The organism is Plantibacter sp. lyk4-40-MEA-4, assembly GCF_030209415.1.
GTDB classification, from domain to species: domain Bacteria; phylum Actinomycetota; class Actinomycetes; order Actinomycetales; family Microbacteriaceae; genus Plantibacter; species Plantibacter flavus_A.
In genome coordinates this window covers 1-229648 of sequence record NZ_JARVSA010000004.1, presented here as the reverse complement: position 1 = coordinate 229648, position 229648 = coordinate 1, and the positions used below count along the sequence as shown (strand labels likewise).

General features: G+C 69.4%; 199 protein-coding genes, 3 tRNA genes, 1 other RNA gene and 1 pseudogene (1 of these 204 cut by a window edge). 98 read left to right on the top strand and 106 right to left on the bottom strand.

Annotated elements, in window-relative coordinates; all coding sequences use genetic code 11:
• The 3 genes from QRN44_RS09180 to QRN44_RS09170 all read left to right on the top strand — a co-directional run.
• Positions 1–99 carry the 3' portion of a Gfo/Idh/MocA family protein gene (locus QRN44_RS09180; RefSeq protein WP_175117403.1) on the top strand. The gene continues 1080 nt to the left of window position 1, outside the view, so only the last 99 of its 1179 coding nucleotides appear in the window; its start codon lies beyond the left edge, outside the window; the stop codon is at positions 97–99.
• Between the two features lie 102 nt (positions 100–201).
• Entirely contained in the window at positions 202–1713 is a 1512-nt protein-coding gene (locus tag QRN44_RS09175) for a cryptochrome/photolyase family protein (RefSeq protein WP_285038954.1), read from the top strand.
• A 67-nt stretch (positions 1714–1780) separates the two neighbouring features.
• Positions 1781–3760 (top strand): helicase HerA-like domain-containing protein, encoded by a 1980-nt coding sequence (locus QRN44_RS09170; RefSeq protein ID WP_285038953.1) that lies wholly within the window; start codon positions 1781–1783, stop codon positions 3758–3760.
• A gap of 305 nt (positions 3761–4065) precedes the next feature.
• On the opposite strand, the gene QRN44_RS09165 is transcribed toward QRN44_RS09170, so the two are convergent.
• Positions 4066–4941, bottom strand: a complete 876-nt coding sequence (locus tag QRN44_RS09165) for an aminoglycoside phosphotransferase family protein (protein ID WP_285038952.1) — start codon at positions 4939–4941, stop codon at positions 4066–4068.
• A 336-nt stretch (positions 4942–5277) separates the two neighbouring features.
• Here QRN44_RS09165 and QRN44_RS09160 point away from each other — a divergent pair, with 336 nt between their 5' ends.
• Positions 5278–5880, top strand: coding sequence for a GNAT family N-acetyltransferase (locus QRN44_RS09160; RefSeq protein WP_285038951.1), 603 nt, complete (start codon positions 5278–5280; stop codon positions 5878–5880).
• 102 nt (positions 5881–5982) lie between these two features.
• Here QRN44_RS09160 and QRN44_RS09155 read toward each other — a convergent pair whose 3' ends face one another.
• A complete protein-coding gene (locus QRN44_RS09155) occupies positions 5983–6516 on the bottom strand; it encodes a hypothetical protein (RefSeq protein WP_285038950.1) in 534 nt (177 codons plus the stop codon).
• 179 nt (positions 6517–6695) lie between these two features.
• Between QRN44_RS09155 and QRN44_RS09150 the strand changes: the two genes are divergently transcribed.
• The 5 genes from QRN44_RS09150 to QRN44_RS09130 all read left to right on the top strand — a co-directional run bounded on the left by QRN44_RS09150 (position 6696) and on the right by QRN44_RS09130 (position 12017).
• A complete protein-coding gene (locus QRN44_RS09150) occupies positions 6696–7364 on the top strand; it encodes a GntR family transcriptional regulator (RefSeq protein WP_175117409.1) in 669 nt (222 codons plus the stop codon).
• 66 nt (positions 7365–7430) lie between these two features.
• Positions 7431–8441 carry a 1-aminocyclopropane-1-carboxylate deaminase gene (locus tag QRN44_RS09145; protein ID WP_071258893.1) on the top strand — a complete coding sequence of 337 codons (1011 nt, stop codon included), beginning with the start codon at positions 7431–7433 and terminating at the stop codon, positions 8439–8441.
• Between the two features lie 371 nt (positions 8442–8812).
• The gene (locus QRN44_RS09140) at positions 8813–9835 is read left to right on the top strand and encodes an acyl-CoA dehydrogenase family protein (protein WP_285038949.1); all 1023 of its coding nucleotides are present in this window, start codon (positions 8813–8815) and stop codon (positions 9833–9835) included.
• Positions 9835–11289 carry a bifunctional PIG-L family deacetylase/class I SAM-dependent methyltransferase gene (locus QRN44_RS09135; RefSeq protein ID WP_285038948.1) on the top strand — a complete coding sequence of 485 codons (1455 nt, stop codon included), beginning with the start codon at positions 9835–9837 and terminating at the stop codon, positions 11287–11289. The genes QRN44_RS09140 and QRN44_RS09135 overlap by 1 nt, the downstream gene beginning before the upstream one ends.
• Positions 11289–12017, top strand: a complete 729-nt coding sequence (locus QRN44_RS09130) for a glycosyltransferase family 2 protein (RefSeq protein WP_285038947.1) — start codon at positions 11289–11291, stop codon at positions 12015–12017. The genes QRN44_RS09135 and QRN44_RS09130 overlap by 1 nt, the downstream gene beginning before the upstream one ends.
• 41 nt (positions 12018–12058) lie before the next feature.
• On the opposite strand, the gene QRN44_RS09125 is transcribed toward QRN44_RS09130, so the two are convergent.
• Positions 12059–12766 carry a DeoR/GlpR family DNA-binding transcription regulator gene (locus tag QRN44_RS09125; RefSeq protein WP_285038946.1) on the bottom strand — a complete coding sequence of 236 codons (708 nt, stop codon included), beginning with the start codon at positions 12764–12766 and terminating at the stop codon, positions 12059–12061.
• A gap of 56 nt (positions 12767–12822) precedes the next feature.
• Between QRN44_RS09125 and QRN44_RS09120 the strand changes: the two genes are divergently transcribed.
• A complete protein-coding gene (locus tag QRN44_RS09120; protein ID WP_121293839.1) occupies positions 12823–13182 on the top strand; it encodes a DUF4406 domain-containing protein in 360 nt (119 codons plus the stop codon).
• Between the two features lie 45 nt (positions 13183–13227).
• The gene (locus tag QRN44_RS09115) at positions 13228–13728 is read left to right on the top strand and encodes a GNAT family N-acetyltransferase (protein ID WP_285038945.1); all 501 of its coding nucleotides are present in this window, start codon (positions 13228–13230) and stop codon (positions 13726–13728) included.
• 209 nt (positions 13729–13937) lie between these two features.
• Here QRN44_RS09115 and QRN44_RS09110 read toward each other — a convergent pair whose 3' ends face one another.
• The 8 genes from QRN44_RS09110 to QRN44_RS09075 all read right to left on the bottom strand — a co-directional run bounded on the left by QRN44_RS09110 (position 13938) and on the right by QRN44_RS09075 (position 23428).
• Entirely contained in the window at positions 13938–15401 is a 1464-nt protein-coding gene (locus QRN44_RS09110; RefSeq protein ID WP_285038944.1) for an MATE family efflux transporter, read from the bottom strand.
• A 320-nt stretch (positions 15402–15721) separates the two neighbouring features.
• Positions 15722–16165 carry a MarR family winged helix-turn-helix transcriptional regulator gene (locus QRN44_RS09105; protein WP_285038943.1) on the bottom strand — a complete coding sequence of 148 codons (444 nt, stop codon included), beginning with the start codon at positions 16163–16165 and terminating at the stop codon, positions 15722–15724.
• Between the two features lie 297 nt (positions 16166–16462).
• Positions 16463–16550, bottom strand: a tRNA-Ser gene (locus tag QRN44_RS09100).
• 153 nt (positions 16551–16703) lie between these two features.
• Positions 16704–19241, bottom strand: a complete 2538-nt coding sequence (locus QRN44_RS09095; protein WP_285038941.1) for a transglutaminase TgpA family protein — start codon at positions 19239–19241, stop codon at positions 16704–16706.
• Positions 19228–20610: a DUF58 domain-containing protein gene (locus tag QRN44_RS09090; protein ID WP_285038940.1), complete on the bottom strand. Its 1383-nt coding sequence runs from the start codon at positions 20608–20610 to the stop codon at positions 19228–19230. Before QRN44_RS09090 ends, QRN44_RS09095 begins: the two co-directional genes overlap by 14 nt.
• A 62-nt stretch (positions 20611–20672) precedes the next feature.
• Positions 20673–21716 carry an AAA family ATPase gene (locus QRN44_RS09085; protein ID WP_064294961.1) on the bottom strand — a complete coding sequence of 348 codons (1044 nt, stop codon included), beginning with the start codon at positions 21714–21716 and terminating at the stop codon, positions 20673–20675.
• Positions 21713–22339 (bottom strand): hypothetical protein, encoded by a 627-nt coding sequence (locus QRN44_RS09080; RefSeq protein WP_285038938.1) that lies wholly within the window; start codon positions 22337–22339, stop codon positions 21713–21715. The genes QRN44_RS09085 and QRN44_RS09080 overlap by 4 nt, the downstream gene beginning before the upstream one ends.
• A 438-nt stretch (positions 22340–22777) precedes the next feature.
• Positions 22778–23428, bottom strand: a complete 651-nt coding sequence (locus QRN44_RS09075; protein WP_121293855.1) for an SDR family oxidoreductase — start codon at positions 23426–23428, stop codon at positions 22778–22780.
• 154 nt (positions 23429–23582) lie between these two features.
• On the opposite strand from QRN44_RS09075, the gene ffs reads away from it, so the two are divergent.
• Positions 23583–23679, top strand: an RNA gene (gene ffs / locus QRN44_RS09070) — signal recognition particle sRNA small type.
• A gap of 199 nt (positions 23680–23878) precedes the next feature.
• Here ffs and QRN44_RS09065 read toward each other — a convergent pair.
• A complete protein-coding gene (locus QRN44_RS09065) occupies positions 23879–25357 on the bottom strand; it encodes an LPXTG cell wall anchor domain-containing protein (RefSeq protein ID WP_175117423.1) in 1479 nt (492 codons plus the stop codon).
• 435 nt (positions 25358–25792) lie between these two features.
• Between QRN44_RS09065 and pta the strand changes: the two genes are divergently transcribed.
• Both pta and QRN44_RS09055 read left to right on the top strand, forming a co-directional pair.
• Positions 25793–27961 carry a phosphate acetyltransferase gene (pta, locus tag QRN44_RS09060; RefSeq protein ID WP_064296374.1) on the top strand — a complete coding sequence of 723 codons (2169 nt, stop codon included), beginning with the start codon at positions 25793–25795 and terminating at the stop codon, positions 27959–27961.
• A 12-nt stretch (positions 27962–27973) separates the two neighbouring features.
• Positions 27974–29197: an acetate/propionate family kinase gene (locus tag QRN44_RS09055; protein ID WP_285038936.1), complete on the top strand. Its 1224-nt coding sequence runs from the start codon at positions 27974–27976 to the stop codon at positions 29195–29197.
• A 576-nt stretch (positions 29198–29773) separates the two neighbouring features.
• Here QRN44_RS09055 and QRN44_RS09050 read toward each other — a convergent pair.
• Complete coding sequence (locus QRN44_RS09050) at positions 29774–31372, bottom strand: HNH endonuclease signature motif containing protein (RefSeq protein ID WP_285038935.1); 1599 nt, start codon at positions 31370–31372, stop codon at positions 29774–29776.
• Positions 31373–31524: 152 nt separating this feature from the next.
• On the opposite strand from QRN44_RS09050, the gene QRN44_RS09045 reads away from it, so the two are divergent.
• On the top strand, positions 31525–31878 hold the full coding sequence (locus QRN44_RS09045; RefSeq protein ID WP_285038934.1) for a hypothetical protein: 354 nt from the start codon (positions 31525–31527) through the stop codon (positions 31876–31878).
• A 328-nt stretch (positions 31879–32206) separates the two neighbouring features.
• On the opposite strand, the gene QRN44_RS09040 is transcribed toward QRN44_RS09045, so the two are convergent.
• The 12 genes from QRN44_RS09040 to QRN44_RS08995 all read right to left on the bottom strand — a co-directional run bounded on the left by QRN44_RS09040 (position 32207) and on the right by QRN44_RS08995 (position 46456).
• Complete coding sequence (locus QRN44_RS09040; protein WP_285038933.1) at positions 32207–33979, bottom strand: alkaline phosphatase family protein; 1773 nt, start codon at positions 33977–33979, stop codon at positions 32207–32209.
• Positions 33980–34416: 437 nt separating this feature from the next.
• On the bottom strand, positions 34417–35373 hold the full coding sequence (locus QRN44_RS18610) for a glycosyltransferase (RefSeq protein WP_350310094.1): 957 nt from the start codon (positions 35371–35373) through the stop codon (positions 34417–34419).
• A complete protein-coding gene (locus tag QRN44_RS09035; protein ID WP_285038932.1) occupies positions 35315–36550 on the bottom strand; it encodes an O-antigen ligase family protein in 1236 nt (411 codons plus the stop codon). The genes QRN44_RS18610 and QRN44_RS09035 overlap by 59 nt, the downstream gene beginning before the upstream one ends.
• A 38-nt stretch (positions 36551–36588) precedes the next feature.
• Positions 36589–36975 carry a CatB-related O-acetyltransferase gene (locus QRN44_RS09030; RefSeq protein ID WP_285038931.1) on the bottom strand — a complete coding sequence of 129 codons (387 nt, stop codon included), beginning with the start codon at positions 36973–36975 and terminating at the stop codon, positions 36589–36591.
• Between the two features lie 160 nt (positions 36976–37135).
• Positions 37136–38443 (bottom strand): lipopolysaccharide biosynthesis protein, encoded by a 1308-nt coding sequence (locus QRN44_RS09025; protein WP_285038930.1) that lies wholly within the window; start codon positions 38441–38443, stop codon positions 37136–37138.
• A complete protein-coding gene (locus QRN44_RS18605; protein WP_350310097.1) occupies positions 38440–39486 on the bottom strand; it encodes a glycosyltransferase in 1047 nt (348 codons plus the stop codon). Before QRN44_RS18605 ends, QRN44_RS09025 begins: the two co-directional genes overlap by 4 nt.
• 38 nt (positions 39487–39524) lie before the next feature.
• Entirely contained in the window at positions 39525–40682 is a 1158-nt protein-coding gene (locus QRN44_RS09015) for a polysaccharide pyruvyl transferase family protein (RefSeq protein WP_285038928.1), read from the bottom strand.
• Positions 40663–41190: a glycosyltransferase gene (locus QRN44_RS18600; RefSeq protein ID WP_350310096.1), complete on the bottom strand. Its 528-nt coding sequence runs from the start codon at positions 41188–41190 to the stop codon at positions 40663–40665. The genes QRN44_RS09015 and QRN44_RS18600 overlap by 20 nt, the downstream gene beginning before the upstream one ends.
• Positions 41191–41753: 563 nt before the next feature.
• Positions 41754–43154: a sugar transferase gene (locus QRN44_RS09010; protein ID WP_350310093.1), complete on the bottom strand. Its 1401-nt coding sequence runs from the start codon at positions 43152–43154 to the stop codon at positions 41754–41756.
• Positions 43155–43473: 319 nt separating this feature from the next.
• Positions 43474–44481 carry a beta propeller repeat protein gene (locus QRN44_RS09005; RefSeq protein WP_285038926.1) on the bottom strand — a complete coding sequence of 336 codons (1008 nt, stop codon included), beginning with the start codon at positions 44479–44481 and terminating at the stop codon, positions 43474–43476.
• Positions 44478–45077 (bottom strand): arsenate reductase/protein-tyrosine-phosphatase family protein, encoded by a 600-nt coding sequence (locus tag QRN44_RS09000; protein ID WP_285038925.1) that lies wholly within the window; start codon positions 45075–45077, stop codon positions 44478–44480. The genes QRN44_RS09005 and QRN44_RS09000 overlap by 4 nt, the downstream gene beginning before the upstream one ends.
• A complete protein-coding gene (locus tag QRN44_RS08995; RefSeq protein WP_285038924.1) occupies positions 45074–46456 on the bottom strand; it encodes a tyrosine-protein kinase domain-containing protein in 1383 nt (460 codons plus the stop codon). The genes QRN44_RS09000 and QRN44_RS08995 overlap by 4 nt, the downstream gene beginning before the upstream one ends.
• A gap of 181 nt (positions 46457–46637) precedes the next feature.
• Here QRN44_RS08995 and QRN44_RS08990 point away from each other — a divergent pair, with 181 nt between their 5' ends.
• From QRN44_RS08990 to QRN44_RS08980, 3 genes are all read left to right on the top strand, one after another.
• Positions 46638–47360 carry a CPBP family intramembrane glutamic endopeptidase gene (locus QRN44_RS08990; protein WP_285038923.1) on the top strand — a complete coding sequence of 241 codons (723 nt, stop codon included), beginning with the start codon at positions 46638–46640 and terminating at the stop codon, positions 47358–47360.
• Between the two features lie 161 nt (positions 47361–47521).
• Positions 47522–49282: a DUF4012 domain-containing protein gene (locus QRN44_RS08985; RefSeq protein ID WP_285038922.1), complete on the top strand. Its 1761-nt coding sequence runs from the start codon at positions 47522–47524 to the stop codon at positions 49280–49282.
• Positions 49283–49425: 143 nt separating this feature from the next.
• Positions 49426–49974, top strand: coding sequence for a hypothetical protein (locus QRN44_RS08980; protein WP_285038921.1), 549 nt, complete (start codon positions 49426–49428; stop codon positions 49972–49974).
• A 77-nt stretch (positions 49975–50051) separates the two neighbouring features.
• On the opposite strand, the gene QRN44_RS08975 is transcribed toward QRN44_RS08980, so the two are convergent.
• Complete coding sequence (locus QRN44_RS08975) at positions 50052–50231, bottom strand: hypothetical protein (RefSeq protein WP_064296076.1); 180 nt, start codon at positions 50229–50231, stop codon at positions 50052–50054.
• Between the two features lie 358 nt (positions 50232–50589).
• Between QRN44_RS08975 and QRN44_RS08970 the strand changes: the two genes are divergently transcribed.
• Both QRN44_RS08970 and QRN44_RS08965 read left to right on the top strand, forming a co-directional pair.
• Positions 50590–51024 (top strand): hypothetical protein, encoded by a 435-nt coding sequence (locus tag QRN44_RS08970; protein WP_285038920.1) that lies wholly within the window; start codon positions 50590–50592, stop codon positions 51022–51024.
• On the top strand, positions 51021–51887 hold the full coding sequence (locus tag QRN44_RS08965) for a CPBP family glutamic-type intramembrane protease (protein ID WP_285038919.1): 867 nt from the start codon (positions 51021–51023) through the stop codon (positions 51885–51887). The genes QRN44_RS08970 and QRN44_RS08965 overlap by 4 nt, the downstream gene beginning before the upstream one ends.
• A gap of 142 nt (positions 51888–52029) precedes the next feature.
• Here the strand turns inward: QRN44_RS08965 and QRN44_RS08960 are convergent, their stop codons facing one another.
• The 4 genes from QRN44_RS08960 to QRN44_RS08945 form a co-directional block, all read right to left on the bottom strand.
• The gene (locus QRN44_RS08960) at positions 52030–53892 is read right to left on the bottom strand and encodes a glycoside hydrolase family 2 protein (RefSeq protein WP_285038918.1); all 1863 of its coding nucleotides are present in this window, start codon (positions 53890–53892) and stop codon (positions 52030–52032) included.
• A 208-nt stretch (positions 53893–54100) separates the two neighbouring features.
• The gene (locus QRN44_RS08955) at positions 54101–55429 is read right to left on the bottom strand and encodes an ABC transporter substrate-binding protein (RefSeq protein WP_285038917.1); all 1329 of its coding nucleotides are present in this window, start codon (positions 55427–55429) and stop codon (positions 54101–54103) included.
• An 81-nt stretch (positions 55430–55510) separates the two neighbouring features.
• Complete coding sequence (locus QRN44_RS08950) at positions 55511–56281, bottom strand: carbohydrate ABC transporter permease (RefSeq protein WP_231884367.1); 771 nt, start codon at positions 56279–56281, stop codon at positions 55511–55513.
• Between the two features lie 151 nt (positions 56282–56432).
• A complete protein-coding gene (locus tag QRN44_RS08945) occupies positions 56433–57374 on the bottom strand; it encodes a carbohydrate ABC transporter permease (protein ID WP_064295785.1) in 942 nt (313 codons plus the stop codon).
• A 221-nt stretch (positions 57375–57595) separates the two neighbouring features.
• Here QRN44_RS08945 and QRN44_RS08940 point away from each other — a divergent pair, with 221 nt between their 5' ends.
• Complete coding sequence (locus QRN44_RS08940) at positions 57596–58609, top strand: LacI family DNA-binding transcriptional regulator (RefSeq protein WP_285038915.1); 1014 nt, start codon at positions 57596–57598, stop codon at positions 58607–58609.
• Here the strand turns inward: QRN44_RS08940 and QRN44_RS08935 are convergent.
• From QRN44_RS08935 to QRN44_RS08915, 5 genes are all read right to left on the bottom strand, one after another.
• A complete protein-coding gene (locus tag QRN44_RS08935; protein WP_285038914.1) occupies positions 58599–59177 on the bottom strand; it encodes a hypothetical protein in 579 nt (192 codons plus the stop codon). The genes QRN44_RS08940 and QRN44_RS08935 overlap by 11 nt on opposite strands.
• Positions 59174–60490, bottom strand: coding sequence for a signal peptidase I (locus QRN44_RS08930; RefSeq protein WP_285038913.1), 1317 nt, complete (start codon positions 60488–60490; stop codon positions 59174–59176). The genes QRN44_RS08935 and QRN44_RS08930 overlap by 4 nt, the downstream gene beginning before the upstream one ends.
• A gap of 10 nt (positions 60491–60500) precedes the next feature.
• Positions 60501–61127 carry a SipW-dependent-type signal peptide-containing protein gene (locus QRN44_RS08925; RefSeq protein ID WP_121293906.1) on the bottom strand — a complete coding sequence of 209 codons (627 nt, stop codon included), beginning with the start codon at positions 61125–61127 and terminating at the stop codon, positions 60501–60503.
• A gap of 41 nt (positions 61128–61168) precedes the next feature.
• The gene (locus QRN44_RS08920; protein ID WP_285038912.1) at positions 61169–61813 is read right to left on the bottom strand and encodes a SipW-dependent-type signal peptide-containing protein; all 645 of its coding nucleotides are present in this window, start codon (positions 61811–61813) and stop codon (positions 61169–61171) included.
• A gap of 219 nt (positions 61814–62032) precedes the next feature.
• Positions 62033–64918: a helix-turn-helix transcriptional regulator gene (locus QRN44_RS08915; RefSeq protein WP_285038911.1), complete on the bottom strand. Its 2886-nt coding sequence runs from the start codon at positions 64916–64918 to the stop codon at positions 62033–62035.
• A gap of 445 nt (positions 64919–65363) precedes the next feature.
• Between QRN44_RS08915 and QRN44_RS08910 the strand changes: the two genes are divergently transcribed.
• The 7 genes from QRN44_RS08910 to QRN44_RS08880 all read left to right on the top strand — a co-directional run bounded on the left by QRN44_RS08910 (position 65364) and on the right by QRN44_RS08880 (position 80285).
• Complete coding sequence (locus QRN44_RS08910; protein WP_285038910.1) at positions 65364–73571, top strand: choice-of-anchor G family protein; 8208 nt, start codon at positions 65364–65366, stop codon at positions 73569–73571.
• A 370-nt stretch (positions 73572–73941) separates the two neighbouring features.
• Positions 73942–74709, top strand: coding sequence for a DUF5819 family protein (locus QRN44_RS08905; RefSeq protein WP_285038909.1), 768 nt, complete (start codon positions 73942–73944; stop codon positions 74707–74709).
• Complete coding sequence (locus QRN44_RS08900; protein ID WP_285038908.1) at positions 74706–75731, top strand: HTTM domain-containing protein; 1026 nt, start codon at positions 74706–74708, stop codon at positions 75729–75731. The genes QRN44_RS08905 and QRN44_RS08900 overlap by 4 nt, the downstream gene beginning before the upstream one ends.
• Before the next feature lie 215 nt (positions 75732–75946).
• Positions 75947–76777, top strand: coding sequence for a DeoR/GlpR family DNA-binding transcription regulator (locus QRN44_RS08895; RefSeq protein WP_350310095.1), 831 nt, complete (start codon positions 75947–75949; stop codon positions 76775–76777).
• Complete coding sequence (locus QRN44_RS08890; RefSeq protein WP_285038907.1) at positions 76774–77775, top strand: 1-phosphofructokinase family hexose kinase; 1002 nt, start codon at positions 76774–76776, stop codon at positions 77773–77775. Before QRN44_RS08895 ends, QRN44_RS08890 begins: the two co-directional genes overlap by 4 nt.
• Positions 77776–77893: 118 nt before the next feature.
• The gene (locus QRN44_RS08885; protein ID WP_285038906.1) at positions 77894–79936 is read left to right on the top strand and encodes a PTS fructose transporter subunit IIABC; all 2043 of its coding nucleotides are present in this window, start codon (positions 77894–77896) and stop codon (positions 79934–79936) included.
• Between the two features lie 79 nt (positions 79937–80015).
• The gene (locus QRN44_RS08880; RefSeq protein WP_056014456.1) at positions 80016–80285 is read left to right on the top strand and encodes an HPr family phosphocarrier protein; all 270 of its coding nucleotides are present in this window, start codon (positions 80016–80018) and stop codon (positions 80283–80285) included.
• Between the two features lie 323 nt (positions 80286–80608).
• On the opposite strand, the gene QRN44_RS08875 is transcribed toward QRN44_RS08880, so the two are convergent.
• Both QRN44_RS08875 and QRN44_RS08870 read right to left on the bottom strand, forming a co-directional pair.
• Entirely contained in the window at positions 80609–84517 is a 3909-nt protein-coding gene (locus tag QRN44_RS08875) for a glycoside hydrolase (RefSeq protein WP_285038905.1), read from the bottom strand.
• 202 nt (positions 84518–84719) lie between these two features.
• Positions 84720–85760 (bottom strand): LacI family DNA-binding transcriptional regulator, encoded by a 1041-nt coding sequence (locus QRN44_RS08870; RefSeq protein WP_254628347.1) that lies wholly within the window; start codon positions 85758–85760, stop codon positions 84720–84722.
• Positions 85761–85909: 149 nt separating this feature from the next.
• On the opposite strand from QRN44_RS08870, the gene QRN44_RS08865 reads away from it, so the two are divergent.
• The 6 genes from QRN44_RS08865 to recR all read left to right on the top strand — a co-directional run bounded on the left by QRN44_RS08865 (position 85910) and on the right by recR (position 94706).
• On the top strand, positions 85910–86833 hold the full coding sequence (locus QRN44_RS08865) for a carbohydrate ABC transporter permease (protein ID WP_064296050.1): 924 nt from the start codon (positions 85910–85912) through the stop codon (positions 86831–86833).
• On the top strand, positions 86833–87783 hold the full coding sequence (locus QRN44_RS08860; RefSeq protein WP_064296051.1) for a carbohydrate ABC transporter permease: 951 nt from the start codon (positions 86833–86835) through the stop codon (positions 87781–87783). The genes QRN44_RS08865 and QRN44_RS08860 overlap by 1 nt, the downstream gene beginning before the upstream one ends.
• 152 nt (positions 87784–87935) lie before the next feature.
• Positions 87936–89288 (top strand): ABC transporter substrate-binding protein, encoded by a 1353-nt coding sequence (locus tag QRN44_RS08855; protein WP_285038904.1) that lies wholly within the window; start codon positions 87936–87938, stop codon positions 89286–89288.
• Positions 89289–89405: 117 nt separating this feature from the next.
• The gene (locus QRN44_RS08850; protein ID WP_285038903.1) at positions 89406–91163 is read left to right on the top strand and encodes a glycoside hydrolase family 35 protein; all 1758 of its coding nucleotides are present in this window, start codon (positions 89406–89408) and stop codon (positions 91161–91163) included.
• A 336-nt stretch (positions 91164–91499) separates the two neighbouring features.
• A complete protein-coding gene (locus tag QRN44_RS08845) occupies positions 91500–94103 on the top strand; it encodes a DNA polymerase III subunit gamma and tau (protein ID WP_285038902.1) in 2604 nt (867 codons plus the stop codon).
• A 3-nt stretch (positions 94104–94106) separates the two neighbouring features.
• On the top strand, positions 94107–94706 hold the full coding sequence (recR, locus tag QRN44_RS08840) for a recombination mediator RecR (protein ID WP_056014479.1): 600 nt from the start codon (positions 94107–94109) through the stop codon (positions 94704–94706).
• 134 nt (positions 94707–94840) lie between these two features.
• On the opposite strand, the gene QRN44_RS08835 is transcribed toward recR, so the two are convergent.
• Positions 94841–95593, bottom strand: a complete 753-nt coding sequence (locus QRN44_RS08835; protein ID WP_064296091.1) for a GNAT family N-acetyltransferase — start codon at positions 95591–95593, stop codon at positions 94841–94843.
• A 212-nt stretch (positions 95594–95805) separates the two neighbouring features.
• Here QRN44_RS08835 and QRN44_RS08830 point away from each other — a divergent pair, with 212 nt between their 5' ends.
• From QRN44_RS08830 to QRN44_RS08805, 6 genes are all read left to right on the top strand, one after another.
• Positions 95806–97092 carry an aspartate kinase gene (locus QRN44_RS08830; RefSeq protein ID WP_064296092.1) on the top strand — a complete coding sequence of 429 codons (1287 nt, stop codon included), beginning with the start codon at positions 95806–95808 and terminating at the stop codon, positions 97090–97092.
• A 112-nt stretch (positions 97093–97204) separates the two neighbouring features.
• Positions 97205–98272 carry an aspartate-semialdehyde dehydrogenase gene (locus tag QRN44_RS08825; protein WP_079003135.1) on the top strand — a complete coding sequence of 356 codons (1068 nt, stop codon included), beginning with the start codon at positions 97205–97207 and terminating at the stop codon, positions 98270–98272.
• 34 nt (positions 98273–98306) lie between these two features.
• Complete coding sequence (locus tag QRN44_RS08820; protein ID WP_082916156.1) at positions 98307–99038, top strand: SGNH/GDSL hydrolase family protein; 732 nt, start codon at positions 98307–98309, stop codon at positions 99036–99038.
• 115 nt (positions 99039–99153) lie between these two features.
• Positions 99154–100620, top strand: coding sequence for a malate:quinone oxidoreductase (locus QRN44_RS08815; protein ID WP_079003133.1), 1467 nt, complete (start codon positions 99154–99156; stop codon positions 100618–100620).
• 72 nt (positions 100621–100692) lie between these two features.
• Complete coding sequence (locus tag QRN44_RS08810; RefSeq protein ID WP_121293934.1) at positions 100693–101340, top strand: thymidine kinase; 648 nt, start codon at positions 100693–100695, stop codon at positions 101338–101340.
• On the top strand, positions 101337–102647 hold the full coding sequence (locus QRN44_RS08805; protein WP_285038901.1) for a UDP-glucose dehydrogenase family protein: 1311 nt from the start codon (positions 101337–101339) through the stop codon (positions 102645–102647). Before QRN44_RS08810 ends, QRN44_RS08805 begins: the two co-directional genes overlap by 4 nt.
• Here the strand turns inward: QRN44_RS08805 and QRN44_RS08800 are convergent.
• Positions 102623–103060, bottom strand: a complete 438-nt coding sequence (locus QRN44_RS08800) for a VanZ family protein (RefSeq protein WP_079003130.1) — start codon at positions 103058–103060, stop codon at positions 102623–102625. The genes QRN44_RS08805 and QRN44_RS08800 overlap by 25 nt on opposite strands.
• A 179-nt stretch (positions 103061–103239) precedes the next feature.
• Between QRN44_RS08800 and QRN44_RS08795 the strand changes: the two genes are divergently transcribed.
• The 4 genes from QRN44_RS08795 (at position 103240) to QRN44_RS08780 (ending at position 106696) form a co-directional block, all read left to right on the top strand.
• Positions 103240–105039, top strand: coding sequence for a DUF4012 domain-containing protein (locus QRN44_RS08795; RefSeq protein ID WP_285038900.1), 1800 nt, complete (start codon positions 103240–103242; stop codon positions 105037–105039).
• Between the two features lie 123 nt (positions 105040–105162).
• Positions 105163–105708 carry a hypothetical protein gene (locus tag QRN44_RS08790; protein ID WP_285038898.1) on the top strand — a complete coding sequence of 182 codons (546 nt, stop codon included), beginning with the start codon at positions 105163–105165 and terminating at the stop codon, positions 105706–105708.
• 251 nt (positions 105709–105959) lie between these two features.
• Positions 105960–106499 (top strand): hypothetical protein, encoded by a 540-nt coding sequence (locus QRN44_RS08785; RefSeq protein WP_285038897.1) that lies wholly within the window; start codon positions 105960–105962, stop codon positions 106497–106499.
• Positions 106500–106622: 123 nt separating this feature from the next.
• Positions 106623–106696, top strand: a tRNA-Pro gene (locus tag QRN44_RS08780).
• A gap of 217 nt (positions 106697–106913) precedes the next feature.
• Here QRN44_RS08780 and QRN44_RS08775 read toward each other — a convergent pair.
• From QRN44_RS08775 to QRN44_RS08765, 3 genes are all read right to left on the bottom strand, one after another.
• Complete coding sequence (locus tag QRN44_RS08775) at positions 106914–107888, bottom strand: metallophosphoesterase (RefSeq protein ID WP_285038896.1); 975 nt, start codon at positions 107886–107888, stop codon at positions 106914–106916.
• A gap of 148 nt (positions 107889–108036) precedes the next feature.
• The gene (locus QRN44_RS08770) at positions 108037–110589 is read right to left on the bottom strand and encodes a transglycosylase domain-containing protein (protein WP_121293944.1); all 2553 of its coding nucleotides are present in this window, start codon (positions 110587–110589) and stop codon (positions 108037–108039) included.
• Between the two features lie 121 nt (positions 110590–110710).
• Positions 110711–113050, bottom strand: a complete 2340-nt coding sequence (locus QRN44_RS08765) for a transglycosylase domain-containing protein (protein ID WP_285038895.1) — start codon at positions 113048–113050, stop codon at positions 110711–110713.
• 108 nt (positions 113051–113158) lie between these two features.
• On the opposite strand from QRN44_RS08765, the gene sp36 reads away from it, so the two are divergent.
• Entirely contained in the window at positions 113159–113314 is a 156-nt protein-coding gene (gene sp36, locus QRN44_RS08760) for a Sp36 family protein (protein WP_162852301.1), read from the top strand.
• A 23-nt stretch (positions 113315–113337) separates the two neighbouring features.
• A complete protein-coding gene (locus tag QRN44_RS08755; protein WP_175117467.1) occupies positions 113338–113808 on the top strand; it encodes a RidA family protein in 471 nt (156 codons plus the stop codon).
• Between the two features lie 75 nt (positions 113809–113883).
• Here QRN44_RS08755 and acs read toward each other — a convergent pair whose 3' ends face one another.
• Positions 113884–115875, bottom strand: a complete 1992-nt coding sequence (gene acs, locus QRN44_RS08750) for an acetate--CoA ligase (protein WP_285038894.1) — start codon at positions 115873–115875, stop codon at positions 113884–113886.
• 401 nt (positions 115876–116276) lie between these two features.
• On the opposite strand from acs, the gene QRN44_RS08745 reads away from it, so the two are divergent.
• Complete coding sequence (locus tag QRN44_RS08745; RefSeq protein WP_285038893.1) at positions 116277–116921, top strand: SatD family protein; 645 nt, start codon at positions 116277–116279, stop codon at positions 116919–116921.
• Positions 116918–117715, top strand: coding sequence for a hypothetical protein (locus tag QRN44_RS08740; RefSeq protein ID WP_285038892.1), 798 nt, complete (start codon positions 116918–116920; stop codon positions 117713–117715). The genes QRN44_RS08745 and QRN44_RS08740 overlap by 4 nt, the downstream gene beginning before the upstream one ends.
• 43 nt (positions 117716–117758) lie before the next feature.
• On the opposite strand, the gene QRN44_RS08735 is transcribed toward QRN44_RS08740, so the two are convergent.
• From QRN44_RS08735 to uriH, 3 genes are read right to left on the bottom strand one after another with little or no spacing between them, the layout of a single operon-like run.
• Entirely contained in the window at positions 117759–118682 is a 924-nt protein-coding gene (locus tag QRN44_RS08735; RefSeq protein WP_285038891.1) for a ribokinase, read from the bottom strand.
• A gap of 10 nt (positions 118683–118692) precedes the next feature.
• On the bottom strand, positions 118693–120129 hold the full coding sequence (gene uriT, locus QRN44_RS08730) for a uridine transporter UriT (protein ID WP_502928635.1): 1437 nt from the start codon (positions 120127–120129) through the stop codon (positions 118693–118695).
• Positions 120126–121073 (bottom strand): uridine-preferring nucleoside hydrolase UriH, encoded by a 948-nt coding sequence (gene uriH, locus QRN44_RS08725; RefSeq protein WP_079003118.1) that lies wholly within the window; start codon positions 121071–121073, stop codon positions 120126–120128. The genes uriT and uriH overlap by 4 nt, the downstream gene beginning before the upstream one ends.
• 150 nt (positions 121074–121223) lie before the next feature.
• On the opposite strand from uriH, the gene QRN44_RS08720 reads away from it, so the two are divergent.
• From QRN44_RS08720 to QRN44_RS08710, 3 genes are all read left to right on the top strand, one after another.
• Positions 121224–122303, top strand: a complete 1080-nt coding sequence (locus tag QRN44_RS08720) for a LacI family DNA-binding transcriptional regulator (RefSeq protein ID WP_350310092.1) — start codon at positions 121224–121226, stop codon at positions 122301–122303.
• Between the two features lie 111 nt (positions 122304–122414).
• The gene (locus QRN44_RS08715) at positions 122415–123449 is read left to right on the top strand and encodes a TadA family conjugal transfer-associated ATPase (protein ID WP_121293954.1); all 1035 of its coding nucleotides are present in this window, start codon (positions 122415–122417) and stop codon (positions 123447–123449) included.
• A complete protein-coding gene (locus QRN44_RS08710; protein WP_285038890.1) occupies positions 123446–124510 on the top strand; it encodes a type II secretion system F family protein in 1065 nt (354 codons plus the stop codon). Before QRN44_RS08715 ends, QRN44_RS08710 begins: the two co-directional genes overlap by 4 nt.
• 46 nt (positions 124511–124556) lie before the next feature.
• Here the strand turns inward: QRN44_RS08710 and QRN44_RS08705 are convergent, their stop codons facing one another.
• Positions 124557–125120: a hypothetical protein gene (locus QRN44_RS08705; RefSeq protein ID WP_285038889.1), complete on the bottom strand. Its 564-nt coding sequence runs from the start codon at positions 125118–125120 to the stop codon at positions 124557–124559.
• Positions 125117–125467 (bottom strand): PadR family transcriptional regulator, encoded by a 351-nt coding sequence (locus QRN44_RS08700; protein WP_079706884.1) that lies wholly within the window; start codon positions 125465–125467, stop codon positions 125117–125119. The genes QRN44_RS08705 and QRN44_RS08700 overlap by 4 nt, the downstream gene beginning before the upstream one ends.
• Before the next feature lie 175 nt (positions 125468–125642).
• On the opposite strand from QRN44_RS08700, the gene QRN44_RS08695 reads away from it, so the two are divergent.
• The 3 genes from QRN44_RS08695 to QRN44_RS08685 are packed head-to-tail and all read left to right on the top strand — an operon-like array spanning position 125643 to position 126631.
• Positions 125643–125855 carry a DUF4244 domain-containing protein gene (locus QRN44_RS08695; RefSeq protein ID WP_121293956.1) on the top strand — a complete coding sequence of 71 codons (213 nt, stop codon included), beginning with the start codon at positions 125643–125645 and terminating at the stop codon, positions 125853–125855.
• A 45-nt stretch (positions 125856–125900) separates the two neighbouring features.
• A complete protein-coding gene (locus QRN44_RS08690) occupies positions 125901–126212 on the top strand; it encodes a TadE family type IV pilus minor pilin (RefSeq protein WP_285038887.1) in 312 nt (103 codons plus the stop codon).
• Positions 126209–126631, top strand: coding sequence for an Rv3654c family TadE-like protein (locus QRN44_RS08685; RefSeq protein ID WP_285038886.1), 423 nt, complete (start codon positions 126209–126211; stop codon positions 126629–126631). Before QRN44_RS08690 ends, QRN44_RS08685 begins: the two co-directional genes overlap by 4 nt.
• A gap of 19 nt (positions 126632–126650) precedes the next feature.
• On the opposite strand, the gene QRN44_RS08680 is transcribed toward QRN44_RS08685, so the two are convergent.
• On the bottom strand, positions 126651–126896 hold the full coding sequence (locus QRN44_RS08680; protein ID WP_147427206.1) for a DUF8847 domain-containing protein: 246 nt from the start codon (positions 126894–126896) through the stop codon (positions 126651–126653).
• A 161-nt stretch (positions 126897–127057) separates the two neighbouring features.
• Here QRN44_RS08680 and topA point away from each other — a divergent pair, with 161 nt between their 5' ends.
• From topA to QRN44_RS08650, 6 genes are all read left to right on the top strand, one after another.
• Complete coding sequence (topA, locus tag QRN44_RS08675) at positions 127058–129913, top strand: type I DNA topoisomerase (RefSeq protein ID WP_502928637.1); 2856 nt, start codon at positions 127058–127060, stop codon at positions 129911–129913.
• The gene (gene tmk / locus QRN44_RS08670; protein WP_285038884.1) at positions 129910–130545 is read left to right on the top strand and encodes a dTMP kinase; all 636 of its coding nucleotides are present in this window, start codon (positions 129910–129912) and stop codon (positions 130543–130545) included. Before topA ends, tmk begins: the two co-directional genes overlap by 4 nt.
• 146 nt (positions 130546–130691) lie before the next feature.
• Positions 130692–131825: a DNA polymerase III subunit delta' gene (locus QRN44_RS08665; RefSeq protein WP_137243700.1), complete on the top strand. Its 1134-nt coding sequence runs from the start codon at positions 130692–130694 to the stop codon at positions 131823–131825.
• Between the two features lie 9 nt (positions 131826–131834).
• A complete protein-coding gene (locus QRN44_RS08660; protein WP_083397144.1) occupies positions 131835–133460 on the top strand; it encodes an alpha/beta hydrolase in 1626 nt (541 codons plus the stop codon).
• Between the two features lie 19 nt (positions 133461–133479).
• Positions 133480–134115 (top strand): TetR/AcrR family transcriptional regulator, encoded by a 636-nt coding sequence (locus QRN44_RS08655; RefSeq protein ID WP_175117477.1) that lies wholly within the window; start codon positions 133480–133482, stop codon positions 134113–134115.
• 35 nt (positions 134116–134150) lie between these two features.
• Positions 134151–134226 (top strand) — tRNA-Thr (locus QRN44_RS08650).
• 186 nt (positions 134227–134412) lie between these two features.
• On the opposite strand, the gene QRN44_RS08645 is transcribed toward QRN44_RS08650, so the two are convergent.
• The 5 genes from QRN44_RS08645 to QRN44_RS08625 all read right to left on the bottom strand — a co-directional run bounded on the left by QRN44_RS08645 (position 134413) and on the right by QRN44_RS08625 (position 138560).
• Entirely contained in the window at positions 134413–134940 is a 528-nt protein-coding gene (locus tag QRN44_RS08645; protein ID WP_285039043.1) for a tyrosine-type recombinase/integrase, read from the bottom strand.
• The gene (locus QRN44_RS08640; protein ID WP_285038883.1) at positions 134891–136024 is read right to left on the bottom strand and encodes a DUF418 domain-containing protein; all 1134 of its coding nucleotides are present in this window, start codon (positions 136022–136024) and stop codon (positions 134891–134893) included. The genes QRN44_RS08645 and QRN44_RS08640 overlap by 50 nt, the downstream gene beginning before the upstream one ends.
• A gap of 9 nt (positions 136025–136033) precedes the next feature.
• Positions 136034–136945, bottom strand: coding sequence for a class A beta-lactamase (gene bla / locus QRN44_RS08635; RefSeq protein WP_285038882.1), 912 nt, complete (start codon positions 136943–136945; stop codon positions 136034–136036).
• Positions 136946–137060: 115 nt separating this feature from the next.
• Entirely contained in the window at positions 137061–137759 is a 699-nt protein-coding gene (locus QRN44_RS08630) for a CPBP family intramembrane glutamic endopeptidase (RefSeq protein WP_285038881.1), read from the bottom strand.
• Between the two features lie 63 nt (positions 137760–137822).
• Positions 137823–138560, bottom strand: a complete 738-nt coding sequence (locus QRN44_RS08625; RefSeq protein WP_285038880.1) for a MerR family transcriptional regulator — start codon at positions 138558–138560, stop codon at positions 137823–137825.
• 107 nt (positions 138561–138667) lie between these two features.
• Between QRN44_RS08625 and QRN44_RS08620 the strand changes: the two genes are divergently transcribed.
• The 5 genes and pseudogenes from QRN44_RS08620 to QRN44_RS08600 all read left to right on the top strand — a co-directional run.
• Entirely contained in the window at positions 138668–138913 is a 246-nt protein-coding gene (locus tag QRN44_RS08620; protein ID WP_285038879.1) for a hypothetical protein, read from the top strand.
• A gap of 85 nt (positions 138914–138998) precedes the next feature.
• Positions 138999–139658, top strand: coding sequence for a hypothetical protein (locus tag QRN44_RS08615; protein WP_285038878.1), 660 nt, complete (start codon positions 138999–139001; stop codon positions 139656–139658).
• Between the two features lie 377 nt (positions 139659–140035).
• Positions 140036–140431: a hypothetical protein gene (locus tag QRN44_RS08610; RefSeq protein WP_285038877.1), complete on the top strand. Its 396-nt coding sequence runs from the start codon at positions 140036–140038 to the stop codon at positions 140429–140431.
• Between the two features lie 259 nt (positions 140432–140690).
• On the top strand, positions 140691–141551 hold the full coding sequence (locus QRN44_RS08605) for a CPBP family intramembrane glutamic endopeptidase (protein WP_285038876.1): 861 nt from the start codon (positions 140691–140693) through the stop codon (positions 141549–141551).
• A gap of 279 nt (positions 141552–141830) precedes the next feature.
• Positions 141831–142397: pseudogene (locus QRN44_RS08600) on the top strand (aldo/keto reductase); the annotation flags it as partial.
• A 50-nt stretch (positions 142398–142447) separates the two neighbouring features.
• Here the strand turns inward: QRN44_RS08600 and QRN44_RS08595 are convergent.
• The gene (locus QRN44_RS08595) at positions 142448–144085 is read right to left on the bottom strand and encodes an ATP-binding protein (RefSeq protein ID WP_285038875.1); all 1638 of its coding nucleotides are present in this window, start codon (positions 144083–144085) and stop codon (positions 142448–142450) included.
• Positions 144086–144353: 268 nt separating this feature from the next.
• Between QRN44_RS08595 and QRN44_RS08590 the strand changes: the two genes are divergently transcribed.
• Complete coding sequence (locus tag QRN44_RS08590; RefSeq protein WP_285038874.1) at positions 144354–144881, top strand: PaaI family thioesterase; 528 nt, start codon at positions 144354–144356, stop codon at positions 144879–144881.
• Between the two features lie 27 nt (positions 144882–144908).
• Positions 144909–145583, top strand: a complete 675-nt coding sequence (locus QRN44_RS08585; RefSeq protein WP_285038873.1) for a suppressor of fused domain protein — start codon at positions 144909–144911, stop codon at positions 145581–145583.
• Here QRN44_RS08585 and QRN44_RS08580 read toward each other — a convergent pair.
• From QRN44_RS08580 to QRN44_RS08560, 5 genes are read right to left on the bottom strand one after another with little or no spacing between them, the layout of a single operon-like run.
• Complete coding sequence (locus tag QRN44_RS08580; RefSeq protein WP_285038872.1) at positions 145557–146918, bottom strand: glycoside hydrolase family 125 protein; 1362 nt, start codon at positions 146916–146918, stop codon at positions 145557–145559. The genes QRN44_RS08585 and QRN44_RS08580 overlap by 27 nt on opposite strands.
• Positions 146906–149179 (bottom strand): glycoside hydrolase family 3 N-terminal domain-containing protein, encoded by a 2274-nt coding sequence (locus QRN44_RS08575; RefSeq protein ID WP_285038871.1) that lies wholly within the window; start codon positions 149177–149179, stop codon positions 146906–146908. The genes QRN44_RS08580 and QRN44_RS08575 overlap by 13 nt, the downstream gene beginning before the upstream one ends.
• Positions 149176–150027 carry a carbohydrate ABC transporter permease gene (locus QRN44_RS08570; RefSeq protein WP_064294677.1) on the bottom strand — a complete coding sequence of 284 codons (852 nt, stop codon included), beginning with the start codon at positions 150025–150027 and terminating at the stop codon, positions 149176–149178. The genes QRN44_RS08575 and QRN44_RS08570 overlap by 4 nt, the downstream gene beginning before the upstream one ends.
• A gap of 19 nt (positions 150028–150046) precedes the next feature.
• Positions 150047–150979, bottom strand: coding sequence for a carbohydrate ABC transporter permease (locus QRN44_RS08565; RefSeq protein ID WP_285038870.1), 933 nt, complete (start codon positions 150977–150979; stop codon positions 150047–150049).
• Positions 150980–150996: 17 nt separating this feature from the next.
• Positions 150997–152280, bottom strand: a complete 1284-nt coding sequence (locus QRN44_RS08560) for an ABC transporter substrate-binding protein (protein WP_285038869.1) — start codon at positions 152278–152280, stop codon at positions 150997–150999.
• A gap of 140 nt (positions 152281–152420) precedes the next feature.
• Between QRN44_RS08560 and QRN44_RS08555 the strand changes: the two genes are divergently transcribed.
• Both QRN44_RS08555 and QRN44_RS08550 read left to right on the top strand, forming a co-directional pair.
• Positions 152421–153464, top strand: coding sequence for a LacI family DNA-binding transcriptional regulator (locus QRN44_RS08555; protein ID WP_285038868.1), 1044 nt, complete (start codon positions 152421–152423; stop codon positions 153462–153464).
• A 4-nt stretch (positions 153465–153468) separates the two neighbouring features.
• Positions 153469–154731, top strand: a complete 1263-nt coding sequence (locus QRN44_RS08550; RefSeq protein ID WP_285038867.1) for a glycoside hydrolase 5 family protein — start codon at positions 153469–153471, stop codon at positions 154729–154731.
• A 273-nt stretch (positions 154732–155004) separates the two neighbouring features.
• Here QRN44_RS08550 and QRN44_RS08545 read toward each other — a convergent pair whose 3' ends face one another.
• The gene (locus QRN44_RS08545; RefSeq protein ID WP_285038866.1) at positions 155005–156120 is read right to left on the bottom strand and encodes a hypothetical protein; all 1116 of its coding nucleotides are present in this window, start codon (positions 156118–156120) and stop codon (positions 155005–155007) included.
• Between the two features lie 93 nt (positions 156121–156213).
• Between QRN44_RS08545 and QRN44_RS08540 the strand changes: the two genes are divergently transcribed.
• On the top strand, positions 156214–156843 hold the full coding sequence (locus QRN44_RS08540) for an isochorismatase family protein (RefSeq protein ID WP_175117576.1): 630 nt from the start codon (positions 156214–156216) through the stop codon (positions 156841–156843).
• Between the two features lie 14 nt (positions 156844–156857).
• Here the strand turns inward: QRN44_RS08540 and QRN44_RS08535 are convergent, their stop codons facing one another.
• The 7 genes from QRN44_RS08535 to QRN44_RS08505 are packed head-to-tail and all read right to left on the bottom strand — an operon-like array spanning position 156858 to position 163590.
• On the bottom strand, positions 156858–158366 hold the full coding sequence (locus tag QRN44_RS08535) for an ABC transporter substrate-binding protein (protein WP_285038865.1): 1509 nt from the start codon (positions 158364–158366) through the stop codon (positions 156858–156860).
• 55 nt (positions 158367–158421) lie between these two features.
• Entirely contained in the window at positions 158422–159294 is an 873-nt protein-coding gene (locus QRN44_RS08530; RefSeq protein WP_121293987.1) for a MurR/RpiR family transcriptional regulator, read from the bottom strand.
• The gene (phnE, locus tag QRN44_RS08525) at positions 159275–160150 is read right to left on the bottom strand and encodes a phosphonate ABC transporter, permease protein PhnE (RefSeq protein ID WP_285038864.1); all 876 of its coding nucleotides are present in this window, start codon (positions 160148–160150) and stop codon (positions 159275–159277) included. The genes QRN44_RS08530 and phnE (QRN44_RS08525) overlap by 20 nt, the downstream gene beginning before the upstream one ends.
• Complete coding sequence (gene phnE / locus QRN44_RS08520; protein WP_285038863.1) at positions 160147–160980, bottom strand: phosphonate ABC transporter, permease protein PhnE; 834 nt, start codon at positions 160978–160980, stop codon at positions 160147–160149. The genes phnE (QRN44_RS08525) and phnE (QRN44_RS08520) overlap by 4 nt, the downstream gene beginning before the upstream one ends.
• Positions 160977–161801, bottom strand: a complete 825-nt coding sequence (gene phnC, locus QRN44_RS08515) for a phosphonate ABC transporter ATP-binding protein (RefSeq protein ID WP_071259130.1) — start codon at positions 161799–161801, stop codon at positions 160977–160979. Before phnC ends, phnE (QRN44_RS08520) begins: the two co-directional genes overlap by 4 nt.
• A 39-nt stretch (positions 161802–161840) precedes the next feature.
• The gene (gene phnD / locus QRN44_RS08510; RefSeq protein ID WP_121293990.1) at positions 161841–162851 is read right to left on the bottom strand and encodes a phosphate/phosphite/phosphonate ABC transporter substrate-binding protein; all 1011 of its coding nucleotides are present in this window, start codon (positions 162849–162851) and stop codon (positions 161841–161843) included.
• A gap of 31 nt (positions 162852–162882) precedes the next feature.
• A complete protein-coding gene (locus QRN44_RS08505) occupies positions 162883–163590 on the bottom strand; it encodes an HAD family hydrolase (RefSeq protein ID WP_285038862.1) in 708 nt (235 codons plus the stop codon).
• Between the two features lie 150 nt (positions 163591–163740).
• Between QRN44_RS08505 and QRN44_RS08500 the strand changes: the two genes are divergently transcribed.
• Positions 163741–164358, top strand: coding sequence for an amino acid deaminase (locus tag QRN44_RS08500; RefSeq protein WP_285038861.1), 618 nt, complete (start codon positions 163741–163743; stop codon positions 164356–164358).
• A gap of 6 nt (positions 164359–164364) precedes the next feature.
• On the opposite strand, the gene QRN44_RS08495 is transcribed toward QRN44_RS08500, so the two are convergent.
• Together QRN44_RS08495 and QRN44_RS08490 are read right to left on the bottom strand one after the other, a co-directional pair.
• Positions 164365–164925, bottom strand: a complete 561-nt coding sequence (locus QRN44_RS08495; protein ID WP_121293992.1) for a hypothetical protein — start codon at positions 164923–164925, stop codon at positions 164365–164367.
• Between the two features lie 83 nt (positions 164926–165008).
• Positions 165009–168128: a CLIPPER-2 domain-containing protein gene (locus QRN44_RS08490; protein WP_285038860.1), complete on the bottom strand. Its 3120-nt coding sequence runs from the start codon at positions 168126–168128 to the stop codon at positions 165009–165011.
• A gap of 175 nt (positions 168129–168303) precedes the next feature.
• Here QRN44_RS08490 and QRN44_RS08485 point away from each other — a divergent pair, with 175 nt between their 5' ends.
• Both QRN44_RS08485 and QRN44_RS08480 read left to right on the top strand, forming a co-directional pair.
• Positions 168304–169935: a helix-turn-helix transcriptional regulator gene (locus tag QRN44_RS08485; protein ID WP_285038859.1), complete on the top strand. Its 1632-nt coding sequence runs from the start codon at positions 168304–168306 to the stop codon at positions 169933–169935.
• A 138-nt stretch (positions 169936–170073) separates the two neighbouring features.
• Positions 170074–170910: an alpha/beta fold hydrolase gene (locus QRN44_RS08480; protein WP_064294694.1), complete on the top strand. Its 837-nt coding sequence runs from the start codon at positions 170074–170076 to the stop codon at positions 170908–170910.
• Between the two features lie 63 nt (positions 170911–170973).
• Here QRN44_RS08480 and QRN44_RS08475 read toward each other — a convergent pair whose 3' ends face one another.
• Genes QRN44_RS08475 through QRN44_RS08460 form a run of 4 tightly spaced genes read right to left on the bottom strand, consistent with a single transcriptional unit; the run spans position 170974 to position 175539 of the window.
• Positions 170974–172311, bottom strand: a complete 1338-nt coding sequence (locus QRN44_RS08475) for a glycoside hydrolase family 32 protein (protein WP_285038857.1) — start codon at positions 172309–172311, stop codon at positions 170974–170976.
• Positions 172312–172364: 53 nt separating this feature from the next.
• On the bottom strand, positions 172365–173198 hold the full coding sequence (locus QRN44_RS08470; protein ID WP_175117588.1) for a carbohydrate ABC transporter permease: 834 nt from the start codon (positions 173196–173198) through the stop codon (positions 172365–172367).
• An 8-nt stretch (positions 173199–173206) separates the two neighbouring features.
• Positions 173207–174157, bottom strand: a complete 951-nt coding sequence (locus tag QRN44_RS08465) for a carbohydrate ABC transporter permease (RefSeq protein WP_121293996.1) — start codon at positions 174155–174157, stop codon at positions 173207–173209.
• A complete protein-coding gene (locus QRN44_RS08460; RefSeq protein ID WP_175117589.1) occupies positions 174157–175539 on the bottom strand; it encodes an extracellular solute-binding protein in 1383 nt (460 codons plus the stop codon). Before QRN44_RS08460 ends, QRN44_RS08465 begins: the two co-directional genes overlap by 1 nt.
• A gap of 150 nt (positions 175540–175689) precedes the next feature.
• Here QRN44_RS08460 and QRN44_RS08455 point away from each other — a divergent pair, with 150 nt between their 5' ends.
• Both QRN44_RS08455 and QRN44_RS08450 read left to right on the top strand, forming a co-directional pair.
• The gene (locus tag QRN44_RS08455) at positions 175690–176730 is read left to right on the top strand and encodes a LacI family DNA-binding transcriptional regulator (protein ID WP_064294696.1); all 1041 of its coding nucleotides are present in this window, start codon (positions 175690–175692) and stop codon (positions 176728–176730) included.
• 37 nt (positions 176731–176767) lie between these two features.
• Positions 176768–177685: a carbohydrate kinase family protein gene (locus tag QRN44_RS08450; protein WP_285038856.1), complete on the top strand. Its 918-nt coding sequence runs from the start codon at positions 176768–176770 to the stop codon at positions 177683–177685.
• A 19-nt stretch (positions 177686–177704) separates the two neighbouring features.
• Here QRN44_RS08450 and QRN44_RS08445 read toward each other — a convergent pair whose 3' ends face one another.
• Positions 177705–178337 (bottom strand): MerR family transcriptional regulator, encoded by a 633-nt coding sequence (locus tag QRN44_RS08445; protein WP_285038855.1) that lies wholly within the window; start codon positions 178335–178337, stop codon positions 177705–177707.
• Positions 178338–178406: 69 nt separating this feature from the next.
• On the opposite strand from QRN44_RS08445, the gene QRN44_RS08440 reads away from it, so the two are divergent.
• Entirely contained in the window at positions 178407–178898 is a 492-nt protein-coding gene (locus QRN44_RS08440) for a DUF4188 domain-containing protein (protein WP_175117593.1), read from the top strand.
• A 3-nt stretch (positions 178899–178901) separates the two neighbouring features.
• On the opposite strand, the gene QRN44_RS08435 is transcribed toward QRN44_RS08440, so the two are convergent.
• Entirely contained in the window at positions 178902–179525 is a 624-nt protein-coding gene (locus QRN44_RS08435) for a hypothetical protein (RefSeq protein WP_285038854.1), read from the bottom strand.
• Positions 179526–179571: 46 nt separating this feature from the next.
• Positions 179572–180840: an ammonium transporter gene (locus QRN44_RS08430; RefSeq protein ID WP_064294702.1), complete on the bottom strand. Its 1269-nt coding sequence runs from the start codon at positions 180838–180840 to the stop codon at positions 179572–179574.
• 178 nt (positions 180841–181018) lie between these two features.
• Between QRN44_RS08430 and QRN44_RS08425 the strand changes: the two genes are divergently transcribed.
• Positions 181019–181330, top strand: coding sequence for a GNAT family N-acetyltransferase (locus QRN44_RS08425; RefSeq protein WP_285038853.1), 312 nt, complete (start codon positions 181019–181021; stop codon positions 181328–181330).
• Positions 181331–181427: 97 nt separating this feature from the next.
• Here the strand turns inward: QRN44_RS08425 and QRN44_RS08420 are convergent, their stop codons facing one another.
• Positions 181428–182771, bottom strand: a complete 1344-nt coding sequence (locus tag QRN44_RS08420) for a BNR-4 repeat-containing protein (RefSeq protein ID WP_285038851.1) — start codon at positions 182769–182771, stop codon at positions 181428–181430.
• Positions 182772–183391: 620 nt separating this feature from the next.
• Positions 183392–184663, bottom strand: coding sequence for an HNH endonuclease signature motif containing protein (locus QRN44_RS08415; RefSeq protein ID WP_285038850.1), 1272 nt, complete (start codon positions 184661–184663; stop codon positions 183392–183394).
• A gap of 262 nt (positions 184664–184925) precedes the next feature.
• Between QRN44_RS08415 and QRN44_RS08410 the strand changes: the two genes are divergently transcribed.
• Entirely contained in the window at positions 184926–185516 is a 591-nt protein-coding gene (locus tag QRN44_RS08410; protein WP_064294705.1) for a DUF805 domain-containing protein, read from the top strand.
• A gap of 88 nt (positions 185517–185604) precedes the next feature.
• Here the strand turns inward: QRN44_RS08410 and QRN44_RS08405 are convergent, their stop codons facing one another.
• Complete coding sequence (locus QRN44_RS08405) at positions 185605–186063, bottom strand: VOC family protein (RefSeq protein WP_285038848.1); 459 nt, start codon at positions 186061–186063, stop codon at positions 185605–185607.
• 98 nt (positions 186064–186161) lie between these two features.
• Between QRN44_RS08405 and QRN44_RS08400 the strand changes: the two genes are divergently transcribed.
• A complete protein-coding gene (locus tag QRN44_RS08400) occupies positions 186162–187169 on the top strand; it encodes a helix-turn-helix transcriptional regulator (RefSeq protein WP_285038847.1) in 1008 nt (335 codons plus the stop codon).
• On the opposite strand, the gene QRN44_RS08395 is transcribed toward QRN44_RS08400, so the two are convergent.
• The 9 genes from QRN44_RS08395 to QRN44_RS08355 form a co-directional block, all read right to left on the bottom strand.
• On the bottom strand, positions 187123–187710 hold the full coding sequence (locus tag QRN44_RS08395; protein ID WP_285038845.1) for a DUF1349 domain-containing protein: 588 nt from the start codon (positions 187708–187710) through the stop codon (positions 187123–187125). The two genes, QRN44_RS08400 and QRN44_RS08395, sit on opposite strands and share 47 nt — an antisense overlap.
• 56 nt (positions 187711–187766) lie before the next feature.
• A complete protein-coding gene (locus tag QRN44_RS08390; RefSeq protein WP_285038844.1) occupies positions 187767–188249 on the bottom strand; it encodes a hypothetical protein in 483 nt (160 codons plus the stop codon).
• Between the two features lie 111 nt (positions 188250–188360).
• On the bottom strand, positions 188361–189938 hold the full coding sequence (locus QRN44_RS08385) for a glycoside hydrolase family 32 protein (protein WP_285038843.1): 1578 nt from the start codon (positions 189936–189938) through the stop codon (positions 188361–188363).
• 81 nt (positions 189939–190019) lie between these two features.
• Positions 190020–191462 carry a glycoside hydrolase family 32 protein gene (locus QRN44_RS08380; RefSeq protein WP_285038842.1) on the bottom strand — a complete coding sequence of 481 codons (1443 nt, stop codon included), beginning with the start codon at positions 191460–191462 and terminating at the stop codon, positions 190020–190022.
• A gap of 10 nt (positions 191463–191472) precedes the next feature.
• Positions 191473–192513: a LacI family DNA-binding transcriptional regulator gene (locus QRN44_RS08375; protein ID WP_285038841.1), complete on the bottom strand. Its 1041-nt coding sequence runs from the start codon at positions 192511–192513 to the stop codon at positions 191473–191475.
• On the bottom strand, positions 192510–193424 hold the full coding sequence (locus QRN44_RS08370; protein WP_121294010.1) for a carbohydrate ABC transporter permease: 915 nt from the start codon (positions 193422–193424) through the stop codon (positions 192510–192512). Before QRN44_RS08370 ends, QRN44_RS08375 begins: the two co-directional genes overlap by 4 nt.
• Complete coding sequence (locus tag QRN44_RS08365; protein ID WP_056013507.1) at positions 193421–194302, bottom strand: carbohydrate ABC transporter permease; 882 nt, start codon at positions 194300–194302, stop codon at positions 193421–193423. The genes QRN44_RS08370 and QRN44_RS08365 overlap by 4 nt, the downstream gene beginning before the upstream one ends.
• Before the next feature lie 70 nt (positions 194303–194372).
• A complete protein-coding gene (locus tag QRN44_RS08360) occupies positions 194373–195734 on the bottom strand; it encodes an ABC transporter substrate-binding protein (protein WP_285038840.1) in 1362 nt (453 codons plus the stop codon).
• Positions 195735–195823: 89 nt separating this feature from the next.
• Positions 195824–197314, bottom strand: a complete 1491-nt coding sequence (locus tag QRN44_RS08355) for a glycoside hydrolase family 32 protein (protein ID WP_285038839.1) — start codon at positions 197312–197314, stop codon at positions 195824–195826.
• 139 nt (positions 197315–197453) lie between these two features.
• Here QRN44_RS08355 and QRN44_RS08350 point away from each other — a divergent pair, with 139 nt between their 5' ends.
• The 4 genes from QRN44_RS08350 (at position 197454) to QRN44_RS08335 (ending at position 199576) form a co-directional block, all read left to right on the top strand.
• Positions 197454–197729 (top strand): hypothetical protein, encoded by a 276-nt coding sequence (locus tag QRN44_RS08350; RefSeq protein WP_064294714.1) that lies wholly within the window; start codon positions 197454–197456, stop codon positions 197727–197729.
• A 135-nt stretch (positions 197730–197864) separates the two neighbouring features.
• On the top strand, positions 197865–198848 hold the full coding sequence (locus QRN44_RS08345; RefSeq protein WP_285038838.1) for an intradiol ring-cleavage dioxygenase: 984 nt from the start codon (positions 197865–197867) through the stop codon (positions 198846–198848).
• Positions 198849–198904: 56 nt separating this feature from the next.
• Positions 198905–199084: a twin-arginine translocase TatA/TatE family subunit gene (locus tag QRN44_RS08340; protein ID WP_079002937.1), complete on the top strand. Its 180-nt coding sequence runs from the start codon at positions 198905–198907 to the stop codon at positions 199082–199084.
• A gap of 15 nt (positions 199085–199099) precedes the next feature.
• A complete protein-coding gene (locus tag QRN44_RS08335) occupies positions 199100–199576 on the top strand; it encodes a twin-arginine translocase TatA/TatE family subunit (protein WP_175117610.1) in 477 nt (158 codons plus the stop codon).
• Here QRN44_RS08335 and QRN44_RS08330 read toward each other — a convergent pair.
• The gene (locus QRN44_RS08330) at positions 199557–201143 is read right to left on the bottom strand and encodes an MFS transporter (protein WP_285038837.1); all 1587 of its coding nucleotides are present in this window, start codon (positions 201141–201143) and stop codon (positions 199557–199559) included. The genes QRN44_RS08335 and QRN44_RS08330 overlap by 20 nt on opposite strands.
• Positions 201144–201380: 237 nt before the next feature.
• Between QRN44_RS08330 and mmuM the strand changes: the two genes are divergently transcribed.
• Positions 201381–202280 (top strand): homocysteine S-methyltransferase, encoded by a 900-nt coding sequence (gene mmuM, locus QRN44_RS08325; protein ID WP_285038836.1) that lies wholly within the window; start codon positions 201381–201383, stop codon positions 202278–202280.
• On the opposite strand, the gene QRN44_RS08320 is transcribed toward mmuM, so the two are convergent.
• Both QRN44_RS08320 and QRN44_RS08315 read right to left on the bottom strand, forming a co-directional pair.
• A complete protein-coding gene (locus QRN44_RS08320) occupies positions 202277–203068 on the bottom strand; it encodes an SDR family oxidoreductase (protein WP_121294024.1) in 792 nt (263 codons plus the stop codon). The genes mmuM and QRN44_RS08320 overlap by 4 nt on opposite strands.
• A gap of 54 nt (positions 203069–203122) precedes the next feature.
• Entirely contained in the window at positions 203123–203710 is a 588-nt protein-coding gene (locus QRN44_RS08315; RefSeq protein ID WP_285038835.1) for a TetR/AcrR family transcriptional regulator, read from the bottom strand.
• 32 nt (positions 203711–203742) lie between these two features.
• Here QRN44_RS08315 and QRN44_RS08310 point away from each other — a divergent pair, with 32 nt between their 5' ends.
• A complete protein-coding gene (locus tag QRN44_RS08310; protein WP_285038834.1) occupies positions 203743–204753 on the top strand; it encodes a DMT family transporter in 1011 nt (336 codons plus the stop codon).
• Here the strand turns inward: QRN44_RS08310 and QRN44_RS08305 are convergent.
• Both QRN44_RS08305 and QRN44_RS08300 read right to left on the bottom strand, forming a co-directional pair.
• A complete protein-coding gene (locus QRN44_RS08305; protein ID WP_285038833.1) occupies positions 204671–205288 on the bottom strand; it encodes an FMN-binding negative transcriptional regulator in 618 nt (205 codons plus the stop codon). The two genes, QRN44_RS08310 and QRN44_RS08305, sit on opposite strands and share 83 nt — an antisense overlap.
• A 7-nt stretch (positions 205289–205295) precedes the next feature.
• On the bottom strand, positions 205296–206210 hold the full coding sequence (locus QRN44_RS08300) for a DMT family transporter (protein ID WP_502928634.1): 915 nt from the start codon (positions 206208–206210) through the stop codon (positions 205296–205298).
• On the opposite strand from QRN44_RS08300, the gene QRN44_RS08295 reads away from it, so the two are divergent.
• Positions 206209–207621: an aminotransferase-like domain-containing protein gene (locus QRN44_RS08295; RefSeq protein WP_285038831.1), complete on the top strand. Its 1413-nt coding sequence runs from the start codon at positions 206209–206211 to the stop codon at positions 207619–207621. The genes QRN44_RS08300 and QRN44_RS08295 overlap by 2 nt on opposite strands.
• A 21-nt stretch (positions 207622–207642) precedes the next feature.
• Here the strand turns inward: QRN44_RS08295 and QRN44_RS08290 are convergent, their stop codons facing one another.
• Complete coding sequence (locus QRN44_RS08290; protein ID WP_121294030.1) at positions 207643–208128, bottom strand: pyridoxamine 5'-phosphate oxidase family protein; 486 nt, start codon at positions 208126–208128, stop codon at positions 207643–207645.
• 269 nt (positions 208129–208397) lie between these two features.
• Between QRN44_RS08290 and QRN44_RS08285 the strand changes: the two genes are divergently transcribed.
• The 4 genes from QRN44_RS08285 (at position 208398) to QRN44_RS08270 (ending at position 210110) form a co-directional block, all read left to right on the top strand.
• The gene (locus tag QRN44_RS08285; RefSeq protein WP_064294727.1) at positions 208398–208706 is read left to right on the top strand and encodes a hypothetical protein; all 309 of its coding nucleotides are present in this window, start codon (positions 208398–208400) and stop codon (positions 208704–208706) included.
• An 81-nt stretch (positions 208707–208787) separates the two neighbouring features.
• Positions 208788–209120 (top strand): biopolymer transporter Tol, encoded by a 333-nt coding sequence (locus tag QRN44_RS08280; protein WP_071259206.1) that lies wholly within the window; start codon positions 208788–208790, stop codon positions 209118–209120.
• A 100-nt stretch (positions 209121–209220) separates the two neighbouring features.
• Entirely contained in the window at positions 209221–209871 is a 651-nt protein-coding gene (locus QRN44_RS08275; protein ID WP_285038830.1) for a DUF2975 domain-containing protein, read from the top strand.
• Positions 209871–210110, top strand: coding sequence for a helix-turn-helix domain-containing protein (locus QRN44_RS08270; RefSeq protein WP_079002926.1), 240 nt, complete (start codon positions 209871–209873; stop codon positions 210108–210110). Before QRN44_RS08275 ends, QRN44_RS08270 begins: the two co-directional genes overlap by 1 nt.
• A gap of 18 nt (positions 210111–210128) precedes the next feature.
• On the opposite strand, the gene QRN44_RS08265 is transcribed toward QRN44_RS08270, so the two are convergent.
• The 5 genes from QRN44_RS08265 to QRN44_RS08245 are packed head-to-tail and all read right to left on the bottom strand — an operon-like array spanning position 210129 to position 215296.
• A complete protein-coding gene (locus QRN44_RS08265) occupies positions 210129–211157 on the bottom strand; it encodes a FecCD family ABC transporter permease (protein ID WP_285038829.1) in 1029 nt (342 codons plus the stop codon).
• Positions 211154–212209, bottom strand: coding sequence for a FecCD family ABC transporter permease (locus tag QRN44_RS08260; RefSeq protein WP_285038828.1), 1056 nt, complete (start codon positions 212207–212209; stop codon positions 211154–211156). Before QRN44_RS08260 ends, QRN44_RS08265 begins: the two co-directional genes overlap by 4 nt.
• A complete protein-coding gene (locus QRN44_RS08255) occupies positions 212206–213141 on the bottom strand; it encodes an ABC transporter substrate-binding protein (protein ID WP_175117618.1) in 936 nt (311 codons plus the stop codon). Before QRN44_RS08255 ends, QRN44_RS08260 begins: the two co-directional genes overlap by 4 nt.
• Before the next feature lie 56 nt (positions 213142–213197).
• A complete protein-coding gene (locus QRN44_RS08250; protein WP_285038827.1) occupies positions 213198–214049 on the bottom strand; it encodes a siderophore-interacting protein in 852 nt (283 codons plus the stop codon).
• 50 nt (positions 214050–214099) lie between these two features.
• A complete protein-coding gene (locus QRN44_RS08245) occupies positions 214100–215296 on the bottom strand; it encodes an MFS transporter (protein ID WP_285038826.1) in 1197 nt (398 codons plus the stop codon).
• Between the two features lie 121 nt (positions 215297–215417).
• Between QRN44_RS08245 and QRN44_RS08240 the strand changes: the two genes are divergently transcribed.
• The 3 genes from QRN44_RS08240 to QRN44_RS08230 all read left to right on the top strand — a co-directional run bounded on the left by QRN44_RS08240 (position 215418) and on the right by QRN44_RS08230 (position 218686).
• Positions 215418–215783, top strand: coding sequence for a MerR family transcriptional regulator (locus QRN44_RS08240; RefSeq protein ID WP_285038825.1), 366 nt, complete (start codon positions 215418–215420; stop codon positions 215781–215783).
• Positions 215784–215823: 40 nt separating this feature from the next.
• Positions 215824–216777: an alpha/beta hydrolase fold domain-containing protein gene (locus QRN44_RS08235; RefSeq protein WP_285038824.1), complete on the top strand. Its 954-nt coding sequence runs from the start codon at positions 215824–215826 to the stop codon at positions 216775–216777.
• A gap of 136 nt (positions 216778–216913) precedes the next feature.
• Positions 216914–218686, top strand: a complete 1773-nt coding sequence (locus tag QRN44_RS08230) for a glycoside hydrolase family 3 protein (RefSeq protein WP_285038823.1) — start codon at positions 216914–216916, stop codon at positions 218684–218686.
• A gap of 76 nt (positions 218687–218762) precedes the next feature.
• Here QRN44_RS08230 and QRN44_RS08225 read toward each other — a convergent pair whose 3' ends face one another.
• Positions 218763–219785: a LacI family DNA-binding transcriptional regulator gene (locus QRN44_RS08225; RefSeq protein ID WP_121294038.1), complete on the bottom strand. Its 1023-nt coding sequence runs from the start codon at positions 219783–219785 to the stop codon at positions 218763–218765.
• A gap of 25 nt (positions 219786–219810) precedes the next feature.
• Entirely contained in the window at positions 219811–220887 is a 1077-nt protein-coding gene (locus QRN44_RS08220) for a carbohydrate kinase family protein (protein ID WP_285038822.1), read from the bottom strand.
• Between the two features lie 125 nt (positions 220888–221012).
• On the opposite strand from QRN44_RS08220, the gene QRN44_RS08215 reads away from it, so the two are divergent.
• Positions 221013–221855, top strand: coding sequence for a class I fructose-bisphosphate aldolase (locus tag QRN44_RS08215; RefSeq protein WP_064294740.1), 843 nt, complete (start codon positions 221013–221015; stop codon positions 221853–221855).
• Positions 221852–223030: a Gfo/Idh/MocA family protein gene (locus tag QRN44_RS08210; RefSeq protein WP_285038821.1), complete on the top strand. Its 1179-nt coding sequence runs from the start codon at positions 221852–221854 to the stop codon at positions 223028–223030. Before QRN44_RS08215 ends, QRN44_RS08210 begins: the two co-directional genes overlap by 4 nt.
• A 246-nt stretch (positions 223031–223276) precedes the next feature.
• On the opposite strand, the gene QRN44_RS08205 is transcribed toward QRN44_RS08210, so the two are convergent.
• The gene (locus tag QRN44_RS08205) at positions 223277–223711 is read right to left on the bottom strand and encodes a GIY-YIG nuclease family protein (protein WP_285038820.1); all 435 of its coding nucleotides are present in this window, start codon (positions 223709–223711) and stop codon (positions 223277–223279) included.
• Between the two features lie 347 nt (positions 223712–224058).
• Between QRN44_RS08205 and QRN44_RS08200 the strand changes: the two genes are divergently transcribed.
• On the top strand, positions 224059–224610 hold the full coding sequence (locus tag QRN44_RS08200; protein ID WP_285038819.1) for a GIY-YIG nuclease family protein: 552 nt from the start codon (positions 224059–224061) through the stop codon (positions 224608–224610).
• A gap of 87 nt (positions 224611–224697) precedes the next feature.
• On the opposite strand, the gene QRN44_RS08195 is transcribed toward QRN44_RS08200, so the two are convergent.
• On the bottom strand, positions 224698–225681 hold the full coding sequence (locus QRN44_RS08195; RefSeq protein WP_285038818.1) for a LacI family DNA-binding transcriptional regulator: 984 nt from the start codon (positions 225679–225681) through the stop codon (positions 224698–224700).
• A gap of 34 nt (positions 225682–225715) precedes the next feature.
• Positions 225716–226444: an SDR family oxidoreductase gene (locus tag QRN44_RS08190; RefSeq protein WP_285038817.1), complete on the bottom strand. Its 729-nt coding sequence runs from the start codon at positions 226442–226444 to the stop codon at positions 225716–225718.
• Between the two features lie 221 nt (positions 226445–226665).
• On the opposite strand from QRN44_RS08190, the gene QRN44_RS08185 reads away from it, so the two are divergent.
• Positions 226666–227382, top strand: a complete 717-nt coding sequence (locus tag QRN44_RS08185; RefSeq protein WP_285038816.1) for a nucleoside/nucleotide kinase family protein — start codon at positions 226666–226668, stop codon at positions 227380–227382.
• A 101-nt stretch (positions 227383–227483) separates the two neighbouring features.
• A complete protein-coding gene (locus QRN44_RS08180; RefSeq protein ID WP_285038815.1) occupies positions 227484–228977 on the top strand; it encodes a mannitol dehydrogenase family protein in 1494 nt (497 codons plus the stop codon).
• Between the two features lie 232 nt (positions 228978–229209).
• On the opposite strand, the gene QRN44_RS08175 is transcribed toward QRN44_RS08180, so the two are convergent.
• Positions 229210–229648: HNH endonuclease signature motif containing protein (locus tag QRN44_RS08175; RefSeq protein ID WP_285038814.1), on the bottom strand; the 439-nt coding region annotated here is incomplete at its 5' end.

Sequence of the window (229648 nt, the reverse complement as noted above, 5' to 3'; positions counted from 1 at the left end):
GAGTCCGTGGTGTCCGGCCAGACCGTCGACGTGGCGAGCCGGGTCGCGCCGGTCCCGCTCGTCGCCGAGGACTGGGACCCGTTCGCCGCCACGCTCTGAGCGCTGCGAGCCGATAGGTCACGAGCCGAACAGAACCGAGCAGCATCGGACCAGGCTGAGCAAGCCCCCGGTGGTGTCCGTCGCCCCACGTACGCTGAGGCGATGGACACCACCGGTCGGCGAAGCACCGAGCACGACGATGACGCGACTCCTCGCCGGCGATGGATCCTCACCGGCCAGCTCGGTCCGGCGTTCGACGACGGCGGACCGATCCTGCTCATCGAATCGAAGTCCACCTTCACGAAGCGACCGATGCACCGGGCGAAGGCGCACCTCTTCCTCTCGGCCATCCGACATCGTGCGGCGGAACTCGGCGACCGGGCGGAGTTCCACCAGGTCGACCGCTACGAGGAGGTCGTCGAGGTCGGCGCCGACCTCGAGGCGATCGATCCACCGTCGTGGACGGCTCGGCGCTTCGTCCGTGAGCGCGGACTCCGGGTGCTCCCGAGCCGCGGCTTCGTGACCTCGGAGGCGGACTTCGCGGCCTGGGCGTCGATGCGGGACGGCAAGCGGCTCCTCCTGGAGGACTTCTACCGCACGGTGCGGGAGCGGACCGGGATCCTCATGCGCGGCGATCAGCCGGAGGGCGGCCGCTGGAACTACGACCACGACAACCGCAACCCGCCGCCGAAGGGAGCCGCCCGGCTCGGTCTGCCCGAGCCGCTCTGGCCTGACGAGGACGACATCGACGCGCAGGTCCGGGAGGACCTCGACCGGTGGCAGCGCGACGGACTGGTCCAGCTGGTCGGCGACGACGGGCCCCGGCGCTTCGCGGCCACGGCGGCCGAGGCGGAGGCGGCGCTGGCGGACTTCATCGAGACCAGGCTCGGCGACTTCGGCCCGTTCGAGGACGCCATGCTCGGCGGCGACTGGACGATGGCGCACTCCCTGCTGAGCGCGCCGCTCAACCTCGGCCTGCTCGACCCGCGCGACGCCGTCGAGACCGTGGTCGCCGAGTACCACGCCGGTCGCGCGCCGCTGTCGAGCGTCGAGGGCTTCACCCGCCAGATCATCGGCTGGCGCGACTACGTCTGGCATCTCTACTGGCACCTCGGCGAGCCGTACCGGACGAGTCACAACGCCCTCGGAGCACACGAGCCGCTCCCACGTCAGTTCCGCGAACTCGACGCCGCCGCCATCCGGTCCAACTGCCTCCGCGAGACGATCGACGGGATGCGTCGCCACGGTTGGGCGCATCACATCCAGCGGCTCATGGTGCTCGGCAACTGGGCCCTGCAGCACGGGTACGATCCGGTCGCACTCAACGACTGGTTCATCGACATGTTCGTCGACGGCACCCCCTGGGTGATGCCCGCGAACGTCATCGGCATGTCGCAGCACGCGGACGGCGGCATCGTCGCGACGAAGCCCTACGCCTCAGGCGGTGCGTACATCGACAAGATGTCCGACTACTGCGGTGGGTGCGTCTTCGATCCCAAGGTGCGGCTGGGCGAGGACGCCTGCCCCTTCACCGCCGGATACTGGGCCTTCCTCGACCGCGTGGAACCGCGCATCCGGCACAACACCCGTATGGCGCAACCGCTGGCCGGGATGCGCCGACTGTCCGACCTCCGCGCCGTCGTCGACCAGGAGCGCACCCGCGAACAGTGGTGATCGGAGCAGTCGTCCAGCCCCCGCGCGACCCCTCGACCGGTGGGGGACGCGTCGCTAGGCTCGGCACATGACGCCCAGTGATGCAGCATCCGACCCGCAGATCGCCGCACTCCAGGCTGCCGCCGCCCAAGCCCAGGCCGAGCTCGAAGCCGCCCAGGCGCAGGCGGCACTCGCCGCAGCCAAAGTGAAGGCGGCCGAGGCGGCAGCGGCGCTCGCCGGGGCCGGGATCACCGCGTCGGGCGGGGCCACGGTGGCGGCGGGCTCCGGTTCCGCGAGTGATGCGGCGGCCGCCGAGGCCCCAGCCGATGTCCGGGCGGACATTCCGACCGACGACGCGGTCGGTGGCGACGCCAGCAGCACCGCGCCCAGCACCGATGACCTCAGCGCCGACACCATCGGCCCGGGACCGCTCGGCCTCGACGACGTGCTGAAGATCCGCGACGGCTACGTCGTGCACGGTCCGGCGCTCGAGATGGGAGCACTGGTCAACGGGGAACCGGTGCCCGCGGTGCAGGTCCGCATCCCGCTCAGCGTCATGAACCGGCACGGGCTCGTCGCCGGCGCCACCGGAACCGGGAAGACCCGCACGCTCCAGGGCCTCGTCGAGCAGCTCTCGGCCGCCGGTGTCCCCGTGTTCGCCGCGGACATCAAGGGCGACCTCTCGGGCATCGCGACCCCGGGGGAGTCGAACGAGAAGCTCCTCGACCGCACCCGCGGCATCGGCCAGGACTGGACGCCGGCCGCCACGCCGACGGAGTACTTCGCGCTCGGCGGCGTCGGCAAGGGCGTCCCGATCCGCGCCACCATCGCCGCTTTCGGCCCGCTGCTGTTGAGCAAGGTCCTCGGTCTCAACGCCACGCAGGAGTCCAGCCTCGGTCTCGTCTTCCACTACGCCGATCAAGCGGGTCTGCCGCTCCTCGACCTGAGCGACCTGCGCGCGGTCCTCACCTACCTCGCGAGCGACGACGGCAAGGGCGAACTGCAGGAGCTCGGCGGGCTGTCGGGCGCCACCGTCGGGGTGATCCTGCGGGAGCTCATCACCTTCGCCGACCAGGGCGCCGACGTCTTCTTCGGCGAACCCGAGATCGACACCGCCGACTTCATCCGCCTCGACCCGACCGGCAAGGGCATCGTCAGTCTGCTCGAGGTGCCGGGCGTCCAGAATCAGCCGGCCCTCTACTCGACGTTCCTCATGTGGTTGCTCGCCGACCTCTTCAACACCCTCCCCGAGGTGGGCGACCCCGAGAAGCCGAAGCTCGTGTTCTTCTTCGACGAGGCGCACCTGCTGTTCCGCGACGCGTCGAAGGACTTCCTCGCGCAGATCACGCAGACGGTCCGGCTCATCCGGTCCAAGGGTGTCGGCATCTTCTTCGTCACCCAGACGCCGAAGGACGTCCCGGGCGAGGTGCTCGCGCAGCTCGGGTCGCGCGTGCAGCACGCCCTCCGTGCGTTCACCCCGGACGACGCGAAGGCGCTCAAGGCGACCGTGTCGACCTACCCGACCTCCGGCTACGAGCTCGGCGAGGTCCTCACCTCGCTCGGTACGGGTGAGGCGGTCGTCACCGTGATGAACGAGAAGGGGGCGCCGTCGCCGGTCGCGTGGACGAGACTGCGGGCGCCGCAGGGACTCATGTCGCCCAGTGCCGACACAGCGATCGACGCGGCGATCGCGGCGTCACCGCTGCTCGCGCGGTACGGGACGCCCGTCGACCGTGAGTCGGCGAGGGAGATCCTGACCGCGAAGCTCGAGGAGGCCAACCAGGCCGCGCTCGCCGCCGAGGCCGAACTCGAGCGGCAGCGCATCGCGGCGGAACTCGCGAAGCAGCAGGCCGCCGCCGACAAGGCCCAGGCTGCGGCGCAGAAGAAGGCCGACGCCGAGTACGAACGGTTGCTCCGGAAGACCGCCGGCACGACCCGCCGGACGTCGACGAGGTCGTCGTCGACGTCGTCGAAGAGTCCGCTCGAGGAGATCCTCGGGTCGAAGGCGACGCGGTCGATCCTCACCGGGGTCGTCGAGGGCATCTTCGGGACGCGCCGCCGCCGCTGAGCTGCTGCTCCGTCTGTTCATCGACGCCCAAGTCTCCGAACGGTGTCCCGGTCCGGAGCGGTGTCTCGCTCCGGGAGCGGTGTCCCGGTCCCGGAGTGGTGTCCTGGTCCTGCGAGCGGTGTCCTGTCCCTGAGCGGTGACCTGGTCCCTGAGCGGTATCCCAGTTCCCGAGCGGTTTTCCGGTCCCGTGAGCGACTACCTCTCGTCTCGGAGCGGCCTTCCGATCCCCGGAGCGGTTCTCCGGTCCCCGGAGCGGACTTCCGGTCCCCGGAGCGGTTCTCCGGTCCCTGAGCTTGTCGAAGGGCCTAGCGGAGGCCGTCCTCGGCGAGGCGACCGATCTCGATGGTGGCGCGGGCGTCGTCGAGCAGCCCGTCCTGCAGCGACCACACGGCGGACAGTGCGGAGCGCGCGGCCACCCACTCGAGCAGGACGGTTCGCGGCAGGCCGAGCGATCGACGCACGACGTCCACCCGCTCGGCGAACAGCCGTGGGTTCCGCGCCGTCGCTGGATCGGGGTTGCTGAACAGTGCGGTGGCGTCGAAGGCGCGGTGGCCCACGATGCCCTTGGGGTCGATCGCCCGCCAGTCGCCGGGTGCGAACTCGAGCACGTTCATGTGGTGGAGGTCGCCGTGGAGCACGACGACGTCGGCAGGCGTCGTGGTGTCGAGCAGTCGACCGGCGAGCTCCCGCCCACGCTCGAGGAACGCCGCGCTCGCCGGATCGCCGAGGAGGGCGCCCACGGCGGATGCATCGTTGGAGAGCAGCTCGCGGAACCACCGACGGAGCGTCGGGAGCTCGGCGATGATGCCACCGGCATCGATCTGCGCCGGTGTGGGGATCGCCGCGTGCAGGGTGTCGAGCACGGAGCACAGGATCGCGACGGCTCCGAGGTCGTCACCTGCGCGGGTCAGCGAGGCGAGATCTCGGCCGCCGGTCGCGCGTTCCAGGACGATCGCGTGGTCATCGCCCGCGAACACCGCTGCACACCCGGCGCCGCCCCACGCCGCGAGCAGCTGACCGCCGAGCGCCTCCTCCTCGACGAGTGGCACCTTGAGCATCGCCGGTCGTCCGTGATGTGTCACGGGGAGCAACCGGCTCGACGGCGTCACGATGAGCTCGCCGTCGGGCACGAGCCGCCACTGCTCGACGGCCGCTTCGATGCCTCCTGGTCGCCATGTCACGGGACTCAGCCTAGGCAACCCGCTCGGACCGGCGCCTGGGTCGCGCCTCGGGCGGTCCCTGTGGCGGTCGCTGGGTCGCGCCTCGATCGCCGCCTCGATCGCCGCCTCGATCGGTCCCTGAGCTTGTCGAAGGGCACACGAAGGAACGTCCGCCCTTCGACAGGCTCAGGGACCGGGGAGGGTGTGCCTCAGGGGTCGGGGAGGGTGTGCCTCAGGGGTCGGGGAGGGTGGGCCTCAGGGGTCGGGGAGGGTGGGCCTCAGGGACCGGGAAGGTGGGGCTCAGGGACCGGCGAGGATGGGGCTTCGGGACCGGGGAACGCCGGTTAGGCTGGCGCGGTGACCGAGATCCGCGCGTACCGACCGTCCGACCGCGCCGCCGTGGCGGCGATCTGCACCCGAACGGGCGACTCGGGGGCGGACGCGACCGGGCAGTTCAGCACGGACGACCTCCTGCCCGACATCTATGCCTTGCCCTACGTCGAGCACGAGCCCGAGTTGGCGCTGCTCGTCGACGCCGGCTCGGGGCCGATCGGGTACATCCTGGGCACCGCGGACACGACCGCCTTCGACCGCTGGTTCATCGAGCGCTGGTGGCCGACCGTCGAAGGCAAGTACGCGGCGGCCGCGGCCTCCGGTGCCGCCTCGGAGGGGGAACGCGGCATCGTCCGATCCGCGACTGATCGCGGCGGCCTGGCCCCGGAACTCCTCGCGCAGTATCCGGCCCACCTGCACATCGACCTGCTGCCGGAGACGCAGGGGATGGGTGTCGGCAGGCGGCTCATCGACGCGTTCTGCGGGCTCCTCGCAGCGCGCGGCGTCCCGGGTGTGCACCTCGGCGTCGGCGTCTCGAACACCGGTGCGCAGCAGTTCTACCAGCGGACGGGCTTCACCCGGGTCGAGGGCGGTCCCGGGGCCCACTGGTACGCGAAGACATTCTGACTCGAGCTGCATCCCGCCCGAGCCGGATGCCGGGTGGTGCGACGACGCCCTCGCGCTCCGTCGCGGTAGCCGGGCCAGGCCGACTCAGCGACGGCAGTTCGGCTAGAGCAGTTCGGCGCGCGCCCAGCGCAGGCGCTCGAGCGGGGTGAGGAGGTCGGGGTGGTCCTCGCGGAGATCGTCGAGCGAGACCGGCTGGCGAGGTCGCTCCACCGGGCCGTCGTAGGCGGCGACGACGGCCGCGATGCTGTCCGTGCTCCATCGGTTGCTGCGCATGCGGAGGAGCGGTCGGTTCTCGGTGTCGCAGACGAAGAACTGCGAGCTCGCATGCAGACCTCGACCACGGAATTCGAAGAGCAGACTGCGGCCGATCGCTTCCCGTGGAACGAACCGCTGCCGCCCGACGATGGGCTGCTCGACGAACCCGTCGTGCCGCACGACGATGCGTTGGCGACGGGAGAGGGCGGCGACGCCGAGCAGGACGACCATGCCGATGATGCCGAGCGTGATGACCCACGTGCGTTCGACACTCGGGGCCGGGCCGACGAGCCAGAGCGAAACGCCCCAGACGGGGAGGACGACGATGGCGGCGCTCAGGACGGCGCTCCAGAGCACGCGTGGATGCGGTCTGACCGTCACCGGTTCATCACCCCGTTGCACCACGCACTCACCCCCGCGGACCATCGTGGCCTGCTTTCAGTGGGCGGACAATCCGCCATCTGGGGGACAAGTAGGACGAATGCCCCACTCTTCGACGCGGTCCGCCCGGTTGCCCCGGAACACTTGACTTCTCGCTCCCGCGATGTGCAATATATTGCATGCCCGCTCCCGCTCAAGCCAACCCGCATCGCCGAGCGCTCCTCCGCGACGACGTCTACCAGTCGCTGCGCAATGCGATCGTCGACGGGACCTTCACTCCGGGCGAGAAGCTCGTCGACACCGAACTCGAACGCTGGCTCGGCGTGAGCCGCACGCCCATCCGCGAGGCCGTCCTGCGTCTCGCCCGGAGCGGGCTCGTCATCGCGAAACCCGGACGGTCGACCGTCGTCGCCCCACTCGACAGCCGGGCGACGTTGCAGGCACAGGCGGTCGCCGCCGCCATGCACGAACTCGCCGTCCGTGAGGCGGTACCGCACCTGAGTTCGGCCGACCTCGACCGCATGCGCGCGGCGAACCGTGACTTCGCAGCCGCCCTCCAGCGTGACGATGCCGAGGCCGCGCTCGCGGCCGACGACGCCTTCCACGCCGTGGCTGTGGACGTCGCCGGGAATCCGTTCATCCGTGATGCGCTCGAGGCGGTCACCCCGCTGCTGCGGCGGATCGAACGGTTGCGGTTCTCCTCGGTCGCGGCACGTGGGTCGATCGCGCAGCACGACGCCGTCATCGAGCGCTGTGCGGAGGGGGACGTCGACGCGGCGGCCGCCCTTGTCCGAGGCAACTGGACGACCCTCGCCGACCTCGTCCTCGCCCACCTCGACGAGGACTGAGCAGCGCCCACCACCCGACCCGTTCCCCGACATCCCGCCGCACCACCGAGACCCAGGAGCCACCACATGTCCCTCAGCGACTTCGCCCGCTACCCCCTCACCTTCGGACCGAGTCCCGTCCACGAACTCAACCGCCTCACCGCCCACCTCGGCGGCGCGACCATCTGGGCCAAGCGCGAGGACGTCAACAGCGGTCTCGCCTACGGCGGCAACAAGACCCGCAAGCTGGAGTACCTCATCCCCGATGCGATCGCGCAGGGTGCCGACACGCTCGTGTCGATCGGCGGCTACCAGTCCAACCACACGCGTCAGGTCGCGGCGGTCGCGGCGAAGCTCGGGATGCAGGCGGTGCTCGTGCAGGAGAACTGGGTGGACTGGCCCGACTCCGTGAACGACCGGGTCGGCAACATCATGCTGTCGCGGATCATGGGTGCCGAGGTCCGTCTCGATCCCGCGGGCTTCGGCATCGGCTTCAAGTCGAGCTGGGAGCGCGCCCTCGACGACGTGCGCGAACGCGGCGGCACCCCGTACGCGATCCCGGCCGGGGCGTCGGACCACCGGCTCGGTGGTCTCGGCTTCGCGAACTGGGCCGCCGAGGTCGAACAGCAGGAGCGTGAACTCGGGGTGTTCTTCGACACGATCGTCGTCTGCAGCGTCACCGGGTCCACGCACGCCGGTATGATCGCCGGGTTCGCCGGGCAGGACCGACCGCGCCGGGTGATCGGCATCGACGCGTCGGCGAAGATCCAGGAGACCCGCGACCAGGTCGCACGTATCGCCCGCAACACGGCGGAGCTCATCGGCCTCGAACGCGAGCTCCGCGATGACGAGATCACGGTGTTGGAAGGATGGGCCGGCGACCTCTACGGGATCCCGGTCGAGTCGACGATGGAGGCGATCCGCCTGACCGGTCGGCTCGAGGGCGTCATCATCGACCCGGTCTACGAGGGGAAGTCGATGGCGGGCCTCATCGACCTCGTGACGAGTGGTGACATCCCGGCGTCCAGCAACGTCCTCTATGCGCACCTCGGTGGGCAGCCGGCGATCAACGCCTACAGCGCCCTCTTCCGCGACTGAGCCGGTGCCGGGTGTCCCGCCCGAGCGAGGTGCCGGCGCGGTGCGCTGAGCCGAGGTGCCGGAAACCGGTGCCAGCGCGGTGCGCTGATGCGAACCCGGGGGAATCGGCGTGAGCGCGGGTCAGGCGAACGAGCGCGCCCCTCTGGAGACCCGCGCTCACGTCCATGACCCGCGCTCGCGTCAGCGCACCGCGCTGGCATCCGTCCGGAGACCCGCGCTCGCGCCAGCGCACCGCGCTGACGCACTACCAGGGTCGATGGTCGCGGTCCAGGGTCGGGCGGCGGCGCGTGGCGGTGCGAGACTTGGACCTCCACGACGCGAGGAGGTCGCATGCGCGCACCGATGGAACCCCGACACCAGACGCGGATCGCATGATCCGTCTGCAGTCGACCGCCTGGCCTTCCAGCGGCACCTCCCTCGACCTCGACGCTCTGCACGACGCGGCGACGGGATCGTTGGCGAGCATCGAGTCGCGTCTGGCGTTCACCTCCACAGCCGTGCGACTCGTCGGCCCGCTCGAACAGCACACCGCCGGGCGGGTCTTCGCGGGACTCGGCGCGATCGCGGCGGCCGACGTCACGCTCGCACGCGTCGTCGAACCGCACCTTGACGCACTGGCCATCCTGCATCAGGCCGACCTCGAACCGCCGACCGTCTCCACCTGGGGCGTCTTCGCGGCCGAAGCACCCGGGCTGCGTCTCGACGCGACCCTGGTCGACGACGCCTGGCAGCTGACCGGCACCAAGCCGTGGTGCTCCCTCGCCTCCCGCCTGAGCGACGCCCTCGTCACCGCCCACACCGCGCCGGGTGAGCGGCGGCTGTTCGCCGTCGCACTCACCGATCCCGGGGTCACGACCGACGACAGCGTGTGGCTCGCCCGCGGACTGCCGCTCGTCCCGAGTGGCCCGGTCGGCTTCGACGGGGTCCCAGCCTCCCCGGTCGGCGACGACGGGTGGTACCTGCGACGCCCCGGCTTCTCCTGGGGCGGGATCGGCGTCGCCGCCTGCTGGTGGGGCGGCGCGATCACGCTCGTCGACCGCCTGCTCGCCGCGGCACGCACACGACCCGACGCCGACCTCCTCCTGCGCACGCTCGGCGCCGCGGCCGTCGACCTCTCGATCGCCGAGCAGGCGATCGCCGACGCGGCCCAGGCCATCGAACACGGCCACGCCGACGACACGGCCGGCCCGCGCCTCGCCCAGCGCGTGCGGTCGACGGTCCGCGGTCGGGTCGACGCCATCCGCGCCGGGGTGCTCGGAGCACTCGGCCCCGTCCCGCTCACCTCCGAGCCCGCCTACCTCGCCCGGATGTCCGACCTCGAGCTCTACGTCCAGCAGGACCACGGCGACCGCGACCTCGCGCGCTACGGCCGCATGCTGGTGGAGGCCGACTGATGCCCGCGTTCGACCACCGCGACCCCGGCACGTCGGCAGCCGCCTGGGCGACCCGCTTGCACGAGCTCGACCTGCCCGTCTGGGACGGCTGGCGACATGCCACGGGCGTCGTCGTCCTCTCACCGCACCCCGACGACGAGTCGCTCGGAGCCGGCGGGATCATCGCGGCCGCCGCGGCCGCCGGGATCCCGGTCGAGATCCTCCTCGTGACCCTCGGCGAGGGATCGCACCCCGACTCGCCGACCACCACCCCCGAGGAACTCGCCCCACGCCGGGAGGCCGAGTTCATCGATGCCGTCGGTCGTCTCCACGCGACGGTCGGGTACGACGTCCTGCACATCCCGGACGGCGGCCTCGACGCCGAACGCGCGCGCATCGCGGAGCGACTGCGTGCAGCCGTCGCCACCGCGGGGTCGCGACCGCTCATCGTCGCCCCCTGGCGCGGCGACGGGCACCGCGACCACCGGATCGCCGGCGAACTCGCCACGGCCCTCGCGACCGAGCTCGACCTCGCGCTGGTGGAGTTCCCCATCTGGCTCTGGCACTGGGCCGACACCGACGACGCGACCCTGCCGTGGGCCGAGGCGCGGATCGTCCCGCTCGACGCCGCGGCGCACGGGGCGAAGATCGCCGCGATGGACGCCTACCCCTCGCAGACGGAGCCGCTCTCGGATGCGCCGGGCGATGAGGCGATCGTCGACCACCACCACCTGCAGCACTACGCACGGCGGTTCGAGGTGCTGTTCCCGAACGGGCGTGCGCTGGACCTCGACCCCGACAGCGAGCCGGATGCGGGTGCGGCGGCGCACTCCGACACCGACAACGCCACCGCGACGGACACCGTCGTGACTGCCGACACCACCTCGCGCTCGAAGGAGTCGTTCGAGGACCACTACCGCGACCACCCCGACGGCTGGGACTTCGGGTCCTGGTACGAGGAGCGCAAACGTCGGGTCCTGCTCGCCGCCCTGCCGCGCCAGCGCTACGGGTCGGTGCTCGAACTCGGCTGCGCAACGGGTGTCCTGACGGAGCGGCTCGCGGACCGCAGCGACGACGTGCTCGGTGTCGACATCGCCGAGGCGCCCCTCGAGATCGCCCGTCGACGGGTGCCCGCTGCCCGGTTCGAACGGGGGACGCTGCCGGACGACTGGCCGAGCGGTGCCTTCGACCTCGTGGTGATGTCTGAGGTCGGCTACTACCTGTCGGCGACCGACCTCGATCGGGTCATCGACCACCTGCTCGGCTCGCTCACGCCCGGCGGGAGCATCGTCGCGTGTCACTGGCGGCACTCCGACGACCATGCCACGACCTCGGCCGAGTTCGTCCATCGCCGGTTGCTCGAACGCTGGCCCGGCCGTCGGTCCATCCAGCATGTCGAGGACGACTTCCTGCTCGACGTCCTCGTGCCTGCCGATGAGGCGAGCGTCGCCGCGGTGGACGGTCTGACGGGCTGATGCTGCGACGGATCGATGCCGTCGTGCCCGCGCACGACGAGGAGGAGCTGATCGGGGCATGCCTCGACGCGCTGCTCGTCGCGCGAGCCGCCGTGCTGCGTCGTCGTCCCGAGCTGCAGGTGGGGATCGTCATGGTGCTCGACGACTGTCGCGACGACACGGCGCGGATCGTCCATGAGCGGTTGGCGGGCTTCGATCCCGAGGATGCGATCACCGTCGTCATCGACGAGCGCAGTGTCGGCGCGGCCCGGCGGGCCGGTGTCACCGCCGCTATGAGATCGGGTGCTGCCGGATCGGGTGCTGCAGAGGTCTCAGAACGTTGGATCGCCAACACCGACGCCGACTCGCGCGTTCCGGAGGACTGGTTCTCCGTGCACGCCCGTGCCTTCGACGACGGTGTCGACGTCCTCCTCGGGACCGTCCGGCCCGACTTCACGGACTTCTCTGAGCGCGACGTGGAGCGCTGGACGGAGACCCACCCGCCCGGACATCTGCCGGGCAACGTGCATGGGGCCAACCTGGGTGTCCGTGCCGATCGGCTCGACGAACTCGGCGGCTTCCGTGAGCTGGCCGAGCACGAGGACGTCGATCTCGTCGAACGCGCCCGCGCGGCGGGTCTGAGGGTCGTGCCGACGCCGGATGCACCCGTCGAGACCTCGGGTCGGCGACGCGGTCGCACCCCGGGTGGTTACGCCGCGTTCCTCGCCGAGACCTACCCGCGATCCTGACGATCCTGCGCGTCTGAACCCCCGGCCCGCGTCGGCCGGTCCTATCCGCGCGTCTGTGGATCGACGATGACCTCGGTGACCTCGCCGAGGTCGAGCACCGGGTACCGGGAGACGGCCCCGACCTTCTCCTCGCTCGCCAGGACGTAGACGTCGGTGCTGCGTTCGGCGAGGGCGCGTTTCGTCGCGGCGTCGTCGAGGTCGCCGGTGGTGAGGCCGTGTTCGGGATGGAAGCCCGTGACGCCGAGGAAGCAGGCATCGGCGCTCAGGTGACGGATGGCTTCAGCGGCGAGGGCGCCGCCCGCGACCATGGAGTGACGTCCGAGTTCGCCCCCGATCATGATGACGCGCGCCGGCGAGTGCTCCGCCACGGCGAGGGCGACCGCCGGGCTCGGGGTGATGACGGTGAGGGTGGGGTCGTCCGGGAGGAGTCGCGCGAGGGCGAGCGCGGTGGTGCCGGCGTCGATGATGACGGTGCTGCCTGGTCGGATCCGCTCGACGGCGATGCGGGCGACGCGCTCCTTGCTCGCCGTCCCGAGGGACAGTCGATCTTGGAACGAGCGGTCGGCTGCAGGGACCGGGAGTGCGCCGCCGTAGACGCGGACGCAGAGGCCGGCTTCGGCCAGCTCGCGGAGGTCTCGGCGGATCGAGTCCTCGGAGAGTCCGAGCGCAGCGGCGGCGTCCTTCGCGACGATCCGCCCGTCGCGGTCGAGGAGGTCGAGCAGGTGCGATCGGCGTTGGGCGCTCAACATGCGTGCTCCTTCATGATGTTGCACGATCGTGCACGGTTAACGCTACAGTGCTGGACATGACAACGCCACTCCTCATCCTCATCGCCGGCCCCTACCGTTCCGGGACCGGCGGTGATCCCGACGCCATCGCCCGCAACCTGGAACGACTCGAAGCCGCTGCAGCGCCCATCTACGCGCTCGGTCACGTTCCGATGATCGGGGAGTGGGTCGCGCTGCCGATCCTGCGTGGGATCGACACCGCGTCGGGCGACGGCGACGTCATGTACGAGACGGCGAGGCGGCTGCTCCAGCACTGCGACGCCGTGCTCCGGTTGCCGGGGGAGTCGTCCGGTGCCGACACCGACGTCGCCATCGCCCGTGAGCGCGGGATCCCCGTGTACACCGCCCTCTCGGAGATTCCGGCCATCGAGGGCTGAGGTCGCTTGCTCGCGGAGTCCCGGCGCTCGGCTAGGCTGACGCGCGTGCTCGACGACCTCAGGATCCGCCGCTACCGCGACACCGATGCACGAGCGACCAGGTCGATCTTCGAACGCGCGGTGCGGGTGACCGCAGCCGCCCACTACACGGCCGAGCAGCTCGCCGCATGGGTGCCGGACGAACCGGCAGGCGCCGTGCTGGACGACTGGGCCGACCGACGTGCCGCGGTGACGACGTGGGTGGCCGAGCTCGACGACGTGGTGGTCGGTTTCACCGATCTGGACGTCGAGATCGGCTACCTCGACATGCTGTTCGTCGATCCGGACGCGGGACGACACGGCGTCGGGTCCGCGCTCATCCGTCAGGTGCTCGACGAAGCCCGGGTGGTGGGGCTCCACGAGGTGACCGTGCAGGCGAGTCGGACGGCGCAGCCGGTGTTCGAGCGCCACGGCTTCGTCGTGGTCCGCGAGCAGCGGGTCGAGCGTCGCGGGGTACTCATCGAGAACGCGGTGATGCGGATACCCCTGGACGACCCCGCGGGGTGACGCTCCCGAGATGGCCCGCGCGCTCGGCGGGGTGTCGCCGGCGTGGTGCGCCGACCCGAGCGCGGTGGTGCGGGTGCCGGCGCGGTGCGCCGACGTGAGATCGCTGCAATCGGCGTGAGCGCGGGTCGTGGACGTCGGCGCGGCCCTCTGGAGACCCGCGCTCACGCGTGTGACCCGCGCTCACGTCAGCGCACCGCGCTGGCAGCCCGTCAGGCGTCGGCGAGTTGGGCCTCGGCACGCTCCGGGGAACCGGCTGCGAGGCCACGGTCGATGGCGCGTCGCGAGCCGAGCCAGAGCAGGACACCGACCAGGAAGACGATGACCTCCGTGACGGTGAGCGACCAGACGATGCCACCGAGTCCGAACCACAGGTTGCCGAGGAGGACGATCGGGACGAACAACACGCCCTGGGTGACGGCCATGACCGCCGCGGGGAGCGCTCGCCCGGTCGCTTGGAAGAGTGAGGTGATGAGTCCGGTGAACCCGTTGGCGATCATGGCGGTGAGCTGGGCGACGAGGATCGTGACGCCGAGACCGAGGACGGCGGGGTCGGCGATGAACGCGGAGACGATCGGCTCACGCAGGACGAGGACGACGCCGGCGAAGAGGACCGAGATCCCACCGACCGTGAGCGCCGAGGCGCGGAGAGCCGACCGGAGGCGCGCGCCGTCGCCCTTGCCGAACGCGTAGGCGAGCAGCGGGAGCACACCGAAGGTGACGCCCATGACCAGGAACTCGGGCACCTGGGCGATCCGGACCGCGACGCCCATGGCGGCCAGCGGGGCGTCTCCGTAGGCCGCGGCCAGCGTGTTCAACACGAGCGCGGTGACGATGAGGAACCCCGACTGCAGGAGCGTGCTGACCCCGACACCGAGGACCGGCTTGAGGATCGTCGGCGACAGCGTGAACCAGCGCGGTGCCAGGCTGACGTGCTCGCTGTTGCGCTGCAACCACGCCACGAAGTAGACGAGGACGCCGAGGTTCGCCAGGGCCATCGCGAGCGCCGCACCGGCGACGCCCCAGCCGAACCCGAGGATGAAGACGAGATCGAGGACGAGGTTCGCCACGGCCGACGCGATGAGGGCGATCATCACCTGACGGGCGGCACCCTCGGCCCGCACGAGCTGTTCCAGACAGAACGCGGTCGCCATGACGGGGACGAATGCGAGCATGACGCCGATGAACGCCGAGGTCGCCGGTGCGGTGACCGCGTCCGCCCCGAGCAGTGACACGAGGGGACCGAGGAACACGAGGCCGATCCCGCCCAGGACGGCGCCCGTCAGGAACGCGCCCCAGACGGAGAAGGAGGCGGCCCGTTTGATGTCTCCGGCCTGTGCCGGGTCGTGTTCGGAGGCGCCCAGGCGCCTGGAGATGAGTGCGCCGCCGCCGACGCCGAACAGGTCGCCGATCGCCATGATCAGTCCGAGGATCGGGGCTCCGAGGGTGATCGCGGCGAGGAGCGAGGTGTCGTGCAGCGAGCCGACGACACCCGCGTTGATGAGGTTGTAGACGGCGCTGACGACCAGGGCCGCCGCCATCGGGACGCACAGGTGGATGAGTGCCCGGATGATCGGGGCGGTCGCGAGGTACCAGCGGTTGCTGCCGACCGTGTCGGCTGCCGTCGATGGTGCGGTGTCGGCCGATGGTGCGGTGTCGGTCGAGGCTGTGGTCACGGTCGATGGCGCGGTGTCCGTCGACGGTGCGGTGCGGCTGGGGAGGGGTGTTCCGGTTGTGGGATCGATGTGGTGTTCGGGGTGCATGGCAGGCTCCGTTTCGGGCAGGTTCCGGGCGCGACGATGAGCGCCGGCGCGGCGAGGGTTCGTTGGTGGGGTGGTCGTCCGGCGCGGGCCGAGCGGACGGGCTCGGCAGGCGTCCGGGCGCGACGGACAGCGCCGTCGTGGCGTTCGCGGCCGCCATCGCGTGTGGCGGTCGGCGGATGACGCGGCGAGCGGTCTCGGCGCGTGGTCGGGGAGCTCGGGTTCCCGAGCGGTGATCAGCGGGTCGGCTGCGGCAGGTGTGCCGTGAGCTTCGTGAGCAGAGCGTGCAGGGTGTCGCGTTCGCTCTGGTCCAACGGGGTGAGGATGCTGTCGTCGGCATCGGCCATCGCGGTCTCGAACCCGGCGATCAGGTCGGTGCCGCGCTGCGTGGCGAAGACCCGCTTGGTGCGGGCGTTCCCCGCTTCGGCGCGTCGTTCCACGAGCGCTCGGCGTTCGAGTCCCTGCAGGAGGCTCGAGACGCTGGCGGCGCTCGTCCGGCTCACCTCGGCGATGTCGCGTTGGATGGAGCCTGGATGCTGGACGAGGTACCCGAGGACGAAGGCCTGCTCGTGCGTGAGTTCGCGAGCGCGGATCCAGTCTTCGCCGGCTTTGCGTTGTGCCCACGCGATCCAGCGGAGCAGTTGGAGTGTGCTGCTGAAATCGGGTGTCTCGTCATCCATGGTTAGAACACTAACGCTTCGAGTTCTAACTGTCAACCCTCGAATGATCGACTTGCTCGGCGCGGTGCGCTGGCGTGAGTTGGGCTGACTCGGCGTCAGCGCGGTGCTCTGACACGAAACCAACGAGTTCGGCGTGGGCGCGGGTCGTATCCCTGAGCGCGCCCCTCCGGAGACCCGCGCTCACGCGTGTGACCCGCGCTCACGCCAGCGCACCGCGCTGGCACCACGGAGAGACGTCGCTGGGGAGGCCCGGAAACGCAGAACGCCCCACACGAGGCGGGGCGTTCATGGTGCAGCTGGCGGAGAATGGGGGATTCGAACCCCCGAGGGCGTTAACCCAACACGCTTTCCAAGCGTGCGCCATAGGCCACTAGGCGAATTCTCCAAGGCAGTTTGTGAAAAACGGCCAGATAGCAGCATACCTGGTTCCCGGACCGCCGCGCGCCACCCGGCCCCGCCGCCGCGCTCCGAGCCCGGCTGAGCCCGGCCGACCACGAACGCGAGCGGTCGAACACACCGGCACGGAGCGCCACTCGCGTCAGCTCGCAGCAGGCGGCCGCCAGTCCACCCGTTGGTCACGCCGCAGCACGAGCGACCGGGGGAGGACTGCCGCGAGCACGCGTTCGAGCGGCTGACTCGCCGACCGCAGGGCCGCCTTCGCGTCAGCCAACGCCGCGTCGACCGAACCGGCGCTCGCCGCACCACCAGCCGAGGAACCGATCCGGGGATCGCCCCCGATGTCGCGTCGCGCTCCAGCGCTCGGCGCATAGCTCTCCCGCTCGACCGCGGCCACGAGCCGGTCGACGGCCGGCGACTCGATCCGGAACTGCCCGCGCAGCCTCGACGCGAACCCGCGTGGTGACTCCGCCGACGTCACCGGGAACCCGAGGTCGCGGGCGGTGTCGAGGAACTCCGCCCAGGCCCAGCCCGCCGAGCTCCCGTCGCCCAATGCACGCCGACGCCCGGCCGCACGCCGGAGACTCCGGGCGATCGACGGGGTGGCGAGCAGCACGAGCACGCCGAGCAGGATCGCGAGCGGGACGAGGGCGGCGGTGAACGCCCCGTCGGACCGGGTCGAGGTCGGCCCGCCGAGCGCGTCCGCGGTGGGGGTGGGCGTCGACGCCGCGGTCGGAGCCGGACGGCTGTCGGGACTCACCGATCCGCTGCCGGGCGTCGCGGTGCTCGCGTCGCTGAACTGCGTCACAACCCCGCGGCTGGCCGTCGGCTCGAACGGCACCCAGCCCACGCCCTCGAAGTACAGCTCCGGCCAGGCGTGCAACTGGTCCGAGGTGACGATGTAGGTGTCGCGGTTCGCCGGGGTGTTGTCGATCGTCGTGCCCGGCAGGTACCCGATGGCGATGCGCGCGGGGATGCCGAGGACGCGCGACATCACGGCCATCGCGGACGAGAAGTGGATGCAGTAGCCGGCCTTGCGCTCCAGGAACGTCGCGATGACCTCGGCGCCGCTGCCGTCGAAGCCCTCCTCGACGGGTGCCGACTCCGAGTACTCGAAGGTGCTGCGGAAGTAGCGCTGCAGGGCGATCGCGCGGTCGTAGTCGGTGGAGGCGGTCGCCGTCACGTCCGCAGCGGTGTCACGGATGATCTGCGGCAGGTCGTCGGGCAGCTCGAGATAGGGGGCGGCTGACGCCGGGTCGGCGACCGGCGGGACGTCGCGCATCTGCTGTGCGGTCGGCAGGATCGCGGTACTCGTCGCCGTGTAGGTCTGCCCGCGGGTGGATCCACGCTCCGCCATCGCCGTCAGCCCGGCGGCCTCGAACCGCCAGTCGCCGCGGAGCCCGTCGACCTTCTGCGTCGGATACGGCAAGGGCAGCCACGGGCTCGACAGCGAGTCCACCGTGACCGTCGTCTCGAAGGTCTCCACCGGGATCGTCTCGCTGAGTCCGGCCGGCGCGGGGAAGGCGTCGAGCGTGTTGCCGTCGTTGTAGCCCGAGTTGTCCGGTCCCCACACGGTGCCGGTGAACTCGTTGAGGTCGGTGACCTTGAGGTACGGCGGTTCGTCGGCGGTGGTCGTGTACTCGAGCGCGGTGGTGTTCGCGGGGCGCCGCAGACTCTGGCCGAGTGAGATGAGCGGGTTGATGCCGTTCACGAACGGACCGCTCCCGCGGGCGCCGGCGGTCACGTCCCGGACGGCGAGGTCCGGGAGCACGGCCGGTGTGAGGAGCGCGACGACCACCGCGACGGCACTGACGAGGACGGCCGGACCGAGGCCTCCGAAGCGACCGGCGCCGGTCATCGCCGACGGTCCGGCGCCGCGTCCGTCGCCGGTAGCCCGGGCCGAGGCGAGCGCTCGCAGCACCTCCCGGCGCCGGACGTCCTCGCGGAGCAGCCAGAGGAAGGAGAGGGCGACGAACGCGAACACCCACGGATCGAGCGGGAACGACACGGCGACGGTCGGCCCGGCGTAGACGGCGAAGACCAGGACGGCCGCGAGCACCGGTGCGTGGCGGCCGAGCACGAGCCACGCGACCGCCAGCGCGACGAGGCCGCCGCCCGCGGCCATGACGAAGACCACGCCGGCGTCGGTGTCGAGTGGGGCCGAGCCGTCGTGGAAGGTCTGGAACCCGGCGTCGCGCAACCGTTCGAAGGCGCCGAGCGTCGTCGGGGTCGGGACGATGCCGATGATCGCCGTCTCACTGGCGAAGAACAGCGTGATCGTCAGCAGCCATGCGATGCCGGCGCCGAGCCACACGAACACCGCGGGCAGTCTCGTGCGCCGGAGGAGGATCGCCGTGGCGAGGACGATCGCGATGACCAGGTTCGTGATGAACCACCAGTCGAGCGCGTCGAGCACCCGCCCGAATCCGAGGCCACCCGTCGCGAGGAGGAGGAAGGCGGCGAGGCCCAGACGCAGGTCGCCGACGTTCGCGGTGTCGCGCGGGTCGTCGCGGCGTCCGCCGGCGCCTCCCGACCACGACCCGCCGCTGGTTCCACCGCGGGACGGTCGCCGAGGGTTCGACGAGCCGACACCAGGACGGACCCCCGACGGCACGCCTCCGCGAGACGACACTCGGCCACGGGCGGCGGCCGCCGCGCGGCGTTCCTCAGCGACGGACATACGAACCTCCGGCACCCCGACCACCACGGCCGCCGCGGCCGGAAGACTGCGGCGCCAGCGTGGTGGTCGCCGGACCGCTCGTGCCGGACCACAGGGCCTGGAACGATGCGCCGCGCTCGCCGACGTGGCATCGCCACCCGGCCGACTCCAGGAGCTCGATGGACCGACGCCGCGCGCCGGCCGGGAGCAGTGCGACAGGGAGAGGCGAGAGGTGCGCGACCGCGGTCAGTTCACCGAGGTCGCCCTCCTCCACGTCGCCGAGGATCGCGATGACCGGCTGCGACCGGCGTGCGGCGATGACGGGTGAAAGGTCGAGGAACCGATCGGGTCGGACCGATGGACGCAGGAGGGCCAGGTCGAGCAGCGCGGCGTCGAGGTCGTCCTCCTCGAGATGCTGCCCGCCGCGGGCGAGCGCGTCGCCCATGTCGCCGACGGGGCTGGACCGCAGGCCACCGGCCGCGGATCTCGCACTGATCTCGCGCGACAGCTCCTCGGTGCCGGCTCCGAGGAGGTTGACGCGGTAGTCGGCGTCGACGAGGTGGGCGGTGATCGAGGCCGCGAGCGACACGGCCTGCTCGAACGCCGGCAGGTACGACGGATCGTCGTCGGGCCAGGCCCAGTGGGCCGCGGCGGTGTCGAGGAGGACCGTCGCCTCGGGGTCGTTCTGCTGCTCCTCCTGCCGCACCATCAGCTCACCGTGGTGCGCGCTCGCCCGCCAGTGCAGTCGGCGGATCGCGTCCCCCGGCAGATACGGGCGCGCGATGATGTCGTCCTCGCCGGCGCCGACGTGCAGCGACGACGGGCGCGTGGAACCGTCGCGGCTGGCCGTGAGCGCGGGGATCTCGGGCAGGACCACGACCTCCGGTAGGACGACGACCGCATGCGTCCCGCCGACGTCGCGGCGACGGACGACGAGTCCGAACGGGTCGCTCACGGTGAGTCCGAGCGGGCCGAGCTCGTGCTCTCCGCGACGCAGTGCCGTCACGGTGTACTCGGCCGTTCGCCGGCGCGATCCGATGCCCGCGACGCCGGTACTCGGCAGGGTGCCCTCGGCGCTGCCGGCGAGTCCGGGCGGCACGCGGTCCTTCCACTCCGTGTGGACGTGGGGGAGCGCGCTCGTCTCGGCGATCGAGACCTCGACGGAGATCCGCCCGCCGACCGCGACGAGGTCGGGCCGGGTGGTGCGGTCGACCCGGAGCGACGGCCGTTCGAGGTAGACCGCGCCGAAGCTGGCGGCGACGAGCGCGACGAGCAGTCCGGCGGCGGCGAGCAGCTCCGGCGAGCCGATCCCGCGCGCGAAGATGAGGCACACGCCGGCCGCGACGAGCACGCCGACCGCGCGTCTCGTCAACGGCACGCGACGCTTCATGGGCTCAGGACCTCCGCTGCCGGTTCACGGCGATCCGGCGGTCGCGGTGCGCGGCCATCGGTTCACGACCTCAGCTCGGTGCGACCGGAGTGCGGCACGGGTGTCCGCTCCAGCAGCTCGGCGAGCACTTCGGAGACGGCCTGGACGCCCGAGCGGTCGTGGGCGCTCACCGCACGGCGGGTGGGGATGAGCCGGTGGGCGAGGACCGGTGCCAGCAGCTGGTCGATGTCGTCGGGGAGGACGAACTCGCGGCCGTCGAGCGCTGCGAGGACCTTGGCCGCACGGACGAGTTGCAGGGTGGCACGCGGGCTCGCGCCGAGGCGGAGTTCGGGGTGCACACGGGTCGCCTGCACGAGCGAGACGCAGTACTGCTCGACGATCGGCGACACGAAGACGCCGCGGGCCCAGGCGATGAGGCGCTCGACGTCGCCCCGTGACGCGACCGGACCGATGGTGTCGAGCGGGTTGACCGTGTCACGCTGGCGGAGCATCGCGAGCTCCGCGGACGCGTCGGGGTATCCCATCGAGATGCGTGCCATGAAGCGGTCGCGCTGGGCCTCCGGCAGGGCGTAGGTGCCCTCCATCTCGAGCGGGTTCTGCGTGGCGACGACGGTGAACGGCGACGGCAGGGCGTGCGTCTCGCCGTCGACCGTGACCTGACGCTCCTCCATCGACTCGAGCAACGCCGACTGGGTCTTCGGCGAGGAGCGGTTGATCTCGTCGGCGATGACGATGTTCGCGAACACCGCGCCGGGCTTGAACTCGAACTCGCGGTCGACCTGGTTGAAGATCGAGACGCCCGTGACGTCGGACGGGAGCAGGTCGGGCGTGAACTGGATCCGGCGGACGGTGCTGCCGACGGACGCGGCGAGGGCCTTCGCGAGGACGGTCTTGCCGACGCCGGGGACGTCCTCGATGAGCAGGTGGCCCTCGGCGAGCATCACGATGAGCGCCATCCGCGCGGCGAACGGCTTGCCGTCGAGGACGCGCTCGACGTTGTCGAGGATGCGCTCGGCCAGCACCTGGAACTCCTCGGCGTTCAGGGCCGGCTTCAGTTCGGCGACGGTGTCCCGCGGGGCGCGGCTGGTATTGCTCTGCTCGGTCATGGTCGGCTCCTGCGGTCGTGGTCGAGCATGCGCTTGAACAGCAGCGCGACGATGGTGGCGAGGCCGATCGTGATGAGGGTCGGGGCGAGTGCTCCGAGGAACTGCATCCAGAGGTAGTTGTCGGTCGGGCCGCTGTCGCCGACGAACCCGCGGTACAGCAGGGTGAACGACTGCCACAGCCCTACGCCGCCGCCGAGGGTGAGGACGACACCGACGATCCAGAGGGCTCGCTCCCAGACGACGGCGCGGACCCGGTGGGCGTCGGCGGCGTCGAGGTACTCCTCGTATCGCTGCTGGTCGAGCTGGGTCTGCTGCGCGTCGGGACCTGTCACCCCAGGCGGATCGGCGACCGTCGTCGCGTCGCCGGTCCGGGCTTCGAACGGGTGGATGCGACGGTCGGCCTGCGAGGGCATGCCGCGGGACGGCTGGGCGCGCGGGCCGTCGTCGAACCGGTCGTCGGTCGGCGGGCGGACGGGGCGACCGTCGGTGGGCGGCTGGATGAGCTGCGGGGCGATCTCCTCGAGCGAGGCGAGGTGACTGCGCCGGCCGGTGTCACCGGTGTTCGGGCGGGTGCGCTCGTCGGTGTGTCCGCGCTGGAACGCGGGGTCGTAGCGTTGGTCCATCGTCGGCCTCCGTCGCGCTGCGTACATCGTCCGGGCCGGAACCCGTTGCCCGATCCTAAGACTGATAACGAACAGGTAACACCCCTGGACATGTCGCCCACAGGAACTGCATATGTGCGCCAGGTCGCGCACACACGGTGCCGGTGCGGGTCAGGGAACTCTTCGGAGCCGACGTGCCCAACGGTTGTGCGGCCCTTCGACAAGCTCAGGGAAAGGTGTTCGTTGCCCGTCCCGTTCTGGTCCCTGAGCTTGTCGAAGGGCGGGGTGTCTCGTGTGCACTTCGACAGGCTCAGTGGCCGGCGTTCGTCGCCCGTCCCGGTTCCGGTCCGTGGCACCCCCTCCGGTCCCTGAGCTTGTCGAAGGGTGGGGTGTTTTGCGGAGACGACGACAGGCCCGGGAACGGGGGTCCGTTCACCGAGCCTGTCGAGGTGCAAGGGCCTACAGCGCCGCGAGCGCCTCGCGGATCGGGGTCTCGCCGCCGATGACCTCGAACTGCGTGCGGGACGCCGCGCCCGACTCGATGAGCGCGAACAGCACAGCGGCGACGTCGGCGCGCGGGATCGAGCCGCGGCCCGTGGTCGTCGCGGCGGTGATCGTTCCGGTCGGGGCGTCGTCCGTCAGGCCACCGGGGCGCACGATCGTCCAGTCGAGGTCGCGCCCGCGGAGGTCGGCGTCGGCCTCGGACTTCGCCCGCAGGTAGACCTGGAACACCTCGTCCGAGTCGGGGTCGAAGTCGTCGGCACCCATCGACGAGACCATCACGTAGCGCGGGACCTTGGCGAGCTCGGCGGCCTCGGCGAGGAGGATGGCGCCGTCGCGGTCGAGTGTGAGCTTGCGGTCGGCGCCGCTGTTCGGGCCGGCTCCCGCCGCGAACACGACGACATCGGCTCCGGCGAGTTCGTCGGCCAGTTCTGCCGCGGAGGAGTGCTCGAGGTCGAGGACGATGGCTCGCGAGCCGATGCCCTGGAGCTCGCCGACCTGCTCGGGGTTGCGGATGATGCCGGCGGGGGAGTGTCCTGCTTCGGCGAGCAGTCGCTGCAGGTGCAGGGCGATCTGTCCGTGTCCTCCGGCGATGACGACGTCGGTCATGTGAGTCCTCTCGTTCGATGCGGTCCCGGTCAGTCCGCCGCCCGTTCGTGGGGACGGCGGTCGATCGGTGGTCTGGGGCCAGTGGTCCCAGATCCGCCAGTCAACGCCTCAACCGGGGCGTACGCAACCCGGTCGCGGCTCGGGTACACTAGGTGACGGCTCCCCGCGTGGCGCCATCCAGGCCAACTCCCCCAGGGCGGAAACGCAGCAAGGGTAACCGGGCTCTGGCGGGTGCGCGGGGAGTCTTTTCGTGCCCGCGGTGCGCCCGCTCCCGCTCTCCGCCCGCTCGCGCCGCAGCAGGACATCCGCCCGGCAGCAGGACACCCGGCCCTGCTTCCTCCTGCTCTCGCGCCGATCTCCTGTGCTCGATCCGGTCTCGTCTCGAGCGCGAACGTCGAAGTCCCGGAGCCCTGCACACGGCAGGACTCCGGGACTCTGGAGTGCGTCAGGTCAGCTGAGCTGGGCGCGACGCTTCCGAACGACGAGCAGAGCGGCTCCACCGAGCATCAGCAGGGCGCTGAGACCGAGGAACGCGGTGCCGTCGACACCGGTCGACGCGAGGGTGTTCCCGGCGTTCGCCGCCGGCGGCGTGGCGGCACCCGGTGCGGCAGCGGCCGGAGCCGCGGCGAGGGTGAAGGACACCGGCTCGGAAGGTGCCGAGATCTGGTCGACCTCGGTCGGGGCCGGGACGGTGCTCTGGATCGCGACGGTCGTGTAGGCGTTCGGCGCGAAGGCGAGCGTGACGCTCCACTGGCCGTTCTCGTCGACGAGGATCTCGTCGGCGGGGTCGGCCGGCTCGGCTGCTGCGCGGGCATTCGCGGAGACCTCGTCGAGCGCCGCGGTCGGCACGGTCAGGAGACCGATGTAGGCGCCGGGCTCGCCGGTTCCGGTGAACGTGACGACGTCGCCGACGACCGTCTCGCCCTCGGTCGGGCTGGTGATGCTCGGAGCGCCGAGGACGGTGTTGGTCGGGAGCGTGAAGTTCACGGTCTGCTCTCCGCGGCCTGCGCCACCGGTGACCTGGTTGACGTTCACGGTCTGGGCGACGGCTGCGTCGTCGGCGTAGGTGCCGGTGGTGGTCCACTGGCCGTTGGTCACGACGGCGGCGGTGGTGCCGGGGACGCGGTCGCCGTTGGTGTCGAGCACGTTGACGGTGGAGCCGTCGGTGCCTGTGCCGGTGAACGTGACCGTGCGGGAGTCCAGAGCCTGGCCCTCGGTCGGGCTGGTGACCGAGAAGGTCTGCGCGGGCACGGCGGCCGGGAGGGTGAAGTTCACGGTCGCTTCGCCGCGGCCTGCGCCGCCGGTGACCTGGTTGACGTTGACCGTCTGGGCGACGGCTGCGTCGTCGGCGTAGGTGCCGGTGGTGGTCCACTGGCCGTTGGTCACGACGGCGGCGGTGGTGCCGGGGACGCGGTCGCCGTTGGTGTCGAGCACGTTGACGGTGGAGCCGTCGGTGCCGGTGCCGGTGAACGTGACCGTGCGGGAGTCCAGAGCCTGGCCCTCGGTCGGGCTCGTCACTGCGAAGGCGGGGGCGACTGCCGGGAGGGAGAAGTCGACACCGACCTGCGGGATGCCGCTGCCGCCGAAGAGGCCGCCGACCTTGATGTTCTGGGCGACGGCTGCGTCGTCCGCGTAGGTCGGGAGCTGGACGCTGTAGTCGATGGGCTGGCCGAAGCTGCCGCCGACGTTGGTCCGGGCGAGCGGCGTGGTGCCGTCCGCCGCGTAGACGATGACGGTCGAGCCGCCGAACACGGAACCGGTGACGGTGACGGTGCGGGAGTCGACGGTGGAGTTCTGGGCAGGCGCGGTGACCGTGAGGCCGGCTTCGGCAGCGGAGGCCGGAGCGGCGGTGAGTACTGCGCCGCCGAGGGCGAGAGCGATGGCGGCGGGCACGGCGAGTGCCTTCCGCCAGGACAGGTGTCGTGACAAGAGGATTCCTTGGGTTCGAGGATCGGGCTGGGGCGTCCGGCAGGACAGCCGCATGCGACTGTGCAGAGCGTCCGTGTTCGTGGACGGGAGATACGACCGGATCAGGCGCCCGTCAGATGTCGGTCGCCCTGCGGGAGAAGCTAACAGTGTTTGGAGCGCTGTTGACCCCAGAGCGGAAATTGGATGATCGACAAAATTGCCTGATCAGCGCCACGCTACGCGGGTGTAGCGCGGTGATCGGGAGCCGCTTCCGCGGAAGGGCGCGGTTCTCGATGATGTAAGCGTTTGCACTCCTGCAGATCACGCGGCCGCAACATTGATGGCGGCGGCGATCCGGGGTTGCCCTGGGTCGGTTCTGCTGCTACCGCTCTTCGCGACCACGACATTGTGCGCTTACCCAGCCCCCGCAGACGTCGCCCCCGTAGGCTGGAAACCGTGGCGCGAAGCATCTACATCATCTCTGCCGAAGGACACTCCGGGAAGTCGACGGTGGCCCTCGGGGTCCTCGACACCCTGAGTCATCAGATCGAGCGGATCGGGGTGTTCCGCCCCATCGCACGGTCCACGACGAAACCCGACTACGTGCTCCAGCTGCTGCTCGAGCACGACGGCGTCGACCTCGCCTACGAGGACTGCATCGGCGTCAGCTACGACGACGTGCACACCGATCCTGAGGCGGCGCTCTCGCGCATCGTCCAGCGGTACAAGCACATCGAGGCGCAGTGCGACGCGGTCGTCATCCTCGGCTCCGACTACACCGACGTCGGCAGCCCGACGGAGCTCGGCTACAACGCCCGGATCGCCACCAACCTCGGCGCACCCGTCCTCCTCGTGCTCGGCGGCCGTGCCGGTCAGGGTGCGGGGGAGCAGCTCGGGCAGTCCGTCGCCCGCACACCCGACGACATGCGCAACATCGCCGAACTCGCCCTGGGTGAACTCGCCGACGCACACGCGCAGCTGCTCGCTGTCGTCGCGAACCGCGCCGATCCCGACAAGCTCCTCGAGATCACCGCTGCGATCAGCGACGCCATCCACCCGAACGGTTCCGCGAACGGTTCCGTCGTCGCCCCGGCCGGCCACGCCGCCGGCGCCGCGATGGTCCCCGTCTGGGCCATCCCCGAAGACACCTTCCTCATCGCCCCGACGATGGACAGCATCCTGGAGGCTGTCGACGGCACCCTGGTGAAGGGCAGTGAGGAGCTGCTCACCCGCGAGGCGCTCGGCGTCGTCGTGGCGGGCATGTCCATGGTGAACGTGCTCCCGCGCATCACCGAGGGATCCGTCATCGTCATCCCGGCAGACCGCACGGAGGTGCTGCTCGCCGCGCTCATGGCCAACGCCTCCGGCACGTTCCCGTCGATCGCGGGCATCGTGCTCAACGGTGGATTCCCGCTGCCCGAGGTGGTGGAGGAGCTCATCTCCGGTCTCGGCGAGATCCCGCCGATCGTCAGCACCGACCTCGGCACCTACGACACCGCGGTCCGCGTCATGAACACCCGTGGGCGCCTCGCCGCAGACTCGCAGCGCAAGTACGACACCGCGCTCGCGCTGTTCGAGCAGAACGTCGACGCACCGCTCCTGCTCGAGCTGCTCAACGTCGCGCGCGCCGACGTCGTCACGCCCCTCATGTTCGAATACGGGCTGCTGGAGCGTGCGCGGTCGAACCGCAAGCACATCGTGTTGCCGGAGGGCGACGACGACCGCATCCTCCGCGCGGCCGGCACCCTGCTCGCGCGTGAGGTCGCCGACCTCACCATCCTCGGTGAGGAGATCGAGGTGCGGTCGCGGGCCATCGAGCTCGGCATCGACCTCAGCAAGGCGACCATCGTCAGCCCCTTCGACGCGGTGCTGCGCCTCAAGTTCGCCGAGGAGTACGCCAGGTTGCGGGCCCACAAGGGCGTCACGATCGACATGGCGAGCGACGCCGTCACCGACGTGTCCTACTTCGGCACGATGATGGTGCACCTCGGGCTCGCCGACGGCATGGTCTCGGGCGCCGCGCACACGACGGCGCACACGATTCGGCCGTCGTTCGAGATCATCAAGACGAAGCCCGGCGTCTCCGTGGTGTCGAGCGTGTTCCTCATGGCGCTCGCCGACCGCGTGCTCGTCTACGGCGACTGCGCGGTGAATCCCGACCCGACCGACGCCCAGCTCGCCGACATCGCGATCTCCTCGGCCGAGACGGCGGAGCAGTTCGGGATCGAGCAGCGCATCGCGATGCTGTCGTACTCCACCGGTGACTCCGGTGCGGGTGCCGACGTCGAGAAGGTCCGCTCAGCGACCCGGCAGGTGCGCGAGCGTCGGCCCGACCTCCTCGTCGAGGGGCCGATCCAGTACGACGCGGCCGCCGACGCCGCGGTGGCCGCGACGAAGATGCCCGACTCGCAGGTCGCCGGCCGTGCGACGGTGTTCATCTTCCCCGACCTCAACACCGGCAACAACACGTACAAGGCGGTGCAGCGCTCCGCGGGTGCCGTCGCGATCGGCCCGGTGCTGCAGGGGCTCAACAAGCCGATCAACGATCTGTCGCGCGGCGCGCTCGTGCAGGACATCGTCAACACCGTCGCGATCACCGCCATCCAGGCGCAGGAACAGGAATAGGTCCAGACACACATGCCCACCGTCCTCGTGGTGAACTCCGGTTCCTCGTCGTTCAAGTACCAGCTCATCGATGTCGAGACGGAGCGGACGCTCGCCAGCGGACTCGTCGAACGCATCGGCGACGCTACGGGTGCCGCCGAGCACCGGTCCTACCTCCCGGACGCCGCCGGCGCGACGACCCCGCCCATCGAGGAGCGCTGGGTCATCGAGCGCGAGATCCCCGACCACACGGCCGGGTTCCGCGTCATGCTCGACGCGTTCGCCGAGCACGGGCCGTCACTCGACGAGCATGCGCCGATCGCGGTCGGCCACCGGGTGGTGCACGGCGGGAAGCGCTTCTTCGAGCCGACCGTGGTGACGGACCTCGTGAAGATCAACATCGAGGACATCTCCGAGCTGGCGCCGCTGCACAACCCGGCGAACCTGCAGGGGATCAACGCGGCGCAGGTCGCGTTCCCCGATGTCCCGCACGTGGCGGTGTTCGACACGGCGTTCCACCAGACCATCCCGGCTGCGGCGTACACCTACGCGATCGATGCGGAGCTCGCCGCGAAGCACCGCGTGCGTCGGTACGGCTTCCACGGGACCTCGCACAAGTTCGTGTCGGAGGCTGCGGCGGCGTTCCTCGACCGCCCGCTCGGTGAGCTGAAGCAGATCGTCTTCCACCTCGGCAACGGGGCGTCGGCGTGCGCGATCGACGGCGGCCGGTCGGTCGACACGTCGATGGGTATGACGCCCCTCGAAGGACTCGTCATGGGAACGCGTTCCGGTGACCTCGACCCCGCGGTGCTGTTCCACCTGCATCGCAAGGCGGGGCTCGGGTTCGACGAGCTCGACACGCTGCTCAACCGCCGCAGTGGTCTGCTGGGGCTGTCGGGTACCGGGGACATGCGCGACGTCACCGAGTCGGCGTCGAAGGGCGACGAAGCGGCGCAGCTCGCGCTCGACGTGACCGTCCACCGCTTGCGGCACTACCTCGGGGCGTACCTCGCGGTCCTCGGCGGTCTCGACGTGGTGGTGTTCACCGCCGGTGTCGGCGAGAACGCGCCGCTGATCCGCGCGGGTGCGGTGCAGGGGCTCAAGGGGCTCGGCATCATCCTCGACGAGGACCGCAACGCCGAGCGTGCGCGTGGCATCCGGGTGATCTCGACGGACGACTCCCCGGTGACCGTCCTCGTCGTCCCCACCAACGAGGAGCTCGAGATCGCCCGCCAGACGGTCGCCGCACTGGCGTAGCCGCGAGTCGCCGACCCTTCGGTCCCTGAGAACCTCTGCCGGCCCTTGAGCACCTCTGCCGGACCCTAAGCACCTCTGCCGGTCCCTCAGCGCCCTCTGCCGGTCCCTGAGCTTGTCGAAGGGCCCACGGGTGACTCCTGCGAACGGTTCGGTTCCGCGTGGCGCACTTCAACAGGCTCAGTGACCATCTCCGGTCCCTGAGCCTGTCGAAGGGTTGTCCGTGTTGCATTTCGACAGGCTCAATGACCGAGACCCCCCGTTCCTTGGGGTTGGTGGAGAGTTGTCCGCGGTGCACTTCGACAGGCTCAGTGACCGATATCGACCGCCGGTTCGTGAGCCTGTCGAAGGGCAGACGGGAGAGTTCTTGGTTTTAGCCCTGCGGGGGGAGGAAGGCGGAGCGGCAGCTCCATTGCTGCACTCCGCCCGGTCGCACGTGCCGGGACCGCTTGGCCCAGGCCATGCGCGCCAGCCATTTGCGCGTTCGGGTAACGAAAATGACCGGAAACAGTGATTCGGAGCGTCCGGCCGCATGGATTGGGTTGACGTCGAGATAATCGTCAGGTCGTGCTGAGCACGTCACGCAGCGCGCAGCCTCGGCTTTCCGCCGCGTCGCGGGATGCGATGCGGATCGATGTGTGCGGGCGGGATGAACCAGGGCACGTGGTCGCGCACGATGACCTCCCATCCGTCGTTGTGGATGCGATGGTGATGGAAACTGCACAACAGGATGCCGTTGGACAGGTCGGTCGGTCCGCCTCGTGACCACCAGACGAGGTGATGAGCCTCGGTATACGACGGTGGATGGGTACAGCCGGTCCAGGCGCAGCCGCCATCGCGCTCAGCGAGGGCGATCTTCTGGTTCTTGGTGAACAATCGTGTGCCGACTCCGAGGTCGAGCACCTGCGACGGCCCGCCGAGCACCATCGGGATGATCCGGCCATCGGCCGCCATGCACCGTGCGGTGCCGGCGGAGATCGGTTCGGAGACGCCATCAATGTAGGCCCTGCCGTCGGACCACTGGCCGTCGTCGGCCAGATCGGGTTCGTCCATGCGGATGATGAGGGAGACGGGCGCCAGTTCCATGACCGACGACTCGCAACCCGCGGCGTGACGGAAGACCCCGACGAGGGCTTCCACGCGGCGTTCGTCCATCGTGCGGGTGTCGGGCATCTCTGCCGGCGGGACGTAGGCGTCGTCGAGCGGATCCGCGGAGGGCAGCTCACCGCTGGTTGCTGCCGCCGCGGCCGTTTCATCGGAGGGATCGACGAACCGGACCTGCCGCAGCTGCTTGCCGACGACGGCGTCCATCGTCGCGCGGATCCATCCCGCCGCCTCGGGCGCGAGGAAGGCGCGGAGCTCGGTCATGCCGTCGGGGAGTTCGCGGAGGGTGCAGCGCTGTTGCCTCCGGAGGGCGATCTCCCGTGGCACGGGGCCGTCTTGGTCGAGGCTGGTGCGGACGAGCTTGGCGAGGCTGTTGACCTCGGCGAGCGGTGCACCGTCGCAGTGCTCGATGCCGGCGCTGACGGCACGGTGGACGCGTTCGTCGTCGACACTGGAGCCCACCAGTCGCAGCTCGCGCAGCAGGATGCCTGCGCCCTCGACACTGAGTGCGGACCGGACGAAGCGGGATGGGGCGGCCGTCTCGTCGTGGTCGACCGTGCACGTCGGGTTGTCGCCTTCGGACAGCGGCAGGCAGGGGGCATCGGCAGCGGGCCGGGGTTCGATGGCGGCGGCGATCTCGGGGCGGTCGCATTCGATGACGTCGCCGGTGAGGGCGCGCTTGGGGGTGATCGCCTGGGCGACCGAGGTGATCGTGGCGGCGCGTCCACGAGAGATGCGCCAACGCTCCGAGAGCATGACGGCCGGCGTCGCATACCCGTGGCTGCGGGCCAACGGCTCGTGGCCGACGATGCCGCCGCGGGAACGCTCAGACACCGAGCCCATGACGCGGGCGGCAAGGACCTCGACCACGTGCTGCACGGCGCCCAGCTGGTCGAGGACGCGGACCACGCCTGCGTCGTTCATGCCGGCGAGTTGCTCGATGGCGTCGTCGCCCGGTCGGATCGGGTCGAGCGCGCCCGACCAGGTGCGGAGGAACTCGGACACCGTCTCGCCCAGCGTGCCCAAGGGGTCGGCGGAGACCGGACCGAGGGGATCGCGTGGGCTGCTGGACATGGGACCATCCAAACATGAGCCACTGACATTCGAACGCCGAGCGATTCCTCCTCTGATCTGGGATATTTAGCCAACGTCTGTTGCGCGCGGATACCTCGCCGCGCTCTGTGAGTGGCGAGGGACTTCTCGTGTGGCCCGCGTACACTCGCCATATGCGCCCACTGTCCGACCGCGAGCGCGACCTCATAGTCGCCCTGATCGCCCGCGGAACGGAGCCGGGTGCCGACCGGGCCATCGCCGCCTCGGGTAGAGAACGCTGGGCAGGACAGCTCGCAGGCCTCATGGTGCACGGGACGTGCGGCTGCGGCACGTGTCCCTCGATCGACCTGACTCCCGACAGCGGCGATCGGCCGACCCCGACGCGTCAGACGGTCCTCGAGGCGAGTGCGTCGAACGCGTTCCTCCTCCTCTTCATCGAGGACGACCGGCCGACCTATCTGGAACTCGCCCCGTTCGGCGATGAACCGATCACCGAGTTCCCGCCGGTGGCGGACGTCGAGTTCTGAGGTCGCACCTCGACGGAGGTTGCCACCCTTCGACAAGCTCAGGGACCGGGAGGGGTACTCAGGGACCGGGAGGGCTGTTCGGGGACCGCACGGGGTGCCCGGGGATAGGGATGGGTGCTCAAGACCGGGTGGCGCGCTCAGGGACCGGGAGTGGTGCTCAGGGACCGGGAGTAGTGCTTAGGGCCCAAGAGAGCGCTCAGACCGAGCGGGCCCGCTCAGGAACCGGGAGCGGTGCTTCGGGGGCCACGGGGTGCGTAGAACCGAAGCGTTCGCATCCGTCGCGATCCGGTCCGGTCCCTGAGCCTGTCGAAGGGCACCAACGCCCGAATCAGTCGCGCGTTCCGAACAGTCCTTCGCCGTGCTTCGTCAGCACCTCGTACGCGTCGGCGTAGTTGTCCGGCAGCGGGGCGCCGGGTTCGTACTTCGCGAGGAGGATCCCGATCAGTCCGAGAGCCGGCGGCGTGAGCGGTCGCTTGCGGTCCTTGTCCTTGTCGGCACGGGCGTTCGCCTCGGGGTTCGGCGGCACGTAGGCGGGCGTCACCGTCGGCCACAGCACGGGTTGCCTCGGTGAGGTGAGGTTCACGGCGTTGAAGATGCTCGTGGCGGTGCGGTCGCGTTCGGTCAGTGGGTCGAGTCCGTGCAGCTCGGCGAGGGTCTTCATGAGTGAGCCGTGATGCATCTCCTCGTTGATGACGCTGCCGGCCTTGGTGTACGCGGAGATGACGATGGTCGGCACCCGCAGTCCGAGGCGGTCGAAGGTGAAGCCCATCTCGCCCGCCTCCGGCTTGCCAGACGGCGGGGTCGCTTCAGGTGGCGCGACGTGGTCGTAGATGCCGCCGTGTTCGTCGAAGGTGACGAGCATGACCGTGTTCATCGCGTTCGAGCCGGTGGTCGACGCACCGTGCTTGATCGCCGTGTAGACCTCGCCGAGGAGTTGCTCGCCGGCGCGCATGTCGGAGTAGGCGGAGTCGAGCTCCGGGTCGAGGTCGTCGCGGCTCGGGTTGTCGGGGCGGACGACCGGCGGGTGCATGTCGTTGTGATCGAACACCATGCGTGGTTCGACGAAGGCGTAGTCGGGCAGGTCACCGTTGGCTGCGTCCTCGTGGAACTGCTCCATGCTGCGGAAGTTGCTCTTCCAGTACTGCTCGATCGACGGTGCGCTCAGGAGACCGGTGAGGGAGACGACCTGTTGGGCGTCGTAGTAGACGCGCCAGGTCTTGCCGGCCTCCTCGAGCCGGTTGAACACGGTGGGAACGGCCGGTGCGCTCAGCCACTTGCCGATGCCGTCGCCCTCGATGTTGGTGACGTAGCCGTGGGAGGTGCTCGCGTGGAAGAAGGAGCGGTTGCAGAAGGTCTGTGAGGGGACCGCCGCATACCAGTGGTCGTAGACGCCGAAGTTCTTGGCGAGCGTGGACAGCACCGGCAGCATCTCGGGGGAGAAGCCGCCCATGACGGTGGAGTACTCCTCGGGCGTCGGCTTGCGTCCGCGGGCGAGCGTCGAATTGACGATGTAGTCCTTGACGAAGCCGTCGTTCTTGGGGGAGGAGGTGTCGGCGGGGAGGTTCCACGGCGGCTGGAGCGGGTTGCGGAGGTCGCCGTTGCTCTCGGGGTCGATGGTGCCGAAGAGCTGCGTGTTGACGTGCGGGTAGAACTCGCCGGGGTCCGGGTCGGGTTGCGCCATGATCTGGTCGGTGGGGCCCGTGTAGACGTGGGCGCGGACGGCTTCGCCGGACTCACCGGGGTTGCTGTAGTCGCCCTGGGCGAGGCCGTCGAAGGTCTGGCCGGCCGGTTCGCCTCCCGCGGGGTACAGCCAGCCGAGCATGTGGTCGAAGGACCGGTTCTCGAACATCACGACGACGACGTGGTCGAACCCCGGTTCGCTGCGCTTGGGGAGCGGCGTGAAGCCGTAGTCCTCCTGCGGGTTGGACGCGGTGGCGGCCGCGATGCCACCGGCAACGGCACCGCCAGCTGCGAGACCCGCGACGCCGAAGCCTGCGGCGCGGAAGAAGTCTCGGCGGGAGGTGGGGCCTTTGGGGCGGGGATCCTGTTCCCCGCCAGGCTCGCTAACGTTTGGCTGCGCGGGGCTATCACTTTTGGTCACTTATGCCTCCCGTGGCCCATTTCACCGATCCGCATAGAGCAGCGTCATCCCAGACACCGGAGCACTGACGACAAGTCAGCCCCCTGGCGTCCAAGGTAGTCGAGCTGAAGGGAGCACGCAGGGTGTTATCGCAGGCGAAGGACTAGGCAACCCCTGGGTCTGCAACCCGACTGATTCCCAATCTGACGGGGTGGGCCATTCAGACGAGTTCGAGGGTGTCGACAGATCCTCCCAAGCTCGCACAGTCGCGGTGGACCGAATCTGCCATGACTATGAAGCGGACGGTAGGGGCGTCGTGAGCGCAGTGTGGTCTCGGTTCCATGACAAAGGCGTCACCCATACGCTCGGTAGCATCTCGAGAGAAGCCAAAGCAACCGCCCCCACCGCGATCAAAGCTAGAAGAGTTTACGCCCACGGCCGAGAACGGAACCGACCGCTCATCGCTCCACCGGCGAATATCGAGGGGCCTCGCGGCGGACACCCCATCTTCGTATCTCGCGCAAACGGGCCGCACGGCTCGCTTTGGATCCTGAAGTGCGGCCCAGGCCAGGCAGGAGTCCGATGATGGTCACGGCGAGAAGGTCCAGTCGAGTCAGCAGGCTCTGAGCCCTGGGTAGGTGGTAGCTTGCTAGACGAATTGCGGCGTCCGCGCGAGCCCGCTCTACCAGGGTTGAGTGCGAGGCTTGCGAAGAAGCTCCTACATGTTCTACTTGCGCAGTGCGCAGCGCGTAAAGCTTGCCGCCCCCCTTCAAGACGCGTTGCGATAGATCCGCATCTTCCCCGTACAAGAAGAAGCGCTCATCGAACGCCCCGAGGCGCTGCAAGAGCTCCCTGTCCGCAAACATCGCACCCCCGCTCACCTTTTGCACAGAGACGAGGTCTAATGCGGCGGTCTCTAGATAGCGTCTGTAACTCGGGCGCTTGATCAGGCGCCCCGTGGACGACCACCAGTGCATGAGTCCATCCACCTGAACTGAACTACCGCTGACGAGCCAGCCGGCGATGAGATCACCACGATGCTGCTGGGCTACACCATGCAGAGCAGCCAGAGCACCTGCGCCGAGGGCGGCGTCTGGATTAAGGAACATTACAAAATCACCGTTCGCCTCAGTGAGAGCCAAGTTTGATGCGGCTCCGAAACCCAAGTTCACTGGGCTTGCAATCCACACGTTGGTGCGGCTCTCGAACCTCGCGCGAAGCGAAGCCTCGGCTGAGTTATCGACCACCACGATCTCGACCTTGAGACCGGACCCGTCTCGAGCTTGATCAATCGATGATATGCAACGTTCCACTAGATCGGGGTCGGTATGAAAAAGCACTATACATACCGTGACATCAGTTCCCAATTCTAACCACCTTTGCGTCAGTTTGAAGCATACTCGGGCGAGCGTCACCGAGGGCTCGTGAGCGAACCCGGTATGTCATGGCGAAGAAAACGCCCAAAAGCAAGAGAACGGGACGAGTATAGATAGCATCGTAAACGAACCCGGAGAGCAGAACGGAGGCAATACCGATTCCGCCAGCTATCGCGACGACGTCTGCGCGGCGACTAAGTAGGCAACCTATTGCTATGATGGCGACAGTCAGCAACGTAGCACCGCCTATTAGCCCCATATCCCACAATACAGTAACGTACATATTGTCCACCGTGGTTAAGCCAAGAATACCGAGCGATGAACCCAGGTCGTTTTGCAGACTCCGAGGGCCGCTGCCTGCAATGATGCAGACGAGATCACAGCCGGTCGCCCATCGCTCGAGGATCTCGTTGGAAAAGAGGCGTCCCTGGACGGAGTCTGAACCGGCAAGCTCTGCGAACGCAAAAAGTCGACTATTGCCGAGCGAAGTCGAAATCGATGGCCAGGCCGCCAGAATCCCGCCCGCAGACAGGATACCAGCGAACATAGCCAGCGGGCTCAGCCTGACAGAACGTCGCACAACTGACCGAAGAACAATCATGGCGACCATCACGATGGTTAGCAAAAACGCTGATCTCGTTCCGGTCATTAGTAACGAGCCGGAGACGCAGGCGGCCGAGACTATCCGTCCCTGGAGCCGCGCCCGACCTGAAACGTTATGCTCAGCCAAGAGCCAGCAGACGGCGCCCAGGCTGACCGCAATCATTGCAGCGGGCACCGGCTGCCCCACAATGCCCCGAGCGCGGAAACCTGCGAGATCGACGAGCGAACGAAGCGGCGTGCCGAAGAACTCAGAGACTATCGTGCCTCGCGCAATGTAATCAATCGCTAGAGTGGCCGTCACCGCAACGAGCAGAACGAGGAGAATGCGATAGAGAGTATCGCGGGTCGATGCGAAGGTCAGGCCAGCCCCCATCAGGAATGGCGCGAAGAAGAACCCAACTGAAGCGACGTCTCCGGCAACCAGGGTGCCGATTGCAATGAGAACGGTTAACGGTATTAGATGCCGAAATAGCGGGGTGGCTCCGGCACGGGCAAGAACTATTGTTGCAAAGAGCGCTCCAAAAGTAGTGGTCGCCAGCGAGAGGACACCCCACGCACTCGAGAGTGTGACGTAGTTGACCGGAATCGCCCAGGCCAGAACCGCCAATACCACTGCCGCACCGTCAACAAGAGACCTACGGCCCGTCAGCTTCAAGTGTGTTCCCCTCGAAGTGCGAGCAACCTGAGACCGTCCTCGGCGATCAGATCGCTCAAGATCTCAACGTTTGCCTTAATCTTCTCGTCGTCCCAATTCCACCACTGCATATCCTGAAGCGCCCTCGATACGTCAGCGTCAAATCGAGGCCGAATGTTGCGCGCTGGAACACCTCCCGCGATTGTAAACGGTGCTATGTCTCCAGTGACGACGCTTCCGGCCAACACAATGGCGCCATCGCCAATCGTGACTCCAGAAACCACTGTTACCCCGAAGCCGATCCAAACGTCGTTGCCGATTCTCACGTCCCCCTTCGAGGATGGAAATCCGTCAGCTCCTGCACCAGGAAGGCCTAGCTTCTCGCGCAGCGGGAACGTCGTCATTCGGTCTATTGGGTGGTTACCGCCTAAGAGGATGGTTACGCTGGGACCCAGTGAAGTAAAGTTGCCGACTACGAGCCTGGTTGAATCATTAGCAAATGTTTTCAGCACTGGAATGGCGTATGAATGACGCCCAATCGCCACTCGCCCTTGGGACTGCAACTCACGAAACTTCGCGAGGCGAGCCCTTCTCGGACTGAGGAACGAACCGATCTTCGTGAACATTAGGCCAAACTCCAGTCATAAATCTTGGTGCTCGAATGATGAATCCGATAGAGGTAACGGTCATCGCAATTGCCCAACCCCCAATGAGGAGCAGCGGCTCGCCAGTTCCAATTGCAGCGCCATACGCGACGAGGCATGCGACGGCTAGCGGAGCCAAGTATCGGAGTTCGAACTCCGGGTGTCCGGCGCCGGTCAACAGCAGTGTGGCGGAGATCGTGACAACGTTCGCTCCTTGCGCGATGCTGACCACGGCGATGATGCCGATCACGAGCAGATCTGGCTCGCGGCCCTGAAGCATGATCCAGGCGATCGTCCCGGTCACGCTACCCGCCGCGATGTACAAGAGCCCGACCATGCGCTGGGAACTAGCCAGCATTCTCAGAGCCTCGGAGAGGCGAGCGGTGCGGGCTCCCTCCGAAATGAGACCGGCGGCCAGCGCAATCAGCGCAATCTTCGGAATCGTCGCGAGTCTCGTTGAGATGTCGTAGGTGGCGAGTAGAGATGGGTCCGCAACGAGGCCGAGAGCCCACCGGTCGAGCTGTGTGGCAATAATGCCAAGCGCGGTGGCGAGACCTTTGACGGTGACGAAGCGCTTTAGTAGTGAGCTTAGGTCGATACCATCTTCTGAGGAAAAACTGTCGCCTCTGCGCTCGCACAGAATTCCAATGAGGAACTGTGCGAGACCGCCCGCGACTACGCCAATGCCCAAGGACCAGTACCCTGTGCCTATTGCTAGGCTCGCCACTGTGGCCGTTGCCTGAGTCAGGGCCCCCGCGAGAAGGATCGCAGTGCGCTTGCCGAAGTTTTCACGGCCAAGTGAAATTGCCGCAAACACGACGCCGACGCTACGCATTGTTGTACCTGCGGAAACAGCGACGATCAGCCACATCACTCGGTCGGTTGGGGCGCTGGTGATGTCCGAGAGATGGGAGTACAGCGGCCAAAGCAGCACCGCGCAAGCCCCAAGAATGACCGGCGGAGCAGCCGTGATTGCCGCAAGCTTGGCGACGAACTTTCTGCTCAAACGTCGTTCGGCGGCCAACTTTGTGGCAAGACTGGTCGTTCCGAAGTCAAAGATTATGAATATAGTAGACAAGGTCGAGACGAGCGCCCAGACAGCGTAGTCCGAAGTTGAAAGAAATAGAGCACCAGTCAGAGGCACAACCGCCACAACGCCGCTACTCACGAGTGCCGGAGCGCCTCCACGCAGCAGCTTCAGATAGTCCGTAGATCTCTTTTGTTTCATCTCAGGACATCCTTAAATGGCGGCGCTTCGTCAACTGGCCCTTTATCGACCAGATGGGACGCCAGGTCTAGGTCAGTGACATTGTAGGCTGCTACCAGCCGAAGGCGAGCATCGGATTCGGTGTAGCGCAGTGCGGCAGAACGCGTCGCGGACTTGATGCCTTCACGGTAGCTTGGCTCGTCGAGGAACCGTACGACGGACTCGGCGAGATCGCCTACCTCTATACCGCCGAGGGGGTAACCGAGAGAGTCGAGGGCAGGTAAGTTTCTGCAAATGACCGGTACGCCACTCGATGCTGCCTCCGCTATTGACATCGGAGCAGACTCCCACGCCGCTGTGTGTAGGTACAACGTGGCGCTTTCCAACTGTTTGGCAACGTCCTCCTTGCTCAGCCAGCCCGTAACGTCGACACCGGCGTCTCGAAGGTACTTGCGATCGTCGGTGTCGCCGTCGCCGATCCAAACGAACTGGGAGCGATCGCCGACTCGGGTGGCGATATCTGCGAAGAGGCGCGGCAGCTTTTGGTGGCCGATTCTGCCGACCATCACCACTCTGTCTGTCTGCGTTGTAGCGGTGTTCCCTGGCGCTACGACAACGTTCGGGACGAAATGGACTTCCGCCGGACCTCCGAGAGCTGTGCACAGCGAGCCTTCGTGCGGGCTCACAGCCACAAATGCGTCGGTCTGGCGAGAGAGAAGACGCTCCGCCCAGACATAGGCAGCGCGCTGCGCACGGCTGATATCCGTTCGTTCGAAAGCGAAGCAATGTGGTGAGTAAACCACGTGCGCGCCCTTTGGCACGAGAAGTCGTCCCAGGCCGGCGAGGCTGGAGTGGAAGTGGACAACATCGGGTCGAATGACGGAGATGTTTCTGCGCACCCAGAGTAGGAATGGAACGAGTGGTCCGTCGAATCGTCTGACGTCTACTCCTGCGGGCATCACATATGAAGACTCGCCGCTACGTGGACGTACAAGCGCAACGGTATCTGCCTCAGGTATCAGGCTCATCAAGCGTGCCATGGCGCTTTGGACGCCGCCGCCCATAGCTTCGGTGACGTGCACGACCTTCGGACGAGGCGATTTCACGAGGGGTTCAATTTCGACTTGTCGCGAGATTCAGCGGTCGAGCCTTTGGGGCGTCGAGCAGTGTCCCGAAGCTTCTGAACGACGCTGGCGTGTTGCGCAAGGATCTCCGGCATCTTGAGGCGTACGGCATTCCAGTACCGTTGAGGATCGTCCATGATCTTCAACTCCAGACTGCGGATGGTTTCGAGCTGGGCGTCACGTGCAGGAAGCACGTACTCGGGAAGTCCTAAGTCATCGAAGGCTCCCCACCCCTTTCGCTCGTAGCTGAGATGGATGGCTGGGAAGCCTTGAAGCAGAGCCGAGAGGGCGCCATGCATACGAGTGCTGATAATGATCCGTGGTTGCCGTTCTTCGAAGATATGGGAGAGCGTCGGTACGGTGTCCTTGGCGAAGCGTTCCGTCAGCGGGCGGTCATTATTGGCGCCAACCTCGGATTGCACTGCCCAATCGTAGCTGCCTGTTGATGCCATCTCGGCGAGTAGATCGTAGTAGTGCCGCGGGTTCTTCAAGTTTCGGGCCACGACGACCGGGGGCCCAGAAGGAATTGACTGTGTAGATCTCGAGATGGTTCTCGCGATTTCGAGCACCGCGAGATCCGGTATGCGCTCGACCGTCGAAACGGTGGCAAGATCCCGCGCCGACCTGTCGTCTCGTACCATCACGGACGAGATTCGCCGCAGTCGGCTTCGGATGGCAGTTAGGTACAGCCCGTGGAACGGCCCAATACTTTGCGGCAGGTAGACGGCAAACTCGCCGACAGTTGCCGCGAGCCTGAGCTGACCGTAGTGAGCACCGAGCGACTTCAATGACTCCAGGAAGTGACCTCCGCGAAGATATCCCCCACCAACTGCTACGACGAGGTCGGCTTTCGCCACAGCTGCGCGGATTGATCGGGATGGCCCGAGGAAAACGGTTGAGACCATCGAGAGGTTTCTCGAAAGGCCGGCCTTTCCGGCGATCGGGCCACCCCATTGAGTCACATCAGCACGTGCGAACGCCGAGGCGTCTGCAGCAATCACCACAATTTCCGTGGTTCCAAGGGCATCCGCTATCAGCTGCTCCGCCAATTGAACGAGGAGGCCGTCGCCGGCGTTTTTCGGGCTGTACGCGTGAAGCAAAACAACCTTAGGCGGGTTAGCGGTTGAGTTGGTCAATGATCTCGCTCTTTCCTCTCAATTGGGATGCAGCTATAACTCCTCGATCGAATGCGTCCCGTCGCAGCGCTTCAGATGCGCTGAGGTGCCGAACGACTTGGGCGAACGTGTCCGGTGAGCTGAAAGTCCACAGTGGTCCCTCCTGCTGCAGATCTTGAAAGACGTCTATCTCGCTTGCGATGACGCCGCGACCGCGTGCCCAGGACTCCCACACAAATAGCGGGTTCAGTTCCCACCGGCTGGGAAGGAATGAAGCGTCTGCCCAGTCAAGGTGTGACTGAACGGATCTCACGTGGTCGCGATATTCTACGACGTGGTGCCCGTGTGATTTGTCGGCGAGCGATTCGACGAAGGAACGATCCTCCCCGTCGCCGATTATACGGAGGTGGACAGGAGTCTGAGTGGCAGCGAGCAGCCCAGCAATTCGATCGAGCCCCTTCTGAGCTGAGAGCCGCCCTGCAAAAAGTAGTCGCACATGGTCCGTACATGATTGCCGGTGCGGAGCCATCTGTGTGCTGTCGATAGATATCCGGTTGCGCTCCAGAACTGGGTTCGACGCAAACTTCCGATTGCGTAGCTCCGCGACGGCTCTGCGTGAAGGAGCCGTCACAAGCTGGGCGCTAGTCGCAGTACGCCTGACCAGGATGTCTTCAACTTTACCTTGAAGACCCGTGCCGTCCTGGCTTGGCAATTGGTGGAAGGTCGCGACCAAGTTGGCATCTGATAGCTCCAGACGGGGGAGTGTTCCGAGTACCAGATGACTCGCTCGCATTAGTGAGTAGACCGAGGACGAGGACTTGATAAGCGGACGGATGGCCTTTCTCGCGTGGAGAATGCCCCTTGGGCTACGAGGTAGATCGAGAAGATGAACCTGTGCAGCGAGCGAATACAACTCATCGAAGTGACGATTGCCTTTGAAGAGGACTACTGCGTCGATTCGATCTCGCGGCATCATCCGTAGCAGTCCGAACAGCGCCCCTTGTGCGCCGCCGCCTTGCAGCCAGGGGATGACTACCAATATTCGCGCTCTTGCCGGCCCAGTGTCGGGTTGTGGCTTGTCTGGCTGCGCCATCAGTGGGCTTCCTTGCCTGGAGCCACAACGGCCCGGATCGTCCGCCAGAGGATGACGACGTCGCCCATGAGCGACCAGTTCTCGACGTAGTACAGGTCCAGTCGGATCGCGTCCTCCCAGCTGAGCGCCGAGCGGCCGCTGACCTGCCAGAGGCCCGTCATGCCGGGCTGCACGATGAGGCGGCGCTTCGCCGCGGAGTCGTAGAGCGCGACCTCGCCCTCGCGCTGCGGACGCGGGCCGACGAGGCTCATGTCGCCGCGGAAGACGTTGATGAGCTGAGGGAACTCGTCGAGCGAGAACTTCCGCAGGGTGGCGCCGACGCGGGTCAGGCGTGGATCGTTCTGCACCTTGAACAGCGGGCGATCGCTCGTACCCTGTTGGGCGAGCAACGCCGCGAGCTCGGCGTCGGCGTTCACCCGCATGGATCGGAACTTGAGCATGTTGAAGGGCTCGCCGTTCAGGCCGACCCGCTCCTGGCGGTAGAGCACCGGTCCAGGGCTGGTGAGCTTCACCAGGAGGGCGACGACGAGGAGGATCGGCGACGCGACGAGCAGGATCGCGCCGGAGCCGAGGATGTCGAAGAGCCGCTTCGAGAACCGCTTCCGGCCCTCATAGCGCGGCGTCTCCACGTGGATGAGCGGCAGACCGGCCACCGGCCGCGTGTGGATGCGCGGGCCACCGATGTCGGTGAGGCTCGGCGCGACGATGAGGTGCTGACGACCGGGCTCGAGGCTCCAACTGAGCTGCCGGACCCGTATCGGCGTGAGTTCGTCGGAACTCGTGATGATCACCGTGTCCGCACCCGTCGCCTCGAGTGCCTGCAGCACGGTGTCGACGGTGCCGGAGACCGGGATCGTGGTCGATCCGAGGGTGCCGCCGACCTTGCCCGTCGGAACGCAAGCGCCGACGACGCGGTACCCGGAATCCGTCGATCGACCCAGCTCGGCGGCGATGTGTTCCGCGGAATCGGCGGACCCGACGAGCAGGACGAGCGAGGAGTACTTGCCACGGGATCGCTGGACCGACAGCCACTGCCGCCACATCCAGCGCGACAGCAGCAGCACGAGGATGCCGAGCGGGAACGCGAGGAGGAAGTACCCGCGGGCGAGGTCGAGCTTGAAGAGGAACGCCACGATGGCCACGAGACCGAAGAGCCGGACGCTCGCGTCGGCGATGAGCTTGTACTCCGCGTTGCCGTTGCCGACGATTCGAGCCTCTCGGGTACCGAACACGCGGAGGGTCAGCATCCACGCACCGATCAGGACGAGCGAGATGATCGTGTAGTTCACCGCGACGGACATGCGATTGGAGAATCCCACGTTCGTCGTCTGTTGATCGAAGTCGAACCAGACCAGTTGCGTCCCGAAGACCACCCAGATCAGGACGAGAGCATCCGTCAACGCGAGACGATTCGCGTACACGCGTCGCCAGTCGCGCACGACGACACCAGGCGGGGCGGGGGCAGTGCTCGCGGGCGTCGTTGGCAGCGGCACGGAAGGCTGCGACAACATGCGGTCTCCGTGGTGGAACACGTAATTACTACTGATGACGAGAAGTGAGGGAGGCGTTTCGATACGGGACTGTATCGGTCTTGTTGACACTAGCGGTGGAGATGCCCCACATCTGTCCCCTTTTTGGCGGATGTGCCCCATTTGGGACGCAATTGCAACAACTGTAGGGAAAACCCTACGGTGCAGCACCAGACGCGGGTGGGGCGTTTCAGGAGATGACAGCCCCCCAAGAGGCGCCGCCATCGGGCGAGCTGAAGAGCAGGTCGCCCACCCACAGCCAACTGACCCCTTCGGCTGAGGTGAGCGCGGCCGGTGCGGTGAGATCCACCCCTTCGACGCACCCGACACCCTCCGGCGCGGACGTGGCGGTCAAGGTCGCGCCGGACACGCGCAGCACGCCGAGGCCGGTACAGCCAGTGACTCCACGAGCGGCGAATAGGATCTGTTCCGGCCGGAGTTCCAAGGCATGGATGCCGGCGAACGGAATCGCCGTCCATGAGTCGTTCGACGCATCCCACTCGGCGAGGGCGGCCGAGCAAGCCGTCACCGTGCGAGTCGCGTCTGCCGCGAGCGCCTCGATGATCGGGCAAGGCGCCACCACCGGCTGCCCTGCCATGACGACCGTGGTCGAGCCGTCGGGCGCGACCGGTGTCTGGTAGGCGATGGTCGAGAGCAGCTCGGGTGTGGACATCCAGGTGTCACCGGCGTCAGTCGATGAGTACCCGCCGACCGCACAGCCTGCGCCGGCTGAACCGACGAGCTGAACTTCGTCCTCGCTCGTCGCCGTGAGGGCGTAGACGACACGAAGGTCGAACGCCTGGGCTGTCGGGAGCACCGCCCACGTGACACCAGCGTCCTCGCTGCGCTCGACGACGGCGGGAGCTTCGCAGGACCCCTGCGTCGCGCGCCAGATGACGGTGGCACTCCCCGCAGCGATGAACCGGTCGCTCGGCTCGGCGGCAGCAGGCTCCTCGGTCGGTTCCGGTGAGGCGGAGGCAGACGGCGCACCGCCGAACGTGGGAATCGGTCGCTGTGTCGCGTCGTCCGCGCTGCGGCCGTTGGCCGTGAGCGCGAGCCCGACGAGGATGACGTCGGCGACGAGGAAGAGTGCCAATCCGATGAGCGCCAATGTCCGGCGTCGGGAGCCGAGGCGATCCCGGAAGGTCTCCTTGCGATCGCCCGCGCGATACGTCGACCTGCTCTGCTTCGGTGTCACGCTCGGTCGCCCGCCTGAGCGAGTCGATCCGCGATGACGGAGACGTGATCATGGATCTGGTCGCCCACCCGAGCGTAGGTGGTCGCGCTCCGGCGGTAGGGATCTTCGATGTCGTCGTCCTCCGGGTCCTCTGGCGGCGGAACGGAGCCACGCTGCGCGGCGACTTCATCGACGAGCGCCCACGGGTCGGAGACGGCGGGGGCCTCCGCGACGAGCCTCGCGAACTGCGGCACGGTGAACGTGACGCGGGAGGCTCGGGGGAGAAGCCGTGCCACGACGCTGCGGTGTTCGCGGGTCGCCGTCAGGATCAAGTCGGCATCGGCTACGAGGTCGCGGTCGAGCGGTGTGGGGACGTGGCCTTCCGGTGAGCCACCGAAGCGGCGGGACTGTTCGACGACCTCCTGAGGCATCTCGAGGCCCTGGCCGACGCCCGTGCCCGCGCTGGACACGGCGATCGGCCGGCCACCCGCGGTGACGCCGGCTGCGGCGAGCCGCGCGGTGAGGATCTGCGCACCGAGCGCCGAGCGGCAGATGTTCCCCGTGCAGACGAAGAGGACCGAGAACGGCCGGTCGTGGGTTCGGGAGGAACCGGTCACTTCTTCACGTCCTCGGCGTAGCCGTAGCCGGCGCCGTAGCCGTATCGGGCGTACCCGTAGGCGTCGGGCCCCTTGGTCGGCACCATCGTCATGACGAGTCCCGCAATGGAGGCGTTGACATGAGCAAGCGACTCGATGGCGCCCTTGAGCTGGTTTTTGTGTGTGCGACCCGCTGCCACGACGACCAGCGCTCCGCCGGTGTGACGGGCGAGGAGCGCACCGTCGGTGACGGGCAGGAGCGGCGGTGCGTCGATGAGGACGTAGTCGAACTGCTGCTCCAGGCCGCGGATCAGCTTCTGCATCGTCACGGAGCCGAGGAGCTCGCTGGGGTTTGGTGGAACGGCGCCGGCAGGCAGGATCTGCAAGAGCCCGCGCCCCCAGGGCTGCATCGTGTCGTCGAGGGTCGCACGCCTGATCAGGACATCGCTGAGCCCGACCGCGCCCTCGATGTCGAAGTAGTTCGCGAGTTTGGGGCGGCGGAGATCGGCGTCGATCAGCACGACCCTGTGGCCGGCGTCGGCGAGGGCGATTGCCAGGTTCGCCGCCGTCGTGCTCTTCCCCTCGCTCTGGATCGACGAGGTGATGACATAGCTGCGTGGCTGATCGGTGACGTCGAGGAACTGCAGGTTCGTCCGCAGGCTGCGGAACGACTCGGCGCGGGGGCTCTTGGGATCGGCCTGCACGATGAGCGGACGCTGCCTCGCCTTCGGATCGAAGGCGATGCCGCCCATGAGCGGGATGTCGGTGACACCTTCGACGTCGCGCTCGTTGCGGATGCGGGTGTCGAGCGTCTCCTTCAGCACGGCGAACCCGACCCCGAGCGCGAGACCGACCAGGAGGCCGAGGGCGATGTTGAGCGGGACGTTCGGGCTCACCGGGGTGTTCGGGACGTCGGCCTCCTGCACCCGGGTGAGCTTCACCGGGCTCGATGTTCCGTTTTCGGGGGTCTCGATTTTGGCCACCACGTTCGTGAGGCTCTCGGCGGTGGTGTTCGCGATCTCGGCGGCAAGCACCGGGTCCGGACTCACCGCGGTGATCTCGATCAGGGTGGTGTCGAGCGGCGCGGACGCGGTGACCTGGTCGGCGAGCTGCGCCGAAGTGATGTTGAGCTGCAGGGTGCCGATGACCGGAAGAAGCACTATCGGGGTCGTGACGAGGTCGGCGTAGGTCTTCACCCGCTGCTGCGTGAAGGTGTTGCCCTGAGCCAGTTCCTGCACGTTGTCACTGGACTGCGTCGAGACGAAGACCTTGGCGGACGAGCTGTACTCGGGTGTCTTGATGAGCGAGTAGGTCGCCGCCAGTGCGACCCCGAGCAAGGAGAGCGCGACGATCAGCACCCAGTACTTGCGAAGGACACGGAGATAGTCACGAAGCTCCACGCGGTGGCATCCGATCAGTCAGAGGGGAGAGCATGGCGCCTCGGTTGGAGGCGGCCCCGAAGAGGGGGTTGTGAGCCATGGTGCCACAAACCGTCAGCTGTTCCCGAGCGTCGTGATCAAGCGAGTCGACGCGTGGCGTAGCTTTGCGACCGTGACGGACGACCAAGGAACCCCTTCGAGCATGGACACGCGAAGCCCGAAGACGAGGCTGACCATCGCGCTCACCGGGCTCGCGGCCGCGGCGCTCCTGGCCGCGATGATGCGGGCGGGGGTGCAGATCCCGCAACCGTTCGACGCCCTCGGTGGTTATGTGCTCGTGTGGGTTCCCCTCCTCGGCGCGGTGCTGCTCGCCCGGTTCGCCGTTGTGGCACCTCGTGGAAGTGCGCCCGTGCTCGGCCTCGCTTTCCGACCGATCGACCTGCTGTGGGGGCTGGCCGCGGGGCTCCTCCTCCGCATCCTCGTCAGCGCCCTCGAGGTGGTCGTCTATGGTTCATTGCCGGCGACGGCCCCCGGCGGAGCGCCGACCGGGAGTGCGCTCATCGTGATCTCGTTCATCGTCGCCGTGCTTGCGGCCACGGTGATCGCCCCCGTCGTCGAGGAGCTGTTCTTCCGGGGGCTGCTGTTGCGATCGGTGCGCGGCAGTCTGCCCGGCCGGGCGGCTTGGATCGCCGTCGTGATCTCGGCAGCGCTGTTCGCTTCGCTCCACCTGGTGGTCGCGAGTGGACCGTCGGAAGCACTCGTCACCGGCGTCGGAACATTCCTCGTCGGGCTCGGAACCGGCACCGCTGCTGTGCTCACCGGGCGCCTCGGTCCGGCCATCGTGACGCACATCGTCTTCAACGCCTCGGTCCTCGTGCTCGGTGTGACCGCCGTGACCGGTGGAACAGGCGTCGTGATTGAATAGCGCCCATGCCGTCCCCATCCGACGACCGTCGTTCATCTTCCGGCGATCGCGCCGCCGCCCGACGGTCCGAGGGCTCGAGCCGCGCTGACGGTTCCCGCCGGAGGTCGAGCGCCAGTTCCCGGGCACGTCGTCGGGAGGGTGCGCGTGACGAGCGGCTGAAGGTGCGCCGTCGCAGGACGCTGCTCATCGTCGGAGGGCTCGTCCTCGTCATCGTCGCCGCCGTGGCCTGGATCGGCGTCCGCGCGTTCCTCGCCAAGGGGGAACTCGAAGCGGCCGTTCCGCTGGCGCAGACGGTTCGCGAGCAGGTTGTCGCCGACGATCCGGCCGCAGCCGGGAAGACCGCTCGGGAGCTGGCCGCGCACGCGCGATCGGCCGCCGGCCTCACGAGCGACCCGATCTGGCGGGCTGCCGAGGTCATCCCATGGGTCGGGCCGAATCTCTCTGCCGTCCGCGAGCTGGCCGGGGCGACCGAAGACGTCGCCGTCGGCGCCATCACACCGTTGGTGAACCTCGCCGGGTCGCTGCGGCCGGAGCTGTTCAAGCCCGTTGACGGCGCGGTGCCACTCCAGCCGATCGTGGACGCCCAAGAAGACGTCCGTAAGGCCGACGACGCGTTGGAAGGCGCCGCCAAACGCGTGCGGACGATCGATCAAGGCCCACTCATCAGCCAGGTCCGTGGAGCCGTCGATCAGCTCCGCCCCGTCCTCACCGAGACTGCAGACACCGTGGACGCGGCGAGGCGCGCGAGCGACCTGATGCCCGCGATGCTCGGCGCCGACGGACCGCGCACCTACCTTGTGATGTTCCAGAACCCCGCCGAGCCGCGGGCGAGCGGCGGCAACCCGGGTGCGCTCGCACTCATCGGTACCGACGGCGGCAGGATCTCGTTGCTGCAGCAGGCATCGACGGCCGACTTCCCACGCTTCCCGGAGCCGGTCCTGCCGCTGCCCACCGAGACGGCCGGCATCTACGGCAACATCACGGGCCGCTTCATGCAGAACGTCACGCTCACGCCGCGGTTCCAGCAGTCGGCGGAACTCGCCTCAGAGATGTGGTTCCAGCGCTTCGGTACTCGCGTCGACGGCGTGCTCAGCATCGACCCGATCGCCCTCGGCTACCTGCTCGACGCGACCGGCCCCATCCCGCTCGCAACCGGCGACGAGCTCACGACCGACAACGCGGCGCGGCTCCTGTTGAGTGAGGTCTACAACCGCTACCCGTTGGGACCGGAGCAGGACGCGTTCTTCGCCGCGGCCTCTGGTGCCGTGTTCGACCGGGTTGCATCCGGCAACTTCGATCCGACCAAGCTCATCGGTGCCCTGGCGAAAGCCGGGACCGAGCGACGTGTGCTGATCTGGAACGCGGCCGAGGCGGAGCAGGCGCTGCTCGACGGCACGACCCTCACTGACCTGCTTCCCACGGCCGAGCAGGCTCCGCAGACCTTCGGCGTCTACGTCAACGACGCCACCGGCAGCAAGATGGGCTACTACCTCGACCTGCAGACGGCTACCGGTGTCGCGAAGTGCGGTTCGGACGGTCAACTGCTCGGGTTGCGGCTCACGCTCACGAACACGGCTCCAGCGGATGCGGCTTCGACGCTGAGCGACTACGTGACCGGTGCCGGTCAGGTCGGCGTGACGCCGGGCAACTTCCGCTTCAACATCGCCGTCTATGCACCGCCGGGGTCCTTGCCCGGCGGAGTCCAACGAGACGGCGTCGACCTGCCATCGCAGTTGGCCACCGACGGCGAGTTCCCGGTGACGCAGTTCAAGATCGAGCTTGCTCCAGGGGAGAGCACGACCATCGACCTCGGTGTGACGGCGTATGACGCTTCAGGAACGCCCGGAATCGTGGCCACACCGAAAGTTCATCTCTTTGAAACACAACAAGCGTCCATTAACTGTGAATTTGCTCTACAGTGAGAACTGTTGTCGCTCTTGACCCGTTTTCGGGGGGTGTCGGGGAGGCACGATCTACTTCCGCTGTGAGACGACATCGTCCCGGCGGTCGGCTACAGCACTGTCATTGCACCAGCACACCTGCAGAGCCTTCAAGGGGACATCACATGATCAAGAAAATCACCGCGGTCTTCGCGCTGGCCCTCGCAGGCCTGTTCGTCGCACCCATCGCCGCCAACGCTTCCTACGTGCCGGACGCCGGCATCACGGTGAGCGGATCGGTGACCGCCGGCGGCACCTCCACCGTCTCGTTCGGCGACGGCGGCTTCCAGCCCGGCGAGACCGTCTCCCTCGCCCTGACCGGTGAGAACGCGACTGGCGCCACGCTCGCCGCTGTCGAGACCCAGACGATCCAGAAGACGGCCTCCTCCACCGGCGCCGTCAACCTCAACGTCACGCTGCCGACCAACGCGACCGGCTCGTACACGGTCACCGGCACCGGCCTCACCACGGGCATCGTCGGCACCGCGACGCTCACCGTCACCGCTGCTGGTTCGGGCTCCGGCTCGGGCGGCAACGACAACGACCTCGCTGACACCGGCTTCGGCGCTCCGGCGTTCGTCGTCTGGGGTGCAGCCGGCGCAGTCGCCCTCGGCGCAGCGCTCATCGCGGTCCTCGTCATGGTTCGTCGCCAGCGCGCTTCGCTCGCGGCCTAGTCACACCGCGGCTCACGCCGCACACGAAACGGCGGCCGGTGCTTCTGCACCGGCCGCCGTTTCGTCGTTCCCGAGCCCTACGCGTCGTCGCTCGGGTGGTCGGGGTCTTCCTCCTGGTTGAAGTTCGAGGCATCGGGGTCGTGGCCGACCGCGAGGCCGTCCTCGCTGTTGGGGATGGTCTGGTTCTCGCCCAGGCCGCCCGGCTTCGGCGTTCCCTCGCTGCTGTTCTGGTCAGTGTCGTTCGTGTCGTTCGTCATGGAGAACAGGTTAAGAGGCACGCGAGCGCGCTTGAGCGGGCTTGACAGGGTGCCTGGGCGGCGGTTCTGGGCCCTTCGACAAGCTCAGGGAGCGGGAGGAATGCTCAGGGATCGGGAGGAGTGCTCAGGGAACGAGGCCCTTCGACAGGCTCAGGGACCGGTGGGGTGGCTCCGGGACCGGTGCCCTTCGACAAGCTCAGGGACCGGGCGGAGGGGCTCAGGGACCGGGCGAACCGACGGTTCTTGCGGAAAACGGATAGGCCGGGACATACCTCCCTTCCGGGGGACAGATGACGGGCAATACAGTTCGAGCAGCCTGGGTCCGGTCGTCGGATCCTCCACGACCGAAACGAGCATCATGACCGCCACCGCCGCTTCCAGGACCGCACCGAAGCCGATCGTCATCTCCTTCTGGCTGTGGGTCGTCTCCGCCGTCCTCTCCGTCATCTCCGGGGTCACGGCCGCCATGTCCGCCGGGACCGTCGCCGAGGCCGCAGCCGAACAGTCGGCCTCGGGAGGTGTGCTCTCCTCGAGCGTGCTCCTGATCTCGACCGCCGTCGGCGCGTTCATCGTCGGCGCACTCCACGTGCTGTTCGCCTTCTTCATGCTCCGCGGTCGCAACTGGGCTCGGATCGTCCTCACCGTGCTCGGCATCCTCTCCGTCCTCGGTTCGATCACCGGGCTAATCGCCCTCAACCCGCTCTCCTTCATCTTCGTCATCGTGACCATCGTCGCGATCGTCCAGATGTACGTGCCGGCAGCTCGCGAGTACTTCGCCGCGAACAAGCGATGAGCGACCACCCTGTCCCGGCGGAGACCGCCCCGCGCCCGGGCTCGCGCCAGGAACGGGCTGAAGCTCGCCGCGCCGAGGCACGCCTGCCCTACAGCCCCTCGCCTGACACCCGGTGGGGTACCCCGACCGCGCTGACGACATTCGTCGCGATCATCGCGCTCCTCGTCGCCGTCGAACTCGCACGGACCTTCGGCGTCCTGTCCGGCGAGGTCGGCACGATGATCATGTGGATCATCTTCGACGGCGGCATCCTCGTCGCCCTCGCGATCGTCTGCCGCACCTGGGGAAGCGGGTCCTGGGCGAAGGACTTCGGACTCCGCTTCCGCTGGTTCGACGTGTTCATCGGGCTCGGTTCCGCCGTCGGCATCCAGCTGATCGGTGGCATGATCGGCCAGTTCGTCATCGCCCTCACCGGCGAGACGCCGAAGTCGAACATCGCCCCGCCGTCGCCAGAGCTCGTCTGGGTGCTGGTCAACACCGTGTTCGCCACGGCGATCGTCGCGCCGTTCTGTGAAGAACTCCTCTTCCGCGGGCTCCTGCTGCGCGGATTCCGGAACACGATTCTCCGCGGGCGGACGACGAACGGCGTGCGCCGAGGTGCGGCGACGCCCACGACCGCCCGACGTCGCACGGCGGCGGTCGTCTCGGTGGGAGCGAGCGCACTGATCTTCGCGATCGTCCACCTCTACGAAGGCTGGGGTAGCCCGGTCACCATGGTCACGCTCGGGCTCACCATCCTCGTGCTCGGCACGGTGAACGGTGTCTACGCCGCGACGACCCGTCGCCTCGGACCGGGCATCTGGACGCACGTGTGGTTCAACACCTTCACCGTGCTGCTGACGCTGGCACGCAGCGGGAGCTGACCCGGGCACCGGTCCTTGGGCGAAGAAGGGAGCCCGTGGGCCCTCCGACAGGCTCAGGGACCGGCGGTGGGTCGGCTGGTTGGGGGTGTGGGCCCTTCGACAGGCTCAGGGACCGGGTGGGGGTCTGGGACCGGACGATCGGTCAGGGGGCGGAGTTGCGGACGCGGCGCTCGTAGGCGGCGTCGGCCGCGAGCACCGCTCGCACGCGGGCGAGGTCGAACTTCGGCTTGCGGTCGAAGTCGTAGATGCCGTTCTGCTCCTGGAACGTGTCGGTGAGCTGCGTGTAGCAGTAGCCGAACATGTTCTCGTCGTCGGTCAGCACGCGGACGAGCCCCGCGAAGCGCTCGTGGAACTCCTCGACCGACGCCACCCGCGCTCCATAGCCCCAGGAGTCACCACCGGTGTCCGCCGCCGCGAGCTCCGCGTTCCACCAGATGCCGCCGAACTCCGACACGAAGAACGGCTGCCCCTCGTACGGCAGGGAGATGGTGCGTCCGTCCTCGAGGTTCGTGAACGGCTCTCCGTCCGCGATCCCAGCCTGCTCCACAGCGAACGCCGCCGGGTCCTGCTCGTAGGAGTGCGCGTCCCACACGTCGGTCTCCCGCACCCGGTGCGCGTAGCCTGAGGCGTCGATCACCGGCCGACTCGGGTCGATCAGCTTCGTCGCGAGGAACATGCCACGCGTGACGTCGTCGAGGACGGTCACGCGGTCGTGCAGCGTCTGGTGCGTCTCGTTCAACGGGCACCAGCCGATGATCGACGGATGGTTGACGTCGCGCTCCAACGCTTCGACCCACTGCGTGATGAACGACGCCGTCGGCCCCTGGTTGTGACCGACCGTGCCGGCACCCGACACCCCCCAGTCGCCGAACTCGCCCCACACCAGATACCCGAGCCGGTCCGCGTGATAGAGGTACCGCTCCTCGAACACCTTCTGGTGGAGCCGCGCACCGTTGAACCCGGCGTCCAACCCGAGCGTGATGTCGGCAACGAGCGCGTCATCGTCCGGCGCGGTCATGAGCGAGGACGGCCAATACCCCTGGTCGAGCACGAGCCGCTGGAAGACGTGCTCGCCGTTGATCAGCACCGCAGTGCCGTCGATCGCGACACTGCGCAGCCCGGCGTAGCTCGAGACGCGGTCGGTGACGTCGCCCGCACCGTCGCGGATCTCGATGTCGAGGGTGTAGAGGAACGGGTCGGCGGGGCTCCAGAGCCGCTGCTGGTCCGCCGGGACCTCGAGCCGCACCGACGGCGACATCGTCGACCCGAGCTGCGCGGTCTCGCTCGCGACGACGACACCGTCCGCGGACAGCGTCACCACTGCGGTCGCGCCGGCGGCGTTCCGGCTGGGGACGAGCGTGCAGTCGAACCGCCTGGCGTCCGCATCGGGGACCACGGTGAACCGATGCAGGTGCAGCTCGTCGACGGCCTCCACCCAGACCGTCTGCCAGATCCCGGTCGTTCGGGTGTAGTAGCAGTCGGTGTTGCCGTACCAGGTCGCCTGCTTCCCACCGGCCTTCGGCTCGTGACGGGTGTCGCGGGCGCGCACCACGATCTCGAGTTCCTGCCCCGGCTCGACCGCACCGAGCGGCACCCGGATCGGCGTGAAGCCACCCCGATGCCGCATCGCTTCGACCCCGTCCACCCACACCGTCGTGTCGTGGTCGACGGCACCGAAGTGCAGCACACCGTGCTTCCCCCGCCACGTCGCCGGCACCGTGAACCGCGTGCGGTACCAGACGGCCTCCATGAAGTCCGTGTGCTCGACGCCCGACGCGGCCGACTCCGGCGCGAACGGGACGAGGATGCGGTCGGTCAGTTCGCGGCCGAGGAGCCCGCGCTCGAGCCCGCTGTCGCCGGCGTCGATCTCGAACTCCCACAGGCCGTTGAGATTGATCCAGCCGTCACGGACGAGCTGCGGCCGGGGGTACTCCGGGCGCGGCTGCGGCGCGGTGTCGGCGCGGCCGGTCGGCAGCGGGGCGGGGAAGCGGAGAGGGTGCGTCATGGATGTCGTTCCGATGCGTGGTGGTGGGTGGAGGTGTCGTCGGCCCTTCGACAAGCTCAGGGACCGGGGTGGTTGCTCAGGGGCCGGGGTGGCCCTTCGACAGGCTCAGGGACCGGGAGTTCGGCTCAGGGACCGGGAGTTCGGCTCAGGGACCGGGAGTTCGGCTCAGGGACCGAACGGGCTGAGCCTGTCGAAGGGCGGGGAGCCGCTATCGGGCGTCGTCGACGGCCTTCGTCAGCTCGGCGACGAACGCTTCAGCGGCCTCCTTGGGGCTGGTCTTGCCGAACTGGACGTCCTGGTTGTAGCGGCCGAGGATCTTCTCGCTGTCACCACCGCCGACGGGCGTGATCGCCGGCGGGGTGCCGGACTCCTCGCGCGCGGCGTCGACGACGCCCGCCACGATCTGGTCCGTAGGTGTCAGGTCGGGCTCGATGGCCTTCTGGAAGTCCGGGTTCGCGGGCATGCCGCGTTCGGTGCTGAAGAGCTTCGCGACCTCGGTGTCGGTCGTGAGGAAGTCCACCAGCAGTGCCGCCTCGGCGGGGTGCTCGGACTTCGACGAGACCGACCAGTACATCGACGGCTTGAGGTACTGGTATCCCTCGGAGGCGTCCTTCGCCGCGGGGAACGGGAGCATGTCGAGCTGGTGGTCGGGTGCGGCGGCCTGGAACGCGGTGAGCACCGACGACGGCTGGAAGGTCATCGCGACCTTGCCCGTGCTCATGTCCATGAGGTCGATCGCCACACCGTTGCCCTCGGCCAGCTGCGAAGCGCTCGGGGCCGCGCCGCTCTCGATCTGGTCGAGTGCGTACTGCCAATAGCTCTCCACGACCTCGGGCTTCAGGATGACCTTGCCGTCTTTGTCGTAGATGTCGTTGCCGTGCTGACGGGCCCAGAGCGTGAGGGTCGGCATGTCGCCGCCGAACGGGGACATGCCATGGACCGCACCGCCCGAGGCCTCGGTCACCTGCAGGGCGACGTCGTTGAGCTCGTCCCAGGTCCACGTCGTCGCGTCGGGCAGCTGGATCCCGTACTGCTCGAAGATGGACCGGTTGACCATGAGGCCGACGGTGCCCACGCCGATCGGCACGCCGTAGAGCTCGTCCTTGACCTTGCCCTGGTCGAGCACCTCGGCGCTGAGGTCGGAGGTGTCGAGGAACTCGTCGAGTTCGCCGAGGTCGGCAAGGGCGCCGCGCTGGGCGTAGGAGGCGAGGTAGAGCTGGTCGAACTGCATGACGTCGGGGGCGTCTCCGCCGGCGACCGTGGTGGCGAGTTTGTCCCAGTAGCCGCCCCACTCGGTGGACTGGCCCTTGACGGTGATGTTCGGGTACTTCTCCTGGAAGAGGTCGATGGCGGCGCGGGTGCGCTCGTCGCGGGCCGTGGCACCCCACCAGTTGAAGGTGATGGTGACGTCCTCGTCGCTGAGGGACTCGTCGCCGTTGCCGCCCCCGACGGCGCAGCCGGTGAGGGCGAGCGCCGAGACGGCGGTTGCGCCTGCGAAGCCGAGGAGACGGGACCGGGATCGTGGTTGGCGTTGCATGATGCTCCTTTGCATGGGTGGGTCGGCCCTTCGACAGGCTCGGGGACCGGGTTGTGGATCGGGGACCGATTGGGACCGGGGCTACTTGCCTCCGGTGGTCGCGATGCCCCGCAGGAGGAACCGCTGACCGAACAGGAAGGCGAGGAACACCGGCAACAGGGTGACGACGCTCATGGCGAAGAGCGCGCCGTAGTCGGATTGCGACTGGGTGTCGACGAACGACCGGAGGGCGACCGACGAGGTGTACTTGTCGGGGTCGGTCACGAAGATCAGCTGGCCGAAGAAGTCGTTCCACGTCCAGATGAAGGTGAAGATCGCCGTCGTTGCGAGTGCCGGGGTCATGAGCGGGAGCATGATCTGCACGAAGATCCGCAGGTGACCGGCTCCGTCGATCCGCGCCGCCTCGTCGAGCTCGCGCGGGATGCCGCGGATGAACTGCACCATGAGGAAGATGAAGAACGCGTCCGTCGCGAGGAACTTCGGCACGATGAGCGGCAGGTAGGTGTTGATCCAGTCGAGCTGGGCGAAGATGACGTACTGCGGGATGATCAGCACGTGGATCGGCAGCATCATGGTGAGCAGCATCGCCGCGAAGGCGAAGCGTTTGAACCGGAACCGCAGCCGGGCGAAGCCGTACGCGGCGAGCGAGCAGGTGAGCAGGTTGCCGATGATCGACCCGACGACCACGATCGCCGAGTTCGCCAGGTAGCTCCCGAACGGCTGCGCGAGCGCGTTCCAGCCGTTCGTGTAGTTCGACGCTTCGAAGGTGTCGAGCACGAGACCCGGGTTGTCGAAGATGTACCCGTTCGGGCGGAGGGAGGACGCCACCATCCACAGCACGGGGTAGAGCATCAGCAGCCCGAGCAGGATCAGCAGTGCGTGCTTGCCGATGCTCGAGATCCGCTGTCGACGCAGGAGCTTGGCGCGCTGAGCGTCGCTCCGCTCGCGACGGGCGGCCGCATCGGGTGAGAGGCCGTCCTCGGAGGAGGGGCGGGTCTTGAGGTCAGTCATCGTAGAACACCCAATACTTCGAGGCCCAGAAGTTGATGGCCGTGGCGGCGGCGATGATGATGAGCAGGAGCCACGCGATCGCCGACGCGTACCCCATCTGGAAGCTGCCGAAGCCCTTCTGGTACAGGTAGAGCGTGATGAACAGCGTCGAGTCGGACGGCCCGCCCGATCCGTTCGACACCACGTAGGCCTGCGTGAACGACTGGAACGCGCCGATGATCCCGAGCACGAGGTTGAAGAAGATGATCGGGCTGAGCAGTGGCAGGGTGATCGACCGGAACTGGGTCCACCGCCCGGCACCGTCCGTCGACGCCGCCTCGTAGTACTGTCGCGGGATCTGCCGGAGGCCGGCGAGGAAGATCACCATCGGGGCGCCGAACGTCCACACGTGCAGGATGATCAGCGTCGACAGCGCGGTGTCGGGTTCGGAGATCCACCCGGGGCCCTGGATGCCGAAGACGGCGAGCAGCGCGTTGACGAGTCCGCTCGAGCCGAAGACGAGCCGCCAGAGGACCGCGATCGCGACGCTGCCGCCGAGGAGTGACGGCAGGTACAGCACCGACCGGTAGAACGAGAGCCCGCGCATGCCGCGATCCAGGAGGACCGCGATCGCCAGGGCGACGATGAGCTGCAACGGCACCGAGACCACGACGTAGGTGATGGTCACCCCGAGGGACTGGTGCAGGCGGGGGTCTTCGACCATCCGCTGCGCGTTCTCCAGCCCGGTGAAGTTCGGGTTCTGGAGGAGGTTGTAGTCGGTGAACGACAGGTAGAGCGAGACGAGGACCGGCCCGAGCGTGATGACGAGGAAACCGATGATCCAGGGCCCGAGGAACAGGAGCGCCGCACGGTTGTCCCGGAACTCTGAGGCGTCGCGGTGCTTGATCGCCCCCTTCGGCGTCCGTAGCGCGCGCAGCTCGTTGAGCGCGCTCATGTGGCGGCTCGGGTGATGGGTGGTGGGCTCTCGAACATGCTGCGCATCTCCTTCGACTCGCTGCGACCGTGCTGACAGGGAGACACGCTAACGGCTTGTGCTACGTAGCACAAGACGCAGTTGGAAAACGCTTGCCGCGATGATCCGGACGTCGTGGAGTCGCTACGCTTGCGTCAGGACGGACGCACGGTGGAGCGTGCGCGACCGACGGGGAGGCACGGATGGCAGTGACCGCACGGGATGTCGCGCAGGCGGCCGGTGTCTCCCAGCGGACGGTTTCGGATGTCGTGAACCTGCCGGGGCGGGTCGGCGCCGAGACCCGCAGGCGCGTGCAGGCGGTCATCGACGAGCTCGGCTATCGGCCCAATCCGCACGCGCGGGGGCTCCGCAACAACCGCAGTGGACTCATCGCGCTCGTCGTCCCCGAGCTCGATGTGCCGTACTTCTCCGACCTCGCCCGCTGCCTCATCCCTGAACTCACGAAACGCTCGCTCACCCTCGTCGTCGACCAGACGAACGGCGATCCGGAACGGGAGCGCGCGGTGCTCACCGGGGGAGCGGTGTCCTCGACGTTCGACGGCGTGCTGCTCAACGCCCTCAACCTCACGGCCGCCGACGTCGAAGCCGCCGCCGCGACGCAGCCGATCGTCCTGCTCGGCGAGCGCGACTATGGCGCGAGCGCGGACCACGTCGCCATCGACGGTACCGAGGCGGCCTACCTGGCGACCAGGCACCTCATCGAACGCGGATGCACGCGCATCGGCGCCATCGGTCGGCAGGCCCATTCCACGGGCACCGCGAAGCAGCGCGTGGACGGGTTCACGAGGGCGATGCGGGAGGCTGGCCTCAACCCGAACCGGTATATGGCCGAAGGGGAATACGATCGCGCGAGTGGTGCGGCCGTCATGGGCGAGATGCTCGACGCCGGCGATCCCCCGGACGGCGTGTTCTGCTTCAACGACCTCATGGCGCTCGGCGCGATGCGTGCGGCGTGGGATCGCGGCGTCGACATCCCGCACGACCTCGCCGTGGTCGGCTTCGACGACATCGAGGACGGCCGGTACGCGATGCGGTCACTGACGACGGTCGCGCCCGACAAGGAGGCCATCGCCCGCGAGGCCGTCGCCATGCTGGTCGAACGCGTGGCCGGACACGTCGGGCCGGGGCGCCGGGTGCGCGCCGGGTTCGAGCTGATCGTCAGAGAATCGTCCGGTCCGGCGCGCCTCACCCGATGACGGCACACGTCGGGTTCGTGCCGAGGAGTCCTGTCCCCACCTGCACGACGGCCCACGGCGACGTCCAGATCGTGTCTCGAGCGAGCGGCGGGACGATCAGGCTCGACGGCGCCACGCGGACGCCGAGATAGCCGGACCCACCGAGCAGGCCGGTGAGCAGTCCGTCGAGTAGAGCGCGGTTGAAGGTGATCGAGTACTGCCTCGTCGGGTTCGGCGTCGGCGAGGTCGCGGCCGGTGTGACCGCCGCCGAGGCGAGGGCGATCGTGGACGACGTGTTCCCGCCGCCGACTTGGATGTCCGCCGCGCCATACCCCTCCGGCATGGCGAACGTCAGGGTGTAGGAGTTGATGACCAGTCCGACGCCGAGCACCGACGTCGTCGAGATGGAGCACCCGCTTGCTCCGGCAAGGTAGACAGGCTTGGGGATGCTCAGTGCGGCGAACGTCGCGGCACCCGACTCGGCGTCCTGCCATGCGGCCTCCACCGGTTGCGGAGCAGGAGCCGCGACGAGCGCGACCGTGGTCGCGAGGACGACCGCCGCGACGTGTCTTGACCGCGCTGGTCTCATCGAGCGCTCCTCGCGGAGCGCGAGTGCTGACGCAGCGCACCGAACCACGCACCGACGAGACCGATCAGGATCGCCCCCGCTGCCGCCCAGACCGCGAATTCGATGCTCGCGCCGGTGCGGGGGAGCGTGGTGATCGGGCCGGGCGAGACCGAGAGGTCGTCACCGACGCCCTCCGCCGTGACCGTGAGTGCGACCGAGGCGTTCGCCACCGCTGCGCCGGACGGCATCCGGACGTCGAACTTCAGCCACCACGCCTCGGTGCTCCTCATCGAAAGGACCGCGCGCTCGACACCGTCGACGGGCACCGCCATCTCGTCGAACAAGTGGGTGACGGTGCCGACGCAGCCGGCTGCGGTCCAGCGGACGGAACAGGCGTCGACCGCCATGACGAGTCCGAGCTCTGTCGAGCCCGAGCCGACCATGGTCACGTCGATGGAGCCCGGTGTCGCCTCCGGCTTGGTCGTGATGCCCACCTCCCAGGGCGTCGACCGACCCGGGGTGAGGGACCGCATGGCCGACGGGTCGCCGATCGAGGTGAGCACGACCGCCTCGCCGGCGATGACGTCCATCGTCGGCTCGGCGTGGGCAGGAGCGGCGCCGCCGATCGCGAGGCCGGCTCCGAGGAGCAGGGCGACCGGTGAGCAGCGGAGCGCGGCGTGGCGAGCCGGTCGTGGTCCGGCTCCGTCGGCACCGGCAGCGGTCGAGCGGCGCCGCGGAGCAGGACGACCGCCGCCGCCCGCTCCTCCCTCACCACCCGGCGGGCGCTTGCGATCCGAGCGCGGCCAGAACGCCCACATGACGAGGGCCGAACAGCTGAGCGTCAGTCCGCCGAGGACCCACGGGTTGGACAACCACACGACGAGGTACGCGAGCCCGGGCACCGAGGCGAGCACGAGGCGGACCGTCGAGACCGTGTACGGCTCGGGGTCCTCCGACCGGTTCGCGTCGCCCTGCATGGTGATCGTGCGTTGTGGTCCTGCGGTGTCGACGCCGCCGCTCACCGAGGTGACGCGGTGGGTGACGGGCAGCTGGCCGGCGCGGTCGACTGTCACGACGTCGCCGACCGCGATGTCGGATGCCGGGATCTCGCGGACGAGCGCGAGTGAGCCGGTGGGGATCGTCGGGCTCATGGAACCGGTCTTGAACATGATGAGGGTCACGTTGAAGCAGGTCGCGAGGATGACGAGCACGATGCAGACCACCCCTCCGACGGCGGCGAGGTTGAGCAGGGTGTCTCCGACGATCGACGCCACCGAGCGGCGGGGCTGCTGCCGCTCGGTGGCGTCGATCGCTTCCGAGGAGGGTCGGGTCACGGTGCTCCGATCAGGAACTGGAGGTACTGGTGAACTGCCACGTCGCCGACGCCGTTCCACCCTGGAAGCTGGAGGCCGTGCCCGCCTTCACCCGCACGTCGAAGCAGAAGCGCACCGTCGAACCGCCGGCCGCCGTGAGTGCTCCGGTCGCCGTCGGCGGAGCCGTGCCCGTTGACAACGACGCGGTGTAGGCGGGGACGGTCGCCGAGGTGAACGCGGCGGCGTTGCAGGCCGTGCCCGCCGCCGTCGTGACGACGCGGTACTCGAGCTGTGGCAGGAGGGTGCCCGTCGCCGCCGAGACCGCGGACAGCGCCGCCGTCCCACCGATGTTCGTCGCGGCGGTCGTGCGGATGTCGATGAAGGCGAACTGCGACAACCCCGGCGACATGGCGGTCGCGTTGAAGACCAGCGTGGCGGGGTTCGCCGCCTCGTGAGCCGCCCAGGTCGACGACGAGGTCTGCGACTCCACGGCGAAGGTGCTGGCCGCGAAGGTCGCCGTTCCGAACTCGTCGTCGCTCCACGCGGCGAGGGTGAGCGAGGTCCCGACGCCCAGCACGAGCGCGGCTGCGAGGGCCGCTCTGGCCTTCGTATAGCGCGACGTGCTCCGTCGTCGATCGGTGCGGTGGTGTCTCCCCATCGCCGGAGTGTGTCGTCCCATGATCGCCGTCTCGCCGCGGGTTACGGCAGCGGAGTGGTGGACTCGGCTGCGAACTCCCAGACCACGGTGCCGCTCGGCGACGACTGCGGCAGCGTCGCGGACGGTGTGACCTGGAAGCAGAGGAACACCGGGGTCGTGACCGCACCCAGTGTGAAGATGTCCGCGGCCGTGCTCGACGTGGTCGCGGCGTCCGTCACGAGTGGGTCACCGGCGGCGAAGCTCGTGGCGTCGCAGCCGAACGTGGTGGTCTCCACGACGGAGTAGCTGAGCGAGGAGGCGATGGCGGCTCCGCTCGTGGCCGTGATGTCCACCGTGCCGGCGTACGTCGACGCGGCGGTCAGCTGGACGGCGAAGCCGGCGTAGACGGGCTCTTCGGGTGCCAGGTTGTCGGCTTCCACCGCGAAGGTGAGCGGGGCGGCCGCCGCCTCGGTCGGGTGTTCGGTGAAGGCGGTGCCGTCCGTGCTGCCCTCGATGCCGAACCCACCACCGGCGAAGATCCCGGTCGCGAACTCGGAATCGTTCCAGGCCGCGAGCGTGATCGCCGCACCGACGCCGAGCACGAGGCCGCCGGCGAGGATCGCCTTCGCCCGCTTGCTGCGCAGTCCGCGCACGGGTGTCTCGGTGCCGGCGGCCGCTGGGGCCTCGGTGCTGGTGTCGATGGTCATGGAAGCCCCCTGAAGTCCGTCGGTGACGGCTGACGTCACCACAGGTGTCGGGCGTGCGGAGACGGTCTCCGCGCGTCTCGCGACACTCTCAGGACGATAGGCAGCCGGGTGTCTGTTGTAACCAGTAGTGGGGTACTGGGATCCGTGGCGGAGCGCGGCAGGACTACCGAGATCGGCGGCTCCGACCCGCGTGCGGATGACGCCCGCGGTCCGGCTCGGTCACGCCTCGCGCTGCCCTGACTGCATGACGATCCGGCCCAGGTCGCGCCGACGGCCGGCGCCGAGCTTCGTCCGCGCCTGCAGGACGTGCGACTCGACCGTCCGGACGCTGAGGAACAGGCGGGTCGCGATCTCCTGGTTGCTCAATCCCTGGGCGATGAGGTGCGCCACCTCCAACTCGCGTCGAGTGAGCGAGCTCACGTCGGCGGGCGGTCCGTCCCGGTGCATGGTCTGGTCGAAGGGGATGTAGGCGAGAGGTGCATGGGCGGTGGGCCGGTCGACCTCGAGCGCGTCGTCCGGCGTGGGCGGCGCTGAGGCCGCCGATCCGCGCGGCGAGCCGAAGCTCTCCGCGGTGGAGACCGGGACAGCGTGCTCCGGAGCGAGGTCGACGAGCGGTCCGGTCGGCTGCTCCGACAGCCCGGCGACGCGCTCGGCGCAGCGACGGGCGTGGTGCGGACGTCCCTGTTCCGTGTGCAGGCGCGCAGCGAGCTGGTGGGCTCCGATGGCCCGATGCCGGGCTCCCACCGCTTCGAGCGAGCACGCGGCTTCCTCCACCCGGCTCGCATCACCCGCTGCACCGGCATCGCAGAGGAGGAACAGCGCGCCCTGCAGCGGCGTCTTCTCGCTGTCCCTCGCGTCGGCCACCCAGGAGAACGCCTCCGCTGCATCCGTGCCGACCACGGAGGCCAGGCACGCGGAGTAGAGCCGTTCGGTCAGCGGATTCGAGCCGGACTCGGCCATGTGGTGCAACTGCAGCTTGGCAGCCGTCAGGTTGCCGTCGGCGAGCAGGAGGCTGAAGTCCGCGATGTCGGCGAGGTAGGAGAGGACGGAGGACGACGCGATGAGTCGCCGGTCCTCGCCGGTGCGCCGCTCCATCGCCTCATCGAGTTGTCCCGTCTGCGCGAGCGCTCCGATGAGGATGAGCGAGGCGTGCGCGTGGACGTCGGGCGGGACCGTCGAGTCGAGCATGCGCTCGACGACCCGCAGGTCCGCCAGCGCTCGCTCGGGTCTGCCGTCGAAGAACGCGAGCTGGGCGCCCAGCAGTCCGACGATGCACTGATCGGTCGTCGCCAGGCGACCGGTCCCACGCTCCGCACGCTCGGCGAACTCGTCGATGTACCGCGCGAAGCCGGCCCAGGACAGGCCGGTCAGGAGCCGGATCGTGCCGGCCGAGAGGACGTACATCGCGCTCGCGTCGCGCATCGCGTGGGACAGCGGTCGTGCGGCGTTGTAGGGCACCCGGCGGTACACCGCATCGCCGGCGTGGAGGAACTCGCGGAGCTCGGTCGGCGTCGCGTGCAGGCCGCGTCGGCTGAGGAGTGCCGCGCCCGCGTAGAGTCTCGAGGACTGCGGCGCGGTGTCGTCCTGGAGGACGCCCTCGTACAGGCCGTCGCTCTCGGTCGGTCCCGGATCGGTCTGTTGCCGCCACAGCTCGACCATCTCGATGCGCCGCGTGAGCGCACGGCTGTACTCGGCTCGTTCGGTGAGCACCTGCGCGCACGTCCGGTCGCCCCAGCGGTCCAGCGTCGCACGCCAGCTCAGTACCTCGGCCCGGATGTCCTCGTCGGAATCCGCATCGGGACCGACGTCGAGCACGCGTTGTGCACCGTCGACGTCGCCGAGCATGGCGAGCGATCTCGACTGCTGCAGCGCCGCGCTCACGGAGGGGCGCCAGGTGAAGGCACGAGCCGCGAGCAGCTGGCCGTCCGCGGCGAGCCCGGCGACGTTCGCGACGTGCGCCGCGTCCAGATAGACCCGCGCCATCGTGACGGCCTCGAACCCGTGGTCGAAGCGGTCGTCGTCCGCGGACAACCAATACCGGCCGAGGATGAACGACTCGTTCGGTGTCAGTCGGCTCCCCGCACGGAGGTCCGCGATCAGCGTGCGCTGGACCCGGTCGTGCGGGCGCAGCCGACCGCCGTGCCGCCACTCGGCCAACGCCGACCAGGCGTGCAGCTCGTCGGCGACGATCCGGTCCTGCCCTGACCCGTCATTGCGCGCCAGGCCCAGCCGCAAGAGGGTGTGCAGCTCGTGTTCGCCGATCAGCCGGGCCGCGCGCGAGTAGGGGACCGGCCCGAGCTTCGCGAGCATCACGAGGGCGTAGCGGCCCTCGTCGTCGAGGCGGGAGAGCTGCGGATCGGTGAGGTCGTGGATGCGCGGTGAGACACCGGCCACCCCGAGCGACAGGATGCTGCGCGGCAGGTAGAACTCACCGCCCGTCTCGAGGGCGTCCTTGGTGAGCTCGTGGACGAGGCGCGGTGAGCCGTTGCTGAGTCGCACGATGACGGCTTTCGCCATGTCGTCCAGGACGGCGTCGTCCGCGGCGGCATCGGCGAGCGCCGAGGCCTCGAACCCGTCGAGCGCCGGGAGGTCGATCCGGGTGAGCGATCCGCCTCGCCAGACCGAGAGCAGCCGCTGCGCCGAATCGTCGGAGGCGCTCGGCAGCCCGGCGCGCTCCTGTTCGAGCGTGACGAGTGCCACGTGCTCGCGTGACCTGGTGAGGTCGACGAGGTCGGACAGGCCGCCCGCCTGGAGACCGGCGCCGTCGTCGATGATGAAGACCGAGCCGCTCGGGGCGGTCCGCCAGTCGCTCAAGAGGTGCGACGCGTCGGCCGCCGTCCCGGACAGGCGGACGACGGCACGACCTGCACGCTGCATGCGCCCGCCGATCGTGTCGGCCGTGAAGGTCTTGCCGTAGCCGTGGGGGCCGACGAGCAGCGTGCTCGTACGGCGTTCGATGAGCGCTGCGACCCGGGCGATCGCGGCCTCCCGACTACTCTGCTGGGCCGGCGCCCGCGACGCGGCCTGCCGGAACTCGGCCGTCCGTCGCATCGGCGACCCGGCCGACCGGGAGCCGCCCGCGTATCGCGGAGAGCGGGCGGTCATGGCAGGGCTCGCTCGTCGAAACGGTGCTGTCGCCCCCGCACCGATGCGGTCTCAACCTGCTCTTCCATCGCAGCCCCCTCAAGCTCCGTCGTCCAGCGAGATCCGTCGTCCGATCGTCGTATCGCCACCCCTGCTCAGCGGTACTGACCCTCCGTCCGACGGGACCCTCCATTGGATCTGTCCCCCATTATCCGGACTCCCTGAGCACTTGGAGAGCCCTAGCTGGGTGTTCTCAGTAGAAACTACGTACCCCACGTGGGGAATACCTCGTAACCACCGGGGGAAACCTCCCACGCCCCGCCCAGGGAGGGCGGAATACCGGTTTCGGCCCCGGCACTACCCGGGTTGCTGTCCCACCTCTGGGGGACAGGGATGTCCGGCTCTAGATTGGCCGGGATCGACGCCAGACGCGGGCCCGCCCGTGCACCGACGAAAGGGTTCCGCCGTGGGGGAACAGCAGCGAAGCAACTTCGGCCGTGGCCGTGCCTGGAAGGTCGCGGCCATGGCCGTGGTCGGCACGGTCATCGCCATGGGATCGACGACGACCGCTGCGGTCGCCGCCCCCACCGACGTCTCCGACGGCCTCGGCCGGTTCCTCGGCGGGCAGGCGGCCGGGATCAACCTGGACACCCTCGCCGCCGTCAACGGCGCCCGAGCGGAGAACCCCAGCGGGGTGCACCCGGTCGCTGCGAACCCGCTCTCGGTAGAGGTCCTCAACACCCTCGGCGTCGACCTCGGTGACTCCCTCCAGCTCTTCGGCACGAACGGCGTGATCGAACTCGGCGCGGTCGCCCAGTACGGCGCAGCTGCCGACAACGGCGACGCGCTCGCCGGGTCCGGCGCCGTCACCGACCAGGGCGGTGTGTCCATCGGCGGACCCGACGCCCCGCCGGCCGACGCGGACCTCGACCTCACCGGCCTGCTCGGCCGGGTCGGAACCCCGACCGGCGGTGTCCTCAGCGACCTCTCGCTCAGCCTCGGCGCCCTCGCCTCCACGATCTCGCAGACGGACGGCGCCACGGCCGTTCCCGACTACCAGATCGCGGGTGCGACGCTCACGTTCCAGAGCCCCCTCGTGCAGAACGTCGGGACACAGGTGACCGGCCTCCTCCCACCGCTGCAGACCACGCTCAACGGGCTCACCTCGGCGCTCAACACGGCGCTGAACGCGAACCTCATCGGCGTCCTCCGCGTGAGCGCGACGGCGACGGTCACCCCGCCGAACCTCGCGACCGTCGTCAACGGCATCCTCACCACGCAGGCGTCGCAGTCTGCGGCGACCGGTGTCTCCGTCAACCTGCTCACCGGCGCGGTGACGGTCGACCTCGCGACCCTCCTCGCGAACGACCCGAACCTGCCGGACCTCAACGACCTGCCGCCGAACACCTCCCTGCTGTCCGGCCCGATCGGCGCCGCCATCGCCGCCGCGATCACGTCGGCCGTCACCGCGCAGGTCACGGCCGTGTCAGCCGCCGTCCAGGCAGCCGTCGACGGCACGCGCATCCAGGTCACCGGCAACGTGACGACGAACGTCGTCGTCACCCAGGTCCCCGTCATCTCCCTGTCGCTCGACTCGACCCTCGGCGCCGTCCAGAACGGCACCGCCGCCTTCACCTCGGCGGGGCTCCTCCCGAACGTGCTGAACCCGATCCTCGCGACCCTCGGACTCACCCTCGACGGCGTGGTCAACCTCGTCCTCAACCTCGTGAAGAACACGGTCGCCACGGCCTACACCGGTGTCGGAACGCTCAACACCGCCCTGAACGGCATCACTGGCGGTCTCGCCGCGAACGTCGTCGGCCCCATCCTGAACATCGTGCGGCTCGTCGCCGACGTCACCGCGAACGTGCAGCCGGCGACCGGCGACCTCGGTGACGGATCGGCGACCGTCCGAGCCGTGCAGATCTCCCTCGTCCCGGCGATCTCGCTCGCGACGGTCAACCTCGCGTCGTCCTCCGTGCGCGGGACGCTCGTCGTGTACGACACGGCGATCACCGCCACACCGGCGACCGTCAATCCCGGCCAGTCCACCGTGATCGAGGGCACCGGCTTCGCGGCGAACGAGCAGGTTACGATCACCGCGCCCGGCCTCGACCCGGTCGTCACGACGTCGGACGCCGCCGGTGTGATCATCCAGAGCGTCGCGATCCCCGCCGGCTTCACCCCGGCGACCCTGACGTTCACCGCCACCGGCGCGACCTCCGACACCCCGGCCACCACCGACCTCGTCGTCGCCCCCTTCGTGACCGCCATCACCGCCGACCCGGCGACGATCGCCCCCGGCGGCAGCACCACGATCACCGGATCCGGCTTCCTGCCCGGCGAGTCGGTGTCGATCACCGTCCCAGGTGTCGCCGACCCGGTCGTCACCACCGCGACGGGCACCGGCACCATCTCCGCCAGCCTCACGCTCCCGGCGGACTTCCCGCTCGGCCCCGTGACGGTCACGGCGACCGGCGCCTCGTCGGCCAGCCCGGCGACCACGACGGTCACCGTCGAGGCGACCCAGTACGTCACCGCGATCACCGCCGACCCGGCCAGTGTCGTCGCCGGTGGGACCACGACGATCACCGGGACCGGCTTCGCCTCGGGCGAGACCGTCTCCGTCTCGATCCCCGGCGTCGACCCGGTCACCACCACGGCCACCGGAACCGGCACGATCTCGGTCGAGCTCGACGTCCCCGCCGACTACGCCGCAGGCCAGGTCGTCGTGACCGCGCTCGGCGAGACGTCCGACACCCCGGCCACCACCAACCTCGCCGTGGTCTACGAGACGTCGATCGTCGCCGTCCCGGCCACGGTCGCCGGCGGCACGACCACGATCATCAACGGTGCCGGCTTCGCGCCCGGCGAGGACGTCGTCGTGACGTTCCCCGGACTCGAGCCGATCACCGTCACCGCCACCGCACTCGGCGCCATCGGCACCCCCATCGCCGTCCCGCAGGACTTCGCGGTCGGCGACGTCACGGTCACCGCCCTCGGCGCCGTGTCCGCCACCGAAGCGACCACCGTCGTCACCGTCACTGCGACGGTCTACGACACCGCCATCACGCTCGACCCGACGTCACTCATCCCTGGGAACACCACGACGGTGACCGGCACCGGCTTCCTGCCCGGTGAGACGGTCACCGTCGGCTACCCGGGCGGCACCCCGGTGACCGTCGATGCGGACGGCGACGGCGGCTTCACCGTCGACCTGCCCGTCCCCGACGGCACGCCCGCCGCGACCGTCGTCGTCACCGCCACCGGTGAGACGTCGGCCACCCCGGCGACCGCCGACCTCGAGGTGCTGCCGTACGACACGGCCATCACGGCCGACCCGGCCTCGCTCCTCCCCGGCAACTCGACCACCATCACGGGCACCGGCTTCGCCGCGAACGAGTCTGTCTCCGTCTCCTACCCGGACGGCACGCCCGTCGTCGTGACGGCTGACGGCGACGGCGGCTTCACGGCCGTCCTGCCGATCCCGTCGGGTACGCCTGCCGGCCAGCTCACGGTCACCGCCACCGGCGCGGTCTCCGCGACGCCGGCCGAGACGGACATCACCGTCGAGGCCTACGACACCGACATCGCGCTCGACCCGGCGACCATCGCCCCCGGTGGCAGCACGCTCGTCACCGGTTCCGGCTTCGTCCCGCTCGAGTCCGTCGAGGTCACCATCCCCGGCCTCGACACGCCCGTGACGACCACGGCGAACGGCGACGGTGAGATCACGGCCAGTGTCACCCTGCCGGCGGACTTCCCGCTGGGCGACGTCACGGTCACCGCCACCGGGGCCGTCTCGGCCACCCCGGCCACGGCGACGCTCACCGTCGAGGCGACCACCTACGTCACGGCCATCACGGTCGACCCGACGACCGTCGTCGCGGGGGAGAGCACGCTCGTCACCGGTACCGGCTTCGAGCCCGATGAGACCGTCACGGTCTCCATCCCCGGTGCGCCCGCGGTCACCACACAGGCATCGGCGACCGGCACCATCTCCGTCTTGCTGCCGGTCCCGGCGGACTACGCGGAGGGCACGGTCGTCGTGACCGCCCTCGGCGAGGTCTCCGAGACCCCGGCCACCACCAACCTCGCGGTCGACGTCGTCTACACCCCGACGATCACCGCCGACCCGGCCACGGTCCCCGGCGGTGCGAGCACCGAGATCTCGGGCACCGGTTTCGCGCCGAGCGAGAGCGTCACGGTCACCTTCCCGGGCCTCGACCCGATCACCGTCACGTCGAACGCAGCCGGTGAGATCACGACCACCGTCGACGTCCCGCAGAACTTCACGGTCGGTCCGGTCACGGTCACCGCCCTCGGCGTCGTCTCCGCAACCGAGGCGACGACCACGGTCACGGTCGAGGCCACGGTCTACGACACGGCGATCACCGCCGACCCCGACACGCTCCTCCCCGGCGGCAGCACCACCGTCACCGGAACGGGCTTCCTGCCCGGCGAGTCCGTCTCCGTCTCCATCCCCGGCGGCACGCCCGTCGTGGTGGAGGCCGGCCCCGACGGCCACATCACCGCAATCCTGCCGATCCTGCCCGGCACGGACCCCGGCACCGTCGTCGTGACGGCCGTCGGAGCCGTGTCGAACACGCCTGCCACCGCGACGATCACCGTCGAGGCGTTCGACACGACGCTCACCGCGACGCCGTCCACGCTGAACCCCGGTGACTCGACGATCCTGTCCGGCACCGGCTACGTCGCGAACGAATCGGTGACCATCTCGGCTCCCGGCTTCGACGACGTCGTGACCACGGCGAACGGGCTCGGCGAGATCAGCCAGGTGGTCGCCTTCCCGGCGGACTTCGTCCCCGCGACCGTGACGTTCACGGCCACGGGCGCCCTGTCGCTCACGCCGGCGCAGACCTCGGTCCTCGTCGAAGCGGTCGTGTACGACACGGCGATCACGGTGGATCCGACGACGGTCAACCCGGGCGGAACCACCACCGTCACGGGCACCGGCTTCGCACCGAACGAGACCGTCACCATCACGATCCCGGGCGGCGACCCCGTCACCGTGACGACGAACGGCGACGGCGACTTCACGCAGGCCGTGACGATCCCGGCCGGAACGCCTGCGGGTCCGCTGACGATCACCGCGACCGGTGACACGTCGAACACGCCAGCCGACGCCGACGTGACCGTGGTGCCGTACGAGACCGCGATCACCGCCGACCCGGACACGCTGCTCCCCGGCACCTCGACGACGATCACCGGTACCGGGTTCGCACCGAACGAGTCCGTCTCGGTCTCCATCCCCGGTGGCACACCGGTCGTGGTGACGGCGAACGGCGACGGCGGCTTCACCGCCGCCCTGCCGATCCCGTCGGGCACGGAGGCCGGACCGCTCGTCGTGACCGCGACCGGCGCCGTCTCCGCGACGGATGCGACCGCGACGGTCACCGTCGAGGCCTATGAGACCTCGATCACCCTCGACCCGACGACGGTCGCCCCTGGCGGCAGCACCACGGTCACCGGCGACGGCTTCGCGTCGAACGAGTCCGTGAGCGTCACCGTCCCGGGCATCGCGACGCCGATCCCCACCACGGCTGACGGCAACGGTGAGATCTCCGTGAGCGTCGACCTCCCGGTGGACTTCCCGCTCGGACCCGTGACCGTCACCGCCACCGGTGCCGTCTCGGCGACCCCCGCCACGGCGACGCTCACCGTCGAGGCCACGACCTACGTCACGGCCATCGCCGCCGACCCGGCCACCGTCGTCGCGGGTGCCAGCACCCTCGTCACCGGCACCGGCTTCGCACCGAACGAGAGCGTCACGGTCTCGATCCCCGGTGCCGACCCGGTGACCACCACGGCGACGGCGACCGGCGCCATCTCGGTGTCGCTGCCCGTGCCGGCCGGCTACGCCGAGGGCGTGGCCGTCGTGACCGCGCTCGGGACGACGTCCGACACGCCTGCGACGACGAACCTCACGGTCGACGTGGTCTACACACCGACGATCACCGCCGACCCGGCGACGGTCCCCGGCGGCACCTCGACGGAGATCTCGGGGAGCGGCTTCGCTCCGAGCGAGAGCGTCACGGTCACCTTCCCCGGCCTCGCGCCGGTGACGGTCACCTCGAACGCCGACGGTGAGATCACCACGACGTTCGCCGTCCCGCAGGGCTTCGCGGTCGGTCCGGTCACGGTCACGGCACTCGGCGTCGTCTCGGCGACCGAGGCGACCACCACCGTCACGGTCGAGGCCACGGTCTACGACACGGCGATCACCCTCACGCCGGACACGGTGAACCCGGGCCAGACCACCACGGTCACGGGTACCGGCTTCCAGCCGAACGAATCGATCAGCGTCTCGATCCCCGGCGGCGACCCCGTCGTGGTGACGGCGGACGGCGACGGCGGCTTCACCGCGACCCTGCCGGTGCCGGCCGGAACGCCCGCCGGGCCGGTCACGGTGACCGCGGTCGGTGAGAGCTCGGCGACGCCTGCCGACGCGGAGCTCACGGTCGAGGCCTACGAGACGGCGATCACCGCCGACCCGAGCACGGTCACGGCGGGCGGAGCGACGCTCGTCACAGGTACCGGCTTCGCCGCGAACGAGTCCGTCACGGTCTCGGTCCCGGGCGGCACCGCTGTCCCGGCGACGACGAACGGCGCCGGTGAGTTCTCGGTCGGGATCACCGTTCCGGCGAATGCGCCGGTCGGCCCGCTGGTCGTCACGGCGGAGGGAGCGGTGTCGCAGGCTCCGGCCACCGCGACCGTCACGGTCACCGCCATCGTGTTCTCGCCCGTCATCACCGCTTCCCCGGACGCACTGATCGCCGGTGACACGACGGTCATCACCGGATCCGGCTTCGCAGCCAACGAGACGGTCACGGTGTCGATCCCGGGCGCTCCGGTCGTCACGCAGGTGACGAACGCCGGCGGCGGCTTCACGGCGACCCTGCCGGTCCCCGACGGCTACGCGCTCGGCGACGTCACGGTGACGGCACTCGGTGCTGCATCGAACGAGCCGGCGACGACGATCATCGAGATCCTCGCGTACGACACGGCCATCACGGTCGACCCGTCGTCGGTCCTGCCGGGTGAGTCGGTCACGGTCGACGGGACAGGCTTCGCCGGTGGGGAGACCGTCACGGTGTCCATCCCGGGCGCACCGTCCGTCACCGTGGTGACGAACCCTGACGGTTCCTTCACCGTGGACCTGCCGATCCCGGACGACTACACGCCCGGACCGGTCACGGTGACCGCCGAGGGTGACGTCTCCGAGACGCCGGCCGAGGCCGACGTCACCATCGAGGACGGAGCGGTCGACGTTGACACCGACGCCGCTGCGGTCGACGTGGACACGGATGCCGACGTCGACGCCGCTGCTGACGTCGACGCCGCGGCCGACGTGGACGCCGACGTGGACGTGGACGCTGCTGCGGACACTGACGCTGCTGCCGACACCGATGCTGCAACGGATGCGGATGCTGCTGCGGATGCTGCTGCGGATGTGGATGCTGCTGCGGACGTGGACGCTGCTGCGGATGTGGATGCCGCGGCCGACACGGATGCCGCTGCGGACACTGACGCTGCTGCCGACGTGGATGCTGCTGCGGACACGGATGCTGCTGCCGATGTGGATGCTGCTGCGGACACGGATGCTGCGGCCGATGTGGATGCTGCGGCTGACACTGATGCTGCTTCCGATGTGAATGCTGATGCCGCGGCTGACGCTGATGCTGCGGCCGACGTGGACGCTGCTGCGGACGTGGACGCTGCTGCGGACACGGATGCCGCAGCCGATGTGGACGCTGATGCGGACACTGACGTTGCTGCCGACACGGATGCTGCTGCGGACACGGACGCTGCTGCGGACGTGGATGCTGCTGCCGACACGGACGCTGCTGCGGACGTGGACGCTGATGCGGACACTGACGTTGCTGCTGACACGGATGCTGCTGCGGACGTGGATGCTGCTGCGGACACCGATGCCGCAGCTGATGTCGATGCTGCTGCTGACACCGATGCTGCTGCTGATGTCGACGCTGCTGCGGACACTGATGCTGCAGCCGACGTGGATGCTGCTGCCGACACTGACGCGGACACTGCCGCCGACACCGACACCGACACCGCGGCGGACACCGATGCAGCGTCCGACGGAGTGGATGTCGACCTGAACGCGGATGTCGACACCGACACCGCGGCGGACGCGGACACGGCGACCGACGTGGACACGGCGACCGACGCCGACACCGCAGCTGACGCCGATGGTGACACCGACGCCGGCGACGACCGCCTGGCGACCGTCAAGTACTCGACGATCGTCCGCGACACGGGCGTGATCCAGGAGGTCTACGCCACCGGCTTCGAGCCCGGTGAGACCGTCTCGGCGACCGTCTTCTCGACGCCGTTCGCACTGACGCCCGTCGTCGCAGACGCCTCCGGCAACGCCACCCTCACCTTCCCGGTCGACTCGTCGATCGAGCTGGGTGCCCACCGGGTGGAGCTCTCCGGATCCGTGACCGGCGACCTGCCGCTCGACCGCGAGGCGACCGCCTTCACGGTCACCGCGGTGGCCGCCGCCGCACCGGGGTCACGCCCCGGTCTGCCGAGCACCGGCTTCGACGGCCTGTGGATCGGGGGACTCGGCGCCACGATGCTCCTCCTCGGAGGTGCCTTCGTGGCCACGCGACGGGCGCGTCTGGAGTGACGCGCTGAGTGGGCCGCGCCGCATTCGGGTCGGCGCGGCCCACTCCTTCCCCGCGGACGGCGCCACCGAACGGGTGCCCCCGCGGTTCATCATCACCCAGCACCAAGGAGGAACCGTGACTCCGATCACACGCACATCCGTCGGGGAGCGTTCTGACGCCCTTCGACAAGCTCAGGGGCCGGGAGAGGCTCAGGGACCGGACAGAGCCGAAGGACCGGACGGCGCCGAGGGGCTCGAGGCCGGGCAACCGGTCCCTGAGCCTGTCGAAGGGCAGGCTTCTGCGGGGGCCCTTCGACAAGCTCAGGGACCGACGGGCGCTCAGGGACCGACGGGCGCTCAGGGATCAAGGGGCACTGAGGGACCGGCGCCGGTGGTCCCACCGAAGCGGGCCGCTCGCATCGCCGCCGCGGTCTCGATCGCCCTCGTCGGCGTCTACGTCGCCGGCACCCTCGTCATCGTCTCGCCGACCACACCCGTCCGCGGTGCCGTCGTCGCCGCGGCCGGACCGTACTTCACGCAGAAGTGGAACGTCTTCGCGCCGAGCATCATGAAGACGAACATCACCTTCTCCGTCCAAGCCCAGTGGCGCGACGCCGACGGGACCCTCGTGAAGTCCGACTGGGTCAACGTCACGAAGCTCGAGCAGCAGGCGGTCCCCGGCCACGCCGAGCCCTCGCGGATCCAGAAGTCCTCGTGGAACGCGATGCTCGCCTACAACACCCGGTACCTCGCGCTCGACGCCCAGCAGCGGGAGATCGTCCGCGACACCTTCATCCAGCGGGCCGATGGTGGCGGGTATCGCGCCCAGTCGGCCGAGTCGCTCATCGCCGACCTCGACGCCGTCAGCACGACCCCAGGCTCAGGGCAGGGCGACATCGTCCGGTTCCTCCGCTACGACTACATGCTCAAGGAGTACGCGACCGCGTTCTCCACGGCGTACTTCGACCAGGACGTCGAGCGCGTCCGGTGGCGGATCGACCGCGCCCGCCCGAACGACTTCGACAACCGCTTCTCCGAGGAGCAGCAGTTCGACGACACTGCCGTCACCTTCGGCTGGCGGCACGTCGACGGCGTCATCGACCCGGAGACCCTCGCCGTCTACCGGGACGTCATCACCCGCTACGGAGGTGCACGATGAACGCCGTCCGAGCGTCGTTCGACCGGTTCGCCGGCTGGGTCACGGGTGCCAAGCACGCCGGCTACAGCCTCTCCGCCCTCCGGATCCTCTACGGTGTCGCGATCGTCAGCTTCCTGTTCACCAGCCTCGCCGACCGCCACTACCTCTGGGGCGTCGCGTCGAAGTGGGTCGACCCGGAGGCGAACCGTCGCGCGTGGTTCCCGCTGTTCGAGGTCGTCTTCACCAAGGACAGCGCCTTCGTCTTCGACCTCGCCTACGGGGTGCTCATCGTGCTCGGCCTGCTGTTCCTCATCGGCTGGCAGACCAGGTTCGTCACGCCCGTCCTGCTCGTGTTCTGGGTTGGGCTCGCGACCAACAGCACGGTGCTGACCAACGGCGGCGACACGATCATCCGCATCACGCTGCTGTTCCTGGTGTTCGCGGACCTGTCGCGTCACTGGTCGGTCGACGCGTGGCTCGCCAAGCGGCGGGGTCGAGCGCCGCGGCCGATCCTGCGCGGTCGGTTCACGATCCCGGCGTGGCTCGCGAACGCCGCCAACAACACGGCGGTCCTGCTCTGCGCGTACCAGATCATGCTCGTCTACGTGAACTCCGGCATCTACAAGCTCATGGGTCCCGAGTGGCGTGAGGGCACGGCGTTCTACTACTCGCTCGTCCTCGACGTGTTCCGCCCGTTCCCGGTGCTGAGCGACCTCGCCTGGCAGCTCGGACCGTTCGTCTGGGTGGCCACGTTCCTGTCCGTCTGGGTGCAGCTGCTGTTCCCGGTGCTGATCCTGTGGCGACCGACGCGGATCCTCGCGCTCGGTTTCACGATCCTGATGCACCTCGGCATCGGCCTGTTCCTCGGCCTCTGGCCGTTCTCGCTCGCGATGATCGCGCTCGACCTGCTGTTCGTCCGCGACCGCAGCTGGGTCGCCGTCGGTCGGTGGGCGGCGCACGCCGGGGGAGTGCTCCGCCAGCTGCTGCCCGAGCGCCAAGCGACGGAGAGACCTGTCACGACGTCGGCCGGTTCGCCGTCGTGACACCAGCCGTCTCGCACGTTCGGGTGCGAGACGAACCGGCGGTCGGCGCCACGGTTGCGCCGACCGCCACCCCTTTGCCGGTCCCGTCCCTCTCGCCCTGAGGTCCCCTTCCGTTCGCCCATCTTTGGGCGAACGAACGCTCCCTCGCCCAAAAATGGGCGAATGAACGCAATTGGATCTGTGTTTCTCTGTGTTTGTGTGATACTTTCTTCGCACTGCAAGCCTGCAACACCGGAAACGAAGGTCAAGGACGACGCATTTACGCGACGGAGCGGCACGAGCACATCACCAGCCGGGTGAAGACGAGCGGACGGGTCTCCGTCGCCGACGTCTCCCGCGAGCTGGGCGTCACCGCCGAGACGATCCGCCGCGACCTCGACCAGCTCGAAGCCTCCGGCGTCCTGCGCCGCGTCCACGGCGGCGCCGTCTCCGCAGCGCGTGCCTCCGTCGCCGAGGCCAGCCTCGCCGATCGCCAGGGCCAACGGAGCGACGCGAAGGCCACGATCGCCCGTGCTGCCCTCCGGCTCATCCCGGCCACGTTCAGCGGCTCGATCGTCATCGACGCCGGGACGACCACGGCCCACCTCGCCGACCTCCTCGTCACCTGGCGCCCGGCCACCGCCGGCCAGACGCTCACGGTCATCACCAACTCCGTCCCGATCGCCGCGACGCTCCACCACTGCGACCACGTCGAACTCCACCTCCTCGGTGGCCGCGTCCGCGGGATCACCAGCGCGGCGGTCGGCAGCACGACCGTCGACGAGCTCGGCCGGTTCCGCCCCGACATCGCCTTCGTCGGCGCCAACGGGGTCAGCGCCGACTTCGGCCTCAGCACGCCGGACGAGCTCGAGGGTGCCGTGAAGTCGGCCATCGTCCGCGGTTCGCGCCGGGCCGTCGTCCTCGCCGACGCCGCCAAGCTCGGTGAGGAAGCACTCATCCGCTTCGCCGCCCTCGACGAGATCGACACCGTCATCACCGACGAGGTCGTTCCGACGACCCTGGGGGACGCCCTCGAGGCTGCGGGTGTCGAGGTGGTCGTCGCATGATCATCACCCTGACCGCCAACCCCTCGCTCGACCACACGGTGGAGCTCCCCGGCATCGTCGAGCGCGGTGAGGTCCTCCGCGCCCTCGCCAGCCGTGAGCAGCCGGGCGGCAAGGGCGTCAACGTCTCGCGGGCCATCGCCGCCGCCGAGTTGGCGACCATCGCCGTCCTGCCCGGTGAATCGACCGACCCCATGATCGAGTCGCTGCGCGCGCAGGGGATCGACGTCCTCGCCGTCCCGACCGGGCAGCCCGTGCGCCGCAACATCACGCTCACCGAGCCCGACGGCACCACCACGAAGATCAACGAGCCGGGCCCGCTCCTCACCGAGGACGACGCTGCACGCCTCGTCGACGCGACCGCCCGTGCCGCCGCGAGTGCCGAGTGGCTCGTCATCGCCGGTTCGCTGCCACCCGGCCTCCCCGCCGACTTCTACGCACGCATCGTCCGGGCCGCTCGCGCCCTCACCGACGGCACCCGCCCGCTCGTCGCCGTCGACAGCTCGGGTGAGCCGCTCGCCGCCCTCCTCGCCGCCTTCGCCGCCACCGGGGAACGTGTCGACCTCATCAAGCCGAACGGTGCCGAACTCGCCGAACTCACCGGCACCGCGTCCGGCGACGAGATCGAGGCGGACCCGGCGCTCGCCGCGTCCGTCGCCGCCACGCTCATCGGCACCACGGACCGACCCGGCCCGGTCGCCGCCGTCCTCGTCACGCTCGGCTCCCGAGGAGCCGTGCTCGTGGAGGGCGACACCGCCTGGTCGGCCCGGGCCCCGAAGATCGTCGCGCGCAGCACCGTCGGCGCGGGGGACTCCTCCCTCGCCGGCTACCTGATCGCCCGAACCGCAGGTCTCGCCCCTGCAGCACGCCTCGCGCAGGCCGTCGCCCACGGAGCCGCAGCCGCGGCACTCCCGGGCAGCGACGTGCCGGCGCTCAGCGGGACGGACGCCGCCGCCATCGACGTCGTCCAGCTCCCGCAGCGGATCCCATCCGTCCCCTGACCGTCCCCGGTCCCTGACCGCCACCCCGGTCCCTGACCTCCCACCCCGGTCCCTGAGCTTGTCGAAGGGCCACCCCGACCACCCGAAGCACCAGCATCCGTTTCGAAGGAGAACCCAGATGTCCACCCCACTCATCACCCCAGGGCTCGTCGCCCTCGACGCCGACCTCGGCACCGATCGCGCGGGTGTCATCCGCGCGCTCGCCGAGCTCGTCGTCCGCGCCGGCCGTGCCACCGACACCGAGGCCCTCTTCGCCGACGCCTGGGCGCGGGAGAGCAAGACCGACACCGGCATCCCCGGCGGCATCGCGATCCCGCACTGCCGTTCGGCCGCTGTCACCGAGCCGACGCTCGCGATGGCCCGGGTCTCGCCGCTCGTCGACTTCGGCTCCGACGACGGCCCGGCCGACCTCCTCTTCTTCATCGCGGCTCCGGACGGCGCCGACCAGGCACACCTCGCCCTGCTGTCGAAGCTCGCCCGTTCGCTCATCAAGCCCGAGTTCGTGACCTCGCTGCGTGAGGCGCCCGACGCCGCCGCGGTGGTCGCCCTCGTCGACGGCGCACTCAGCGACGCGCCCAAGCCGGCGTCGGCTCCTGCAGCCGAGCGCGCCGCGACGGCTCCCGTCGAGGCCGGCGACCAGACCGCACGGCCCGTGCTCATCGCGGTCACCTCGTGCGCGACAGGCATCGCCCACACCTACATGGCGGCCGACTCGCTCGCCGCCACCGCCAAGCGCCTCGGTGTCGAGCTGCACGTGGAGACGCAGGGTGCCTCCGGCGCGACCCCGCTGCCCGCCGACGTCGTCGCGAAGGCGCAGGCAGTCATCTTCGCCGTCGACGTGGACGTCCGCGACGTCACGCGCTTCGCCGGGAAGCCGGTCATCAAGGCTCCCGTGAAGCGCGGCATCGACGCTCCGGAACAGCTCATCAACGACGCGGTCGCCGCGATCTCGAACCCGAACGCCCCGCGGGTCGCCGCCGCCGCCGGTGACGCCTCCGCGTCGACGTCGGACAAGAAGGACGCCAACGTCGGTCAGTCGATCAAGCGCTGGCTGCTCACCGGTGTCAGCTACATGATCCCGTTCGTCGCCGGTGGCGGTCTGCTCATCGCCCTCGGCTTCCTCCTCGGTGGCTACGACATCACCGAGAACGCCGGCAAGATCATCGTCGAGAACAGCCTCGCGAACCTGCCTGCCGGCGGCCTCGGTGCCTACCTCGGCGCGGTCGCGTTCTCCATCGGCGCCGCCTCGATGGGCTTCCTCGTCCCCGCTCTCGCGGGCTTCATCGCCTTCGCCATCGCCGACCGACCGGGCATCGCACCCGGGTTCGTCGCCGGTGCCGTCGCGCTGCTCATGAGCGCCGGCTTCCTCGGCGGGCTCGTCGGTGGTCTGCTCGCCGGTGGTGTCGCCTACGGCCTCGGTCGCCTGAACGTGCCGCGGTGGTTGCGGGGGCTGATGCCCGTCGTGATCATCCCGCTGGTCGGTTCGATCGTCGCGTCCGGTCTCATGATCCTCGTCCTCGGCGGCCCGATCGCCGCGCTCATGAACGGCCTCAACGGCTGGCTCTCCGGCCTCACCGGCGTCTCGGCGATCCTGCTGGGCGTGATCCTCGGCACGATGATGGCCTTCGACCTCGGCGGCCCCGTCAACAAGGTCGCGTACTCGTTCGCCGTCGCCGGTCTCGGTGCTGGCACGCTCGCCAACCAGGCACCGTGGCAGATCATGGCCGCTGTCATGGCTGCCGGCATGGTGCCGCCGCTCGCGATGGCGCTCGCCTCGACCGTCCTCAGCCGTCGTTCGTTCACCGCGGTCGAGCGCGAGAACGGCAAGGCCGCCTGGCTGCTCGGTGCCGCGTTCATCAGCGAGGGTGCGATCCCGTTCGCCGCGGCCGACCTGTTCCGCGTCATCCCGGCGTCGATCCTCGGTGGTGCCGCCACCGGTGCGCTCGTCATGGCGACCGGCGTGACCTCGCAGGCGCCGCACGGTGGCATCTTCGTGTTCTTCGCCATCGGCAATATCGGGATGTTCGTCCTGTCGGTCGCGATCGGCACCGTCATCACCGCGGTCGCCGTTGTCCTGCTCAAGCGGTTCGCCCGTCGTCGTCCGGTGGAGGGTGCCGACACGGCAGCCCCCACGGTCGCCACCGTGCCCGCGACCGTCTGATCCGTACCCGTCCGATCCACAGCCTGACCTGATCCACTGGTCCGGCCGGCACCAACCGAACCGCAGAAGGAGCATCATCATGGCCGAACGCCAAGCCACCATCGCCAGCCGCGTCGGGCTGCACGCCCGCCCCGCCAAGCTCTTCATCGAGACGGTCAAGCGCCAGCCGGTGCCCGTCACGATCGAGCTGGGCGACTCGGGCCCGCTCGACGCCTCGAGCATCCTCACGATCATGAGCCTCGGCGCCACCAACGGCGACGTCGTGACCCTCCGCGCCGAGGGCGAGGGTGCCGACGAGGCACTCGCCGAGCTCGCCGGTCTCCTCGAGACGGACCTCGACGCCGAGTAGTCACCCCGCACCACGAAGCCCCGCCGCCCGAGTCATCTCGGACGGCGGGGCTTCCTCGTGGGCCCTTCGACAGGCTCAGGGAGCGGGGGAACCGTTCCGGTCACTGAGCTCCCCATTCCGGTCACTGAGCTTGTCGAAGTGGCCCCGGGGAACCGTCTCGTGTCGTACGTGGTTGCTCGTGGGTCCTTCGACAGGCTCAGGGAGCGGGGGAACCGTTCCGGTCGCTGAGCTTGTCGAAGTGCCCCCGGAGAGCCGCGCGGCTGCGGACACGCGACGGACCCCGCCACCCGAGACGACGGGTGACGGGGTTCGTCAGGAGCGAGCTACTCGGCGGAGTGGCGGCGACGCGCGAGCAGCACCGAGGCGAAGCCGACGAGGCCGAGGAGCAGCGCGACGAGCCCGACGCTCGACACGTCCACACCCGTGCGCGACAGCGAGTCGGCGCCGGCGGCCGAACCACCCGAGGGGGAGCTCGTGCCGTCACCACCACCGACCGCGCCACCACCGGAGCCCGTTCCAGGACCGGTCCCGGGGTTCGTCCCCGGGTCGGTTCCGGGACCGGTCCCCGGGTCCACCGCGGCGGCGAGCACCGTCACGGGCGTGGACGTCGTCTCCACCGGCGCGAAGCCATCGGCCGAGACCGTGACCCGCACCGCGAGCGCGGCACCCGCACTGCCGGCGGGCGGCGTGAACGTCGCCGTGTCGGCACCGTCCACGACCTCGTCGTCGAGCAGCCAGGCGTAGACCACGTTGGCGTCCTCCGGGTCCACCACGACCGCCGCGGTCGTCGGCACGCCCTCGCGGGCCACGCTCGACAGCGTCGCGGTCGCGACCGCCGTCCGGGCGAAGGTGATCGTCGTCGACTGCGTGGTCACCCCGTCAGCCGCCGTCACCGTGATGACGACACCGTCGGTCGCGTCAGCCGCAGCGCGGGCGGTAGCCGCCGGTGCCGCTTCGAGCGGCTCGATCGTGACCGTCGCGTCGCGGTCGGCCGGGATGGCGTCGACCACCGGGTCGGCGGACCCTGCCAGCGGCACCTCGTACTCGAGGACGCCTGCATCGAAGCCCTCGACCGGCGTGCCGTTCACCCGCAGCGCGGCGAGGCTCGCCTCGGTCGCTACCGACGGTGCGAGCGCGTAGATCTCGACCTCCGAGACGACCAGGTGGGTGTTCGCGTACGCCGTCATCACGACACGAACGGCACTCGTCGTGACGCCACCGAGGTCGACGTCGACGATCGGAGCCGTCCCATCGGTCGGGACCGGCACAGCGACCGCACCGCCCGGAGCGTCGATCCACGCGCCGTCGGCGTCACGGAACTGCACGGTCAACGCACTCGGCCAGCTGTTGGTGCTCCCGTCCTTGTAGGCGTAGAAGGTGACGTGCTCGATCGTGTGCTCACCGCCGAGCTCGTAGCTCAGGGTGTCGCTCGCCGGCTTGTTCGACGAGCGCCAGTTCGACCAGCCCTTGTCGTTCCGCACACCGTTCTTCGTGTTGCTCGCGGGGTAGCCGGACTCGGTGGACGTCGCACTCGCGACGGTCGTGGCGTCCGGCGCGATGTTCCGCTCACCGGGCGCCGTGACGATGATCGACAGGAGTGCGTCGATCGGTGCCGCGGCCGGGTCGTTCGAGGCAGCCGCGCCGCGCACCTGCACCACACCGGTGTCGGCGAGGTCGGCGTCGTCGAGGGTGCTGAAGTCCCAGGTGACGGGCGTGTCGAAGCGGTTGGTGCTCGCCCCGATCTGCGCCGGGACCGTGGTCGGTGCCGCAGCCACGACGGCGCTCGCCGGAGACCCTGCCGCGACCGTCAGGGAGACCGGTTCGGTGGTGGTGAAGCCGCCGATGTCGACGGTGGCCTGCGCGGTGAACGCCGCACCCCAGCCGTCGGTACCTGAGCCGTTCACGACGATCGTGCCCGGTGTGTTCCAGTCCACGGCGGAGGTGTCCCAGGTGACCGGCACCGGAGCACCCTGGACCGCGCTGTACAGCGGCACCACGGTCGCGGGCAGCGCCGCCGGAACACCGGCGACGGTCTGCAGCGTGACCGGCTGCACCCCGGTGAGGGCGGTGTCGACGAAGCTCCAGGTCTGGTTCGCGCCGTTGTTCGACTGGTAGACGCCAACGGCGGCACCCGTGGCGGTGGACTGCCCGCCGACCTCGAGGGCCTGGCTGGTTCCGACGTTCACGAGGCTCCACTCGGAGCCGTTGGTCGTCGTCGGGATCCACTGCAGCGAGGGGTCGGCCGCAGCCTGTTCCCGCGTCGCAGCGACGAGCGAGGTGCCCGCGGAGTTCGCGGAGAGGAGTGCTCCGGACGAGCTGCGGACGGCGTAGCGGTCGGTGTTCGTGCCGCCGCCCGAGAGTCGCTCGGCGGTCCACACCTGCGCGGCACCGGTCGTGGCGTCGGAGGCACGCGGGGTGATCGTGCCGGCCGGGACGGTCCCGGTCGTGGCTGCGGCGGTGAACGCCTTCGAGCTCTGCTTGCCGACGAGCTGGTAGGCGTGTCCGTCCTGGAACGGTGCCGCATCGGCTGCGACACCGGTCGCGCCGTCGACGAGGAAGGTGGTGACCGACTTCGCCGGGACGGTGAGTGTCGCCTGCTTGGTCACCGGGTCGATCGACACGGCGTCGCCCCGCACGAGTGCGTTGGCGGTGACGTCGTCCGCGGGGGACTCCGTCGTCACGATCGGCGTGACCGTCGCGCCGGGAGCGATGTCCGCGAACTTCGACAGGTCGATCGTGATCGTCCGAGCCGAGGTCGACGGGTTGGCGTGCACGAGGGTCGCGCCGGTGCCGTCGGCACGGAGCGCCGTGGTGGTCTGCGCGTCGGTGGAGGGGATGAGGTGGTCACCGGGCTGCACGTAGTGGGTGAAGTTGCGGAGCGTGTTGTACTTCGCGTTCGTCTTCACGGAGCAGCTCGGGTCGGCGTCGCCGTCGGCGATGCGTCGCTCGGAGTCGCCCTCGGCGTTGCAGTCGAAGTCGATGAGGACGCTGCCCCAGTTGAGCTTCTCGACCTTCTCCATGTTGTAGAGGTCCTCGACGGGCTGCCAGAGCACCCACGCGGTCGGCTCCAGGTTGCGGAGGTCGTCGATGAGGTGCGTCGCCATACCGATGCCGTTGTCGATGTTCGTGAGGTTGTGCTTGCCGCTGGAGTCCCAGTTGCCCTCGACCTCGCTCATCCACAGCGGCTTGCCGGCGGTCTTCGCGATGTCGCGCGCGACGACGCTGCCGCCCTGGCCGTAGCTGTGGACGTTGAGCTGCGTGACGAGGTCCTTGGCGGTCTGCGACCAGCCGTTCCAGTTCGTCGCGAAGATGCCCGGGTTCGTCTCGTCCATGGCCGCGATGACGGCCTCGGTCGAGGTGCCCTCGGCCGCGAGGCGCTCGGCGAGGGCCTTGATGACGGTGTCCTGCATGGCCGGGCCGATGTGTGCACCCTCCTGGCGTCCGCCCTTCGGCCAACCGGTGGCCTCGTCGATCTGGGTGCCCCAGTAGTTCGTGTTCGGCTCGTTGAAGGGGTCGATGGTGTCGAAGTCGACACCGGTGTCGGCCTCGAGGTGGTCGACGACGGTGGTGAGGTAGGCGACGAAGTCGTCGACGCTCTCCGGCTTCAGCTGCTCGTCGGCGGCGTTGAAGTTGCCCGACGCGTAGCCGCTCTCGGTCATGAAGTACGGCGGGGAGTTGCTGAACGCCTCCCACTTGGTGATCTTGTCCTTGAGTGCCGTGAGCCACCAGCGCTGGGTCTCGTCGGCGTCGAAGTCGTAGGAGGCCGGGTCGTCGGCGTCCCAGGCGGCGGCGTAGCGGTCGCGGTCGGCGTAGTCGGAGGTGATGGGGCCGTCGGCGTCGCTTGCTGCGAGGTCCGGGTTCCACCAGCCGTCGACCGCGCCGCCGGCCCGCAGGTAGGGCGGGACGTCGCTCGCGTTGCCGCCACCGATGTTGTAGCGCGCGATGTTGAGGTTGAGGCCGTCCTCGCCGAACACCTTGTCGAAGAGGTCCTGGCGGACGTCCTCGGGGTAGTCGCCCGTGGCGTTGGCGAACCAGACGAGGCTCGTTCCCCAGCCTTCGAACGCCTCGTTCTGGTAGGCCGGGTTGGGGGTGATGGTGAGGGGAGTGCTCTCCGCGGCGGCCGCAGGAGCGGCGTCCACGGTGGCGAGTGCTGGTGCGATCGCGGCGATGCCGAGGGCGACGGCGACGGTCGCTCCGATCGTTCGTCGGCGGACTGGTGACGGCAGTGTCATCGGTGGTTCCTTCGTTGGAGGCCGTGGTACAGGGGATGTTCACGTGAACATCGAGCGGTGTCGAACTGCCGTGTTCACGTCAACATTCCCGACGAGTATGGGCGCCCCCTCGCTCGGGTGTCAAGCGATGCCCGATCGCTGAACCCGTCGAAGTGCGGCACATCGTCGTTCCTCGGCGGCGCGGACGACGAACTGCCTCGCCTCAGTGCGCGGGTGGGGGAGCCGTGCTCGCGCGGACGACGAGGGACGTCGGCGTGAGGGGCTCGGTGGAGAGCTGCGGGCCCTCCTCGATCTCGCGGAGGAGGGTGGTGATCGCCCGGCGTCCGATCTCGTCGAAGTCCTGGTGCACCGTCGTGAGCGGTGGCCAGAACGAGTCCGACTCCGGGGTGTCGTCGAAGCCGACGACGCTGATCGACTCCGGGACCGCACGCCCGCGCTCGTGCAGGGCGCGCAGGAGTCCGAGCGCCATCTGGTCGTTCGACGCGAACACGGCCGTGATCTCCGGGCGCTCGGCGATCTCGAGGCCGATCTCGTACCCCGAGGTCGTCGACCAGTCGCCACGGAACGCGGGCGGCGGCGTGATGCCGGCCTCGCGCAGCGTGTCGGCCCAGCTCTGCTCGCGACGAGCCGCCGAGTACGAGGTGCGGGGGCCGGCGATGTGCCACACGCCCTGGTGTCCGAGGTCGAGCAGGTGCTGGGTGGCGAGCGCCGCGCCCTGCGCCTGGTCGTTGTCGACGACCGGGTAGTCGGTGCGTGCCGCGGAGTCGATGACGACGACCGGCAGGCCGGAGGGGAGTTCGACGTCGGCGCCGTCGACGATGTGCGACTCGATGACGATGATGAGTCCGTCGACGTCCTGCTCGCGGAGGCTGTCGAGGGCGACCGCGACATCGCGTTGCGTGGGGTACTCGACGGGGACGACCGTGACCGAGTAGCCGGCCCGTGCGGCCTGGACCGTGATCGCGTCGAGCGTGCGCATGTTGCCGTAGGAGGAGAGCGTGAACATCGTGATCCCGATGCTGCGGGTGCGCCCCGACCGCAACGCTCGCGCGGCCTTGTTCGGGCGGTAGCCGAGCTCGGTCATCGCCTCGAGCACGCGGTCGCGGGTGCCGTCGTCGACGTTGGTCAGGCCGTTCGCGACGCGGGAGACGGTCTGCGAGGAGACGCCGGCGTGCGCCGCGACGTCCGCCATCGACGGTGCTCGCCTGGTGCGGCCAGGCGCTCTCCGGGTGGTGTCCGTCATGGTCTCCCTATCGTCGCATCCATCCTTGCATGTTGACGTGAACATGCTATGGTACCGATCAGATGTTGACGTAAACATCCATCGCGATCCCTCCCCGCACGGCTCCACCGCACGACGGTTCCGCCCGAATCCCAGCAAGGAAGCTGCCCATGACCACCACGACCGCTCGCACCGGCCGGCCACCAGCGGTCCGTGTCCACCGACGCGACCGCCGGGATTGGAAGGGCTGGGCGTTCATCGCCCCCTTCATGATCGTCTTCGCGCTGATGATCATCGCCCCGCTCGTCTACGCGCTCTACCTCAGCTTCTTCCAGGAGAAGCTCATCGGCGGCAACGCCTTCGTCGGTTTCGAGAACTACGCCCAGGTCCTCCAGGACCCGAAGTTCTGGGAGCCGTTCGGTCGCGTCGCACTGTTCTTCGTCGTGCAGGTGCCGATCATGCTCGCCCTGTCGCTCACCGCCGCGCTCGCGCTCGACAGCGCCAGGCTCCACGGCGCCGCCTTCTTCCGCATCGCGCTCTTCCTGCCGTACGCCGTCCCGGGCGTCGTCGCGGCGCTCATCTGGGGCTTCATCTACGGCGACCAGTTCGGTCTCGCCGGTAGCTTCAACGACCTCGTCGGCGCCCAGATCCTCGAGCCGTTCAGCTCCCAGGCCGTCCTCGCCTCCATCGGCAACATCGTGACGTGGGAGTTCATGGGCTACAACATGCTCATCTTCTACGCCGCCCTCCGCGTCGTGCCCGGTGAGATCTACGAGGCGGCCGAGATCGACGGGGCCGGACAGTTCCGCACCGTCTTCAGCATCAAGATCCCCGCCCTCCGCGGAGCCCTCGTCATCGCGACGATCTTCTCCGTCATCGGCTCGTTCCAGCTCTTCAACGAGCCGAACCTGCTGAAGAACCTCGCACCCAACGTGATCACGAGCAACTTCACCCCGAACATGTACGCCTACAACCTGTCCTTCGCCGGCCAGCAGTTCAACCTCGCGGCGACGGTCGCGATCATCATGGGCGTCATCACCGCCGTCATCGCCTACGTCGTGCAGGTGCGCGGCTCCCGACAGGAGAACAGCTGATGGCCACCGTCTCGAACCCGACCGTCCGTCCGCAGACCGTGTCGACCAGGACCGCCCGCAACCCGCGTGCCTTCGACCGGCCCACCCGGAAGCGCCACGACCCGCGCCGCAAGCGCTCGATCGTCCTCACGATCGTCATGGCCGTCTTCCTCATCTACTCGGTCGTCCCGATCCTGTGGCTCGTCATCAACGCGACGAAGTCCCAGCCCGACCTCTTCACCTCTTTCGGCCTCTGGTTCGGCGACGGCGGGTTCAACCTCTGGCAGAACATCGTCGACACCCTCACCTACCGCGACGGGCAGTTCGTCGGCTGGTTCGGCAACACACTGCTCTACGTGGTGGTCGGTGCCGGTGGGGCGACGCTGCTCGCCACGATCGGCGGCTACGGCCTCGCGAAGTTCCGCTTCCCCGGCAAGCGCGCCGTCTTCGCGATCATCCTCGGCTCCATCGCAGTGCCGGGCACGGCGCTCGCCGTCCCGACCTTCCTGATGTTCAGCCAGCTCGGCCTCACGAACACGCCGTGGGCCGTCATCCTGCCCTCGCTCGTCAGCCCGTTCGGCCTGTACCTCATCTGGACCTACGCGGTCGACGCGGTCCCGACCGAACTGCTCGAGGCCGCCCGCATGGACGGCGCGGGGGAGTTCCGCACCTTCTTCACGATCTCACTGCGACTCCTCGGCCCCGGCATCGTCACGGTGCTCCTCTTCGCGATCGTCGCGACCTGGAACAACTACTTCCTGCCGCTCATCATGCTGTCGGAGCCGACCTGGTATCCGCTCACCGTCGGGCTCAGCCAGTGGAGCGCCCAGGCCACCGGTGTCGCCGCACAACCGATCTTCAACCTCGTGATCACCGGATCGCTCCTGACCATCGTCCCGATCGTCATCGCGTTCCTCTTCCTGCAGCGCTTCTGGCAGTCCGGCCTGAGCGCCGGCAGCGTCAAGGGCTGATCCCCGCCGTTCCCAACCCGCACCACCGCATCACCAACCGGTCCCTGAGCCTGTCGAAGGGCACCACTCTTCGACAAGCGGTTCCTGAGCTTGTCGAAGGGCAGGGACCGGGGCATCACCTCCTCCTCCCAACGCAGTGAAAGGAAACACCCATGAAGCGCATCTCACCGTCTCGCACGGTTCTGCGCCGCGCGGCCACGGCGGCCGTCGCGTCCGCGATGATCGGAGCCTCGCTCGTCGCCTGCTCGTCCGGCGGCGGCAGCACCGCCTCGGGCGACGCCAAGGACATCGAGTCCGCCCTCGAAGCCGGTGGCGAGATCACCTACTGGTCCTGGACGCCCTCCGCCGAGGCGCAGGTCGCCGCGTTCGAGAAGGCCTACCCCAAGGTCAAGGTCAACCTCGTCAACGCCGGCACCAACACCACCGAGTACACGAAGCTGCAGAACGCGATCAAGGCCGGTAAGGGTGCCCCCGACGTCGCGCAGGTCGAGTACTACGCCATCCCGCAGTTCGCGCTCAGCGACTCCCTCGTCGACCTCAACGCCTACGGCTTCGGCGACCTGAAGGACGACTACAGCCCCGGCCCGTGGAGCTCCGTCAACATCGGCGACGGCCTCTACGCCCTCCCGCAGGACTCCGGCCCCATGGCCATGTTCTACAACAAGACGGTGTTCGACCAGTACGGCATCGCCGTGCCGACCACCTGGGACGAGTACATCGCGGCAGCCGCACAGCTGCACACGGCCGACCCGTCGAAGTACATCACCAACGACTCCGGTGACTCCGGCTTCGCGACCAGCATGATCTGGCAGGCCGGCGGACGTCCGTTCACCGCCGACGGCACCAAGGTGAGCGTCAACCTCGCCGACGAGGGCTCCAAGAAGTGGGCAGACACCTGGAACCAGCTCGTCGAGGGCGACCTGCTCTCCGACGTCCCCGGGTGGAGCGACGACTGGTACAAGTCGCTCGGCAACGGCAGCATCGCGACGCTCATCACGGGCGCCTGGATGCCCGGTGTGCTCGAGTCGTCCGTCGCCGAGGCCTCCGGCCAGTGGCGCGTCGCCCCGATCCCGACCTACGACGGCAAGCCCGCCAACGCCGAGAACGGTGGCGGTGGCCAGGTCGTGCTGAAGCAGAGCAAGAACCCGGCGCTCGCCGCGGGCTTCCTCAAGTGGCTGAACAACGACGAGGACAGCGTCAAGGTCTTCCTCGACAACGGTGGCTTCCCGGCGACGACCGCCGACCTGAACTCCGACGCGTTCCTCTCCGCAGCTCCCGCGTACTTCGGCGGCCAGAAGATCAACGAGGTCCTCGTGCAGGGCGCGAAGGACGTGTCGACCGGTTGGCAGTACCTGCCCTACCAGGTCTACGCGAACAGCATCTTCGCCGACACCGTCGGACAGTCCTACGCGAACAAGGCCGACCTGAACGACGGTCTCGCCGACTGGCAGAAGCAGCTCGTCGAGTACGGCAACACGCAGGGCTTCACGGTCACCGAGAAGTAGCCGAACGGCACCTGTAGCACCAGCACCATCGACCGCGGCCGGTCGGAGGGTCTTCCGGGATCCGCTCCGGCCGGCCGTGGTCGCTCCATCCGCACCCCTTCATCACGGAGCCCCAGCATGCCCACCTTCTCCATCGGCGACGACGACTTCCTGCTCGACGGTCAGCCGTTCCGGATCCTCTCCGGAGCCCTCCACTACTTCCGGGTGCACCCCGAGCAGTGGGCGGACCGCATCGCGAAGGCGAAGCTCATGGGGCTCAACACCATCGAGACCTACGTCGCGTGGAACCAGCACAGCCCCGAGCGCGGCGTGTTCGACACCACGGGCGTGAACGACCTCGAACGCTTCCTCGGCCTCGTCGCCGACGCCGGTCTGTACGCGATCGTGCGTCCCGGCCCCTACATCTGCGCCGAGTGGGACAACGGCGGCCTCCCCGGCTGGCTGCTGCACGACCCCGAGCTCGGCCTCCGTCGCAGCGAGCCCCGCTACCTGGCCGCCGTCCGCGAGTACTTCGAGGCGCTGCTGCCGATCATCGCGCCGCTGCAGATCGACCGCGGCGGTCCCGTCATCCTCGTGCAGGTCGAGAACGAGTACGGCGCCTACGGCGACGACCACGACTACCTCCGGACGCTGACCGCGTGGACCCGCGAGCTCGGCATCACGGTGCCGCTGACGACCGTCGACCAGCCGACGCCCCAGATGCTCGAGGACGGGAGTATCCCCCAACTCCACAAGACCGCCTCCTTCGGCAGCCGCTCGCTCGAACGCCTCGCGACCCTGCGCGAGCACCAACCGACCGGGCCGCTCATGTGCTCGGAGTTCTGGGACGGCTGGTTCGACCACTGGGGCGAGCACCACCACACGACGCCCGTCGCGGAGACGGCAGCGGACCTCGACGCGCTCCTCGCGGCCGGCGCGTCCGTGAACATCTACATGTTCCACGGCGGCACGAATTTCGGGTTCACCGGCGGCGCGAACGACAAGGGGCAGTACCGCTCGCACGTCACCTCCTACGACTACGACGCGCCCCTCGACGAGGCGGGCCACCCGACGGAGAAGTTCTTCGCCTTCCGCGACGTGATCGCGAAGTACGCCGAGGTGCCGACGGAGATCCCGCCGGCTGCGACGGATGCCCCGGCGTTCACCGCGTCCTTCGAGCAGGAGGTCCCGTTCGCGGACGTGGCCGACGAGATCGCTCCGCTCCAGGCGTTCGACCGGATCCCCACGATGGACGAACTCGGGGCGTTCAGCGGTCTGGCGCGGTACCGGGCGTCGCTCGGGGGACGTGGCGGCGTGCTCCGGTTCGCCGAGGTGCGCGACCGCGTGGTCGTCTCCGTCGACGGCGTGCCGGTCGGCGCGCTCACCCGCGAGTTCAAGGAGCGTTCGATCGTGATCCCGGCGGGTGAGACGCTCGAACTCCTCCTCGAGAACCAGGGCCGCGTGAACTACGGCAAGCGCCTGGGGGAGCCGAAGGGGATCATCGGGCCCGTGTCGCTCGACGGCGTGGAACTCACGTCGTGGGGCATCGCCCCCGTGGCCCTCGACCGCCTCGACGCCGTCGTGGACGCCGCAGCCACGCGGACGTCCGACGCCACGATCAGCGGTGCCGGGCCGGTCCTCCTCACCGCCACCGTCACGCTCGACGCGCCCACCGACCTGTTCCTCGACACCGCGGCCTGGGGCAAGGGACTCGTCTGGGTGAACGGCTTCCTACTCGGCCGCTACTGGTCGCGGGGGCCGCAGCACACGCTCTACGTCCCCGGCGGCCAGCTCCGTGCCGGGGAGAACCGCTTCACGGTGTTCGAGTTCCATGGGCTCACGACGCCGACGCTCTCATTCCTCGCCCGCCCCTCGCTCGGCCCGACCGAGTTCTAGCCGCCCACGATCCGGTCGGCGTCGCCCGCACAGACGCGGCGCCGACCGCACCACCCGGTCCCTGATGCCTGCCCCGGTCCCTGATCCCAACCTCGGTCCGTGAGCTGAACCCCGGTCCCTGAGCTGAATCCCGGTCCTTGAGCTGAACCCCGGTCCCTGACTCCAACCCCGGTCCCTGACTCCAACCCCGGTCCCTGACTCCAACCCCGGTCCCTGAGCTTGTCGAAGGGCACCAGGATGGCCCGTTCCCCGCGTCGCGCCAGGCTCGAGCCCCGGTCCCGATCGAGGAGTCCGATCCCCGACTCCGATGTCGGGGGCGACGGCTACCATTGGTGGGTGGTCACAGCTCTGTATCGCCGGTATCGGCCCGAGACGTTCGCCGACTTGATCGGTCAGGCGCAGGTGACCGATCCCCTCATGACGGCCCTGCGCACCAACCGCGTCAACCACGCGTATCTGTTCAGTGGTCCTCGTGGCTGCGGCAAGACGACGTCCGCGCGCATCCTCGCCCGCTGCCTCAACTGCGCAGAGGGCCCCACCGACACCCCGTGCGGCGTCTGCGCGAGCTGCGTCGACCTCTCCCGCGACGGCTCCGGCTCGCTCGACGTCGTCGAGATCGACGCGGCCAGCCACAACGGTGTCGACGACGCCCGCGACCTCCGCGAGCGCGCCATCTTCGCGCCCGCGCGCGACCGCTACAAGATCTTCATCCTCGACGAGGCGCACATGGTCACCCCGCAGGGGTTCAACGCCCTGCTGAAGATCGTCGAGGAGCCGCCGGAGCACGTGAAGTTCATCTTCGCGACGACCGAGCCCGACAAGGTGATCGGCACGATCCGCTCCCGCACCCACCACTACCCGTTCCGGCTCATCCCGCCGGCGCAGATGCTCGACTACGTCCAGCAGCTGTGCGAGAGCGAGCACGTGGGTGTCGAGGCCGGTGTACTGCCGCTCGTTGTCCGGGCCGGTGGCGGTTCCGCCCGCGACACGCTGTCCCTGCTCGACCAGCTCATGGCCGGCTCCGAGGGCGACTCCGTCGACTACGAGCGCGCGGTCGCCCTGCTCGGCTACACCCACACGGCCCTGCTCGACGAGGTGGTCGACGCCTTGGCCGCCCGCGACTCCGGTGCCGCCTTCAGCACCGTCGACCGCGTCATCCAGACCGGCCAAGACCCACGCCGCTTCGTCGACGACCTGCTCGAGCGACTCCGAGACCTCATCGTCGTGGCCGCCACGGGCGAGAACGCGGCGGCGGTCCTCCGCGGCCTCCCGCAGGACGAGCTCGACAAGATGCTCGCCCAGGCGCGGGCGTTCGGCATCGCCGAGCTGTCCCGCACGGCCGACGTCGTGAACGAGGCGCTCACCCAGATGACGGGTGCAACGTCGCCCAGGCTTCACCTCGAGCTCATGATGGCGCGCATCCTCGTGCCCGCAGCCGACGACTCCGCTCGTGGTGCATTGGCCCGAGTGGAGCGGCTCGAGCGTCGCATCGGTGTCGACGGTGCTGCCGCCGAGGGCGGTCAGGCCGCGGTCTCGGCGCAGCCCGTGGTCGCCGACCGCGCTCCGGCCCCTGCCGGCGCGGTCCCCGCGAGCACGGCGGCGAGCTCCGCCCCGGCTCCCGCCCCGGCTCCCGCCCCGGCCGCCGCCTCGACAGCATCCGCGGCCGCCGACCGTCGACCGGCGCAGGAGCCCGACCACGCGCAGACCGCCGCACCGACCCCCGCGGCCCCTCGCGTCGGCCCGGTCACCCTGCAGCACATCCGCGACGCCTGGCCCGAGATCGTGGCGCAGGTCGAGAAGGCCGACCGCAAGGCGTGGATGATCGTCGTCAACACCCAGGTCGGCGGGTACTCGGACGACGACGTCCTCACGCTCGTGTTCGCGAACAACGGCGACCTCAACGACTTCAAGGCACGTCACGCGCCCGGCACCGGCGTCGCGGAGGTCCTGCGCACGGCGGTCCTCGACGTCCTCGGCGTGCGGGTGAAGTACCTCGCCAAGGTCGCCGGTGCCGACGAGCCGCCGGCACCGCGGGCCACTGCGCCCGCCGTCGGCGCTCCGTCGTCGGAGTCGTCCGCCTGGTCGACCCCGAGCCTGCCGCAGACCGTCCCCGCCCCCGCTGCCCCGTCGTCGTCCGACAGCAGCGGCGGGTCGGGAGCCCGCTCCTCGTGGCCCACCGTCGCACCAGCCGGTGGCGAGCCCACCTCTGCTGTGCCGGTCGACGCCGAGTCGTCGGCTGCCACGCCAGTGCCACCCGCGTCGTCGGTCGTCGCCCCAGCCGAGGAGCAGACCTCCGTCTCCGCCTCCTCGTGGGCGACGGTCGCGCCGCCGCCGGCCGACGAGCCCGAGCCGTCCTCGGCCCCTGAGCCTGTCGAAGGGCATCCCCCGGTCCCAGAGTCTGTCGACGGGCCCGAGCCCGCCTCGTCGACGCAGCCGTCCTCGGTCCCTGAGCCTGTCGAAGGGCATCCCGGGCGACCCGCCGGATCCGGAGCCCCCGGGACGCCGGCCGGCTCACCCGCGCAGCGGCAGCCGTCGGCCCCGCCGCGCCAGCAGGCACCCGCCCGAGGCCCGTCCAACGGCGACGCGCTCGGCTCGCGCACCGTCACCTGGGACGTCGTCTCGATCCCGTCCGACGACGACGCACCGCCGCCGGACGACGAGCCGCCCTACCCCGACCCGTTCGAGTCATCGGCTCCTGCTCCGTCCTCTGCTGCCGGCGCGCCATCAGCAGCGCCCGTCGGCTCCCCGCAGGCCGCACCGCCTGCGGCGCCGGTCGCCGAGCAGCGCCCGCAGCCCCCGGTCCGGATGCGCCAGGCGCCCCCGGTGCCGACATCCCACCCCGCGGGTGACAACCGGTACGGCGAGAGCGTCGTCCGCGAGCTCCTCGGCGCGACATTCATCGAGGAGCAGCCGCACGAGCCGCGCTCCGGAGGGCGGTAGGCCATGTACGAGGGAATCGTCCAAGATCTGATCGACGAGTTCGGGCGGCTGCCCGGCATCGGTCCGAAGTCGGCGCAGCGCATCGCGTTCCACATCCTCCAGACGGAGTCGTTCGACGTGTCGAAGCTCGCCGAGCTGCTCACCGTCGTCCGCGAGAAGGTCAAGTTCTGCGAGATCTGCGGCAACATCTCCGAGCAGAACCTCTGCAGCGTGTGCCGCGACCCGCGTCGCAACCCGGCCCTGATCTGCGTCGTCGAAGAACCGAAGGACGTCGTCGCCATCGAGCGCACGCGTGAGTTCCGCGGCTTCTACCACGTGCTCGGCGGCGCCATCAGCCCGATCGACGGCGTCGGACCCGACGACCTGAACATCCGTCGTCTCATGCAGCGCCTCGCCGACGGCACCGTCACCGAGGTCATCATCGCGACCGACCCGAACCTCGAGGGGGAGGCGACCGCCACCTACCTCAGTCGGCTGCTCCTCCCGATGGGGATCCGTATCACGCGCCTCGCTTCCGGCCTCCCCGTCGGCGGCGACCTCGAGTACGCCGACGAGGTCACCCTCGGTCGTGCCTTCGAGGGTCGCACGGTCGTCAGCGGCTGACCACCCCGCCTCGTCGCCCGCCCTTCCACCCCTCCCTCTTGCCATCGGCCCTTTCTCAGGAGTCGTCCGGTGTGTCGGGGCTGGTGGGTTGCGCCGCGCCGACAGACTCCTGAGTCAGGGCAGCCGGGCGCGCCTCAGGCGTCGGCGGAGGGCGCCGGCCACTCGGCGACCACCGGGCGGGCAGACAGCTGCCGGCCGATCGCGGAGAAGCCGAGCTTGCGGGCGACGGCGCGTGAGCCGGGGTTCGTGTCGGCGGCGCGCCACTGGGGGAGGAGCCCGGCCGCGAGGGCATGCTCGACCGCGGTCGAGGCCAGCCTGGTCGCGAGACCGGTCCCGCGAGCCTCCGGGGCGGTCAACGCCGTCACGTGCGCGACACCCAACGGCCATGACCGGTAGCCGGCGACGGCGAGGACCCGACCGTGCTCGCGCACCGAGAACAGCGGCGAGGTGATGCCGAAGATCCCGCTCTCCGAGGCCTCGTCATCGCCCACCTTCGACAGCAGCGACTCGATGGCCGGGTCGCTCGCCTTGCTCGCCACCACGTCGATCTCCTCGGCCGGTCGGAACCGCCCGGGCAGCAGGTAGTCGAGTGTCGCCGGCCCGAGGACCTCGGCGACCTGCACGCGCGAGCGGAGGAACTCGACCGTCCCGACGCTCCTCGGTGATTCGTCCTCGATGGCGAGTCGCCTGGCGGTGTCCTCGTCGGGCACGATCGCGAGGGCGCTTCCGTCGATCTCGACGACGCCGATCCATCCGGGCGGGCACGCCATCGAGCCGGCGTTCACGACGACGGCGACGCGGCCGGCGGAGAATCGCGCGGTCGGCGAGGCGAGCCCCTGCCAGAGGCGTCGCACCGTCGCGAGCACCCGCGCGTCTTCCTGCTGCATAGGCCAACCCTACCGAGGCCCACCCTCCTCCCCACCGCAGGAGATCGGCGCGACAGCAGGACCGAACGTGCCGAAGTGTCCTGTTGCGGGGCGGATCTCCTTCCCCGGAGCGGGTGAGGGTGCCCTTCGTCACATGAACGGCGCGGAATGCCCGGATGGGTAGGATGATCGCTGGGCCGCTCGTGCCCGCACCGACTTCCCCAGGAGATCCGATGGCATTGATCGTGCAGAAGTTCGGCGGGTCCTCCGTCGCGGACGCCGAGAGCATCAAGCGCGTGGCGAAGCGCATCGTGGAGACCCGCAAAGCGGGCAACGAGGTCGTCGTCGCCGTCTCGGCGATGGGCGACACGACCGACGAACTGCTCGACCTCGCCCACGAGGTGACGCCCATCCCGGCGCCCCGCGAGCTCGACATGCTGCTGTCCAGCGGCGAGCGCATCTCGATGGCACTCCTCGCCATGGCGATCAGCAGCATGGGCTACGTCGCACGCTCCTTCACCGGCAGCCAGGCCGGCATGATCACCGACGCCCAGCACGGTGCAGCGCGCATCGTCGACGTCACCCCCGTGCGCCTGCGCGAGGCCCTCGACGACGGCGCCATCGTCATCGTCGCCGGCTTCCAGGGCTTCAACCGTGACACCCGCGACATCACCACGCTCGGTCGTGGCGGGTCCGACACCACGGCCGTCGCGCTCGCCGCAGCCCTCGACGCCGACGTCTGCGAGATCTACACCGACGTCGACGGCATCTTCACCTCCGACCCCCGCGTCGTCCCGAAAGCCCGGAAGATCGACCGCATCTCCAGCGAGGAGATGCTGGAGCTCGCGGCCTCGGGTGCCAAGGTCCTCTACATCCGCGCCGTCGAGTACGCACGCCGCCACGGCGTGACGCTCCACGTCCGGTCGTCCTTCAACAACAACGAAGGCACGCTCGTCCTCAACGACGCGGGCCGCAACAACCCAGGAGCAGGTGAGGCACCCATGGAGCAGCCCATCGTCGCCGGAGTCGCGACCGACCTCAGCGAAGCCAAGATCACCGTCGTCGGTGTCCCCGACCTGCCGGGCAAGGCGGCGGAGATCTTCACGATCGTCGCGAAGTCGGGCGGCAACGTCGACATGATCGTCCAGAACGTGTCGACCGCCGTCTCCGGCGTCACCGACATCTCGTTCACCTTGCCGAAGCCCGAGGCGCAGCAGGTCCTCCGCGCGCTCGCGGCGGAGCAGGAGCGGGTGGGCTTCTCGGCCATCCAGCACGACGACCAGATCGGCAAGCTCGCCCTCGTCGGTGCCGGCATGCGCACGAACACCGGCGTCTCGGCGAAGCTCTTCGAGGCGCTCAGTGCAGCGGGCATCAACATCGAGATGATCTCCACCAGTGAGATCCGCATCTCGGTCGTGACGCGTGCCGACACCCTCAACAAGGCCGCGAACGTGGTCCACTCCGCGTTCGGTCTCGACGGCGAGGACGAAGCCGTCGTCCACGGTGGCACCGGCCGCTGAGCCCGCCCTTCGGCAGGCTGAGGAACGACCCTTCGACAGGCTCAGGGGCCGGAGCCTGGCCGATCCTGATGCAAGATGGTTCACAACAACCCCTGAAACCAGAGGAATCCCCATGAGCAACGGTGTACGTGTCGGTGTCGTCGGAGCGACCGGTCAGGTCGGCAAGGTCATGCGCCGCCTGCTGGAGGAACGCGAGTTCCCGATCAGCGAGATCCGCTTCTTCGCGACGGCTCGCTCGGCGGGCACGACGCTCCCGTTCCGTGGCCAGGACATCGTGGTCGAGGACGTCGAGACGGCCGACCCGAGCGGTATCGACATCGCCCTGTTCTCGGCCGGCGCGACCGGCTCCCGCACGCAGGCTCCGCGGTTCGCCGCTGCCGGTGCGCTCGTCATCGACAACTCGAGCGCGTGGCGGATGGATCCCGAGGTCCCGCTCGTCGTCAGCGAGGTGAACCCGCACGCCATCAAGGACGCGGTCAAGGGCATCGTCGCGAACCCCAACTGCACGACCATGGCGGCCATGCCGGTCCTCAAGGTGCTCGACGCGGAGGCCGGGCTCACCCGCCTCATCGTCAACACCTACCAGGCCGTCTCCGGGTCCGGGCTCGCCGGCGCGGCTGAACTCGCCGGCCAGATCGAGGCCGCGGTCGCCCAGGGCGACCTCACCCGACTCGTCCACGACGGTTCGGCGATCGAGTTCCCGGCTCCCGACAAGTACGTCGCCCCGATCGCCTTCGACGTCATCCCGCTCGCCGGCTCGATCGTCGACGACGGCCTGGGCGAGACCGACGAGGAGAAGAAGCTCCGCAACGAGAGCCGGAAGATCCTCGAGCTCCCCGAGCTGCTCGTGTCGGGCACCTGCGTACGCGTGCCCGTGTTCACCGGCCACTCGCTAGCCATCAACGCCGAGTTCTCGCGCGACCTGTCGCCGGAACGTGCGATCGAGCTGCTCCGTGACGCTCCGGGCGTCCAGCTGTCGGACGTTCCGACGCCGCTCGAGGCCGCCGGCGCGGACCCGTCGTTCGTGGGGCGCATCCGTCCCGACCAGAGCGCGCCGGCCGGCAAGGGCCTCGCGCTGTTCATCTCGAACGACAACCTGCGCAAGGGTGCGGCCCTCAACGCGGTGCAGATCGCCGAGATCGTCGCCGCCGAGCTGCTCGCACAGCCCGCAACGGTCTGACCGGCCCTCCCTCCACCCGATCGGGGACGACGACATGGCCCGCCAGCGACCACGCCTGCGCCGACGGTGGTTGGCCGCGTTCATCGCGGCCGCCATCGCCGTCACCGCGGTGATCACCGTGAGTGGCCTGCGTGCCGACGTCCAGCAGACGACGGTCGCCCGCGCCGACACCTCCGGGTCCGAGGTCGCCGTCGGACCGCTCGTCGCGTTCTACGGCGACTCGTACACGAAGGGCTCGGCAGCGTCGTCGCCGGCCGCCCGTTGGTCCTCGCTCGTCGCGAAGGCCGAGGGCTGGACGGAGTACAACGCCGGCTACCCGGGTCTCGGGTTCGTCCGCAAACGCGACAAGGTCGGCGATGTCACGGCGGACGTCATCGCGCAGCACCCCGAGGTCCTCATCGTCGCGCTCGGCATCAACGACAACTTCGAGTGGACCGGCAACGAGCAGGCGATCCGGGAGGCGATCCTGCCGGAGTTCCAGCGGCTGCGCGACGGGCTGCCCGGCACCCGCATCATCGTGGTGGAGCCCTGGTGGTACACCGCTGAGCGACCGGCCTCCGTCGAACAGATCATCGGATGGGTGCACGACGCCGCCGACACCATCGGGGCCGACTACATCTCCGGGGCGTCGCACTGGCTGGACGAGGACCCGGCGACGTGGATCTCCGCCGACGGCCTCCACCCGAGCGACGCCGGGTACGCGCACCTCGCGCAGCGCATGCTCGAGGAGCTCGACGCCCTCACCCCCGCGCTCCCCGGACGCTGACCCGGCGGTCGTGCAGTCGGGCCGAAGTGTCTCGACATCGAGCGATCTCACAGCATGCGGTCAGCGACAGCACGCGGGTGGAGAGCTCGGGCCTCGCCGCGACTAGACTGCTCTGGTGACCGAAACCATCGACGTAGCCCTCATTGGTGGTGGCATCATGAGCGCCACGCTCGCCGCCCTCATCCACCAGGTGCAGCCTGACTGGAAGGTCGAGGTGTACGAGCGCCTGAGCGACGTCGCACTCGAGAGCTCCAACCCCTGGAACAACGCCGGGACGGGCCACGCCGCGCTGTGCGAGCTCAACTACATGCCGCAGGACGCCCACGGCCACGTCGACCCGGCGAAGGCCATCGGCATCAACGAGCAGTTCCAGCTCAGCCGTCAGTTCTGGTCGCACCTCGTCGAGGAGGGCCTGCTCGGCGCACCCGACACCTTCATCAACCCGACCCCGCACATGACGTTCGTGCGCGGCGACAAGGACGTCGAATACCTGCGGAAGCGCTACGAGGCGCTGAAGGATCAGCCGCTCTTCGCCGGCATCGAGTTCTCGGAAGACCCGGCCGTCATCGCCGAGTGGGCTCCACTGCTCATCAACCGTCGTGCCGTCGGCGAACGCATCGCGGCCACCCGGATCACCGCGGGAACCGACGTCGACTTCGGTTCGCTCACGCACAAGCTCTTCGGCGCAGCGCCGAACGCCCACGTCCGCACCAACCACGAGGTACGGTCGCTCAAGCGGCTGAAGGACGGCACCTGGCGCATCCGAGGCCGTCAGACGCTCGGACGATCACCGATGGAGATCAACGCCCGCTTCGTCTTCGTCGGCGCCGGCGGATGGGCGCTCAAGCTGCTGCAGAAGTCCGGGATCCCCGAGATCAAGGGCTACGGCGTCTTCCCCATCGGTGGGCAGTTCCTCCGCACCGACAACCCCGCGGTGGTCTCGAAGCACCAGGCCAAGGTCTACAGCCAGGCTTCGGTTGGGGCCCCGCCGATGTCGGTCCCGCACCTCGACACCCGCGTCGTCGACGGTCAGGCGAGCCTCCTCTTCGGCCCGTACGCGACGTTCAGCCCGAAGTTCCTCAAGCGCGGATCGATGCTCGACCTCGTCACCCAGGTGCGCCCGCACAACCTCCTCCCGATGCTGGCGGTCGCCAAGGACAACCCGAGTCTCATCACGTACCTCATCGGGCAGCTCCTGCAGTCCCGCAAGCAGAAGATGGACAGCCTCCGCGAGTTCCTGCCGACGGCGAAGGACGAGGACTGGTACCTCATCGAGGCCGGGCAGCGAGCCCAGGTCATGAAGAAGGACAAGGCCAAGGGCGGCGTCCTGCAGTTCGGCACCGAGGTCATCACGGGTGCGGACGGCACGATCGCGGGACTGCTGGGCGCTTCGCCCGGCGCATCGACGGCCGTGCCGATCATGCTCGACGTCCTGCGCAAGTGCTTCCCCGACAGGATGACCGCGTGGGAGCCGAGGCTCCGCGAGATGATCCCGACCTACGGCTCGACGCTGAACGACGTCCCCGAGACGGCGGCGAAGGTCCTCGAGAGCACCGCCGAGGCCCTCGACATCTCGCTGTAGCCGCCGCACGGGTCCTCGCCCGGCCCCTCGTCGGATGCGACAGGTGCAGCTTGGGAACCCTAAGCTTGCCTGGTGGCGAAACTGTATTTCCGATACGGGGCGATGAACTCCGGCAAGAGCACCGCCTTGCTCCAGGCGGCGTTCAACTACGAGGAGCGCGGCCACCGCGTCCTCCTCACCAAGCCGTCCCTCGACACGAAGGGCGACGCCGCCATCGTCAGTCGCCTCGGCGTGACCCGCGATGCCGACTTCCTGCTCGGTCCTGACGACGACGCCGTCCGGGTGTTCGCGGAGCACCGTCGCCGCGTCGTGCAGGAGACCGGCGAGGACGTCAGCTGCCTGCTCGTCGACGAAGCCCAGTTCCTCCACGGGGAACAGGTCGACGATCTGCTGCGCATCGCGCTGCTCGAGGGCATCCCGGTCCTCGCCTACGGCATCCGGACCGATTTCCAGACCGTCGCGTTCCCCGGGAGCCGCCGCCTCCTCGAGGTGGCCCACAGCCTCGAGGAGCTCAAGACGATCTGTCGCTGTGGTCGAAAGGCGATCTTCAACGGCCGCCGGTTCGGCGACACCTTCGTCTTCGACGGCGACCAGGTCGCCATCGACGGCACCACCGTCACCTACGAATCGCTCTGCGGCGTCTGCTACCTGCAGGAGTCCGGCGGTCGCCTGTCCAGCACACCCACCGCACCTCCCATCAGCGAAGGATCACACGCATGAAGCTCTCCGTCATCGGCTGCGGCTACCTGGGGGCCGTGCACGCGGCCGCCATGACATCGATCGGGCACGAGGTCGTCGGCATCGACGTGGACCCGGCCAAGATCGAGGCCCTCGCCGCCGGACGCTCGCCGATCTTCGAGCCAGGCCTTCCAGAGCTGCTGCTGGCCGGTGTCGAGTCGGGCCGCCTGCGGTTCAGTACGGACATGGCCGACGCGGCCGGGGCCACCATGCACTTCGTCGCGGTCGGCACGCCGCAGAAGGCCGGCTCCAACGCCGCCGACCTGCGCTACGTGGACGCCGCGGTGACGGCCCTCCTGCCGCACCTGTCGGCAGGAGACGTCGTCGTCGGCAAGTCGACCGTCCCCGTCGGCACCGCCGCGCGCCTGGCCGAACTCGTCGCCCCCACCGGCGCGGTGCTCGCCTGGAACCCCGAGTTCCTGCGGGAGGGCTTCGCCGTGCAGGACACGATCGCGCCCGACCGACTCGTGTACGGGCTGCCGCCGGCTCCCGAGGACGCCGCCGTCGCTCGAGCCGCTTTCGACGAGGTCTACGCGCAGGCACTCTCCACCGGCACGCCGCTCGTCGCCACCGGGTACTCGACCGCGGAGCTGGTGAAGGTCGCCGCGAACGCGTTCCTCGCCACGAAGATCTCCTTCATCAACGCGATGGCGGAGATCGCCGAGGTCACCGACGCCGACGTCACGGAGCTCGCCGATGCGATCGGTTACGACGCCCGGATCGGTCGCCGCTTCCTCAACGCCGGTGTCGGGTTCGGCGGCGGCTGCCTGCCGAAGGACATCCGCGCCTTCACCGCTCGTGCCGAGGAGCTCGGTCGTGGGGAGTCGGTGGCCTTCCTCAAGGAGGTCGACGCGATCAACCTGCGTCGTCGTCAGCGCGTCATCGACCTCGTCGTCGAGGAGCTCGGCGGGAGCGCCTACCAGAAGCGGGTCGCGGTACTCGGCCTCGCGTTCAAGCCCGACAGCGACGACGTCCGAGACTCGCCGGCCCTCGATGTCGCCGTCGGCCTCAACGGACTGGGTGCGAAGGTGCTCGCCTTCGATCCGGAAGCGGTTCCCAACGCGCGTCGGCTCCACCCGCAGCTGACGTTCGCTGACTCGGCGGAAGAGGCCGTGACGGACGCGGACATCGTCGTGGTCGTGACCGAGTGGAAGGCGTTCCGAGCCCTCGACCCCTCTGCCGTCGCCGAGCTGACCGCGGGCAAGACGATCGTGGACGGACGCAACTGCCTCGACGTGGACGCCTGGCGGGGCGCCGGGTGGCGTTACGTCGGTCTCGGTCGTCCGTGACCGGTGACGAGTAGCCGGACGACGAGCACGATCGTCGCGCCGAGCAGCCCTCCGGCCGCATTGGCGTAGACGTCGGCGATCGTCGCGACCCGCTCGGGGAGCAGGGTCTGTCCGAGTTCGATCGCGACCGAGAACAGGGTCGTCGTCAGCGGTGCGACCCACCAGAGGCGTAACGGCAGCTCGAGGGCGAGCAGAGCTCCGAGCGGGATGAACAGCACGACGTTCGCGGCCGATTCGACGAAGCGGTAGTCGAACCAGGTCGGGGCGCCCGCGGCCTGCAAGCGATCGAGGATCGCCAGCAGCGTCGTCCGGCCGTCGGCGTCGACGGGCGTCGGCCAGAACGCGATGCCGAGCATGACGCACAGGCAGAGCAGCAGCAGGATCCCGATCACGATGCGCGGCGTGCGGGTCATCTGCGGTGCGGCTCCAGATCGGTCGACGGGCGTGCTGACGGCATCCCGCAATCGTAGGCCATGAGCGGCCGTGAGCCCTGGTGTGGCGTGCGTCGTCCACCCCTGAAAGGGGGCGTGCAGCGACCCTCGGAGGCCATCATCCGGCGGTTAGGCTGTGCCTACCCGAACAAGGAGCACTCTTGGCTGACCCACGCCCGGCGACGGCCGGCATCCGCCTGCCCGGCCGCAGGCGTTCGCGTCTGTGGTGGATCGCACTCGCCGTCCTCCTCGTCGTCCTCGCGCTCGGAGCCTGGCTCGGCGTCCGGGCGTCTTTGGCGAAGAACGCGCTCGAAGCCGCCCAGTCGGAGGCGAAGTCGCTCCAGTCGGCCGTGCTCAAGGGTGACGCGAGCGGCACCGAGGTCACGCAGCGTGCACTCACCAAGCACACCGGCGAGGCGGTGTCGCTGACGAGTGATCCCATCTGGCGGGCGGCAGAGGCGGTCCCGTTCCTCGGCGTGAACTTCTCCGCGGTGCGACAGGCCGCCGCCGCGACCGATGACGTCGCAGTCGACGTCGTGCCGAAGGTCGTCGAGATCGCCGATCAGGTGAACCTGTCGTCCCTGCTCCCCGGGGACGGGTCGATCGCGACGGAGCCGCTCCGCGCCGTCGCGCCGACCGTGGCCGAGGCGGCTGCAGCGGCTGACGCCATCGCCGGGCGCGTGGACACGATCGGCACGGACGGTGCGCTGCCGGTGGTCGCCGACGCCGTCGAGAAGCTCACCCGCACGATCACCGGTGCATCCACGATGCTCGACACCGCGGCGCGGGCCACGGCGCTCCTGCCGGACATGGCGGGAGGGGCCGGGCCTCGGAACATCATGGTGATGATCCAGAACAACGCGGAGCTGCGCTCGAGTGGCGGCATCGCCGGGGCGGTGGCCCTCATCCACGCGGAGAACGGCGTCATCTCGTTCGTCGGCACCCGGGGGAGCGACGACTTCTCCGGATTCCCCGCCCCGGTACTCCCGCTCACCCAATTCGAGCAGAACGTCTACACCGACAACCTCGGCCGGTACATCCAGGACACCAACCTCACGGTCGACTTCAGTCGCACCGGCGAGCTCGCCGCAGCCATGGGGACCCAGGTGTTCGGCGTTCCCATCGACACCGTGGTCGCCGTCGACCCCTACGTCCTCGCACACCTGCTGGAGGCGACCGGCCCCGTCGCCCTCCCGGACGGCACCGAGCTCACCGCCGACAACGCGGCGAAGACGCTGCTGAGCGACGTCTACGCCCGGTTCCCGGACCGGCTCGTACAGGACGCGTTCTTCGCCGCGGTCTCGGGTGCGGTGTTCGAGGGCATGATCTCCCGCTCGCCCGACCCCGGCGCCCTCGTCCAGGCCCTGTCCGAGTCCGGTGCGGAGAACCGTCTCCACGTGTGGAGTGCGGTCCCCACCGAACAGGCGTTGATCGCCGAGACGAGCCTCGCCGGGATCCCACCGGCGACCGACGACGCAGCCGTGTACACCGGGGTCTACCTCGAAGACCTGACCCGCGCGAAGATGGACTACTACCTGGAGACGAAGGTCGACATCCGCGACGCCCGGTGCACGAAACAGGGCGCCGAATACGTCGTCGCCGTCACCCTGACGTCCACCGCACCGGCGGACGCCGCAACCTCCCTGCCGGACTACGTGACCGCCGGCGGGCGCTTCGGCACCCCCGCGGGAGACATCGCGACGCGCGTCGTGATCCACGGCCCGCTCGGCGCGACCCTGCTCGGTGCGAGCGACGGCGAGGACCTGCCGGTGAAGGCCGTGACCGACCCGAACGGTCGTCTCTACGCCCAGACCGACGTGACCCTCACTCCGGGGGCGACAAGGGAACTCGTCTTCACCGTGCTCGCTCCGAAGGCCTCCGACGTACCCCCAAACCTGGTCACAACCCCCGGAATCACGGGCAAAACGACCATTTCAGCCTTCCCTCGGTGCGGCTCCTGACATAGCATGACAACACCTCAGGAAGCCACGCACCCGAATTCGTGACCCTGGGGAACCTCGCGCGGACGCCCACCCGAAATCGGCGGACGCAGGGGGTATTCGACGTTCCTTGGGGATATCAACATGAAGCGCACCCTTGCCCTAGCATCGCTCTGCCTCCTGGCAGTCTTCGCGGCCCCGACCGCCGCGAGTGCAGCGACCGACTCGTCCACCTACGGCCCTGCCGGCTGTGCGACCCTCACACCGGTGTCGGTGACCCAGGGGGAGTCGACCGTCTTCCGCTGCGACGGCACCTTCGACCCCGGCACTCCGGTGACGGTCACCGTCGCCGGGCCCGGCTGCAGCATTCCCGCTGCGAAGCCGAACACCGCCGGAGCGACCGAGCAGGCCGCCGAGCAGAGCGCCGCACCCACGTCCGGCACGTTCAGCGCCGACGCCGCCCGCGCGTTCGCGGTGACGATCGAGACCAGCAAGACCGCCTCCGGCACCTGCATGGTCACGGCGACCCAGGGCGCCACCACGGAGAGTGCCTCGTTCCAGGTCTCGGAGCGCGAGTTCGCCTCGACCGGCTTCGACGGTGGAGCCCTGCCGTGGATCGGCGGAGGCCTCCTCGTCGTCGGTGCCGGCGTCGTCGGCGCGATGGCGATCCGTCGCCGCAAGACGGCCTGATCCGTCGGTCGGGACGCGTGGTCCGGGCGGTCGTCCGCTCGGACCACGGCCTGGCGCCAGGCGGACAGGGCGTACCCCCAAAGGTGGTCACATCCGCGGAATTCCGCGGTTTTCCAGCTCTGGCGAGCGAGCGGCTGCCCTAGCATGATGACGGCCATGGAGGCCACGAGTGAACAGCGCTCGGCTCCAGGCCGTGTCCGCATGTCGCATCACGCAGCGCATGCGCCATCCGCACACCTAGGGGCCCGCACATGAAACGAATTCTCTCCGCCGCCGCACTCGTCCTCCTCGCCGTCGCCGCGCTGCCCACCGCAGCCAACGCGGTCGAGGGCGACAGCTACGGTCCAGGCAGCTGTAACTCGATCACGCCGGCGAGCGTCGCGCGCGGCGCGGCGGTCTCGTACTCGTGCTCGGACTTCTGGGCCGCGAACCAGACCGTGTCGATCACCATCGACTCCTCGGTGGCCGGCGTCTCCGCTCGTACCCTGTCGACCGTCGCTGACGCCGCTGGAGACATCCAGGTCTCCATCGACACGGCTGCGGACCCCGCGGGCACCTACACGTTGACCGCGACCCAGGGCGCCGTGACCGATTCGTCCGACTTCACCGTGCTGGACCCCGCGGACGCCGCTGCTGCCGCCGCGTCGGCCTCCGACCCGTCTGCCGGGGGCAACGCCCTCGCCGACACCGGGTTCGCCGGAACCGCCCTCCCCTGGGTGGCCGGTGGGCTCCTCGCCGTCGGTGCTGCCGCGCTCGGCACCGTGGTCGTGCGTCGCCGCCAGCAGGCGTGAGATCACGGATCGGCCGGGCGGCGATGGCGGCGCTCGGCTGATCCGGTCCGGGATCCACCGATTCCAGGAAGTGGCGAACAGCCGCTGAAAAATCGGCTATCCTAGACAAGGCCTTCGGGCCATCGGGGTGTGGCGCAGTTTGGTAGCGCGCTTCGTTCGGGACGAAGAGGTCGTGGGTTCAAATCCCGCTACCCCGACAGCAAAGCCCGGTCAGACGAGAAATCGTCTGACCGGGCTTCTCTGTTTTCGTGGGCTGGCGGTCCGCTGGGCTGGCGGGTCGCACATCCCGCTACCCCGACAGCACAAGCCTGGTCAGACAAGAGATTGTCTGACCGGGCTTCTCTGTTTCTCGGGCTGGCGGTCCCTGAGGCGCATCGTCGGTCCCTGAGCCTGTCGAAGGGCAGTCCGGCCCGGTCAGACCACCGTGCGACGGGGGAGGAGCGTCACGAGCGACGCTTCCGGCCGGCAGGCGAAGCGCACGGGTGCATAGATGGACGTGCCGACACCCGCCGACACGTTCAGGTACGCCGATCGGAGGGCGTGGCGCCAGACGCTGAGCCCCTTCACCTGCTTGCGCGGGATGTCGCAGTTCGTCACGAGTGCCCCGTAGCCCGGCACACAGACCTGACCACCGTGGGTGTGACCCGCGAAGATGAACTGCGCACCCTGGGTCACGAAGGCGTCGAGCACCCGACGATACGGAGCGTGCATCACGCCCACCGTCACGGTGTGCGCCAGGGACGGGTCATCGGTCTCCAACGTCTCGGCGTCCAACCGCTCGTCGATGAGGGCCGTCAACGTGTCCAGACGGTCGAAGTGCTTGTGCGGGTCGTCGACGCCGAACAGGTCGAGGCGGGTCCCGCGGACCGAGATCTCACCGACCGCGTTGTTGAGGTCGATCCAGCCGAGTTCGTCCATGAAGAACCGCTCGAGCGCGCCCGTGTCGAGGGTGGTCGGTGAGACGTGCTTCGACGAGGTCTGCGTGAAGTACTTGAACGGGTTCTTCGCGGTCGGGCCGTAGTAGTCGTTCGAGCCGTGCACGAACGCGCCCGGAACCCCCGCGAACACCGACAGCGCAGCCCTGATCCCGTCGACGCCCTGCTCATGCCCCAGGTTGTCTCCGGTGTTGATCACGACGTCCGGCCGGAGATCGGCCAGCGACCGCAGCCAGGCCTGCTTCCGGCGCTGCCAGGGCGCCATGTGGAGGTCGGAGAGGTGCAGCACGGTGATCGGCTCGGCGTCGGGCGGGAGGACCGGAGCGGTCACCCTGCGCAGCGTGAAGGCGTTGCGCTCGATCACCGACGCGTACCCGAAGGTGAGGGCCCCGAGGCCTGCCACGACGGCCGCTGCCGTTCCGAGTCTGCCGCCGGTGCTCATGGGTGCCGCCATCGATCGTCTCCTCCTCGGTCGTCGAGTGGTGCCGACCGTCCCACGAGCGTACCCGCTGGCCCCTCCGAAGACGCCCGGAGCGCATCCGCGGGTACGACGAAGGGCCCGGTCGACATCCGACCGGGCCCTTCGTCATCGCGTCAAAGCGTCAACACTTGTCCTTCGTGATCGACACCGTGATCTTCGCGTCCTTCTTCGCCTGGGATCCGGCTGGCGGATCCACCCCGGTCACCTTCGTGCCCGTGGCCGCAGGGTCCGCGACGCACTTCTGACCCACGTTCGAGAACCCGGCACCCTGGATGGCCGCCTTCGCATCGTCGAAGCTGGCGGCAGCACTCACATCGGGGACGACGCCGACCAGGCCGTTGCTCGTGTAGACGGTGATGATCGAGCCCTTCGGGACCGTGCCGGCAGGGTTGGTGCTGGCAGCCTGACCCACGGGGAGGGCGGAGTCGGCGGCGCCGCCGTTCGCGAAGCCGAAGCCGGCATCCTCGAGGATCTTCTGTGCCTCCTCGATGGACTTCCCGGCGACGTCCGGCACCTGGACGGACTGGCCGTTGATGAGGGATGGATCCGGGTCGCCGAACGCTGTGCCGCCGTACTTGCCGTTGGCGACCTCCATGATGCGCGGCCAGATCGAGTGACGGAGGACCGCGACCTGCCCGGCATCGAAGTAGGTGCGTCGGAGGTTGACGTGGCCGGTGGCGTTGAAGACCCCGACGACGGTAGCCGCGGAGGTGCTCGCACCGCTCATCCAGGTGGCCTCGTTGTTGTCGGTCGTTCCGGTCTTGCCGATGAGCGGGATGCCGTCACCGATGCGCGATGCGCTCGTCGTACCACCGTTGAAGGTCGCCTGGAGAGCGACGTTCGCGGTCGCCGCGACGTTGGGCTCGAGGCCCTGGCGGCAGTTCGCCGCCGGAACGGGGATCTCCGTGCCGTCGGGCTTCACCACGCGGTCGATCGCGATCGGGTCGCAGGTCACGCCGCCGGATGCGAAGGTCGCGAAGGCCGTCGCCATGCTGAGCGGGGCGACCTCGTTCGTGCCGAGCACGGTGGCAGGGGACTGCAGGAGCGGCCCGCCGTCGGCGCGGTGCACGCCCATCGACTCGGCCGTCTTGCGGATGCCGCAGAGGTCGAGCTGCTTGGACATGGCGATGAAGCCGGTGTTGATGGAGGCCTTCGTGGACTGCAGCGCGGTGTAGTAGCCGCCGTTGCCGCCCTCGTCGTTACCGGGGTTCCAATCGGAGCCGGCGTAGACCGTGCCGCCGTCGGCGCAGGAGTCCTTGAACGTACCCCACGGCGATCGCTTGCGTCCGTCGACGCCCTCGTTCAGGCCGTGGCCCTCCTTGAGCCACTCGGCCAGGGTGAAGGTCTTGTACGTGGAGCCGGGCTGGAAACCGCTCGATCCGCCGTAGTCGTAGTCGGTGTTGTAGTTGACGCCGCTGAAGTTCGCTCCGGTCGCAGCGATCTCCGGATCGTTCGTGTAGTCCTTGTTCTGCGCCATCGCGAGGATCCGGCCGGTCTTCGGCTGGACCGTGACGGCGACCGCGCCGATGTCGAGCTGGTCGCTCGCGTGCGGGATGTACGCGTCGAGCGCGCTCTGTGCTGCCCACTGGAGGTCGAGGTCGAGCGTGGTGAACACGCTGTAGCCGCCACGGTTGAACGCCGCCCACCGCTCGTCCTCGGTCTCACCGAAGATCGGGTTGTTCTGGAACACGCGGGTGACGTAGTCGCAGAAGAACCCGGAGCCGGGGCTGATGTTCACGGCGGTCTGGCAACCCGTGCTGGCCGGCGTGATCGTGGGCGTGATCACGGTGGCGATGGCCACGTCGAACTGCTCCTGCGTGATCTTGCCCTCCTTGATCATCTGCTTGAGGACGTAATCGCGGCGGTCCTTCGTCAGCGCGTAGCCGTTGGCCGCGCCGTTGGTCTCACTCTCCGGGCGGTCGAGACGCAGCGTCTCGGGGTTGTTCACGATCGCCATCAGCGTCGCGGCCTGCTCGAGGTTGAGGTTCGCCGCGGTCGTGTTGAAGTAATAGTTCGCGGCGGCTTCGATGCCGTAGGTGCGACCACCGAACCCGGCGATGTTCAGGTAGCCCCGGAGGATGTCCTGCTTGCCATAGCGCTTCTCGAGGCCGATGGCCATGCGCATCTCCTTGAGCTTGCGCTCCGGAGTGGTCTTGGTGGCCTCGTCGTACGCGGCCTCCATCTTCTCCTTGTCGGTGATCGCCTCGGCCTTCTGCACGAGCACGTTCTTGACGTACTGCTGCGTGATCGACGAACCACCCTGGAGGTCGTTGCCGGACAGGCTGATCGCGGCCGCACGGATCGTTCCCGTGAGGTCGACACCGCCGTGCTCGTAGAAGCGCGGGTCCTCGGCCGAGACCGCCGCGTCCTTCACGAACTGGTTGATCTGGTCCCAACCGACCTCGATGCGGTTCTGCGTGTAGAACGACGCAAGCAGCTGCGGCGTACCGGCGCTGTCGGTCGCGTAGATGTTGGACTTCTGCGCCAGCTCGTCGAGGGCCAGGTAGTCGGGCAGACCGTCGAACACGTTGATCGTGCTGTTGGTCGCGATCCCCGTGACAGCGAGCGCCGGAGTGACCGTGGCGGTGACGAGGACGCCCGCGGCGACACTCAGACCGAGGAAGCCGAGGAAGCCGCCGAGCACACCGGTGGCCGTGCGATGTTGTTGAGGCATGGATCGATGCTAAGCGACAATCCTGAAAAAGGCCCGCTCAGGGCTGCGTTGAAACCCGATCGTTGCCGCCGGGCGACGCGACGCGGCTGTCGGTCGGCGTGCGACCGGCAGCCGCATCCGATCATCCGGGCGAGCCGTTCCCGTTCCCGTTCCCGGCTCCGCCGCCGTTCCCAGGGGCTGCGGGCCCGCCGTCCTCGCCGGTCCCATCGGTGTCCGCGCCGTCGCCCGGTGCCGGTGTCGGCGCCTCGCTCGGGGCCTGCGTCGGGTCGGCGGTGGGTGTCGGCGCGGGCGTCGAGTCCTCCTCGCTGCTGCCGGAACCGTCGCCCTGCAGCGTGGCTCGGTCGGCCTCAGGGAAGTCGCCGCCCGGGTACTTGGCGAGCGCGGCCGACATGACCTCCGGCCAGATGTAGTGCCGCATGGACGCGACCTGGGTGCCGTCGATGTAGGTGTCGCGGAGGTTGACGTGTCCGCTGACGTTGAAGGTGCCGACGACCGTCGCGACGGTCGTGCTCGCGCCACTCATCCAGGTCGCCTCGGCGTTGTCCGTGGTCCCCGTCTTGCCGATCAGCTCACCGACGCCGTCGGTGCGGGCGCCCGAGGCGGACGCGGTACCGCTCGACACGACGCCCTGGAGGACGTCGTCGGCCGCGGCCGCCACCTTCGCATCGACCGACTGGCGGCAGTTCGCGGAGGGGACCTCGGCAGTCGACCCGTCGGGCTTCGTGATCGAGTCGATCGCGATCGGGTCGCAGGTCTTGCCGCCGGCCGCGAGCGTCGCGAACGCGGTCGCCATGCTCAGCGGGGCGACCTCGTTCGTGCCGAGCACGGTCGCGGGGGAGTTGTTCAGTGGCGCGCCGTCGGCACGGTGCACGCCCATCGACTCGGCGGTCTTGCTGATGTCGCAGAGGTCGAGCTCCTGCGCCATCGCGATGAACGCGGTGTTGATCGACTGCTGGGTGGCACGTCTCACGGTGTAGGACCCTGATTCGCCCTCGTCGTTCCGCGGGCTCCACCCGGCCTCCGCCTGCTCCGTCCCACCCGGGACGCAACTGTTGGTGAAGGTGCCCCAGTCGGATCTGCGGTTCGCGTTGATCGACTCGTTGACGCCCTTGCCCGACTTCAGCCAGTCCGTCAGGGTGAAGATCTTGTACGTCGACCCGGGCTGGAAGCCGGCCGAGCCGCCGTAGGCCTGGTCGGTGTTGTAGTTGATGGCGCTGTAGTTGGAGCCCGTCGCGAGGACATCGGGATCCTGCGAGTAGTCCTTGTTCTGGGCCATGGCGAGGATCCGCCCGCTCCCGGGCTGCACGCTCACGGAGACGGCGCCGAGGTCGAGCTCGGTTGTGGTCTTCGGGACGTATTCGTCGATCGCCGCCTGCGAGGCGCTCTGGAGGTCGAGGTCGAGGGTCGTGAAGACGCTGTATCCGCCGCGCTTGAAGTTCGTCCACCGTTCGTCCTGTGTGGCACCGAAGATCTCGTTGTTCTGCAGCACGTTCGTCACGTAATCACAGAAGTAGGCGGAGGACCCGGCCGCGGAACAGCCGGTGACGGGCGGCACGATCGTCGGGGTGATCGGGATCGCCACGGCGGTGTCGTGCTGCTCCTTGGAGATCTTCTGCTCCTTGAGCATCTGGTCGAGGACGTAGTCCCGTCGCGTCTTCGTCAGGGCGTAGCCGTTGGCCGCGCCGTTGTCGGCGCTGTCGGGCTTGTCGATCCTGAGGTTCTCGGGGTTGTTGACGATCGCGAGCAGGGTCGCCGCCTGCTCCAGCGTGAGGTTCGCCGCCGTGGTGTTGAAGTAGTAGTTGGACGCCGCCTCGATCCCGTAGACGCGTCCGCCGAAACCGGAGATGTTGAGGTACCCGCGGAGGATGTCCTCCTTGCCGTACGTCTTCTCGAGACCGATCGCGAGTCGCATCTCCTTGAGCTTGCGCTCCGGGGTCGTCGCGGTCGCCTCCTCGTAGGCCGCGTCGCTCTCTTTCTTGTCGGGGATCGCCTCGGCCTTCTGCACCAGGACGTTCTTCACGTACTGCTGCGTGATGGAGGAGCCACCCTGCGTCGACCCGCCGGCGGCGTTGTTGACGACCGCGCGGACGGTGCCCGCGAGGTCGATGCCACCGTGTTCGAAGAAGCGCGGGTCCTCGGCCGAGACCGCGGCGTCCTTCGCGAACTGGGAGATCTGGTCCCAGCTGTCCTCGATCCGGTTCTGGTCGTAGAAGGAGGCGAGGAGCACCGGGTTGCCGGCGGAGTCCTTGGCGTAGATGCTCGACTTCTGGGCGAGTGAGTCGAGCTGCAGGTAGTCGGGGAGGCCGTCGAAGACGGAGATGCCCGTGGAGGTGGCGAGGCCGGTCATCGCGATGGCAGGGGTGACCGCGGCGGTGGCGAGCACACCGGCGGCGACGCTCAAGCCGACGAAGCCGAGGACGCTCTGCGCGACCGTCTTCGCGGGGGTACGTGGTTCAGGCATAGGATCGAAGGTAAGCGGGGAAACTGTGAGCGAGCTTCACTTGGGGCCCGCCATGAGCATCCCCTGCGCCTCCGCCTCTCCGTGCGGAGCGCCCGATCGAGGAGAGACATGACCCGCTGGGAGTACCTCACCACGCCGCTGATGATCCACAACACGGCAGCCATCCTGAACAACTGGGGCGGGGAGGGTTGGGAGCTCGTCCAGGTCGTCACCGGTCCGGAGGGTGGGCTCGTCGCCTACCTCAAGCGCCCCATCGCCGACTGACCCGACGTCCCGGAGGAACCCCCATGTCCCAGATCGCCGACCGACTCGCCGAGCTCGGTATCACCCTGCCCACCGTCGTCCCGCCCGTCGCCGCCTACATCCCCGCGGTGGTCTCCGGCGAGCACGTCTTCACCTCGGGCCAGCTGCCCATGACCGACGGCAAGCTCCCCGCCACCGGCAAGGTCGGTGAGGGCGACGGACTCGTCTCGCCCGCCGACGCCAAGTCCTACGCCCGGACGTGCGCGCTCAACGCGCTCGCCGCGGTGGAGAGCCAGATCGGTTCGCTCGACCGCGTCACCCGCATCGTGAAGGTCGTCGGCTTCGTCGCCTCCGACCCGGCGTTCACCGGCCAGCCCGGCGTCATCAACGGTGCGTCAGAGGTCCTCGGCGAGATCTTCGGCGACCTCGGCGTGCACGCCCGCTCCGCCGTCGGCGTCGCCGTGCTCCCGCTCGACTCGCCCGTCGAGGTGGAGCTCATCGTCGAGTTCGCGTAGCGCCTCCCGCGCCACATACACGAGAGCCGGACGGAATGACTGATTCCGTCCGGCTCTCGTGTTCGGAGCATCGATCTACGTGTTCTTCACCATCTTGTCGGTGATGATCTGCATGACCGTGGTGTCGGCGAGCGTCGTCGTGTCGCCCACCTCGCGGCCCTCGGCCACGTCGCGCAGGAGACGGCGCATGATCTTGCCCGAGCGCGTCTTCGGCAGTTCGTTCACGAGGTAGACCTCGCGGGGGCGGGCGATCGGACCGATCTGTTCGCCGACCCAGCTGCGGAGCGCGCCGGTGATGTCCGCGAGTCCGGACGCCTGCTCGAGGTGGGACTCTTTGATGATGACGAAGGCGACGACCGCCTGCCCGGTGGTCTCGTCGGCCGCACCGACCACGGCGGACTCGGCCACCATCTCGTTGGCGACGAGCGCCGACTCGATCTCAGCGGTGGAGAGTCGGTGCCCGGAGACGTTCATGACGTCGTCGACACGGCCGAGCAGCCAGACGTCGCGGTCCGAGTCGAGTCGGGCGCCGTCGCCGGCGAAGTAGAACGGGCCGCCCTCGACGTCCCAGAACTTCTCCCAGTAGGTCTCCTTGAACCGCTCGGGGTCGCCCCAGATGCCGCGGAGCATCGACGGCCAGGGCTCGGTCACGACGAGGAGTCCGCCGCCGCCGGCACCGACCGCGTCACCGGCGTCGTCGACCACGTCGATGGCGATGCCCGGGATCGGGACCTGCGCGCTACCGGGCTTCGTCGACGTGACACCGGGAAGGGCCGACACCATGATCGCCCCGGTCTCCGTCTGCCACCAGGTGTCGACGATCGGCGCGACCTTGTTGCCGATGATCTTGCGGTACCACATCCACGCCTCGGGGTTGATGGGCTCGCCCACCGAGCCGAGCAGGCGGAGCGACGACAGGTCGAACTGCTTCGGGATCTTCCGGCCGAGCTTCATGAAGGAGCGGATCGCCGTCGGAGCCGTGTAGAAGATGCTGACGCCGTACTTCTCGATGATCTCCCACCAGCGTCCCGGGTGCGGGGCGTCCGGTGTGCCCTCGTAGAGCACCTGCGTCGCGCCGTTCGCGAGGGGTCCGTAGGTGACGTAGCTGTGGCCCGTGATCCAACCGATGTCGGCTGTGCACCAGTACACGTCGGTCTCGGGGCGGAGGTCGAAGACGTTCTTGTGGGTGAACGCCGTCTGCGTCAGGTAGCCACCCGAGGTGTGCAGGATGCCCTTCGGCTTCCCGGTGGTGCCGGAGGTGTACAGGATGAAGAGCGGCTGCTCGGCGGGGAACGCCTGCGCGTCGTGCTCGGGTTCGGCGTCGGCGATGGCCTCATGCCACCAGAGGTCGCGTCCGGCCGTCCAGTCGACCTCGTTCTCGCCGCGACGGACGACGAGCACGTGATCCACGGTCGCCTGCTCGGGCAGCTCGCCGCGGCTCGCGAGCGCCGCGTCGACGGCGGGCTTGAGCGCGGAGACCTTGCCCTTGCGGTAGCCGCCGTCGGCGGTGATGACGAGCTTGGCCTCCGCGTCGTCGATGCGGGAGCGCAGGCTGTCCGCGCTGAACCCGCCGAAGACGACCGAGTGGACCGCGCCGATGCGCGCGACGGCGAGCATCGAGACGATCGCCTCCGGGATCATCGGCAGGTAGATGGCGACCCGGTCGCCGGCTTCGACGCCGAGGCTGGTGAACAGGTTGGCCGCGCGCTTGACCTCCGCCGTGAGTTCGGCGTAGGTGATGGTGCGGGTGTCGCCGGGCTCGCCCTCCCAGTGGAGGGCGACGCGGTCGCCGTTGCCGGCCTCGACGTGCCGGTCGAGGCAGTTGTAGGCGACGTTCAGCTCGCCGTCGTCGAACCAGGTCGCGAAGGGAGGGTTCGACCAGTCGAGGGTCTTCGTGAACGGCTTGCTCCACGTGAGCAGCTCGCGGGACTGCTCGGCCCAGAAGGCGAGCCGGTCACTCGACGCCCGCTCGTAGAGCTCGGCGCTGGCGATCGCCTGCGCGGCGAACTCCTCCGACGGTGGGAATCGTCGGTCTTCGTGCATCAGGCTGTCGATCTGCGTGCTCATCGTGTGTGTCTCGCTCCCTTGCGAATCCGCGTTCCTGACCCGACCTGCCGAGGCGGGTCGAGTCCGTGCCATGCACGAGCGTAGCGCGTTCTCCGTTGCGGATTTGTCACTCATCCGAACAAATTCTCGGGCCCAGTCTGTGAATGATCTGGGCATGGTAGGGAAACCACTCGATCTGGGGTCGTCTGAGTGCTTGTGTTCCCCGTTCACTGGCGTACACTTGGACCCGGCCGAATACACATTCGTGCATGCAGTGCCAGCGATTCCCCCCAATCCGGCACTGTAGAGGCGGCACCCATTCCCCCCAATGGGTGCCGCCTTCTTCCGTCTCCGGCGTCGGTGGCAGGTGAGTATTCGATTATTGCTTATAGTTCTGCCACTATCAGCTCTATGCTTCTGAGATGACCGATCTCCTCCTGGCCGTCGTCGTCGACATCGTCGGTTCCCGCCGTCTCGACGACCGCACCCGAGCTCAGCGCGCGATCCAGGACGTCTTCCTCCAGGTGGAGGCCACCTGGCCCGCCGAGCAGCCGCTGCGTCCCACGGTCGGCGACGAGTTCCAGGTCGTGTACGCGGACGTCGCGACCGCACTGCGAGCCACCACCCTCGCGCGACTGCTGTTCCCCGCGGAGGTCGATTGCCGGTTCGGCCTCGGCTGGGGCGAGGTCACGGACATCGACGCCGGGCAGGAGGCCCGCATTCAGGACGGTTCCGCCTGGTGGCGGGCCCGAGCCGCCATCGACGAGGCGCATCGGCGAGAGGACAAACGTCAGCCGTACCTGCGATCGTGGTTCGAGGGCGAAGCGCCCCAGGACGGAGACGCCATCGTGAACGCACTCCTCACCCTGCGCGACCACACGATCGATCAGATGCGGAACCCCCGACAGCGACAGCTCGCCGCGGGCGCGCTCCTCGGCCGATCGCAGGAGTCGATGGCTGCCCAAGCCGGCATCTCGCAGTCCGCGGTGTCGCAGAACCTGCAACGATCGGGCGGTGCCGCGCTCGTCTCGGCCCTCGACCTGCTCGCCGGATCGCCGGCCCGATGATCACGGCCGTCCTGCTGCTCATGATCGGGGGCGCCGACCTCTGTCGAGGTGTGGTCCGCGGCCCGCGCTGGTCCCCGGTGATCGGGCTGGTGGTGGTCTGGCTGTTCGCCGTGCTGGGCCTCGGGCTCGACTGGTGGTGGCCGACGCTGACCGGCCTCGTCGCCCTCGGATGGATCGTGGCCATGCCGTCCTCGGACGCGTCACGACCGCGCGGGTTCTGGCCCGTGCTCCTGCTCGGTCTCCTCGTCGTCGTCTCCACGCTCGTGTTCGGGGCGGGCGGGACCGCCGACAGCCCCGCTGCACAGGTCTACGCGGGCTTCGACCTCGGCGTGCTGCAGGAGGTGCCCCTGGTTCTCGCCGTCGCAGCCGGGTCGACGCTCGTCTTCCTCACGCGGAGCAGCAACCTCATCGTGCGGGCGTCACTGCGCCGCGCGCGTGAGGACGACGAGCCGCAACCGACCGCGGCACCCGCCTCCGCCTGGACGGTCATGATCCGCGGACGCGAGTTGGGGAGCGTCGAGCAGAGCGCCACGCCGCGGCGTCCGACGACACAGCTGCTCGGTGGCCGACTCATCGGCCCGCTCGAACGCGTCTTCATCGTCGTCCTCGCACTGAGCGGCACCGGCATGGTGATCGCCGCCCTCGTCGCTGCGAAGGGCATCGTGCGCTTCCCGGAGATATCCGAGGATCGCGGGGTCGGCGGCAAGGCGGAGGAGTTCCTCGTCGGCAGCTTCACGAGCTGGGCGATCGCTGCTGCCGCGGTGCTCTACCTCTGGGTGATCGCCGCCGGCTGAGGCGACACGGGGTCCCGCGTCGGTTCACGCGGGACCCCGTGTCTCATCCCTGCTCGAGGAACGCCGCGAGCTGTTCCTGATCGGGGTACGACGCCTGGGCGCCGGCCCCGGTCGCCGCGTAGCTGCCGACGGTCGAGGCGAATCGAGCCGCGTCGACGAGCTCGTCGCCGGCAGCGAGTCGCAGCGCGAGGGCACCCATGAACGCGTCGCCGCAGCCGGTGGTGTCGACGGCGTCCACCGTCGGCGACGGAACCGGTGTCGGGGCGGCCTCGCCGTCGATCACGACACTGCCCGCGGCCCCGGTCGTGACGACGGCTCGTCGGACGCCGTGGCTGCGCAGCGCCGTTGCGGTCGCCTCCCACCCGGCCTCCTCCGGGTCGACCCCGGCGAGATCGGCGGCCTCGTGCTCGTTCACGAGGAGGACGCCGGTCGCCTGGAGGAGCTCCTCCGGCACCGGACCGTAGGGGGAGAGGTTGAGGAGCACGAGCGCGCCGGCCGCAGCGCCCCGCCGGGCCGTCTCGAGCACGGTGTCGATGGGTACCTCGAGGCACAGGCAGACGACGCCGGCACCGTCGAGCGCCGTCCACGCCTCGCCGATCCGGTCGGGCGTGAGGGTGCCGTTCGCCCCGGGCGACACGATGATCGTGTTCTCCCCGGCGTCGTCGACGGTGATCACCGCGGTGCCGGTCGCGACGTCGTCACGTCGGGCGATCCGGGTGACGTCCACTCCCGAGCTCGAGAGCGACTCGAGCAGGAGCGACCCGTGCGCGTCGTCGCCGACCGCGCCGATCATGGTGACGTCGCCGCCGAGTCTGCCCGCGGCGACCGCCTGGTTGGCGCCCTTGCCGCCGGGGATGACGGCGAGTTCGGATCCCGTGAGCGTCTCCCCGGGCTGCGGGAAGCGTGCCGTGCGGACGACGAGGTCCGCGTTCAAGGACCCGACGACGACGATGCGTGGACTCTGCATGGTGACCCTCCTAGGCTGCCGAGGCGGTCTCGGCCGGACGGACCTCGGCGCCGGCGGGCTTCGGGATGAGGAACGACACCAGCAGGGCGACCGCGGTGATGCCCGCGCCGACCAGCATGGCACTCGTGTACCCGGCCGTCGACGTCCCTCCGGCGGGTGCGACGGCGATCTGGACGGCGGGGAGGACGACGAAGCTGAGGCCGGCGCCCAGGTTGAAGGCGCCCGCGTTCAGTCCGGGCAGGAAGCCCGGGTTCTCCTTCGGCGACAGGACGATGCCGAGCCCGTTCAGCATGATGTTGCCGATGCCCGCGTAGGTCGCACCGATCAGGACGGTCGTCGCGATGAGGACGGGGAGCGAGTGCACGCCGACGAGCGCCATGATGACGATCGAGACGATGCTGCCGATGAGACCGATGCGGAGCACGTTCAGGTAGCCGAGCGTTGGCGCGAGACGACCGGCGAACGGGCCGACGAGCCAGCCGACGAGGGCGTACGGCGTCAGGAACGCGAGCGAGGCGAGGTCGGCCTCCATGCTGAAGCCCGCGTCGGCGTTCTGCGCGATCGAGGTGACGAGGCCGTTGGCGACGGCGAAGACCCCGGTCATCGTGAGCAGCGTCGTGAGCAGGAGTGCCCAGGTGCTGCGCTGGCGGAGGTACTTCGTGGCGACCAGTGGCTCGGCGACGCGGTTCTCGACGGTCCAGAAGATCGCGAATGCGACGAGGGCGACGACGATGAACCCGCCGACGAGCAACCAGTTCGCCGCCGCGAGCTTGCCGGCCTCGTTGAACGCGGTGAGCAGTGCGGCGATCGACACGACGAGCGGGAGCACGCCCCACCAGTCCATCCTCGTGCCCTTCGAGGGCTGCGAGTTCGCGGCCCACAGGACGACGAACACGATCGCGACGGCTGCGACGACGGCCATGGTCCAGAAGACGGATCGGAAGCCGTGGTTCGTGACGAGCCATCCGCCGGCGAGCGCGTCGATCCCGGCGATGCCGCCGTTGACCGCGGTGATGAGGCCCATCATGGCGCCGTACCGCTTCGGGTCAGTGACCTCGGCGCGCAGCATGAGCAGGGTGATGGGCACGACCGGCCCGGACACGCCCTGGATGATGCGGCCGACGAACAGCATCTCGACGTTCACGGCGAGGGCCGCGACGACGGTGCCGACGAGCATGATGACGAGCATGCCCGTCAGGACGCGCTTCCGGCCGACGATGTCGCTGAGGCGGGGGAGGAAGACCGAGAACAACGCCGCCGTGGTGAAGAACATGGTCTGCGAGAGGCCGATGGTGGCGTCGTCGGTCTGCAGTTCGCGCGCCATGCTGACGAGCGCGGGGCTCAGCATGCTGGCGTTCAACTGGAACGCGACGCAGGCGGCGAGCAACGCCGTCATGAGGGCGCCGATGCGGACGGCGGGCCTCGTGGAGTTCAGGAGGTCGCTCACAGTTCGATCTCCCCGATGTTCTCGAGGGCGTCGGTGACCAGGCCCCAGAAGCGTGCGTGGTCGAGCTCGGTCGCGGCCCAGGTGCTGCAGTCGTCCGGAGCCGGGCTGCGGAAGTCGGCGACCGTCATGCCGAGGGTGAGCGTGCCCGTGAGTTCGATGTCGATCGGTACCTTGACGGTCCGCACGATCGTCGGGTCGATCACGTAGGCGACGGCGCACGGGTCGTGCACGGGCGGGCTGTCGAAGCCCTGCGCGTCCTTGTAGGTGGTGCCGAAGAACTCGAGCAGCTCCTCGACGAAGCGTGCCGGGCCGGTGCCGATCGCGGCGATCCGCTCGACGACCTCCGGGGTGGCGAGGGCCTGGTGCGTGAGGTCGAGGCCGACCATGACGACGGGCCAGCTCTCGTTGAAGACGATGTGCGCGGCCTCGGGGTCGATCTTGATGTTGAACTCGGCCACCGCCGACCAGTTGCCGACGTGGTAGCCGCCGCCCATGAGGACGACCTCCTTGACCCGCTCCACGATGCGCGGTTCCTTGCGGGCTGCGAGGGCGATGTTCGTCAGGCCGCCGGTCGGGACGAGGGTGATCTCGCCCGGTTCGTGCGACATGACGAGGTCGATGATGAGGTCGATGGCGTGCCGGTCGTCGAGGGCGATCGCCGGTTCGGGCAGGACGGGGCCGTCCATGCCCGATTCGCCGTGGATGTCGGGCGCGTTCTCGAGCGGGCGTACGAGCGGGCGGTCGGCACCGGCGGCGAACGGCACGTCGGTGATCCCGGCGATGCGGGCGACGGCGAGGGCGTTCCGGGTGACCTTCGGGAGCGTCTGGTTGCCGACGACGGTCGTGACGGCCAGCAGCTCGATCTCGGGGTTGCCGTGTGCCAGGAGGATGGCGATCGCGTCGTCGTGGCCTGGGTCGCAGTCGAGGATGATCTTGCGGGGCATGGTTCTCCACATCGTTGGGGTGCTGGGGGAGCGGGCGACACAGCACGTAAAGCGCTTCAGGTCTGCCGGAGGCAGCTTACGTCAAGCGCTTTAGGTTCGCCAAACCGGGTCGTTCGGACCAGGGTTCCGCGGCCCCGATACGATCGACTGGTGCCCCTCGAACCGAACGATCCCCGGCCACGTGCCGCCCGTCGCGTGACGGCGGCGATGGTGGCGGAGCGGGCCGGGACGTCGGTCGCGACCGTGTCCCTCGTAGCCAACGGCAAGGAGGCCGGTCACGTGTCGGCACAGAACGCCGAACGGGTGCGCCAGGCGATCGCGGAGCTCGGCTACGTCGTCGACCACGCCGCGCGGGCGCTCGCGAGCGGGTCGAGCAACCTGGTCGTCTTCGTGACGCCGGATGCCTCGAACCCCTACTTCGGTGCGGTGATCCGCGGGCTCAGGGCCGGCCTCGGCGACGCGTACCAGCTGCTCGTCTCAGTGACCGGGGAGGGCGACGTGCCCACGGCGGCGGCGCTCGGCCGACTGGCGGCCCTCCGACCGGCCGGGGTCGTGGTCGACGCGCCGAGCGAGGCCTTCCTCGAGGAGCTCCGGCTGGACGCCGCGCTCGTGTTGCTCGACGCACCCCGCCTCCCGATGACGACGGCGGAGGCCGCGTCCGGTGGCGTCGCCGCCGACCGACGCGCCGTCTCCGTCGACTTCGACCTCCTCGGCGGTGTCCGCGCGCTCCTCGACCACCTCCACGTCCTGGGTCACCGTCAGCTCGGGTACCTCGGTGGGCGCACCGCGACGGACACGTTCCTTCTGCGTCGACTGCTGCTCGAGCGCGAGGCCGCCGTGCGCGGGATGCGCGTGCACGCCGACGATCGCGCGGAGAGCATCATCGACCTCGAAGCGGCGGCCGAGGCGTTCGTCGACAGCTGGCCGCGGTGGCGCGACGCCGGGGTGACCGCGTTGGTCTGCGCGACCGACACGCACGCGTACGGGGTGCTGCAGTCGGCGCGGGCGATGGGCATGCCGGTACCGGGTGAGCTCGCGGTGGTCGGGTTCGACGACCTGGCGTCGTCGGTCGTGAGCGACCCGCCGTTGACGAGTGTGCGGTTGCCCGGTGAGGCGCTCGGTCGCGCGGGCGCCGAGCAACTCCTCGCCCGGATCGAGGGTCGGACGGTGGCACCCGCCCCGGTGATCGCGGCGGACCTCGTCATCCGCGCCTCGACGATCGGTCGCTGAGGCGCACTGAGGTTCGCCGACGACGCTCCACAAGCGAGGCCGGTCTCGTGAGCTTGCGAGGTCAGCGCCTCCGCGCCTCGGGGGTCGAGCCTGGGCTTCTACGCTCGCCGCATGTCCGATCGATTCGTCGTCTCCGTCCCGCCCGAGGCCGCCCCGCCCGATCCGCCGGAGGCGGCGGTCGACGCCGAGCCCGCGCGAGCAGGCGAGTCGCGCGGTGTCACGGCGCTCGCCGACTTCGGCGCGCTCGCGCCCTACCTCGCCGATCCTGGGGTCACCGACCTCTTCGTCAACGGCTCGTCCGGCCTCTGGCTCGACCACGGTGCCGGGCTCGTCCGGGAGGCGGGATGGCGCTCCGATGAGGCGACCATCCGCGCGCTCGCGGTGCGCCTGGTCGCGAGAGGTGGGCGGCACGTCGACGAGGCGACGCCGTGCGTCGACGTGCGTCTGCAGGACGGGGTGCGGGTCCACGTGGTCCTCCCGCCGGTGTCGACGCGAGGGACGCTCCTGTCCATCCGGGTGCCACGGGACGAAGCGTTGGGGTTCGATGCGCTGCAGGCCTCCGGGATGTTCCCGGCGACGGTCGCCGAGCTGCTGCGCGACGCCGTCGCGGCCCGGACGAACATCCTCATCACCGGTGCGGGCGGCTCCGGGAAGACGACGCTCCTCGGCGCCCTGCTCGGCCTCGCCTCGCCCGCCGAGCGGCTCGTCGTGATCGAGGACGTCGCGGAGCTGCGGATCCTCCACCCGCATGTCGTCGCACTCCAGTCGCGCCAGGCCAACCTGGAGGGGGCCGGCGGTATCGACCTCGAACGCCTCCTGCGCGAGGCGCTCCGCATGCGTCCCGACCGGCTCGTCCTCGGCGAGTGCCGGGGGCCCGAGGTGCGTGAGCTGCTGTCGGCGCTCAACACCGGGCACGACGGCGGTGCAGGCACCCTCCACGCGAACTCCGTGACCGACGTGCCCGCCCGTTTGGAAGCGCTCGGTGCGCTCGCCGGCATGAGTCAGGAGGCTGTGGCCCGTCAGGCGACGAGCGCGATCGGACTCATCGTGCACCTGGCACGGCTCCCGGTCGGACGGCAGGTGGTGGCGGTCGGTCGCCTCCTGATCGACGAACACGACCGCCTCTCCGTCGAGGAGTTGCCGTGACCCGGCTGCGGGTCCTGCGGCGGGTGCTCGCGGCGCTTCCCGGCGCGGCTCCGCCCGATGACGACGGTCCCGCCCGCGTGGCGCGCACCACCCGTCGTCTGGCCGTACTGCTGGGTGCCGGTGTCGCACCCGGCAGCGCCTGGAGGCATCTCGCCCTGGAAGCCGACGCCGATGCGCGAACGCGATCAGCATCGGTGTCCGTCGGCCTCGCGGCGGATGGACCGGACGACGAAGCCGGCCCGACGAACGATCATCGGGCCGACGCGGCGGTGCTGTCAGCGGTGGCCGATGCTGCAGCGCACGGCGGCGACCTGCCGGCGGCGATCGCCGCCATCGCTGATCAGGAGACGGGTGCCGGCGCGCGCACGGCCTGGGCGGGCCTGGCCGCCGCTTGGCAGGTCGCTGCCATCAGCGGCGCGCCGCTCGGCGTCTGTCTGCGCGACCTCGCCGGGTCGCTCCGCGAGTTGGACCGCATCGGTCGCGACGTCGGCACGGCGCTCGCCGGACCGTCCGCGACGGCGAGGCTGGTGCTCTGGTTGCCGCTCGTCGCCGTCCTCCTCGGGATGGCCCTCGGCTTCGACACGCTGCGGACGCTCTTCGCGACACCTCCCGGACTCTGTTGTCTCGCGGCCGGTGTGGTGTTCCTCATCGTCGGTGCGCGCTGGAGTTCGGCGCTCAGTGCACGGGCGGCCAGGCGCGACCCCGCGCCGGGGTTGTCGCTCGACCTCGTCGCGGTGGCGATGGCGGGTGGGGGAGCGGCGCCGGCGGCCCGATCGATCGTCGAGGAGGCGTGCGAGCGGTTCGCCGTCCCTTACGACGGTGCCACGATCACGAGTGTCCTCGCGCTGTCTGCCCGAGCGGGCATCCCGGCCGGAGAGTTGCTCCGCAGCGAGGCGGAGCAGCAGCGTGACCAGGCGCGTTCGGACGGCGAGCGGGCTGCAGCGATCCTGGCGACCCGCCTCATGATCCCGCTCGGAATCTGCATCCTGCCGGCGTTCCTCCTCGTCGGTGTGGCTCCGCTCCTGCTCAGCGTCGTCACCTCGACGACGCTCGGCTTCTGACCGACTGTTCGACGCCGACCCGCCTTGCTGCAGCGGCGTTGCCGCGTCAGCCGCGGGAGCGTGGCAGTGCGCGCCAGCAGCGTGCTCCGACGAGCACGGCGACGGTGATGATCACGATCGGCACGAGGATCCACGCGACGTCGCCGGACCAGCCGACGCCGATGCCGTCCTCGTTGGCGAAGGCGAGCACGTCGACGAAGAAGAACCGCGCGTGCGCTTCATCGAGTGTCGACTGCTCGACCACCGCGAGCATCCCGAGGGTGAACAGGGCGAACGAGAACCAGTAGGCGAGGATCGCGACGCCGCCCCAGATGACCCCGATCGACCAGGTCGGCCGCAACCGGGCCGGGTCGTCGGCGTAGCGGGCGGCCAGAGCGCGTGGTGAGCCGAGGTCGGCCAGCGCGATCGTCATCGGTCGCCGATCGACCGAGAGTTCGTCTCGGAGTGAACGGATGATCGAGCGGCGTTCCCGCCCCGTGACCACGGCCTCCAGGTGCCAGTCGAGGCGCTGCAGGTACGAGTCGCGTCGCCAGCGGTCCGCGAGGCTCAATCCACGGGCAGCGCGCTCGGCGAGCAGGTCATCGGCCGTCGGGTGCTTCTGGTCGATCATGCTGATGCTCCTTCAGGGTCGATTCCTCGTTCGGCGATGTCGGTCATCGCCCTCCAGCGGGCGATGGCGTCGAGCCTCGCCGCGTCTCCTCGTTCGGTGATCGCGTAGTACTTCCGTGCTGGGCCGCCCGAGGAGGCGACCCGACGCGCGGTCACCAGTCCGTCGCGTTCGAACCGGCTGAGGACCGGATACACGACGCCGGTCGCCAGATCGGCCAGACCGAGGGCTCGGAGACGTTCGACCAGCTCGTACCCGTAGGTCTCACCGCGGTGCACGGTGGACAGGATGAGCATCGGCAACACGCCCCGGAGGAGTTGCGAGTCGCGCGCCGCCAGCTGTTCATCCATGACTATTACTCAAGCATGAATAGCGGTCGGGTGCAAGGCGAGATCGCTCCACAACCGGCCGGCCGAGGCGGCCCGTCGCCGACGTCGGCTCCGCTCGCGCGTCGCTGGACGCGTTCGCCGAACATGGAGGTGTTCGTGCCACGAGCGCAGCACTCCGGTGCGGGGAAGGAACATCATGATCACGATCGGTCGTCGAGTCGAGCAGCGTGTCACGCGCGAGGTGCGGCGCGTCCTGCAGGACGAACGGGGGTCCGCCACGGCGGAGTACGCGGTGGCCACGATGGCGGCCGTCGGCTTCGCAGGTCTCCTGGTCGCCATCCTTCGCGGAGACGAGGTGCGGGGCATCCTCACCGACCTCATCCGACGAGCCCTAACGGCGAACGGCTGAGCCGTGCGACTGAGTGTGCCGACATGCCGTTCGGAGGATGGCGCGGTGACGGCGGAGTTCGCGGTCGTCGTCCCGGCCGTCGTCCTCGTGCTGGCGATGGGGCTCTCGGCGGTGCAGGTGGGGCTGACCCAGCTCCGCGCGACCGACGCGGCTGCGGACGCCGCCCGGAGTCTGGGGCGAGGCGACGACGCCGGGACCGCGGCGGGTCGAGTCGAGCGCGTCCTGCCGGGGGCGACCATGACGAGTGGGGCGGAAGGCGACCTCGTCTGCGTGCGGGTCGACGCCGTCGGCGGATCCGGCCTGGCCGGCATCGTCCCGGTATCGGCCTCCTCGTGCGCCATGGGTGGCGGCCGGTGAACGTGCAGCTGCGCCGTATCGCCCTCCGCGCGACGGAAGGCCTGCACGACGAGACCGGAGCCGGGTCGGTCCTGGCGGCAGGCGTCCTCGGAGCCCTGATCGCCGTCCTCCTGGCGACACTGCCCGTGGTGACGCTCTTCGCCGCTCATCAGCGAGCGGCGAACGCGGCCGACGCAGCCGCGTTGGCGGCAGCCGACACCGCGTCCGGCAGGCTCCCAGGCTTCCCCTGCGAAACTGCTCGCATGGTCGCGGCGCGCAATGCGGCGTCGCTCGGCACCTGCAGCGTGGAGGGCCTCACGGTCCTCGTCGACGCCACTGTCGACACGGCCTTCGGCGCCATCACGGTCGCCGCGAGAGCCGGACCGCCTCCTGAGGCGTCCGGCGCCGTCGCCGGGGTGCCCGTGACCGCCACCTATTAAGAGGTAGCGGTGCGACCGGTCAGTCCTGACCGGAGCCGGTCGTGAAGACCGCCTCCAGGAAGCGGTAGTCGACCGCGCTCGGGGCGCCGGAGTCGTCGTACTCCTCACCGGTCGTCCGGGCGTACCGGTAGACCTTGCCGGCGGTACCGCTCGGGACGTCGACAGTGGGCGTCGGTGATCCATGGTCGCTGAGTCGGGCGCTGATCGTCTTGCCCTCCAGTGGACCGTCGGTCAACTTCACGGTGTAACTCGTCTGGGTACTCATGGCAGACATTCTGCTCCGAACGCCGCAGAACGCAAGGGGTTGGACACGCGCGTGGCCGCCCCACGATTGGACAAGCCTGCTGTGCACGTGTGTATGGTGTGCCTGATGGAAGGAGCCTCGTGGCAGGCAAGAAACTCGTGATCGTAGAGTCACCGACCAAGATGAAGTCGATCGCCGGATACCTCGGTGACGACTACGAGGTGCTGTCCTCGGTCGGTCACATCCGCGACCTCATCGAGCCGAAGAACCTTCCCGCCGAGCTCAAGAAGGGCTCGCTCGGCAAGTTCTCGGTCGACGTCGACAACGGCTTCGAGCCGTACTACGTCGTCTCCGACGCGAAGAAGAAGACCGTCGCGGACCTCAAGCGCGCACTCAAGAACGCCGACGAACTCCTCCTCGCGACTGATGAGGACCGCGAAGGCGAAGCCATCGCGTGGCACCTCCTGCAGGTCCTGCAGCCCAAGGTCCCCGTCAGCCGCATGGTCTTCCACGAGATCACCAAGGACGCCATCCTCGCCGCGAAGGACAAGACGCGGCCCCTCGACACCGACCTCGTCGACGCCCAGGAGACCCGCCGGATCCTCGACCGTCTCTACGGGTACGAGATCTCGCCCGTGCTCTGGCGCAAGGTCGGCCCCGGACTGAGCGCCGGACGCGTGCAGTCCGCCGCCACCCGACTCGTCGTCGACCGGGAGCGCGAGCGCCTCGCCTTCCGCGCCGCCTCCTACTGGGACGTCATCGCCCGCTTCCTCCCCGAAGCCGACGCCACCGGAGCGCCCTTCACCGCGCGCCTCGTCCGGCTCGACGGCGACCGCGTCGCCACCGGCCGCGACTTCGACGACCTCGGACAGCTCAAGGGCAGTGCCGTCCCGCTCGACGAACAGCGGGCCACGGCGCTCGCCGCAGCACTCGGGCAATCGAAGGCGACCGTCCTCTCCGTCGAGTCCAAGCCGTACTCCCGCCGTCCGGCGGCTCCCTTCACGACCTCCACGCTCCAGCAGGAGGCCGGTCGCAAGCTCCGGTTCTCCGCTCGCCAGACGATGAGTGTCGCGCAGTCGCTGTACGAGAACGGCTACATCACGTACATGCGTACCGACTCGCCGTCGTTGAGCAAGCAGGCGATCGACGCGGCTCGGAAACAGGCCGCTGCCCTCTACGGTGCTGAGACGGTGCCCGACAAGCCGCGCCTCTACAGCGGCAAGAGCAAGAACGCGCAGGAGGCGCACGAGGCGATCCGTCCCTCGGGCGACACGTTCCGCACGCCGTCCTCGCTCGCATCGACCCTCCGCGGGAACGACTTCAAGCTGTACGACCTGATCTGGAAGCGCACCGTCGCAAGCCAGATGGCCGACGCGAAGGGCTCCACGGCGACGATCACGCTCGAGTCGAAGACCGAGGTCGGCCGCGCCGAGTTCACCGCCTCCGGCACCGTCATCACCTTCCGTGGCTTCCTCGCCGCCTACGAAGAGGGCCAGGACGAGGACCGCAACTCCCAGGACGACGCGTCCGAGGCGAAGTTGCCGCCCCTCACCGAAGGTCAGCAGCTCGGCATCGAGGACCCGGAGGCGAAGGGGCACGAGACCTCGCCGCCGCCGCGCTACACCGAGGCCAGCCTGGTGAAGCGGCTCGAGGAGCTCGGCATCGGCCGACCGTCCACCTTCGCGTCGATCATCTCCACGATCATCGACCGCGGCTACGTGACGCAGCGCGGCCAGGCGCTCATCCCCAGCTGGGTGGCGTTCAGCGTCGTCCGTCTCCTGGAGGAGTACTTCGAGGAGCTCGTCGAGTACGACTTCACCGCTGAGATGGAGAACGACCTCGACCGGATCGCCGGCGGCTCGGTCGACCGCGTCGACTGGCTCAAGGGCTTCTACTTCGGCGACGACTCGGGTCGCGGCCTGCGTCAGGTCATCGACAACCTCGGCGACATCGACGCCCGCCGCATCAACTCGATCGTCATCGACGACGGGGTCACGCTCCGCATCGGCAAGTACGGCCCGTACCTCGAGGTCACGCCCGACGGTCCGCCGCCGGCCGAGGGAGAGGAAGCCCCGACGCCGCGTCGGGTCAACCTGCCCGAGGACCTCGCGCCCGATGAACTGACGCCCGCGAAGGCGCACGAGCTCATCGACGCACCCGTCGTCGGCGATCGCGTCATCGGCGTGAACCCGACGACCGGTAAGGAGATCGTCGCGAAGGACGGACGCTTCGGCCCGTACATCACCGAGGTCGACCCGGAGCCCGAGGCGGAGCTCTCCGTCGACACGGCGACCGGCGAGGTGACCGAGCCGGCAGCGGGTGCCAAGAAGAAGGCTCCTGCCAAGAAGAAGGCGGCGGCGGAAAAGCCGCGCACCGCATCGCTCTTCAAGTCGATGGACCTCGCGACCATCGACCTCGAGACCGCGCTCAAGCTCCTCGACCTGCCGCGGGTCGTCGGCGCCGACCCCGAGTCGGGCGAGGAGATCCTCGCGCAGAACGGCCGCTACGGTCCGTACCTGAAGAAGGGCACCGACACCCGGTCGCTCACCTCCGAGGACGACATCTTCGCGGTCGACCTCGCCGGGGCCGTCGAGCTGTTCGCCCAGCCCAAGTACGGAGCCAGGAAGGCGTCGAGCGCCCTCAAGGAGTTCGAGGCCGACCCCGAGAGCGGGAAGCCGATCAAGATCAAGGACGGCCGCTTCGGCGCGTACGTGACGGACGGCGTGACCAACGCGACGATCCCTCGCGGCGAGCAGGTCGAGGACGTCGACTTCGAGCGAGCGGTCCAGCTCCTGGCGGACAAGCGTGCGAAGGGCCCGGCGAAGCCGAAGGCCGGTCGCAAGGCTCCCGCGAAGAAGGCTCCCGCAAAGAAGGCTCCGGCCAAGAAGACCCCCGCCGCGAAGACGGGGACCGCCAAGGCGACGGCCACGAAGTCCGCGTCGGCCACGTCGGCCGCCCGTTCGGAAGCGGCGAAGAAGGCTGCCGCGACGCGCGCCGCGAACAAGGCGGCTGCGGCGAAGGCCGACGCCGTCACGTGAGCGGGGGAGGACACCCTCGGGGCCTGTTCATCACCCTCGAGGGCGGTGACGGCGTCGGGAAGTCGACGCAGGCGCGGCTGTTGAGCGACTGGTTCGAGCAGCAGGGGCGGACGGTCGTCCGGACCCGCGAGCCGGGCGGCAGTGAGCTCGGTGTCGAGATCCGCGAGATCGTGTTGCATCACCGAGGCGACATCAGCCCGCGTGCCGAGGCCCTGCTCTACGCGGCGGACCGCGCACACCACATCGCCACCGTCGTGCGCCCGGCTCTCGCGAGGGGCGAGGTCGTCCTGCAGGACCGGTACCTGGACTCGTCGGTCGCCTATCAGGGCAGCGGACGCGTACTCGACGCCCGGCAGATCCGCGACATCTCGCTCTGGGCCGCCGAGGACCTCCTGCCCGACGTGACCGTCCTGCTCGACTTGGACGTCGCCGTAGCCCGCGGCCGTCTCGACAACGCCAACAAGCGGTTCGACCGGCTCGAGGCCGAGGCGCAGGACTTCCACACCCGGGTGCGGGAGTCGTTCCTCGCCCTCGCGGCCGCGGAGCCCGAGCGGTTCCTCGTCGTCGACGCCGCGCTCCCACCCGAGCGACTGGCCGCCGACATCCAGGCCCGCATCGCGCCGCTCCTCTGAGCGCACATCCTCCCGGTCTCTGAGCGCACATCCTCCCGGTCTCTGAGCGCACACCTGTCCGGTCCCTGAGCGCACAACGTCCCGGTCCCTGAGCCTGTCGAAGGGCCCCGCCGGCTCACGTCGGTGCCGCCCGGTATCGTAGACGCATGGCTTCCTGGACCGACTTGACGGGTCAACGCGACGCGATCGAGCTCCTCCAGTCGGCGTCGGACCCGGTCACGCCCAAGGGTCTCACCCACGCCTGGCTCATCACCGGGCCGCCCGGTTCCGGTCGCTCGACCCTCGCCTACGCCTTCGCCGCCGCGCTCCTCAGCCGCGAGCCCGGGGGCGACGACGTCACCCGTCGTCAGGTGGAGGCGCGCACCCACCCCGACCTCTCCGCGCTGAGCACCGATCGCGTGATCATCACGATCGACGAAGTCCGCGACCTCGTCCGGAACGCCTACCGCGCGCCGTCCGTCGGTCGCTTCCGCGTCATGGTCGTCGAGGACGCCGACCGCATGACCGAGCGCACCTCCAACCTGCTGTTGAAGTCGCTCGAAGAGCCGCCGAGCAGCACGATCTGGGTGCTGTGCGCGCCGAGCGAGGCCGACCTGTTGCCCACCATCCGGTCGCGCGTCCGCTCGGTCCGCCTCGGCGTCCCCACCATCGACGACGTCGCGGAGCTGCTGGAACGGCGTGACGGCGTGGCGCCCGAGCTCGCCGAACGCGCCGCCCGCGAGGCGCAGAGCCACGTCGGCATGGCCCACCGCCTCGCGACCGACCCCGGCGCGCGGCAGCGCCGTGAGTCCACGCTCCGTGCCGTGCTCGACATCCGGAGTGCCGGTCAGGCGGTCGTCACCGCTGGGCGCCTCCTGGAGCTGGCGGGCGACGATGCGAAGGCGTACACCTCGCTGCGCGACGAGGCCGAGCGGGAGAGCACCCTGCGCTCGCTCGGCGTCGAGCCCGGTCAATCGGTCCCGCCGGCCCTCCGCTCGCAGGTGCGGGCGATGGAGGAGGACCAGAAGCGGCGCGCCACCCGCAGCCTGCGTGACGGCCTCGACCGGATCATGGTCGACCTGCTGTCGCTGTACCGCGACATCGTGCTCCTGCAGCTGGGGCACGACGCCACGATCATCAACCGTGAATTGCGTCCGGAACTCGAGGAAGCCGCTCGCCGGACGACGCCTGCGGTTACGATCGAAACCTTGGAGGCGATCTCCGTCGCCCGCACACGAATCGAAGGGAACGTCGCCCCGGCGCTGGCCTTGGAGGCCATGCTCGTGTCGGCGGTCCGGTAGGGAGCCTCTGTGACTTCGCCCAGGCAGCAGCCGTCGGACTCGACGGGATCGACCGGTGCGCCCCGTCGCAGGGGTCCCGGTGCGCGCCGTACGGCGCGGGTCGCCCTGGTGGCCGGTCTCGCGGTCGCGGCGCTCACGCTGAGCGGGTGCGTGACGGCCTTCCTGCCGCCGAAGGCCGCCGAGCCGACGACGTCGTCCTCGTCACCGGCGACGAGCGACGTCGACGCCGAGCTGAAGCCCTTCTACGAGCAGAAACTCGACTGGAAGACCAGCGGCTGTGCCGATGGCTTCGAGTGCGCCACGGCGAAGGCGCCCATCGACTGGGACAACCCCTCGGACGGCGAACTCTCCCTGGCGCTCGTGCGGCACCAGGCCACGAACGGCAAGCCGATCGGTTCGCTCTTCATGAACCCCGGCGGCCCGGGCGGTTCCGGTTACAGCCTCGTCGCCGACAGCCTCGATTTCGCGGTCGACAAGGACCTCCAGGAGAACTTCGACGTCGTCGGTTTCGACCCCCGCGGTGTCGGGAAGTCGACGCCGGTGAAATGTCTGACCGACTCCGAGATGGACGCGTACCTGTACGACGTCACGCCGGGGAAGCGCGGTTCCGACGAGTGGATCGCCGCGAACGAGAAGGCCGCGAAGGACTTCGGCGACGCGTGTGCTGAGGAGACGGGCAAGATGCTCGAGTTCGTCGACACGCAGAGCGCGGCGAAGGACCTCGACATGCTGCGCGCGGCCGTCGGCGACAAGCAGCTCTACTACCTCGGGTACTCGTACGGCACGTTCCTCGGAGCGACCTACGCGGAGCTCTTCCCGAAGAACGTCGGGCGCCTCGTGCTCGACGGCGCGATCGACCCGTCGACGTCGAACTTCGAGGTCGTCAAGGAGCAGGCCAAGGGCTTCGAGAGTGCTCTGCGCGCCTACCTCGAGGACTGCATGACGGGCAAGGACTGCCCGTTCAGTGGCTCGGTCGACAGCGCGATGACCGAGATCAAGACGCTCCTCGACGAGGTCGACGCGAACCCGATCCCCGGTGACGACGGACGTGAGCTGGGCGGCAACACGCTGCTCACGGCGATCATCTACCCGCTGTACCAGGCCGATGCCTGGCCGTACCTCAGCCAGATGTTCGACGAGGTCATGCAGGGCGGGACCGACATCGCGTTCCAGTTCGCCGACGGCTACAACGGTCGCAACGAGTCCGGCAAGTACGCCGACAACCAGACCGAGGCCTTCAATGCGATCAACTGCCTCGACTACAGCTACGACGACGACAAGACGAAGATGGCCGACGAAGCGAAGCAGCTGGAGGAGGCGGCTCCCGTGATCGGCGAGTACATGGCCTACGGCGACACGTTCTGCGCCAACTGGCCGTACCAGACGCGGACCGAGCGTGGGGAGATCCACGCGAAGGGCGCAGCGCCGATCCTCGTCGTCGGGACGACGAACGACCCGGCCACGCCGTACGTCTGGGCGCAGAACCTCGCGGAGCAGCTCGACAAGGGTCAGCTGATCACCTACAAGGGTGAGGGTCACACCGGCTACAACAAGGGCAGCGACTGCGTGAACCAGGCGGTCGACCAGTACCTCATCGACGGCACGGTGCCGTCGAAGGACCCGATGTGCAGTTGACGGCGGGATCCTGATGACCATGACGGCGCCGGCTGAACTCGGGCTCCGCGAGCGGAAGCGGCTCGCGACGCGTCGGGCGATCCAGCACGCGGTGCTGACGCTCGCGAGTGAGCAGGGGCTCGAGAACGTGACGGTCGAGGAGGTGAGCCGTCGGGCGGAGGTCTCGCCGCGGACCTTCTTCAACTACTTCGGGACGAAGGAGGAGGCGCTGATCGGCGACATCCCGCTGATCCCGGACGGCGACGCCCTGCACGCCTTCCTGACCGCCGGGCCCGCCACCGACGTGCTCACCGATCTGGGGGAGCTCCTGGCCCGGACCGTGGGGGACGCCGACGAGGACGTCGAGATCCACCATCTCCGCAAGGACGTGCTGCGCGACCACCCACACCTGCTGGGTGCGCGGATCGCGAGCATGCGCGGCTTCGAGGAGGGCCTGTACAAGGTCGTCGAGCGGCGGGTGCTGAACGACGACCCGACGCTCGCGGAGGACGCCGAGGCACTGTTCGACCGCTGCTGGATGGTGACGATGGTGGGCTTCGCCGGCCTGCGCCACGCGTGGCGTTGCTGGGCTGATGCGCCGACCCCCGGGTCCCTCGCCGAGCGGATCCGTCGTTCTTTCGCCGAGCTGTACACGACGGTCCAAAAGCTGCGCTAACATGGATACTCGTGCGCCGGGCGACCAGCGCACGCGCCGCCCTAGCTCAGTCGGCAGAGCATCTCACTCGTAATGAGAAGGTCAAGGGTTCGATTCCCTTGGGCGGCTCCATCAGCTTCACCCGGCCGTTGCCCTGGATCACCCAGGTCAGCGGCTTTTTTCTTGCCGCCTATAGTCGCGCGCTCCTCCCCGAATCTGCGGGACAGGTGAGGGATTCGGTGTCCTGTACCGCAACGCGTACAGCAACGCGTACAGCAACGGCGGTGGATCGGAGCGGACCACGGTGGACCGGGACGCTCACTTCAGCCCCGAATCGTTGACGTCGAGCGCACTGTTCATGGCCTCCGACGCGCTCCGGAGCGTGGTGGGCGCAACGTGTGAATAGATGTCTGATGTGATGGCCATATTGGAGTGGCCGAGCACTTCCATGACGACTCGCATCTGCACTCCCTGCGCGAGCAGCAGCGACGCACAGGTGTGACGCATGTCGTGGAAGCGGATCCGGCGGACGCCCGCTGCCGCGATGTCTTTGTCGAAGGTGCGCCGCAGGTTGCTCGGTTCGATGGGCGTACCAAGAGTCGTGGTGAAGACGAGACCGGTCTCCGCCCACCCCTCACCTGCTGCTCGGAGGTCGGCTTGCTGAATGCTCGCACGAACGCGCAGTGCGGTAGCTGTCTTTTCGGGCAGGGGGAGCGTGCGTTTCGATCGTGCCGTCTTGGTCTTTCCTTGAACGTGGGCGTGTGGGTTGAGATTGTCTGCTTCTCGGGGCGGTGGCTCAGGATGCTGGTTGTGCGGTAGTGCCTTCCTGTTGTCGTCTGCTTCCAGGGCGTTTCCACCAGGTGCCGGCTCGCCAGACCCACTCGATGGGTCCGTACGAGTGCGTGCGCAACCACAGGCGCGAGAAGGTCGACTGGATTGCGATGACGGCGAGACTGGCGAGAACCACGGGCAGGATGCTGGGCATGGCGGGGAAGTCGATGAGGCGGGAGAGGAGGAAGAAGATCGCTGCGGCACCCACGTAGTTGCTCAGTGCCATCCTGCCGAGGGGATCGAAGACAGCGGCCAGAGGTCTGCGAAGGCGGGTGCGCCACAGCAGCGCGAATCCGGTGACGTAGAGCCCGGCGAAGATGATGCCGAAGGCTCCGCCGATGGTGAAGCGGGGATCCCAGGGCTCGGTCGACTGCCAGAGCAGTGCGGGCACCGCCAGTGAGAGCAGAATAGCGAAAGGCAGGACGATGGCACGTCCGCCGTTCTCGAGTGCTCGCGGGAGCCCGAACGCTGCGCAACCGGAGCCGAGGAGTATCAGGCCGAGAAGTGTCGGGGTGCCGCTTCCGAGGAACACGAGAGCCGCTATCGTCGCCACGCCACCCAGAACAGTTACCGCGATAGGAGGTGCCAGCAGGATGACCGGCAGCGCGACGAGGCCGATGATCCCGTACTCGAACAGGATGTTGTCGGGGTAGATGAGCGCGAGGGCAGCGCCGATCAGAATCAGGCAGAGCATCCGCCGTAGCGTCATCGCCCAGGGGCGATGGGATCCGGTGCGACGTCGGGCGGAATCCAGTACGAACCGGAAACTCATACCGAAGAGGAACGCGAAGATCGGAACGAATCGTGTCTGCACGAAGAGATCGAGGATCACGCGTGTCGGCTCCGGTTCACGAAGCTGACCCGCAGTGGCCAGGCGGGAGCCCACCTCGGTGATATCGACACTGTTCACGAGCAGGATTCCCGCGAGCGCGAACCCCCGGATGCTGTCGATGAGTGCCCAGCGGTGCGAGGTCAGTGACTGTCGAGGGGGCTGTTGTTCCATGATCGATTCAATCTGTTGCGCGCGCGCCTCATCCCTTTCGAGGACGATGGTGCTCGGTTGCGAGGTGTCTGTATTCGTGTCCGCGAATAGCTCCACGGGACCCTTCTAGAACTCGGCGAGTAAGTCGCGTGCAACGCGCTCGACGACCTCATCGGTGTAGGCAGCGGCGGGATCCTTCGTGGCCGTGAGTATCGCGATGTAGATCTGCTCACCTGATTCGGTGGTCACCACGGCGACGTCGTTGCGCACGCCTCCGGCCCCTCCGGACTTGTCGGCGACGGTCCACCCCGAAGGCGCCGCAGCACGGATGAGGGCGTCACCGGTCGCGTTGCCGGTCATCCAGTCCAGGAGCGTCTCACGAGAGCCCTGCTCGAGCGCGTCACCTTCGAAGATGGTCTTCAGATTCGTCGCGAGAGCCAATGGCGTGCTGGTGTTCTGGTCACTTCCGGGGACGATGGCGTTGAGCTCGGGCTCATACTCAGTGACGACGGTCGTCGGGTCTCCCAGCGCGCGGAGGAAATCCTGGACACCTGATGGGCCGTCCAACGACTCCATCACGAGGTTGGCGGCTGTGTTGTCGCTGTCGCGCACAGCAGCTTCCGCCAGCGCATCCAGGGTGAGCCCGTCGTCGAGGTGCTCGGAAGTGAGCGGCGAGTATCCTGCTACATCGAGCTGGGCCTGCGTCCAACGGACGATCGTCTCGCGCTCTTCGACTGGCGTGGAAGCCAGCAGGGCAGCAGCGACGAAAACCTTCATCGTCGACGCGTAGGGCATCCGCGCCTCGCCGTTGTATTCGACGACCTGTCCGCTCTCTCCGATGGCGACGGCGCCGACCGTGACGGCGAACTCCCCTTCGATCCTGCCTATCTTGGCGGCGATCTCAGCACTGGTCTGGGGACGTGGAGAAGCGGTTCGATCGCTTTGCGGGGGAGCGCCCCCATCCGAGATGCCGCTGCAACCCGCCGTTGCTAGCACCGCGGTCACCGCCAGCACCGCGAATGCCGGCATCTTCTTCATCGCTCTACTTGTCATGGTCGTTCCTTTCGCGGCACTCATGAGCCTTGCGTGCTCTCATCCCGTCGCTTCGCTTGATGATGGTCGACGGACCGTGTACTTCTCCTGCGGATTTAGGTCAGCTGAACGAGTAGAGGGTCAGGAAGGCGGAGTTGTAGACGATGTGCAGTACGACGCCGGGCCAGATCGACTTGGTACGAACCATGAGCCACCCGTTGACCAGGCCGACGAGGAGAGCTGACGGGAACACGAGGTTGATGCCGTGCCAGACGGCGAAGATCAGCGCGCTCACCACGATGGCGACCCCGCCACCCCAACGCTCGAAGAAACGGGTCAGGATCCCGCGGAACAACAGCTCTTCACCCAGCGGCGTCAGGACAGCTCCGAAGAAGATGGTTCCCACGAGCGCGAGGATTCCGCCGGACGCCGCCGCACGCAGGATGTCTTGAGAGTCATCCACACCAGGGAAGAGGTGCTGGATCACCGTGTCGAACGTGAAGATGACTGCGAAGCACGCGGCCGCCAGAAGTACGGCGATCAGGAGCCATCGCGGGCTCACCCGGCGAACTCCGAAGGCGGGGAGCTTACGAATACGGGAGAGGACGACGATCGCGAACACGAGGATCGGCGCTGCACCCGAGAACACGAGTCCGACAAGGCCCTCCAATGCCGGGGTCGGCGCGGGGAAGAGCCCCAGCAGCACGATGCCGACGCCATAGACCAGCACGGCGACTACCAGCGCGATGATCAGCTCGGTCCACTGCGGTCGACGTTCAGTGTCGGGCCGGGCTTCCATTTTCACGGTGTTGTTCTTCATGGACGTCATTGGATACCGTGCCCTCGGGGCAGGGTCAAGCGCGCAGCGCCGGGCGATGATCCATCACACCGTTTGATCGTCTGCCGCGCCAGCCTTTCGGACGATCTCGTTCGCGCGCGCGAGAGCGCGCAGCTGGCCGTGGTTGAAGGCATCGACGACCGCAGAGGAGAGTGCCTCCTGCGCGAGATTGCCCTTCGTCCGCTGAGCCGATCGCAGATCAGCAGCCCACGGGAACCGTTCCCGGTGGGCCGCCATCGACACCGCGAGGAGCTGTGCGACATCGTCGACGGCCCTGTCGTCCGACTCGTCGGTGAGGGATTCGAACGGTTCGCTCGCCTCATCCGGCTCGTTCAGGAGGTCGCCCGTGTCGTGGAGCGCCGTCTCGTTCAGGACGCGGGAGTACACGGTGAGCAACCCGCGATAGTGCTCCGGGAGGCCGTCGGCGGAGTGCGCGAACGGCGTGGGCGTGTCGAGCGGCGCGCGGTATCGCAGGAGGAGGGCGAGTTCCGCGCGCACGCGCTGCAGCCGTTCGATGCTCGCCTCGAGTTCGGCATCGAGGACGGCGATGGACGCGTCCGTGTCGAGCGTGCTCGTGGCCAGCGCGCGGATCTGCGCGAGGGAGATGCCGAGATCGCTCATCCTCTTGACCTGCAGGAGCCGCACCAGGTGGGAGGTCTGATACTGCTTGTAGCCATTGCGCGCGCGCTCCGGCTCATCGAGGAGCCCGACCTGATGGTAGTGCCGGACCGTTTTCACCGTCGTGCCGGCCAGATCGGCCAGCTGCTGCGTGCTCCACGCCATGCGGTTCTCCTCCGTCTTCGATCTCAATACCAGCAGATGCCCCAGGGGCAGAGTCAAGCGAACGGATGACTTGACTCGGCCCCAAGGGCACGGTGTCCTCTCGATCCATGAAGAAATTGAGTGCCGCCCTCGCCGTCCTCGCGGGTCTCGGAATCCTGATCGCCGTCTCCTTCACCCTGCACAACAGCAACCCGAACGTGCTGCGCTTCCTCCCCGACCCGATCACGAACTTCATGATGGACCACGGTTGGGTGTCCTGGATCGGGACCGCGGTAGGCGCGATCGCGATTCTGTCTCGGCTGTATGTCGAAGGTCGAATTGAAAAGGCGCAATCGCGTCGTTCCGCTCAGTAGCCTGCCGGTCAGCTCGGCTGAGAAACCCCACTGAGATCGCGACGACGATTGACCCTGCCCCTGGGGCACGTCCGACACTCACAACATGCACAACACTGACGACACGAACCACAATTCAGCGGCCGCCACGGCCCCTAACGGGCCCCGCGCTCTCGATCACCCCGGAGCTCGCTCGGATTCGCCCCCCAATCAAAGCCTGGAGTTTGAACTGCAGGCGATGCTTGAAAGCGGGACCTTCAGATACACGTTGACCCTGGATCGTGTAGACCCGGCAGATGTCGCGACGGAAGATAAGAAGTCCTGGACCGCGAGGCTGGGGGAGAGCGTGACCAGCGGTGAGTTGAGAGGCCTCCTTGTTCTCGGTCGAAACCGCTCCCTTGGTTACCGGCCGGGTTTCTCGCTGATCGAGGTTGACGAGACCGCGTGGGGAGGCCGCCCAGGAAAGATGGTATCGGCGGTGGCCGAGGCCCCGGCGACTTGGCGTCTGGGGCCCGTGGCTGCGATTCGCGCGTTGCAATCGCCTCTCGCGGTGGAAGACGACGGTATCTTGCACGTCAGCGGCTCTCTGGTGCGAGTTCTACGCGTCACGCTAGATACGGCGGTTGCGACAGTCGCCCTCGGAGGGCCCGCGCATCGCATCATCTTCGAGAGCGGCGGCCAGGTCACATCGCTCGAGCTCGAGCCGGCCGAGGTCAATCCCGCGGAGCTGGACTGGGACCGCCTGCCAGAAGAACCGCTGTGGTGAGCGACAGAGCACGTCACCACGGCAGCAACGACCTGAAGAGGCTCCGCTCGGTACGAGCCTCCGTGAAACGTCGTAGTCCACGAGCGATACGACCTCCCAGGATGCATCCTCCGACACCAGCCGGACCCGTTCGAGCCGCCGGTGTGACGAGGACGCCGTAACAACCGCGCCAAAACAGTCCCGCTCCGCGCGTGACAACTGGCGAGCTGCCAGACACCACCAGTGCACACCAGTTCCACAAGTCGGCGATACACGCAACCTGCGGCAGGAGTGCCAGACGTCACTCACGGATCGCTGACTTGACCTTGCCCCAAGGGCACCCCGTTAACTCGGAACTGACGACGTCCAGTTCATCTCACTCTTCGACGAAGGCCCTTGTGAACGTATTCGATAACCTGCTTACCCTGCTCCAGGGACTAGCCACCCACGTTCCAGGCCTACTGCAGCCCGTGATCATCGCGGTGGCCGGCACTATTCCGTTTGTGGAAGGCGAATTCGCCTCCCTGATCGGAGTATGGTCGGGCATGCACCCAGTGATCGCCGGGTTGGCCGCGGCGACCGGAAACTTTCTCTGCGTCGCCTTCATCGTGGTCTTCGGAACTCGCGTGCGCGAGATGCTGCTTGCACGCCGCGCCCGGAAAAGCCCCGTTGCGCCTTCAGCCACCCGGCCACCGCGAGAATCAGCAGGCCGCCTGCGGTTGCGGCGCTACATTCGGCGCTACGGGGTGCCGGGAGCCAGCCTCCTCGGGCAATTTCGCCGGGTGACGGTATGAGTGCAAGTCAACCGAAGAGTTCGCCGTCTCCCAGCGCACTCGCGCTTCCACCAACCATCTCAATTCGCATCAACGGCGACACGATCGAGTCCAAAGAAGCGCGGACCGCACGAGCCCCCCGGGACCTCCGACCATCTCTCCGATCCACAATCAAACGAGAACAGACGGAATGATGACTCACTCCCCAGCCACCACATCGAGCGCCTTAGGCTCGCCGACGAAACCCTCGCGGTTTGAACCTCGCCCAGTCCCACCCGGTGTGGAATATCAGCGCGTCCTCGCCGGTGACCAGCGTCGTATCGGGCGTGGCATCATTGCGATCATCCTGCTGGTCGGGGGGATGTTCGGCATGACGCTCGGGGCGGTGCAGATCGCGTTCCGACTCGACGCCGCTCTCGGACTGAGTGGGTATACCGCGAGCATTCAGGTCGCAGCGATGCTCCCGATCGCGCTGTCGATTCCGTGGAGCATGTTCCTACAGCGGTGGCTTTACGGGGTTCGAGCCGCATCGTTGACCTCCGTGCTGAACGTGTTCCGCACCGCGGTTTTCGGCAAGGCCATGCTTGTCGTCGTCCCGCTCTGGACGATCAACCTCGTCATTTCCAACCTTGTGATGGACAATGCCACTACCACGTGGTCAACCGCCAGCTTGGCATCGATTTTCCTCGTCACCCTTCTCCTGACGCCGCTTCAGGCCGCCGGCGAAGAGTACGGGTACCGTGGCCTGGTCTTCCGGATCGCAGCAAGCTGGGCAAAAGGTCCGCGAACGGCCCTTCTCATCGGCATCCTGGTCTCCAGTGTCGTCTTTGCCGTCGTTCACTTCTCCACCGATCCCTGGGTGAACCTCTACTACGTCGTCTTCGCATCCACCCTCGCGGTCATCACGTGGAGGAGCGGTGGACTAGAGATAGGTATTGTCATCCACGCGGTGAACAACACCCTTGGGTTCCTCATTCTTCTTGTACTTCATGCCGACTTCACCGCCGCGAACGACCGCTCAAACGGCGTCGGATCGGCCATCATGCTGCTCCCCTGTACCCTGCACATCGCCCTCACCGCGTGGGTCTGGTGGCAGACGCGAAGCTCCGGACCCGTACGGACACGGGTCCAGCGCACATGACCGGAAGCAAGTCTTGGCCGGTTGTGAAGTCGTGGCTATCTGGCGCCCCAGATGCACGGATCGCACGATCCGTCGCGTCTCCCTCCGCCGTCTGGTGCGGAAGATCTGTGTCAGAAAGCAGTGCTAGGCAGTCGGCTCCAGTCGAGAATGTCCACGTCAAGGGGCTGTTGACTGAAGTTCGAGAGGGGTCAGCTGGCGGCCGTGCTCGATCTGGCTCCGGCCCACATCGTCACCAAGAGCCGTGGCGCCGATAGTTGACGCCGCGGCGTCGACGAGGAGACCCCGGTCGAGGAGACGATGCAGGCGCTCGACGACATCGTCCGAGCGGGGAAGGTGCGCTACCTCGGCGCCTCCTCCATGTACGCCTGGCAGTTCGCGAAGCTGCAGACGGCCGCAGCGGTCCACGGGCTGACACCTTTCGTCGCGATGGAGAACCAGTACAACCTGCTGAAACGCGAAGAGGAACGGGAGATGATCCCGATGTGCGCGGACACCGGCGTCGGCCTCACGCCGTACTCGCCGAACGGTAAAGGACGGCTCGCCCGGCCGCGCGGTGCAGCCACGGACCGCTCGAACATCGACGAGGTGGCGAAGGCGTTCGACACGGACGCCGACGGCCCGATCATCGACGCCGTCGAGGAGATCGCCGTCGAGCGAGGCATCCCGATGGCGCAGGTCGCACTCGCCTGGGTCCTGCGGAACCCGACGGTCGCAGCTCCCATCATCGGTGCCACCAAACCGGCACACCTCACGGATGCCGCCGCCGCGCTCGACGTGCAGCTGACGGACGACGAGGTCGCCAGGCTCGAATCGCCCTACGTGACGCAAGCGCCCTTCTGGTGGTGACCCTTCCTCGACCCGGTTGCCTCGGCGACTGAGACGCCTCGTCGGCGGTGTCAGCCGGCCGAGCGGTTCCGGCGGGCCAGCGGGAGTCGGACGATGAAGGTCGTTCCGGGGTCTCCGGTGGCGAAGGCCTCGATCGTGCCGCGGTGCGCCTGCGCGATGGATCTGGCGATGGTGAGCCCGAGGCCCGAGCCGCGGATCGTCTCCTCGCGCACGTTCCCGGCTCGGTGGAACCGTTCGAAGACCCGGGTGAGTTCGTCCGCCGGGATGCCGATCCCCGTGTCGGTGACGCGGATGATCGCATCCACGCCGTCCGAGCGCACGCTCAGGAAGATCTCGCCGGCGCGGGTGTAGGTCACCGCGTTGTCGAGCATGATCGCGAGCAACTCCCGGAGACGTGCTCGATCCCCGACGAACTGCAGCGTCGGCACGGCAGCGGTGCGCAGCTCCACGGCGTCGGGCAGGCCGAGCCGTCGTCGCTCGTCGGCCGCCTCCAGCACGATCGCGCTGAGGTCGACGGGTTCGTCGGTGATCTCCAGGTGGGGTGCGCTCGCTGCGAGGAACTGTTCAGCCAGACGCCCGAGATGATCGGCGCTCCGGCGGATGACGGCGAGCTGGGCCTGCACCCGGGGTGCGACGCCCGCGTCGTCGTCGAGCATGTCGAGGTACCCGAGGATGCTCGTGAGCGGTGTCCGGAGTTCGTGGCTCAGGCTCGTCAGTGACTCGGTGCGCATCCGGACGGCCTCGGTGAGCTCGGTCACGTCCTGCGCGACCAGGAGGGTCCCGTTCGGCCTGCCGTCCGCGTCGCTGACCGTTCGACCGTTCGCGACGAGGGCTCGTTGCTTGCCGGGAGGCCCCACCCAGTAGAGGAAGTCTCGGACGTCCTGTCCATCGAGGACGCGCAGGACCGGTTGGGCCTCCACCGCCAATGGGGTGACACCGTCCGCCGCCCAGATGAGACGGGCGCCTCCGGTCGACGCGTCGTAGCCGGACAGCGTCGCGAGTTCCACCGCGAGTCGGTTGTTGAGGATCTCGTCGCCGTGTTCGTCGAAGAAGACCAGTCCGACGTTCACCTCGTCGGCCACGGAGCGGAGCATCACGGCCAGCCGGTTCTGCTGCTCCAGGGCTTCGACTTTCGCCTGGCCCTCGGCCCGCACGCTCGCCTGAGCGCGTTCGAACCGTTGCGACTGCAGGCCGACGGCGAGGATGACCAGCACCAGCAACGTGGTGAGCGCGATGAGCTCGCTCACGTCCTGCGTGCTCACGGGCCCCTCGCCGTACAGCAGGCTGGGCAGCCAGATGACGAGCACGCTCCCAACGAGAGCGAGGACGACGCCGAGGCGTCCGAAGCTGTAGGACAGCCAGAGCACGGGGAAGGCGAGCAGCACGATCGAGGCGCCGAGGACGGGGGACACCGCGTGGTTCACGAGTCCGACGACGGCGAGGTCCGCGCTGACCAGGGTGAGCGCCCACGGGCGCGCGATCCGTTCCCACGGAAGGATGAGCGTCGCGACGAGTGCGAGTCCCATCACAGCCCAGGCCAGTTGGAGCTCGGTGATCTGGAGGACGGCAGGACTGGTGATGCCGACGATCGCCGTGACGATCCCGACCCCCAGCGCCAGCGGCCCCTGGCTCCGGCTCAGCAGGCCGAGCCGCGGGTGGCGCTCCGTGCCTTCGATCCAACGTGGCATCGGGCCTCCCAGGTGTCCCGCCCGGTGTCGGGCCAATTCACTGTATCGCCGTCGCGACCGATGGGCGGCGCCCTCGATCCATCTCATCCGAGCGGCGGTGGACGACGGGGATGTGCAGGCCGTCGATGAGGACGATGACACGGGTTCGTGCGAGGGGGTCGGCCGAGGCCGACATGTCCAGCCACCTCCGATCGGGCGGTCCTGGAACGGCTGTGCCGCGGTGCCGGAGCGATACGATCAGCTCACCGATCGCGTCGAGGGAGCCACGATGACTGAACGTACAACCGGACCGGTGTCCGAGGTCCGCTCGAAGACGATCGAGTACCGCGCGCCCGAACGGGACGCGAAGGCGGTGTTCTCGCGCTCCGGGATCGAGCAGCTGCGGGCCATGGCAGCGGGGGAGGCCGCCGACCCACCGATCAGCAGCCATGTCGGACTCCGGGTGGCGAGCGTCGAGGAGGGCGACGTCGTCATGACGGCAGAGCCGGACGAGTCGCACTACAACCCCATCGGCTCGGTGCACGGCGGCTTCTTCGCGACCGTCCTCGACTCCGTCTGCGGTTGTGCGGTGCACTCCACGCTCCCAGCGGGCGTCGGCTACACGACGCTGGAGTTGAAGGTGTCCTTCCTGCGACCGGTGACGGCCGAGACCGGCACCGTGACGGCGCACGGCTGGGTGACGAAGGGCGGTCGCAACGCCGCCTTCGTGGAGGCCGACCTCCGCGACGCCGACGGACGGGTCCTCGCGACCGCGTCGAGCACCTGCCTCATCGTGCGGCCCGACTCCGGTCGCTAGACGCACACCCCGCCTACACTCGTCCGCATGGGCTTCTTCCGACGCAAACGCCAGCAGCCATCGACGCCGCCCGCCGCGCCCGATGCCGCGGCGGCCGTCCCAGCCGATCTCGACGACCTCGACGAGCGGGGATGGGACGCCGTCACGCAGGCGGTCTCGCAGCACTACCCCGGGGCCCGTGAGTTCCACGTCGCGTATTCGCCCGGACTGCACTTCGGTTCGGCCCTGCAGGGGTGTTCAGCGCTCCCCGGGCCCGACCACTGGTTCTACGTCACCTACGGGCTCACGGAGCTGTGGGGCAAGGACTCCGACGATCCGACAACCAGTGGCTTCGGCTACGAGCTCACGATGCGCGTGCGCCGGTCACCGACCGACGAGACCCCGCCTGAATGGCCGTACCGTGCGCTCGTCGTGCTGGCGCAGTACGTGCGCAGCGGACCGCAGGAGCTGTGGTTGGGGGATCGCATCCGACTCGCGAACGGCGTGACCGACGACCCCGACGGCGCCCTCACGACGCTCGCCGTCAGACTCGACCCGGTGGTCGAACCCATCGAGACGCCGAACGGCCGGGTCGCCTTCTGGCAGGCCGTCGCGCTGACCGACACCGATGTCGAGGAGGCGAAGCGGTCGACGACGGACGAGGTGCTGGAGCGTCTTGCAACGGACAACCCGCTCTTAATCACCGACCCGGAGCGCCGCTGAGTCGTCAGGCGAACCGCGTCGGTCGAATCGCGTCGGGCGGGATCGCTCGTCGTCCACGACGGTGAGGGCGAGTTCGCAGAACATCGATTCGGCCCAGGAGAACCAGGGGCGTGAGAAGACGGCGGGATCATCGACGTCGATGCTCTCGTGCACGCGGCCCGTTCCGGCATCCGTGTCGGCGATCATTCGCAGCAGACGGCGTCGGTCGGCCGGGGTGCCCACCAGTCCTTCGACGGCGAGTGCGATGGGCCAGACCCGCCGATCACGGGTGTGCGGACTGCCGACGCCGCGCAACACCGAGCCCTCGAACCAGTACGGGTTCGCCGGACTCAGTACGACGTCGTGCGTGGCCGCCCAGACGGCCGGATCGAGGACGGTCGGTGCGATCAGGGGGAGCGAGAGCAACGACGGCGTGTTCGCGTCGTCCATGATGAGGCTGCCCCCGAGCCCGTCGACCTCGTACGCGTAGATCGGGACCCCGCCCGGCCCGGGAACGATCCCGTGCGCCCGGACGCCCGCGACGAGCTCGGCGGAGAGGGCGCGGGCGTCGTCGGCCAGGGTGGCATCGTCGAGCACCTCGGCCGCGATCTCGGCGAGCGCGAGCAGTGCTTCCGCGGCGAACAGGTTGGCCGGGATGTTGTACCCGTAGGTGCAGGCGTCGTCGGACGGGCGGAAGGCACTCCAGGTCATGCCGGTCTCCGCGACGGGGGAACCGCGGCCACCACGGGACAGCGTCTCCGCGGGGATGGTGGTCGTCCGCTCGAACCGGTACGGGGAGGTGTCGTGCTGCTGCTCGGCGCGAAGCTGATCGACGACCGTCCGCAGGACCTCGGGTGCCGGGGCGTCGAGGAGGAATCCGGTCCGTCCCGTCTTGCGCCACAGCGCGTGAGCGAGGGTGACCGGGTAGGCGAGACTGTCGACCTCGTACTTCTGCTCCCAGACCGCCGGATCCTCGCACACGTCCTCGGGGTCGTAGTGGGCGCCGGTCGGGCCGTCGTTGAACGCGTTCGCGTAGGGGTCGTGGGCGATGAACCCGAACTGCCGTCGGATCACCTGCTCCACGAGGTCGGCCAATTGCCCGCTGTGCTCGACGAACCGCAGATACGGGGTGAGCTGGGTCGTCGAGTCGCGGAGCCACATCGCCGGGATGTCGCCCGTGATGACGAACACCCGTCCCGCCGGATCGACGCCGACGGTCTCGGTGAGCGTGGCGAGCAGCGCCCGGCCGACCAGGTCGCCGATGCGGCCGTCGGTGACCCGTCCCACCTCCTCGGCGGCGTCGGCGAGGAGCTCACGGGTGCGGGCGTCCGGGGTGAAGGGGGTCAGTGTCCCCATCCGGTGTCTCCTTCCTCATCGGTGATCCGCACGACGAGGGCGTCGGACGGAGGGTCGTGGCTCGGGGCCGTCCAGGCGACCACCTCCGCGGGAGCGGGCACCGGACGACCATCCGCCCAGGACCCGAGTCCATCGAGACCGAGGGTGAACGCGACTGCGGCCGTCGACCGGGCAGCGACCTCGACCCGTTCGACCGCGAGCACACTGCGACGTCGCGGACGGATGCCGAGCTCATGGCGGCGGCCGTAGAGCGCCACCGGCAGGGAGACCGCCCGATCGGTGTCGTTGACGAGGTCGGCGGTCAGCGTGACCGTGCCTCCCTCGCGCAGCTCCTGCGTGGTGAGCGTCGCTTGGACGGGACGCAGCCGGACCGACACGTCGTGGGTTCCGCTGCCGAGCAGTCTGCCCACGGGATGTCGGGCGTCGACGTAGCCGCGGGCCGTCTCTCGACGCTCGTCGTGCGCGACGGGCCACACGCCGTCGGCCGAGGGGAAGGTCGCCGGGAGCAACCCGCCACCGACGCCGGTCGCGAGGACGTCGACGATCGCCGCACCACCGTTCGGGCCGGGGAACGGGGCGACGATCAGTGCGTCGGCCAGCGCGACGACTGGCTCGAGCGGGCGCGGGCGGCCGTCGATCAGCACGGCGATCACGACGGGGACGGCTGCCCGAGCGGCACGGAGGAGGTCGAGTTGCGACTCGGGTAGGGCGAGTCGCGCGAGGTCGACACCCTCGCCGTTGGTGGTGTCGGGAGCGGGGCCGTCGACGGCGCCGTTGTCGGCGAACTCGTCGTCGTAGCGTCGTCGACTCGTCCCACCCAACACGACGACCGCGGCGTCCGCCCCGGACAGCGCCGCGTCCACCTGTTCCGCGGCGTCACCGGGAAGGCGGGAACGGTGCGAGGCGCCCTGCGCGTATCGCACGTGGCCCGTACCGTGCCGTGCCTCGAGTGCGGATCGCACGGTGGAGGCCTGCGGGTCGTCGTCCGGCCGCGGCGGCGTGTAGTCACCGAGCTGGGCTTCGAGATCGTCGGCGTTCGGGCCGATCACGGCGACGACCGCGGACGCGGAGAGCGGGAGGACGCCATCGTTCTGCACGAGGACGCAGGACTGCGCCGCCGCGCGGTGGGCGAGTTCGAGGAACTCCCTCGGAGAGCGACCTTCGGCCGGACCTGCGACGGCGTGTTCCGGCTGCGCTTCCTCGAGCAGGCCGACACGCCGCTTCAGCGCGAGGACCCGGTCGGCGGCGCGGGTCACGAGCGCCTGATCGAGGAGTCCGCGTTCGACCGCCTCCTCCACGTGCGTGAAGGCCTCGTCCCACAGGCTCAGATCGACCCCCGCTGTGATGGCGAGTGCCGCGGCGCTCGCCGGATCGGGCGTACTGTCGCGCAACCGGTCCACCGCCGTGCCGTCGGCCATGACGATGCCCTCCCATCCCCAGTCCTCGCGGAGGACCCCGGTCAGGAGGTCCGCGTTGGCACTGCACGGGACACCGTCGATGTCGTTGTACGCCGCCATGAACCCGGACACGCCGGCCCGAGCAGCGACGTACGCCGGCCGCAGGTGGATCTCACCGAGCTCGCGGCGTCCGATCGGAGCACCGGATCCGTTCCGGCCGCCGATGCCCGCACCCTGCCCGGCGAGGTGCTTCGCGACCACGGCGATGCGGTCGTGGGCGAGCCGCCCGTGCGGGTTCCGCCCCTGCATGCCCCGCACGGTCGCCTCCACGAGCAGCGCCGCCAGCGCCGGATCCTCGCTGAAGCACTCCTCCGCACGACCCCAGCGCGGATCCCGCAGCACGTCGAGCCCGGAGACGAGCGCCACGTGCGTGCCTCGCGCCCGGGCCTCGGCGGCCACCTCGGCGCCGAGGCCTTCGACGAGGTCGACGTCCATCCCGGCACCGAGTGCGAGGTTCACCGGGAGCGTGGTGCCGCCGAGCGCCATGAGGCCGTGCGGGACCTCCTCGACGAAGAGCGTCGGGAGGCCGGACCCGCGGGTTCGGACGACCTCCTGCACCGCCGCGTAGGCCTCGGCGCTCCGTTCGGGTGGGACGCCGTCCTCCCACCGCACCTGCGACCACGGGTCGGCACGCAGGACGCCGTAGATCGCGCCGATCCCACCCCACCGGTCGACCTCGCGCCGGAGCACGTCGGTGACCCGTGGGGCGCCGTCGACCCATTCGACGGCCTCCCACCCCTTGAGACGCTGGTTGATCTGGCCGACCCGCTCGCGCAGGCTCAGCTCGGCCGACGACCGCGTCATCCCTTGACCGCTCCCGACACCAACGCCTTCTGCATCTGCTTCTGGAGGACCGTGTAGACGAGGTAGACCGGAAGCAGGGTGAGCAGGGTTCCGGCCATGAGGACACCGTAGTCGGTGCCGGCGTCGACCTTGAGCGTCGGCAACGCGACCTGGATCGTGCGTTGGGCGGTGTCGGGGCCGATGAGGATCAGCGGATAGAGGTAGGCGTTCCAGAACGACAGGAAGTTCAGCAGGAGCACCGTGGCGATGCCGGGGATGCAGATCGGGAGATACACCTGACGCAGGACCTGCAGGGTGGATGCGCCGTCCATGGACGCGGCCTCCTCGAGTTCGCGCGGGATGGTCCGCATGAACGCGGTGAGGATCACGATCGACAGCGGGAGCGCGGTGGCCGGGAGCAGCAGCACGACGAAGGTGCGGGTGTGGAACAGCCCGACGGCGGCGGCGAGGAGGAACGTCGGGAACAACGCCGCGAAGGCGGGGATCAGGAAGCCGAGGTTGAAGACGTTCTCGATGACCTTCCCGAGCCGGCCCTGCGCCCGTGCGAGCGCGAACGCCGCGGGGAGGGCGAGCAGCAGGGTGAGCACGAGTGCACTGACCGTGGTGAGCGCCGAGTTCGCGATCGCGAGCCCGAGGTCCGCCTGCCGGAACGCGGTGGCGAAGTTCGAGAGGTCCCACGACGTCGGCAGCGCCAGCGGCGACTCGAAGATCTCCTCGTTCGTCTTGAAGGACGACGAGATGAAGTAGTAGAAGGGGATGAGCAGGATCGCCGCGTACAGCCAGGCGAGGGTGCCGCTCGTGAGGGACCCCAACCGATCACGGAGGGGGAGGACGGTGCGTGATGCCATGAGAGTCTCCTTGATCCGATCAGTGGGTGGCGCGCAGGGTCCGGCGGATCAGCCACATGCCGAGCAGCCCGAGGACGAACAGGACCACACCGACCGCCTGGCTGTAGCCGAGGTCCGTCTCGACGAACGCCTTGCTGTAGATGAGGTACGACAGCGTCATCGTCGAGGTGCCCGGACCGCCCTGGGTGAGGAGGAGGACCGTCTGCGCCGAGTTGAACAGCAGCGACAGGAACTGGAGCATGGTGACCACGCCGATGAAGTCGCGGGCGATGGGCCAGTACATGCGCCAGGCGATGCGCCAGTCGGAGGCGCCGTCCACACGGGCCGCCTGCACGATCTCCGTGTCGACGCCGTCGAGACGGGCGGCGATGAGCACGGCCGAGTAGCCGATGCCGCTCCACAGCTCCACGGCGATGATGGCGCCGAGCGCGGTCGACGGGTCGGCCAGCCAGGCGTTGCCCGCCAGGCCGAGCGGCGCGAGCAGGCCGTTGACGAGTCCGTCCGGGTTGAGCATGGCGTAGAACACCATGGCGGTCGCCGGCGCCGAGATCAGCGCAGGGATGAACAGGATGTACCGCAGGACGCGGTGCCCACGGGGCTTCTGCACGACGTAGAAGGCGAGGAGGAAGGCCAGCACGATCATGATCGGGAGTCCGACGACGATCTGGACGGCCGAGTTGCCGAGGGCGGCCCAGAAGGTGGCGTCCGCGAAGACGACGCTGAGGTTGTCCAGGCCCGCGAACGACGGGGTCTCGAGCATCCCCGGCCAGCGTAGGAAGGCGATCACGAAGATCGCGACGACCGGCCCGATCATGAAGACCGCGTACCAGATGAGCGCCGGGAGGGCGAGGCCGGGGAAGCGCTCCCGGAGCGGAGAGCGACGCGGACGAGCGCCAGGTGGTCGGGCGGAGACGGGTCGTCCCGTCGTGGGGCTGACTTCGAGCACGGTCATGATGTCCTTTCGGGCCCTCAGGCCGCGTCGTAGGCCTGCTCGAACCGGTCGATGATCTGGTCGGCGCTCGCGGAGCCGTAGGCCATCGCGGTCACCCGGATCATCGGTTCGAAGACCGCATCGGGGATGAGCAGATCGGGCAGCATGACCGGGGTCACCTGGTCGGTGGTTAGCTGCGAGGCCTGCGCGACGAGGGGGAAGTCGGTGCTCACGACGTCCGTGATCCGGTTCATGTCGCGACCGGAGCCGAGGATGAACTCGCTCGTGACCTCGGGGGAGTAGAGGTTCTGGATGAAGGGCTTCAGCAGCTCGAGCTTCTCCGCGCCGTTCGCGCTGATCCAGATGCCGTGTCCGTTGTAGCTCTGGATGACGGTCGGATGGTCGACGACGCCTCCCTGCGAGGGTGTCGGCCACCCGCCGACGGTCACCTCGGCCGCACGCTCCGCGGGGACGAGGGCGAGGGCGGACGACATCGCCGGCACGATCGCGGCCTTCCGCGTGTTGAACTGCGTGAGTTCCGAGTCGGAGGTGTACCCCTGCACGTTGTCGACGAACACGCCGGCATCCCGCAGTTCGACGAAGTGCTCGACGCCGGCGACGGCTCCGGGGAACTCGGAGAGCTTGCCGGTGGAGAACGCTCGGGTGGCCTCGTCCTTCGTGAGGAAGCCCTGCAGGATCTGCAGGAACAGCTTCTGCCCGCTCCAGTCCGATCCTCCGACGGTGACCGGCCCGATGCCCTTCGACCGCAGGGCGTCGGCGACGAGGATGAGCTCGTCGGACGTCGTCGGCAACTCGACGCCCGCCTCCGCGAGCAGGCCGGTGTTGAACGACACCGGCCAGTTGGTGCGGGTGAAGGGGAACGCGCGGAGGTGTCCGTCCTCGTCGGTCCACTCCTCGAGGGCCTCCGGGATGATCTTGTCGCGGAGGCCCCAGTCGTCCAGCAGATCCTCCACCGGGATCGTGGCGCCGAGCCGGGTCCAGGAGAGCGTGCGTCCCTGCAGGTTCACCATGGCGATGTCCGCCTCCTTGCCCGCGAGCGAGCTCGTCTCGAAGACGATGGGGAGGTCGGAGCCGTTCTTCAAGAGGGCGACGGCGCGGTCGGTCGTGCGGGAGTAGGCGGCCACGACGTCGGAGAAGACCTGGGCTCCGGAGACGGCGCCGCTCAACTGCGTGTGCACCGAGATCGATCCGGGGATGCCGGACGCTGGAACGAGGGGGCCGCATCCCGTGAGCAGGGGGATCATCACGCCGCCCCCGATCACCGTGCCGAGGAACGTACGTCTGCTGATGCCATCGGTCATGAGACCTCCTGAGAGCTGCGGTGCGTCGGGATGGGACGTGATCGTGTTCTCCGCGTGGCGCTTGTGTAGCGGTACACATCAACGTGCGGTCAATGTATACCGCTTTACAAGATCCGGTCAAGCCCCTACTCTCGGACACGATGAACGACAAGAAACCGGCTCGCGCGACCATCGCCGCCGTCGCCGCCCGCGCGGGGGTCTCCCCGTCGGCGGTGTCGCACGTGTTCAACGGACGACCGAACGTGTCCACGGCCACGGCGGACCGCATCCGCCGCGCGGCCGACGAACTGCACTGGCGGCCGAACTACGCCAGTCGCAAGGTCAGCGGCCGCGGCGGGCGCAGTCTCGGCCTCGTCGTGACGCGTTCCGGCGACACGTTCGAGCGCGACCCCTTCTTCATGCGGCTGATCGCCGGTCTCACCGAGCCCCTCGCAGCCATCGGTTGGTCGTTGTCGCTCACGCTCGTGCGGGACACCGACGAGGAGCGTGTGTACCGCGAGTGGTGGAGCGAGCAGCGGGTGGACGCGTTCCTGCTCGTCGACGTCCGCGACGACGACCCCCGGATCCTGCAGGTGCGCGAGCTGGGGGCGCCGGCCGTCCTCCTCGGTGCGCCGGTGGACGATCTCGTGCCGGCCGTCACGGTGCACGACGATGCGGCCTACGAGGAGGTGCTGGAGCATCTCGCCGCCCTCGGTCACCGCGCGATCTCCCGCGTGAGCGATTCTCCGGGCCTCGTCCACTCCAGGGAACGAGACCGTCGCTTCGTGGAGGCTGCGGAACGTCGGGGTATGACGCCGACGGTGTTGCACTGGGAACCGTCCGCCGAGGATCCCGTCGCCGACGTGCTGCGACGCTCCGGCCCGGCCACGGCACTGCTCGTCGACAGCGAGGCGATGGCCGCCGAGATCATCGCGCATGCGCCGGAGCTGGGCGTCCGGGTCCCCGAGCAGCTCTCCGTCATCGCCTGGGAGGACTCGTGGGTGTCGACCCTCGTGCGTCCCCGCATCACCGCGCTCGACGCTCCCGTCGAGGAGAGCGCGAGGACGGCGGTGAAACTGCTCGAGCGGCTCGTGAACGGCGAGCGGGTCGCCTCGCAGACCGTCTCGGCGCGACGACTCATCGTGCGGGAATCCACCGCACGGACGCAGGCCCCGGACCAGACCCCCATCGAGAAGGACGAGTGACACCGTGACCGACCACACTCCGCGCTTCGGAGCGAACTACACACCCTCCAAGGACTGGATGTTCCAGTGGATGGGCATCGACGCCGACGTCGTCCGCAGTGACTTCGAGGCGTTGGCCGGTCTCGGTCTCGACCACGTCAGGGTGTTCCCGCTCTGGCCGGTGCTGCAACCGAACCGGACGCTCATCCGACGCCAGGCACTGGACGACGTCGCGCTCGTGGCCGACCTCGCCGGCGAGTTCGGACTCGACATCGCCGTCGACGTCATCCAGGGGCACATGTCGGGGTTCGACTTCGTCCCGGCCTGGCTCGTCAACTGGCACGACGGCAACATGTTCGTCGACGAAGCCGCCGTCGACGCGCAGGCCGCGCTCGTGTCCGCCGTCTACGACGCCGTGCGGGACCGCCCGAACCTCATCGGCCTGACCCTCGGCAACGAGCTCAACCAGTTCCAGCCGCCGAACCCGGCTGCGATGCCCGCTGACAGCGATCAGGTCGCGCACTGGTTGACCAGGCTCCTGGAGGCGCCGGTCGACCCAGACCCCCGGCACCTGCTCACCCACAGCGAGAACGATCACCTCTGGTATCGGGACGGGCATCCGTTCCTCCCGGTGCACGCCTCGCGGCTCGGCGACATCACGACCGTGCACTCCTGGATCTTCAACGGGACGGCGAAGCGCTACGGTGGCCTGTCCCCGCAGTCCGTCCGCCACGCCGAGTGGATGATCGAGCTGTCGAAGGCGTTCGCCACGGACTCGGAGCGTCAGGTGTGGCTGCAGGAGGTCGGTGCTCCGTCGATGAACCTGGCGGACACCGAGATGCCCGAGTTCGCGGCCCGGACCGTGGAAGCGGCGCTCTCCTCGCCCGGTCTCTATGGGATCACCTGGTGGTGCTCGCACGACGTCTCCCGGTCGCTCGGCGACTACAAGGATCTCGAGTACTCGCTCGGTCTGCTCGACGTGGACAACGCGGTCAAGCCGCTCGGCCGTCGCTTCGCCGAGCTCGTCGCGGACGCGCGCGGCAGCGCGCGGGACCGGGTGCTCGCACGCACGGTCGGCGTCGTCGTCGATGTGGACGAGCACGACCTCCCGATCGCTCGGGCCGACCTCGCACCGGGTGGCGTCGTGTTCGAGCGTTGGCACGAGCTGCGTGAACAGGGCGAGCCGGTCACCGTCGTGACGTCTCGGACCGCGGCGGATCCCGCTTCGCTGGCGAAGCGTGGCATCACCGCCGTGCACGCCGTCCCCAGCGCAGGATCCGCGCGGTGACGGGGACCGACGACCGCGGTGCGGTCGTCGGGAGGGTCGGCTGACGGGCGTCAGCTGCGATCGCTCGCGAGCAGCCCGAAGACGACCGTGTCGGTCCACTCGCCCTTGTTCCACCAGTCCTGCCGGAGGTGGGCCTCGCGCCGCATGCCGACCCGGACTCGACCCGAGGTTCACCGAGTCGCAGGCCGTGCAGAGCGCCCGGACTACCAGGCGTTCATCGCCTGGACCATCCAGACCTGCGGTTTCGACACCGAGTGACCGCTCTGCCGGCCGTCACCGCGTCTGGGCGATGATCGCCTCCGCGACCGTCTGTGCACCGTCGCCGGAACTCACGGCGTAGAACGTCTCACCGACGGTGAGGTAGAGCGGCGACCGCGGACCGTCCATGCGAAGCGCGACGAACGCCGACTCGCCGTCGACCGCGCCCTCGAGGATGACCGGCTCGAGGGCCGCCGCCATGTCGGGCTGGGCTGCCAGCTCGTCGATGATCGTCGCGCCGTCGCGCACGACCAGGATGTCGGTGTACCCGAAACCCTCAGCGAAGAGTTCGCAGCTGAACGCACCGACGCGGGCGCTCGCCGCATCCTCCAGATCGCCGATCGGCTGGGCCCGTGGGTCGATGACGGTGTAGGTGGTGGTGGCCTCGCCGTACTGCAGCGCTGAGACGATCCCGGCCTCGTCCAGCCCGCCGTCGCAGCTCGCGTCGCCCTCGCGTGGCGCGAGCGCAGGCCAGGCGAGCTGAGCCTCGGAGGCGGGCTCCACCGTCGAGAAGGTGGTCTCCGCCGCCGAGGTGAGGTTGTCGAGGACCTCGCCCGACGGCGTGCCGTCGAACCGGCTGCCGGTCGAGGTCAGCCCGGAGGCGGTGATCGACAGCTCGACCCAGGCCGAGCCGACGGGAGCGGACACGCGCCATCCGGTCTCGCCCGACGAGGTGGTCGCCTCGACACCGGCGATCGTCCTCGTGTCTTCGGACGGTGTGTCGCCGGTGTAGGGCGGTGCCCAGTCGTCGGCAGCGCCCGGCAGGATCTCGATCGAGAGGTAGGCCCAGTCGCCCGCTCCATCGCCGATCATCTGCTGTCCGGCGCCCACCCGCCAGGAGCAGGCGAGCCCGCCGGCCGCCGTCAGGACGGCCAGATCCACGGCGTCGGACGGCTGCACGGCCTCGACGACGTCAGCCGGTTCAGCAGCGAGGACGCCGGCGACGGTGTCGAGCGATGCGAGGTCGCTGCACGCGAGGAGGTCGGTCGACTCCGGGGTGCTCGGTGCATCGGAGGTCGGCGACGCGTTCGGCGTCGCGGATGACGCGCACGCCGATGCCGACAGCGCCACCATCACGGCGAGTCCCGCACTGATCCCGACCGAACGCATCCCCGCACCCCTGATCCCCATGCGCCGAGACTATCGGTGGCGCGCGTCGTCCGCTTCCGCGGGAGGATGGAACCGGCGTCGTGTGGATGCCATCACCGAACCGAGGAGTTCTCCGTGACCACGACCCGTCGCGCCCTGATCCTGATCGACGTCCAGCAGGAGTACTTCGCCGGTCCGCTCGCGATCCAGTACCCGCCGCGCGACGAGTCGATCCTGCGGATCGCGGACGCCATCGACGCGGCGACGACGGCCGGAGTCCCCGTCGTGGTCGTCCAGCACTCATCCGGCAGCGGGGCCCCGGTCTTCGATCCGGACACGAGTGCGTTCGAGCTGCACCCCGAGGTCGCCCGCCGGGTGCAGCCGTCCTGGAAGGGCGTTGTGAAGCAGTACGGTTCGGTCTTCGCCGGGACCGAGCTCGAGGCGTGGCTGCGCGAGCAGGGCGTCGACACCGTCACGCTCGTCGGGTACATGACCAACAACTGCGTCATCGCCTCGGCAGCAGGCGCCGAAGAACTCGGTATCGACGTCGAGGTGCTCTCCGACGCGACCGGAGCCATCAACCTCGAGAACGCGGCCGGGTCCGTCGACGCGAAGACGGTGCACACGACCCTCATGGCGCTGCTCGATTCGAACTTCGCCGCCGTGGCGACGACGGCGTCCTGGACACAGGCCCTCACGGACGGCACGGCGTTGCCGAAGGACGACCTGGTGTCCTCCGCCACGCGCGCCGCCGGTCGCGACTAGCCTCCCGCCGCCGATCAGTCGGTGACGGCGACGTCCCGGAGGTCGAGGTGCTCGCTGACGAAGTCGGTGGGGAAGCCGGTGACGCCGTCGCGCACGACGGTGAGGGTGATCCCGGTGTAGAGCCAGTCCGCGGCGTGGTCCTTCGAGACCAGCGCGGCGGCTTCGCGGAGTCGTTCGTCGGCGACCTTCGGGTCGATCGCGGCCTTCGCCTCGCCGACCAACGACTGCACCGCCGGGTTGTCGTATCCGAAGTAGTAGTCCGGGTCCGCCCAGTGCTGGATGTCGCGTGCCTCGACGTGGTTCACGAGACTGAGGTCGTAGTCGTGGTTGGTGTAGACGTCGTTCAACCACGTGGGGAACTCGACGCTGTCGACCGTCAGGGTGACGCCGACGGCCTTGAACTGCGACACCAGGACATTGGTCGCGGCGGTGCCGTAGTGGTTCGGGACGGTGAGCGTGAGCGCGAGGTCCTCCTGGCCGGCCTGCGCGAGGAGCGCCTTCGCCGCGTCCGGGTCGTAGCCCACGACGTCGCTGAGGTCCTCGTAGCCGGGGTCGAGCTCCGGGATCGGTCCGTACTGCAGGGCCGCGGCGCCACCGACCGCTTCGACGATGGCGGCGTGGTCGATCGCCGTCCGGAGGGCTTGGCGGACGAGGGGGTCGTTCAGGGGCGCGCGCTGGTTGTTGAAGGCGAGGGTGTACTTGTCGGTCGTCTTCCCCTCGACGATCGTCAGGCCGTCGGCACGCTCGACCTGGTCCCGCAGGTTCGCGTCGAGACCGATCTGCACGTCGACCTCGCCCGCGAGGGTCGCGTTGACGGCCGAGGACGCATCGGGGATGTAGCTGAAGACGACCTCCTGGACCTTCGGAGCGTCACCCCAGTAGTCGTCGTTCCGCTCGACGGTGATGCTGTCGCCCTGCTTCCACGATGTGAGCGTGAACGGCCCGGTGCCGTTCGCCGTCGTCGACAGGTCGTTGTCCGCCCCGGCCCGGAGGATGAGCCCCGCACGACCCGTCAGCGCCCACAGCAGGTCGGAGTCGGGGGAGCTGAGCTGCAGCCGGACGGTGCGGTCGTCGACCGCCGTGATGCTCTGGAGCTGCTCCAGGTCGAGGTGGTCGACGAACGCCTCGTTCTGCTGGACCTGCGTGAGCGAGTCGACCACGTCGGCGGTGGTGAGCGGAGCACCGTCATGGAAGGTCACGCCGTCACGGAGGACGAAGGTGTAGGTGAGCCCGTCGGCGCTGACCTCGTGGCGCTCGGCGAGGGTGTCGACGATCTCGTTGTCCGACGTGCGCGAGACCAGCCCCTGGTAGACGTTGTCGATGAGGACCTGTTCGAGTGCGACGCCGGAGGTCGTGCGGATGTTCAGGTCCGAGGGCTCGAGGACGAGGCCCACGCGGAGTGTCGCGTCGGTGTCCGCGGTCGGCGTCGTCGCCGGGCCGGCGCAGCCCGTGAGGACGAGGAGGGAACCGGTGGCCGCGATCACGGCGGTGAGCAGGTGACGACGCAGTCGATGACGGGGCATGGGGAACATTCTCGCGGATCCCGGCACCGGTCCGAGACGGTCGGCCCGAGCCGGGTCAGTCCGAGGCGTCGTCCGACAGCGAACCGCTGATGACCGCGAGCGTCGCCGACTGGGCGCGCTGCGCACGATCGCCCCGCCGGCCCACGAGCAGGCCGACCACGGATTCCGTCACCAGCATGATGGCCGCCCGGGAGGTGTGCACGAGTTCGTCCCGGAAGGTCGCGTCGATGGGAGCGACCACGAGCGCGACATCGGCGAGTTCGGCGACGGCCGAGCGGGGGAACGAGGTGATCGCGAGGACGGTCGCGCCACTCGCTCGAGCCGCCGCGGCCACGTCGACGGACGCCCGGTTCGCGCCCGAGCCCGACAGGACCAGACACGCCGCGCCCGGGCCGAGGTGGGTGGCCGCGATCTGCTGCCCGAGCGTGTCGGGCAGGTACTCGGCCGGCCGGCCTGCGGAGATGAGCCGCATCGCCAGATCGGAACCGAGCGGTGAGGAGAGGCCGTTCGCCGCGATGAGGAGTCTCGGCGCCTCGTCGAGCACGCGGACGAACCGTTCGAGCGTCTCCTCCGTCATCGCCGACGTCGTCTGGCCGAGGCGACCGGCGAAGTGGTCGATGGCCCCGCGGAGGGTGCCGAGCATCGTGTCGTCGCCGTCGTCGCGGGCGGTCGGTGTCCCGAGCGCGACCTCGCGGGTGAGGGCGACCCGCAGCTGCGGGTAGCCCTCGTACCCGAGCGACTGCGCGGTGCGGATGACCGTGGCGCGGCCGACACCGGCGAGGTCGGCGACCTCCTGGGCGGTGCGCTCGATGCTCGCCTCGATGTCCTCGGCCACCGTCTCGGCCACCCGGCGTTCGCTGGGTTGGAGCGACGGCGCGAGCATCGCGATCCTGGCCGTCGGCGGGGCGTCAGCGGACCCTGTCCACATTGTGGCTCCTCGTCGTGCGGGCGGGAAGGGCGGTACGGGTGGTGCGGGCGATGCCGGGGCCCCGGGTGATCCTGCGTCGGATGGCTCCCGAGATCGCGTCCATCGTCATGGTCACGACGACCACCACGATCAGCAGCATCCCGACTGTATCCCACTGGCGATAGTTGGTGTAGTTCGCCAGCATGCTGCCGATCCCGCCTGCGCCGACGAGCCCGAGGACCGCCGAGGTGCGGATGTTGATCTCGAACCGGTAGAGCGCGAGTGACAGCAGTGCCGGGGCGGCGGCGGGCCAGAGCGCCCAGCGCGTCACCTCGGCGGTACCGCCTCCGGCAGCGCGGACGGCCTCCGAGGCGCCCTCCTGCACGGACTCGATCGTCTCGTAGACCCATTTCCCCTGGGTGCCGACGCCGGCGATCCCGAGCGCCAGCGCGCCCGTGAACGGGGTGAGTCCGGTGATCGTGAGCAGGATGAGGGCGATGATCACCTCCGGGACCGCGCGGATGACGGCGAAGACCCCGCGCAGCGGCAGCCGCAGCCAGACCGGACCGACCGACCCGGCGGCGAGCATGCCGAGCGGGATCGAGACGAGGACGCAGAGGATCGCGCCGATCCAGGCCATCGAGATCGACCGCCACATCTCGGTGAGGGCCCGCGGGAGCTTCTCCCAGTTCGGGCTCTCGAACATGAGCCCGCCGAAGTGCACGAGCTGCGCCGGGACGGTCCCGAGGTCGCGCCAGTCGATCGGCAAGCCGGCGGTCGCGGCGATGACGACGATCCCGACGGCGACGGCCGCGAGGGTCGGGACAAGCCGCGAGGGACGGCGGGGGAGCAAGCTGTTCGGATCGGTCGCGGTCATACGAGTCGCCTCCGCAACAGGTTGGACGCGACCTCGATGAGGACGACCACGACGAGGATCTCGAGGACGATGACCGAGACGTCGTCGTAGGCGTAGAACGCCCGCCGCTCGTCGAGCAGCCGACCGATGCCGCCGGCGCCCACGATGCCGAGGATGGCGGAGATGCGGACGTTGAGCTCCAGGGTGTACAGCCACTGGTTCGCGAACAGCGGCCAGACCTGCGGGAGGACCGTGACACGGTTGATCTGCGTCTGCGTCCCACCGGCGGCCTTGCCGGCCTCGATGTAAGGGTGGTCGGCCGAGTCGATCGCCTCGGAGACGAGTTTGACGATGATGCCGAGGTCGAAGAGGAAAAGCGTCAGGAGGCCGGGCAGCGCACCGACGCCGACCATGGCGACGAGGATGGTCGCGTAGACGAGGTCGGGCACCGCTCGGACGACGTTGACGATCGCGCGCAGGATGCGACGCGACAGGCCGTTCGGGTTCGTCGGGGCCGCCGCCCACAGCGTCAGCGGGACGGACAGCAGCGCAGCGGCCACCGCACCCACGAGCGCCATCTGCAGCGTCTCGAGCATCGGTTGCACCGTCCGTGGCAGGAAGGCGACGTCGGGTTGGAAGAGCTGGAGGAGCAGACCGGATCCGTTGTCCCAGTGGGAGATGAGCGCGCCGAAGTCGAGCTGTACGCCGCCGATCGCCGGGAGGCAGGTGGCGATCGTGAACGCGGCCACGGCCCCGATGATGAGCGCGGTCCGCAGCCGGGTGCTCGGCCTGGGCGGCAGCTGCCAGTCGGTCCCGGGCGGCAGCTTCACGTCGGTCCTGGTCGCCGTCATCGGTCCAGCCGATCGTCGGGCTGGATGGGGCGACCGTAGATCCGCTCGAAGTCCGCCTCGGTCGCGTCGGCTGCGGAGCCGTCATAGACGAGTTCGCCGTCGCGGAGCCCGATCATGCGGGTCGTGTAGGTGCGAGCGAGGTCCATGAGGTGGATGTTCACGAGCACCGTGAGACCCGTCTCGGTGTTCACCCGGCGCAGGTCGTTCATCACCGTGTGCGCGGTCGGCGGGTCGAGACTCGCGACGGGCTCGTCGGCGAGCATGACGCTCGGCTGCTGCGTGAGGGCACGGGCGATCGCGACGCGCTGTTTCTGGCCGCCGGAGAGTTGCGCCGCGCGGGTCCAGACCTTGTCGAGCATGCCGACCGACTGGAGCGAGCGCAGGGCGAGCTCCCGGTCGGCGGCGGTCGTCAGGCCGAGGAGGTTCCGGTACGTCGGGGTGCCGGCGAACCGGCCGACGAGCACGTTGCGGTACACGCTCGTCCGATCGGCCAGGTTGAAGCCCTGGAAGATCATGCCGACGTGCCCGCGCAGACGACGGAGCTGCCTGCCGCGCAGACCGGTGACGGTATGCGGCCCGACGGCGACGGTCCCGCTCGTCGCCGGCACGAGGCCGTTGATCGTGCGGATGAGCGTCGACTTGCCGGAGCCGGAGAGCCCCACGACGGAGACCATCTCCCCGGCGGCGATGTCGAGAGAGACGTTGCGGAGCGCCTTCGTGCCGTTCGGGTAGGTGACCGAGACGTCGTCGAGACGGATGGACCACGACGCGGAGGCCGCGAGCTGGGCTCGGGCCTCCGCGCGATGCTGATCAGTGTTCATGCACCGGATTCCTGGAGAGGGTCGATCGGTTGAAACGGGTCAGTTCGAGAACTGGTCGAGGATCTCGCCGTAGCGGGTGATCTCGTCCGGTGCGGTCTTGTCGGTCCAGCCGGAGAGGCCGACGAGGTCGAACATGACCTGCTTCGCCGCATCGGAGGAGTCCGCGTAGCCCGCCATGAGCTTGGTGAGCTGCTTCGTGAGGTCGGCCGGGAGCGACTTCGAGACCGCGACGCCGCCGTTGGGGATCATCTCGGTGTAGGCGAACGCGACGACCTTGTCGGCGACGTCGGGCGCCTCCTTGAGGACGGTCGTGCGCGCGTCCCAGTAGCCGAACGAGACCTCGGCGTCGCCGTTGTAGACGGAGAGGACCGCGTTGTTGTTGCCCTCGACCGGCACCTGGGTGATGTCGGCGTCCGTGTCGATGCCTGCGTCACGCATGGCGACCACGGGGTACTGGTACCCGGCGGGCGAGGTCGCGGCCTGCAGGGCGACCTTGGTGCCCTTCGAGATCTTGTCGAGGGCCTTCAGCGCGGCCGGCCCGGATCCGGTCGCAGCGTCGGCGCCGGGCTCGATGCCGTTGCAGTACGAGAGCGGGGTGTCGCTTGCCGCGTAGGTGACCATGACCGGAGCCTCGGCGCAGTACTTGTCGGGGTTGTTCGTGTAGGCGACCGACGCGTACGAGGTGGCCCCGAAGCGGACGTCGCGCAGGACGAGGTTCGCGTCGTAGCGCTCGGTCGCGTTGTAGAGCGAGCCGGCGTCGGTGATGATGACCTGTGCCTGGTCGCTGCCGAGGGCCTCGACGGTCGCGGCGTAGTCGGTCGCGACGACGCCGTTGACCTCGATGCCGAGGTTCTCCGAGAGATAGCTGGTGAGCGGGTCGAGTGCTTCGGCGAGGTCCTCGCCCTCCACCGACGGCACGAGCGAGATGGTGATGGAGTCGGGCCAGGACGCCGTGCCTGTGGCCGACGGGGAGGAGGCGGCGGGGCTGCAGCCGGCGAGGGCGAGGGCGGCGACGGCCGCGACGCCGGTGAGGAGCAGGGTCTTACGCATGTTCGGGATGCCTTTCGAGGGTGGAGGGTGATCAGGAGGCGGACGGAGCGGGACTGGAGGTCGGGGAGGCGTCGGGGAGGCGCGATGCGGCTGCGGCCCACGCGATGATCTGGTCGTACAGGTCGGCGAGCGAGCGCCCACGCATCGTGGCGGTGGCCGTCGAGCGCTCGAAGGTCGCGCCGACGAGGGCGGTGTCGGCACCCAGTTCGGCGGCGGGAGCGAGGTCGTTCTCGACGATGTCGCCGACGGCGAGGACGGGGCCGGCGGCGAGCGCGTCGCGGATGAGCGGGACGAGGCCTGCCGGCTTCCCGACGGTGAAGTGCACGGCGTCGAACGCCTCGGCGACGCCCCAGGACTGGAGGAGGGCCGTGATGCCGTCGCCGGGGGCGTTCGTGGCCAGGACGAGTCGGGCCTGGGCGCCCAGCGTCTCGAGGAATGCGGGCAGGCCCTCGGGGGAGTCGACCGCCGCCTCGCTCGAGCCGAGCAGAGCGCGCGACTGGTCGTAGGACGCGCCGATGACGTCGGCACCGACGCCGGCTTCGCGGGCGATCCGGGTCACGGCGTCGTAGCCGTCGCGGGCGTCGGTCTCGCCGTTCGAGAACGCGGCGAGGGCGGCCTCGGCGCGCATCGCGAACTCGGAATCGCCGGTGCGCTCGGCGATGGCGCGGGCGAAGGCCGTGATCGGCCCGTCGCCGAGGGCGAGGGTGCCGTCGAAATCGAAGAGGATGGTGGGGGCCACAGGCGCTCCTTCTGAGCGTTTCGTTCACACGGCCGCTCCTGCGGACGCTGCGTCCATCATGGATGGCGAGTGTGGACGCAATCACCATGGTGGGTGAACGGCGGGTGAATTCACCGACACACGAGCCGCCTATGCTGTGGTGCTGTGATGATGACGGAGCTCGCGCGACGAGCAGAGACCGAACCCTCGACCGTGCTCGAGGAGCACTCCTGGTTGGGTGCGGCGATCGACGACGACACGGCGGACGGCCGGTTCGCCTCCTGGGGTGCGTCGACCGTCATCGACGAGCACACGGGTGGGCCGGTGATCCCTCGTGCGCTCTTCGAGGCGCTCCATGCGCGCGCCGGCCTCACCGCGGTCTGGCCGGTCGGGAACGCCGGGCTCCTCCACGTCTACGGCTACCTGCTCTCGGCGGTCCCGACGCCGTACGGGTTGAAGCGCGACCGCTGGCTGGACGGAACGCTCGCGCGCGCGTTCGGGCTCCCCGACGACGAGTTCGTCCCGTGGGCCCGTGCGTCGTCCCTGCTGTCGCGGGTGACGGCGGCCGCGCAGGACCTGCTCGCACGACCGGCACGGACTGCCGACGGCCCGTCCGGTCGGATGCGTCTGGCGCTCGGCGACCCGACGGACACCGATGCCGTCGCGCTCGTGTACGGCATCGACGAGCACCTGATCACGACGTTCCCGGTCGCCTCCGGAGCAGCGGTGCTGGAGGAGTGGGACGCCGACCCCGACCGCCCCCGGTGGAACGCTGCTGTCGAACGTTGATCCGGATCAGGCGTCGGAGGATCCTCGGCGGGCGTCGGCGCGACGCACGGATCGCACGCCGGAACGGCGGAGGCTCCCGGCGACGAGACCGGCCAGCTCCATGGCGAGGACGTAGCTCACGACGCGGACCGCGAGCAGCACGATGACGAGCACCGGCGAGACGAGGTCGGGCGAGATCACCGCGAACGACAGCGCCCAGATCGCGACGCCGCCGACCGCCGCCGCAAGCCAGGTCGTCACGCGGGCGGGGTGACGGCGGCGGGCGAGCACCAGGTCGATCGCCGCTGCCGGAACGACGAGCGCGACGATGATCGCCGGGCCGAGGGCCGTGACGGGCAGTGCGAGGAGCCCGGTGACGGCTGCGGTGAGCGCCGTCGCACCGGGGACGCCCGTCCAGCGCCTGGCGAGCATCGGCATCACCATCGTGACGGCGGCGATCGCGGCGTAGAGCACCGGGTTGAGCACCGCGGCGGTCGACGTCAGCGGGCTGACGAGGAAGAGGATGACGGCACCGACGGCGCCGAAGGCCGCACAGCGCAGCAGGGTCGTGGTGGTCGCGGATCTCATGGCCTCAACAGGGTAGTGGTGGTGGAAGTACGACGGGCGGGCCGAGCCTGAAGGCTCGACCCGCCCGATCGGTCAGGTCCGGGTCAGCGCCCGGTGACGAGGCGGCGTCGGATGACGAGCCCGGTACCGAGCAGCAGCAGGACCGCCGCCCCGACCACCAGCGGTGCGATGGTCGTTCCGGTCGAGGCGAGCACCGGACCCGGCGTGCTCACGGTGGCCGTGGACGGGTCGGAGGTGAACGATTCGCCGCCCGGCGTCACGCCGGTCCCGAAGGCGGTGTTCCGGATCGAGCCCGCGTTCAGGTCCGCCTGGGTGACCGTGTAGGTCGCGGTGCAGACGATCTGGAGCCCGGGGGCGAGGAGCGCCGTGCCCGTCGGGCAGATGATCGCGGAGAGCGCCCCGGTACCGGTGAAGTCGCCTTCCTGGACCGCGACGTCACGCAGCGTGACGTTACCGGTGTTCGTCACCTGGAACGAGTAGGTGATGACCTGTCCTGCAGCCGTGGCCCGCTCGACGTCGGCCGTCTTGACCACCGAGAGACCGGGGACGGGCGGCGACGGGATCATGACCTCGGACGGCGGCGAGACCGGCGGGACACCGTTCACGCTGTTCGGCGGCGTCGCCGTCGCGGTCGCCGAGTTCGTGATCAGGCCCGCGTCGACGTCGGCCTGCACGACCGTGTAGGTGGCCTCGCAGGTGATCGTCGCGCCCGGCGCCAACGAAGCGGCTTCGGCCGGGCAGACGACGTCGGACAGCTCGCCGGCGCCGGAGAACTCCCCTTCCACCACCGTCGGGTTCGTCAGCGTGACGTTCCCGGTGTTGGTGAGGAGGAAGGAGTAGGTGACGACCTGGCCGACCGCGAGGCCGCCCTGGGCCACCGCATCGGCCGACTTCACGACCGTGATGGCGGGTGTCGCCGGGAACGCGACCGTGGTCTCCGACGGCGGCGAGACCGGGGGCGTGCCACCGTTCGGCGGGGTGCCGGTCGCGGTCGCGGTGTTCGTGACCGATCCCGCGTCGACGTCGGCCTGGGTCACCGTGTAGGTGGCCTCGCAGGTGACGGTCGCCGCCGGGGCGAGCGAGCCTGCCGCGGGCGCGCAGACGACCTGGGACAGCTCACCGGTCCCGGTGAACTCGCCCTCGACGACCGAGACGTCGGAGAGCGTGACGTTCCCGGTGTTGGTGACCAGGAACGAGTAGGTGACGTCCTCGCCGGCGTTCGCGACCGTGGTCGGCGTCGCGGACTTCGCCACCGTGATGGCGGGCGCTGCCGGGAACGCGACCGTGGTCTCCGACGGCGGCGAGACCGGGGGAGTGCCGCCCGCCGGCGGGGTGCCGGTCGCGGTCGCCGAGTTGGTCACGGAGCCGGCGTCGACGTCGGCCTGCGTGACCGTGTAGCTCGCTTCGCAGGTGACGGTCGCCGCCGGGGCGAGCGAGCCGGCTGCGGCCGGGCACACCACGTCGGAGAGCTCGCCGGTGCCGGTGAACTCGCCCTCGACGATCGAGACGTCGGTCAGGGTGACGTTGCCGGTGTTGGTGACGAGGAACGAGTAGGTGACGTCCTCGCCGGCGTTCGCGCCCGTGGTCGGCGTCGCCGACTTCGCGACGGTGAGCGCCGGGGCCTGGGCCACGCCCGGGATGGTGACCTCGGACGGCGGTGAGACCGGCGGCCGGCCCTGCGGTGGTGTCCCGGTCGCGGTGGCCGAGTTGGAGACGGTACCGGCGTCGATGTCGGCCTGCGTCATCGTGTACGTGGCTTCGCAGGTCACCGCCGCCGCGGGTGCGAGCGTCGCCGCTCCCGGCGGGCAGACGACGTCGGAGAGTTCACCGGTCCCGGTGAACGTGCCCTCGTCGACCTGGACGTCGGTGAGCGTGACGTTGCCGGTGTTGGTGACGAGGAAGGAGTAGGTGATCTCGTCGCCGACGGCGTACTCCGCCGCAACGGGGGACGCGGACTTCACGACGGTGATCGCGGGAGCCTGCGGCACGAACTCGACCGTGGCGTCGGCCGGCGGGTTGAGGCCCACGCTCGTGATGTTGTCGGGCCCGTTCGTGAACGTCCCGGCGACGGGCGACGTGACCTCGACGGTCACGGCGCAGGAGGTCATGCCCTGGTTGAGGTTCCCGGTGACGTCGATCGACGAGCCGCCCTCGGGCGCGGTGACGACACCCGACGGGCAGGTGGTCGACGCGTCGCCGCCGGCGATCGTCAGGCCGGCGGGCAGCGCGTCCGTGAAGGACCAGCCGTTCTTCGCCGCGAGTTCGTCGGTGTTGGTGATCGTGAGGGTCAGCGTGGACGTCTCACCGGCGACGACGCTCGCCGGGCTGAACGACTTGTCCAACTGCGGGGAGACGTCGAGCACCTGGATGTTGTCGAAGGCGTGGTCGTTGCCGGCCGTGCCGCCACCGGTCAGGTTGCGGGCGACGATGCCGACGGTCGCCCCGGGGAGCAGGACCGCTCCCGGCGAGACGTAGGTGCCGACACGGACGTTCTCGGCCCCGGCCGCGCCGGTGGCCGGTGCGGTGACGGACCGGGAGCCGGCTGCGGTACAGCCGTTGACGGCCCCGACGGAGTGCGCGCCGCCCTGGTCGTCGGTGAGGAAGAACTCGAGGACGGGCTGCTGCGACGCGTTGCAGGACACCGCGGCGAGATCCACCGAGGTCGTGAGGTACCGGCCGGCGCTCGTGAGCGCGATCGGGTCGACGGTCGCGAACTCGACCGCGTTCGGCGGGTTCATCGTGAGGGTCTGCTGCGAGGTCCAGGCACTCACGGAGTGGTTGGCCGTGTCGCCGGCGCCGAGGGCCCAGGCGAGCTGCCGCGTGCGCCCTTCACCGGACGCCGACGCCGCGAGGCACTGCGGCTCCGCGGACGAGGCGAAGCTCGTGATGTTCCCGTTGCACTGGGTGTGGTCGCGCCAGGAGGCGTCCGCGGTGTACCGCGTGCCGTCGGCTCCGACGTAGTCCTCGAGGTACGTCGGCGACGTCACGCCGTTCTCGAAGTCCTCGGAGTAGACCACCGAGCCCGACTGCGGGGTCCCCGGCGTCCCCGGCACCGCCTGCGCGCTCGAGCCGACCCCGACGAGCGAGAGCGCCGACAGGACGGTCACCCCGATGATCCCCATGGTCGGGCGACCGGCGGACGGTGCCCCCCACCGGTTCCGCCACCGAGCGCGGTGACTCCTTCGACCCGTGTGCTGCTGCATGTGTGTCGCCTTCCCCGTGAAGCGGCGGTGCGCCCGCCGAAAACCTGGCCCCAGCTGCGGGGCCGAGGATCAGTAGAGCGGCAACCCCGACGCGGTCCGGGCGGATCGGCCAAAGACCACCCCGCATCCTGCCCCGGGTGTTCCCCGACAGGTGGCGGTCACTTAGGGTTGACCCGTGCACACCGGTTGGAAGAGGTACTTTCCCTCCCTCGGGGCGGGGTTCCTCCACCCCACGGACGTCGCCCCGGTCACCCGTCTCCTCACCACGGCCATCCAGGAGGAGGACTGGGACACGGTCGTCTCGGTGATCGAGTACGAGTGGGGGATCCTCATGGCGCTCGACCTCGCGACGCTCGACCGCGCGCTGCAGGCGCTCCCGGCGCGCGTGCTCTCGAACCACCCCATCGTCTTCGCCGTCCGCGAGATCCGGCTCAACATCCGCGGGGAGACCGACGCACTCGACCAGTCGGTGGGGCGGTTCCAGCTCCCGACTGATCCCGACGACATCCGTGACCGCGCCCGCTCCGAGCTCGCGCGCATCAGCCTGAGCGCATCGACGGCGTTCATGATCGCCTACCGCGTGCACGGCCGGCACCAGCGGGCGTTGCACTACGCGCGGATCACCGAGGAGCTCGCTCGCCGAGCCCGCGTGCATCGCCCGACCGAGTTCGCGCCCCGCGTCCCCACCGCCCTGCTGCAGGTGGGGATCACGAAACTGCTCGTGGGAGACCTCCACGAGGCGAGCCTCGTGCTGCGCGAGGCGTACGAGCTCCGGCACGAGTCCTGGGACGGCCGGAACGGTGGGGACGCCTCCGGCAAGCTCGCCCTGCTCTATGCGGTGCGCGGCGAGATCGTGGAGGCGGACCGCTGGCTCGAGCGCCACGACGACGGGGGCGGCGCGCACGGGTGGATGGTGCCCCTGGTCCAACTGTCCGGGTCCATCGCCCGGGCGCTGATCGCCATCGCCCGCGTCGACCGTGTGGCGGCGGAGGCCGCGCTCGCGACGCTGGAGCTCCAGGTCAACCGTGAGCGGTCCTGGGCCCCGTTCATCACCTACGCGCAGGCGCAGCACGCACTCCTGTGGGGCGATCGACGGGCGGCGCTGCAGCTCATCGAGCGCACCCGCGTGTTCGCCGGTCGCAGCCTGCGTCATGCCGGATCGGAGCGACTCCTCGACGCCGTGGAAGCGTCACTCCTCCTCGCCCTCGACCGCCCGACGGAGGCCAGCGTCCTCCTCGACGGCCGTGACCGGAACGCCCACACCGCGGCGGTCGCCTCGCGGCTCGCGCTCCTGACCGACCGTAAACCCCTCGCGCGGGAACTCGCCACCGCCGGGCTCGCGGAGGAGCGCATCGACGCCGGTGCGCAGACGGAGCTGCTCATCACCTCGGCGCTCGCCGACGACTCGGACGAGGACGGTCGGCGGCACCTCCTCCAGGCGATCGCCACGACGGCGCGGACCGGGATGCTCACGCCCTTCGTGGTCGCGCCGCGCAGGCCGCTTCGACACCTCCTCGGCACGATGTCGCCCAGTGCGACCCACGCGTGGATCGAGCGGACGCTCGCCTCGAGTCCCGAGCCGACGCCGGAGACCGTGCAGCTCGTGGAGCTCACCGCCACCGAGCGCCGGATCCTGCAGCTCTCCGCAGAGGGCCGGACCAGGCAGGACATCGCGCAGGCGCTGTACGTGTCCGCGAACACGGTGAAGTTCCACTTCCGGAACGTCTACCGGAAGCTCGGCGTCGACTCCCGCGAGGACGCGCTGGCCACCGCGCGGCGGTTGGGGTTGCTCCCGACCGAGCGGTGAACGTCTCTGGTCGCCACGTCGCCGGAGTCTTCAGCGGATAGGACATCGCCTCGCGGTTCGCAAGCCCCCATCCGCTCGCACCGCCTCCGTCGAAGCTGGTCTGAGTGGCCGCGACCCGCGGCCCGGGAGAGGAGCACCATGACGGAGATCACCGCACACCACGGCCTGCTGAAGGACACGAACCTACACGTCGACGACACCGGTGGCACGGGACGCCCGGTCGTCCTCATCCACGGTTGGCCGCTGTCCGGTGCGTCGTGGAAGGAACAGGTCCCGGCCTTCGAGGCCGCAGGCTACCGCGTCATCACCTACGATCGCCGCGGCTTCGGTCGCAGCGACAAGCCGCTCACCGGTTACGGCTACGACCGGCTCACCGACGACCTGCAGGCGGTGCTCGAAGCGCTCGACCTGCGCGACGTGACGCTCGTCGGGTTCTCGATGGGTGGCGGTGAGGTCGCCCGGTACTTCAGCCGCCACGGTTCGGAGCGCATCCACAGCGCGGTCTTCGCCTCCGCGGTTCCGCCGTACCTGCTGCAGACGGCCGGAAACCCTGACGGGCCCCTCCCGGTCTCCGAGGCCGCGAAGATGACGGCCGGGCTCACGGCGGATCAGGACGCGTTCTACGACCAGTTCACGACCGACTTCTTCTCGGTGGACGGCGAGCTGAAGGTCACGGAGGAGCAGCGTCAGGAGGCTCTCGCGCTCGCGCACCAGGCGTTCAAGCCCGCCGCGCTCGAGGCCATGGCGTCGTTCGCGAACACCGACTTCCGCGACGACCTGCCGAACGTCACCGTCCCGACCCTCGTCATCCACGGCGACAGCGATGCGACCGTCCCCTTCGAGGGCTCCGGTGCACGGACGCACGCGGCGATCCCGTCGTCGACGCTGTACGTCGTCGAGGGTGCGCCGCACGGCGTCAACGTCAGCCACGCGGAGGAATGGAACCGGGCCGTCCTGGAGTTCCTCGCGAAGTAGGTCCGGCAACCGCATGCGGTGACGCGCGGCGCACCCAGCGCTGCGCGTCACCGCGTCTCCGCGTCAGTGGGACGCCGACACGCCGCCCGCGACGGGGAGGGCCAGCGACCAGGCGTCGGCTCGCACCCCCGCGTCGTGCCGCACGGCGTACCGCTCGCCATGGGCCGGATACGCGCGGAAGGTCCGAGCGGGGTGCCCGGTGTGGTGGATCTCGACGATGGACGCGTCGATGAGGATCCGGACCTCGTCGCCTTCGATCAGCTCGCCCCGCCAGATCAGCTGCGTGTCCGAGCCCTCCAGCTCGAGGGAGGCCGTGCCTGCGCCTGCGAGTCGCACCTCCGCCTGATCAGGGAGTTCCGCCGCGTCGACGAGCTCGGCACGGAGCCTCGTCAGCTCCCGCGCCGGCGTCAGCTCGACCTCGTCGCCGCGGACCACGAGCTCGCGCGGGAACGTCAGCATGCCCGACCACCCCTGCTCGTCGGTGTCCGCCTGCGTCCGGCCACGCACGCCCTCGGGTGCGATCTCCTGGGCCCAGCCCCAGAGCAGTACCCGCTCCGACTGTCCGTCCGAGCCGTCGGACTGCACGGCCTGCGGCGCGTAGAAGCTCGACCCCTCGTCGATGATGCCGGTCCGGCGGGCGCTGAACACGGGTCGCCCGGTGGCCTCGTCGAGCTCCATCGAGCCGAGGACCCAGGCCACCCCGCGGTGCGGACGGCCGTCGAGCCACAGCGAGACCAGCAGCACCCAGTCGTCGCCGACGCGCACGAGCTGGGGGCACTCCCACCCTTCGCACGGAGCGAGCTCCGAGACGACCGGCGCCTCGGCCGTCAGCAGGTACCCCTCCTCGGTCCAGGCGTCGAGGTCGTCGACGCCGTAGAGGAGCAGTGCGCCACCGACGTCGGAGCGACCCGCGCCCTGGATCGCCCAGCGGCGCCCACCCAGCTCGAAGACGAACGGGTCGCGCACCATCGTCACGCGTTCGTCCGCGGGGAGCGAGGCCGCGACGACACGTTCGCCGCTCCAGTCCTGCGCATCCGCCGAGCCGTGGACGACGACGACCTCCGAGAACCCGTGTCGATCACGCGCGCCCGAGTACACGACGGCCGGCCGGCCCCGATCGACGACCCCGACGCCGCTCCAACAGCCGAAGCCGTCGGTGGTGTTCGGGCGGGGTGCCAGGGCCACCGGGTGTTCCTCCCAGGCGAGCAGGTCCGGCGAGCTCACGTGACCCCAGTGGATGTCCTCGTGCCTGGCCGACCCCGGGTTGTACTGGAAGAAGACGTGCCAGCGACCGTCGACGAACATGATGCCGTTGGGGTCGTTCAACCACCCGGCCTCGGGTCGGGGGTGCAGCTGCGGGAAGCCGCGGTCGAGGACGTGCGTTGCGTGGAGGCCGGTCATGGCTTCCTTTCGGTTCGAGATCGGTCGGATCGAGGGGAGGGCGGTGGTGCCGGTCACTTGCTGACGCCGGCGGTGAGCCCTTCGCGCAGCGGCTTCTGGCCGAAGACGAAGACCAGCGCAGCCGGGATCATGGACAGGACGACACCGGCGAGGACGGTCGCGACCGACCCGGTGCCGAGGTTGCCCTGCAGGGTCACGAGCCCGAGCGGGAGGGTGAAGTTCTGCTCGCTGATCGTGAGGATCAGTGGTCGGAAGAACTCGTTCCAGTGGTAGTTGAACGCGAGGATGCCGACGATCGCGAGGCCCGGGGCGGCGAGCGGCAGGTAGATGCGGAAGAAGATCTTCCACGGTCCCGCCCCGTCGATCTGCGCCGCCTCGGCGAGCTCCGGCGGCAACCCCATGAAGTACTGCCGCATGAGGAAGGTGCCGAACGCCGTCGGGATCATCGGGATGATGAGCGCGAGGAGCGTGTCCGACAGTCCCATGCCGCGGATGAGCATGAACACGGGGACGATCGTCACCTGCATCGGCACCATCATCGTGGCGAGGATCAGTCCGAACAGGATGCGCTTGCCGCCGAAGTCGAAGCGCGCGAACACGTAGCCGGCCATCGCCGCACTGAGCATCTGTCCGGCCGCGATGAGGAGCGTCACCAGTGCGCTGTTCCACGTGTAGAGCAGGATCGGGATCTTCTGGAAGACGTCGATGAACGCGCCCGGGCCGAACTCGGTCTGCCCGGTGTCGACGTTCGCGGGGGTGAGCGCGGTGATGAGCGTCCACACGACGGGCGCGAGCGTGAGGAACGCGGCGATGACGAGGACGAGGAACTTCCCGGCCGTGGCGAGTCGGCGGCGTGATGAGTCGGGGGTGACTGCTGCGATGGACATCTGGGACCTCATCCGTAGAAGACGAAACGCTTGCTCAGTCGGAACTGTGCGGCGGTGACGAGCATGATCAGGAGCGTCAGCACGATGCCGATCGCTGCGGCGAGACCGAAGTCGAGCTGCTGGAACGCGGACTCGTAGATCACCATCACCGCGGTGCGGGTGTCGTCTCCCGGCCCACCTCGTGTGAGGACGTACGGCTGGTCGAAGATCTGCAGGGCGCTGATGATGGCCATGACGGACGCGACGAGCATGGTCGGGCTCACGAGGGGCAAGGTGACGTTCCGGAACTGGCTCCAGCCGTACGCGCCGTCGAGCGACGACGCCTCGTAGACCTCGCGCGGGATCGCGGCCAGTCCACCGATGAACAGCAGGAAGGTGAAGCCGAAGTTCTGCCACACGTAGACGAGGAGGACGACGATCTTCGCGCCGAACCCGGTCGTCAGCCAGCCGATGTTCCCGACGCCGAAGAGTCCGAGGAACTCGTTGACGAGGCCGAACTCCTGGTTGAACAGGTACGACATCACGAGCGACACGGACGCGGCCGACAGCACCAACGGGAAGAACAGTGCGGAGCGGAAGAAGGTACGCAGCCACTCCGGCATCCGCGACTGCACGAGGATCGCGAGCAGGAGGGCGACGGCGAGCTGCAGCGTGACCGCCACGATGACGAAGCCGACCGTGTTCAGGAAGGACACGCGCACCGTGGGGTTGGCGGCGAGGTCGACGAAGTTGCCGACGCCGACGAACTCGGGTGCCGAGATGATGTCCCACCGGAAGAAGGCGAGGACGAACGACCCGATGATCGGGACGAAGCTGAAGAGTCCGAGGCCGATGAGCGTCGGGGCGAGGAACACCCAGACGAGCAGTCGGCTGCCGCGAGGGGCACGCTTGCGCCGTCCGGTCTCGGCTTCGGGCGGGACGACCAGTGCCCGGGTCGCCGTCGGTGACTGCAGTGCCATCATCGTCCCTTCAGCGCGAGCTCGAGGTCCCGCTGCATCGTCTCGAGGCCGCGGCGGACGCCGTTCGGGCCGTTCGTGATCGTGCCGACCACGTTCTTGATGAGGGCCGACTCCACGGCCGCCTGCTGGGGCGGTGCGGGCATCGGGCCGGTCGTCGGGAACCGGTCGAGGGTGTCGTAGAAGACCTCCCAGTGCTTCGGGCCGATGTCACCGCCGTAGAGCTCGGCGTTGAGCGAGCGCCGAGGCAGCGACGAGTCGGGCTGGCTGTGCGCGATCGACATGCCCTCGACGGAGATGCAGTACTTCATCCACTCCCACGCCTCGTCCTTGCGTTCGGAGGTCTGCATCATCGCGTAGCCGCCGGCTCCGAACTGGTGGCGCTGGCCGCGCATCTTCGGGAAGTAGGTGACGTCGTACTCGTCGTCGCCCAGGCCGGCGTCGTTGAGGCCCTTGACCCAGAACCCGCCGGCCGGCGTCATGCCGACCGAGCCGCGGGAGAAGAGCGAGACGAGCTCGTTGCCGCCGCCCTGGGCGGGGTTCGCGGCGATGCCCTCGGAGACCATGCGCTGCAGGACCTCGAAGCTCTCGACGGTGCGGTCGCTGAGTGCGTCGGCGTTCTCCCACAGGTACCCGCCACCACGCGGGGTCTCGTCCGGGTAGAACTTCGACCACATCCAGTCGCCGCCGGGTGCCTTCTCCTCGGTGAGGAAGCTCGTGTCGTTGATGTACAACCAGGGCACGACGCCGCCCCAGAGACGGTTGTTCCAGAAGTACGGCAGGAACGAGCCGGGGGCACTGGCCTGCATGGTGCGGCCGACGGTGAAGAAGTCCTCGACCGACCAGTCGTCGCGCGGGCGCTCGAGGCCGGCCCGCTCGAACGCGGAGGTGTTGTAGTACATGTTCGCCGCGTTGAAGTTGTCGGGCAGTTGGAACAGGTTGCCCTTGTACATGAACGACTCGATGAGCGAGGGGTTCACGTCGTCGAAGTACTCCTGCAGCTCGGCGGCGTCGCGCTGCACGTACTCGTCGATCGGGTGGGCGAGTCGCTCGGCGAACAGCTGCGTGCCCTCCGTGGCGACCGACACGATGTCCGGCGGGGTGCCGGCCGCGACCATCGTGAGGATCTTGGCGAAGAAGTTACCCCAGTCCTGGCCCTGGATCGCGATGATCCGGACGGGGATGTCGGGGTGCAGCTTCTGGAAGCCGTCCACGAGCGACTGCCGGGCGGCGGCGTCCTGGGCGGTGCCGAAGAGGGCGACGGTGAGGGCGTCGTCACCTCGGCCGGGGATGTCTCCGCCGGTGAGGCGCGGCCAGGAGATGGCCGTGCCCGCCAGACCGAGACCGAGCAGGGCGAGTACCGCCCTGCGACTCAGATCAACCACGTTGTTGCTCCTGCGAAATCGGGGCCGACCGTTCGCAGGGCGCGGACGATGAGCCGTGAATGGAGGTGCTGAACGGATTCAGCAGACGAAACATAACACAGCTCCGAGCGATATGCTGAACTGATTCAGCAAACCGCACGAGGGAGTGTCATGTCCACGCAACGCCGCCGCACGACCCTCGCGGACGTCGCGGAGCGCGCGGGCATGTCCAAGGCCGCGGTGAGCATGATCATGAACGACCGCCCCGGTTCCCGGCTGTCCGCGGACGCCGTCGAGCGGGTACGCGCCGCCGCGGCGGAGCTCGACTACCGCCCGAACCCCGCGGCCCAGGTGCTGCGCCGCGGGAAGACCAGGACGATCGGGTTCATCTCCGACGAGGTCACGCTCACCCGGCACGCCTCGGGGCTCATCGGCGGTGCGCTCGAGGTGTCGAAGGCCCACGACCACACGATGCTCATCGCGGAGACCGAGGGGATCGAGGGTGGTCTCGCCCGCGCCTTCGAGACGATGATCGACCACCGGGTCGACGGCATCCTCATCGGCCTCCTCGGCGCCCGCCTCATCGACCTCCCCGCCACCTCGACCGGTGTCCCCGTCGTCGTGCTCAACGGAGCGTCCTCCTCGGGGCACGCGAACGTCCTTCCCGACGAACGTGCGGCCGGGTACGCGGTCGCGAAACGGCTCGTCGACGCGGGCCACAGGCGGATCGGCGTGGTCGGCGACCTGCCGCAGGACGTCATCAACGATCCGCGACAGACGGCCACGGTGGCACTCCGCTTCGCAGGCATCGCCGCGGCGTTCGCGGAGGCCGGGATCGAACCTGCTCGGGTCGACATCGTCGAGTGGCAGCCGGAACCCGGTTACGAGGCGACGGCCACGCTCCTCGAGCGCCACCCGGACGTCACGGCCATCCTCGCCGCGAACGACGGCGTCGCCTTCGGTGCCTACCAGGTGCTGCTCGAACAGGGACGTCGGATCCCGCAGGACGTCTCCGTCGTCTCCTTCGACGACGAGATCCTCGCCGGCTACCTGCGCCCGGGCCTCACCACCGCACGGCTGCCCTACCAGGAGATCGGCGCGCTCGGAGCCTCGATGCTCCTCGGTCAGCACGCCCTCGGGCACGAGCTGGTCACCATGCCGATCATCGAGCGCGACTCGCTCATCGCCGCGGTGTCGACCGACGCCGGTTGACGCCACCCGACCCTCGGATCCAGCAGAGAGAGATGCCATGCACGCAGCCCCCACGACCGACGTCCTCATCGCCGGCGAGACCCTCATCGACATCGTCCGGCGACTCGACGGGACGCAGGCGGAGAGCCCCGGCGGCAGCCCGGCGAACGTCGGGATCACCCTCGGTCGGCTGGGCCGCGCCCCGGCCCTGGTGACCCATGTGGGCGACGACGAGCGAGGCGCGGCGATCCGCTCCTGGCTCGACGCGTCCGCGGTGACCCTCGTGTCGGCTCCGACCGGCCGGACGTCGACGGCGCAGGCGACCCTCGACGCCGAGGGCGCGGCCACCTACGAGTTCGACCTCTCGCTCGATCTGGAGGCCTCGGGTGCGCCGGACGCCGCCGTCGTCCACACCGGCTCGATCGCCTCGGTCCTCGAGCCGAGTGCCGAACGCCTCCGCGAGTTGGTCGAGGCGCGTCGTCCCTCGGCGCTCATCACCTACGACCCGAACATCCGGCCGTCGCTCATCGACGACGCGGCCCGCGTCCGTCAGGCGGCGCTCGACCGCATCGCGCGAGCACACGTCGTGAAGGCGAGTGACGAGGACGTCGCGTTCCTGCTGCCCGGTGTGGCGCCGGTCGACGCCGCTCGGGAGTGGGTCGCGGCCGGGCCGGGACTCGTGGTCGTGACGATGGGTGGTGACGGGGCTGTCGCGGTGCGAGACGGTTCCGTGCTCGAGATCGACACGCCACGGGTGCAGGTGGCCGACACCGTCGGTGCCGGCGACACGTTCATGGGTGCGCTGATCGACGGACTGCTGACCGCCGGTATCGCTGGGCCCGGGGCCGAGGAGCGACTTCGTGGGGTGTCCGACGAGGTGCTGCAGCAGCTGCTCGACCGCGCCGCGCGGGCCGCGAGCATCACGGTGTCGCGGCCGGGGGCGAACCCGCCCACCTCGGCGGAACTCGACGCCTGAGGCGCCGGGCGCCTGAGCGTCAGGACGGCTGGGACGCCGGGGCTTCCGTCCCGGCGAAGCGCTCCGACGACACCACCTGCTGGGCCGCCCGACGGAGGGCGAGGATCAGCGGTTCGGTGAGCACGGTGCCGAGCACGATGTACTGCACCGCGAGCTCGGGGGAGTCCGCCGGGATGCCGTCGATCTCGGCTTCGGCGATGCTGCGGGCTGCGTCGACGTAGCGGTCGAGGACCGTGGGTGGCACGGTGAAGCCCGCTCGCTCCAGGGTGTCCAGGGCCCCGGCCAGGCCGGCGAGGAGTCCGGGGTCGCACTGCGCCTCGATGCCGCCGAGTCGTTCGTAGAGCTCCAGTGCGCGGGTCGTGTCGACCGGACCGCTCGGGCGCGGGGTGACGGCGGTGTGGGCGACGCCGAGGAGGTCGTAGGGGCCCACCGGCGGCGAGTCCAGTGCGGCGACGACGTGGCGGGTCTCCGCGATGCTCACGCCGGCGGTGAGGAGCGCGCGGATCACGCGGAGCCGGGACACGTGGGCGTCGCCGTAGCTCGCCTGGGTCGCCGAGGTGCGCTCGCCCTCCGGGAGGAGTTGCTCGCGCAGGTAGTACTTGATGGTCGCCACCGGCACTTCGGACACCGCCGCGAGTTCCGAGATCCTCATCCTGTCCTCCTCGTCTGGATAGTGCTACTATCCAAGTTGGATAGCGTCACTATCGAATAGGAGCAGTCTATGTCGCGCGTCGTCGTCGGCCGAATCACCCATCGACACGAGGGTGAACTCGTCGTGTTCCACATCGGAATGACCATCAACCAGTGGTGGCGGGTGGACAAGTGGCTCCCGATCTTCGGTGACATGCCGCGGATGCTGCAGGAGCTCATGTCCGATCCGGAGTCCGGGCTCCTCGGCTCGCACGTCCTGCTCGGTTCCAGTGGCCCGTACCTCGTCCAGTACTGGTCGTCGATCGACAAGCTCTACGCCTACGCGTCGGCTCCGGCCTCCGCCCATCGGCCCGCCTGGTCGCGCTTCAACAAGCGTGCCCGATCCGCGCCGAAGGCCGTCGGCGTCTGGCACGAGACGTTCCTCGTCGATCGCGCCGAGAGCATCTACGTGTCGACCCCGTCCATGGGGCTCCCGGCGGCGACCGAGGCGGTGCCCGTCGGGTCGCGGCAGCAGCACGCGCGCCAGCGGTTCGCCGACGGCCGGACCTCCGGTCAGCGTTAGCGATCAGCGGTAGCGCGGCGGAACGGCGAACGGCGCGGAGACGAGGGCGGCACCCTGTGGGACCTCGCCATCGCCGCGCCGGATCGGACCGCGCAGGGCGAGGGTGATCCGCAGGCCGTCGGCGGGATCGTGCGCGGCGTCCGGCTGCTCGAAGCTCAGCGTCGGCGGGTCCTCCGAGGTGCTGTAGCTCAGCAGGATCATCGAACTCGACCCCGAGGCCCGGAGCCGTGGTCTCGAGAGGCGCACCGAGGCTTCGCGCACCGTCAGGACCTCGTCGCGGTGCAGGATGCGCCCGGGGCCGTTCAGCTCGTTCCCGCCCGCGCGGACCGCGACTTGTGGGCCGGCGAAGCCGACGATCGCGTGGTTCATGTCGTCGGGAGCGGCGATGAGTCCGGCGGCGTCACGGAGCTCGACGACCTGCAGTCGCCAGCGGATGAGGCGGTCGACGTCGGTGCTCGTCCAGACGTCTCGCACGCTGCCACGGCCACGGTCGAGTGGTTGCCGCACGAGGTCGGCGAACCGGACGAGCCGGGGCGGGCCCGGGTCGGCCGGTGGTCGTGACGCGACGTCGACGAGGACGAGATGAGCGGGGGTGGCAGCCGGTTCGGGTCCAGCTGCTCCGCGCATCTCGTCCTCGTCGGGTCGGGTCGGGCAGGTCGTTCAGGCCGGTGGATCAGGCCTTGGTGTCGACCAGGACGTACCCCTCTTCACCGTGGACCACGGTGTCGATGCCGGCGATCTCGTCCTCGTTCTTCACGCGGAAGCCGATCGTCTTCTCGATCGCGAAGCCGATGATGAAGGCGAGCACGAAGGAGTAGATGAGGACGGCGAACGCGGCGATCGCCTGGACGAGCAGCTGCGAAGCGTCACCACCCATGAAGAGGCCGGTGCCGTTGGCGAAGAAGCCGAGGTACAGGGTTCCGATGAGGCCACCGACGAGGTGGATACCCACGACGTCGAGCGAGTCGTCGAAGCCGAGCTTGAACTTCAGTTCGATGGCGAGGGCGCACACGACACCGGCCACGAGGCCGAGGACGATGGCCCAGATCGGGTGCAGCGAACCACACGCCGGGGTGATCGCGACGAGACCGGCGACGGCACCCGATGCGGCACCGACCGAGGTCGGCTTGCCGTCCTTGATCTTCTCGACGATGAGCCAGGCGAGCAGGGCTGCTGCCGGCGCCGCGATGGTGTTGACGAACACGAGTGCAGCGGTGCCGTCGGCCGCCAGTTCCGAACCGGCGTTGAAGCCGAACCAGCCGAACCAGAGCAGACCGGCGCCGAGGAGCACGAACGGCGGGTTGTGGGGGACGTGGACGCCCTTCTTGAACCCGACGCGGCGGCCGAGGACGAGCGCGAGGGCGAGGGCTGCAGCACCGGCGTTGATGTGGACCGCGGTGCCACCGGCGAAGTCGATGACGCCGACGCCGAAGACGTCCTGCAGGCCGTGCGTGATCCAACCGCCGTAGGCGAAGCTGCCGTCGTCGGCGAGGCCGAAGTTGAACACCCAGCTCGCGACGGGGAAGTAGACGACGGTCGCCCAGATGCCGGCGAAGATCATCCAGGAGCCGAACTTCGCGCGGTCGGCGATGGCGCCGGAGACGAGGGCGACGGTGATGATCGCGAAGGTGGCCTGGAAGGCGACGAAGGCGAGTGGCGGGTAGGCCGCTCCCTCGGGCGTCTCGAGGGCGGCGGTCAGGCCGATGTTCCCCGTGTCGATCGCCCAGGGGGCGACGGTGCCTTCGGAGCCGGGGAACGCGATCGCGTACCCGTAGAGCACCCAGAGGACGCCGATGAGGCCGAGTGCGCCGAAGCTCATCATCATCATGCTGATGACGCTCTTCGCCTTGACCAGGCCGCCGTAGAAGAACGCGAGCCCTGGTGTCATGAGCAGCACGAGTGCCGCTGATATCAGGATGAACGCTGTGTTTCCTTGATCCATTCGAGGTGCCTCTCCGCAGGGACGCGGCTGGAGCGCGTCGGGTGCGCCCAGCGTGACACCGGCGTGTTTCCGATGGCCTGTGCGCGTGTTTCCGGCACGTTGCGGAATCGGCCGCTGCGTAAACAGCACATGACGGATCGCTCGACGTACAGTGGGGAACGAACGGAAGGGAGCCCCGATGTCGACATCGAGCACACCCGAGGACAGCCCGCAGGTCGTCCGCAACGATGACAGCCACGAGTACGAGATCCGGGTGGGGGAGCGCGTCGCCGGGATCGCCGGATACCGGGAGGAGCCCGGTCGCATCCTCTTCACCCACACCGAGATCGATCCGGACTTCGGCGGACAGGGGCTCGGCAGCGTCCTCGCCGCCGCGGCACTCGACGATGCGGTCGAGCGAGGACTGACCATCGTCCCGTACTGCCCCTTCATCCAGGCGTATCTCCGGAAGCATTCGGACTTCGGTGGCGAGGTGTCCTGGCCCGAGTGACCGGTCGTCATGCGGCGTGAGCTGGCCGTTCATCCGGGCCGAGCTCCGGAAGGTTTCGGACTTCAGCGGCGAGATGTCCTGGCCCAGTGACCGGTCGTCACTCGGTGCGTGGCAGCCTGAGCAGGACGGCCTCGCACCGGTAGTCCTGCGAGCTCGCCATGTCCCCGCGGAACCACAGGAGCGAGACCGTCGAGGGGTCACCGGGTGCGACGATCGGACGCAGGTTGTCGACGTCCGAGTCCTCCGTGAACGGTGTCCACGTCCAGGTCGCTCCGCCGTCGCCGGTGCGACCGTGGAAGATCTCGTGGTGGGCGAGCCGCTGGTCGTTCCGCGGATCGATCGGCGTCGAGACGTAGAGCGAGTCGAGGTCGTTCGGGTCGATGGCGGCGAGTCCGGTGTAGTCCTGCTCGTGCGGGAGGAGGCCGGGGCCGGCGACGGCGAGCGGGTGCACCTGCCAGGAGCCGCCGCGCGTGAGGCGGGCGAACAGGAACCGGTGGTCCAGGACGGGCCGGAGGCGTTCGGTCGCCTCGTCCGGATGCGCTGGTCCGTCGTCGGCGCGGGCGGAGACGACGGCGGCCACGGTGCCGTCGGGGGCTCGTCGCACGTCGACGGTCCAGCAGTGGGAGAGTCGGTCGCCGGCCCAGGTGCCGCCGTCGGGCATTCGTGAGCCGGCGGCGACGAGGGTGGTGAGCTCGACCTGCGAGGGTGCGTCGCCACGCAACGGATGCGGGTCGACGACGGCGCCGTCGGTCCGGTGGAGCCCGTCGGCGTCGAGGAAGCCGTGGTAGACGCTGTTGTCGTAGTCGCGCGGGTGGTGGTCGGTGGTGATCAGGTCGATGCGACCGGGGGAGGAGACGTAGCGCGTGTAGCCGTTGACGTAACCGACCTTCGGCCGTGTGAAGAGCTTGCCGGCGTAGTTCCAGGTGTCGCCGTCGTCGTCCGACACGAGCGCGCACTGGTCGTCGTTGACGGCGCGGGCGAAGCAGTACAGGCGGCCGTCGAGTTCGTGGAGGTTCGAGTACGTCACGCCGAGTCCACCGGTGTGGGCGCTCCAGTCGAACGTCTGCTCGGGCCCCCAGTGGCGCGGGTCGTGCGGCTCACTGATGCGCCAGCGGGTGAGGTCGTCGGTCTTGTGGCGGGTGTACATCGCGAGCCAGCGCCCGTCGCGCCGCCGCCAGAGGGCTGGGACATCGTGGTCGTCGGACTCGAGGCGTGCGTGCAGGACGACGATGTCGGCCGTGCCGGTGCTGAGGTCGACGACGGTGACCTCGACGTCGCCGCCGCGCTGCTCGCCGTCGACGCCGCCCGTTGACGCGATCGAGCCGACGACGAGCAGGTTCGACGTTGGATCGACGAGTGCGCGCTCGTCCTGGAACCAACACCAGGCGGCGTTGTCGTTGACGACCATCGGCGTGGTGGAGGTGTCGTTTCGGCGCAGCATCGCGACCTTCCGGGTGGGGTTTCGGACGAGGTTACCGGTGCGAGCGTGCGCCCGGCAAGCGCTTTCCGGGGCACGGTTCGGTGTGCGCTCTGGCCGGCGGCGGGACCGGAAGTGCCACGCGTGGACCGCTTCCGCTCGCCGAGGTGTCCCCGCCCGACTGCCCTTCGACAGGCTCAGGGACCGAGACGTTCCGGCTGAACCTCCTCCGGTCACTGAGCCTGTCGAAGTGCCCACGAGGACGCCTCGTCGTTCCGGGCGCACCTCTCCCGGTCACTGAGCTTGTCGAAGTGCCCACGAGGACCCCTCGTCGTTCCGGGCGCACCTCTCCCGGTCACTGAGCCTGTCGAAGTGCCCACGCGAAACCCTTCGACAGGCTCAGGGACCGAAATATCCCGGGTGAACCTCTTCCGGTCACTGAGCTTGTCGAAGTGCCCACGCGAAACCCTTCGACAGGCTCAGGGACCGAAACGGATCCGAGCACACTTCTTCCGGTCACTGAGCTTGTCGAAGTGCCTACGAGGAACCCTTCGAGAGGCTCAGGGACCGAAACGGATCCGAGCACACCTCTTCCGGTCACTGAGCTTGTCGAAGTGCCCACGAAGGAGCCTTCGTCGGCGGGGTCAGAACGGGGCGGGGTCTGGTTCCGTCCGGTGGTGCTTGCCGTCGGGTGTCGTCCATTCGAGGACGCCGCCCGGTTTGTGGTCGAGGTTCCACCCCGGGAGGTGCTTCATCCGGTGATGATGTCGACACAGGCAGGCGAGGTTTCCGACGTCTGTCGCCCCTCCGTCCTCCCACGCGACCGAGTGATCGAGGTCACAGGCCCTGGCCCGTCTGCCGCAACCGGGTGCCCGACAGGTGCCGTCCCTCAACCGCACCGCGCGCTGCAGATCGGCCGGAACGCGGTACTGGCCCCGCCCGACGGAGAGGACCGCACCGGTTTCCGCCTGGACGAGGATCCGGGTGAAGCTGGGCGCGTTCACCGCGATACGCGCCGCGGTCTCGGGGTCGATCGGGCCGTAGCCGTCGAGGGTAGCCGGGGCATCGCTCACACCGGCCATGCTCAGCGCCGGCACGGTGATCTGCACGGTCGGCTTGATGTGCTCCTGCACCTCGATCGGGTGCGGGAGCACCAGGCTCGACATCACGTCGTCCGGGGTCACACCGGCGAGGGCGAGGGCTGCGAGTGCGTCTGCCTGCAATTGTCCGCAGGTGCGGGTGTCACCGGCCTTGCGCGATTCGGCGGCGGCCGCTTCGACCCGCTCGATGATGCCCTGCGCGATCGGCGCGGTGGTGAACAGGTGCACCCAGGCCATGCCGTCGGCGGCCGGCTCGAACTCAACCCGACGGTCGGCCTCAGAGCGGACCGCTCGGGCGGTGATCGATTCGGGGTGGAGGCGTTCGCGCAGGACGCGGGCGCGTTGCCGGAGGTACGAGACGGTCGCGCCTTCGGCGACCGGCAGCACCTGCTCGAGGAACACCGCCCGACCGGCGGCAGGGACGTCGCAGAGCTGGTCCGTGATCACCTGTGCATGCCGCGCCGAGATGCGGCCTACCTCGAGCGACTCGAGCACCGCCGGTGCTTCGTTGATAAGTCGTTCGGCGTCGTTCATCGCACGCTGGATCGTCCGCTCCGGGATCCGGGTCGCCATCGCGAGGGCGGCACAGGTGGAGCGACGGGACAGTGCCTGGCGCTCGGCCGGCGGGAAGATCGCCGGGACGGTGGCGTCGGCGAACGCGTCCGCGTAGGCAGCGGAACGGGCCAGGAGGCGCGCCTTGCGTGCGTCCAGGACGGCCTGCTGGCGGTGGAGGTCCGCCCACTCGTCCGAGAACTCCGCGAGACGCGCGGCGTACTCGTCGCTTGCGCGGATCGCGGTGAGCGTGGTCTCGGTCATGGGACTAGTCCACCATGGACCACTGACATTCCAGATGCCGAGTCGGGTCGGATGTGGAAGGGTCCTCGTGTGCCCTTCGACAGGCTCAGGGACCGGGGGAAGGGCACCGGATTCGTGAGACCGGAGCGGGTGCTCGGGGCTGGCCGAGGATCACCGAAATGCCGCGGAGCATGCCCGAAGTCGGTCGGTCGCGCAAGTTGTTCTGGGGTGGACATGTGTTATGCCAGGGTCTCATTACCGAGTACCTCGATCGAAAGGCACCATGAGTTCCAACGCCACCCCTGACTACCCCGCGACGCCGACGTACAAGCAGCCGTACGCGCCCGCTCCGATCCACGGCGCCGCCTCCCCGGATGACCTGACGCTCCCGCTCTATGGAGCGACGTTCCCGCAGGCGGTCAAGCGCTACCTCCGCAAGTACGCGACCTTCACCGGCCGTGCCTCTCGGAGCGAGTACTGGTGGGTCACGCTGTTCGTCTTCCTCGTCACGCTCATCCCGAACATCCTGTTCTTCACCGGCGTCCTGATCGGCGCGACATCCGCTGCCGCGCAGCGCGAGGCCGTCGTGTTCGACAGCAGCACCGGCTCTCGGACCTACTACACCCAGCCCGGCATCCTCGAGATCCCCGGGGCTGCTCCGCTGATCCTGACGGGCGTCGTCCTCCTCGGCCTCATCTGGCTGGCGACCATCGTCCCGAACCTGGCCCTCGCTTGGCGCCGTCTCCACGACGCCAACTTCCCCGGCCCGTTCTACTTCTTCTCGCTCATCCCGTCGGTCGGCGGCATCATCCTGCTCGTCCTCTTCCTCCTGCCCTCGAAGCCCGAGGGTCAGCGGTTCGACACCGTGCGCTGAGTCGCAACCCGACGACCGGAACGGGCCGGTGCGGACACGATCGTCCGCACCGGCCCGTTCCCTGTCACGCCGGACGGGCGTGGACGCCTCAGCCGGCCGCCGCCACGTCGAGCACCCACGTGACGCCGAACCGGTCGGTCACCATGCCGAAGCCGGGGCTCCAGGCGGACGCGGCGAGCTCTTCGACGACCGAACCTCCCACGACGAGTCGGTTCCAGAACACCTCGACCTCCGCGAGCGTCTCGCCACGCACCGCGACGAAGCAGGGCTGCTCGGTGACCGTCGTCCCGTGCTCGCGGCGGGTCGTTCCGGTGCCGATCAGGGACGGCGCCGGAGCTCCGGGGCTGTCGTACGCCATCACCCGGAAGCCGTCCTCGGATTCGACCTGACCGAAGACGACCAGGTCGGCACCCGGGGCGTCCTTCGGCATCCCGAGGTCGCTGTAGCTCGCGATCGTCGTCCGCCCGCCGAAGACGGACTGGTAGAACTCCAGCGCAGCGCGGGCGTCGCCCTGGAAGTTGAGGTGGGTCGTGGTCGTGATGCTCATGAGTGCTCCTCGAGTCGTGCCGGGCTCCTCCCGGTCGAGCACCACTGTTTCAGGCGTCTAGGACAGATCATGTCCTGCACTCGGACTACGCTCGCACCATGGCCTCACCGACCTCCAGACTCCTGCAGTTGCTCTCGCTCCTGCAGGCGCGCCGCGACTGGCCGGGTGCCCTGCTCGCCGACCGGCTGGACGTCAGCCACCGCACGATCCGCCGCGACGTCGACCGACTCCGGGAGATGGGGTATCGCATCGAGGCCACGATGGGGCCGGACGGCGGGTACCACCTCGACGCCGGGAGCGAACTCCCGCCGCTGCTCTTCGACGACGAGCAGATCGTCGCGCTCACCATCGCCCTCCAGACCACGGCCGTCGCGGGATCCGGGTTCGAGGAGCCGGCGCTCCGAGCACTGACGACCGTGAGACAGGTCCTGCCGTCGCGGCTGCGGCATCGACTCGACGCCCTCGACGTCACCTCGGTGCCCCGCTCAGGCGACGGACCGACCCCGCAGGTGGCCGTGCCGATCCTCCTCGCGCTGTCCGCGGCCATCCGCGCGCGGGAGGTGCTCCGGTTCGGGCGATCCGTCGACGACCCGGAACCCCCTCGGCGCGTCGAACCGCATCACCTGGTCACCTCCCAGGGGCGCTGGTACCTCGTGGCCTGGGACCTCGACCGCGACGACTGGCGGATCTTCCGCGCCGACCGCATCGTGCCGAGGACGCCGACCGGACCGCGGTTCCGTCCGCGCGAGGTGCCGGGTGGAGACGTCCAGACGTTCGTGGCTGCGAGGTTCAAGGGATCCGAGCAGGCCGATGCCTGGCCCTGTGTCGGCACCGTCGTGCTCCACCTGCCGTTCGATGCGGTCCGGCCGTTCGTCGGTGACGGCACCGCCGAGCCCCTCGGTCCGGACCGCACGCGCTACACCGCCGGCGCGTGGTCGTGGGTGGCGCTCGCCGCGTCCGTGAACCGCTTCGACACCGACGTCGACGTCGTCGAGCCGCCTGAGCTCGTCACCGCGTTCGCACAGCTCGCGGAGCGCAATGCCGCGACCGGGCAGAGCGTCAGCCGTGGAGCGCGTCGTCCGGCGGACCGAGACGGACGGCGGTGAACCGCACCGTGAGGCCGGCGCGCGTCGGGGCTGCACAGAACAGCCCCGCCTCGACGTCGGCCTCCGGGTCGAGGTGGGCGACACGGACCAGTCGCCAGTCCTCGTCGTCCACCCGTGCGCGTACGGTCACGGCGTCGCCGTCGCGGCTCGCGCGCACGGTGACCGTTCGTCCGAGCCAACCGGGGACCGGTGCCACCGACCAGTCGGAGGTCCCGTGCGTGACGACCGCACCGAGCTGGGCGACCCCGTCGGACACCTCGACCCCGGCTTTGATCCACGTCGACTCGGAGACGCGGAGGAACACCCCGGCCTGATCGAACTGCTCGGAGCCGGGGAGGACGAACGACACCTCGATCGCCGCCCGTCGCTGCATCGGCGCGATCAGCGCGTGCTCCGTGTCGTGGACGAAACCGTAGGAGGTGTGTCGCCAGGCGTCACTGCCCTCGACGGCGGTGACGAGCAGGGAACCGTCCGGCTCCGTCGTCACCGCCGCAGGGGCCGTCGTCCAATGTCCGTGTTCGACCAGGTTCTGCAGATCCATCCGTCCATCCTGACGTATGGACCGGCATGCGATGGCGCGAGAGCGCGTCCGACCCCTCAGGCAGGCGACCTCTGTGCGGAGCCGCCGGTACGGTGTCGCCTCGTCACGATCAGGTACACCGTCACGATGAGGACGACGTGGACGGCCGAGTTCGAGGCGCCGAAGGCGATCCAGCCCTCGAGCCACTTCGCCGGACCCTGATTCAGGTCCAAGAGGGAGAACCGTCCGACGAGGAGGGCGACGCCGACGGCGATCTGCACGAGCGTTCCGGTGCCGAAGCCGAGTCGCAGGAGGCGTTGCGCGTCCGACCCCGGGGTCCCGCGTCGCATGAGGATCCACAGCACCGCTCCGCTCGCCATGGCGATACCGAGCACCTGCAGGAGGCCTGCGTTCGGTTCGGTGACGGCCATCAGGGTGTTGCTGAGGTCGAACACCGCGCCACCCGCGAGACCGGCGATCTGGATCGACAGCACGCCGACCAGGGAGACGTAGACCAGGCTCAGCGCGAGCCCGATCACGTACGACGCGGCGTTCTTCACGGGATCCCCATCTCCTGTCGTCCGGCGATCCTGCCGGAAGGAACGTCAAGCCTACCGAGCGCACCCGTCGGACGCGGGCGGGCACCGTCGCCGTGCCCGCTCGCGCTCGCTTCAGATCGCCGTGCCGAACTCGCGGATCGTGATCGCCGAGGCGGTCAACGGTCCGCCGTCGGTGTAGAGCGAGATCCCCGTGTCGCCCTCGGCGAAGTGCACCTGCTGCGAGACGACGGTGTGACCGGCGTTGACGAAGACCTCCACGCTCTGCGTGTCGACGAAGACCCGCAGATGGACCGAGCGTGCAGCCGCGTCGATCGGTGCTGCGGCCCGGGTGTACGGCTGCAGCGAGAAGCCCGCCAGGTCGGACGGTGCGCGGTCGACGTAGAGCTCGGCCCCGGCCTTCCCGATGTTGGTGTGGCGAGAGCCGTCCGCCGAACGACCGACGGAGAGACCGACATTGGTCGCGGTGTCCCAGGTGAGGTCGAGCTCGATCTCGTACGCCCGGCCGCTCCAGGGCAGGACGGTGCTCCCGGTGACCGTCTGGTCCGGGAGGGAGACGGTGGAGGTCGCATACCCGGCCAAAGCGTCCACGGGTGAACTGAGCAGGCTGTACCGACCACCGGACTGCGCCTCGAGCCGCAGCTCCCGGACGACGGAGTTCTGGCCGTTGTAGCCGTCCGAGGCGTCGGTGGGGACGTCGCGGGCCGCGTACTTCCAGTTGTTCATCCACGCGATCGCGAGCCGGCGGTCCTCGGGCGACTCCGCCTTCGGCCAGGTGACGGCGGCGTACCAGTCCCAGCCCCAGTCCAGCCACTGCGGGGTGAGGTCGTCGGCGGTGAACCGCGTCCCGTCCCACGTGCCCGTCCAGTAGGCGTAGGTCATCGGCAGGCCGATCGAGTAGGCGTCCATGCTGGCGCCCAAGACCCAGTGCCAGCTGCCGTCGCCCGCTCGCATCTGGAACAGGTCCGGGCACTCGATGCCGCCGAGGTCGTGGTTCGGGAAGTCGAAGTTGTGCTGCAACTGCCACGTCGTGAGGTCGGGCGAGGTGTAGAAGGCCGCGTAGCGCGCCCGGCCGATGACGCACACCCATTCGTTCCTGGCCGCGTCCCAGTGGACCTTCGGGTCCCGGAACCACTCGGCGTTCTCGATCTCCGCCGGGGTCTGGGCCGCGCGTCCGTCGGTGTTCACGATCACAGGGTCGGGGATCATCGTGAACGTGAAGCCGCCGTCCGTCGACCAGTAGAGGTACTGCTCCTGGTACTTCCGGACGCCGTCGGTGGGCTGCGTCGCGAGGGCGATGACCGCACCCGCACCGAAACCGGCGGTGTTCGCGGTGTCGACGACGGCGGAACCCGACCACACCGGGAAGTCCGGCTGCAGCGGCATGACGGTCCCGTGGTGGGTGAAGGCGACGCCGTCGGTCGTCGTCGCGTGATCCCAACCGCCCGGACCGTTGTTCTGGCCGGAGTGCAGGTAGTACAGCTGGTACGCGCCGTTCGTGAACACCGGCCGTTGCGGGTCGCAGAGCCACCCCGACGGCGGCGTCATGTGGAACACCGATCTGAGGGAGGCCTGCGCCTGGGCGGTGGTCGCCGCCTGGGCGGCGAGGGGCGTGCCGGTACTCGCGAACAGGGCGAGCGCCCCGAGGCCGGCGCCCTGGAGGACGGTCCGGCGGGAGAGGTCGTGCGTCATTGCTGTTCCTTTCGTCGGTGCCGTGGGCGCGCCGAAGGCACCCGTGGCGGGATGGTGCTGGATCGTGCGGTGGAGGACTGCTCAGGCGAGCGCGTGCACCTGGTCGGTGGCGGGCGCCCGGTCGAGGACGGCGACGGCCACCGAGACGGGACTGGCGCGTTCGCTCGCGAGGGTCAGCGTCGGTCGTCCGCTCCCGAGGATGACGAGGTCGGAGACGGTGGCGAGACCGCCGTCGACGAACAGCTCGAGCAGCGGGCCGTCGAGGCTCAGGAGGAGTCGAGCCGGCCGGTCGCCGACGAGCGGAACGATGCTCGTGGAGGCGAAGTCGGGGTGCACCGTGTCCATGGCACCGCCCGACCGGGTGACGGAGAGTGACGCCGTCACCGGGTCGTGGACGATGAGGACCGCACCGTCGGTGTCGGCCGTCAGTCGGAGCCGCAGCTCACCGGTGACCGACGGATCCCAGTGCAGCTCGACCACGCCGTCACCCTCGAGCCCCAGGTCGACGGCGTCCGAGGACACGGCGACGGTCGTCGGGTCGATCGCGGCCAGTCGTTCCCTGACGAAGGCCGGTGGCTCCTGCACGAGTCGTGGCTCGCCGTCGACCGTGGGCAAGGACAGGCGTCTCGGGAGCGACATCGCGCCCCGCCAGGGCGAGGCGGGGAGGTCGGCGGCGTAGCGCCAGTTGCCCATCCAACCGAGGATCACCGCTTCACCGTCCGGAGCGCGGTCGAACCCGACCGCCGCGTAGAAGTCCCGACCGTGGTCGAGCCGCTGCAGCTCGGCCCGCTCAGGCGTGAACACCGAGCCGTCGAAGTCGCCGACGAGATAGCTCATCGACGACCCGTCCGGGTCCTGCACGTCGCCGATCGGGTTGGTGCTGAGGAGCAGGACCCACCGGACCTCGTCCGGGCGTCCGTCGACCGCGAGCGGGATGAGGTCGGGGCACTCCCACACGACGCCGGTGGGACCGACCGGACCGACGGTGCTGAGGTGCTCCCAGGTGCGGAGGTCGGTGGAGGAGTACACGAGGACCTGGCGCTCCACGGCTTCCACCGCGAGCATGATCCAGCGGAAACCCGCGGCGTCCTCGTACCGGATGATCTTCGGGTCGCGGAAGGCGTGCGAGCCGCGGTCGAGGATCGGGTTCTCCGGGTCGCGCTGCCAGGTGAGCCCGTCGTCGTCACTGGTCGCCCGGGACTGCGCCTGCCGACCGTCGGTGGACACACTCGTGTAGTACGCCGTGAGGCGCCCGTCGGGACCCGCGGCGACCACGAATCCCGAGTACACCTGCTCCTCGGCGGTGTACCGAAGGGCGACCGGATGCTCGTCCCAGTGCTGCAGGTCGACGCTCGAGGCGTGACCCCAGCTCATGTTGCCCCAGTCGCTGCCCTCCGGGTTGTACTGGAAGAACGCGTGCCACCGCTCGCGATGGAAGACCAAGCCGTTCGGGTCGTTCATCCAGTTCCGCTGTGGCGTCAGGTGGAAGCCGGGCCGTGGAAGGGCGTGCTGCTCGTCGTGCACGGTCGCGCCCTCAGACGGAGTGCCGCGGGACGGCCGGGCAGGCGATGAGCTGCGGCCCGGCGGGCAGCGCGGCGTCCAGACCGAGCAGCCGACGGACGCCGGCCGCTCCGAGCTCGTAGTGGGGGAGGGCGACCGTCGACAGCGGGGGCCGGAGGTGGGCGGCGATGACGTCCTGGTTGTCGAACCCCATGACCGCCATGTCGTCGGGGATCCGCAGTCCGCGCTCGCGCAGCCCGTCGTAGAGTCCCATCGCCACGCGGTCGTTGTGGCAGAAGACCGCGGTGGCGCCTGAGTCGACGACCTCGGCGGTCGCCGCGTACCCACCCTCCTGCTCCGGTGATGCCGGGATCACGAGGGCGTCGTCGAACGCCACTCCCGCCGCCTGCAGCGCCGAGCGGTACCCGGCGAGCCGGCCGGTCTGTGCCGGTGAGGGGGTCGTCGTGTTGACGAACGCGATCCGTCGGTGGCCGGCCGCGAGCAGCGCCTCGGTCGCGGTCCGCCCGCCCTGCTCCTCATCCGGCACGACGGCCGGGAGCCCGCTTCCGGCGGCGTAGCAGTCCACGAGCACGGTGTCGGTCTGGAGGAGCGCCTCGGGCACGGTGATCTCGTGGTGGAACCAGGTGGAGTAGAGGATCCCGCGGACCTGGTGCTCGAGCATCATCGCGATCGCCTCCTCCTCGGCGGCCGTGTTGCCGTCGGTGTTGGCGACGAGCAGGACGTAGCCGTGGCGCCACGCCTCGTCCTGGGCGCCGTGGATGATCTGGCCGGCGAACGGGGTCGTCGCGATCGCGTCGGCGACGAGGCCGATGAACCGGGAGTGCCCCTGGGACAGCGTCTTCGCGAGGGCGTTCGGCCGGTAGCCGAGCTCCGCCACCGCCTCGTGCACCCGACGTTTGGCGTCCTCGCCGATCCGCGACCCCGGCTTGTCGTTGACGACGTGCGAGACGGTCGCCACGGAGACACCGGCGGCCTTCGCGACGTCGCGCATCGTGATGCCCGAGGTGTTCTTCGGGTGGTCTGAGCCGGGCTTCGGCTGGTCGGTGCTGCTCATCCCTTGGTCGCTCCGCTCTCGAGGCCGCTGATCATCGCTTTGTTCAACACGAGGAACACCAACAGCAGCGGTGTGACCGTGACGCAGACGGCGGCGAACGTCGCCGTCCAATCAGTGTTCCCCATCGCCCCGATGTAGTTCTGCAGGCCGAGCGGGATGGTCTTCAATCCGTCGGAGAGCACGAAGGTGTTCGCGAAGATGAAGTCGTTCCAGATGAAGATGCTGTTGACGAGCACGACGGTGATGATCGTGTTGACCGAGAGCGGGAACGTGATCTGGCCGAAGATCCGGTACGGACCCGCCCCGTCGAGCGACGCGGCCTCGTACATCTCCCTCGGGATGTACTCGTAGAACGACGAGAACAGATACACGGCCATCGGCAGTGCGAACGCCGCCAGAGGGATGATCATCGACAGGTGGGTGTCGAGCAGGCCGACCTGCGAGTAGTCGATGAACAGGGGGACGAGCGCGATCTGCACGGGCACGATGATGCCGAGGAGGAACAGGCCGCGGACGAGCCCGCTGAACCGGAACCCGAGGACCTGGAGCGCGTACGCCGCCATCATGCCGGCGATGACGATCAGGGCACTCGACCCGAGGGTGACGATCAGGCTGTTGACGATGTTGAGCCCGAGGTTGCCGGTGGAGAACGCCCTTGCGTAGTTGTCGAGCGTCCACTCGGACGGCAGCGCGAAGGGGTTGCCACCGGCGAAGTCGGCCGCCGTCCGGAAGCTCGTGACCAGCAACCAGACGAGCGGGTAGACCTGGACGAGCACGATCGCGACGACGGTCACGGTGAGGATCGTCCGCTGCACCCGCACGCGCGGGGTGTGCCGGGGCTTCCGCTTCGGTGTCGACGCCGCCGGGGGCGCGACGTGTTCGGTCGGCCGGGCGGGGAGGGTGGCGGTCATGACTTGTCCTTCCGTCGGAGCAGCAGGAAGATGAGGCCGACGGCGACGAGACACTCGACGACGATGAACATGGAGATCGCGCTGGCGTAGCCGTAATCCGTGTGGACGAACGCCGTCTTGTACATGTAGGTGGTCAGCAGCTCGGACGACTGACCGGGCCCGCCGTTCGTCAGCAGGTACGGGATGTCGAAGCCGCGGAGGGCGAAGGTCGTCGCCATGACCGTCGTCGTGATCCACACCGGCCGGATGTACGGGAACCGGATCCGCCAGAAGATCTGCCACCAGGAGGCGCCGTCCAGCCGGGCGGCCTCCTCGAGGTCGCGGGGCACGGCCATGAGGGCGGCGTAGATGATGAGCATGTACAGGCCGGTGAACCGCCAGCCCTCCGGGATCGACACCGCGGCGAGGACGGTCTGCACGTTCGACAGCCAGGCCGTCTGGAGGTCGCCGAGTCCGACCCATGCGAGCAGCTGGTTGATCAGCCCGACCGGTTCGAGCGCGTACAGCCGCTGGAACAGGATGGCGATCGCGACCGTCGAGATGACGGCGGGCAGGAGGTACAGCGTCTTGACGAGCTCGCGGGCCCGGGGGAGGGCGGTGAGCAGTCCGGCGACGAGGAGCGCGCCGCCGAGCTGGAGCACCAGGCAAATCGCGAGGTAGCCGAGGGCGTTGCCGAAGGAGGTCCAGAAGACGTCGTCCCGCGTGAGCATCTTGACGTAGTTGTCGAGTCCGACGAACGCCATGTCCGTGATGCCGTCCCACGAGAAGAGGCTGAGGAACAGCGACTGCACGATCGGCAGGAGCACCGCCACACCGTAGAGGACGAGCGGCGGCACGAGGAACACGAGCACCGACAAGGTCGACCGGCGGGGCAGCATCGAGGTGGACATCGGCTTCCACCGCCGTGGTGGGCGGGCCGGTGCCGCGCCCACCGCGGTCTGGGTGAGCTCAGTCATCGACGTTCTCCGTGAGGGCCGCGTCCATCGTCGCGATGAACTCGTCCGGCGTGATGTCGCCCTGCACGAGCAGGGTCAGCTCCTGCTGGAGTCGGGTGTTCGTGGCCGGGTCGAGCTGGGTGTCCCAGGGCATCGCGATCGCCGGTCCGACGCCGTCCGCCTGCGCCACGGAGCTGGCGTACAGCTCGGTCGCGTTCGCGGGGACGGTGGTCTGCGCGGAGGTCGTCGGCGACAGCGCGCCAGTCGCCGCGTAGAGCTCCGGGTAGCGCTCGAGGGCGAACGCGAGGAAGTCGCGGACGAGCGGGTCGTACGTCTTCGCGTTCACCGCCATGCCGATGCCGGACGGGGTGACGTACTCGTTGTCGGCGGTGACGGCGCCGTCGATGGTCGGCAGCGTGAAGGTGCCGACCGCGTCACGGACGCCGGGGTCGAGCGCATCCGTCGCGAGGTTCGAGAGCTCCCACGTGCCGATGTTGTAGACCGCGGCCTTGCCCGAGGTGAAGAGCGCCTGCGCGTCCGCGTAACCGGTCGAGGAGAAGCCCTCCTGGAAGCAGCCGGCCTGCCCGAGGTCGTACAGCCACTCGGCCGCGGCCTTCCCGGCCGGGTCGGAGAAGGAGGCCTTCCCGGCCTTCAGGTCCTGGATGTACTCGGGACCCGCCATCCGGAACGGGTAGTAGGCCATGTAGCGCTCGAGCGGCCACTGGTCCTGACCGTCGAGCGCGATCGGGGTGACGCCCTTGGCGCGGAGCGCCTTGCACATGGCGGGGAAGTCGTCGAGCGTGGCCGGGACGGTGACATCGGCGTCCTCGAGCAGGGAGCGGTTGTACCAGAAGAACTCCAGCTGGAACTCGAACGGCACCATGTAGAGCGAGCCGTCGTCGAACCGCTGGTAGTTGAGCGCAGCCTCGCGGTAGGAGTCGGCGAGACCGAGGTCCTCGAGGAGCAGGTCGACGTCGACCATGCGGCCCTGCTTCGCGAGCTTCTGCGCGAACGGGGTCGCGTCGGTGTCGAAGAGCTCGGGGAGCTTGTTCGCGGCCGCGAGGGTCTCGTACTTCTGGATGTAGGACGGGCGGTCGGGGGTCGTGATGAGGTTCAGCGAGAAGCCGGGGTGGTCCTTCGCGTACTCGTCGGCGATCTGCTCCATCGCGGTGATCACCCCGCCGTCGGCCGGGCGGGAGAGCAGCCACGAGATCTCGCGGGGGACGATGTCGCCCTTCGGGTCGACGTCGGTCGGGTCCGTGGCGCTCGATCCGCCGGCGCAGCCGGAGAGGGCGAGTGCTGCAGCGGCGACGAGGGCCACGAAGGCGGTGCTGCGGGTGGGGCGCGTGGTGCGGGGGCGTGCGGTGGTTGGCATGGTCGGAATCTCCGTTGATCGATCACAGGTGGGTGCGGGTGTGCGGGTGTGCGGGTGGTGGTGCAGGCGGGCGGAGCGTGGTGTCGGGATCAGGACGTGGTGCTGGTGAGGAGTCGGTGTGCGGTGGGGTCGTCGTCGGAGCCGCCGCCGTCGCGCTCGAGGAGCGTGCACGCCTCGACGGTGACGGTCCCCTCGCCGACGAAGACGCCGACGCGACCGGCCGGTCGGTCGTAGAGGCGCGTGCTGAGGACGACCGCGTCGTCGACGGTCGCGACGCAGAGGTCGCCGTCGACGATCACCTCGAGCTCGTGCAAGCCGGGGGCGAGGTGGCAGGGGCGTTCGAGTTCGACGACGAACGGGACGTCGCCCGAGATCTGCCACTGCTCCGTGCCGGTGCTGGAGCGGGGCCAGCGGTCGAACACGAGGCGGTCGCGCTTCGGCTCCAGGCGCAGGACGTAGCCCTCGTCGCCGTCATCGCTCGCGCGGAGGAGGACACCGCACTCGGTCGTGCCGGGAGCGATGTCGAACCGGGCGACCAGCCGGAAGGAACTCGGTGCGTCCACGGCCGACAGGGCGTCGGCGTACCCGTCGGGGGCGCTCAGAACCGTGCCCGAGGTGACGACGGTGTCCGTCGGCTCGTCGGCGGGCGCGAAGGTGTCGCGGAGTTCGGTGGGCGGATGGAAGGCCAGGGTGCCGTCGGCACGCTGCTCCGCTTCGAGGACCGACATGGTGCCGGCCCACTGCCAGGCGCCCGCGTCGTGGGCTCCCTCACGCGAGGCGATCCAGCCGAAGAAGAACCGGCGTCCGTCGCGGGAGGCGGACTTCGCCGCGTAGTAGGCGCGTCCGTCGAGCGTGTCGTGCTCGGGGACGAGCCAGGGGCCGTGCAGGGTGCGCGACATCCGGTAGCGCGTCGTGAACGACTCGCTGAACTCGGAGGACACGAGGTACCACCAGTCGCCCCACTGGAAGACCTCGGGGCACTCGTGGGCGATGTAGCGGCGCGGGTCCCAGAACGGCTCGACGGGTTCCCAGGTCGAGAGGTCCGTGGAGGTGCACTGGGCGATGACGCCGCGACGCCGTTCCGGGCCGTGTGCGTGTCGGGCGGTGATGAGCATCCGCCAGACGGCCGCGTCCTCGTCCCAGAAGACGAAGGGATCCCGCCAGTCGGCGGTCTCATATCCTGCGGTGGCGCCGAAGGTGTCGGCCTCCCGGCGCTCCCAGGTGCGCATGCCGTCGGTGCTGACGGCGTGCATGACGAGTTGCAGCGCCAGACCGTCGGCACCGCGGCGCTCCGGGTGCTGTCCCGTGTAGAAGACGTGGTGGACGCCGTCGGGGTCCAGGATGACGCTGCCCGTGTAGACGTTGAAGTCCGGCGCGGACGGTCCGCCCGACGGCAGTGCCTCACCGAGCTCATCGAAGTCGACGAGGTTCCGGGTGGTCACGCGATGCCACGGCATGCCGATCTTGGGGACGCGACGCGATTCGTGCAGGTAGAAGAGGTGGAAGACACCGTCCTCCTGCCAGGGGATGACGTCTCCGACCCATGCGCCGTTCGGCTGGTGGAACCCTCGTTGGTTCATGACGTCCTCTGCAGTGAGTGGTTAATCGGTTACGCAGTTACCGTAGCGAGGTGCAGTGAAGATGGTCAAGCGGTTAAGCAAAGTTAAGCAGCTCGAGTATCGACTTGCCTCACGCGACATTCGAACGTATGTTCGACACATGACCCGCCCGCGTCCGATCCGCCTCGACCACGACACGTGGCTCGTGATGCGGAACGACCCGGTGATCCCGAAGGCGGTCATCGAACGGCGCCGTGATCGGGGTGGTGCCGACGCGTACTTCGTCATCGCCTGGGACATCGATCCACTCAAGCGGGTGTTGATGAGTGTGCAACCGAGCCTGGAACGCGCGGACGCCCTCGTGCGGTACGACGTCCCGCGCACCGCCTCCGACCGCGACGGACCGCCCAACGGGCTCAAGGCCACCCCGCGCTGATCCGCGGACTCGGCAACCGCCCAGCAGACCCATCGACGACGTATGGACGGCTCATAGGAAGCCCATAGCCGCCACGCCGATGCTCGTCTCACGACCGATCGAGACCACCGATCGCAGACGAAGGCGAGGCGCACCATGAGCAGGATCCCAGCACCCGAGACCACCCCGGACGGCCCGGCCTACGAGGGCCGTCTACTCGACCGGGCCGACGAGGAGGTCGTCGACCAGGGCGTCGCGTTCGACCTCGGAACCCTCGTCAGCCGGCGCACGGTGCTGAGCCTCGTGGGCGCCGGGGTCGGGGCCGTCGCGCTCGCCGCCTGCTCCACCGGGGCGTCCGGCAGCAGCAGTACGAGCTCCGGCGCCGCGAGTACCGGCACGAGCACCGCGACCGCGACCGCCGGCCTCCCATCGGGCGAGATCCCCGACGAGACCGCGGGCCCCTACCCGGGCGACGGCTCCAACGGAGCCGACGTGCTCGAGGAGTCCGGCATCGTCCGCAGCGACATCCGGTCGAGCATCGGGTCGGGCACCACCGCGAGCGGAGTCCCCATGGCCCTCTCGCTCACCATCCTCGACATGGCGAACGGTGACGCCCCGTTCGCCGACGTCGCCGTGTACGTCTGGCACTGCGACGCGTCGGGCGGCTACTCGATGTACTCCGACGGGATCGAGGACGAGACCTACCTCCGCGGCGTCCAGGTCGCCGACAGCTCGGGGACCGTCTCGTACACCTCGATCTTCCCGGCCTGCTATTCGGGCCGGTGGCCGCACATCCACTTCGAGGTGTACCCCACGGTCGCGGACATCTCCGACTCCGCGAACGCCATCGCGACCTCGCAGGTCGCCCTCCCGCAGGCGGCGTGCGACACCGTCTACGCCCTGTCGGGCTACGACGGTTCGAGCGCGAACCTCGCCCAGGTGAGTCTCGACGACGACAACGTCTTCGGCGACGACGGCGGTGCCCTGCAACTCGCGACGGTGACGGGTGACGCGACCTCCGGGTATCAGGTGGCGCTCACCGTCCGGGTGGACACCACGACGACGCCGACCGCCGGTGCTGCCCCGTCCGGCGGTGGCGGGGCTGGCGGCGGCGGAGGAACGCCGCCGAGCGGACGCTGACCGCGGCACCTCCACGCATTCCCGTCCCGACCCGCATCGACCCGAAAGGACCCGTCATGGGATTCCTCCAGAACCTCACCGGCTGGCACGCCCTCATCGTCCTCGCCGTCATCCTGCTGTTCTTCGGCGCCGCGAAGCTCCCGAGCCTCGCCCGCAGCGTCGGGCAGTCGGCACGCATCCTGAAGGACGAGGTGTCGGCCGACACCGACCCCCGCGCCGACACTCCGGCTGCCTGATCATCGGAGCGCATCGTGTTCGGACTCACCATGGACAAGCTGATCGTCATCGGCGTCCTCGCGGCCGTGCTCATCGGCCCGAAACAGTTGCCGGTGTACGCCGAGCGACTCGGAGTGCTCGTCCGCACCGTCCGCGACCTCGTCGCCACGACCAAGGCGCGAGCAGCCGAGGAGCTCGGACCGGAGTTCGACCCGGCCGAGTGGAAACGCCTCGACCCTCGACAGTTCGATCCCCGACGGATCGTCCAGGAGGCCCTCGTCGAGGAACGTGGGCCGGATGCGCCGCGCGAGCCGGCGGCTGAGGACCAGGACCCGACCGTGCCGTCCGCCCCGGCGAAGCCGGTCGCGAGCGGTGGCTGGCAGGCCGCGCTGCTCGAACGGGTCGGACGCGACGGGGCGGATGCGCACCGCGCACCCGCCCCGATCGTGATCACCGAACGCGTCGTCCTCGACGAACGCGTCGACGAACCCGCTAGCCGGCGGGCGTCGTGACGCGTCCGTCCCGGCCGTCCGCCGCGGCGCCGGTGGTCGACGCGGCGGGCAGGATGTCGAGCGGCATCGTGTGGGTGTCGATGAGCGGGTTGTCGTCCTGCCCCTTGACGAGTTCCACCGCCTCGGCCTTCGTCTCGACCGTCGGCACGGAACCGATGAGCGGACGACGAGCCGTCTCCCGCATCGTGAGCACGCCGACGCCCGCCACCGCCGCGAAGAACATGATGTAGAACGCGGGCATGAAGGTGTTCCCGGTGACCTGGATGAGGAACTCGCTGAACAGCGGCGTCGTGCCACCGAAGAGCGAGACCGACAGGTTGTAGGCGATCGCCATCGCGCCGAAGCGGGACGCCGTCGGAAAGAACGCCGGCAGCGAGGCCGCGGACGGTCCCGCCCACAGGGCGACCGGGGCGGCGACCATGAACAGGGCGATGAAGATGGCCCAGATCTCACCGATCTGCATGACCGCGAACGCCGGCACCATGAGGGCGAGGGTCGCACCGACGGCCATGAGGTAGACGGGCTTGCGGCCGAGCTTGTCGGACATCCGGCCGACGAGCGGCAGGCAGGCGGACATGATCAGCAGGACCGGGATGGTCGCGACCGCGGCCGTCAGGTTGGAGACCCCGACGTCCTTCTCGAGGTAGGTCGGCATGTAGCTCGTGAGCGCGTAGCCGGCGGTGTTCGTCGCAGCGACGATCGCCATCGCGATGAGGATCTGGCGCCAGAAGTGACGGAAGATCCCGAAGATCCCCTGGCGGGCCATGGGGTCCTCCTGCTCCGCCTCGATGCCGCCGGCGGTCTCGGCGACCTCGTAGGCCGGGGTCTCGGGGATCTTGAGGCGGAACCACACCGCCACCGCACCGAGCGGCAGGGCGATGAGGAACGGGATGCGCCAACCGAACTCGGTCATGGCGTCGGGGCCGGCGAGGCCCTCCGCGATCAGCGTGGTGAGGGCGACGGTCCCGGCGCCTGCCGCGAAACCGACGTAGGACCCGACATCGAGCCAGGACGCCCAGAACCCGCGTCGGCGGTCGGGCGAGAACTCGGCGACATAGGTGGACGCGCCGGCGTACTCGCCGCCGGTCGAGAAGCCCTGGATCATCTTGAGGAGGTACAGCGGGGCGATCGCCCACAGCCCGATCTGGGCGGCGGTCGGCAGCACGCCGATGAGGGCGGTCGCCGCCGCCATCATCGACATCGTGAGGAAGAGGATCTTCTTCCGGCCGATCTTGTCGCCGAGCGGTCCGAGCACGAGCCCGCCGAGCGGACGCACGAGGAACGACACGGCGAAACCGAACAGGGTGACGAGGATGCCGGCCTCAGGAGGGAGGCCCTCGGTGAAGACGACGGTCATCGTGACCGCGAGGTAGCCGTAGATGCCGAAGTCGAACCACTCCATGAAGTTGCCGACGACGGTGCCCGAGATGGCGGTGCGGACCTTGGACGTCTTGACGACGAGGACGTCGTCGACGCGGAGGCGCCTGGTCTTGCGGGCCGGTTTCCGGCCGGTTCTGGGGGAGGGGGATGCGGGGGACGATGAAGCCGCGTTGTCGCTGGAGTTCACAAGCAGTACTCGTTTCCTGACAGTCGTGTTGAATCGTTCGGCACTCGCGTAATCGCTCAGTGCCCGAAAAATGCCGGAGGATCGCCATGCTGCACTGGCACGGAGCTCGGGGGAGCTGCACGTCGGGTGGCGGGTCGTTCTCGGGGAGAACGCGTCCTGTCGGCTCTGGACGGGTATAGACCATACCAGGTGTCCAGTGCCGCCTCATCGGGTTGCGACGCGAGCACAATGGGACGTATGGACCTGAGGCGCGGCATCTGGACGGTCGACGGCGGTCTCGGGACACTGCTCGAAGCGCGCGGCCGAGACGTGTCCACCGTGCTCTGGAGCGCCGCGCTGCTCGCGCGCGATCCTGGGGCGATTCAGGATGCTCATCAGGAGTTCTTCGCCGCGGGTGCGCAGATCGCGATCACGGCGTCGTACCAGGTCGGCTTCGAGGCGTTCGATCGGATCGGCATCCCGGCTCCGGAGACCGAACGGCTCCTGCGGTCGAGCGTCGAGCTGGCGCGTGCGGCTCGCGACACGCGGGCCGAATCGGACCCCGACGGCCCGCTCCTCGTCGCCGCGTCGGTCGGTCCGTACGGCGCGACGCTCGGCGACGGCTCGGAGTACGAGGGTGCCTCCGGTCTCAGCCGGACCGAGCTGCAGCGGTGGCACGAGCGGCGTCTGGCCGTGCTGGTCGACGCGGCCCCCGACCTCCTCGCCCTCGAGACCATTCCGACGCTCGACGAGGCGACGGCGCTCGCCGAGCTCGTGCGGGGTTCGGGAGTGCCTGCGTGGTTGTCGTTCACGGTGGAGGGTGGTCGTCTCCGCTCGGGCGAGCCGATGGCGGAGGGCTTCCGACTGGTCGAGGGGATCGACGAGTTCCAGGCGGTGGGTGTCAACTGCTCGCACCCGGACGAGGTCCTCCCGGCCATCGCCGCTGCACGGTCCGTGACGGACAAGGCGGTGGTGGTCTACCCGAATTCGGGCGAGCACTGGGACGCCGACGCCCGCTGTTGGCGTGGAGCCGCCGGGGTCGGCGAGGTGGAGGCCTGGCTGGAGGCCGGGGCGACGGTCGTCGGCGGCTGTTGTCGCGTCATGCCGGCCGACATCGCCGGTGTCCGCGCGCAGGTCGACGGGTGGACGCGTTCCTAACCGACGTTGAATCCGCCGTTGCTCGAGAGCACCTGGCCGTTGATCCAGGAGCCTGCAGGCGAGAACAGGAAGCGCACGAGGTCGGCGGTGTCGGACGGCGTGCCGAGCCGGCCGGCGGGCGTCGCCTCGGCTCCCCATCGACGGATGTCGTCGGTCATCCAGCCCGTGTCGATCGGACCCGGGTTGATGACGTTCGCCCGCACCCCGCGGTCGCCCAGCTCCACCGCCGCGGCCGTCACGATGCGGTCGAGCGCACCCTTGCTGGCCCCGTAGGGCAGGTTGTGCACGGTGTGGTCGCTCGTGAGCGCGACGATGCGACCGGCCACCCGGGGCGGCGTCTCCTGCACCGGGAGCTGTTCGGCGAAGGCCTTGATGAGCAGCCACGTCGCCCGCGCGTTCACGGCGAAGTGGCGGTCCCAGCTCTCGAGGTCCGTCGTGAGGATCGAGCTGTCGACCGACTCGCAGTGCGACATGACGAGCCCCGACACGGGCCCCAGCTGCGCTGCGCGCTCGACGAGTTCGGCCGGGAACGCCGGGTCTGCGAGGTCACCGAGCACGAGCTCGACGGTCACGCCGAGCGCACGGCACTCGTCCGCGATCGACTCGGGGTCGTCGGGGGACCGCTCGTAGCCGACGCGGTCGTCGTAGGGTCGCCAGGCGTTGAGGACGAGGTTCCAGCCGTCCGCGGCGAGACCGGTGGCGAGTCCCGCGCCGATCGAGCGGCGGCGCCCGACCCCGGTGACGATGGCGATGCGGTCGGTGGCGGTGGCGTCATCGGTGAAGTCCATCCCGAGACCATACGCGATGTCGGGTGGTCGCCGACAGGCCGCGCCCGGCTCCGGTCAGGCGGCCAGGAGTCGACCGGCGATCGCGCGTGCGGTCTCGAACGGTTCGCGGAAGGTGCGCATCCCGACCGTCACGATCGCGCCCTCGTAGAGCAACATGAGTTCGCGGGCGCGCGCTCCGGCGTCCGACAGGCCGGCTTCGGTGATGAGCTCGGCGAAGCGCTCGAGCAGCCACTGCTTCTGCCGGGTGACCTCGGGGAGCACGAGGCCGCTGGTCGCGTGGTCGGGGATCTCCGCGCGGGCGTTCACGGCGCTGCAGCCCTTGGGGCTGTTGTCGTCCGACCAGCCGATCGCCGCGTCGAAGATCGCCAGAACCCGGTCGACCCCGGGTTCCGGATGCCGGGCGAGGAACTCGTCGACCCAGACGCGCCAGCGCGCGTCGCGATGCTGCAGGTAGGAGAGTACGAGGGCCTCCTTGCTGCCGAAACGGTCGTAGAGCGTCTTCTTCGTGACCCCGGCCGCCTCCGCGATGGTGTCGACGCCGACCGCGTGGATGCCGTTCTCGTAGAAGAGCACGGAGGCGGCGTCGAGCACGCGTCGGGCGCCCGGCGTGAGGGGTGCGAGCTCTGGAGTGTCGGCCGTCATGCGAAAACTATACCAGTCTGTATACTGCGGGGATGAGTAAACAGATCGGTATACCTGTGGCGCGGATGATCCGTGCCGTCATCGTCCCCCTCGCGGCGATCGGGTTCGTCCTCGCGTGGAGCTCCGGGTTCGTCGTCGCGAAGATCGGGACCGAGGACGTGCCGGTGCTCACCGTGCTCCTCTGGCGGTTCGTCCCGCTCGCCGTGGGGCTCGCGATCGTGCTGGTGCTGAGCGGGCAGTGGCGGAACGCCACCCGGACTCAGCTGCGCTCGCAGCTCGTCATCGGCCTGTTCGCGCAGTTCGGCTACGTCGTGTTCGTCTACGCCTCGGTCGCCGTCGGCATCTCGACCGGCACGACCGCGCTCATCGACGCCGTCCAGCCGCTCGTCATCGCGGCGCTCGCCGGACCGCTGCTCCACGTGCGGGTTCCGGGGGCCCAGTGGCTGGGACTCGGGATCGGCGCGGTCGGGGTGTTCCTCATCGTGCAGTCCCAGTTCGGCGCCTCGGATGCGCCGCCGATCGCCTACGCCCTGCCCGCGCTGGCCATGGCCAGCCTCATCACCGCGACGATCCTGGAGCGGCGCTCGCCGCACCGATCCCCGGTCCTCCTCACGCTGACCGTCCACGCGACGGCGACCATGGTGCTCCTCGCGGTGCTCGCCCTCGCGACGGGTGAGGCGGTGCCGCCAGGCGACACGATCTTCTGGCTGACGACGCTCTTCCTCGCGCTCGTCCCGACGCTCTCGGCCTACGGGCTCTACTGGTGGCTGCTGCGTCGCATCGGGGTCACGGTCCTCAACGCGCTCCTGTTCCTCGTCGCGCCGACGACCGCCGTCGTGGGTGCGCTCCTGTTCCGGGAGCCGTTCACGCTCCTGACGGCCGGCGGGTTCCTGCTCAGTGCGGCGGGCGTCACCCTCGTGCTCGTGAGCGACGCCCGCGATCGTGTCGGTGCCCGTCGGGTCAGTGGCCCGCCGGCGGCCGATCCTGCTGACGGCGCATCTCCTCGGCCAGTGCCGGATTCCGCTCCGCAAGGTGCGCGGTGATGTCGTCGACCACCTCGGGCGCCTTGTTCTGACTGAGCTTCGCGCGGGCGTCGAACCGCCTGACACGCATTCGCAGGCCGACCGTGCCCTTCGCTGCGCGCCGGGTGCCGGCCTCGTCCTGGGACAGGTGGCGGCCGTCCGGTCGATGGTCCTCGAAGTGATCGGTGAGTCGCGAGAGCATCTCGTAGTTCTCGTCCTCGCTCAGGACTTCGGGCGTGCCGTACAGGTGCGCGGTGACGTGGTTCCACGTCGGGATCACCTGGCCCTCCGGGTACCAGCTCGGCGAGACGTAGTCGTGCGGTCCCTGGATGATGACGAGGATCTCGTGCTCGCCGAGCTCGTGCGAGCGCTCGTCCGGTCGGCCGAAGTGGCTGACGATCGACAGCTCGTCCCGGTCCTCCTCGAGGATCGCCGGGTAGTGGGAGGCGACGAGCCCGGTGCTCGCAGGCGAGACGAACGTCGCCCACGGGTGGTTGCGGATGAGGCGCTTGACCTCGTCGACGTCGGTCATCAGGTAGGTGGGGGTGTGGCGCATGGTGGGGTCACTTCCGGTCGAGACGGGTGCGGACGGCGAGGCCGGCGCACAGGATGACCACGAGCCCGCCGAGCACGGTGGCCCAGTCGAGTCGCTCGCGGAGGATGAGGGCCGCCCAGACGATGCTCAGCACCGGCTGGACGAGTTGGATCTGGCTGACCCGGGCGATCGGGCCGATCGCGAGTCCGCGATACCAGGCGAAGAAGCCGAGGAACATGCTCACGACGCCGAGGTAGCCGAACGCCAGCCAGCTGCCGATGGCTGCGGTCGGCGGCTGCTGGACGACCGCGAGTGCCGTGAGGACGACCATGAGCGGTGATGCCACGACGAGCGCCCAGGAGATGGTCTGCCAGGAGCCCAGCTCCCGGGCGAGCAGTCCGCCCTCCGCGTAGCCGATCGCGGCTGCGACGACGGCGCCGAGCAGGAGGAGGTCCGACCAGGCCATCGGCGCGAGGCCGCCGTGCTGCACCGAGGCGAAGACCATCGCCGCGACCGCGCCCGAGCCGGCCAAGATCCAGAAGCGACGCGTCGGGCGCTCGCCGCCCCGGAGGACGGCTGCGACCGCCGTCGCCGCCGGGAGGAGGCCGATCACCACGGCGCTGTGACCGGCGGGAGCGGTGGTCAGCGCGAAGGAGGTCAGGAGCGGGAATCCGACGACGACGCCGCCGGCGACGATCGCGACGCGCGCCCACTGCATTCCGGTCGGGCGTCGCGCTCGCAGGGTGGCGAGGGTGATCGCGGCGAGCAGGGCTGCGACGACCGCGCGCCCGGAACCGATGAGGAGCGGGGAGAGGCCGACGAGGGCGACCTTCGTGACGGGGACCGTGAGGGAGAACGCCAGGACGCCGAGGAAGCCCCAGCCGAGCCCGCTGCGGGATAACACTCGCGTCGGTGTCGCGATAACGCTACTCTGTGTACTCATGGACAACGATAGCACTGGGCGGATCGTCGCCGCCATGACCGCTTGGATCGCAGCGGCACCTCCGGGTGCACGCGTGCCCTCCAACCGGGCGTTGGCCGCCGAGTTCGCAGCGAGCCCCGTCACCGTCCAGAACGCGATGCGCCAGCTCGCCGGGCGAGGGCTCATCGAGAGTCGGCCGGGCGTCGGCACCTTCGTGCGGGCGGCTCGTCCGGCGCGGTCGGTGGACTACGGCTGGCAGACCGCTGCGCTCGGCGCACTCCCGTGGCGCTCTGGCGCGCTGTCCTCGGCGCAACGGTCGGTCGCACCCGCCGCGATCGCGATGCACTCCGGATACCCCGCCCGAGAACTGTTGCCTGAGCGGCTGGTCCGCGCCGCGCTCGCGCGCGCCGCCCGCACCGACGTGGCGATGACCCGATCGCCGGCGGCCGGCTCGCCGGAGCTCCAGGCGTGGTTCGCAGCCGACCTCGCGGCAGCCGCACCGCCCGGGGTCGCGCCGCCGACCGCCCGGGACGTCATCGTGATCTCCGGCAGTCAGAGCGGACTCAGTTCGATCTTCCGGGCGCTCGTCGGCCCTGGGCAGCCGATGCTCATCGAGTCGCCGAGCTACTGGGGCGCGATCCTCGCGGCCGAGCAGGCGGGCGTGACGCTGGTCCCCGTGCCGACCGGTCCCGACGGACCGGACCCGGACGTCGTGGAGCGCGCGTTCCAGGACACCGGTGCGCGGGCGTTCTACGCACAGCCGACCTTCGCGAATCCGACCGGAGGTCGTTGGTCGCCGGAGACGGGGGTCGCGATCCTCGAGATCGTCCGGCGACACGGCGCGTTCCTCGTCGAGGACGACTGGGCCCACGATCTCGCGATCGACGTCGATGCCCGGCCGCTCGCCGCGCTCGACGACGACGGCCACGTCATCTACCTGCGGTCGCTGACCAAGAGCGTCTCTCCCGCGTTGCGCGTCGCCGCCGTCATCGCCCGGGGCCCGGCCCACGACCGGATCCTGGCCGACCTGGCCGCCGAGTCGATGTACATCAGCGGGGTCCTGCAGGCCGCCGCCCTCGACGTCGTCACCCAGCCCGGGTGGCGGTCGCACCTCCGCGGTCTGCGACCGCTCCTCCGTGCCCGACGGGACCTGCTGGTCGCGAGTCTGGGCGAGCACGCCCCGACGGCGCACCTCGAGCGGCTGCCGCTCGGTGGACTGAACCTGTGGCTGCGGCTCCCGGAAGGCACCGATGTGCCGCGCGTGGTCCGCACCTGCGAGAGCCGTGGGCTCATCGTCTCGGACGGCACCGAGTGGTTCCCTGCGGAACCCGCGGGGCCCTACGTGAGAGTCAACTACTCCGGCGAGGATGCGGGCCGCTTCGATGAAGCGGCCCGCATCCTCGGCGGTGTCCTGGCGGACGAACGCGCCTGAACGTGTTCAGGCGACCGCTCGTTACAGGTCGAGCTTCGCGTTGTCGCCGCCGTCGTAGGTCTCGCCGGTGACCTTGGACTTCACGAACGCGACGGCGGTCGCGATCTTGCCGCCGGGGCTGTCCCAGTACTCGGCGCTGTCGGCCGAGAACTTGAGCAGACCGACGCGCGGGTCGGAGGGGCCGTCCGGGAACCATGCCTCGACGACGTTGTTCCACAACTCTTCCAGCTTGGCGTGGTCCTCGACGAGTTCGGCGGTGCCGGCGAGCGACACCCACGAGCTGTCCGAGCTCAGCGTGACGCCGGCGTTCGGGTTGACGTCGAGCTGCTGCACGGCGGAGGCGTCCTTGCCGACGATGAACCACAGGTCGCCGTCGAACTCGCGCTCCTGGACGGTGAGCGGGTGGGCGACGAGCTTGCCGTCGAGGTCCACCGTGGTGAGCATCGCGAAGCGGAAGTCCGCGAGCAGCTTGTTGAGGGTCGTGTAGGGGTCGGTGTCTCCGGCCATGGGGTCTCCTTCGTCTCGTCGACCGGCCCGTCGGTGTCGGGGTGCCGGTCTGCGTGGCTCGCAGCCTACGACTCGTGGCTCCGACCGCACCTGGATGGCGCCGACCGTTGACGTGAGGCGGATCTTCTGCTCCTGTGGCGAGTCCGGCCGGCGTGTCCTGTCGCCGTCTCCGGTCGCCCCATCGCACATCTCGTGCACGAGCGCCATGCTCCCGCCCTTCCCGGGTCCGCTCACTAGCCTGGACTCTTCATCACCGTAGGGAGAGACACATGAACACCTCATCGCTCACGAACCAGATCAACGAGGCGCTCGCGGCACTTGGCGGCGGTCCGTTCCTCACGACGAAGACCACCGAGCAGGACGCCACGACCACGGTCACCGGCACCCTCGGTGACAGCGAGATCCACATCGACTTCATCGAGGAGGGCAACGGCACCGAGGCCGAGAAGGACCACACGGTCGTCGTCCGCGACGCCTCGGGCAAGCAGATCGGCGAGGGGCGCGGTGACTCGACCTTCGCCGACGCCATCTCCGCCTTCGGCTGGGCGGGCGTGCTCGACGCCGTCAAGAACGGCTGATCGCGCCATCATGACCTCGAGGGTCCGGTCTCGTCCGCGTTCGCGGTGGGCCGGGCCCTGTGTCGTCTCCAGGAGGCACCCGTGACGCCACGATCGGACGACGGGCCGGAGGAGGACGACCACTGGTTCGTCGTGAACGGTAGACGCTGGCGCCGGACGGATCCGAGTCTGCCGTCGGAACTCGTCGCGTCCCTCCAGTCCCACCTCGGCCGCGGGCGCTCCGGCGTCGGCGTCGCGAAGCGGGCAGGCGATGACGACGCGGTCGCTGCTGCCCGCCGCCGGGTCGGCCTCGCCAAGCACGGGCTCGGTGAACGCGGCCCGAAATGGTGGGAGGAGCCGGAGGCCGATCGACTCGGGCGCGCCGAGGCGGCGCTACGGGAGCTCGACGCGCTCGACGAGTCATCAGCAGGGTGATCCGGCCGGGTGGACCTGCTCTCCGCCCGCTCTTGCGTTCCGATCGATCTCGGCATATCGTTTATCGATACCAACGAAAATCGATATGGATGTGATGATCATGACCGAGTCCACCGATCGCCCGACGCCGTCCGGCTTCGACCACGCGGCCTGGCAGGCTGCGAAGACCCAGCGCTCCACCCGCAACGACCTCGTGTCCGTGCTCGGTGCCGCCGTCGTCGCGGCGGGGGCCGTCGTCGTCATGCTCGTCCTCCGGCTGCTCGACGTCTTCGGCACCGACGGGACCCGGGTGCCCGTGTTCTTCGACGCCGTCGACACGGTCCTGCCGGGTGCGGCAGGAGCCGGCTCCTTCACGATCGACCAGGGCTCGGTCGTCGTCGCCGACCTCCCGGTGGCGACCTTCGTGTGTGTGCTGCTCGCCGCGATCCTGCCGGCGATCGCGAACCTCGTGGTCATCGTCTGCGCGTTCCGCTTCTTCCGCCGTCTGCTGCGTGGCGACGCCTTCGCACCCGGGAACGCGCGGCTGCTCTCGATCGCCTCGATCGCCATCCTCTGCGGGTGGATCGCGGACACCTGGTTCGGCACGATGGCCTCGAACGGGGCGCTCGCTGTCGCGACCGACGGGGCCGTCGAGGGGACCCCGTATCCGCTCACCTGGATCCCGTTCTTCGTCGCCATGGCGGTCGGCGGCCTCGCGATCGCGTTCCGTGCGGGCGAGCGTCTGCGCGCCGACACCGAGGGACTCGTCTGATGGTGCCGACGCCCGAGGAGGACGTCGCGACCGGTGTGCACTGCAACCTCGACCGGTTGCTCGCCGACCGTGGGCTCACCCTCGCCCGGCTCAGCGAGCTCGTCGGGGTGAGTGTGGTGAACCTCTCGGTGCTGAAGAACGACCGCGCGAAGGCGATCCGGTTCTCGACCCTGACGGCGATCTGCCGGGTGCTCGACTGCACGGTCGGCGAACTGCTGGAGCTCGACGACGCCCGCTGAGTGGTTCGGACCCGACCTTCAGTGCCGCCGCTCGCGGAGCAGCAACTGCGTGAGGTACAGCCCGCCGACGACCACGGTGACGACGCCGACCGGGACCGTCAGCGGGATCAGATGCTGGGCCACGAGGTCGGACGCGAGGAGCAGGACGCCGCCGACGAGCCCCGTCGCGACCAGCGGGATCCCCGGCGAGCGGGTCAGTCGGCGTGCGATCTGCGGAGCGGCCAGGGCGATGAAGGCGATCGGGCCGGCGACGGCGGTCACCGCGCTCACCAGCGCGACCGCGAGGCCGATGAGGATGGCGCGTTCGCGGGTGAGGCGCACCCCGGTCGCGGCGGCCACATCGTCACCGAGTTCGAGCTGGCGGAGCGGACGGGCGGCCAACGGCAGGACCGCGAAGAGCACCACGAGGCACGCCAGTGCCGGCCACACCACGGTCGCGGTCGCGGTGTTGAGCGTCCCCGCGCCCCAGGCCGCTGCGAAGAGCGCGACGTCGAGGTCGGCCCGGAGGAGCAGCCAGCTGTTGAACGCGGCGAGCATGGCCGAGACGCCGATGCCCACGACGATGAACCGGAACCCCGACAAGCCCTGGCGGAGGGCCAGCAGGAAGATCGCGACCGCGGCAGCCAGACCGCCGAGCAACGACCCGGCCATCAACGCCGGCCAGCTGCCGCCGAGGAGGAGGAGCGCGACGAGCATCCCGGTGAACGAGCCGTTCGCGAGGCCGATGATGTCGGGGCTCGCGAGTGGATTCCGGGTGAGGGTCTGGAAGATCGCTCCCGAGACACCGAGCGCTGCACCGAAGCCGATCGCCGCGAGGACCCGGGGCAGGCGCCAGTCCAGCACGACCGTGCGGGCCAGGCCGTCGACGCGTCCGGTGAGGACGCCGATCACCTCCTCGGTGGTCAGCGGGTAGTCGCCGAGCGCGAGACCGGCGATCGCCGCGACGACGATCGCCAGGAGTGCTGCGGCGCAGACGAGGAGGGTCCGTCGTGCCGGTCGGCGCCCGGTGATCGGACGTCCGGTCTCCCGTTCCCGTGTCGTGCTCACAGGCCCGAGGCCGTTCTGCGTCGGGCGAGCGCGATGAGGACGGGCGCCCCGACGAATGCGGTCACGAGCCCGACGGGCATCTCGCCCGGGAGCACCGCGATCCGTCCGACGACGTCGGAGCACAACACGAGGACGCAGCCGACGAGGACCGAACCCCCGAGGATGCGTTGCTGATCACTGCCGACCGACCAGCGCACGAGGTGGGGCACGACGAGGCCGACGAACGCGATCGGCCCGGCGATCGCGGTGGCGCCGCCGGCGAGCAGCGTCACCGCGGCGAGCACCAGGATGCGACTGCGCGTGACGCTGACGCCCTGTGCTCTGGCGACGTCCGGGCCGAGGGCGATCGCGTTGAGGCTCCGCGCGCTCGCCGCGGCCAGGACGAGGCCCACGGCGAGGAAGGGGAGGACCGGCACGACGACACCGAGGTCGCGTTCGAGCAGGCTGCCGGCGTTCCAGCCGCGCATCCGGTCGAACGCGTCGGGGTGCGTGATCGCGATCCCCGTCGTCAGTCCGGCGAGCACGGCTCCGAAGGCGACACCCGTGACGGTGAGGCGAGCGGTGGAGGACTGCTCGCGCCCGCCCGAACCGATCGCGTACACGACGAGGGTGACGACGAGCGCCCCGCCGCACGCGAGCCAGGCGATGTCGCCCGGCGCCCGGACGCCGAGGAACGCCAGGCCGACGGCGACCGCGAAGCCTGCCCCGGCGTTGACGCCGAGGATGCCGGGGTCGGCGAGCGGATTCCGGGTGAACGCCTGCATGAGCGCGCCAGCGACGCCCAGGGCTGCACCGACGGCGAGCGCCGCGACCGTGCGTGGCACCCGCTGATCCCACACGACGAAGTCCGCCTCGTCCGAGCCCGTGCCGAGGAGCGCGGCACGGACGTCATCCGGTGCGATCGGGTTCGCGCCGACGAACAGCGACAGGAGGACGGCGACCGCGAGCGCCGCGACGCCCGCGAGCAGTCCGACGAGCAAACGGCGTCGCTGCGGCGCCCGCCCGCTCACCGAGGTGTCGCGGGCGGTCAGGATCGCGGTCGGCTTCGTCACGACCCGTCGGAGAGCAGCCGGTCGAGGTCGTCGAGGACGGCCATGCCGCCGAGGGGGCCGACGCCGGTGATCCAGAAGGACTGGTCGACGAGGTGCAGCTCGGGGAAGGCGTCCGTGTTCGCGGTGAGCGAGGCGGGCAGCGTCGAGGTGTCGTCGGGGTCGACGCTCGTCACGAAGACCTGGTCGGCCTTCGCCTCGAGTACGCGCTCGGGGGAGAGGTCGAGGGAGATGTCCTCCCAGGCGTGTTCGGGCGTCGTGAACCCGGCGCACTCGAGGGTGCTGCCGGCGAAGGAGGTGGGGCCGTAGAGCGTGAGGACGCCGTCGCGCGGGCGGATCAGCTGTGCCGTCTTGCCGGCGGTGTCGTGCTCCTTCGCGATCTCCGCGCAGCGTGCGTCGTAGGCGTCGAGGAGTTCGTCCGCGCCGTCCGGGTCACCGAGTGCCTCGGCGACGAACTGCACGTTGTCGCGCCAGGGGTCGGTCTGCGTCGCCATGAACACGGTCGGCGCGATCTCGGACAACTGGTCGTACAGGGCGGAGTGCCGTGACTCGGTGCCGATGATGAGGTCGGGCTTCGCGGCGGCGATCAGCTGCACGTTCGGCTCCGCCACGGTCCCGACGGTGGGGATGTCGGCGGCCTCCTCGCCGAGGTAGGTGGGGACGCCGGCGGTCTCGTTCAGCACCGCTGCGCCCACCGGGGTGATGCCGAGCGCGACGGTCGTGTCGAGCTGCACCGGTTCGAGGACGACGACCCGCTTGGGTGCGTCGGGGATGCTGGTCTCGCCGTGGGCGTGCTCCATGACGTGGGTCGCGCTCGTCGCGGTGTCCGAGGGGGTCGAGGCGCTCGAGCTGCTGCAGGCGGAGAGGCCGAGGGCGGCGATGGAGAGGGCGGCGACGGCGACGAGACGTCGACGATGGGCGAGGGGGAGGGGCACGGATCACCTTTCGAACGGGCCGCGACGGACGCGACTGAGTAAGGCAAGCATAACCTTCATTCGGGCGTGGTTCTGGGGCGAGCGTTCCAGTAGCCCTGCCCGTGGACGCGCTCGGGATCGATCCCGTGGTCGGTCGTCGCAGCGCGCAGGAGGGGGATCCGGGTGCTCTCGGTCACCAGCCAGGCGGCGAAGTCCGTGCCCAGTGTCGCCGCCGACGACCCGTGCAGATGGAGCCACTGCTCGATGCCGGCGACGAGCGCGTCACCGCCAGGCCGCCCGGCCCGTTCATGGACCTCGACCGTGTGACGCTCGAGCAGTGGCCCGAGCAGGGCGGTGTCGGCGGAATCGCCGAGCTCGAGGAGGACGTGGGCGCGGACGTCCTCGTCGAGGGAGCGCAGGATCCCGTGGACGGCGGGGAAGGCCGTCTCGTCGGCGGCGATGAGCACGGTCGTCGCGGTACCGGGCGCCCACTGGACACCGTGCGTCGGGTCGCCGCGACGGACGTCCGGCCCCGAGACGAGCAACCGGTCGCCCGGCCGCGCCCCGAGCGCCCAACGACTCGCCGGACCGGCCGGCTCGTGGATGAACACGTCGAGGTCGACCTCCTGCTGCGCCGGCCTGACGCGGTGGGCGGTGTAGCTGCGCATCACCGGGCGGTCCGCCGGTGGGAGCGCTCGCCAGGCGCGCCGCCACGCGTGCTCCGGCAGGCCGCCGTGGAGTCCGTCCGGGTACGCGCCGTCGTCTCCCGGCAGCAGGATCTTGATCCGCTGGTCCCGCTCGTACGGGGCGAAGTCGACGAGCGAGGCGCCGGCGAGGGTGAGGCGGACGAAGCCGGGGGACAGCCGTTCCGTGCGGTCCACGACCGTGTCGAACAGGATGTTCGGCGAGTGCAGGAACGGGACGGGCATCGCATCGAGTCTAGGAGGACCCGGCTGCGGCGCGCCGGGTCCTCCGTCGTTCACCCGCGGCGGACGGCGCGTGCGATCACGGCGCAGAGGGGGAGGGCGACGACGGTCAGCGCGGCCGCAGCCGGGAGGAGCAGGGATGCACCCCAGGTGCCGAGGATGATCCCGCCGACCGCCCCGCCGGTGGCGATCGAGCAGTTCCACACCGTGACGAGCGCCGACTGGGCCGCGTCCGCAGCGTTCCCGGCGACCCGAGCGATCGCCACCTGGAAGAGCACGGAGTAGGCGCCGAAGGCGAGCCCCCAGCCCGCCGCTGCGATGAGCAGGACGACGACCGGGGGATCCCAGGCCACGACCGCGAGGCCGACGGTCCCGAGGAGGGCGGCCGTGAGGATGGTCGTCCCGAGGCGCAGGTTCGCCAGCCGTCCGGCGCCGAGCGTCCCGACGACCGACGCCACACCGAAGGTGGCGAGGAGCAACCCGAGCGGCACGGGCGTCCAGCGGGAGGACAGGACCGGTGCGAGGTAGGTGTACGCGATGTTCTGGCCGATGATGCAGACGGCGAGGGCCACGAGGATCGTGAGGACCGCGGGGATGCGGAGCGCCGCACCCATACGTGTCGAACGCCCGGGGGCGCTGCCTGCCACCCGGGGAGCGACGACGACCGCGAGGACACCGAGGAGCGCGGTGGCGGCGGCGACGATCCCGAACACCGTGCGCCAACCGAACCCCTCACCGAGGACCGCGCCGGCCGGGACGCCGAGCGCGAAGCCGAGCGTGGCACCGGACAGCACGATGCCGAGTGTGGAGCCGAACCGCTCCGGGGTGGTGAACCCGCGCGTGTACCCCGGAAGCATCGCCCACACGACGCCGGCCACGAGCCCCGCGACGAACCGGGCCGCGAGATGCGTGAGCAGGTCGGGCGCGACAGCTGTGCCGGCGTTCGCGAGCGCCGAGACGATCAGGGCGAGCAGCACGATCGTCCGGCGGTCGAGTCTCGCGAGCGCACGGCTGATCGGGATCGCGGCGACGATACAGCCGAGTGCGAAGACGGCGACGCTCTGGCCCGCGATCGACTCCGACACGCCCAGGTCGGCGGCCATCGCGGGGAGGACTCCGGCCGGGAGCACCTCGGTGAGGAGCGTCACGAATCCGACGGCGGCGAGGAGCAGCGCGGTCGGGAGGGGAGAGCGGGTTCGGGTGGCAGGAGGGGTCGTGGATCGTGCCGTGCGCACGCTGTCGGTGGTCATGTCGGTGAGTCTCCCGGCCTGCCACTGGTGGCAGGGTCAAGCCGACGAGGATGCCCCGGGAATATCCGCCCGGCACCGACGGCTGCTCCAAGAGGACACAACTCGGTCGAAGGGGTCTTGCATGCGCATCGGCGAACTGGCGGCGGCCACCGGGAGCACGCCGCGGCTGCTCCGGTACTACGAGGAACAGGGGTTGCTGCGCCCGACCCGTTGCCCGAACGGGTACCGCGAGTACGGGGACCACCTCGTCGCGAAGGTGCAGCGCATCCGCGAGCTGATCGCCGTCGGCATGCCGACCGCGCTCATCCTCCAGGTCCTGCCCTGCTTCGAGGACGACGACACGATCTACCAGGTGACGCCCTCGGCGGAGGTGCTGCAGCGGTTGCTCGAGCATCGCGAGCGACTGGATGCGAAGCTCGGCTGCATCCAGGAGAGCCGGGACGCCATCGACCTCTACCTCCAGCGCGTCGGCGGCGTCGTGGTCTGAGTCGACCGAGTCGACCGAGTCGGCTGGGTAGGCTCGGCGCATGTCACTCGATCCGTACTACCGCGACCGCCTGAGCCTCTTCGACGGGTTCTCCAACGCCGATCGCGCCGCCGCCGGCGGAGCGCTCGACGAGGCGTTCCAGGAACGACTCGCAGCCTACGGCGACGACGGGCCGTGGACCCCGCCGAGTGATGTGGTGGTCACCGACGAGGTCGTCGACGGTCCGCACGGCACGGTCCCGATCCGACGCTACGTCCCGGCCGATCCCAGTGGCGTCGCGCTCCTCTGGGTGCACGGCGGTGGTTTCGCGGCGGGGACGCTCGACTGGCCGGAGGCGCACGTCGTGAGCGCCGAACTGGCGGCGCGAGCGGGCGCGGAGGTCGTCTCCGTCGACTACCGCCTGGCGGACGGCACGACGCGATACCCGGTGCCGCTCGACGACGTGCTGGCGGTCTGGGAGCAGCTCGACGACGAGCGGTCGACCGTTCCCGGTGCGCGGACGGCCATCGGTGGGGCCAGCGCCGGAGCGGCCCTCGCGCTCGCCGCGTCACTCCGCAGCGATCGTCGTGCGGACGCCGTGCTGCTGGCCTACCCGTTCCTGCACGCGGTCGTGCCCGCCCTGCCCGCGGACGTCCTGGCCGAGATGGTGGTCCTGCCGGACTTCATGCGGTTCCCGACCGAGTCGATCGACTGGATGGTCGAGAACTACGTCGGTCGACTCGACGACGTGCCCGAGCTCGCCCTGCCGGGAATCGTCCCCGTGACCCCGGACCGCCCGCCGCTGTCGGTCCTGCTCTCGGAGTTCGACGACCTCCGGCCGTCGGGGGAGCTGCTCATCGCGGCGTCGGAGGCGGCCGGTGCACCCGTCCGTAGTCGGCTCGAGCCGGGCGTCCTCCATGGCCACCTCAATCGCCATCCGGTCGCGCCAGGCGTCTCCCCGTCGCTCGACTGGCTGGCCGACGGGCTGCGCGCCGTGGGGAACCACGCCGGCTGAGTCTTGCGTGATCCTCGTCAGCGGGCATACTGGAGTCACACTCCGTTCCCGAACGGAGTTCGGTTTTCGCTTCCGGCTCGCCCGAGCCCGGGTGATCCCGACGCCGCCCCACTCACCGACGAGAAACGGACCACCCATGAGCGAGCATGAACCGGCGCTGCCCTACCGCGACGCGAGCCTGCCGGTGGAGGACCGGGTGGAGGACCTCCTCGGACGGATGACCATCGCCGAGAAGGCCGGCATGCTCTTCCAGACGATGATCGCCCCGGGCCCCATCGACGAGGCGAACCCGCACATGGGACTCGCGAGCGGCGAGCACATGATCGGCGAGCAGCTCATGTCCCACTTCAACGTCCTCGGCACCGCGCCCGACACGACGGCCCTCGCCGAGTGGACCAACGCCCTGCAGGAGCGCGCGTCGCGCACGCGACTCGGCATCCCCGTCACCCTGTCGACCGACCCGCGCAACCACTTCACCGACAACGTGGGGACGGCGGCCCGTGCCGGCGCGTTCTCGCAGTGGCCCGAGACGCTCGGCCTCGCGGCGATCGGATCGGCCGACCTCGTCGAGGCGTTCGCCGACACCGCGAGGCAGGAGTATCTCGCCGTCGGGATCCGGTTGGCGCTCCACCCGCAGGTCGACCTCGCGACAGAACCGCGCTGGTCGCGCATCGGCGGCACGTTCGGTGAGGACGCCGAGCTCAGTGCCGAACTCGTCGCGGGCTACATCCGAGGCTTCCAGGGCGCCGAACTCGGGCCGCAGTCGGTCTCCACGATGACGAAGCACTTCCCCGGCGGTGGGCCACAGCTCGACGGGGAGGACCCGCACTTCGCCTACGGGCGCGAACAGGTGTACCCCGGCGACAACTTCGACTACCACCTCATCCCGTTCCGCGCCGCGATCGCCGCCGGAGCCGCGCAGATGATGCCGTATTACGGCATGCCCGTCGGGACCGAACACGAGGAGGTCGCGTTCGCCTTCAACCACGGGATCATCACCGGGCTCCTCCGCGAGGAGCTCGGGTTCGCAGGCATCGTCTGCACCGACTGGGGACTCGTCACCGACACGTCGATCATGGGGCAGGACATGCCAGCGCGGGCGTGGGGCCTGGAGCACCTCGACGAGCTGTCCCGGGTCGAGCGCATCCTGCAGGCCGGTTGCGACCAGTTCGGTGGCGAGGCCCGACCCGAGCTCGTCGTCGAACTCGTCGAACAGGGGCGCATCACCGAGGATCGCATCGACGCCTCGGTGCGCCGACTACTGCGCGAGAAATTCGTGCTCGGGCTCTTCGAGCAGCCGTACGTCGACGCGGGCGCCGCGAGCGGCATCGTCGGGCGCGCGGACTTCGTCGCCGCCGGCGAGGCCGCACAGCGCCGCGCCTTCACCGTCCTGACGAACGTGGAGGAGACGCTGCCGGTGCGCTCGCCGCGTCCGCGGTTGTATGTGGAGGGCGTCGATCCCGAGGTCGCCGCCGCGTACGGCGAGGTCGTCGCGGATCCGGCTTCGGCGGACGTCGCCCTCGTGCGCATGCAGACGCCGTACGAACCGCGACCCGGCGGCTTCGAGGCCATGTTCCACGCCGGATCGCTCGACATCCCGGCCGACGAGGTCGAGCGGTTGCGGGCGCTCGCGCTGGCGGTGCCGACGGTGCTCGACATGCACCTCGACCGACCGGCGATCCTCACCGGGGTGGTGGACGCGGTCGCGGCACTCGTCGCGAGCTTCGGCGGCAGCGACGCGGCGTTCCTCGACGTCGTGTTCGGCCGGGTGCTGCCGGAGGGCCGGCTCCCGTTCGACCTGCCGCGCTCGATGGCGGCCGTCGAGGCGAGTCGGTCCGACGTCCCCTACGACACCGAGGACCCGCTCTTCCGTTTCGGCCACGGCCTCACCTACCCCGCCGGTCCCTGAGCGCCCCTCCCGATCCCTGCGCGCCCCCGTCCGGTCCCGGAGCACCTCGTCCGGTCCCTGAGCTTGTCGAAGGGCGTCAGCGCTCGGAGCCGCGCAGCTCCAGACGCACGTCCAGCGTGTGGGTCACGGGCGGACCCGCCTCGCCGGCGATCAGTGCCAGGAGGGTCTCCGCCGCCACGCGGCCCATGAGCGCCACGTCTTGCGCCACCACCGACACCGCCGGCGACACGAGCGGTGCCGCCTCGAAGTCGTCGAACCCCACGAGCGGAAGCCGTCGCCCGGCCGTCGCGAACGCCTGCACCGCCCCGATCGCGGCCCGGTTGTTCGCGGCGAACACGGCGTCCACCTCGCCCGACGCCAGGAACCCCGCCACGACCGCCGCAGCGTCCTCGACGGAGTGGGCGCCGTCGGAGACGATCGGCTCGATCGGACCCGTCCCCGCCGCGCCGCCGAGGTCGGCCTCGGCGAGCGCCCGGTGGTAGCCGGCCAGTCGCTCGCGCATCGTGTACAACTCGAGTGAGTCGCCGAGGAAGGCGACCCGTCGTGCGCCCGCGGCGAGCATGGCCGCGGTCGCCCGGGTCGCTCCGCCCGCGTTGTCAGCGAGCACCGTGTGCGCCTCGACCGACTCGAGTGGCCCGGTCGGTCGGTCGACGAGCACCATCGGGACGTGCACGATCGTGCTCGTGGCCCAGGCCGTCGTCGCCTGGCGTGGCGGCACGACGACAAGGCCGTCCACGCGCTGCGCGACGAGCCGGTCGACGAGGAGGCGGTGCCGGTCGGCGTCCTCCTCGGAGCTCGCCGACATCAGCAGGTACCCGTGTTCCGTGCACACGCGCTCCACCGAGCGTGCCAGCACCGAGTAATAGGGGTTCGCCAGGTCGCTGATGATGAGCCCGATGACCTTGCTGGACCGCCCGGGCCGGATGCTCGCGGCCGCCAGGTTGTGCCGGTAGCCGAGGGCCTCGATCGCCGCGCCGATCCGTTCCGACAGCTCCTGGTTGATGTTCGTCGCGCCGTTCACATACCGTGACACCGTCTTCAGCCCGACCCCGGCCGCCGCGGCGACGTCGTTCATGGTCGGGGGTCGGGAGCTGCGCATGCTCACCATCCTGGCGTATGGGGGGTCACACGACCGGCTCGCCCGCGCCCGCGGCAGCGAAGAGGCCGTTGAGTCCGGGGCGCAGTCGGGTGATCTCAGCCGCCGTCGGCCGGCGTCCCGCGATCGTCGCAGCGGCACTCGCGCCCGCGAGCTCGGCCGCTTCCGCCGGTGCTGCACCGCGTGACATCGCGAACAGCAGGCCGGCGGTCGACGCGTCCCCGGCGCCGTTGGTCGACACGAACGCCGGTGCGGGGACGGGCGGCGCGACGAGGTCGACGTCGGCCCAGGCCTCGGCGAGCGGTGCGAGCATCCGTCCGCCCAGTCGCAGGCGGTCGACGCCGGCCGCCCGCAGGAACAGACCGTCCTCGCCGGCCGAGATCGCCACGACGCCGGCACCCCAGGCGAGCAGGAGGTCCGCGAACGCCGCCGCTTGGGCCAGGGGTGATGCGCTGGTCCCGGCCGGGAGACGGAGCGTGCCGAGCGCCGAACGCAGGTCGTCGACGCTCGGACTCACGACGTCGGTCAGCGGCAGGGTGCGCCGGAGGATCGCCTCCCAGTCCAGATGGCCGACGGCGCTCGTGGGGTCGACGACGGCGAGGTCCATCGAGGTGGTGGCGCCGTGTCGGTGGATCCGTTCGAGCAGTTTCGCGAGGGGCGCCGCGTCGTCGGCGACGATCCCCGGGAGCAGCGGGGGATAGCCGAGGTGGACCAGGTCCGCGTCGCCGACGGCCAGGTGCTCGCCGGTGAACACCTCGTTCGCACCCGTGTGGTGCCAGAAGGTCCGGTCGAGGCCGGCGGGCTCGACGACGACGCTGTAGGAGGTCGCGGCCCGGTCGGTGACCTCGAGCGCCGGGTGGAGCCGGTCGTGCGCCGCGATGCGTGAGGCGACGATCGCGCCGAGCTCGTCGTCGCCGACGGTCGCGTGCAGGCGGACCGTACTCCCGAGATCGGCGAGGGCGAGGCCGGTGTTCGCGACGCAGCCACCGAGGGAGATGCGGAGCGGGCCGGTGTCGATGAGGGCGCCCGGATCGATGCGTGCGCTCGCGCTCAGCCCCGGCGACAGGTCGACGCAGATGTGACCGGCGACGACGATCTCGCCCATGGACCCTCCGTTCTTCGCCCCGGGGCTGACCCGACGCAAGCTAGACAACGTTGTCTCAGGCCACTACTGTGACACACCGAGGGAGGATTCGGAAACCCTCCCCGTCACGATCAGGAGCCGCCGCAATGTCGCTGTACCGCCTCAATCGTCTCTTCAACGCCCGATCCGGTCGCGCGCTCGACGTCGCCGTCGACCACGGGTTCTTCGGCGAGCGTTCGTTCATCACCGGCATCGAGGACATGGGCGAGGTCGTCCGCACGCTCGTCGCCGCGGGCCCGGACGCCGTCCAGCTGACCCTCGGTCAGGCCCGTCTCCTGCAGCAGGTCCCCGGCAAGGACAAGCCGGCGCTCGTCCTTCGGACGGACGTCGCGAACGTCTACGGCAACCCCCTCGACTCGATCCTCTACAGCCACCACGTGCCGCACGCGATCGAGGAGGCCGTCCGGCTTGACGCCGTCGCCGTGTGCGTCAACCTCATGCAGATCCCGGAGCACCCCGAGGTCCGTGAGGCGAACATCCGCTCGATCATGGCCCTGCGCCGCGAGGCGACCCGGTATGGGATGCCGCTCATGATCGAACCCCTCGTCATGCAGGACAACACGACGGCCGGCGGGTACCAGGTCGACGGCGACATCGAGAAGATCGTCACCCTCGTGCGCCAGGCGGTCGAACTCGGCGCCGACCTCATCAAAGCCGATCCGAGTAGCGACATCACCGAGTACGCGCGCGTTGTGCAGGTCGCCGGAGACGTCCCCGTCCTCGTCCGTGGCGGCGGTCGCGTCGACGACCGGACCCTGCTGGAGCGCACGGTCGCCGTCCTCGACGCCGGGGTCAGCGGCATCGTCTACGGCCGCAACATCATCCAGCACGAGCACCCGGCAGCCATCACCGCGGCACTCATGGCGGTGCTGCACGACGGCGCCGACGCCGATGCCGGCCTCGCGATCCTCGAGGCGGCTCGCGCATGAGCGCCGACCAGGTGACGGCCGACCGGGCGACGGCGGAGCGCGTCAACGTCGCGATCATCGGCGGCGGACTCATGGGGCGCGAGATCGCAGCCGCCATCCAGCGCTGGCCGGCGCTCATCGACCACCCGGTGCGACCGCGACTGACGGCCGTCTGCGACATCAACCCGGCGGCGCTCGACTGGTTCGACGAGATCGACACGGTCGTCACGAAGACCACGGACTACCACGAGCTGCTCGCCGACCCGTCAGTCGACGTCGTCTACGTGGCCGTGCGTCACGACCTCCACGAGCAGATCTACACGGACGTCATCCGCGCCGGGAAGGGCCTGCTGGCGGAGAAGCCCTTCGGGATCGACGCGGCTGCGGCGCAGTCCGTCCTCGCGGCGATGGCCGAGCACCCGGAGAGCTTCGTCCGGTGTTCGAGTGAGATGCCGTTCTTCCCGGGAGCGCAGCTGGCGATCGACTATGCGCGGTCCGGGGCGCTCGGCACGATCGTCGAGGCGCGCAACAGTTTCCTGCACTCGAGCGACATCGATCGGGGCAAGCAGATCAACTGGAAGCGCCAGACGCGGTTCTGCGGTGAGGCCGGCGTGATGAACGACCTCGGGATGCACACCTGGCACGTGCCGCTGCGGCTCGGCTGGGCACCCGAGAGCGTGTACGGGGTGCTGCAGAACATCGTCACCGAGCGTCCGGGCCCCGACGGTTCGCTGGTGCCGTGCGACACCTGGGACAACGCGGTGCTGCACAGCTGGGCGACCCACGACGGTGTCCGCTTCCCGCTCACGACCGAGACGAAGCGCATCGACCCCGGGCAGAAGAACACGTGGGAGTTCGAGGCGATCGGTCTCGACGGCGGGGTCCGGTTCAGCACGAAGAACCCGAAGCTCGTCGAGGTGTTCGCGGTGCGGGACATCCCGGGTGGCGGTCGGGAGCAGGTGTGGCAGCAGCTGGACGCGGGCAGCCAGTCGGTGTGGCCGACGGTGACCGGCCCGAACTTCGAGTCCGGGTTCTCCGACACGATCCTCCAGATGTGGGCCGTGTTCCTCGCCGAGCGGCACGGCTCGCTCGGTGACCGGTTCGGGGCGGCGCGCCCCGAGGAGGCGGCGCTCACCCACGACATCTACCGAGCGGCGATCCGCTCCCATGAGGAGGGTCGCGCGATCGCGCTGTGACGTGCGCATCGGCTGGGAGGCCACCCGATCGTCTCCCAGCCGGGAGCGCGCCGTCCGGCCCCTGAGCTTGATCGGTCCCCGCCGACCCGAACGGTCGGTCCCTGTCCGCTCACTCGGGCGGTCCTTGCCAGCGCACCCGTTCGGTCCCTGAGCTTGTCGAAGGGTGGGGTCTGTCCGTGTGCCCTTCGACAGGCTCAGGGACCGGGGTCGGAGTCGGTCGTTTCGGACCGGTCGGTCCCTGTCCGCTCACTCGGCCGGTCCTTGCCAGCCCAACCGATCGGTCCCTGAGCTTGTCGAAGGGGTGGGGTCTGGTCGCGCGCCCTTCGACATATCGACACGCTCAATGCGGCGCAGCTCAGGGACCGGCCCCCGGTCTGTTCCAGGTTCCGGATCGCGCCACGCGGTGATCCGCGAGCAGCTGAGGCGCGGGAGGTCGTCGAACCGCCCATCGATCACGGCCTGCTTCTTCGCCCGGCTCCACCCCTGAAGACGTTTCTCGATGAAGAATGCGTCGTCCACGCGGTCGTACTCGGCTGACCAGACGAGTGTGACGGGCAGTCGCTCGCGGGTGTAGGTCGCTCCGAGGCCGTCCATGTGCTCGGCGAGTCGTCGAGCCAGGTCGATGGTGCTGCCGGTGTAGAAGGATCCGTCGGCGCATTTGAGGATGTAAACGTCGGGCATCCGGAAAGCCTCGCAGGACCTCGATCGTGTCGGTTTGCGCTGACGTCCGACGGTGGACGCTCTCGGATCACGCGGAGTTGTGGAGGACCTTCGCTCGCCCCTGCCGCTTCGCCCGTTCGGTTCCTTGCAGTGCCCAACCGAGCGGTCCCTGCCGGCGCAACCGTTCGGTTCCTGAGCTTGTCGAAGGGGCGGGGTCTTGCCGGGTGCCCTTCGACAGGCTCAGGGACCGGGGTCGGAGTCGGTCCCTGCCGGCGCAAGCGATCGGTCCCTGAGCTTGTCGAAGGGCGGGCCACGCGTCCCGTCCGTGGGCGGAGGCCGGTGTCGGCGGGGTGGGGGACACTCGGGAGATGCCCCACAGACGATGCGTACAACCCGGGTGTGACGCCGCGGCATCGGTCGACGCGCCCGTCGCGCTCTGCGAGGATCACCTGGCCCTCGCCGCCGACTGGGCGGAGCGCCGATGGGGCGTGGTCGACGCTCTGCCCTCGCCGTGCATCATGTGCGGCTCGCGGCTCGGCCGGCACTACCCGTCCGCCTGGTTGTGCGCCGCGTGCGAGTGGCGGCAGGGCGACGTGCCCGACGACGACCTCGCCCGGCCGCGGATCGACGTCGTCTACTACCTGCGCCACGGCGACCGCGTGAAGATCGGCACCACGACGAACCCTCGCCAGCGGTTCGCCGCGATCTGGCACGACGAACTGCTCGCCCTCGAACGAGGCGACCGGCACGTCGAGCGTGCGCGTCACGAACAGTTCGCCCGCGAACGCCTCGAACGCTCCGAATGGTTCACGGGGTCGCCTCGACTGCTCGCCCACATCGCCTCGGTCGCCCGCGACGTCGACCCCTGGGACCTCTACAGCCGATGGCTCAGCGAGACGGCGGCACTGCGTGGGCGATAGTCTGCTGCTCCCAAGCTCGTCGAGGGGTGGGAAGCGCTCGCGGCACGTGGGCGGGCTGGGGGACCCGGATCGTCCAGCGGGGAGGGCTCAGCGCACCGCGGACGCGGCGCGGCAGGAGTCGCGCTCGACGAGGTGCACCGGGAGGACCGTGCTCCGGCGGTATCGCCGGTCGGGGCGGTCGAGGCGATCGATGATCCGTTCCGCAGCGAGTCGGCCGAGGGCCTCCGGGTCCTGCGTGATCACGGACACCGACGGTCGCAGGAGCTCGGCCAGGGGGAAGTCTCCGAACGCGACCAGTGGGAGCGGTTGCTCGGCGAGTGCGGGCAGCAACGCCATCGTGCAGACGGCGTTCGACGAGAACAGGGCTGTCGCCTGGGAGCCGATCGCCGCCAGCGCACGCGCCGCGCCCTCGCGGGTCGCCGCACCGAGGACGATGAGTGCCTCGTCGGCGGGCAGCCCGGCTTCGGTGAGTGCGGCCCGATACCCGCGCAGCCGCTCGGCGGTCGTCGGTAGGGCCAGCTGGTCGCCGACGAAGGCGATCCGGCGGTGGCCGTGCTCGACGAGGTGGGTCGTCGCCGCGAACGCTCCACCGAAGTCGTCCTGCGTGAACGCGTCGGCAGCGAGCCCGCCTGGCGCGCGGTCGACGAACACGAACGGCGTCCGCGACGCCCACGCTGCCAGTGAGCTCTGGTCGTCGCTGATCGGCGCGAGCACCACTCCGGCCAGCTGGCGCCGGAGCATCGGCTCGAGGACCGCGCGCTCGCGGTCCGGGTCGTCGCCGAGGCTCGTGACGAGCGTCGACATGTCGTGATCACGCGCCGTCCGCTCCACCGCACGCGCGATCTCGGCGAAGAACGGGTCGACGATGTCGGGGACGGCGACCCCGATGACCGACGGGCGGCCCGAGCGGAACGCCGTCGCGAGGGAGTTCGGCACGTAGTCGAGCTCCCGCATGATCGACTCGACCCGTTCTCGGGTCGCCGGGAGGACGTGCGGGTCGTCGTTGAAGACCCGCGAGACCGTCTTCGCGCTCACGCCGGCGGCTGCGGCGATCTGGCGCATCGTGGCCATGCTCGTCCCTCCCGTTCGGTCCTGCCGGTTCGGGTCAGCGCGCGGTGTAGCCGCCGTCGATCGGCAGCGAGACGCCCGAGATCATGCCGGCGGCGTCGCTCAGCAGGAAGGTGATCGGGCCGGCGATGTCGTCCTCGGTGGCCCACTTGCCGAGCGGCATCGCCTCGAGGAAGGGGCCTTCGATGTCGGGCCGACCCCAGTACCAGGCGGACATCGGCGTCATCACGACCGTCGGGTTGACGGCGTTGACCCGGATGCCGTACTTCCCGAGTTCCAGGGCGGAGACCCGCGTGATGTTGTCGAGCGCTGCCTTCGACGAGCCGTAGGAGATGTGACCGGAAAGCGCGACGAGGCTAGCCTGGCTCGAGACGTTCACGATCGCGCCGCCGCGTTCCTGGCGGATCATCTCGCGGGACGCGTACTTGGTGACGAGCAGTGACCCGCGTGCGTTGATACTGATGACCTTGTCGAACACGTCGATGTCGGTCTCCTGGGGGGAGGCGATCTCGCCGCCCCAACCGCCGGAGTTGACGACGCCCCAGATGTCGCGTCCCTCGATCGCGTCGCGGATGCTGTCCTCCGAGGTGAGGTCGAAGGGCAGCGGTTCGGCGCCCGTCTCAGCGGCGATGGCGTCGAGCTGCTCGACGTTGCGACCGGAGGCGATCACCTGCGCGCCCGCTGCGACGAGGTGGCGGACGGTCGCGCCGCCGATGCCGCCACTCGCTCCCGTGACGAGGATGGTGCGGCCGTTGAAGTCAGTCATGAGGTGGTCCGATCGACGTGATGAGGCCCGTGCGTCGGTGCACCGGGTCGCGAGCATCATAACCACGGAATGACGGCCATGTCACCCGTGACATGGATTTCTCCAGCAAACGATGACACCGGTGACATCCGATGTTGACACACGCATCCCCTGGACTTACCGTGAGTCGGGCGACGGCGCGACCGCGACCGGTCGGCTCCCAGGAGAGGTCAGGCATCACGATGAGCGGCACGACGACCACCGCCGGGACCGGCTTCGATGGCTTCGTCGACCTCGACGGCCTCATCGATCACGCCCGTTCGCTCGCCGCCACCGGGTCCCGCCGGATCCTCGGGATCGTCGGGGCACCCGGTGCGGGCAAGTCCACCGTGAGCGACGCGATCGCCGCGGCGCTCGGCGACCAGGCCGTGATCGTCGGGATGGACGGCTTCCACCTCGACAACGCCGAGCTCGTCCGCCTCGGGCGACGCGACCGCAAGGGCGCGCCCGACACCTTCGACGTCGACGGTTACGTCGCACTGCTGTCCCGCCTCGCCCGTGCCGGACGCACCGCCGATGCACCGGGCACACCCATCTACGCACCCCGGTTCGACCGCTCGCTCGAGGCGTCGATCGGCAGTGCCGTCCTCGTCCGACCCGAGCTGCCGCTCGTGATCACGGAGGGCAACTACCTCCTGTTCGACGACCACGGCTGGCAGGATGTCGCCGCGCATCTCGACGAGTCCTGGTACGTCGACGTGGACGACGAGGTCCGCCGCGACCGACTCATCGCCCGACGCCTCGGTCACGGACACCCGCGCGACGAGGCTGAGGCCTGGGTGCTCGGCGTCGACGAGCCGAACGCCCGCCTGGTCGACGCGACCAAGCAACGTGCCACCCGGATCGTCACGCTCGACGCGTCGACGCCGGTGGAGACCGAATCCACCCACGGCGTCTGACCCACCCTGCAGCCCCAGCACGCTCGACCTGCACCACCCTCGACCTGCACCACCCTCGACCTGCACCACCCGGAACCCGCTCACCGACGAGAAGGCACCACATGACCCAGCTCTCCGACGCCACCCTCACCGCTCTCGACGAGCGGGTGGCCGTCCCCGCCTATGACCGCTCGGCCATCCGACCCGGCATCGTCCACTTCGGGGTCGGCGCCTTCCATCGTGCGCACGGGGCGATGTTCGTCGACCGCGTGCTCGGGCTCCCCGGCGACGAACACGCGTCCTGGGGGCTCGTCGGCGTCGGCACACTGGCCGGTGACGCCGCCATGCGGGACGCGCTCGGCGCTCAGGACCGGCTCTACACGCTCGTGACGACGAGTCCGGACGGCGAGGTCGAGGCACGCGTCGTCGGGTCGATCGTCGAGTACCTGTTCGCTCCCGACGACCCGGAAGCGGTCCTCGCCCGCGTGAGCGATCCGTCGACGCGGATCGTGTCGCTCACGATCACCGAGGGCGGCTACGGGGTGAACGATGCCACCGGGGCTTTCGAGCCGAGCGACGGTGCGACGCTCGCGGACCTCGACGGGCTGCCGTCGGGGGCGCTGCCGCAGAGCCCGCTCGGGTACATCACGGCGGCCCTCCGTGCCCGACGCGACGCCGGTGCGGTCCCGTTCACGGTCATGTCCTGCGACAACATCCAGGGCAACGGGCACGCCGCCCGGACGGCGATCCTCGCCTTCGCCGAGCGCATCGACCCGGCGCTCGCCGCCTGGATCGGTGCCGAGGTGCGGTTCCCGAACTCGATGGTCGACCGCATCACGCCGGCGACGACGGACGAGCAGCGCGCGTTCGTGTCCGAGCGGTTCGGGATCGACGACCGCTGGCCGGTGCTCTCGGAGTCGTTCGAGCAGTGGGTGCTCGAGGACGACTTCTCCGACGGTCGTCCGCCATACGAGCGGGTGGGCGTGCAGCTCGTGGAGGACGTCGAGCCGTATGAGCTGATGAAGCTCCGGTTGCTGAACGCCTCCCACCAGGCGATGAGCTACCTCGGGTTGCTGGCGGGGGAGACGTACGTGCACGACGTCTGCCGCGACGAGCTGTTCTCGCGGTTCCTCCTCGGGTACATGCATGAGGAGGCGCGGCCGACGCTCGCGCCGGTCCCGGGCATCGACATCGACGCGTACTGTGCGGAGCTGATGCGCCGGTTCGGCAGTGAGGCGATCAAGGACACGTTGGCGCGGCAGATCGTCGACGGGTCGGAGCGCATCCCGAAGTTCCTGCTCCCGGTGGTCCGTGAGCAGTTGCGGACCGGCGGCGGGATCGCGCGTTCGGGGCTCGTCCTCGCAGCGTGGAGTCGGTTCATCGAGGGTGTCGGTGACGACGGGCGGGAGCTTGCCCCGGTCGACCGGCGGTTGGCCGAGTTGCAGGCGGCCGTCGCGCAGGAGGCGGAGCGCCCTGGGGCGTTCCTGGACCTGGAGGTCGTGTTCGGCGACCTCGGATCGGACGCGCGGCTGCGCGAGGCGTTCATCGCGGCGCGCGCGCGGCTGGCGGACGTCGGTGCGCGGGTGGCGGTGGAAGAGGTCGTCGCCGCGGGGTGAGTCTGCGGAGGACGGGGCGCGCCTCGTGTGCCCTTCGACAGGCTCAGGGACCGGGGTGTCCGGGTTGTCGAGAACGGCGTCGTTCGCCGAGCGTGTCGACGCGTGGTGGTTCCCGTGTCGGTCGCGGCGCTTGTCGACGCAGCGTGGTTCCCGTTTCGGTCCCTGAGCTTGTCGAAGGGTGGTTTCGGTTTCGGTCCCTGAGCTTGTCGAAGGGCAGGCGGGTGCCTCGGGTTCAGGCGGCGAGGTGGATGCGTCCGCCTCGGATGGGGGTTTGGTGGCGGTCGATGTGGCTGGGTGGGATGAACCAGGGGATGCCGTTTTGGATGGTGATGGTCCAGTGGTCGTCGTGGATGCGGTGGTGGTGGAAGGGGCAGAGGAGTACCCCGTTGTCGAGGTTGGTGGGGCCGCCTTGTGACCACCAGGTGATGTGGTGGGCTTCGGTGAAGGATGGTGGGTGGGTGCAGCCGGTCCAGGCGCAGCCGCCGTCGCGTTCGGCGAGGGCGAGTTTCTGTCCGCGGGTGAACAGGTGGGTGCTGGTGCCGAGGTCGAGGACTTGGGAGGGGCCGCCGAGGATCATGGGGATGAGGTTGGCGTCGGCGGCGAGGCGGCGGAGGGTGCCAGCTCCGATGGGTTCGTCGATGCCGTCGATGGTGGCGGTGCCGAGACCGGTT

Excerpts from the sequence above, each read along its gene's own strand:
- QRN44_RS08565 (WP_285038870.1), bottom strand. The coding sequence starts at position 150,979 with ATGACCGTGCTCGAAGTCAGCCCCACGACGGGACGACCCGTCTCCGCC.
- QRN44_RS08220 (WP_285038822.1), bottom strand. The coding sequence starts at position 220,887 with ATGGGCGAGATCGTCGTCGCCGGTCACATCTGCGTCGACCTGTCGCCG.
- QRN44_RS08500 (WP_285038861.1), top strand. The coding sequence starts at position 163,741 with ATGACGGAGCTCGCGCGACGAGCAGAGACCGAACCCTCGACCGTGCTC.
- QRN44_RS09175 (WP_285038954.1), top strand. The coding sequence starts at position 202 with ATGGACACCACCGGTCGGCGAAGCACCGAGCACGACGATGACGCGACT.
- QRN44_RS08705 (WP_285038889.1), bottom strand. The coding sequence starts at position 125,120 with ATGATCGACCAGAAGCACCCGACGGCCGATGACCTGCTCGCCGAGCGC.
- QRN44_RS08270 (WP_079002926.1), top strand. The coding sequence starts at position 209,871 with ATGGTGCCGACGCCCGAGGAGGACGTCGCGACCGGTGTGCACTGCAAC.
- QRN44_RS09120 (WP_121293839.1), top strand. The coding sequence starts at position 12,823 with ATGACAACGCCACTCCTCATCCTCATCGCCGGCCCCTACCGTTCCGGG.
- QRN44_RS08415 (WP_285038850.1), bottom strand. The coding sequence starts at position 184,663 with ATGACCGAGACCACGCTCACCGCGATCCGCGCAAGCGACGAGTACGCC.
- QRN44_RS08295 (WP_285038831.1), top strand. The coding sequence starts at position 206,209 with ATGGACAACGATAGCACTGGGCGGATCGTCGCCGCCATGACCGCTTGG.
- QRN44_RS08490 (WP_285038860.1), bottom strand. The coding sequence starts at position 168,128 with ATGCAGCAGCACACGGGTCGAAGGAGTCACCGCGCTCGGTGGCGGAAC.
- QRN44_RS08345 (WP_285038838.1), top strand. The coding sequence starts at position 197,865 with ATGAGCAGGATCCCAGCACCCGAGACCACCCCGGACGGCCCGGCCTAC.
- QRN44_RS08700 (WP_079706884.1), bottom strand. The coding sequence starts at position 125,467 with ATGGATGAACAGCTGGCGGCGCGCGACTCGCAACTCCTCCGGGGCGTG.
- QRN44_RS08625 (WP_285038880.1), bottom strand. The coding sequence starts at position 138,560 with ATGGCGTGGAGCACGCAGCAGCTGGCCGATCTGGCCGGCACGACGGTG.
- QRN44_RS08530 (WP_121293987.1), bottom strand. The coding sequence starts at position 159,294 with ATGTGGACAGGGTCCGCTGACGCCCCGCCGACGGCCAGGATCGCGATG.
- QRN44_RS08950 (WP_231884367.1), bottom strand. The coding sequence starts at position 56,281 with ATGCTCTACCCCGTGCTGTGGATGGTGGCGTCCTCCCTCCGCCCGAAC.
- recR (WP_056014479.1), top strand. The coding sequence starts at position 94,107 with ATGTACGAGGGAATCGTCCAAGATCTGATCGACGAGTTCGGGCGGCTG.
- QRN44_RS08770 (WP_121293944.1), bottom strand. The coding sequence starts at position 110,589 with ATGCCTCAACAACATCGCACGGCCACCGGTGTGCTCGGCGGCTTCCTC.
- QRN44_RS08825 (WP_079003135.1), top strand. The coding sequence starts at position 97,205 with ATGAGCAACGGTGTACGTGTCGGTGTCGTCGGAGCGACCGGTCAGGTC.
- QRN44_RS08875 (WP_285038905.1), bottom strand. The coding sequence starts at position 84,517 with ATGACACTGCCGTCACCAGTCCGCCGACGAACGATCGGAGCGACCGTC.
- QRN44_RS08205 (WP_285038820.1), bottom strand. The coding sequence starts at position 223,711 with ATGCCCGACGTTTACATCCTCAAATGCGCCGACGGATCCTTCTACACC.
- QRN44_RS09050 (WP_285038935.1), bottom strand. The coding sequence starts at position 31,372 with ATGTCCAGCAGCCCACGCGATCCCCTCGGTCCGGTCTCCGCCGACCCC.
- QRN44_RS08820 (WP_082916156.1), top strand. The coding sequence starts at position 98,307 with ATGGCCCGCCAGCGACCACGCCTGCGCCGACGGTGGTTGGCCGCGTTC.
- QRN44_RS08775 (WP_285038896.1), bottom strand. The coding sequence starts at position 107,888 with ATGGCGGCACCCATGAGCACCGGCGGCAGACTCGGAACGGCAGCGGCC.
- bla (WP_285038882.1), bottom strand. The coding sequence starts at position 136,945 with ATGAAGAAGATGCCGGCATTCGCGGTGCTGGCGGTGACCGCGGTGCTA.
- QRN44_RS08665 (WP_137243700.1), top strand. The coding sequence starts at position 130,692 with ATGGCTTCCTGGACCGACTTGACGGGTCAACGCGACGCGATCGAGCTC.
- QRN44_RS08340 (WP_079002937.1), top strand. The coding sequence starts at position 198,905 with ATGGGATTCCTCCAGAACCTCACCGGCTGGCACGCCCTCATCGTCCTC.
- QRN44_RS08860 (WP_064296051.1), top strand. The coding sequence starts at position 86,833 with ATGGCCACCGTCTCGAACCCGACCGTCCGTCCGCAGACCGTGTCGACC.
- QRN44_RS08320 (WP_121294024.1), bottom strand. The coding sequence starts at position 203,068 with ATGGACTTCACCGATGACGCCACCGCCACCGACCGCATCGCCATCGTC.
- QRN44_RS08740 (WP_285038892.1), top strand. The coding sequence starts at position 116,918 with ATGATCACGGCCGTCCTGCTGCTCATGATCGGGGGCGCCGACCTCTGT.
- QRN44_RS08250 (WP_285038827.1), bottom strand. The coding sequence starts at position 214,049 with ATGCCCGTCCCGTTCCTGCACTCGCCGAACATCCTGTTCGACACGGTC.
- QRN44_RS09085 (WP_064294961.1), bottom strand. The coding sequence starts at position 21,716 with ATGACCGAGCAGAGCAATACCAGCCGCGCCCCGCGGGACACCGTCGCC.
- topA (WP_502928637.1), top strand. The coding sequence starts at position 127,058 with ATGAAGTCGATCGCCGGATACCTCGGTGACGACTACGAGGTGCTGTCC.
- QRN44_RS08185 (WP_285038816.1), top strand. The coding sequence starts at position 226,666 with ATGAGCGGCACGACGACCACCGCCGGGACCGGCTTCGATGGCTTCGTC.
- QRN44_RS08475 (WP_285038857.1), bottom strand. The coding sequence starts at position 172,311 with ATGACCGGCCTCCACGCAACGCACGTCCTCGACCGCGGCTTCCCGCAG.
- QRN44_RS08850 (WP_285038903.1), top strand. The coding sequence starts at position 89,406 with ATGCCCACCTTCTCCATCGGCGACGACGACTTCCTGCTCGACGGTCAG.
- QRN44_RS08925 (WP_121293906.1), bottom strand. The coding sequence starts at position 61,127 with ATGGGGAGACACCACCGCACCGATCGACGACGGAGCACGTCGCGCTAT.
- QRN44_RS08200 (WP_285038819.1), top strand. The coding sequence starts at position 224,059 with ATGCCCCACAGACGATGCGTACAACCCGGGTGTGACGCCGCGGCATCG.
- QRN44_RS08225 (WP_121294038.1), bottom strand. The coding sequence starts at position 219,785 with ATGCGCAGCTCCCGACCCCCGACCATGAACGACGTCGCCGCGGCGGCC.
- QRN44_RS08275 (WP_285038830.1), top strand. The coding sequence starts at position 209,221 with ATGACCGAGTCCACCGATCGCCCGACGCCGTCCGGCTTCGACCACGCG.
- phnE (WP_285038864.1), bottom strand. The coding sequence starts at position 160,150 with ATGACCGCGACCGATCCGAACAGCTTGCTCCCCCGCCGTCCCTCGCGG.
- QRN44_RS08495 (WP_121293992.1), bottom strand. The coding sequence starts at position 164,925 with ATGAGATCCGCGACCACCACGACCCTGCTGCGCTGTGCGGCCTTCGGC.
- QRN44_RS09140 (WP_285038949.1), top strand. The coding sequence starts at position 8,813 with ATGATCCGTCTGCAGTCGACCGCCTGGCCTTCCAGCGGCACCTCCCTC.
- QRN44_RS08425 (WP_285038853.1), top strand. The coding sequence starts at position 181,019 with ATGTCGACATCGAGCACACCCGAGGACAGCCCGCAGGTCGTCCGCAAC.
- QRN44_RS08655 (WP_175117477.1), top strand. The coding sequence starts at position 133,480 with ATGACGGCGCCGGCTGAACTCGGGCTCCGCGAGCGGAAGCGGCTCGCG.
- QRN44_RS08790 (WP_285038898.1), top strand. The coding sequence starts at position 105,163 with ATGAAGCGCACCCTTGCCCTAGCATCGCTCTGCCTCCTGGCAGTCTTC.
- QRN44_RS08230 (WP_285038823.1), top strand. The coding sequence starts at position 216,914 with ATGAGCGAGCATGAACCGGCGCTGCCCTACCGCGACGCGAGCCTGCCG.
- QRN44_RS09105 (WP_285038943.1), bottom strand. The coding sequence starts at position 16,165 with ATGGATGACGAGACACCCGATTTCAGCAGCACACTCCAACTGCTCCGC.
- QRN44_RS09055 (WP_285038936.1), top strand. The coding sequence starts at position 27,974 with ATGCCCACCGTCCTCGTGGTGAACTCCGGTTCCTCGTCGTTCAAGTAC.
- QRN44_RS08615 (WP_285038878.1), top strand. The coding sequence starts at position 138,999 with ATGCACAACACTGACGACACGAACCACAATTCAGCGGCCGCCACGGCC.
- QRN44_RS08375 (WP_285038841.1), bottom strand. The coding sequence starts at position 192,513 with ATGAGCAGCACCGACCAGCCGAAGCCCGGCTCAGACCACCCGAAGAAC.
- phnD (WP_121293990.1), bottom strand. The coding sequence starts at position 162,851 with ATGCGTAAGACCCTGCTCCTCACCGGCGTCGCGGCCGTCGCCGCCCTC.
- QRN44_RS08465 (WP_121293996.1), bottom strand. The coding sequence starts at position 174,157 with ATGGCACTGCAGTCACCGACGGCGACCCGGGCACTGGTCGTCCCGCCC.
- QRN44_RS08970 (WP_285038920.1), top strand. The coding sequence starts at position 50,590 with ATGACCGCCACCGCCGCTTCCAGGACCGCACCGAAGCCGATCGTCATC.
- QRN44_RS08480 (WP_064294694.1), top strand. The coding sequence starts at position 170,074 with ATGACGGAGATCACCGCACACCACGGCCTGCTGAAGGACACGAACCTA.
- phnC (WP_071259130.1), bottom strand. The coding sequence starts at position 161,801 with ATGAACACTGATCAGCATCGCGCGGAGGCCCGAGCCCAGCTCGCGGCC.
- sp36 (WP_162852301.1), top strand. The coding sequence starts at position 113,159 with ATGACCCGCTGGGAGTACCTCACCACGCCGCTGATGATCCACAACACG.
- QRN44_RS08865 (WP_064296050.1), top strand. The coding sequence starts at position 85,910 with ATGACCACCACGACCGCTCGCACCGGCCGGCCACCAGCGGTCCGTGTC.
- QRN44_RS08235 (WP_285038824.1), top strand. The coding sequence starts at position 215,824 with ATGTCACTCGATCCGTACTACCGCGACCGCCTGAGCCTCTTCGACGGG.
- QRN44_RS18605 (WP_350310097.1), bottom strand. The coding sequence starts at position 39,486 with ATGGGCGGCGGCGTCCAAAGCGCCATGGCACGCTTGATGAGCCTGATA.
- QRN44_RS08305 (WP_285038833.1), bottom strand. The coding sequence starts at position 205,288 with ATGCGCCACACCCCCACCTACCTGATGACCGACGTCGACGAGGTCAAG.
- QRN44_RS08350 (WP_064294714.1), top strand. The coding sequence starts at position 197,454 with ATGACCCGCCCGCGTCCGATCCGCCTCGACCACGACACGTGGCTCGTG.
- QRN44_RS08990 (WP_285038923.1), top strand. The coding sequence starts at position 46,638 with ATGGACACGCGAAGCCCGAAGACGAGGCTGACCATCGCGCTCACCGGG.
- QRN44_RS08395 (WP_285038845.1), bottom strand. The coding sequence starts at position 187,710 with ATGGATCTGCAGAACCTGGTCGAACACGGACATTGGACGACGGCCCCT.
- QRN44_RS08370 (WP_121294010.1), bottom strand. The coding sequence starts at position 193,424 with ATGACCGCCACCCTCCCCGCCCGGCCGACCGAACACGTCGCGCCCCCG.
- QRN44_RS08890 (WP_285038907.1), top strand. The coding sequence starts at position 76,774 with ATGATCATCACCCTGACCGCCAACCCCTCGCTCGACCACACGGTGGAG.
- QRN44_RS08955 (WP_285038917.1), bottom strand. The coding sequence starts at position 55,429 with ATGCAACGCCAACCACGATCCCGGTCCCGTCTCCTCGGCTTCGCAGGC.
- QRN44_RS08310 (WP_285038834.1), top strand. The coding sequence starts at position 203,743 with ATGAGTAAACAGATCGGTATACCTGTGGCGCGGATGATCCGTGCCGTC.
- QRN44_RS08975 (WP_064296076.1), bottom strand. The coding sequence starts at position 50,231 with ATGACGAACGACACGAACGACACTGACCAGAACAGCAGCGAGGGAACG.
- QRN44_RS08245 (WP_285038826.1), bottom strand. The coding sequence starts at position 215,296 with ATGACCACCGACAGCGTGCGCACGGCACGATCCACGACCCCTCCTGCC.
- QRN44_RS08420 (WP_285038851.1), bottom strand. The coding sequence starts at position 182,771 with ATGCTGCGCCGAAACGACACCTCCACCACGCCGATGGTCGTCAACGAC.
- QRN44_RS08285 (WP_064294727.1), top strand. The coding sequence starts at position 208,398 with ATGAACACCTCATCGCTCACGAACCAGATCAACGAGGCGCTCGCGGCA.
- QRN44_RS09025 (WP_285038930.1), bottom strand. The coding sequence starts at position 38,443 with ATGAAACAAAAGAGATCTACGGACTATCTGAAGCTGCTGCGTGGAGGC.
- QRN44_RS08290 (WP_121294030.1), bottom strand. The coding sequence starts at position 208,128 with ATGGCCGGAGACACCGACCCCTACACGACCCTCAACAAGCTGCTCGCG.
- QRN44_RS08410 (WP_064294705.1), top strand. The coding sequence starts at position 184,926 with ATGAGTTCCAACGCCACCCCTGACTACCCCGCGACGCCGACGTACAAG.
- QRN44_RS18600 (WP_350310096.1), bottom strand. The coding sequence starts at position 41,190 with ATGGCTCCGCACCGGCAATCATGTACGGACCATGTGCGACTACTTTTT.
- QRN44_RS08400 (WP_285038847.1), top strand. The coding sequence starts at position 186,162 with ATGGCCTCACCGACCTCCAGACTCCTGCAGTTGCTCTCGCTCCTGCAG.
- QRN44_RS08940 (WP_285038915.1), top strand. The coding sequence starts at position 57,596 with ATGGCAGTGACCGCACGGGATGTCGCGCAGGCGGCCGGTGTCTCCCAG.
- QRN44_RS08455 (WP_064294696.1), top strand. The coding sequence starts at position 175,690 with ATGTCCACGCAACGCCGCCGCACGACCCTCGCGGACGTCGCGGAGCGC.
- QRN44_RS08405 (WP_285038848.1), bottom strand. The coding sequence starts at position 186,063 with ATGAGCATCACGACCACGACCCACCTCAACTTCCAGGGCGACGCCCGC.
- QRN44_RS08880 (WP_056014456.1), top strand. The coding sequence starts at position 80,016 with ATGGCCGAACGCCAAGCCACCATCGCCAGCCGCGTCGGGCTGCACGCC.
- QRN44_RS08445 (WP_285038855.1), bottom strand. The coding sequence starts at position 178,337 with ATGAGGATCTCGGAACTCGCGGCGGTGTCCGAAGTGCCGGTGGCGACC.
- QRN44_RS08680 (WP_147427206.1), bottom strand. The coding sequence starts at position 126,896 with ATGAGTACCCAGACGAGTTACACCGTGAAGTTGACCGACGGTCCACTG.
- QRN44_RS09135 (WP_285038948.1), top strand. The coding sequence starts at position 9,835 with ATGCCCGCGTTCGACCACCGCGACCCCGGCACGTCGGCAGCCGCCTGG.
- QRN44_RS08535 (WP_285038865.1), bottom strand. The coding sequence starts at position 158,366 with ATGCCCCGTCATCGACTGCGTCGTCACCTGCTCACCGCCGTGATCGCG.
- QRN44_RS08745 (WP_285038893.1), top strand. The coding sequence starts at position 116,277 with ATGACCGATCTCCTCCTGGCCGTCGTCGTCGACATCGTCGGTTCCCGC.
- QRN44_RS08180 (WP_285038815.1), top strand. The coding sequence starts at position 227,484 with ATGACCCAGCTCTCCGACGCCACCCTCACCGCTCTCGACGAGCGGGTG.
- QRN44_RS09145 (WP_071258893.1), top strand. The coding sequence starts at position 7,431 with ATGTCCCTCAGCGACTTCGCCCGCTACCCCCTCACCTTCGGACCGAGT.
- QRN44_RS08215 (WP_064294740.1), top strand. The coding sequence starts at position 221,013 with ATGTCGCTGTACCGCCTCAATCGTCTCTTCAACGCCCGATCCGGTCGC.
- QRN44_RS08935 (WP_285038914.1), bottom strand. The coding sequence starts at position 59,177 with ATGAGACCAGCGCGGTCAAGACACGTCGCGGCGGTCGTCCTCGCGACC.
- QRN44_RS08965 (WP_285038919.1), top strand. The coding sequence starts at position 51,021 with ATGAGCGACCACCCTGTCCCGGCGGAGACCGCCCCGCGCCCGGGCTCG.
- QRN44_RS08830 (WP_064296092.1), top strand. The coding sequence starts at position 95,806 with ATGGCATTGATCGTGCAGAAGTTCGGCGGGTCCTCCGTCGCGGACGCC.
- QRN44_RS09075 (WP_121293855.1), bottom strand. The coding sequence starts at position 23,428 with ATGACCGACGTCGTCATCGCCGGAGGACACGGACAGATCGCCCTGCAC.
- QRN44_RS08365 (WP_056013507.1), bottom strand. The coding sequence starts at position 194,302 with ATGCTGCCCCGCCGGTCGACCTTGTCGGTGCTCGTGTTCCTCGTGCCG.
- QRN44_RS08870 (WP_254628347.1), bottom strand. The coding sequence starts at position 85,760 with ATGACGGACACCACCCGGAGAGCGCCTGGCCGCACCAGGCGAGCACCG.
- QRN44_RS08755 (WP_175117467.1), top strand. The coding sequence starts at position 113,338 with ATGTCCCAGATCGCCGACCGACTCGCCGAGCTCGGTATCACCCTGCCC.
- QRN44_RS08355 (WP_285038839.1), bottom strand. The coding sequence starts at position 197,314 with ATGAACCAACGAGGGTTCCACCAGCCGAACGGCGCATGGGTCGGAGAC.
- QRN44_RS08555 (WP_285038868.1), top strand. The coding sequence starts at position 152,421 with ATGAACGACAAGAAACCGGCTCGCGCGACCATCGCCGCCGTCGCCGCC.
- QRN44_RS08575 (WP_285038871.1), bottom strand. The coding sequence starts at position 149,179 with ATGACGCGGTCGTCGGCCGAGCTGAGCCTGCGCGAGCGGGTCGGCCAG.
- QRN44_RS08240 (WP_285038825.1), top strand. The coding sequence starts at position 215,418 with ATGCGCATCGGCGAACTGGCGGCGGCCACCGGGAGCACGCCGCGGCTG.
- QRN44_RS09130 (WP_285038947.1), top strand. The coding sequence starts at position 11,289 with ATGCTGCGACGGATCGATGCCGTCGTGCCCGCGCACGACGAGGAGGAG.
- QRN44_RS08470 (WP_175117588.1), bottom strand. The coding sequence starts at position 173,198 with ATGTCCATCGCAGCAGTCACCCCCGACTCATCACGCCGCCGACTCGCC.
- QRN44_RS08435 (WP_285038854.1), bottom strand. The coding sequence starts at position 179,525 with ATGCGCGGAGCAGCTGGACCCGAACCGGCTGCCACCCCCGCTCATCTC.
- QRN44_RS09090 (WP_285038940.1), bottom strand. The coding sequence starts at position 20,610 with ATGAAGCGTCGCGTGCCGTTGACGAGACGCGCGGTCGGCGTGCTCGTC.
- acs (WP_285038894.1), bottom strand. The coding sequence starts at position 115,875 with ATGAGCACGCAGATCGACAGCCTGATGCACGAAGACCGACGATTCCCA.
- QRN44_RS08945 (WP_064295785.1), bottom strand. The coding sequence starts at position 57,374 with ATGAGCGCGCTCAACGAGCTGCGCGCGCTACGGACGCCGAAGGGGGCG.
- QRN44_RS09045 (WP_285038934.1), top strand. The coding sequence starts at position 31,525 with ATGCGCCCACTGTCCGACCGCGAGCGCGACCTCATAGTCGCCCTGATC.
- QRN44_RS08450 (WP_285038856.1), top strand. The coding sequence starts at position 176,768 with ATGCACGCAGCCCCCACGACCGACGTCCTCATCGCCGGCGAGACCCTC.
- QRN44_RS08630 (WP_285038881.1), bottom strand. The coding sequence starts at position 137,759 with ATGAAGAACAACACCGTGAAAATGGAAGCCCGGCCCGACACTGAACGT.
- QRN44_RS08960 (WP_285038918.1), bottom strand. The coding sequence starts at position 53,892 with ATGACGCACCCTCTCCGCTTCCCCGCCCCGCTGCCGACCGGCCGCGCC.
- QRN44_RS08715 (WP_121293954.1), top strand. The coding sequence starts at position 122,415 with ATGTCCGATCGATTCGTCGTCTCCGTCCCGCCCGAGGCCGCCCCGCCC.
- QRN44_RS09095 (WP_285038941.1), bottom strand. The coding sequence starts at position 19,241 with ATGTCCGTCGCTGAGGAACGCCGCGCGGCGGCCGCCGCCCGTGGCCGA.
- QRN44_RS08695 (WP_121293956.1), top strand. The coding sequence starts at position 125,643 with ATGATCACGATCGGTCGTCGAGTCGAGCAGCGTGTCACGCGCGAGGTG.
- QRN44_RS08430 (WP_064294702.1), bottom strand. The coding sequence starts at position 180,840 with ATGGATCAAGGAAACACAGCGTTCATCCTGATATCAGCGGCACTCGTG.
- QRN44_RS08595 (WP_285038875.1), bottom strand. The coding sequence starts at position 144,085 with ATGCCACGTTGGATCGAAGGCACGGAGCGCCACCCGCGGCTCGGCCTG.
- QRN44_RS08980 (WP_285038921.1), top strand. The coding sequence starts at position 49,426 with ATGATCAAGAAAATCACCGCGGTCTTCGCGCTGGCCCTCGCAGGCCTG.
- QRN44_RS08585 (WP_285038873.1), top strand. The coding sequence starts at position 144,909 with ATGGGCTTCTTCCGACGCAAACGCCAGCAGCCATCGACGCCGCCCGCC.
- mmuM (WP_285038836.1), top strand. The coding sequence starts at position 201,381 with ATGGACCTGAGGCGCGGCATCTGGACGGTCGACGGCGGTCTCGGGACA.
- QRN44_RS08785 (WP_285038897.1), top strand. The coding sequence starts at position 105,960 with ATGAAACGAATTCTCTCCGCCGCCGCACTCGTCCTCCTCGCCGTCGCC.
- QRN44_RS08735 (WP_285038891.1), bottom strand. The coding sequence starts at position 118,682 with ATGCAGAGTCCACGCATCGTCGTCGTCGGGTCCTTGAACGCGGACCTC.
- QRN44_RS08590 (WP_285038874.1), top strand. The coding sequence starts at position 144,354 with ATGACTGAACGTACAACCGGACCGGTGTCCGAGGTCCGCTCGAAGACG.
- QRN44_RS08620 (WP_285038879.1), top strand. The coding sequence starts at position 138,668 with ATGAAGAAATTGAGTGCCGCCCTCGCCGTCCTCGCGGGTCTCGGAATC.
- QRN44_RS08765 (WP_285038895.1), bottom strand. The coding sequence starts at position 113,050 with ATGCCTGAACCACGTACCCCCGCGAAGACGGTCGCGCAGAGCGTCCTC.
- QRN44_RS08545 (WP_285038866.1), bottom strand. The coding sequence starts at position 156,120 with ATGGGGATCAGGGGTGCGGGGATGCGTTCGGTCGGGATCAGTGCGGGA.
- QRN44_RS08885 (WP_285038906.1), top strand. The coding sequence starts at position 77,894 with ATGTCCACCCCACTCATCACCCCAGGGCTCGTCGCCCTCGACGCCGAC.
- phnE (WP_285038863.1), bottom strand. The coding sequence starts at position 160,980 with ATGACGGCGACCAGGACCGACGTGAAGCTGCCGCCCGGGACCGACTGG.
- uriH (WP_079003118.1), bottom strand. The coding sequence starts at position 121,073 with ATGCCCCGCAAGATCATCCTCGACTGCGACCCAGGCCACGACGACGCG.
- QRN44_RS08195 (WP_285038818.1), bottom strand. The coding sequence starts at position 225,681 with ATGGCCACGATGCGCCAGATCGCCGCAGCCGCCGGCGTGAGCGCGAAG.
- QRN44_RS08190 (WP_285038817.1), bottom strand. The coding sequence starts at position 226,444 with ATGACTGACTTCAACGGCCGCACCATCCTCGTCACGGGAGCGAGTGGC.
- QRN44_RS09080 (WP_285038938.1), bottom strand. The coding sequence starts at position 22,339 with ATGGACCAACGCTACGACCCCGCGTTCCAGCGCGGACACACCGACGAG.
- QRN44_RS09030 (WP_285038931.1), bottom strand. The coding sequence starts at position 36,975 with ATGACGACGTTCCCGCTGCGCGAGAAGCTAGGCCTTCCTGGTGCAGGA.
- QRN44_RS08805 (WP_285038901.1), top strand. The coding sequence starts at position 101,337 with ATGAAGCTCTCCGTCATCGGCTGCGGCTACCTGGGGGCCGTGCACGCG.
- QRN44_RS08580 (WP_285038872.1), bottom strand. The coding sequence starts at position 146,918 with ATGGGGACACTGACCCCCTTCACCCCGGACGCCCGCACCCGTGAGCTC.
- QRN44_RS08440 (WP_175117593.1), top strand. The coding sequence starts at position 178,407 with ATGTCGCGCGTCGTCGTCGGCCGAATCACCCATCGACACGAGGGTGAA.
- QRN44_RS08360 (WP_285038840.1), bottom strand. The coding sequence starts at position 195,734 with ATGCCAACCACCGCACGCCCCCGCACCACGCGCCCCACCCGCAGCACC.
- QRN44_RS08560 (WP_285038869.1), bottom strand. The coding sequence starts at position 152,280 with ATGACCGATGGCATCAGCAGACGTACGTTCCTCGGCACGGTGATCGGG.
- QRN44_RS08915 (WP_285038911.1), bottom strand. The coding sequence starts at position 64,918 with ATGACCGCCCGCTCTCCGCGATACGCGGGCGGCTCCCGGTCGGCCGGG.
- QRN44_RS08210 (WP_285038821.1), top strand. The coding sequence starts at position 221,852 with ATGAGCGCCGACCAGGTGACGGCCGACCGGGCGACGGCGGAGCGCGTC.
- QRN44_RS09125 (WP_285038946.1), bottom strand. The coding sequence starts at position 12,766 with ATGTTGAGCGCCCAACGCCGATCGCACCTGCTCGACCTCCTCGACCGC.
- QRN44_RS08385 (WP_285038843.1), bottom strand. The coding sequence starts at position 189,938 with ATGACGCACGACCTCTCCCGCCGGACCGTCCTCCAGGGCGCCGGCCTC.
- QRN44_RS08570 (WP_064294677.1), bottom strand. The coding sequence starts at position 150,027 with ATGGCATCACGCACCGTCCTCCCCCTCCGTGATCGGTTGGGGTCCCTC.
- QRN44_RS08800 (WP_079003130.1), bottom strand. The coding sequence starts at position 103,060 with ATGACCCGCACGCCGCGCATCGTGATCGGGATCCTGCTGCTGCTCTGC.
- QRN44_RS08920 (WP_285038912.1), bottom strand. The coding sequence starts at position 61,813 with ATGACCATCGACACCAGCACCGAGGCCCCAGCGGCCGCCGGCACCGAG.
- QRN44_RS08900 (WP_285038908.1), top strand. The coding sequence starts at position 74,706 with ATGAACGCCGTCCGAGCGTCGTTCGACCGGTTCGCCGGCTGGGTCACG.
- QRN44_RS09170 (WP_285038953.1), top strand. The coding sequence starts at position 1,781 with ATGACGCCCAGTGATGCAGCATCCGACCCGCAGATCGCCGCACTCCAG.
- QRN44_RS08855 (WP_285038904.1), top strand. The coding sequence starts at position 87,936 with ATGAAGCGCATCTCACCGTCTCGCACGGTTCTGCGCCGCGCGGCCACG.
- QRN44_RS08300 (WP_502928634.1), bottom strand. The coding sequence starts at position 206,210 with ATGAGTACACAGAGTAGCGTTATCGCGACACCGACGCGAGTGTTATCC.
- QRN44_RS08315 (WP_285038835.1), bottom strand. The coding sequence starts at position 203,710 with ATGACGGCCGACACTCCAGAGCTCGCACCCCTCACGCCGGGCGCCCGA.
- QRN44_RS09150 (WP_175117409.1), top strand. The coding sequence starts at position 6,696 with ATGCCCGCTCCCGCTCAAGCCAACCCGCATCGCCGAGCGCTCCTCCGC.
- QRN44_RS08835 (WP_064296091.1), bottom strand. The coding sequence starts at position 95,593 with ATGCAGCAGGAAGACGCGCGGGTGCTCGCGACGGTGCGACGCCTCTGG.